General features: G+C 63.9%; 215 protein-coding genes, 3 tRNA genes, 5 pseudogenes and 1 other annotated feature (2 of these 224 running past the window's edge). Of the genes and pseudogenes, 136 read left to right on the forward strand and 87 right to left on the reverse strand.

The window, feature by feature from the left end:
• The 5 genes from rodA to SPO_RS02125 all read right to left on the reverse strand — a co-directional run.
• On the reverse strand, positions 1–232 hold the 5' end (the start) of the coding sequence (gene rodA / locus SPO_RS02105) for a rod shape-determining protein RodA (RefSeq protein WP_011046177.1). Its footprint begins 908 nt before the window's first position; the window shows 232 of its 1,140 coding nt (coding positions 1–232); it begins with the start codon at positions 230–232; its stop codon lies off the left edge, out of view.
• Positions 229–2,175: a penicillin-binding protein 2 gene (gene mrdA, locus SPO_RS02110; protein ID WP_011046178.1), complete on the reverse strand. Its 1,947-nt coding sequence runs from the start codon at positions 2,173–2,175 to the stop codon at positions 229–231. The genes rodA and mrdA overlap by 4 nt, the downstream gene beginning before the upstream one ends.
• A 1-nt stretch (position 2,176) precedes the next feature.
• Positions 2,177–2,713: a hypothetical protein gene (locus tag SPO_RS02115; protein ID WP_011046179.1), complete on the reverse strand. Its 537-nt coding sequence runs from the start codon at positions 2,711–2,713 to the stop codon at positions 2,177–2,179.
• Positions 2,706–3,623: a rod shape-determining protein MreC gene (gene mreC, locus SPO_RS02120; RefSeq protein ID WP_044027828.1), complete on the reverse strand. Its 918-nt coding sequence runs from the start codon at positions 3,621–3,623 to the stop codon at positions 2,706–2,708. The genes SPO_RS02115 and mreC overlap by 8 nt, the downstream gene beginning before the upstream one ends.
• A gap of 79 nt (positions 3,624–3,702) precedes the next feature.
• Positions 3,703–4,749 (reverse strand): rod shape-determining protein, encoded by a 1,047-nt coding sequence (locus SPO_RS02125; protein WP_011046181.1) that lies wholly within the window; start codon positions 4,747–4,749, stop codon positions 3,703–3,705.
• A gap of 165 nt (positions 4,750–4,914) precedes the next feature.
• On the opposite strand from SPO_RS02125, the gene SPO_RS02130 reads away from it, so the two are divergent.
• Positions 4,915–5,700 (forward strand): 23S rRNA (adenine(2030)-N(6))-methyltransferase RlmJ, encoded by a 786-nt coding sequence (locus SPO_RS02130; protein ID WP_011046182.1) that lies wholly within the window; start codon positions 4,915–4,917, stop codon positions 5,698–5,700.
• Positions 5,701–5,789: 89 nt separating this feature from the next.
• Here SPO_RS02130 and SPO_RS02135 read toward each other — a convergent pair whose 3' ends face one another.
• Together SPO_RS02135 and SPO_RS02140 are read right to left on the reverse strand one after the other, a co-directional pair.
• A complete protein-coding gene (locus tag SPO_RS02135; RefSeq protein WP_011046183.1) occupies positions 5,790–7,364 on the reverse strand; it encodes a 2-isopropylmalate synthase in 1,575 nt (524 codons plus the stop codon).
• Between the two features lie 226 nt (positions 7,365–7,590).
• Positions 7,591–8,172 carry a helix-turn-helix domain-containing protein gene (locus SPO_RS02140; protein ID WP_011046184.1) on the reverse strand — a complete coding sequence of 194 codons (582 nt, stop codon included), beginning with the start codon at positions 8,170–8,172 and terminating at the stop codon, positions 7,591–7,593.
• A 77-nt stretch (positions 8,173–8,249) separates the two neighbouring features.
• Here SPO_RS02140 and SPO_RS02145 point away from each other — a divergent pair, with 77 nt between their 5' ends.
• Positions 8,250–9,437, forward strand: a complete 1,188-nt coding sequence (locus tag SPO_RS02145; protein WP_011046185.1) for an MFS transporter — start codon at positions 8,250–8,252, stop codon at positions 9,435–9,437.
• A 37-nt stretch (positions 9,438–9,474) separates the two neighbouring features.
• Here the strand turns inward: SPO_RS02145 and SPO_RS02150 are convergent, their stop codons facing one another.
• Positions 9,475–10,887, reverse strand: a complete 1,413-nt coding sequence (locus SPO_RS02150) for an MORN repeat-containing protein (RefSeq protein WP_011046186.1) — start codon at positions 10,885–10,887, stop codon at positions 9,475–9,477.
• 153 nt (positions 10,888–11,040) lie between these two features.
• Between SPO_RS02150 and SPO_RS02155 the strand changes: the two genes are divergently transcribed.
• The 3 genes from SPO_RS02155 to SPO_RS02165 all read left to right on the forward strand — a co-directional run bounded on the left by SPO_RS02155 (position 11,041) and on the right by SPO_RS02165 (position 14,946).
• Positions 11,041–12,699, forward strand: a complete 1,659-nt coding sequence (locus SPO_RS02155) for an NAD+ synthase (RefSeq protein ID WP_011046187.1) — start codon at positions 11,041–11,043, stop codon at positions 12,697–12,699.
• Positions 12,700–12,899: 200 nt separating this feature from the next.
• On the forward strand, positions 12,900–13,499 hold the full coding sequence (locus SPO_RS02160) for a hypothetical protein (protein ID WP_144083946.1): 600 nt from the start codon (positions 12,900–12,902) through the stop codon (positions 13,497–13,499).
• A gap of 115 nt (positions 13,500–13,614) precedes the next feature.
• A complete protein-coding gene (locus SPO_RS02165; protein WP_011046189.1) occupies positions 13,615–14,946 on the forward strand; it encodes an NAD(P)/FAD-dependent oxidoreductase in 1,332 nt (443 codons plus the stop codon).
• A 16-nt stretch (positions 14,947–14,962) separates the two neighbouring features.
• On the opposite strand, the gene SPO_RS02170 is transcribed toward SPO_RS02165, so the two are convergent.
• Entirely contained in the window at positions 14,963–15,895 is a 933-nt protein-coding gene (locus SPO_RS02170; RefSeq protein WP_011046190.1) for an MBL fold metallo-hydrolase, read from the reverse strand.
• Between the two features lie 231 nt (positions 15,896–16,126).
• On the opposite strand from SPO_RS02170, the gene gltX reads away from it, so the two are divergent.
• Positions 16,127–17,452 (forward strand): glutamate--tRNA ligase, encoded by a 1,326-nt coding sequence (gene gltX, locus SPO_RS02175; protein WP_044028940.1) that lies wholly within the window; start codon positions 16,127–16,129, stop codon positions 17,450–17,452.
• A 93-nt stretch (positions 17,453–17,545) separates the two neighbouring features.
• Here gltX and SPO_RS02180 read toward each other — a convergent pair whose 3' ends face one another.
• Positions 17,546–18,115 (reverse strand): gamma-glutamylcyclotransferase family protein, encoded by a 570-nt coding sequence (locus SPO_RS02180; RefSeq protein ID WP_011046192.1) that lies wholly within the window; start codon positions 18,113–18,115, stop codon positions 17,546–17,548.
• Positions 18,116–18,219: 104 nt separating this feature from the next.
• Between SPO_RS02180 and SPO_RS02185 the strand changes: the two genes are divergently transcribed.
• Positions 18,220–18,666 carry an RrF2 family transcriptional regulator gene (locus tag SPO_RS02185; RefSeq protein ID WP_011046193.1) on the forward strand — a complete coding sequence of 149 codons (447 nt, stop codon included), beginning with the start codon at positions 18,220–18,222 and terminating at the stop codon, positions 18,664–18,666.
• Positions 18,667–18,689: 23 nt separating this feature from the next.
• Here SPO_RS02185 and SPO_RS02190 read toward each other — a convergent pair whose 3' ends face one another.
• Both SPO_RS02190 and SPO_RS02195 read right to left on the reverse strand, forming a co-directional pair.
• Positions 18,690–21,206, reverse strand: coding sequence for an ABC transporter permease (locus SPO_RS02190; protein ID WP_011046194.1), 2,517 nt, complete (start codon positions 21,204–21,206; stop codon positions 18,690–18,692).
• Complete coding sequence (locus SPO_RS02195) at positions 21,203–21,898, reverse strand: ABC transporter ATP-binding protein (protein WP_011046195.1); 696 nt, start codon at positions 21,896–21,898, stop codon at positions 21,203–21,205. Before SPO_RS02195 ends, SPO_RS02190 begins: the two co-directional genes overlap by 4 nt.
• A 48-nt stretch (positions 21,899–21,946) precedes the next feature.
• Between SPO_RS02195 and SPO_RS02200 the strand changes: the two genes are divergently transcribed.
• Positions 21,947–22,582, forward strand: coding sequence for an arylesterase (locus SPO_RS02200; RefSeq protein ID WP_011046196.1), 636 nt, complete (start codon positions 21,947–21,949; stop codon positions 22,580–22,582).
• A gap of 1 nt (position 22,583) precedes the next feature.
• The gene (locus tag SPO_RS02205) at positions 22,584–23,201 is read left to right on the forward strand and encodes an SOS response-associated peptidase (protein WP_011046197.1); all 618 of its coding nucleotides are present in this window, start codon (positions 22,584–22,586) and stop codon (positions 23,199–23,201) included.
• Positions 23,202–23,240: 39 nt separating this feature from the next.
• Here SPO_RS02205 and SPO_RS02210 read toward each other — a convergent pair whose 3' ends face one another.
• The 3 genes from SPO_RS02210 to SPO_RS02220 all read right to left on the reverse strand — a co-directional run bounded on the left by SPO_RS02210 (position 23,241) and on the right by SPO_RS02220 (position 24,686).
• A complete protein-coding gene (locus tag SPO_RS02210; RefSeq protein WP_011046198.1) occupies positions 23,241–23,447 on the reverse strand; it encodes a cold-shock protein in 207 nt (68 codons plus the stop codon).
• Positions 23,448–23,649: 202 nt separating this feature from the next.
• Positions 23,650–24,207, reverse strand: coding sequence for a L,D-transpeptidase (locus tag SPO_RS02215; RefSeq protein WP_011046199.1), 558 nt, complete (start codon positions 24,205–24,207; stop codon positions 23,650–23,652).
• Between the two features lie 62 nt (positions 24,208–24,269).
• Positions 24,270–24,686, reverse strand: a complete 417-nt coding sequence (locus tag SPO_RS02220; RefSeq protein ID WP_011046200.1) for a hypothetical protein — start codon at positions 24,684–24,686, stop codon at positions 24,270–24,272.
• Positions 24,687–24,782: 96 nt separating this feature from the next.
• Here SPO_RS02220 and SPO_RS02225 point away from each other — a divergent pair, with 96 nt between their 5' ends.
• The 4 genes from SPO_RS02225 (at position 24,783) to SPO_RS02240 (ending at position 26,441) form a co-directional block, all read left to right on the forward strand.
• A complete protein-coding gene (locus SPO_RS02225; RefSeq protein ID WP_030003167.1) occupies positions 24,783–25,175 on the forward strand; it encodes an acyl-CoA thioesterase in 393 nt (130 codons plus the stop codon).
• Between the two features lie 146 nt (positions 25,176–25,321).
• A complete protein-coding gene (locus tag SPO_RS02230; protein ID WP_144083947.1) occupies positions 25,322–25,651 on the forward strand; it encodes a hypothetical protein in 330 nt (109 codons plus the stop codon).
• Between the two features lie 71 nt (positions 25,652–25,722).
• Positions 25,723–26,148, forward strand: coding sequence for a thioredoxin domain-containing protein (locus SPO_RS02235; protein ID WP_011046203.1), 426 nt, complete (start codon positions 25,723–25,725; stop codon positions 26,146–26,148).
• A 92-nt stretch (positions 26,149–26,240) separates the two neighbouring features.
• Entirely contained in the window at positions 26,241–26,441 is a 201-nt protein-coding gene (locus tag SPO_RS02240) for a YgaP family membrane protein (RefSeq protein ID WP_044027833.1), read from the forward strand.
• 12 nt (positions 26,442–26,453) lie between these two features.
• On the opposite strand, the gene SPO_RS02245 is transcribed toward SPO_RS02240, so the two are convergent.
• Positions 26,454–26,669 (reverse strand): hypothetical protein, encoded by a 216-nt coding sequence (locus tag SPO_RS02245; protein ID WP_011046205.1) that lies wholly within the window; start codon positions 26,667–26,669, stop codon positions 26,454–26,456.
• A gap of 112 nt (positions 26,670–26,781) precedes the next feature.
• Between SPO_RS02245 and SPO_RS02250 the strand changes: the two genes are divergently transcribed.
• On the forward strand, positions 26,782–27,357 hold the full coding sequence (locus SPO_RS02250; protein WP_011046206.1) for an REP-associated tyrosine transposase: 576 nt from the start codon (positions 26,782–26,784) through the stop codon (positions 27,355–27,357).
• A 31-nt stretch (positions 27,358–27,388) separates the two neighbouring features.
• Here SPO_RS02250 and ettA read toward each other — a convergent pair whose 3' ends face one another.
• Positions 27,389–29,044: an energy-dependent translational throttle protein EttA gene (gene ettA / locus SPO_RS02255; RefSeq protein ID WP_030003168.1), complete on the reverse strand. Its 1,656-nt coding sequence runs from the start codon at positions 29,042–29,044 to the stop codon at positions 27,389–27,391.
• Positions 29,045–29,415: 371 nt separating this feature from the next.
• Between ettA and SPO_RS02260 the strand changes: the two genes are divergently transcribed.
• From SPO_RS02260 to SPO_RS02270, 3 genes are all read left to right on the forward strand, one after another.
• Positions 29,416–30,291: a hypothetical protein gene (locus SPO_RS02260; protein WP_144083948.1), complete on the forward strand. Its 876-nt coding sequence runs from the start codon at positions 29,416–29,418 to the stop codon at positions 30,289–30,291.
• A gap of 157 nt (positions 30,292–30,448) precedes the next feature.
• The gene (locus tag SPO_RS02265; RefSeq protein ID WP_044027838.1) at positions 30,449–30,919 is read left to right on the forward strand and encodes an MOSC domain-containing protein; all 471 of its coding nucleotides are present in this window, start codon (positions 30,449–30,451) and stop codon (positions 30,917–30,919) included.
• Positions 30,920–30,952: 33 nt separating this feature from the next.
• On the forward strand, positions 30,953–31,594 hold the full coding sequence (locus SPO_RS02270; protein ID WP_011046210.1) for a nicotinate-nucleotide adenylyltransferase: 642 nt from the start codon (positions 30,953–30,955) through the stop codon (positions 31,592–31,594).
• Here SPO_RS02270 and SPO_RS02275 read toward each other — a convergent pair.
• The gene (locus SPO_RS02275; protein WP_011046211.1) at positions 31,547–32,374 is read right to left on the reverse strand and encodes a DMT family transporter; all 828 of its coding nucleotides are present in this window, start codon (positions 32,372–32,374) and stop codon (positions 31,547–31,549) included. The two genes, SPO_RS02270 and SPO_RS02275, sit on opposite strands and share 48 nt — an antisense overlap.
• A gap of 84 nt (positions 32,375–32,458) precedes the next feature.
• On the opposite strand from SPO_RS02275, the gene dacB reads away from it, so the two are divergent.
• Positions 32,459–33,949 carry a D-alanyl-D-alanine carboxypeptidase/D-alanyl-D-alanine endopeptidase gene (dacB, locus tag SPO_RS02280; RefSeq protein ID WP_011046212.1) on the forward strand — a complete coding sequence of 497 codons (1,491 nt, stop codon included), beginning with the start codon at positions 32,459–32,461 and terminating at the stop codon, positions 33,947–33,949.
• 50 nt (positions 33,950–33,999) lie between these two features.
• Here the strand turns inward: dacB and SPO_RS02285 are convergent, their stop codons facing one another.
• Both SPO_RS02285 and dddW read right to left on the reverse strand, forming a co-directional pair.
• On the reverse strand, positions 34,000–34,422 hold the full coding sequence (locus SPO_RS02285; RefSeq protein ID WP_011046213.1) for a tellurite resistance TerB family protein: 423 nt from the start codon (positions 34,420–34,422) through the stop codon (positions 34,000–34,002).
• A 92-nt stretch (positions 34,423–34,514) separates the two neighbouring features.
• Positions 34,515–34,973 (reverse strand): dimethylsulfonioproprionate lyase DddW, encoded by a 459-nt coding sequence (dddW, locus tag SPO_RS02290; RefSeq protein ID WP_011046214.1) that lies wholly within the window; start codon positions 34,971–34,973, stop codon positions 34,515–34,517.
• A 121-nt stretch (positions 34,974–35,094) separates the two neighbouring features.
• On the opposite strand from dddW, the gene SPO_RS02295 reads away from it, so the two are divergent.
• The 5 genes from SPO_RS02295 (at position 35,095) to SPO_RS02315 (ending at position 40,924) form a co-directional block, all read left to right on the forward strand.
• The gene (locus tag SPO_RS02295) at positions 35,095–35,949 is read left to right on the forward strand and encodes a LysR substrate-binding domain-containing protein (RefSeq protein WP_230981762.1); all 855 of its coding nucleotides are present in this window, start codon (positions 35,095–35,097) and stop codon (positions 35,947–35,949) included.
• Positions 35,950–36,050: 101 nt separating this feature from the next.
• A complete protein-coding gene (locus SPO_RS02300; protein ID WP_044028945.1) occupies positions 36,051–37,625 on the forward strand; it encodes a lysine--tRNA ligase in 1,575 nt (524 codons plus the stop codon).
• A 116-nt stretch (positions 37,626–37,741) separates the two neighbouring features.
• On the forward strand, positions 37,742–38,044 hold the full coding sequence (locus SPO_RS02305) for a DUF4389 domain-containing protein (RefSeq protein ID WP_044028947.1): 303 nt from the start codon (positions 37,742–37,744) through the stop codon (positions 38,042–38,044).
• 52 nt (positions 38,045–38,096) lie between these two features.
• Positions 38,097–38,498, forward strand: a complete 402-nt coding sequence (locus tag SPO_RS02310; protein ID WP_011046218.1) for a DUF4864 domain-containing protein — start codon at positions 38,097–38,099, stop codon at positions 38,496–38,498.
• A 140-nt stretch (positions 38,499–38,638) separates the two neighbouring features.
• Entirely contained in the window at positions 38,639–40,924 is a 2,286-nt protein-coding gene (locus tag SPO_RS02315) for a glycosyl hydrolase family 28-related protein (protein WP_044027840.1), read from the forward strand.
• A gap of 49 nt (positions 40,925–40,973) precedes the next feature.
• On the opposite strand, the gene SPO_RS02320 is transcribed toward SPO_RS02315, so the two are convergent.
• A complete protein-coding gene (locus SPO_RS02320; RefSeq protein ID WP_044027842.1) occupies positions 40,974–41,639 on the reverse strand; it encodes a hypothetical protein in 666 nt (221 codons plus the stop codon).
• A 139-nt stretch (positions 41,640–41,778) separates the two neighbouring features.
• Here SPO_RS02320 and parA point away from each other — a divergent pair, with 139 nt between their 5' ends.
• From parA to SPO_RS02340, 4 genes are all read left to right on the forward strand, one after another.
• A complete protein-coding gene (gene parA, locus SPO_RS02325; RefSeq protein ID WP_011046222.1) occupies positions 41,779–42,408 on the forward strand; it encodes a ParA family partition ATPase in 630 nt (209 codons plus the stop codon).
• Between the two features lie 49 nt (positions 42,409–42,457).
• Positions 42,458–42,784: an antibiotic biosynthesis monooxygenase family protein gene (locus SPO_RS02330; protein ID WP_011046223.1), complete on the forward strand. Its 327-nt coding sequence runs from the start codon at positions 42,458–42,460 to the stop codon at positions 42,782–42,784.
• Positions 42,785–42,863: 79 nt separating this feature from the next.
• A complete protein-coding gene (locus SPO_RS02335; RefSeq protein ID WP_011046224.1) occupies positions 42,864–43,271 on the forward strand; it encodes a universal stress protein in 408 nt (135 codons plus the stop codon).
• A gap of 66 nt (positions 43,272–43,337) precedes the next feature.
• Positions 43,338–43,916 carry an NYN domain-containing protein gene (locus SPO_RS02340; protein ID WP_011046225.1) on the forward strand — a complete coding sequence of 193 codons (579 nt, stop codon included), beginning with the start codon at positions 43,338–43,340 and terminating at the stop codon, positions 43,914–43,916.
• Here SPO_RS02340 and SPO_RS02345 read toward each other — a convergent pair.
• From SPO_RS02345 to phnF, 3 genes are read right to left on the reverse strand one after another with little or no spacing between them, the layout of a single operon-like run.
• Positions 43,913–44,395 (reverse strand): HugZ family protein, encoded by a 483-nt coding sequence (locus SPO_RS02345; RefSeq protein WP_011046226.1) that lies wholly within the window; start codon positions 44,393–44,395, stop codon positions 43,913–43,915. The genes SPO_RS02340 and SPO_RS02345 overlap by 4 nt on opposite strands.
• Positions 44,396–44,404: 9 nt before the next feature.
• Positions 44,405–45,184, reverse strand: coding sequence for a formate/nitrite transporter family protein (locus SPO_RS02350; RefSeq protein WP_011046227.1), 780 nt, complete (start codon positions 45,182–45,184; stop codon positions 44,405–44,407).
• A 57-nt stretch (positions 45,185–45,241) separates the two neighbouring features.
• Positions 45,242–45,952: a phosphonate metabolism transcriptional regulator PhnF gene (gene phnF, locus SPO_RS02355; RefSeq protein ID WP_011046228.1), complete on the reverse strand. Its 711-nt coding sequence runs from the start codon at positions 45,950–45,952 to the stop codon at positions 45,242–45,244.
• A 103-nt stretch (positions 45,953–46,055) separates the two neighbouring features.
• Here phnF and phnG point away from each other — a divergent pair, with 103 nt between their 5' ends.
• The 7 genes from phnG to phnN all read left to right on the forward strand — a co-directional run bounded on the left by phnG (position 46,056) and on the right by phnN (position 51,249).
• Positions 46,056–46,511, forward strand: a complete 456-nt coding sequence (phnG, locus tag SPO_RS02360; protein ID WP_011046229.1) for a phosphonate C-P lyase system protein PhnG — start codon at positions 46,056–46,058, stop codon at positions 46,509–46,511.
• Positions 46,511–47,086 carry a phosphonate C-P lyase system protein PhnH gene (phnH, locus tag SPO_RS02365; RefSeq protein WP_044027843.1) on the forward strand — a complete coding sequence of 192 codons (576 nt, stop codon included), beginning with the start codon at positions 46,511–46,513 and terminating at the stop codon, positions 47,084–47,086. The genes phnG and phnH overlap by 1 nt, the downstream gene beginning before the upstream one ends.
• A 3-nt stretch (positions 47,087–47,089) precedes the next feature.
• Positions 47,090–48,181 (forward strand): carbon-phosphorus lyase complex subunit PhnI, encoded by a 1,092-nt coding sequence (locus tag SPO_RS02370; protein WP_011046231.1) that lies wholly within the window; start codon positions 47,090–47,092, stop codon positions 48,179–48,181.
• Positions 48,182–48,260: 79 nt separating this feature from the next.
• Positions 48,261–49,097 carry an alpha-D-ribose 1-methylphosphonate 5-phosphate C-P-lyase PhnJ gene (locus tag SPO_RS02375; protein ID WP_011046232.1) on the forward strand — a complete coding sequence of 279 codons (837 nt, stop codon included), beginning with the start codon at positions 48,261–48,263 and terminating at the stop codon, positions 49,095–49,097.
• A gap of 85 nt (positions 49,098–49,182) precedes the next feature.
• Positions 49,183–49,953, forward strand: a complete 771-nt coding sequence (gene phnK, locus SPO_RS02380) for a phosphonate C-P lyase system protein PhnK (RefSeq protein WP_011046233.1) — start codon at positions 49,183–49,185, stop codon at positions 49,951–49,953.
• A gap of 67 nt (positions 49,954–50,020) precedes the next feature.
• The gene (gene phnL / locus SPO_RS02385; RefSeq protein WP_011046234.1) at positions 50,021–50,704 is read left to right on the forward strand and encodes a phosphonate C-P lyase system protein PhnL; all 684 of its coding nucleotides are present in this window, start codon (positions 50,021–50,023) and stop codon (positions 50,702–50,704) included.
• Positions 50,701–51,249, forward strand: a complete 549-nt coding sequence (gene phnN / locus SPO_RS02390; protein WP_011046235.1) for a phosphonate metabolism protein/1,5-bisphosphokinase (PRPP-forming) PhnN — start codon at positions 50,701–50,703, stop codon at positions 51,247–51,249. The genes phnL and phnN overlap by 4 nt, the downstream gene beginning before the upstream one ends.
• On the opposite strand, the gene SPO_RS02395 is transcribed toward phnN, so the two are convergent.
• Positions 51,231–51,914, reverse strand: a complete 684-nt coding sequence (locus SPO_RS02395) for a DUF1045 domain-containing protein (protein ID WP_011046236.1) — start codon at positions 51,912–51,914, stop codon at positions 51,231–51,233. The genes phnN and SPO_RS02395 overlap by 19 nt on opposite strands.
• Positions 51,915–51,967: 53 nt before the next feature.
• Between SPO_RS02395 and SPO_RS02400 the strand changes: the two genes are divergently transcribed.
• Complete coding sequence (locus tag SPO_RS02400) at positions 51,968–53,110, forward strand: alpha-D-ribose 1-methylphosphonate 5-triphosphate diphosphatase (protein WP_011046237.1); 1,143 nt, start codon at positions 51,968–51,970, stop codon at positions 53,108–53,110.
• A 4-nt stretch (positions 53,111–53,114) separates the two neighbouring features.
• Here SPO_RS02400 and SPO_RS02405 read toward each other — a convergent pair whose 3' ends face one another.
• On the reverse strand, positions 53,115–53,528 hold the full coding sequence (locus SPO_RS02405) for an excalibur calcium-binding domain-containing protein (RefSeq protein ID WP_051420306.1): 414 nt from the start codon (positions 53,526–53,528) through the stop codon (positions 53,115–53,117).
• Positions 53,529–53,703: 175 nt separating this feature from the next.
• On the opposite strand from SPO_RS02405, the gene SPO_RS02410 reads away from it, so the two are divergent.
• Positions 53,704–53,955 (forward strand): hypothetical protein, encoded by a 252-nt coding sequence (locus SPO_RS02410; RefSeq protein ID WP_011046239.1) that lies wholly within the window; start codon positions 53,704–53,706, stop codon positions 53,953–53,955.
• A gap of 150 nt (positions 53,956–54,105) precedes the next feature.
• Positions 54,106–55,173 (forward strand): IS1595-like element ISSpo8 family transposase, encoded by a 1,068-nt coding sequence (locus SPO_RS02415; protein ID WP_011046240.1) that lies wholly within the window; start codon positions 54,106–54,108, stop codon positions 55,171–55,173.
• Positions 55,174–55,885: 712 nt separating this feature from the next.
• Here SPO_RS02415 and SPO_RS02420 read toward each other — a convergent pair.
• The 4 genes from SPO_RS02420 to SPO_RS02435 form a co-directional block, all read right to left on the reverse strand.
• Positions 55,886–55,962 (reverse strand) — tRNA-Arg (locus tag SPO_RS02420).
• Positions 55,963–55,997: 35 nt separating this feature from the next.
• On the reverse strand, positions 55,998–56,474 hold the full coding sequence (locus SPO_RS02425) for a GNAT family N-acetyltransferase (RefSeq protein WP_011046241.1): 477 nt from the start codon (positions 56,472–56,474) through the stop codon (positions 55,998–56,000).
• Positions 56,475–56,481: 7 nt separating this feature from the next.
• A complete protein-coding gene (locus SPO_RS02430) occupies positions 56,482–56,793 on the reverse strand; it encodes an ETC complex I subunit (RefSeq protein ID WP_011046242.1) in 312 nt (103 codons plus the stop codon).
• A 185-nt stretch (positions 56,794–56,978) separates the two neighbouring features.
• The gene (locus tag SPO_RS02435; protein WP_011046243.1) at positions 56,979–57,626 is read right to left on the reverse strand and encodes a phage tail protein; all 648 of its coding nucleotides are present in this window, start codon (positions 57,624–57,626) and stop codon (positions 56,979–56,981) included.
• Positions 57,627–58,066: 440 nt separating this feature from the next.
• Between SPO_RS02435 and rplB the strand changes: the two genes are divergently transcribed.
• The 5 genes from rplB to rplP are packed head-to-tail and all read left to right on the forward strand — an operon-like array spanning position 58,067 to position 60,708.
• The gene (gene rplB, locus SPO_RS02440) at positions 58,067–58,909 is read left to right on the forward strand and encodes a 50S ribosomal protein L2 (protein WP_011046244.1); all 843 of its coding nucleotides are present in this window, start codon (positions 58,067–58,069) and stop codon (positions 58,907–58,909) included.
• A 3-nt stretch (positions 58,910–58,912) separates the two neighbouring features.
• On the forward strand, positions 58,913–59,191 hold the full coding sequence (gene rpsS, locus SPO_RS02445) for a 30S ribosomal protein S19 (RefSeq protein WP_011046245.1): 279 nt from the start codon (positions 58,913–58,915) through the stop codon (positions 59,189–59,191).
• A 3-nt stretch (positions 59,192–59,194) separates the two neighbouring features.
• Positions 59,195–59,575 carry a 50S ribosomal protein L22 gene (gene rplV / locus SPO_RS02450; RefSeq protein WP_011046246.1) on the forward strand — a complete coding sequence of 127 codons (381 nt, stop codon included), beginning with the start codon at positions 59,195–59,197 and terminating at the stop codon, positions 59,573–59,575.
• Positions 59,575–60,282: a 30S ribosomal protein S3 gene (gene rpsC, locus SPO_RS02455; RefSeq protein WP_011046247.1), complete on the forward strand. Its 708-nt coding sequence runs from the start codon at positions 59,575–59,577 to the stop codon at positions 60,280–60,282. Before rplV ends, rpsC begins: the two co-directional genes overlap by 1 nt.
• Before the next feature lie 12 nt (positions 60,283–60,294).
• On the forward strand, positions 60,295–60,708 hold the full coding sequence (gene rplP, locus SPO_RS02460; RefSeq protein ID WP_011046248.1) for a 50S ribosomal protein L16: 414 nt from the start codon (positions 60,295–60,297) through the stop codon (positions 60,706–60,708).
• A 596-nt stretch (positions 60,709–61,304) separates the two neighbouring features.
• Here rplP and SPO_RS22745 read toward each other — a convergent pair.
• Together SPO_RS22745 and SPO_RS02465 are read right to left on the reverse strand one after the other, a co-directional pair.
• Entirely contained in the window at positions 61,305–61,934 is a 630-nt protein-coding gene (locus tag SPO_RS22745; RefSeq protein ID WP_144083949.1) for a hypothetical protein, read from the reverse strand.
• A gap of 54 nt (positions 61,935–61,988) precedes the next feature.
• Positions 61,989–63,338 (reverse strand): IS1380-like element ISSpo2 family transposase, encoded by a 1,350-nt coding sequence (locus SPO_RS02465; protein ID WP_011046249.1) that lies wholly within the window; start codon positions 63,336–63,338, stop codon positions 61,989–61,991.
• A gap of 463 nt (positions 63,339–63,801) precedes the next feature.
• Here SPO_RS02465 and SPO_RS02470 point away from each other — a divergent pair, with 463 nt between their 5' ends.
• From SPO_RS02470 to SPO_RS02635, 35 genes are all read left to right on the forward strand, one after another.
• On the forward strand, positions 63,802–64,932 hold the full coding sequence (locus SPO_RS02470) for a hypothetical protein (RefSeq protein ID WP_158454154.1): 1,131 nt from the start codon (positions 63,802–63,804) through the stop codon (positions 64,930–64,932).
• A 65-nt stretch (positions 64,933–64,997) separates the two neighbouring features.
• Positions 64,998–65,618: a 2OG-Fe(II) oxygenase family protein gene (locus SPO_RS02475; protein ID WP_030003170.1), complete on the forward strand. Its 621-nt coding sequence runs from the start codon at positions 64,998–65,000 to the stop codon at positions 65,616–65,618.
• A gap of 47 nt (positions 65,619–65,665) precedes the next feature.
• Entirely contained in the window at positions 65,666–66,031 is a 366-nt protein-coding gene (locus SPO_RS02480) for a hypothetical protein (protein WP_030003171.1), read from the forward strand.
• 260 nt (positions 66,032–66,291) lie between these two features.
• Entirely contained in the window at positions 66,292–66,990 is a 699-nt protein-coding gene (locus tag SPO_RS02485; RefSeq protein WP_044027846.1) for a Crp/Fnr family transcriptional regulator, read from the forward strand.
• Positions 66,991–67,173: 183 nt separating this feature from the next.
• Entirely contained in the window at positions 67,174–67,374 is a 201-nt protein-coding gene (gene rpmC, locus SPO_RS02490; RefSeq protein WP_011046253.1) for a 50S ribosomal protein L29, read from the forward strand.
• Positions 67,375–67,386: 12 nt separating this feature from the next.
• On the forward strand, positions 67,387–67,617 hold the full coding sequence (gene rpsQ / locus SPO_RS02495; protein WP_011046254.1) for a 30S ribosomal protein S17: 231 nt from the start codon (positions 67,387–67,389) through the stop codon (positions 67,615–67,617).
• A 102-nt stretch (positions 67,618–67,719) separates the two neighbouring features.
• Positions 67,720–68,088 (forward strand): 50S ribosomal protein L14, encoded by a 369-nt coding sequence (gene rplN, locus SPO_RS02500; protein ID WP_005621870.1) that lies wholly within the window; start codon positions 67,720–67,722, stop codon positions 68,086–68,088.
• 2 nt (positions 68,089–68,090) lie between these two features.
• The gene (gene rplX, locus SPO_RS02505) at positions 68,091–68,402 is read left to right on the forward strand and encodes a 50S ribosomal protein L24 (protein ID WP_011046255.1); all 312 of its coding nucleotides are present in this window, start codon (positions 68,091–68,093) and stop codon (positions 68,400–68,402) included.
• A complete protein-coding gene (rplE, locus tag SPO_RS02510; RefSeq protein ID WP_011046256.1) occupies positions 68,395–68,955 on the forward strand; it encodes a 50S ribosomal protein L5 in 561 nt (186 codons plus the stop codon). Before rplX ends, rplE begins: the two co-directional genes overlap by 8 nt.
• A gap of 17 nt (positions 68,956–68,972) precedes the next feature.
• Positions 68,973–69,278, forward strand: a complete 306-nt coding sequence (gene rpsN, locus SPO_RS02515; protein WP_011046257.1) for a 30S ribosomal protein S14 — start codon at positions 68,973–68,975, stop codon at positions 69,276–69,278.
• A 12-nt stretch (positions 69,279–69,290) separates the two neighbouring features.
• The gene (gene rpsH, locus SPO_RS02520; protein WP_011046258.1) at positions 69,291–69,683 is read left to right on the forward strand and encodes a 30S ribosomal protein S8; all 393 of its coding nucleotides are present in this window, start codon (positions 69,291–69,293) and stop codon (positions 69,681–69,683) included.
• A gap of 12 nt (positions 69,684–69,695) precedes the next feature.
• Complete coding sequence (gene rplF, locus SPO_RS02525; protein WP_011046259.1) at positions 69,696–70,229, forward strand: 50S ribosomal protein L6; 534 nt, start codon at positions 69,696–69,698, stop codon at positions 70,227–70,229.
• An 11-nt stretch (positions 70,230–70,240) separates the two neighbouring features.
• The gene (rplR, locus tag SPO_RS02530) at positions 70,241–70,600 is read left to right on the forward strand and encodes a 50S ribosomal protein L18 (protein WP_011046260.1); all 360 of its coding nucleotides are present in this window, start codon (positions 70,241–70,243) and stop codon (positions 70,598–70,600) included.
• A 112-nt stretch (positions 70,601–70,712) separates the two neighbouring features.
• A complete protein-coding gene (gene rpsE / locus SPO_RS02535; RefSeq protein ID WP_011046261.1) occupies positions 70,713–71,285 on the forward strand; it encodes a 30S ribosomal protein S5 in 573 nt (190 codons plus the stop codon).
• Between the two features lie 12 nt (positions 71,286–71,297).
• Complete coding sequence (rpmD, locus tag SPO_RS02540; protein WP_011046262.1) at positions 71,298–71,486, forward strand: 50S ribosomal protein L30; 189 nt, start codon at positions 71,298–71,300, stop codon at positions 71,484–71,486.
• 102 nt (positions 71,487–71,588) lie between these two features.
• Entirely contained in the window at positions 71,589–72,212 is a 624-nt protein-coding gene (locus SPO_RS22750; RefSeq protein ID WP_030003172.1) for a hypothetical protein, read from the forward strand.
• Between the two features lie 835 nt (positions 72,213–73,047).
• On the forward strand, positions 73,048–73,263 hold the full coding sequence (locus SPO_RS02545) for a DUF1127 domain-containing protein (RefSeq protein WP_044027848.1): 216 nt from the start codon (positions 73,048–73,050) through the stop codon (positions 73,261–73,263).
• 194 nt (positions 73,264–73,457) lie between these two features.
• A complete protein-coding gene (rplO, locus tag SPO_RS02550; RefSeq protein ID WP_030003174.1) occupies positions 73,458–73,931 on the forward strand; it encodes a 50S ribosomal protein L15 in 474 nt (157 codons plus the stop codon).
• 112 nt (positions 73,932–74,043) lie between these two features.
• Positions 74,044–75,411 (forward strand): preprotein translocase subunit SecY, encoded by a 1,368-nt coding sequence (secY, locus tag SPO_RS02555; RefSeq protein WP_011046265.1) that lies wholly within the window; start codon positions 74,044–74,046, stop codon positions 75,409–75,411.
• Positions 75,408–76,049, forward strand: coding sequence for an adenylate kinase (locus tag SPO_RS02560; protein WP_011046266.1), 642 nt, complete (start codon positions 75,408–75,410; stop codon positions 76,047–76,049). The genes secY and SPO_RS02560 overlap by 4 nt, the downstream gene beginning before the upstream one ends.
• Before the next feature lie 48 nt (positions 76,050–76,097).
• The gene (locus SPO_RS02565; RefSeq protein ID WP_011046267.1) at positions 76,098–77,171 is read left to right on the forward strand and encodes an alpha/beta hydrolase family protein; all 1,074 of its coding nucleotides are present in this window, start codon (positions 76,098–76,100) and stop codon (positions 77,169–77,171) included.
• Between the two features lie 194 nt (positions 77,172–77,365).
• Positions 77,366–77,734 carry a 30S ribosomal protein S13 gene (rpsM, locus tag SPO_RS02570; protein WP_011046268.1) on the forward strand — a complete coding sequence of 123 codons (369 nt, stop codon included), beginning with the start codon at positions 77,366–77,368 and terminating at the stop codon, positions 77,732–77,734.
• 15 nt (positions 77,735–77,749) lie between these two features.
• The gene (rpsK, locus tag SPO_RS02575) at positions 77,750–78,142 is read left to right on the forward strand and encodes a 30S ribosomal protein S11 (protein WP_011046269.1); all 393 of its coding nucleotides are present in this window, start codon (positions 77,750–77,752) and stop codon (positions 78,140–78,142) included.
• 116 nt (positions 78,143–78,258) lie between these two features.
• The gene (locus SPO_RS02580) at positions 78,259–79,275 is read left to right on the forward strand and encodes a DNA-directed RNA polymerase subunit alpha (protein ID WP_011046270.1); all 1,017 of its coding nucleotides are present in this window, start codon (positions 78,259–78,261) and stop codon (positions 79,273–79,275) included.
• 177 nt (positions 79,276–79,452) lie between these two features.
• Positions 79,453–79,875 carry a 50S ribosomal protein L17 gene (gene rplQ / locus SPO_RS02585; RefSeq protein ID WP_011046271.1) on the forward strand — a complete coding sequence of 141 codons (423 nt, stop codon included), beginning with the start codon at positions 79,453–79,455 and terminating at the stop codon, positions 79,873–79,875.
• 107 nt (positions 79,876–79,982) lie between these two features.
• On the forward strand, positions 79,983–80,390 hold the full coding sequence (locus SPO_RS02590; protein ID WP_011046272.1) for a hypothetical protein: 408 nt from the start codon (positions 79,983–79,985) through the stop codon (positions 80,388–80,390).
• A gap of 63 nt (positions 80,391–80,453) precedes the next feature.
• A complete protein-coding gene (locus SPO_RS02595; protein ID WP_011046273.1) occupies positions 80,454–81,836 on the forward strand; it encodes a trypsin-like peptidase domain-containing protein in 1,383 nt (460 codons plus the stop codon).
• Positions 81,837–81,839: 3 nt separating this feature from the next.
• Positions 81,840–83,156, forward strand: a complete 1,317-nt coding sequence (locus SPO_RS02600; RefSeq protein ID WP_011046274.1) for a replication-associated recombination protein A — start codon at positions 81,840–81,842, stop codon at positions 83,154–83,156.
• 162 nt (positions 83,157–83,318) lie between these two features.
• Complete coding sequence (locus SPO_RS02605; RefSeq protein ID WP_011046275.1) at positions 83,319–84,362, forward strand: RluA family pseudouridine synthase; 1,044 nt, start codon at positions 83,319–83,321, stop codon at positions 84,360–84,362.
• A complete protein-coding gene (locus SPO_RS02610; protein ID WP_011046276.1) occupies positions 84,359–85,030 on the forward strand; it encodes an HAD-IA family hydrolase in 672 nt (223 codons plus the stop codon). The genes SPO_RS02605 and SPO_RS02610 overlap by 4 nt, the downstream gene beginning before the upstream one ends.
• 5 nt (positions 85,031–85,035) lie before the next feature.
• Positions 85,036–85,743, forward strand: a complete 708-nt coding sequence (locus tag SPO_RS02615; RefSeq protein WP_044027849.1) for an ATP12 family chaperone protein — start codon at positions 85,036–85,038, stop codon at positions 85,741–85,743.
• A gap of 196 nt (positions 85,744–85,939) precedes the next feature.
• Positions 85,940–86,956 carry an amino acid ABC transporter substrate-binding protein gene (locus tag SPO_RS02620; RefSeq protein ID WP_044028959.1) on the forward strand — a complete coding sequence of 339 codons (1,017 nt, stop codon included), beginning with the start codon at positions 85,940–85,942 and terminating at the stop codon, positions 86,954–86,956.
• Between the two features lie 134 nt (positions 86,957–87,090).
• A complete protein-coding gene (locus SPO_RS02625; protein ID WP_011046279.1) occupies positions 87,091–88,359 on the forward strand; it encodes an amino acid ABC transporter permease in 1,269 nt (422 codons plus the stop codon).
• Position 88,360: 1 nt separating this feature from the next.
• On the forward strand, positions 88,361–89,674 hold the full coding sequence (locus SPO_RS02630) for an amino acid ABC transporter permease (protein ID WP_011046280.1): 1,314 nt from the start codon (positions 88,361–88,363) through the stop codon (positions 89,672–89,674).
• 10 nt (positions 89,675–89,684) lie between these two features.
• Positions 89,685–90,476 carry an amino acid ABC transporter ATP-binding protein gene (locus SPO_RS02635; RefSeq protein ID WP_011046281.1) on the forward strand — a complete coding sequence of 264 codons (792 nt, stop codon included), beginning with the start codon at positions 89,685–89,687 and terminating at the stop codon, positions 90,474–90,476.
• Positions 90,477–90,524: 48 nt separating this feature from the next.
• On the opposite strand, the gene SPO_RS02640 is transcribed toward SPO_RS02635, so the two are convergent.
• The 4 genes from SPO_RS02640 to argB are packed head-to-tail and all read right to left on the reverse strand — an operon-like array spanning position 90,525 to position 93,378.
• Positions 90,525–91,034, reverse strand: coding sequence for a SixA phosphatase family protein (locus tag SPO_RS02640; RefSeq protein WP_011046282.1), 510 nt, complete (start codon positions 91,032–91,034; stop codon positions 90,525–90,527).
• A complete protein-coding gene (locus SPO_RS02645) occupies positions 91,031–91,666 on the reverse strand; it encodes a hypothetical protein (protein WP_011046283.1) in 636 nt (211 codons plus the stop codon). The genes SPO_RS02640 and SPO_RS02645 overlap by 4 nt, the downstream gene beginning before the upstream one ends.
• Positions 91,663–92,457, reverse strand: a complete 795-nt coding sequence (locus SPO_RS02650) for a sterol desaturase family protein (protein ID WP_011046284.1) — start codon at positions 92,455–92,457, stop codon at positions 91,663–91,665. The genes SPO_RS02645 and SPO_RS02650 overlap by 4 nt, the downstream gene beginning before the upstream one ends.
• 57 nt (positions 92,458–92,514) lie before the next feature.
• On the reverse strand, positions 92,515–93,378 hold the full coding sequence (argB, locus tag SPO_RS02655) for an acetylglutamate kinase (RefSeq protein WP_011046285.1): 864 nt from the start codon (positions 93,376–93,378) through the stop codon (positions 92,515–92,517).
• A 114-nt stretch (positions 93,379–93,492) separates the two neighbouring features.
• Between argB and SPO_RS02660 the strand changes: the two genes are divergently transcribed.
• Complete coding sequence (locus SPO_RS02660; protein ID WP_044027850.1) at positions 93,493–94,221, forward strand: SDR family NAD(P)-dependent oxidoreductase; 729 nt, start codon at positions 93,493–93,495, stop codon at positions 94,219–94,221.
• Positions 94,222–94,259: 38 nt separating this feature from the next.
• Here SPO_RS02660 and SPO_RS02665 read toward each other — a convergent pair whose 3' ends face one another.
• From SPO_RS02665 to rpmH, 11 genes are all read right to left on the reverse strand, one after another.
• On the reverse strand, positions 94,260–95,657 hold the full coding sequence (locus SPO_RS02665) for a PepSY-associated TM helix domain-containing protein (RefSeq protein ID WP_011046287.1): 1,398 nt from the start codon (positions 95,655–95,657) through the stop codon (positions 94,260–94,262).
• 65 nt (positions 95,658–95,722) lie between these two features.
• Positions 95,723–96,091 (reverse strand): hypothetical protein, encoded by a 369-nt coding sequence (locus SPO_RS02670; protein WP_011046288.1) that lies wholly within the window; start codon positions 96,089–96,091, stop codon positions 95,723–95,725.
• On the reverse strand, positions 96,088–96,741 hold the full coding sequence (gene yihA, locus SPO_RS02675; protein ID WP_011046289.1) for a ribosome biogenesis GTP-binding protein YihA/YsxC: 654 nt from the start codon (positions 96,739–96,741) through the stop codon (positions 96,088–96,090). Before yihA ends, SPO_RS02670 begins: the two co-directional genes overlap by 4 nt.
• Positions 96,738–97,475, reverse strand: a complete 738-nt coding sequence (locus tag SPO_RS02680) for an MOSC domain-containing protein (protein WP_011046290.1) — start codon at positions 97,473–97,475, stop codon at positions 96,738–96,740. Before SPO_RS02680 ends, yihA begins: the two co-directional genes overlap by 4 nt.
• Positions 97,472–99,301: a membrane protein insertase YidC gene (gene yidC, locus SPO_RS02685; protein WP_011046291.1), complete on the reverse strand. Its 1,830-nt coding sequence runs from the start codon at positions 99,299–99,301 to the stop codon at positions 97,472–97,474. Before yidC ends, SPO_RS02680 begins: the two co-directional genes overlap by 4 nt.
• Before the next feature lie 124 nt (positions 99,302–99,425).
• The gene (locus SPO_RS02690; protein ID WP_011046292.1) at positions 99,426–100,967 is read right to left on the reverse strand and encodes a putative bifunctional diguanylate cyclase/phosphodiesterase; all 1,542 of its coding nucleotides are present in this window, start codon (positions 100,965–100,967) and stop codon (positions 99,426–99,428) included.
• A gap of 72 nt (positions 100,968–101,039) precedes the next feature.
• Entirely contained in the window at positions 101,040–101,924 is an 885-nt protein-coding gene (ttcA, locus tag SPO_RS02695; protein ID WP_011046293.1) for a tRNA 2-thiocytidine(32) synthetase TtcA, read from the reverse strand.
• 44 nt (positions 101,925–101,968) lie between these two features.
• Positions 101,969–102,898 carry a calcium/sodium antiporter gene (locus tag SPO_RS02700; protein WP_011046294.1) on the reverse strand — a complete coding sequence of 310 codons (930 nt, stop codon included), beginning with the start codon at positions 102,896–102,898 and terminating at the stop codon, positions 101,969–101,971.
• 128 nt (positions 102,899–103,026) lie between these two features.
• Positions 103,027–103,284, reverse strand: a complete 258-nt coding sequence (yidD, locus tag SPO_RS02705) for a membrane protein insertion efficiency factor YidD (protein WP_011046295.1) — start codon at positions 103,282–103,284, stop codon at positions 103,027–103,029.
• Between the two features lie 60 nt (positions 103,285–103,344).
• Positions 103,345–103,770 carry a ribonuclease P protein component gene (rnpA, locus tag SPO_RS02710; RefSeq protein ID WP_011046296.1) on the reverse strand — a complete coding sequence of 142 codons (426 nt, stop codon included), beginning with the start codon at positions 103,768–103,770 and terminating at the stop codon, positions 103,345–103,347.
• 24 nt (positions 103,771–103,794) lie between these two features.
• A complete protein-coding gene (rpmH, locus tag SPO_RS02715; protein ID WP_008554144.1) occupies positions 103,795–103,929 on the reverse strand; it encodes a 50S ribosomal protein L34 in 135 nt (44 codons plus the stop codon).
• 304 nt (positions 103,930–104,233) lie between these two features.
• Between rpmH and SPO_RS02720 the strand changes: the two genes are divergently transcribed.
• The 4 genes from SPO_RS02720 (at position 104,234) to SPO_RS02735 (ending at position 107,925) form a co-directional block, all read left to right on the forward strand.
• On the forward strand, positions 104,234–104,968 hold the full coding sequence (locus SPO_RS02720; protein ID WP_044027851.1) for a TVP38/TMEM64 family protein: 735 nt from the start codon (positions 104,234–104,236) through the stop codon (positions 104,966–104,968).
• On the forward strand, positions 104,968–106,386 hold the full coding sequence (locus tag SPO_RS02725; RefSeq protein WP_011046298.1) for a dihydrolipoyl dehydrogenase family protein: 1,419 nt from the start codon (positions 104,968–104,970) through the stop codon (positions 106,384–106,386). The genes SPO_RS02720 and SPO_RS02725 overlap by 1 nt, the downstream gene beginning before the upstream one ends.
• Before the next feature lie 13 nt (positions 106,387–106,399).
• Positions 106,400–107,785 (forward strand): sensor histidine kinase, encoded by a 1,386-nt coding sequence (locus SPO_RS02730; RefSeq protein WP_011046299.1) that lies wholly within the window; start codon positions 106,400–106,402, stop codon positions 107,783–107,785.
• Positions 107,786–107,848: 63 nt separating this feature from the next.
• Positions 107,849–107,925 (forward strand) — tRNA-Arg (locus tag SPO_RS02735).
• A 375-nt stretch (positions 107,926–108,300) separates the two neighbouring features.
• Here the strand turns inward: SPO_RS02735 and SPO_RS02740 are convergent.
• Positions 108,301–109,554, reverse strand: a complete 1,254-nt coding sequence (locus SPO_RS02740) for an NAD(P)/FAD-dependent oxidoreductase (protein WP_011046300.1) — start codon at positions 109,552–109,554, stop codon at positions 108,301–108,303.
• A 12-nt stretch (positions 109,555–109,566) separates the two neighbouring features.
• The gene (locus tag SPO_RS02745) at positions 109,567–112,005 is read right to left on the reverse strand and encodes a GcvT family protein (RefSeq protein ID WP_044027853.1); all 2,439 of its coding nucleotides are present in this window, start codon (positions 112,003–112,005) and stop codon (positions 109,567–109,569) included.
• Positions 112,006–112,325: 320 nt separating this feature from the next.
• Between SPO_RS02745 and uvrB the strand changes: the two genes are divergently transcribed.
• Both uvrB and SPO_RS02755 read left to right on the forward strand, forming a co-directional pair.
• Complete coding sequence (gene uvrB / locus SPO_RS02750; RefSeq protein WP_011046302.1) at positions 112,326–114,524, forward strand: excinuclease ABC subunit UvrB; 2,199 nt, start codon at positions 112,326–112,328, stop codon at positions 114,522–114,524.
• Between the two features lie 207 nt (positions 114,525–114,731).
• Positions 114,732–115,118, forward strand: a complete 387-nt coding sequence (locus tag SPO_RS02755) for a hypothetical protein (protein WP_044027855.1) — start codon at positions 114,732–114,734, stop codon at positions 115,116–115,118.
• A 100-nt stretch (positions 115,119–115,218) separates the two neighbouring features.
• Here SPO_RS02755 and SPO_RS02760 read toward each other — a convergent pair whose 3' ends face one another.
• Positions 115,219–115,752, reverse strand: a complete 534-nt coding sequence (locus tag SPO_RS02760; protein WP_011046304.1) for an REP-associated tyrosine transposase — start codon at positions 115,750–115,752, stop codon at positions 115,219–115,221.
• Between the two features lie 207 nt (positions 115,753–115,959).
• Here SPO_RS02760 and SPO_RS02765 point away from each other — a divergent pair, with 207 nt between their 5' ends.
• The gene (locus SPO_RS02765; protein WP_011046305.1) at positions 115,960–116,223 is read left to right on the forward strand and encodes a hypothetical protein; all 264 of its coding nucleotides are present in this window, start codon (positions 115,960–115,962) and stop codon (positions 116,221–116,223) included.
• Positions 116,224–116,230: 7 nt separating this feature from the next.
• Here SPO_RS02765 and SPO_RS02770 read toward each other — a convergent pair whose 3' ends face one another.
• The 8 genes from SPO_RS02770 to SPO_RS02805 are packed head-to-tail and all read right to left on the reverse strand — an operon-like array spanning position 116,231 to position 124,009.
• Positions 116,231–116,707, reverse strand: coding sequence for a class I SAM-dependent methyltransferase (locus SPO_RS02770; RefSeq protein ID WP_044027857.1), 477 nt, complete (start codon positions 116,705–116,707; stop codon positions 116,231–116,233).
• The gene (locus SPO_RS02775) at positions 116,704–117,468 is read right to left on the reverse strand and encodes a polysaccharide deacetylase family protein (protein ID WP_011046307.1); all 765 of its coding nucleotides are present in this window, start codon (positions 117,466–117,468) and stop codon (positions 116,704–116,706) included. Before SPO_RS02775 ends, SPO_RS02770 begins: the two co-directional genes overlap by 4 nt.
• Positions 117,465–118,604, reverse strand: coding sequence for a glycosyltransferase family protein (locus tag SPO_RS02780; protein WP_011046308.1), 1,140 nt, complete (start codon positions 118,602–118,604; stop codon positions 117,465–117,467). Before SPO_RS02780 ends, SPO_RS02775 begins: the two co-directional genes overlap by 4 nt.
• Positions 118,601–119,185 carry a histidine phosphatase family protein gene (locus SPO_RS02785; protein WP_011046309.1) on the reverse strand — a complete coding sequence of 195 codons (585 nt, stop codon included), beginning with the start codon at positions 119,183–119,185 and terminating at the stop codon, positions 118,601–118,603. The genes SPO_RS02780 and SPO_RS02785 overlap by 4 nt, the downstream gene beginning before the upstream one ends.
• A complete protein-coding gene (locus tag SPO_RS02790) occupies positions 119,182–120,261 on the reverse strand; it encodes a glycosyltransferase family 4 protein (protein ID WP_011046310.1) in 1,080 nt (359 codons plus the stop codon). The genes SPO_RS02785 and SPO_RS02790 overlap by 4 nt, the downstream gene beginning before the upstream one ends.
• A 2-nt stretch (positions 120,262–120,263) precedes the next feature.
• Positions 120,264–121,508 (reverse strand): glycosyltransferase family 4 protein, encoded by a 1,245-nt coding sequence (locus SPO_RS02795; protein ID WP_011046311.1) that lies wholly within the window; start codon positions 121,506–121,508, stop codon positions 120,264–120,266.
• Entirely contained in the window at positions 121,505–122,719 is a 1,215-nt protein-coding gene (locus tag SPO_RS02800; RefSeq protein WP_011046312.1) for a glycosyltransferase family protein, read from the reverse strand. Before SPO_RS02800 ends, SPO_RS02795 begins: the two co-directional genes overlap by 4 nt.
• Before the next feature lie 9 nt (positions 122,720–122,728).
• Positions 122,729–124,009, reverse strand: coding sequence for a nucleotide sugar dehydrogenase (locus SPO_RS02805; protein ID WP_044027858.1), 1,281 nt, complete (start codon positions 124,007–124,009; stop codon positions 122,729–122,731).
• Positions 124,010–124,246: 237 nt separating this feature from the next.
• Between SPO_RS02805 and SPO_RS02810 the strand changes: the two genes are divergently transcribed.
• Positions 124,247–126,589 (forward strand): mechanosensitive ion channel family protein, encoded by a 2,343-nt coding sequence (locus SPO_RS02810; protein ID WP_044027860.1) that lies wholly within the window; start codon positions 124,247–124,249, stop codon positions 126,587–126,589.
• 90 nt (positions 126,590–126,679) lie between these two features.
• Here the strand turns inward: SPO_RS02810 and SPO_RS02815 are convergent, their stop codons facing one another.
• From SPO_RS02815 to SPO_RS02830, 4 genes are read right to left on the reverse strand one after another with little or no spacing between them, the layout of a single operon-like run.
• The gene (locus tag SPO_RS02815) at positions 126,680–127,831 is read right to left on the reverse strand and encodes an ABC transporter permease (protein ID WP_011046315.1); all 1,152 of its coding nucleotides are present in this window, start codon (positions 127,829–127,831) and stop codon (positions 126,680–126,682) included.
• Positions 127,828–128,856 (reverse strand): ABC transporter permease, encoded by a 1,029-nt coding sequence (locus SPO_RS02820; RefSeq protein WP_011046316.1) that lies wholly within the window; start codon positions 128,854–128,856, stop codon positions 127,828–127,830. Before SPO_RS02820 ends, SPO_RS02815 begins: the two co-directional genes overlap by 4 nt.
• Positions 128,857–128,868: 12 nt before the next feature.
• Positions 128,869–130,785 carry an ABC transporter substrate-binding protein gene (locus SPO_RS02825; RefSeq protein WP_011046317.1) on the reverse strand — a complete coding sequence of 639 codons (1,917 nt, stop codon included), beginning with the start codon at positions 130,783–130,785 and terminating at the stop codon, positions 128,869–128,871.
• Positions 130,778–132,550, reverse strand: a complete 1,773-nt coding sequence (locus SPO_RS02830; protein ID WP_030003176.1) for an ABC transporter ATP-binding protein — start codon at positions 132,548–132,550, stop codon at positions 130,778–130,780. Before SPO_RS02830 ends, SPO_RS02825 begins: the two co-directional genes overlap by 8 nt.
• A gap of 241 nt (positions 132,551–132,791) precedes the next feature.
• Here SPO_RS02830 and SPO_RS02835 point away from each other — a divergent pair, with 241 nt between their 5' ends.
• From SPO_RS02835 to SPO_RS02860, 6 genes are all read left to right on the forward strand, one after another.
• Positions 132,792–133,295: a class I SAM-dependent methyltransferase gene (locus tag SPO_RS02835; protein ID WP_044028966.1), complete on the forward strand. Its 504-nt coding sequence runs from the start codon at positions 132,792–132,794 to the stop codon at positions 133,293–133,295.
• 100 nt (positions 133,296–133,395) lie between these two features.
• Positions 133,396–134,025: a glutathione S-transferase gene (locus SPO_RS02840; RefSeq protein WP_011046319.1), complete on the forward strand. Its 630-nt coding sequence runs from the start codon at positions 133,396–133,398 to the stop codon at positions 134,023–134,025.
• Between the two features lie 191 nt (positions 134,026–134,216).
• Positions 134,217–136,625 carry a GcvT family protein gene (locus SPO_RS02845; protein ID WP_011046320.1) on the forward strand — a complete coding sequence of 803 codons (2,409 nt, stop codon included), beginning with the start codon at positions 134,217–134,219 and terminating at the stop codon, positions 136,623–136,625.
• Entirely contained in the window at positions 136,622–138,145 is a 1,524-nt protein-coding gene (locus SPO_RS02850) for a trimethylamine methyltransferase family protein (RefSeq protein WP_011046321.1), read from the forward strand. Before SPO_RS02845 ends, SPO_RS02850 begins: the two co-directional genes overlap by 4 nt.
• A gap of 11 nt (positions 138,146–138,156) precedes the next feature.
• The gene (locus SPO_RS02855; protein ID WP_044027862.1) at positions 138,157–138,831 is read left to right on the forward strand and encodes a TetR/AcrR family transcriptional regulator; all 675 of its coding nucleotides are present in this window, start codon (positions 138,157–138,159) and stop codon (positions 138,829–138,831) included.
• Positions 138,828–140,132, forward strand: coding sequence for an NAD(P)/FAD-dependent oxidoreductase (locus tag SPO_RS02860; RefSeq protein WP_011046323.1), 1,305 nt, complete (start codon positions 138,828–138,830; stop codon positions 140,130–140,132). Before SPO_RS02855 ends, SPO_RS02860 begins: the two co-directional genes overlap by 4 nt.
• 221 nt (positions 140,133–140,353) lie before the next feature.
• Here SPO_RS02860 and SPO_RS02865 read toward each other — a convergent pair whose 3' ends face one another.
• Positions 140,354–143,767 carry an indolepyruvate ferredoxin oxidoreductase family protein gene (locus SPO_RS02865; RefSeq protein WP_011046324.1) on the reverse strand — a complete coding sequence of 1,138 codons (3,414 nt, stop codon included), beginning with the start codon at positions 143,765–143,767 and terminating at the stop codon, positions 140,354–140,356.
• A gap of 150 nt (positions 143,768–143,917) precedes the next feature.
• Between SPO_RS02865 and SPO_RS02870 the strand changes: the two genes are divergently transcribed.
• The 4 genes from SPO_RS02870 (at position 143,918) to SPO_RS22100 (ending at position 153,597) form a co-directional block, all read left to right on the forward strand.
• A complete protein-coding gene (locus SPO_RS02870; RefSeq protein WP_011046325.1) occupies positions 143,918–144,376 on the forward strand; it encodes an Lrp/AsnC family transcriptional regulator in 459 nt (152 codons plus the stop codon).
• 238 nt (positions 144,377–144,614) lie between these two features.
• Positions 144,615–146,894 (forward strand): FecR domain-containing protein, encoded by a 2,280-nt coding sequence (locus SPO_RS02875; protein ID WP_044027864.1) that lies wholly within the window; start codon positions 144,615–144,617, stop codon positions 146,892–146,894.
• Positions 146,895–146,942: 48 nt separating this feature from the next.
• Positions 146,943–151,799, forward strand: a complete 4,857-nt coding sequence (locus SPO_RS02880) for a PKD domain-containing protein (protein WP_158454155.1) — start codon at positions 146,943–146,945, stop codon at positions 151,797–151,799.
• 82 nt (positions 151,800–151,881) lie between these two features.
• Positions 151,882–153,597, forward strand: coding sequence for an adenylate/guanylate cyclase domain-containing protein (locus SPO_RS22100; protein ID WP_011046328.1), 1,716 nt, complete (start codon positions 151,882–151,884; stop codon positions 153,595–153,597).
• Positions 153,598–153,699: 102 nt separating this feature from the next.
• Here SPO_RS22100 and SPO_RS02890 read toward each other — a convergent pair whose 3' ends face one another.
• Entirely contained in the window at positions 153,700–154,095 is a 396-nt protein-coding gene (locus SPO_RS02890) for a DUF3307 domain-containing protein (protein WP_011046329.1), read from the reverse strand.
• Between the two features lie 259 nt (positions 154,096–154,354).
• Here SPO_RS02890 and SPO_RS02895 point away from each other — a divergent pair, with 259 nt between their 5' ends.
• Complete coding sequence (locus tag SPO_RS02895) at positions 154,355–157,303, forward strand: cyclic nucleotide-binding domain-containing protein (protein ID WP_230981763.1); 2,949 nt, start codon at positions 154,355–154,357, stop codon at positions 157,301–157,303.
• 95 nt (positions 157,304–157,398) lie between these two features.
• On the opposite strand, the gene SPO_RS02900 is transcribed toward SPO_RS02895, so the two are convergent.
• Both SPO_RS02900 and SPO_RS22105 read right to left on the reverse strand, forming a co-directional pair.
• Positions 157,399–158,556: an acyl-CoA dehydrogenase family protein gene (locus tag SPO_RS02900; RefSeq protein ID WP_011046331.1), complete on the reverse strand. Its 1,158-nt coding sequence runs from the start codon at positions 158,554–158,556 to the stop codon at positions 157,399–157,401.
• Complete coding sequence (locus SPO_RS22105; RefSeq protein WP_011046332.1) at positions 158,553–159,182, reverse strand: TetR/AcrR family transcriptional regulator; 630 nt, start codon at positions 159,180–159,182, stop codon at positions 158,553–158,555. Before SPO_RS22105 ends, SPO_RS02900 begins: the two co-directional genes overlap by 4 nt.
• A 113-nt stretch (positions 159,183–159,295) precedes the next feature.
• Between SPO_RS22105 and SPO_RS02910 the strand changes: the two genes are divergently transcribed.
• The 6 genes from SPO_RS02910 to SPO_RS02935 all read left to right on the forward strand — a co-directional run bounded on the left by SPO_RS02910 (position 159,296) and on the right by SPO_RS02935 (position 167,856).
• Entirely contained in the window at positions 159,296–161,059 is a 1,764-nt protein-coding gene (locus SPO_RS02910; protein WP_011046333.1) for an acyclic terpene utilization AtuA family protein, read from the forward strand.
• Positions 161,060–161,071: 12 nt separating this feature from the next.
• A complete protein-coding gene (locus SPO_RS02915; RefSeq protein WP_011046334.1) occupies positions 161,072–162,691 on the forward strand; it encodes an acyl-CoA carboxylase subunit beta in 1,620 nt (539 codons plus the stop codon).
• Entirely contained in the window at positions 162,691–164,673 is a 1,983-nt protein-coding gene (locus SPO_RS02920; protein ID WP_011046335.1) for an acetyl/propionyl/methylcrotonyl-CoA carboxylase subunit alpha, read from the forward strand. Before SPO_RS02915 ends, SPO_RS02920 begins: the two co-directional genes overlap by 1 nt.
• Positions 164,670–165,800, forward strand: coding sequence for an NAD(P)H-dependent flavin oxidoreductase (locus SPO_RS02925; protein ID WP_011046336.1), 1,131 nt, complete (start codon positions 164,670–164,672; stop codon positions 165,798–165,800). The genes SPO_RS02920 and SPO_RS02925 overlap by 4 nt, the downstream gene beginning before the upstream one ends.
• Positions 165,801–165,802: 2 nt before the next feature.
• Positions 165,803–166,594 carry a TIGR03084 family metal-binding protein gene (locus SPO_RS02930; protein ID WP_011046337.1) on the forward strand — a complete coding sequence of 264 codons (792 nt, stop codon included), beginning with the start codon at positions 165,803–165,805 and terminating at the stop codon, positions 166,592–166,594.
• 104 nt (positions 166,595–166,698) lie between these two features.
• On the forward strand, positions 166,699–167,856 hold the full coding sequence (locus SPO_RS02935; RefSeq protein ID WP_011046338.1) for an acyl-CoA dehydrogenase family protein: 1,158 nt from the start codon (positions 166,699–166,701) through the stop codon (positions 167,854–167,856).
• Between the two features lie 182 nt (positions 167,857–168,038).
• Here the strand turns inward: SPO_RS02935 and SPO_RS02940 are convergent, their stop codons facing one another.
• Positions 168,039–168,920, reverse strand: a complete 882-nt coding sequence (locus SPO_RS02940) for a LysR substrate-binding domain-containing protein (protein WP_011046339.1) — start codon at positions 168,918–168,920, stop codon at positions 168,039–168,041.
• Positions 168,921–169,017: 97 nt separating this feature from the next.
• Here SPO_RS02940 and SPO_RS02945 point away from each other — a divergent pair, with 97 nt between their 5' ends.
• From SPO_RS02945 to SPO_RS02960, 4 genes are read left to right on the forward strand one after another with little or no spacing between them, the layout of a single operon-like run.
• Positions 169,018–170,181 carry a pyridoxal phosphate-dependent aminotransferase gene (locus tag SPO_RS02945; RefSeq protein WP_011046340.1) on the forward strand — a complete coding sequence of 388 codons (1,164 nt, stop codon included), beginning with the start codon at positions 169,018–169,020 and terminating at the stop codon, positions 170,179–170,181.
• 39 nt (positions 170,182–170,220) lie between these two features.
• Positions 170,221–172,413 (forward strand): dehydrogenase E1 component subunit alpha/beta, encoded by a 2,193-nt coding sequence (locus SPO_RS02950; protein WP_044027868.1) that lies wholly within the window; start codon positions 170,221–170,223, stop codon positions 172,411–172,413.
• Entirely contained in the window at positions 172,410–173,447 is a 1,038-nt protein-coding gene (locus tag SPO_RS02955; protein WP_011046342.1) for an acyl carrier protein, read from the forward strand. The genes SPO_RS02950 and SPO_RS02955 overlap by 4 nt, the downstream gene beginning before the upstream one ends.
• 43 nt (positions 173,448–173,490) lie before the next feature.
• The gene (locus tag SPO_RS02960; protein ID WP_011046343.1) at positions 173,491–174,768 is read left to right on the forward strand and encodes an NAD(P)/FAD-dependent oxidoreductase; all 1,278 of its coding nucleotides are present in this window, start codon (positions 173,491–173,493) and stop codon (positions 174,766–174,768) included.
• Here the strand turns inward: SPO_RS02960 and SPO_RS02965 are convergent.
• Positions 174,762–175,673, reverse strand: coding sequence for a LysR family transcriptional regulator (locus tag SPO_RS02965; RefSeq protein ID WP_011046344.1), 912 nt, complete (start codon positions 175,671–175,673; stop codon positions 174,762–174,764). The two genes, SPO_RS02960 and SPO_RS02965, sit on opposite strands and share 7 nt — an antisense overlap.
• A 75-nt stretch (positions 175,674–175,748) precedes the next feature.
• Here SPO_RS02965 and SPO_RS02970 point away from each other — a divergent pair, with 75 nt between their 5' ends.
• Entirely contained in the window at positions 175,749–178,967 is a 3,219-nt protein-coding gene (locus tag SPO_RS02970) for a reductive dehalogenase (RefSeq protein ID WP_044027870.1), read from the forward strand.
• Positions 178,968–178,976: 9 nt separating this feature from the next.
• On the opposite strand, the gene SPO_RS02975 is transcribed toward SPO_RS02970, so the two are convergent.
• Positions 178,977–180,005, reverse strand: coding sequence for a LacI family DNA-binding transcriptional regulator (locus tag SPO_RS02975; protein WP_011046346.1), 1,029 nt, complete (start codon positions 180,003–180,005; stop codon positions 178,977–178,979).
• A 153-nt stretch (positions 180,006–180,158) separates the two neighbouring features.
• Here SPO_RS02975 and SPO_RS02980 point away from each other — a divergent pair, with 153 nt between their 5' ends.
• From SPO_RS02980 to SPO_RS03020, 9 genes are all read left to right on the forward strand, one after another.
• On the forward strand, positions 180,159–180,347 hold the full coding sequence (locus tag SPO_RS02980; RefSeq protein WP_044027872.1) for a hypothetical protein: 189 nt from the start codon (positions 180,159–180,161) through the stop codon (positions 180,345–180,347).
• 23 nt (positions 180,348–180,370) lie between these two features.
• Positions 180,371–181,516: a TRAP transporter substrate-binding protein gene (locus tag SPO_RS02985; RefSeq protein WP_011046347.1), complete on the forward strand. Its 1,146-nt coding sequence runs from the start codon at positions 180,371–180,373 to the stop codon at positions 181,514–181,516.
• A gap of 79 nt (positions 181,517–181,595) precedes the next feature.
• A complete protein-coding gene (locus SPO_RS02990; protein ID WP_011046348.1) occupies positions 181,596–182,138 on the forward strand; it encodes a TRAP transporter small permease in 543 nt (180 codons plus the stop codon).
• Between the two features lie 10 nt (positions 182,139–182,148).
• On the forward strand, positions 182,149–183,477 hold the full coding sequence (locus SPO_RS02995) for a TRAP transporter large permease (RefSeq protein ID WP_011046349.1): 1,329 nt from the start codon (positions 182,149–182,151) through the stop codon (positions 183,475–183,477).
• Positions 183,478–183,489: 12 nt separating this feature from the next.
• Entirely contained in the window at positions 183,490–184,797 is a 1,308-nt protein-coding gene (gene hisD, locus SPO_RS03000; protein WP_011046350.1) for a histidinol dehydrogenase, read from the forward strand.
• Positions 184,790–185,551, forward strand: a complete 762-nt coding sequence (locus SPO_RS03005; RefSeq protein ID WP_011046351.1) for an SDR family NAD(P)-dependent oxidoreductase — start codon at positions 184,790–184,792, stop codon at positions 185,549–185,551. The genes hisD and SPO_RS03005 overlap by 8 nt, the downstream gene beginning before the upstream one ends.
• Positions 185,548–186,546, forward strand: coding sequence for a zinc-dependent alcohol dehydrogenase (locus SPO_RS03010; RefSeq protein ID WP_011046352.1), 999 nt, complete (start codon positions 185,548–185,550; stop codon positions 186,544–186,546). The genes SPO_RS03005 and SPO_RS03010 overlap by 4 nt, the downstream gene beginning before the upstream one ends.
• A 3-nt stretch (positions 186,547–186,549) precedes the next feature.
• Positions 186,550–186,954, forward strand: coding sequence for a universal stress protein (locus tag SPO_RS03015; protein WP_011046353.1), 405 nt, complete (start codon positions 186,550–186,552; stop codon positions 186,952–186,954).
• Positions 186,955–186,994: 40 nt separating this feature from the next.
• Complete coding sequence (locus SPO_RS03020; protein ID WP_011046354.1) at positions 186,995–188,110, forward strand: alpha-hydroxy acid oxidase; 1,116 nt, start codon at positions 186,995–186,997, stop codon at positions 188,108–188,110.
• A 6-nt stretch (positions 188,111–188,116) separates the two neighbouring features.
• Here the strand turns inward: SPO_RS03020 and speB are convergent, their stop codons facing one another.
• The 7 genes from speB to SPO_RS22110 all read right to left on the reverse strand — a co-directional run bounded on the left by speB (position 188,117) and on the right by SPO_RS22110 (position 194,706).
• A complete protein-coding gene (speB, locus tag SPO_RS03025) occupies positions 188,117–188,965 on the reverse strand; it encodes an agmatinase (protein ID WP_011046355.1) in 849 nt (282 codons plus the stop codon).
• Positions 188,962–190,131, reverse strand: a complete 1,170-nt coding sequence (gene nspC, locus SPO_RS03030) for a carboxynorspermidine decarboxylase (protein ID WP_030003177.1) — start codon at positions 190,129–190,131, stop codon at positions 188,962–188,964. The genes speB and nspC overlap by 4 nt, the downstream gene beginning before the upstream one ends.
• A 104-nt stretch (positions 190,132–190,235) precedes the next feature.
• Positions 190,236–191,447 carry a saccharopine dehydrogenase family protein gene (locus SPO_RS03035; protein WP_011046357.1) on the reverse strand — a complete coding sequence of 404 codons (1,212 nt, stop codon included), beginning with the start codon at positions 191,445–191,447 and terminating at the stop codon, positions 190,236–190,238.
• 25 nt (positions 191,448–191,472) lie between these two features.
• Complete coding sequence (speA, locus tag SPO_RS03040; RefSeq protein ID WP_044027874.1) at positions 191,473–193,362, reverse strand: biosynthetic arginine decarboxylase; 1,890 nt, start codon at positions 193,360–193,362, stop codon at positions 191,473–191,475.
• Between the two features lie 168 nt (positions 193,363–193,530).
• A complete protein-coding gene (locus SPO_RS03045) occupies positions 193,531–193,845 on the reverse strand; it encodes a monooxygenase (protein WP_011046359.1) in 315 nt (104 codons plus the stop codon).
• 28 nt (positions 193,846–193,873) lie between these two features.
• Positions 193,874–194,251, reverse strand: a complete 378-nt coding sequence (locus SPO_RS03050) for a hypothetical protein (protein WP_011046360.1) — start codon at positions 194,249–194,251, stop codon at positions 193,874–193,876.
• Positions 194,252–194,253: 2 nt separating this feature from the next.
• Positions 194,254–194,706, reverse strand: a complete 453-nt coding sequence (locus SPO_RS22110) for a MarR family winged helix-turn-helix transcriptional regulator (RefSeq protein WP_011046361.1) — start codon at positions 194,704–194,706, stop codon at positions 194,254–194,256.
• 272 nt (positions 194,707–194,978) lie between these two features.
• Between SPO_RS22110 and SPO_RS03060 the strand changes: the two genes are divergently transcribed.
• The 12 genes from SPO_RS03060 to SPO_RS03115 all read left to right on the forward strand — a co-directional run bounded on the left by SPO_RS03060 (position 194,979) and on the right by SPO_RS03115 (position 206,666).
• Positions 194,979–196,667 (forward strand): cis-3-hydroxy-L-proline dehydratase, encoded by a 1,689-nt coding sequence (locus SPO_RS03060; protein WP_011046362.1) that lies wholly within the window; start codon positions 194,979–194,981, stop codon positions 196,665–196,667.
• Positions 196,667–197,692: a trans-3-hydroxy-L-proline dehydratase gene (locus tag SPO_RS03065; protein WP_011046363.1), complete on the forward strand. Its 1,026-nt coding sequence runs from the start codon at positions 196,667–196,669 to the stop codon at positions 197,690–197,692. Before SPO_RS03060 ends, SPO_RS03065 begins: the two co-directional genes overlap by 1 nt.
• 158 nt (positions 197,693–197,850) lie before the next feature.
• Entirely contained in the window at positions 197,851–199,584 is a 1,734-nt protein-coding gene (locus tag SPO_RS03070; protein ID WP_044027876.1) for an ABC transporter substrate-binding protein, read from the forward strand.
• 114 nt (positions 199,585–199,698) lie between these two features.
• Positions 199,699–200,763: an ABC transporter ATP-binding protein gene (locus SPO_RS03075; RefSeq protein WP_011046365.1), complete on the forward strand. Its 1,065-nt coding sequence runs from the start codon at positions 199,699–199,701 to the stop codon at positions 200,761–200,763.
• Between the two features lie 7 nt (positions 200,764–200,770).
• On the forward strand, positions 200,771–201,856 hold the full coding sequence (locus SPO_RS03080) for an ABC transporter ATP-binding protein (RefSeq protein ID WP_011046366.1): 1,086 nt from the start codon (positions 200,771–200,773) through the stop codon (positions 201,854–201,856).
• Positions 201,853–202,716 carry a carbohydrate ABC transporter permease gene (locus tag SPO_RS03085; protein ID WP_011046367.1) on the forward strand — a complete coding sequence of 288 codons (864 nt, stop codon included), beginning with the start codon at positions 201,853–201,855 and terminating at the stop codon, positions 202,714–202,716. The genes SPO_RS03080 and SPO_RS03085 overlap by 4 nt, the downstream gene beginning before the upstream one ends.
• 11 nt (positions 202,717–202,727) lie before the next feature.
• Entirely contained in the window at positions 202,728–203,525 is a 798-nt protein-coding gene (locus SPO_RS03090; RefSeq protein ID WP_011046368.1) for a carbohydrate ABC transporter permease, read from the forward strand.
• A complete protein-coding gene (locus SPO_RS03095) occupies positions 203,525–203,803 on the forward strand; it encodes a DUF2160 domain-containing protein (protein ID WP_011046369.1) in 279 nt (92 codons plus the stop codon). The genes SPO_RS03090 and SPO_RS03095 overlap by 1 nt, the downstream gene beginning before the upstream one ends.
• A gap of 87 nt (positions 203,804–203,890) precedes the next feature.
• Positions 203,891–204,286, forward strand: coding sequence for a BlaI/MecI/CopY family transcriptional regulator (locus SPO_RS03100; protein ID WP_011046370.1), 396 nt, complete (start codon positions 203,891–203,893; stop codon positions 204,284–204,286).
• Entirely contained in the window at positions 204,276–205,409 is a 1,134-nt protein-coding gene (locus tag SPO_RS03105) for a M56 family metallopeptidase (RefSeq protein WP_011046371.1), read from the forward strand. The genes SPO_RS03100 and SPO_RS03105 overlap by 11 nt, the downstream gene beginning before the upstream one ends.
• An 85-nt stretch (positions 205,410–205,494) precedes the next feature.
• Positions 205,495–206,487, forward strand: coding sequence for an NADPH:quinone reductase (locus SPO_RS03110; protein WP_011046372.1), 993 nt, complete (start codon positions 205,495–205,497; stop codon positions 206,485–206,487).
• A gap of 104 nt (positions 206,488–206,591) precedes the next feature.
• Positions 206,592–206,666 (forward strand) — tRNA-Gln (locus SPO_RS03115).
• 139 nt (positions 206,667–206,805) lie between these two features.
• On the opposite strand, the gene SPO_RS03120 is transcribed toward SPO_RS03115, so the two are convergent.
• Positions 206,806–207,852, reverse strand: a complete 1,047-nt coding sequence (locus SPO_RS03120; RefSeq protein WP_011046373.1) for a helix-turn-helix domain-containing protein — start codon at positions 207,850–207,852, stop codon at positions 206,806–206,808.
• A 167-nt stretch (positions 207,853–208,019) separates the two neighbouring features.
• Here SPO_RS03120 and SPO_RS23055 point away from each other — a divergent pair, with 167 nt between their 5' ends.
• From SPO_RS23055 to SPO_RS03135, 3 genes are all read left to right on the forward strand, one after another.
• Positions 208,020–209,216 carry a sterol desaturase family protein gene (locus SPO_RS23055; RefSeq protein WP_011046374.1) on the forward strand — a complete coding sequence of 399 codons (1,197 nt, stop codon included), beginning with the start codon at positions 208,020–208,022 and terminating at the stop codon, positions 209,214–209,216.
• A gap of 33 nt (positions 209,217–209,249) precedes the next feature.
• Positions 209,250–209,876: a class I SAM-dependent methyltransferase gene (locus SPO_RS03130; RefSeq protein WP_011046375.1), complete on the forward strand. Its 627-nt coding sequence runs from the start codon at positions 209,250–209,252 to the stop codon at positions 209,874–209,876.
• Between the two features lie 448 nt (positions 209,877–210,324).
• Positions 210,325–211,866 (forward strand): ankyrin repeat domain-containing protein, encoded by a 1,542-nt coding sequence (locus SPO_RS03135; RefSeq protein ID WP_011046376.1) that lies wholly within the window; start codon positions 210,325–210,327, stop codon positions 211,864–211,866.
• Between the two features lie 464 nt (positions 211,867–212,330).
• Here the strand turns inward: SPO_RS03135 and SPO_RS03140 are convergent, their stop codons facing one another.
• The 7 genes and pseudogenes from SPO_RS03140 to SPO_RS03175 form a co-directional block, all read right to left on the reverse strand.
• On the reverse strand, positions 212,331–213,389 hold the full coding sequence (locus SPO_RS03140; protein WP_011046377.1) for an IS110-like element ISSpo1 family transposase: 1,059 nt from the start codon (positions 213,387–213,389) through the stop codon (positions 212,331–212,333).
• Between the two features lie 94 nt (positions 213,390–213,483).
• A complete protein-coding gene (locus SPO_RS03145) occupies positions 213,484–214,032 on the reverse strand; it encodes a cytochrome c oxidase domain-containing protein (protein WP_011046378.1) in 549 nt (182 codons plus the stop codon).
• Positions 214,033–214,038: 6 nt separating this feature from the next.
• The gene (locus SPO_RS03150; RefSeq protein ID WP_230981764.1) at positions 214,039–214,617 is read right to left on the reverse strand and encodes an RNA ligase family protein; all 579 of its coding nucleotides are present in this window, start codon (positions 214,615–214,617) and stop codon (positions 214,039–214,041) included.
• Between the two features lie 470 nt (positions 214,618–215,087).
• Positions 215,088–216,429: pseudogene (locus SPO_RS03155) on the reverse strand (IS91 family transposase).
• Between the two features lie 104 nt (positions 216,430–216,533).
• Positions 216,534–217,360, reverse strand: a pseudogene (locus SPO_RS03160) (tyrosine-type recombinase/integrase); the annotation flags it as partial.
• A gap of 902 nt (positions 217,361–218,262) precedes the next feature.
• Positions 218,263–218,891: pseudogene (locus SPO_RS03170) on the reverse strand (tyrosine-type recombinase/integrase); the annotation flags it as partial.
• Positions 218,892–219,030: 139 nt separating this feature from the next.
• A pseudogene (locus tag SPO_RS03175) lies at positions 219,031–219,548 on the reverse strand (IS3 family transposase); the annotation flags it as partial.
• A 105-nt stretch (positions 219,549–219,653) separates the two neighbouring features.
• Between SPO_RS03175 and SPO_RS03180 the strand changes: the two are divergent.
• The gene (locus SPO_RS03180; protein ID WP_030003178.1) at positions 219,654–220,250 is read left to right on the forward strand and encodes a hypothetical protein; all 597 of its coding nucleotides are present in this window, start codon (positions 219,654–219,656) and stop codon (positions 220,248–220,250) included.
• A gap of 299 nt (positions 220,251–220,549) precedes the next feature.
• Here SPO_RS03180 and SPO_RS03185 read toward each other — a convergent pair whose 3' ends face one another.
• From SPO_RS03185 to SPO_RS03195, 3 genes and pseudogenes are all read right to left on the reverse strand, one after another.
• The gene (locus tag SPO_RS03185) at positions 220,550–221,443 is read right to left on the reverse strand and encodes an IS1595-like element ISSpo3 family transposase (RefSeq protein ID WP_011046381.1); all 894 of its coding nucleotides are present in this window, start codon (positions 221,441–221,443) and stop codon (positions 220,550–220,552) included.
• 48 nt (positions 221,444–221,491) lie between these two features.
• Positions 221,492–222,176: pseudogene (locus tag SPO_RS23255) on the reverse strand (IS3 family transposase); the annotation flags it as partial.
• Positions 221,816–221,932 (reverse strand) — a sequence feature (AL1L pseudoknot). Its footprint overlaps the pseudogene before it by 117 nt.
• Positions 222,177–222,862: 686 nt before the next feature.
• A complete protein-coding gene (locus tag SPO_RS03195; protein ID WP_044027883.1) occupies positions 222,863–223,366 on the reverse strand; it encodes an SH3 domain-containing protein in 504 nt (167 codons plus the stop codon).
• A 158-nt stretch (positions 223,367–223,524) separates the two neighbouring features.
• Here SPO_RS03195 and SPO_RS03200 point away from each other — a divergent pair, with 158 nt between their 5' ends.
• From SPO_RS03200 to SPO_RS03210, 3 genes are all read left to right on the forward strand, one after another.
• On the forward strand, positions 223,525–224,511 hold the full coding sequence (locus SPO_RS03200) for a 2-hydroxyacid dehydrogenase (protein WP_011046383.1): 987 nt from the start codon (positions 223,525–223,527) through the stop codon (positions 224,509–224,511).
• A 235-nt stretch (positions 224,512–224,746) separates the two neighbouring features.
• A complete protein-coding gene (gene ggt / locus SPO_RS03205) occupies positions 224,747–226,540 on the forward strand; it encodes a gamma-glutamyltransferase (RefSeq protein WP_011046384.1) in 1,794 nt (597 codons plus the stop codon).
• Positions 226,541–226,643: 103 nt separating this feature from the next.
• Positions 226,644–226,723: the beginning of an FAD-binding oxidoreductase gene (locus SPO_RS03210; RefSeq protein ID WP_011046385.1), read on the forward strand. It continues 1,318 nt past the right edge of the window; 80 of the gene's 1,398 nt are visible here — the first part of the coding sequence; its start codon is at positions 226,644–226,646; its stop codon lies beyond the right edge, outside the window.

Here is a 226,723-nt window from a genome sequence, read left to right on the forward strand (position 1 = left end):
GCCAGAACCAGATCGGCACCATCGCCACCGCGGTCATCACCACCAGCCCGGCCATGAACCGCTTGATCTGCGGTTCGGCCCAGGGGCTGAACGAGCCGCCGGCGACGGAATAGAGCATCAGGAAACCGGCCGAGGCGACCGAGATCAACAGCAGCGTCAGCGGCCAGTTCATGTAGAGAATCTTGCGCAGGCCGCTGGGTGTCGATTTGACCGTATACTCAAGATAGCTCATGCGCGGTCCTTGTCCTCGGGCCGGGTGACCGGGCGCAACTCGCGGCGCAGCCGTTCCTGCTGCGCCTCGATCCGGCTGCGGTCCTTGGCCGGATAGGACTCGAGTGGCGGGAACCCGTCATAGAGCGCCTGAAGCAGGATGTCGCGGGCGATCGGCGCCGCCGCGGTCGAGCCGCCGCCGCCATGTTCGACCACCACCGACACCGCGAAACGCGGGTTGTCGAAGGGGGCGAAGCAGACAAACAGCGCATGGTCGCGGCGTTCCCAGGGCAGGTCCTCGTTGCGGATCACCCCGGCGGCACGCTCGGCGGCTGTAATGTTGCGGACCTGACTGGTGCCGGTCTTGCCCGCCATCCGGTTGTCATCGGCCAGGATGCGGCTGCGATAGGCGGTGCCACGGCGATTGTTGCTGACCGCGTACATGCCCTTGCGCAGGCGGCGCAGGTTGGCCTGGTTCACCGCCAGCGGCTCGCCCGCGCCCGAGGGCTGCTCGACCCCGTCGATGGATTTCACCAGCCGCGGCGCCACCTTGCGCCCGGTGGCGATCCGGGCGGTCATCACCGCCAGTTGCAGCGGCGAGGCCAGCATGAAGCCCTGACCGATCGAGGCGTTGGCGGTATCGCCGACCAGCCAGTCCTGGCCATGCACGCGCGCCTTCCAGTCGCGGTTGGGGGCCAGCCCGCGCGCCACGGCGGACATCGGGATATCGTGGCGGACGCCCAGGCCGAACTCCTCGGCCATGGCCGAGATCCTGTCGATCCCGACCTTGAGCGCCACGTCGTAGTAATAGACGTCGCAGCTCTGCTCCAGCGACTCTTCCAGGTTCATATGGCCGTGGCCGCCGCGTTTCCAGCAATGGAAACGGCGGTTACTGACCTCGAGGAAGCCGGGGCAATAGACCGTCTCCTCGGGGTTGGTGATCCCTGCCTCGAGCGCCGCCATCGCGGTGATCATCTTGAAGGTCGAGCCGGGCGGATAGGCGCCCTGGACCGACTTGTTGGCCAGCGGGCGATAGGGGTCCTCGGTCAGGCCCCGGTAGTCGGCCACCGAGATGCCACGCACGAACAGGTTGGGATCGAAACTGGGGGCCGAGGCGATGGCGCGCAGGTCGCCGGTTTCGCAGTCGATGACCACGGCAGCCGCGCTTTCCTGTCCCAATCTTGCCTGCACATAGGATTGCAGCGCCGAGTCCACGGTCAGCTGCAGATCGGCGCCGGGCTTGCCCTCGCGCCGGTCCAGCTCGCGCATGACGCGGCCATTGGCGTTGACTTCGACCCGTTTGGCGCCGGCCTTGCCGCGCAGCAGATCCTCTTGCTTGGCCTCCAGCCCGACCTTGCCGATCTGAAAGCGCGGGATGCGCAGCACCGGTTCAGGGTCCTGTATCTGGCTCAGGTCATAGTCGCTGACCGGGCCGACATAGCCCACCACATGGGCAAAATCGCTGGCCTGCGGATAGACCCGGGTCAGGCCGACCTCGGGCGTGATGCCGGGCAGGGCGGGGGCGTTCACCGCCACTTTCGAGATATGTTCCCAACTGATCTGGTCGGCCAGGGTAACAGGCAGGAAGGGCGGCGAGCGGCGCATCTCGGCCAGGGCGCGGTCCAGTTCCTCGGGATCGAGCGGGATCAGACGCTGCAGATTGGCAACCACCGCATCCACATCGCCCGCGTCCTCGCGCACCATGACGATCCGATACGAAGGGGTGTTCTGGGCGATGATGGCACCGTTGCGGTCAAACAGCTCGCCCCGGGACGGCGGGATCAGGCGGATGTTGATCCGGTTTTCCTCGGCCAGCAGGCGAAACTGATCGGCCTGATCGACCTGCATATAGCGCATGCGCATCGCCAACCCGCCGATGAAGGCCGCCTGTATCCCGCCCAGCAGCAGGGTGCGGCGGGTCAGAACCCGCTGTACCTTGTCCATGTCACGGGCCGACCGTCTCATCTCAGCGCGCTCCCAGAGTCTCGGCATCCGCAGGTGTCAGATGGCGCACGCCGAACACCGCCTGGCTGGCCCCGGCTACCAGAGGATAGATAAGGATGGTCAGCACCAGTTGCGAGGCCACCAGGAACAGCGGCGCCTGATCGACAGAGGTGATCGCCAGCACGATCCGGTAAAGCAGGGCAATCGCCATCAGCACCACCGCCACCGCCAACCATTCCGCGACAAAGCCGGTCTCGCCATGATTGCCGAAACGGCTGTGAAGGAACACCGTGCCCGCCACCGTCAGCGCCGCCAGCAGGCCGGGCGGGCGCTGCAGCAGCAGATCGGCCAGCAGGATCACGATGGCGATCAACAGCGGCGGCACGAAATCGGGTCGGCGCAGCGACCAGGCCAGTGTCAGCGCCAGGAGCAGATCGGGCGAGGCCCAGCGCTTGGGCAAGGTATCCAGCGGCAGCAGGTGAAAGAACAGGATCACCATCGCCAAACCGGCATAGCTCAGGCGCATCACCCAGATGCGCGAGGGCGCGAGGCTATCCATCGGTGGCCTCCGCTGGGGTGGTCAGCGCCGAGGTATCGGGCGCGGCGGGGGCCGGTGGGCCGACCACGTCGCCGTGATCTTCGATCTTCTCGGTGCCGTGATGACGCAGCACGCGCAGGAACTCCAGCCGTTCGTAATCGGCCGACAGGCGTACGCGCAGGCGCCCGGTCCGGTCCTCGGCCACCTGTCCGATCAAGAGACCGGCGGGAAACACGCCGCCATCACCCGAGGTGACCACCCGGTCGCCGGGACGGACAAGCTCGCGGTTCTCCAGGAAATCGACCACCGGGGCAGCGGTGTTGTCGCCGGTGATCAGCGCGGTCTGCCCCGAGGGCTGGATGGTGGCGGGGATCGAACTGGCCGCGTCGGTCAGCAGGATGACCCGGGCCGAGGATTGCCCCACGCCCGAGATCCGGCCCACCAGCCCGATCCCGTCCATCGCGGCCCAGCCATCGACGATCCCGTCGCGCGCGCCCACGTTCAGCAGCACCGATTGCCGGAAGGGAGAGCCGCTATCGGCCATCACTACGCCGGTGATATAGGTCAGGCGCGGATCGAGGCGGACATTGTTCAGGTCCAGCAGCCGGGCGTTTTCCTGTTCCAGTTGCAGCGCGGCCTCTTTCCAGGCGCGCATCTGGCGCAGCTCGCTGCGCAGCTCGCGGTTCTGCTCGCTCAGCCGCTGATAGCTCTGGAAATCGCGGATCAGGTTGATGGTGCCGGTGACCGGCACCATGGCCCAGTCCATCGAGGGGATGACCGTGTCGACGACCTGGGCGCGGAAGCGTTCGACCCGCGGGCTGTCGATGCGCCAGACCAGAAAGATGCCCAGCAGACACAGCAGCAGAACCCCGAGCAACAGGCGGCGCAGGGGGCCGGCATAGTCCTCGCGCTGTGAGCGGTCGCGTGCCAAAGAGGTCCTTTCCGCCAATCGTCCGAGCCGCCGGATGGCAGCCGCCTAGACCGCCAGTTACCCCCGGATCCTGCGCGGCTTAGCTGTCGTAGTCAATCGCGTGGCGCAGCTGCTTTTCGTATTCCAGCGCCTTGCCGGTGCCGAGTGCCACACAGTTCAGGCTTTCATCGGCAATCGAAACCGCCAGCCCGGTCTGTTCGCGCAGGGCCAGGTCAAGATCGCCCAGCAGCGCACCGCCGCCGGTCAGCATGACGCCCCGGTCGACGATATCGGCTGCCAGATCGGGCGGCGTGGTCTCCAGCGCGGTCATCACCGCCTCGCAGATCTGCTGCACCGGTTCGGCCAGCGCCTCGGCCACCTGGGCCTGGCTGATCTCGATCTCCTTTGGCACGCCATTGAGCAGGTCGCGACCCCGGATCAGCATCGACTGGCCGCGCCCGTCATCGGGCATGCGCGCGGTTCCGATCGAGGTCTTGATGCGTTCGGCGGTGCTTTCGCCCACCAGCAGGTTCTGCTGACGGCGCAGGTAGCTGATGATCGCCTCGTCCATCCGGTCGCCGCCGACGCGGACCGAGCGGGCATAGACGATGTCACCCAGCGACAGGACGGCCACCTCGGTGGTGCCGCCGCCGATATCGACAACCATGTTGCCGGTCGGGTCGGTGATCGGCATGCCGGCCCCGATGGCCGCCGCGATGGGTTCGGCGATCAGGCCCGCGCGGCGGGCGCCGGCGCTCAGCACCGACTGACGGATCGCGCGCTTTTCCACCGGGGTGGCGCCATGGGGGACGCAGACGATGATCTTGGGTTTCGAGAAGGTCGAGCGTTTGTGCACCTTGCGGATGAAATGCTTGATCATCTCTTCGGCGGTGTCGAAATCGGCGATCACGCCTTCGCGCATCGGGCGGATCGCCTCGATGCTGCCCGGGGTTCGGCCCAGCATCAGCTTAGCATCCTCGCCCACGGCGAGAACCTTCTTGACCCCGTCCTTGACGTGATAGGCCACCACCGAGGGTTCGGACAGGATGATGCCCCGTCCCTTGACATAGACCAGCGTGTTGGCGGTTCCCAGGTCGATGGCCATGTCCGCTGCGAACAGACCACTCAAATTGTCAAAGAACCCCATTGCGGTTGATCCTGCTCTTCTCGATTGTTGCGATTGCCCGCGACTCGACGGCTCGGGGCCGATTGACTTATAGGGCGCGCAGGCACTGTGGAAAAGGGCCGATTCTGCGCGGGTCAGCACCAATCCGCCGCGCCGAGACATATGACGCGGGGGCAGGACAGGCAAATGCTATCTTATCAGCACATTTATCATGCCGGGAACCTGGCCGATGTCCAGAAACATGCGCTGCTGGCGCTGGCGCTTGACTATCTGACGCGCAAGGACAAGCCGCTGAGCTATCTGGAAACGCATGCCGGGCGTGGACTTTATCACCTGGATGCGGCCGAGGCGGTGCGCACGGGCGAGGCGGGGGCCGGGATCGGCCGGGCCGAAGGGGCGGCATGGTTCGATCCGGCCCATCCGATGACGCGGGTGCTGGCAGCTGTGCGGACGGATCACGGCGCTATGGCCTATCCCGGCTCGCCGCTGGTGGCGGCGCATCTGCTTCGGCCCGGTGATATGATGCACCTGGCCGAGCTGCATCCGCAGGAACACGCAGCGTTGGAACAGGCGATGGCGGGATATCCGGCACGGGTCTACCGGCGGGACGGGGTCGAGATGGCGCAATCGCTGCTGCCACCCGAGCCTCGGCGGGGCATGATGCTGATCGATCCCAGCTATGAGGTGAAATCCGACTATGACCGGATACCGGCGGTGATCGCGCAGCTGCATCGCAAGTGGAATGTGGGCGTGATCGCGCTCTGGTACCCGATCCTGACCGATGAACGGCACAAGGTGATGCTGGCGGCGCTGGAGCGGCTGGACCTGCCCAGGGTTCTGCGGCACGAGGTCCGCTTTGCGCCCGCCCGCGAGGGGCACCGGATGGTCGGGTCGGGCATGTTCGTGATCAATGCGCCCTTCGGACTTGCCGACGAGGCGGCACGCCTTTCGGGCCTGTTCGCCCAGCTCTGAGAGGGGCGCCGTTTTCCGAGCCGGAAAACGGCCCGGAAAACGAAGTTTTCCGTTTCGGAATTCTTGCAGAATTCCGACCCGCTCGGGCGTCAGGTCAGGTCCTTGTAGCTGATCTCGCGGGCATCGGCGCCGGGACCGGCCTTCTCGCGCCGCACGATCAGACGGTTGAGCGCGTTGATATAGGCCTTGGCGCTTGCCACCACCGTGTCGGTATTGGCCGACTCGCCGGTGGCGATCATGCCATCCTCTTCCAGCCGCACGCTGACAGTCGCCTGGGCGTCGGTGCCTTCGGTCACCGCGTGCACCTGATAAAGCTGCAGATGCGCCTCGTTGGGATGCAACGCGCGGATCGCCTTGAAACTGGCATCCACCGGCCCGTCGCCATGCGCGGTGGCGCTGACATCCTTGCCGTCGATTTCCATCTCGACCGTCGCCTCGGCCGGGCCACCGGTGCCGCAGATCACTTTCATCGACACCAGTTGCAAATGGTCCTGCTCGGCATTCTCGCCCGAGCGCATCAGCGCGATCACATCGTCGTCGAACACCTCTTTCTTGCGGTCGGCCAGTTCCTTGAACCGAACGAAGATGTCCTTGAGCTGGTTGTCGCCCACCTCGTAGCCAAGGTGTTCGAGCTTGTCGCGCAGCGCCGCCCGGCCCGAATGCTTGCCCAGCGGCAGCGAGGTGCCGGAAAGGCCGATATCCTCGGGCCGCATGATCTCGAAATTCTCGCGATTCTTCAGCATCCCGTCCTGGTGGATGCCGCTTTCATGGGCGAATGCGTTCTTGCCCACGATGGCCTTGTTGAACTGCACGTTGAACCCGGACACGGTCGCCACCCGGCGCGAGATCGCCATGATCTTGGTGGTGTCGATCCCGGTGCGCCAGGGCATGATGTCGTGGCGGGTCTTCATCGCCATCACCACCTCTTCCAGCGCGGTGTTGCCGGCGCGTTCGCCCAGACCGTTGATGGTGCATTCGATCTGACGCGCGCCACCGGCGACGGCGGCGAGGCTGTTGGCCGTCGCCATGCCCAGGTCGTTGTGGCAATGGGTGGCAAAGATCACATCGTCGGCACCCGGCACCGTTTCGATCAGCCGCCGGATCAGATCGGCGCTTTCGGCGGGGGCTGTATAGCCCACGGTATCGGGGATGTTGATGGTGGTGGCGCCGGCCTTGATCGCGATCTCGATCACCCGGCAGAGGTAATCCCACTCGGTCCGGGTTGCATCCATCGGCGACCATTGCACGTTGTCGCACAGGTTGCGGGCGTGGCTGACGGTTTCGTGGATCTTCTCGGCCATCTCGTCCTGGGTCAGGTTCGGAATGGCGCGGTGCAGCGGCGAGGTACCGATGAAGGTGTGAATGCGGTTCTTTTCGGCGTGTTTCACCGCCTCCCAGCAGCGGTCGATATCGGCGAAATTGGCGCGTGCCAGCCCGCAGATGCGGCTGTTCTGCGCGCGTTTGGCGATCTCGCTTACCGCCTTGAAATCCCCTTCGGAGGCGATGGGGAAGCCGGCCTCTATGATGTCCACGCCCATCTCGTCGAGCATCTCGGCAATCTCGAGCTTTTCGGTATGGGTCATGGTGGCGCCGGGGCTCTGCTCACCGTCGCGCAAGGTGGTGTCAAAGATCAAGACGCGGTCTTGGTCGGTCACATGGGTCATGTCGGTAACTTTCGTATCTGTCCTAAGCCAAATGGCGCGCAAGACTCCTCCTCTGAGCGGGCGCGCCGAAAGGGCACGCTCAGAGGCGGATTAGGATCAGTAGGCCACGCAGAGCGGCGCCAGAAATGGCGCTGCCGGTCAGGGATATGTCTGCGCGGTTGATCATGGGGTCAGGTTATACAGCGCCTTGCGGGAATGGAAAGAGGGTTTTGCACCCCTCTGCCGGTCAATAGTAAGGCGGTGTGACCGCCCAGATCATCACCGTGCGGCCCGGCCCCGGGTTGTGATACCGGTGCGGGATGGTCGAGGCGAACTGTACGGTATCGCCAACCCCGAGCGTGACGAGGCGCGCGCCCACGGTCACCTCGAGCTGGCCTTCGACGATGAAACCCGCCTCTTCGCCCCGGTGCGCATAAAGCTCGGCCCCCGAACCAGCGCCCGGGTCGAATGTGGTCACGATCAGTTCCAGTTGCCCCGACAGGTTCGGGCTGATCAACTCGTCCCGGACCCCCGAGGAGAAGCGCAGGGTGCGGCGGCGATCCGCGCGCACGACCAGATCGGCCTCGGGGTCGCTGACGGTGTCGGGATCGGGAAAGAACCAGTTGATCCCCACCCCAAGCGCCGTGCTGATCACATTCAGTGCGCGCACCGACGGATCAGCAGCCTGCCGCTCCAGCTGGCTGAGATATCCGATCGAGAGACCGGTTGCCGCCGCCAGTTGCTTCAGGGTCAGCCCGCGCGCTTTGCGCAATTCGCGCATGCGGGTGCCGATGATCGGAGTTGTTTGCCGCGGCGCTGTCTCGCTCATTGACTCATCTCAATTTAGCAATCAATTTTAAGATAAAGAATCATAATTCGGCAACGTATTGAGATAAAGGCCTTGCGATGCGCAATTCTTCCTTTCTTCGCGCCTATGGGTTCTGGCATTGGGGCGAGGGGCTGCAAACGGTGTTGTTCACCTGGTACATGGCCTTTCACGTTGGCCTGCCCGCCAGCCAGATCGGGTTCTATCAGGCCCTGGTTCTGTCACCCTTTCTGCTGTTCACCATCGCCGGGGGTATCCTGACCGACCGTATCGGCGCGCGGCGCAGTTTCCGCGCGGCGACCGTGTTGTTCGGTCTGTTGCTGATCGGGTATGGGGTGCTGGATCACGTCTTTGGCTTCGTGCCGGTTCTGTTCTTTGCCTATTGTCTGGCGGCGGGGGTGGTTAGCGCGGTGTCGAACCCGGCCATCGACACGTTCATCCCCGATGCGACCCCGCGCCGGGCGCAGGAGAACGCCTTGCTGGCCGCCAATGCCCACAACATGGCCAAGCTGGCGGGGAACCTGACCGGGTTGACCTTGCCCTTGCTGCACGCGGTGGGCGGGTTCGGGGTTAATGGTCTGTTGATGCTGGCAAGCGCGGCCAGTCTGCGCCCGGTTCAGCCCGCAACCCGGCAGGGGGCACCGGAACCGGAGCTGTCCGAGAGGCCCTCGCTTCGCCGCCTGTGGGCGCATTTTCGAGAGTGCCCCGAGAATTTCGACATCCTGCTGTCGAGCGCCATGCTGGGGCTGTTGGTGGTCCCGGTCGGGTATATCCTGCTGCCGCTGGCGCTGCGTGCCAATTTTCCGGGATATGGCGACCTGCTGGCGGTCATGACGGTGTCCAGCTGGCTGGGTGCGATTGCGGCGACCTGGGCGATTGGCCGACTCTCCCGGCGGATCGGCCACCCGGGGCGGATCGCGCTGTTGGTCTGGGGCGGATATGCTTGTGCGTTGGTCACGCTGCCCCTGGTACCGGGGTTTGCCTGGCTGTGCGTGCTGGTCGCGGTGCTGGGCATGGTCAAGCTGGGCAAGGCGATGGTCTATGGAAAATACATCCGCAATTGCCCCGACACCCTGCGCGGATCGGTCATTGCCGTCGAGCAGACGGCATTCTGGGGGCTGGCGACGCTGGGCACGTTCCTGCTGGGGTGGCTGGTCGATCTGATCGGGCTGGTGCCGACAATCCACCTTGTCGCGCTGAGTGTCGGCCTGGCTGCGTTGGCCTTGGCCCTGCGGGGGCGCTTGTCCGGTCTGACGCCTGCCCTTTGAGCCAAGTGCGGGGCAGGGCGCCGCCGCGCGGCGGCGCCTAGCCGTCCGAGGCTGCCGCGCCCTTGGTCAGCGCGCCATTGTCCCAGTTGCCCTTTTCTTCCTGGCCACTGGCGTATTTCATGGTGCCCTCGCCCTGACGTTTGCCATTGCGGAAATGGCCCTCGTAGATATCGCCATTGGCATAGGTGGCGACTCCGATGCCGCTGATCTTGCCTGACTGCCACTGGCCCTTGTAGCGGAACCCGTCGGCCATCACGATCTCGCCGTCGCCCTCGCGCTGGCCGTTGACATATTGACCGGTATAGACCGAGCCGTCGGGATAGGTGGCCTTGCCCTGACCGTGGCGGACCCCGTCCTGCCATTCGCCCTCGTAGCGATAGCCGTCGGCATAGGTCATGACGCCCTGCCCGTGGTTCTTGGCATTCTTGAAGGTGCCCTTGTAGACGATGCCATTGGCATAGATCGCGGTCCCCGTGCCCTCGATCACGCCGGCGACCCATTCGCCCTCATAGCTTGAGCCGTCGGGATAGGTGATCTTGCCCTGGCCATCGGCCAGATCGGCGCGGAAGTTGCCCTCGTAGACAGAGCCGTCGGGATAGGTGACGCGGCCCTGACCCTCGATCTGGCCCGCAACCCAGGACCCGGCATAGCTGTAGCCGTCGGTGCCGGTGAAGATGCCCTGACCCTCGCGCCGGTCATCGGTGAAATCACCCTGATAGACGTCGCCATTGGCATAGGTGACCTTGCCCTTGCCCTCGCGCCGGCCGGCGATCAGGTCGCCTTCGTAGACATCGCCATTGGCCTGGGTCAGCGTGCCCTTGCCGTTGATCTGGCCATCGGCCCAGAAACCGACATAGACCAGCCCGTCGGGCAGGGTCAGCGTGCCCTCGCCATGACGCTGGCCCGCGACGATGCCACCTTCGTAGACCGCGCCGTCGGGATAGGTGATCTTGCCCAGCCCCTCTTTCTGGCCATCGGCCCAGTCGCCCTCATAGACATAGCCGCCCGGGCTTTGCATCACGCCCTTGCCGTGATGGCGGGCATCGCGGAACCCGCCCTCGTAGCGCACGCCATTGGCATAGACCGCGACCCCCTGGCCGTTGATCACCCCGTTTGACCATTCACCTTCGTAGGTGCCGCCATCGGAAAAGGTGATCTTGCCCATGCCCTCGGGCTTGCCCTGGGCAAAGCTGCCCTCGTAGACCGACCCGTTGGGAAAGCGCGCGACGCCACGGCCGCGGATCTCGCCATCGACCCATTCACCGCTGTATTCATAGCCATTGGGCAGCCGATAGGTGCCGGTGCCATGTTGCAGACCGCCCCGGAACGTGCCCTCGTAGACGCCGCCGATCTCGTCCTGCGTGGTCAGGACCTGGCCCTGCTGGGCATGGGCCGTCGTGGCCATGGCCAGGATGGCGGCAAATGCGATGCGTCTGCGGTTTCTGGTCATTGGTGCCTCTGTCTGCCCTGTCGACCGTCTGGATGCGGCACCGCGAAATTAAGGCAGGTCCGGGCAAGGGGCAATGTCTTTTGCCGCATTTGGCTTTTCCTCGCGCGTCGATCTGATAAATCGGCAGATCAGGAGCAAGGGCAAGGGGGCATCATGGCCGACCGTTTCCGTATCACTCTGGCGCAGCTCAACCCCACCGTGGGCGATCTGGCGGGCAATGCCGCCAAGGCGCGCATGGCCTGGGAGCATGGCCGCGAGGCGGGGGCCGATCTGGTGGCTCTGCCCGAAATGTTCGTGACCGGCTACAACACGCAAGACCTGGTGTTGAAACCGGTGTTTCACGATGCCGCGATTGCGATGATCGAGGCGCTGGCCGAGGAATGTGCCGACGGCCCGGCGCTGGCCATCGGCGGCCCCTTGGTCGAGGAAGGCAAGCTGTACAACGCTTACCTGATCCTCAAGGGCGGCAAGATCGTCAGCCGCTCGCTCAAGACCCATTTGCCCAACGAGACGGTGTTCGACGAGGTGCGCATTTTCGATGCCGGGCCGCTGGGCGGTCCCTATTCGGTAGGCAATACCCGCATCGGCAGCCCGATCTGCGAGGATGCCTGGCACGAGGATGTGGCCGAGACCCTGGCCGAGACCGGGGCCGAGTTCTTGCTGGTGCCCAATGGCTCGCCCTATTACCGCGACAAATACGACATGCGCATCAACCAGATGGTGGCGCGGGTGGTCGAAACCGGCCTGCCGCTCATTTATCTCAATATGGTGGGTGGTCAGGACGATCAGGTGTTCGATGGTGGCACATTCGGTCTGAACCCGGGCGGCGCGCTGGCGTTCCGCATGCCGGTCTTTGACGAGGCGATCACCCATGTCGATCTGGAACGCGGGTCCGAGGGCTGGCAGATCGTCCAGGGAGAGGTGGCGCCGCTGCCCGATGCCTGGGAGCAGGATTACCGCGTGATGGTCGAAAGCCTGCGCGACTACATGCGCAAGACCGGCTTTGCCAAGGTGCTGCTGGGCCTGTCCGGCGGGGTGGATTCGGCGCTGGTGGCGGCGATTGCCACCGATGCGCTGGGGCCTGAGAACGTGCGCTGTGTGATGCTGCCCTCGGAATACACCAGCCGGTCATCGCTGGACGATGCCGAGGCCGTGGCGCAGGCGCTGGGCGTGCGCTATGACTATGTGCCGATCTCGGAAAGCCGGGCGGCGGTGACCAATACGCTGGCGCCGCTGTTTGCCGGGACCGAGCCGGGCCTGACCGAGGAGAACATCCAGTCCCGCCTGCGCGGCCTCTTGCTGATGGCGCTGTCCAACAAGTTCGGAGAGATGCTGCTGACCACCGGCAACAAGTCCGAGGTGGCGGTGGGCTATGCCACGATCTATGGCGACATGGCGGGTGGTTATAACCCGATCAAGGATCTCTACAAGACGCGGGTGTTCGAGACCTGCCGCTGGCGCAACGCCAATCACCGGCTCTGGATGATGGGACCGGCGGGCGAGGTGATCCGGCCTTCGGTCATCGACAAGCCGCCCAGTGCCGAACTGCGCGAGGATCAGAAGGACAGCGACAGCCTGCCGGATTATCCCGAGCTGGACGCGATCCTGGATATTCTGGTCGATCAGGACGGCTCCATCGCCGATTGCGTGGCCGCCGGGTTCGACCGCGATGTCGCCCGCCGGGTCGAGCATCTGATCTATATCAGCGAGTACAAGCGGTATCAGGCGGCCCCCGGTGCGCGGCTGACCCCACGTGCCTTCTGGCTGGACCGGCGTTATCCCATCGTGAATCGCTGGCGCGACCCGAGTTGATGCGGCACCGGCAACAATCGCCGGTGTTTGGCGGGAACTGTCCTCGGGTCAAATCCGATTTGAGGCGAATTTGACCTAAATGTGACATTTTAAGGGCGCGGGGCCCGTGATGATGGCAAAATCGCCAAAGTCATTGCTCCATGCCCCGATCGACGGGCGCAAGCCGGGGCAGGAAATTACTCGTGTCTGGGATGTGTGCCATGTTCAACCCTCTGAATGCGCCCCCGCAAGGGGTGGAAATGCTGAAATCGCCACCGCGTGAGATCGACGAAGCCGAGATCGACCAGTTCGTGCAGGCCGTGATGCGCCAAGAGGCCGCCGCGCCCAAGCCGCGCAAGACCCTGCCCGAGATTGCCCCTGCCGTGCCCGAGGCGGCTGCGTCCGAAGAAAGCGAAGAACGCAAGCCGCGCTATCAGCCCAAATGGCGTCATTCGGCGGCTATTCTGGCGCTGGCGCTGCTGATCGGCTGGCCCGGGCTGCTGGTGGCCCTGCTGGGGCTTGCGGTTGTGGTTCCGGTCATTGCCTATCTGACGCTGGGCCATGATCGGGCCTCGGAATGTGTCGCGGCTGCTTTTGCCCGTTTTCGCCGGCTTGATCCGGTTCGGGCCGAGATCCTGCGCGGCTGGGCCATGCGCCGTGTCGCTGGTGTCGAGCGGGTGCTGTCCTGGCTGCCTGAACGCTGGACCTCGGGGCTCTACCTGCCCGATCTGCGGGATACGCCTGTCTCGCATGACAAGATGCGTCTCGATCCGTTCTCGCGTTTCCAGGCCGAACAGGCCGAAACGCCTGACGCAGGGTAATGGCAGTTCTGCCACAGACTGCAAGGATGTGATCCGGCGCGGCGATTTTGACCCTTTTGTCCGGGCGGGTCGGGCTACATCACTGGCACCGATTGTGTCATCTGATTGAGCCCTAATGCCCGGACCTCGCCCGACAGATTTCTATTCCGACCTCGCCCTGCCCAAGCAGGTCGAGGTTGTTGTGGTTGGCGGCGGCATCATCGGGGTATCGGCGGCGCTGGAACTGGCCGAGCGGGGCGTTTCGGTCCTGCTGTGCGAGAAGGGCCAGATCGGGGCCGAACAAAGTTCACGCAACTGGGGTTGGGTGCGTCTGGGCATGCGCGATCCGCGCGAGATACCCCTGATGCAGGCGGCGCTGGAGATCTGGGACGGGCTGGATGACCGGCTTGGACGCAGCACCGGTTTCGTGCGCTCGGGCATCCTGTTCGCCGCTTCGGGGCGGCGCAGCGTGGGCAACCTGGAACGCTGGGCGCGCCATGTGGATGGGTTGGAGACGCGGGCACGGATGATCGAGGGGGCGGAACTTGCCGCTCATCTGCCCGGTCACAGCAAGCTGCCGCGCGCGGCGCTGTTCATGCCACAGGATGGCCGGGCCGAGCCGCAATGGGCGGCCCCTGCGGTCGCCGAGGGCGCCCGCGACCGGGGTGCGCAAATCCTGACCGCCTGCGCTGTGCGCTCGGTGGATGTCGAGGCGGGGCAGGTGACCGGCGTCTATACCGAACGGGGCCGGGTGGCCTGTTCCCGTGTGATCCTGGCGGGCGGGGCGTGGTCGCGGCTGTTCGCCGGGAATGCGGGTGTGTCGCTGCCGCAGCTCAAGGTTCTGAACACGGTGCTGCGCAGTTCACCCACGGTCGAGGGTCCGAATGCCGCCTATTGGTCTGACGGGTTCGCCATGCGCCGTCGTGCCGATGGTGGCTTTACCATAGCTGCGGGCACGCAGAACACGGTTGATCTGGTGCCCGACAGTCTGCGGCTGGCACATCGATTCCTGCCCGCTTTCCGGCAGGAATGGCGGTCGCTGCGCTTTCGGCTGTCGCGCCGCTGGCTGGAAGAGGCGCAGCAGGCGCGGCAATGGCAACCGGGTGATGTGACCCCGTTCGAGCTGACCCGGATACTTGACCCCGAACCCTCGCAGAAACATCTGCGCCGCGCCTGGAATGCGGCGCGCCGGGCCTTTCCGATGCTCGACGGGTCCGAAATCATGCAGAGCTGGGCCGGGATGATCGACGTCACCCCGGACGCGATCCCGGTGATCTCGGATGTGCCCGCCCTGCCGGGCCTGTTCATCGCAACCGGGTTTTCCGGCCACGGCTTTGGGATCGGGCCGGGCGCCGGGCGGCTGGTCGCCGATCTGGCGACGGGCGAAACCCCGGTGGTCGACCCGTGGGCGTTTCGCCTGTCGCGGTTCAGTGACGGCAGCCGGGTGGCGCCCGATCCGGGCTATTGACCCCAGCGAAGGGGGATCACCCCATCAACTGATAACCGACGGGCACGAAGCGGAAGCCCTCGCCACGGGTCTCGACATAGCCCGCCGCCGGGAAGGGCATGTGATAGCCGATCATCGGCACCCGGTCGGCGGCCAGCATGCCCAAGATTGCGCGGCGCGAGGCGGTTGCCTTGGCCTTGTCCATGTCAAAGCGTACCTCCCATTCAGGATGCGCAAAGGACCAGACATAATGGTTGGCCAGATCCGCGGTCAGCATCAGCTGCTGCCCGTCGCTTTCGAGCATATAGCCCATATGCCCCGGCGTGTGGCCCGAGGCATCGACCGCCGTCACCCCCGCCGCGACCGAGGCGCCGGGTTCGACAAAGGTCATCTTCTCGGCCAGCGGCGTGACATGTGACTTGACGAGATCACCGACGCGGTTGCCGGCCTCGGCCTTTGACCAGAAGTCATACTCGGCGGCGCCGGTGACATAACGGGCATTGGCAAAGGTGGGGGCGCCATCGGTCACCATGCCGCCGATATGGTCGGGATGCATATGGGTGATCACCACCACGTCGATTGCCTCGGGCGCGACGCCGGCAGCGTCGAGCGCGCGGGTAATGCCGCCCTGGCCCAGGCCGGTGTCGAACAGCACCAGTTCGGCCCCGGTATCGATCAGCGTCGGGGTGAAAAAGAACTGTGCCATGTCGGCGGGGATGAAGTTCTCGGCCGAGACACGGGCGAAATCTTCGTCCGAGGCGCCGCCGCCAAAGATGTCCTTGGCCCCGTCACGCGGCAGGCTGCCGTCAAGCAGGGTGGTCACCCCCATGCTGCCCAGCTTGAACGAGCGGGCGATAGGAGCCGCCGCCTTGCCGCCATGGCCACCGGCAAGGACGGGCGCCGCGGCGGCGGCAAGCGGCAGGGATGCGGCACCGGTCAGGGCGGCGCGGCGCGAAAGCTTCAGGGTCATGGTCAGACCTCCCCAATACTGTGTGAAACACGGATAACGATAGGTCATGGCAGAGGCCCGGCAACCTTGTCATTTGCGCATATCTCTGTGCGGATTTGGCACCCGCCCGGATGTTCGCGCCGGCAAGGGGTGATCAGGGCCATCATGACGGGGGATGCCGGCCCTTGGCCGGGCGCCGAACTGGACAATTGCCGGGCCTTGTGACAAGGGGATCGGCAACAGGAGATGTCCATGACCACCACCCGTTTCGCCCCTTCGCCCACCGGTTACATCCATGTGGGCAACCTGCGCACCGCGCTGATGAACTATCTGATCGCCCGCAAGGCAGGCGGCACCTTCATCCTGCGTATCGACGACACCGATCCCGAGCGGTCGAAAGAGGAATATGTCGACGCGATCAAGCAGGATCTCGACTGGCTGGGCCTGCATTGGGACCGGGTGGAGCGTCAGTCCGAGCGGCTGGACCGCTATGCCGAGGCCGCCGACAAGCTGCGCGCGATGGGGCGTTTCTATGAAGCGTTCGAGACCCCGACCGAACTGGACCTGAAGCGCAAGAAACAGCTGAACATGGGCAAGCCGCCGGTCTATGACCGGGCGGCGCTGGCGCTGTCTGAAGGTGAGAAAGAGGCCCTGCGTGCCGAGCGCGGCAACGGGGTGTGGCGGTTCAAGCTGGATCAGGAGCGGATCGAGTGGACCGACGGAATCCTCGGCGATATCTCGATCGACGCGGCCAGTGTCAGCGACCCGGTCCTGATCCGGGGCGACGGTCAGGTACTCTATACGCTGGCCTCGGTTGTCGATGACACCGATATGGGTGTCACCGATGTTGTGCGCGGTTCGGACCATGTGACCAATACCGCGACCCAGATCCAGATCATGGCGGCGCTCGGGTTCGAACACCCCCGCTTCGCGCATCATTCGTTGCTGACCGGCCCGCAGGGCGAGGCGCTGTCGAAACGTCTGGGCACGCTGGCGCTGCGCGACCTGCGCGAGCAGGGGGTGCAGCCGATGGCGCTGCTCAGCCTGATGGCGCGGCTGGGCTCGTCCGATCCGGTCGAGCTGCGCAGCGACATGGCCGAGCTGATCGAGGGGTTCGACGTGACCCGGTTTGGCGCGGCGCCGACCAAGTTTGATGTGCAGGATCTGTTCCCGCTGACGGGGCGCTACCTGCAGGCGCTGCCGCTGGAGGCGGTGGCAAAGGATGTGGCCGCGGCGGGCGTGCCCGAGGACCTGGCCGCTCCCTTCTGGTCGATGGCGCGCGAGAACATCACCACGCTGAACGATCTGGCGGGGTGGTGGGCGCTGTGCCGGGACGGGGCCGAGCCGCTGATCGCCGACGAAGATCGCGCCTTTGTGACCGAGGCCATGGCGCTCTTGCCCGAAGGACCGCTTGACGCTGACAGCTGGGGCGCCTGGACCCAGGCGGTGAAAGAGGCCACCGGGCGCAAAGGCAAGGGGCTGTTCATGCCGCTGCGCAAAGCAGTGACCGGCATGGAGCGCGGCCCGGAAATGGCCACCCTGCTGCCGCTGATGCAGGTGATCCGCGCGCGGGGGTGAGCAGACAGGCGAGCGGGGGGCAAGATTTTTCGACGAAAAATCTTGGGGCCTCCGGCGGGAGTGTTTGCGGCAAGGTGAAAGGGCTGTGCGCCCTCAGCCAGCCGTGATGATATCGGCGCCGATATCATTCAGGGACCGGTCGACCAGATCGGTCTCTGCCGCTTTCAATTGCTGGTGGCGCGGGTAGCGGGGCTCTTTTCGGTCGTTCAGGATCGGTGCATCCCAGCCGCTGGTGGTGGCGAAGAAATCGCGCACGCCCTCGAGGCCGAAGGCATGCAGATAGCCCTGCACCACCACGTCGATATAGCTGAGCAGAATCGGGTGCCGGGTGCTGGGCGGGCTCTGCTTTTCCGGGGCAACGGCATAGACTGCGACCTCGGCAGGGCGTTTCAGGTCGTGGCGGACATGTGCGGACACCGCGACGCGGTCATAGGCCCATTCGCGTGCATCCAGCGCCTCCCAATCGTCATCGGGCACATGGGCGATCATGCCGTCGATGCTGCACTCGGGGTCAGGAATGGCGGTCAGGAACGCCACCTGCCTGAGATCGGTATGGCGCCACAACCGGCGCCAGCCAAACAGGCGGGCAGGGCGCGGATCGGGAAAGTCATGCGTTGCCAGGTTCACCAGGCTGCCGTAGCCAAAGAAATAGGGGTCTGCCATCAGTGTCTTGCCGCCGATCCGGTGGAATTGATGTATGTCAAACAGGTTTTTCAGGGGATGTGCAATAAGGCCTGCATGTGAAATCCCACGGGGAGGACCCGACCATGCGCATTACCAAGCGCACAAATATTGCGGTTCGGCTGCTGATGTTCTGCGCCGCCCATCCCGGCCGGCTGGTGACCAAGTCCGAGATCGCCGAGGTTTGCAACGTCTCGGAAAACCATCTGGCGCAGGTGATCAACCAGCTCAGTCAGCTGGGTTTTCTGACCACGCAGCGGGGCCGTAACGGCGGCATGTGTCTGGGTATGGCGGCGGATGCGATCCGGATTGGCGAAGTTTTCCGCCATGTCGAGGGCAATCTGCCGATGGTGGAATGTTTCGCGGATGCCGATAACAGCTGCCCCCTGACCGACGCCTGCCGCCTGCGGCTTGCGCTGCGGGATGCGGCACAGGCCTTTTACGCCTCGCTGGACGAGATCACTCTGGATGCGCTGGTCTGTGATAACACGGATCTGCTCAAGATCCTCAATCCGGTGGTCTGCGCGCGCTGAAATCCTGCCGGTTTTGGGCCGGACTATTCCCGGGCGCGCAGGACGCGCGCCGGGCGGGCGGCCAGCGGCGGCAGTGCAAAGACAAGGCTGGCACCAAGAACCGCCAGAACCCCACCAAGCACGATGAGAATGGCCGAAGGCCAGATCACGGTGAACGAGGTTTCGAACACGAAGCGGCTGACCGCCCAGCCGCCCAGAATCCCCGCAGCCAGCGCGATGGTGCCGGCAGCGGCACCCAGAAGGGCGCTGCGCAGCGCAAGGCTGAGCAGGATGCGGCGGCGCGAGGCCCCCAGGGTGCGCAGCACGGCAGCCTCGTAGATTCGGGCGCCCTGACCTGCGGCGGCGGCACCGATCAGCACCAGAAATCCGGTCAAAAGCGACACCCCCGCCCCATATGAGGTGGCGCTGGCCAACCCGGCCAGCAGGCCCGCGGCGCGGTCGATGGCATCGCGTACCCGGATCGCGGTGATGTTTGGATAGGCGCTGGCCAGATCGCGCAGGATGGCGGCTTCGGCATCGGGCTCGGCATAGACCGTGGCGATATTGCTGTGGGGGGCTCCGGACAGGGCGGCAGGGTTCATGGCCATGACAAATCCCATTCCGGCGGTCGAGAAATCGACCTCGCGGAACGAGGCGATGCGGGCGGTGATATCGCGGCCCAGAATGTTGACGGTCAGGGTATCGCCCAGTTGCAGACCCATCTCGGCGCCCTCTTCAGCGGCAAAGCTGATCAGGGGCGGGCCGTCGTAATCCTGGGGCCACCATGCGCCTTCGGTCAGCCGGGTGGTGTCGGGCAGCTCGGCGGAGTAGGTCACCCCCCTGTCACCGCGTACGACCCAGTGGTTTCCGGCGACCTCGCGTGCGGGGCGGTCGTTGATGCGGGTGATGATCCCGCGCAGCATTGGCGCGCTCTCAACGCGGCTGACACCTGGGTCAGACTCAAGCCGGGCGGTAAACCCGGGCATCTGGTCGCGCTGGATATCGACAAAGAAATACGAGGGTGCCACATCGGGCAGGTTGCCGGAAATCGCATTACGCAGCGTGCCGTCGATCTGGCCCACGGCGGCCAGCACCGACAGGCCAAGCCCCAGCGACAGCATCACCGGCGCGGCCCCCTGCCGGGGCGAAGAGATCGAGGCCAGCGCCCAGCGCAGCGCCGGGCGACCGCGCGCAAGCGGGGCGGCGGCGCGGCTGAGCGCCTGCACCGCACTGGCGGCGATTGCCAGAAGGAGGAGTGCCCCGGCAATGCCACCCAGGGTCCAGAGTGTCAGGGCCAGGGCCCCACTGAACCATGCAGCCAATCCGCAAAGCAGGGCCAGCCCGGCACCCGTTGCCAGCACATAGCGCAGGCGGGGCAGCAGAGGGGCGCGGGACAGGGCATCGCGCAGTAGGGTCGCGGCGCGCACCTCCTCGGTGCGGGCAAGCGGCCAGAGGGTAAAGACCAGCGCCGTCAGCAGGCCATAGATTGCGGCCTCGGCCAGCGGTTCGGGGTAGATCGCAAAGACAGCCGGCACCGGCAGTTGCGCCTCGATCAGCGGGGCTAGAAGCAGGGGCGCAAGCCCGCCAAGCACAAGCCCCAGCAGGATGCCAAGGCCCGACAGTGCGCCGATTTGCAGGAAATAGGTCTGAAACACGATGCGCCGGTCGGCCCCCAGCGTGCGCAGCGTTGCGATGGTGGTGGTCTTGTCGGCCAGATAGGCGCGCACCGCTGCTGAAACGCCGATCCCTCCGACCGCAAGCCCCGACAGGCCGACAAGGATCAGGAACGCGCCCAGCCGTCGGGTGAAATCGGCGATGCCGGGCGCGCCATTGCGCGCATCGGTCCAGCGCAGGCCGCTGTCGGTGAATCGCCCGCGCGCGTCCTGTGCGATGCTGGCCAGGTCGCTATCTGGTGGCAAGTCGAGCCGGTATTTGGTGTCAAAGAGCGTGCCCGGCGCCAGCAGGCCGGATTGCGCCAGGTCCGCGGTCCGCACCAGGGTACGTGGACCGAGGGCAAAGCCGTCTGCGACACCGTCGGGCACCTGCATCAGCCGCGCCATCAGGACAAACTCCTGCGTGCCCAGCCGGAACCGGTCGCCGGGTTGAAGCCCGAGCCGATCGGACAGGACGGGTTCCATCACTCCGCCGGGCAGGCCCTTGGCACCCGCCAGCGCCTGATCGAGCGGCAGGTCCGGGTCCAGCGTGACGCTGCCGAGCAGGGGATAGGCACCGTCGACCGCCTTGACCTGGGTCAGGGCGCGTTCGGCCCCCACCACCGCCATCGAGCGGAAATCCACCAGTTCCGAAACCCGGCTGGCGCGGGCCTGCATCCAGTCCCGCTCCTCGGGGGTGGCAAAGCGATAGGTGAAGCCCATCTGCGCGTCACCGCCCAGAAGGGCCGCGCCCTCGCGGGACAGCCCGGCCTCGATCGCGCTGCGGACCGAGCCGACGGCGGCAATGGCCGCGACACCCAATGCGAGACAGGCCAGAAAGATGCGGAAGCCCCGTAGCCCGCCGCGCAACTCGCGCCGGGCGAGGCGGGCGGCCAGTCGCAGGCTCATTGCGCGGCCTCACGGCTCTCGGTATCCTCGATACGGCCATCGCGCAGGCGGACCACCCGGTCGCAGCGGCTGGCCAGCCGGGCGCTGTGGGTGACCAGAACCAACGTTGCGCCATATTGGTCGCGCAGGCCGAACAGCAGATCCATGATCGCGGCGCCATTGGCCTCGTCCAGATTGCCGGTTGGCTCGTCGGCCAGCAGGATGGCGGGGCGGGGTGCGGCGGCGCGGGCCAGCGCCACACGCTGTTGTTCGCCGCCCGAAAGCTGCGCCGGGTAATGTCCGGCGCGGTGGGACAGACCCACCGCCTCAAGCTCGGCTGCTGCGCGTGCGAACGCGTCGCGATGGCCGGCCAGTTCCAGCGGCGTGGCCACGTTTTCCAGCGCGGTCATGGTGGGGATCAGGTGAAAGCTTTGGAACACCACGCCCATCCGGTCGCGGCGGAAGCGGGCCAGCGCATCTTCGTCCATCGCGCCCAGATCATGCCCCAGGGCCTGCACCCGGCCACCGGTGGCGCGTTCAAGCCCCCCCATCAGCATCAACAGCGAGGATTTGCCCGACCCCGAAGGCCCGACCAGCCCCAGCGTCTGCCCGGCGGGCACATTCAGCGAGATACCGCGCAGGATATCGACCTTGCCGGCATTGCCTTCGAGCGACAAACGGGCATCTTCTAGGACAAGGGCAGGGTCGGTCATGCTGGGCCTTCGCTTGGGTATTCTAGGGCATATGGAGCATCGAGGGATATGCGCAAGGCTTTGATCGGGCTTCTTCTGGCGGGGTGGGGCATGGCTGCAACGGCCGAACCGGTGGTGATCGCCGCGTTGGGCGACAGTTTGACCCAGGGTTATGGCCTGGTGCCCGAGCAAGGGTTTGTTCCGCAGCTGCAACGCTGGCTGATGGCCGAAGGGGCCGAGGTCACGCTGATCAACGCGGGTGTGTCGGGCGATACCACGGCGGGTGGCGCGGCGCGGGTGGCCTGGACCCTGACGCCCGAGGTGGATGCGATGATCGTGGCGCTGGGTGGTAACGACCTGTTGCGCGGCATCGCGCCCGAGGTGGCGCGTGGCAACCTGGCCACGATCCTGACCGAGGCGCAGCGGGCAGGCGTCGCCGTGCTGCTGGTGGGCATGCAGGCGCCGGGCAACTATGGTGCCGATTACAAGGTGGCATTCGATGCAATCTATCCCGAGCTTGCCGCCGAACATAGCGCGCTCCTGGCGCCGAGCTTCTTTGCCGGGTTGATGGCCGAGGGCGATCCGGCAGCAGCGGCGGGTCTGATGCAGGGCGATGGCATTCACCCTAATGCGGAGGGCGTGGCCCGGATCGTGGCGGCGCTGGGCCCGTTTGTGCTGGACCTGGTGCAGGCGGCGGAGAAGTGAGATGCCGGGGCGGTTCTTTCTGACCCGGCCGCTGACGGAGCTGGCGGATTGGCTGGGCTGCGCATTGCCCGACCTGGGCACGCAACCGCCGCGCCGCAATATCCAGCCCGGGCAGGAGGTGCTGGTGTTGACCGGGCAGGGCCTGTGCCCGATGCGCTGGGGGATCGTGCCGGTGGGCCGGGTCAACGCAAGGGGGCGCCCGGTGATGGAGACCATCATCAACGCGCGTTCCGAAACCGTGTTCGACAAATCGGCCTTTGCCGGAACCGGGCGGGCGGTGATCCCGGTGGATGGCTGGTACGAATGGACGGGAGAAAAACGCCGCAAGACAGCCTGGCGGATCAGCGATGCGGCTGGCGCGCCGCTGTTGTTTGCCGCCATCACCGATGTCTGGACCGCGCCCGGCGGGCAGCAGTTGCATCAGGTGGCGGCAGTCACCTGCCCCCCAAATGCGGATGTCGCGCCGATCCATCACCGGATGGGCGTGTTGCTGTCACGTGAGGATGTGCCGGTTTGGCTGAACGGGGATCAAACGCAGGTTCAGGCGCTGATGCGCCCCTGGCCCGAGGGCCGGCTGCGGATCGAACGGGCCACCGATGTGGATTGGTCGGCGCCGTAGAGAGACCGGGTCCGGCAATCCGGACCCGGCAGGCAAAGCTTAGAGCAGCTTCAGATCGACCGCGGATTCGCGGCCATCGCGCCCGGGCTTCAGCTCGTAGCTGACTTTCTGATTGTCGGCGAGGCCGGTCAGTCCCGAACGCTCGACAGCTGAAATGTGCACGAACACATCCTTGCCGCCTTCTTCGGGGGCGATGAAGCCGAAGCCTTTGGTGGTGTTGAACCATTTGACGGTGCCGGTGGCCATCGTCATATCTCCTGTCTTTTCTTTCAGTTCCCTGCCCGCGATATGCGGCAGAACGGCTCGGTCAATGCGAAATCGAGGACTGAGCCGGAAAAGGAGCAGTGTAGTCGATAGCGTAACGTTGCGCCCCCAGAAATGGGTTGCGCGCAGGCGTTTGGCAAGAAGATTCTCGCATTTCCCCTTGTATGGCGCCTGAATCCCGGCGTCAGAGTACCGTCACGACCGTGCCCAGCGGCACCCGGTTATAAAGGTCGATCACATGCTCGTTCAGCATCCGGATACAGCCGTTCGAGGCCGCATGTCCGATGGTTTGGGGCTGGGTGGTGCCGTGAATGCGGAAATAGGTGTCGACCCCGTTCTGGAAAAGATAGAGCGCGCGGGCCCCCAGCGGATTTTCCGGGCCGCCGGGCTGGATGTAATTGTTGTCGACAAATTTGGCATAGGTGCGCGGATCACGCTCGATCATCTCGGGGGTGGGCCGCCAGGTGGGCCATTCCTTTTTCACGTCGATGGTGGCTGTACCGGTGAATTCCAGCCCGGCCTTGCCAACGCCACAGCCGTAGCGGATCGCCTCACGTTCCTCGGTCACGTAATAGAGGTAGAACGAGCGCGGCAGGATCAGCAGGCGCCCCGGTTCGAATTGTTTCTTGATCCGCACGACCTGAGGTGTTGGATCGAAGGCATCGCTGGCTTTGGCCTGTATGGCCCAGGGCAATGTACCGGCAGCAGCCGAAGCAGCGATGAATGTGCGGCGCGTGATCATGTCTGGCCTCGCAACTTGAAAAAACGGAATGACAGGTATTTTCCGGTGGCCCGGGCAAGGGGTCAATCGGTTTGGTGGGAATAGCGGAAAAGTGATGCGGCGGTTGCGGTGATCAGGGCACAGGTTGCGATCCAACCGAAATACCAGGCGCGTCCGGCGGCGGTGTTTTCGGCAAAAGACGCGGTGAACTGGGTTTTGCCTTCCGTGGCGATCAGAAATGCGACGAGCGTCAACAGGGTGAATCCGATCTGCCGCAGCCGGCGCGGAACGCGCAAAGCCCCAGCGATCAGGGCCAGACCAATGCCGATCGGCAGGCCCATCCAGATCACCTTGTGCGCCCACCAGGGATGAGCGCCAAGTAACAGGGTCAACCCGCTGATCTGAACCAGAAGGGCCGAAACAAGCAATACGATGCCCGGGATGAGGATGTGATTGACGCGTGTCATACTGGGTATCTGGGTTTGGTTGTGCGTTGGCAAATGGGGGTGAACATTGTCTTGAACATGATTGCGCAGTTTTTCACAAATTGGTTTACGCTTTCACTAGCCGCGATGCAGAAACAAGGACACCCTGCGATGACCGATCCACAGCCGAGCGGGGAACTGACCCTTCGCACACTTGCGATGCCGCGCGATGTAAACGTCAACGGCGACATCTTTGGCGGTTGGGTGCTGAGCCAGATGGATATCGCCGCGGGTCTTACAGCCGGCGCGCGGGCCGGTGGACGGGTGACCACGGTGGCGGTGGATGCGATGAAGTTCATCCGGCCCGTCGGCGTTGGCGACGTGTTGTGCATCTATTGCCAGGTGGTGCGGGTCGGGCGCAGCTCGATGGCGATCGAGATCGAGGCCTGGGCGCTGCGTGACCGACAGGGGCTGCGTGAAAAGGTGACCGAGGCTGTGTTCACCTTTGTTGCCATCGACGAAGAAGGTCGGCCCCGCCCGGTCGATGCCGCCGCTGCAGGCTGATTGCCGCCGAAGGCGAGAGAGGCGCTGTAGAAGCCCTCTTCTCAAGCGGCCAAAGCCTCATATCATCCTGTTTCGGGCGCCCGACTCAGAGTGACGGGCCAACGTGGACCCGACGGGTATCCGGCGCCCGGATCGTGGAGATCATCATGCAAATTCTGGTGGGTATTGCCGGGCTTTCGCTGGCGGTGCTGATCTATGCCTGGGCCTATGGTCGGGCGCATGACCCGGCCGCGCCGGCCTGGGCGCGGGGGCAATTGTTCGCCTCGGTGGCGTCTTTGGTGGCGACCTCGCTGGCGCCGATCGGGGCGGGCTATCTGACAGCGGGACTCCTGTGGCCCGACGGGCTGAGCCTCGTCTGGGGGCTGCCGGTGGCAATCGGTGCGGTTCCGGTCGTCTGGGTGTTCTCACTGCGCCTTCTGCGCCGGGGCCGGGACAGGGCGCAATCGCCGACCGGGCTTGCGCGCGCAATGGCATGAGGCGGGGCCTTGCAGGGTGAGCCGTCGAAACTTATGTCGCTTTCCGAATATATGAGTTCTGGAGAGCCGACATGGGTGACAAGACATTGACATGCCTGGCCTGTGGCCAGCTCAACCGCGTTCCCGAGGCCCGGCTGACAGCCGGGGCCAAATGCGGCAAGTGCGGCGACGGGTTGCTGACAGGCCAGGCCAGGGATGTTGATCCCGCCATACTCGAGAAGGCCAAGAAGAACGACGATTTGCCACTGGTGGTGGATTTCTGGGCGCCATGGTGCGGCCCTTGCCGCATGATGGGCCCGGAATATGCCAAGGCGGCCGGGGTTCTGGCCGGTCAGGCGCGTCTGGTCAAGCTCGACACGCAAAAACACCAGTCCACCGGCGGGCGCTATGGAATCCGGGGCATCCCGACCATGGTCGCCTTTGAGCGCGGCAAAGAGAAGAAACGTCAATCCGGTGCGATGCAATCCGGTCAGATCGTGGGCTGGGTGCGCGGTTAGAAAACATTCTGATACTTGAATGTTATTTCTGACGGGTCTATATCCGAGGCAAGGCCGGGTGGGGTGCCCGGCGATTGACAGGAGTTGAATGGATGACCCTCGATCGTGCCGTGATGATGTTTGCCGGCTTCATGGTGCTGCTCAGCGTGTTGCTGACGGCGCTGGTCTCGCCCTTGTGGATGTGGTTCACCGTGTTCATCGGTGTAAACCTGATCCAGTCCTCGGTCACCGGATTTTGCCCGGCGGCCATGGTTTTGAAGAAGCTGGGGTTCAAGACCGGGACCGCGTTCTGATCTGGCCCGCGTCTAACCGTTGACGGTTCTGCCGCCGGTCACCGGCTCGGCGGCAGGGACACGGATTTCGCGCAGCATGAAGAGAAGAATCACCGCAACCGCGATGGCGGAACCGGCCAAGGGATAGAGCAGCAAGGCCGCCCAAAGCGGCAGTTCCCACAGGACACAGGCGAGGATGCTGCTGGCAAGCCCGGCAAACGTTCCCAGGAAGACTCCGATCCAAGCCATAAGGTCCCTCTCCCAAACATTCTGAAATCGCGCTGGACGACTGTCGATGCTGAGACAGTCTAGGGAAGAATGTGTTCAAAATATGTTAACCTCTGGCTGACAGAGTTCGCGGATGTCGATCTATGTCAGGCCCAGGGTGCCCGGCGCCACGATTTTCTTTACCGTGACGCTGGCCAACAAGGGGAGCGGATTGCTCACCGATCAAATCGGCCTGCTGCGCACGACGGTTTGGCAAACGCGAAGGGAGCGCCCGTTCCACATCGACGCCTGGGTGGTGCTGCCGGATCACCTGCATGCTGTCTGGACGCTGCCGCGCGGAGATACGGATTTTTCGACCCGCTGGGGCGCGATCAAGGCACGGTTTACCATGGGTGTTCGTAAGGCGGGCTTCAGCCCGCCGCCCGATCTGCCTGTGGTGCGGTCTGGAAGATATGCCGGGCTGAAGCCCGGCTTACGTTCAGAAAAACGTGAAGCCGGCGTTTGGCAGAGGCGATTCTGGGAGCATCACATCAGAGGGCCGGACGAGTATTTGGCGGCAGTTTCGTTCTGTCACAACGATCCGGTAAAGCATGGATTGGTCACGGATGCCAAGGCGTGGCCGTTTTCCACTGTGCATCGCAAAATGCAGACCTCCGGAGAGATGTGTAGGGCGGGCTTCAGCCCGCCTTCTGTCGTTGGGCCGGGCTAAAGCCCGGCCTACTGGCGTACTCAGCTTGGACCTATCGCACGAACTTCTTGTGCTTCAACCGCTTGGGTTCCAGGGCGTCAGGGCCCAGGCGGCGTTTCTTGTCCTCTTCATAATCCTCGAAGTTGCCTTCGAACCATTCCACATGGGCGTCGCCCTCGAAGGCGAGGATATGGGTGCAGATGCGGTCGAGGAAGAAGCGGTCGTGCGAAATGACCACGGCGCAGCCGGCGAAATCGACCAGCGCGTCTTCGAGCGCGCGCAGGGTTTCGACGTCGAGGTCGTTGGTCGGTTCGTCAAGCAGGAGGACGTTGCCGCCCTCTTTCAAGAGCCGCGCCATGTGCACGCGGTTGCGCTCGCCGCCCGAAAGCAGCGAGACCTTCTTCTGCTGGTCGCCGCCCTTGAAGTTGAAGGACGAGCAATAGGCGCGGCTGTTCACCTGGGCATCGCCCAGCTGGATGATCTCGGCGCCGCCGGTGATCGCCTCCCACACGGTATCGCCATCCTTCAGATCGTCGCGCGACTGATCGACATAGGAGAGCTTGACCGTATCGCCGATCTCGATGCTGCCGGCGTCGGGTTGTTCCTGCCCGGTGATCATCTTGAACAGCGTTGATTTACCGGCGCCGTTGGGGCCGATGACGCCGACGATACCGCCGGGGGGCAGCGAGAAGTCGAGGCCCTCGATCAGCTGCTTGTCGCCCATGTGTTTCGAAAGGCCCTCGACCTCGATCACCTTGGAGCCCAGGCGCGGGCCGTTGGGGATGACGATCTGGGCGCGGCCGACCTTTTCCCGTTCGGACTGGTTGGCCATCTCGTTATAGGCTTGGATCCGGGCCTTGGATTTAGCCTGGCGCGCCTTTTGGCCCTGCCGCATCCATTCCAGTTCGCGTTCCAGCGTCTTTTGCTTGGCCTTGTCCTCGCGCGCTTCCTGCTCCAGGCGCTTGGCCTTCTGCTCGAGCCAAGCGGAATAGTTGCCCTCGTAAGGGATGCCGCGGCCGCGGTCGAGTTCCAGGATCCAGCCGGTGATGCTGTCCAGGAAATAGCGGTCGTGCGTGACGATCAGGATGGTGCCCTTGTAGTCGATCAGGTGCTGTTGCAGCCAGGCGATGGTTTCGGCGTCCAGGTGGTTGGTCGGTTCGTCGAGCAGCAGCATGTCGGGCGCTTCGAGCAGGAGTTTGCACAGCGCCACCCGGCGGCGTTCCCCGCCCGAGAGGCTTTCCACATTGGCATCGTCAGGCGGGCAGCGCAGCGCTTCCATCGAGACGTCGATCTGGCTGTCGAGATCCCACAGGTTCTCGGCGTCGATCTGGTCTTGCAGGCTGGCCATCTCGTCGGCGGTCTCGTCGCTGTAGTTCATCGCCAGCTCGTTATAGCGGTCGAGGATGTCCTTCTTGGCCTTGACCCCCAGCATGACATTCTCGCGCACGGTCAGGTTCGGGTCGAGATGCGGTTCCTGCGGGAGGTATCCGACCTTTGCGCCCTCGGCGGCCCAGGCCTCGCCGGTGAAGTCCTTGTCGAGGCCGGCCATGATCTTCATCAGAGTGGATTTACCGGCGCCGTTGACGCCGACGACGCCGATCTTGACCCCCGGCAGGAAGCTCAGGTGAATGTTCTCGAAGCATTTCTTGCCACCGGGGTAGCTCTTGGAAACACCCTGCATGTGGTAGACATATTGATAGGCGGCCATCGGTCGACTCCGGTTGGTAATTCTGTTTGCAGGCCCTGTTACAGAAACATCTGTCGCGGGACAATGCGCCAGCGTCTGCGCGCTGGTTGGAGGGGCCAAATCGGGGCGAAATCGAATCATTCAGCCGTCTAATGCTGCCGGGGAGTTACTTTGGGGGCACAACCCAGCGTAGCTTTTCCGCGGCAAAGCACAGTCTGAAATGAGCGTGCATATACCAGCGGGCGAGTCCTTTTCCCGAGATTCCCCTAAGTATTCATAATTTGATATATGTCATATTAAAAATATACAAAAATGTTAATATTTCCGCTGTTAGGGCTTTGGTTCCACCAGATTTAGGCGCCAAAGGACATATTAAGTGGGGGAAAACGAATATGACTTGTGACTCTGTAAAGTGGACTTTGACCTCTGGCGACGTGACCGTCGAGGTGATCGCGACCGACGACGGTTTTGGCAACATCACGTTCACCTACGAGCTGGTGAGCGGGATTGCCGACCTGAACGGGTTCTTCATCGACATCGGAAATGACGGCGGGGATATCTCGAAGCTGTCCGGTGGCAACAACATGAAGGGCAGCGACAGCGACGGCGACAGGCTGGACGGGTTCGACATCGCCGAAGAGATCGGCACCGTCGGCGGCAATGACGAGGACACGACCTCGGGGACGCTGACCTTTACGATGGCCGAACTGGGCATTTCCAGTCTGGCGGAGCTGGCCGATGCCGAAATTGGCATTCGCGCCACCAGCGTGGGCGAGGATCGCGAGGATAGTCTGAAACTGGCCGATACCGGTACATATTGCCCGGTCGAGCCGCCCAGCGATGACGACTTCCCGGAATGGGGACAGGATATTTCGCATGTGGTGTTCGTGTTCAACCAGACCGTGGGCGACACCAGCGGCGATGGCTATTACACGATCAAGGTGGACTACACCGATGCGTTGGTTGCGGCCCAGGGCAATGATCTGGACGATTATATCGACGATTTCCTGTTCGCGCTGATCAATGACGACACCAATGTTCCGTTCCTTGAGCCGGACGCGGACCTGATGGGCGTGGTGATCAAGGGCGGGTTGCAAACGACCGAGTATTACGCCTACGGCGATTACAATACCAACGGGACCGACCCAGATCCGCTGCCCGCCGGCATCGGCTTTGCGCTGCCGGGTGACAAGGGGACGGTGGACCCGGTCAACGAGATCGACCTTGCTCTCTCGGTCGACGACAGCGGCGACTTCATCTTTGCCTGATCCGCATGTAGCGGGTTTGGCTGCTGCATCTGGGCCCCGACCGGAAACGGTCGGGGCCTTTTTCTTGGCGGTGCCGGGCTTGTGATTTGCGCGGGATGGTTCCGCTTGTTTGAAGCAAGTCGTAGCGTGAGTTGTGCCACCGCAGCGGAGAAGAGTGATGACCGACCTGCAAACACTGATCGCGGGCTGGGCGCAGCCGGGGCGGGTCGGCTGGATCGGGCTCAGGCCCGAGCGGCGCGCGGCGCTGATCGCGGTTGACGAGGGTCTTGTCGGGCTTGACGGTCTGGCGGGCGATCACGGGCGGCCCGGCAAGCGGGCGGTAACGCTGGTGCAGGGCGAACATCTGGGTGCCATCGGCGCCTATCTGGGGCGCGGGGCAGTGTCGCCCTTGGATCTGCGGCGCAACATCGTGGTCGAGGGGATCAACCTGTCCGCGCTCAAGGGTCGCGCGGTGCGGGTGGGCGGTGCGGTTCTGCGCCTGAGCGTGATCTGTGCGCCCTGTTCGCGGATGGAAGAGACATTCGGCACCGGCGGCTATTCGGCGGTGCGCGGGCATGGCGGCTGGTGTGCCGAAGTGCTGGAGCCGGGGTTGATCAAGTTGGGCGATCCGGTGCGGCCTGCCGATTGACAAGGCGCTGCGCAGGCGCCAAGCAAGACGTTCATGAGGCAGGGTTTTCCATATGCGCGGCCCGGACAGGTGATCGGGCTGTTCGGCGGATCGTTTGATCCGCCGCATGCGGGCCATGTACATGTGACGCGCGAGGCGCTGAAGATGTTCGGGCTGGACCGGGTCTGGTGGCTGGTGACCCCGGGCAACCCGCTCAAAGCGCACGGACCCGCGCCGCTGGACCGGCGTATGGAGGCGGCGCGTGCGATGATGCGACACCCCCGGGTCGATGTCACCGATATCGAGGCGCATCTGGGCACGCGGGTGACGGCGGATACGATCGCGGCGCTCAGACGGATTTATCCGCGGGTGCGCTTCGTCTGGCTGATGGGGGCCGACAACCTGGCGCAGCTGCACCGCTGGAAGGATTGGCGGCAGATCATCGAGACTGTGCCGGTAGGCGTGCTGGCGCGGCCGGGCGACCGCATCTCGGCCCGGATGTCACCGGCGGCGCGGGCCTATGCGCCCTATCGCATCGATGGGCAGGCGCGGCACCTGCTGGGTCGGGCCGAAGCGCCGGCCTGGTGTTTCGTCAATGTGCCGATGGTCGATGTCAGCTCGACCCGGATTCGGGCGGCTGGCGGCTGGTCAGCGGCGCAGCAGGGCCGAGGCCAGACCGGCACCCAGGACCAGTGACAGCCCGGCCCAGGTCCACAGATCGGGTAGGTCGCCGAACACCGCCCAGCCCAGGCCTGTCGCCGCCGCCAACTGGAAATAGACCAGCGGGGCCAGACGGGTTGCCGGGGCACGGGCATAGGCCACCAGCAACAGCAGGTTACCCAGCATCGAGCCGAGCGCGCTGGCCAGCGTCAGCGCCGCCACCTGTGGTGAGAAGGAGGGCAGCGCCGACAGGCCAAAGGGCATCAGCACCAGCCCGGCAATGGCCAGCTGTGTGAGGCTGAGCGCGAGTGGCGAGCCAAGCGGGCTGAGCCAGCGCGATGCGGTTAGGAAACCGCCATAGAAACACCCCGCCAGCAGCGCCAGCAGCAGGCCGGGCGAGCCGCCAAACCCCGGGCGAACGACCAGCAGCACGCCCCCGAACCCGAGCAGCATCAGCGCGCTGCGCAGCATGGTGACAGGCTCTCGCAGCAGCAGGGCCGAGAGGGCATAGCTGAGGATCGGCCCGACAAAGAAGGCGGCAAAGACATTGGCCAGCGGCTCGGTCCTGAGGGCGGATTGGATCGACAGGATGCCCCCCGCAAGCAGCAGCGCCCGGAACCAGATGCGCCAATTGGCCAGCAGGCGCCAGGCGGCAGCGGGCACAAAGGGCATCAGCATCAGCAGTCCCAGGGCAAAGCGGGACCAGGCCACATAGATCGGTGCGGCTCCATAGGTGCCGGTCAGCAGCTTGCCCGCCATATCCCCCGCGGGGATCAGCGACATGGCGATGAACATGATTCCGATGGCGCGGCCCATGCCTGCGCCGTAACATGATGAAAGCGGGGGCGAAATGCGAAACCACCGCTTGTGCGGCGCGGGTCACTGGGTTTTTATTGCACCATGGTTGAAGCGATTTCCAGACGTGTTTTCCTGGCGGGGCTTGGCGCGGCGCTGAGCCATTCGGCGGCCTATGCCGAGGCGCCCGCATTGTCGCTGCGCCCGCCGCTCAGACTCAAGGATGCGCGAGCGCTTGCTGGCCCCGAGGCGGTATTGTCGGGATCGGGCCTGTCGGGGCGGGTTGCGTTTGCCGTTGCCGATGCCGAGACCGGGCTGGAGCTGGAAACGGTCGAGCCGGGTCTTGCCTTGCCCCCGGCGAGTGTCGCCAAGGCGCTGACTGCGCTTTACGCATTGGAGACGCTGGGGCCGTCCCACCGGTTCCGGACTCGGGTGCTGGCAGATGGGCCGGTCGAGAACGGGGTGCTCAAGGGCGATCTGATCCTGGCGGGCGGGGGTGATCCGACACTCGATACCGACGCCTTGGCCGCGCTGGTGCGGGCGCTGAAGGAGAGCGGCCTGCGCGAAGTGCGCGGCGCCTTCAAGGTCTATGACGGGTCACTGCCCGAGGTGTTCAGCATTGACCCCGAACAGCCCGAGCATGTGGGCTATAGCCCGGCGGTGTCGGGTATCGCGCTGAACTTCAATCGGGTGCATTTCGAGTGGAAGCGGGCGGGCAAGGGCTGGTCCGTCAGTATGGATGCGCGCAGCGCCAAGATCAGGCCCGCCGTGGCGATCGCCGAGATGAAGGTCGTGAGCCGGGCGCTGCCGATCTATACCTACGAGCAGCGTCAGCGCATCGACAGCTGGACCGTGGCCAGTCAGGCGTTGGGGCAGGACGGTTCGCGGTGGCTGCCGGTGCGAAAGCCGGCGCTTTATGCCGGCGATGTGTTGCAGACGCTGGCGCGGTCAAACGGTATCGTATTGGGCCGGGTCGAGGTGGTGAAGTCCCTGCCCGGAGGGGCACGGACGCTGGTTCATCATGACAGCGCGCCGCTTGAAGATATTCTGCGCGACATGCTGAAATACTCCACCAACCTGACGGCAGAGATGGTGGGGTTGGCGGCGACGGTTGCGCGGGGCAAGCGCCCGGCCACTCTGCGCGCCTCGGCGGAGGAGATGTCGGTCTGGGCGGCAGAGCGGTATGGGTTGCGCGGCTCGCGGCTGGTTGATCATTCTGGGTTGGGGGATGCGTCGCGGATGACGGCGCGGGACCTGGTGGCGATCCTGGTGCAGGCGGGCAAGACCGGGCGGCTGCCCCGAATGCTGAAGGATATCCCGATGCGGGATCAGAAGGGGCGTGTGGTAAAAGGGCATCCGATCAAGGTGGCAGCCAAGACCGGGACGCTGAATTTCGTCTCGGGGCTGGGAGGCTTCATGACCGCCGCGGATGGCACGGTGCTGGCCTTTGCAATTTTGACCGCTGATCCAGACCGGCGCGCGGCGATCCCGCCGGAGGACCGCGAGCGCCCAGAGGGCGCGCGCGGCTGGAATGCGCGGTCGAAGAAATTGCAACAGGCACTGATCGAGCGATGGGGCGCGATCTACGGCAGTTGAGGTGCCGGGCCGCTCGTCAAGCCCTGGCGGGCTTTCCTCGCGATTGGGCCTCAGACCACGTGACGGGCGCGGGCACCGCGCTCGATGGCGGCGGCATGCAACCGGTCGATATTGAGCTCGTAGCGGATTTCTTCGAGCAGACGCAGCTCGGTCTCGGCCAGGGTACCGTCGGCGGCGGCCACATCGCAGGCCAGCGCATAGGCGGTTTCAAACAGGCGTTCGGGAAGGTTGTCACGCACCAGCCCAAAGAGTGCGTCGAGCCCGTCCTCTTGTTCAAACAGGTCGAACACCACCTGACTGACCCGCTTCATCCGGTCGATGTCGTAATCGGCAAAGACCGGCAGCATGTTCACTGCCGACTGGATCTTGACCAGTTCGGCAGTGCGGATGTTTTCGTCCGAGGCGGAGACCGCCATCATGATCGCGACCAGGCAATCCTGCGGGGTCATCGGGTGGGTCGGTTGCTCGGTCATGATCTGTCCTGCCAGAGGGGTTTCGTTGGAGGGCAGGATAGGGATGGCGCGCGGGGGGTTCAACTCCCCGTGCGCTACCGGGTTTGCGGCAATCAGGCGCTGGCGGTGAACCGATATTCGATCGCTTCGAAGCTGGCAGAGGCAAAGCCATAGGCAAAGCGCAGACCTTCGGGACCGGCAACCGTGCCATGTTCCGCATCGCCGGGAATATAGAGCGCGACACCTGCGCGGATCTCGTGCGGCACGCCGTCGATGGTTACGATGCCCGAACCCTCGAGGCCCAGATAGAACTCGGGCGGGGTATGGCGGTGGGGGCGCAACTGGTGGCCGGGGCCGAATTCGGCGATGCCCAGCACCATGTCGCGCGGCGCGGCCTCGGTGCCGTTGATCAGGGTCCGCCAGCGCACCTCGCCATAGGTGGGGTCGGTGCCACCCGACAGTGGCACGTTTTCGGCGTCAATGGCATGGGGGGGGTGCGGCAGGTTGCCGGGCTGGTGCAGCGAAGTCGCCGCAGTCAGATCGGTTGCGAAACTGTCGAGCATGGCGGTCATGATGGGCTCCTTTGTGCTTGGGGTCAGTTAGTCGCTCTTGCAGGGGGGGCGCAATCGCGTAAAACTGCATCAGATTATACGATGAGGTTATGATATGGAGCGTTTGCCAAGCTTCTCCGGCTTGACTGCATTCTACGCGGCCGCGCGTCGCGGCACGCTGACCGCGGCAGCGGCAGAGCTGAACGTGTCGCAACCCGCGGTCTCGCGCCGGATCGCGATGCTGGAGGCGGATTTGGGCAGTCCGCTGTTCGATCGCAGTCACAAACCGGTGCGTATGACCCAGTCAGGCCGGGACCTGCTGCGGGCTTTGCAAGGTGGGTTCGGCCAGATCGAGGCGGCGGTTGCCCAAATCCGGCAAGCGGCGCAGGGCAAGGTGGTGACCGTGACTGCGCCGTCGGGCTTTGTCGCCTTTTGGCTGATTCCGCAGCTGGGGGAACTGGAGGCTGCTTTCGAGGATGTGACCATCCGGATCATAAGTCAGGAGTATGGTGAGGCGACCCGACCAGGCGATATCGCCATCCGGTTCGGGCTGCCCGAGGATGGCACAGAGAGGCGGTTGCTGGGGGACGGTGTGTTCCCGGCGGCCAGCCCGCTCTATCTGGATCGCCGCGAGATGAGCGGCAGCGACTATGATTTCGCCCGCATGACTCTGCTGACGATGGAATCGGCGCGCAGCCAGTGGCATGACTGGCCAAGCTGGTTTCGCTCGGTCGGGATGAGCATGCCGCAGAAGGCCCGGGTGCTGGACTTCAGCTCTTATGCAATGCTGGTCAATGCGGCCTTGGCAGGGCAGGGGGTTTGCCTGTGCTGGGACGGGGTGCTGGACCGGTTTCTGGAGGCTGGCGCGCTGGTGCGCCTGGAAGGTCCCGAAGCGGTGTCCTCGCGCGGTTATTTCATGGCGGCGCGCGAGGGGTTGGCGGCCGCCCCGCATGTTCGCGGGATCCTGGGCTGGATCCTTGAAAAAAGTCACAAATAGCGCGGTTTGGCGCCAGCATTTATTGACTCATGCTGCACTGGCACAATAGGACAGCCGGGCCGGGCGCATGGGGCGCCCTTCCTTCCCCGATGGAGACCGACATGTCCAACTCGCGTGAACTCGCACTTGCGTCCAAGGCCTGGCCCTTTGAAGAAGCGCGGCGGGTGCTCAAACGCTATGAGAAGGCGCCGCCGGAGAAGGGATATGTTCTGTTCGAGACCGGTTATGGCCCCTCGGGTCTGCCCCATATCGGCACATTCGGCGAGGTGGCGCGCACCACGATGATCCGCCGCGCGTTCCACGAGATCAGCGATATTCCGACCCGGCTGATCTGTTTCTCGGACGATCTGGACGGGATGCGCAAGGTGCCGGGCAACGTGCCCAACCAGGACATGCTGCGCGAGCATCTGCAAAAGCCGCTGACCTCGGTGCCCGATCCGTTCGGCACCCATGAGAGCTTTGGCCATCACAACAACGCCATGCTGCGGCGGTTTCTCGATACGTTCGGGTTCGAGTACGAGTTCTATTCGGCGACCGAGTTCTACAGGTCCGGCCAGTTCGACGAGATCCTGCTGCGCGCCGCGGAACGTTATGACGACATCATGAAGATCATGCTGAAGTCGCTGCGCGAGGAGCGGCAGCAGACCTATTCGATTTTCCTGCCGATCCACCCCGAGACGGGGCGGGTTCTGTATGTGCCGATGAAAGAGGTGAACGCCAAGGACGGCACCATCACCTTTGACGACGAGGACGGGCGCGAATGGACGCTGCCGGTGACGGGCGGCAACGTGAAATTGCAGTGGAAGCCCGATTTCGGCGCGCGCTGGGCGGCGCTGGGCGTCGATTTCGAGATGTACGGCAAGGATCACTCGACCAACACGCCGATCTATGACGGCATCTGCCGGGTGCTGGGCGTGCCCGCGCCCGAGCATTTCACCTATGAGCTGTTTCTGGACGAGAATGGGCAGAAGATTTCCAAGTCGAGCGGCAACGGGGTGAGCATCGACGAATGGCTGACCTATGCCAGCTCGGAAAGCCTTGCCTATTTCATGTATCAGAAGCCGAAGACCGCCAAGCGGATGTATTTCGATGTGATCCCCAAGGCGGTGGACGAGTATCACCAGCAACTGCGCGCCTATCCGACCCAGGATCTGGCGGCGCAGCTGAACAACCCGGTGTGGCATATCCACGGCGGCGATGTGCCTGCCTCGACCCTGATCGTGCCGTTCGGGATGCTGTTGAACCTGGCCAGCGTGTCGGGAGCCGAGGACAAGGAGGCGCTGTGGGGCTTCATCCGCCGCTATGCGCCCGAGGCCAGCGCCGAGAGCCATCCCGATCTGGATCAGGCGGCCGGGTTTGCGGTGCGCTACTTCAACGATTTCGTCAAGCCGACGCGGGTCTACCGGGCGCCGATCGAGGTCGAGCGCGAGGCGCTGGAGGAGCTGCGCGCGCAACTGGCCGCCTATGACGGGCCGGTCGAGGATGAGGCGCTGCAATCCATCGTCTATGCGGTGGGCCGCGACCGGTTCGACCCGCTGCGCGCCTGGTTCGGTGCGCTTTACGAGGTGCTGCTGGGCGCGTCTCAGGGCCCGCGCTTTGGCGGGTTCATCGCGCTTTACGGCATTCCCGAGACCATCGCGCTGATCGACAAGGCGCTGGCGGGCGAGCTGGTCTGAGCCAACCCTCATCAGCTCCTTGCGGAGCTTCTTCGGAAGGATGGCGGTGCCCGCTGGCGGGCGCCGCCATCTGTGATACTCTGTTTCTGACAAGAGGCGTGGAGGTCGGTGTGACGATACCCGATGAAGACAAGTTTCAGGGCCGGATACATGGTGAACGGCCCGAGCCGAAGGATCCCGAAAACCTGTGGTGGCGGCTGCTGCACATGATCCTGATCGCGATAATGATCAATCTGGCCCAGACCATTCTGGCGGTGGTTACGGTGGTGCAATTCATCATCATGGCCGTCAGCAAAAGCCAGCCGAACGAACGGCTTGCCGATTTCGGCACCGACCTGGGCATCTGGATCGCCAAGGCGGCGCGGTTTCAGACTGCGGCCAGCAATGTCAAACCCTGGCCCTGGACCGATCTGGACTGATCCGGCGGGCCTTGCGCTTCGTATCACTCCTCAGGGAAAGAGGAGACACAACATGCGTCAACTTCTGTTCATACTGGCCTGTTGTGTCGGTCTGGTTGGTCCGGCCCAGGCCCAGAGCGATGAGATCAAGGCTGTGATCGGCAATCAGATCGAAGCCTTTCTGGCCGATGATTTCGCGACCGCGTTCACCTTTGCCAGTCCGATGATTCGCGAGATTTTCAGAACGCCCGAGAATTTCGGTTCCATGGTGCGCAACGGCTATCCCATGGTCTGGCGTCCCGCGGAAATCCGTTACCTGGGTTTAGAGGAGCGCGAGGGTACCCTGTGGCAACTGGTGCGGGTGACCGATCGGCAGGGCCTTGCCCACGTGCTTGCCTACCAGATGGTTAACCTGGAAAGTGGCTGGAAGATCAACGCGGTTCAAGTTCTGGAGACACCGCCCCCCTCGGTTTGAGGCAACGTCACCGTCACGGTGCTATGAGCCGGGATTAATCCCTTTGTTCTACCCATTTGGCGCGTTCGGGTGCGGCCCGGACCCGTCACATGAAAGCGCGCTGGCAGGTCGTCAGTGGCGCGATTGGGAAAGGGATTTGTATGAACAAGGCAATCACCGACGGCATCAACTTCATGCCGCCCGCCTTTCAGCTGGGGCTGAATGTGTGGTCGAGCGGCGACGGCACGCCGGGGTCGGATACCTATGATGGGGCGCCGAATGCGGCCTTTGTTCCGGCGGATGCCGATTTTGGCGGCTGCCTGGAATTGCAGAAGACCGCATCGGTTCAGAAGCTGCGCTATATGGGGCAGACGCCCTTGCAGCCGGGCTGTTACCTGCAGATCAAGGTCCGGATCAAGGCGATCAGTGGCAACCTGCCCAGCGTTCGGGTCGCCGGGTGGGCCGGTGCGGCAGGCGGTGCGCATGTCGGCGGCGTGACGGAACAGGGGCCCTCGACCACGCTGACCAGCTATGGCGATGTGGTCGAGGTGACGGGCATCGTGGGATCCGGCAATCGCGGCGGTGTCGACATGGTCTGGGGGGCGTCGGCGCTCTATGGTCATTTCGGCCTCGATCTCGAAGGGTCGAATGGCGGCATCGTGCGGATCGACGATATCGAGATCACCGATATCACCGGCGCGTTCCTGCGTGACATGCTGAGCCAGGTCGATGTCCGTGATTACGGTGCGGTGGGCGATGGGGTCACCGACGACTCGGCCGCATTCGAGGCCGCCGATAGCGCAGCCGGAGGGCGCCGCGTTTTCGTGCCGGGCGGAACTTATTTCCTGGGGCAGACGGTCAGCCTGGCATCGGAGATCGATTTCGAGGGCACGGTGACGATGCCTGTCGACAAGATGCTGCTGTTGACCAAGAATTTTGATCTTCCGACCTATATCGCGGCCTTTGGTGACGAGGAAACCGCCTTTCGCAAGGCGTTTCAGGCGCTGCTGAACGGGTCGGATCACGAATCGCTGGACATGGGCGGGCGCAATGTGTCGGTCACCGCGCCGATCGACATGCAGGCGGCTGTTCCAAACCGGACCAGTTTCTCGACCCGACGGGTGATCCGCAACGGGCAGCTGGTGGCGGTGGCGGGTCCCGCTTGGGATACCGATACCTTTATCTCGCAGGCGACATATGACCCCAATGACGCGCGTAAGCTGAACAACGTGACGAATATCGCCAATATTCCGGTGGGTTCCTTGGTGACGGGAGCGGGTGTCGGGCGCGAAATCTATGTGCGCTCGAAAAACGTGGGGGCCGGTGAGATCACACTGAACGCGCCGCTCTATGATGCGGCAGGCACCCAGGTCTTCACCTTCCGCAGCTTCAAATACATGCTGGATTTCAGCGGCTTCAGCTCGCTGTCGAAGTTCAACATGCAGAACATCGAGTTCCAGTGTAACACCCATTGCAGCGCGATCCGGCTGGCTCCGTACGGCGCTACATTCGCGCTTTACGATTGTTTTATCAGTCGGCCAAAGGATCGTGGAATCACCTCGATCGGTGGTGGCTGTCAGGGCATGCTGATCGACGGGTGCCAGTTTCTCTCGTCGGAAGAGGCGCTGAACGTGCCGGACCGCAGCAGCATCGGGTTCAACACCAATGCCAACGACGTCAAGCTGCGCCATTGCCGGGCGACCCGGTTCCGTCATTTTGCCGTCATGGCGGGGCAGAACCATATGATCCTGGGCAACCACTTCTTTCAGGGCGATGCCGTTGACAACGGGCCGCGCACAGCGGGTATCGTACTGATCGGGACTTACTCGAGCGCGACTTTTGCCGAGAACTATGTCGACAATTGCAGCCTGGAATGGACTAACGAACAAGACCCGAACCCTGACTTCAATGGCGGATTCTCGTTCAGCGCGCTGAGCATCACCGACAATATCTTTTTGTCGGGCGAGGTGGCGCCCTGGTTCAGCTATATCGTGATCAAGCCGCATGGGGTTGGCCATTTCATCAATGGCATGACAGTCACCGGCAACAAGTTCCGCTCGATCAATGGATACATCGACCGGGCCGAGCGGGTCGACACCAGTTTCTCGGGGCTGAATTTCGATCGGACCCGGGATCTGATCTATCAGGGGAACACCTATCATGGGGTCAGCACGCGCAGCGCCAACCCCCTGCGGCTGGAGGTGGACCAGACCAGCGCATCGGACAACTGGCTGATCAATACCGATGCAACCTTGCCGTTCGGGGCCGAGACGCGCGGAGTCGATGCTGTGGTGCCACAGGGGCCGCTGCGGGAATCGGGGGGTGCGGTTGCCTATTTGGCGCCTTATGCCCAGGTGCAGCAGGGGACCAATCAGGATCAATTGCGCCTGCGTTGGAGCGAGCCTGTTTCCGGGACGGTGTTTGTGACAGTCCGGGCCGACAAATAGGCCTGTCGGAGGAGGAGTATCGGGGCCGCGTTTGCGGCCCCATTTTTGTTCAGAACTCGCGCCAGAGGCTGAACTTGATATTGAGGCTGCCCGGCAGGTCGGATTTGCGTTCCAGACCCAGGACCCATGTCCTGCCTTTGCTGCCCTCGATCAGCAGCGATGGCGTGATGGTCCAGAACAGCGGGTGGCCCGGCACATACGCGGTTTCAACCTGTAACATCGGGTCGATTCGCCGTGCGGTTGACAGGCCTGCGGTCATATCAAGCTTGAATATGTTGGTCTTGGTGCCGCTGCGCCGCTCCCACCCGGTGTCCACCGCCAGCCAGCCATTGCCCCAGCGGGTTTCCAGCCCCTTGCCATAGGACAGGGTGAGTTTGCCCATCGGCGCCCAGTCGCCCAGCCAGTGATGGGCGCCCAAACCCAGCTCGGCTGCAAACCGGCCCTTGGTGCCCAAGTCCCAGAGCGGATAGCGTGCAAAGATCAGGGCGTGTCCGGCAAGGCCTGGTTGTTCGTTGATGTCGATGCCAAGTGTCAGCCGTTCGGCCATGCCCCATTCGGCATAGGCGGTTGTCTTGTAATCATAGGCCCCCTGAAACCGATAGAGCGTGACCGAAGCAGACGTGAACCCATGACCCTTTTCGCGCAGCCAAGCCCCTGCCGCCGCCGGGCAAGCGGCAGTCATGCAGATCCACAAGGCAATCAGCAGGCGGCCCATTCCGCACCCTCCGTCACAAGCTTCGCGGAGCTTGGTTAACGATTGGTTAGTGCGGTTGTGCCGCAGGGTGGCTGTGGTTTTGCCGTTGTGAACCGGCGGCCGGGCGCTATGCTGCGATGCAGCATGGGAGAGTCGCCGCATGGGACATGTCATCACGGTCGCACAGCAGAAGGGCGGGTCGGGCAAGACCACGCTGGCGGTGAACCTGGCCGTTGCCTTCATGCGCGCGGGCAGGCGCGTGGCGCTGATGGATACCGATCCGCAGGGGTCGGCGGGTCGCTGGTTCATGGCGCGGCTCGAGGCGGGTGGCGATCCGGGGCTGGAATTCTCGACCGCTTCGGCCTGGGGTGTCAGCTACGAGGTGCGCAAACTGGCCAAGGACCATGACATCGTCATCATCGACACCCCGCCCAAGGCCGACAGCGACCTGCGCCCGGCCCTGCGCGAGGCCGATCTGGTGCTGATCCCGGTGGCGACCTCGCATCTGGATCTCTGGGCGGTGGAAATGGTGCTTTATCTGGCCGAGCGTGAGGACAAGCCGGCCCTGATGGTGATGACCCGCAACCGCCCCGGTACCCGGCTGGCGCAGGATGTGGCGGCCAAGGCGCAAGAGTTGAACGCCGAGCTGGCGCAAGCGGCGCTGGCAAACCGTGTGACCTATGCCGAAACGCTGGGCCACGGCCGCGCTGCGCTGGAGGCGCCCAAAGGGCCCGCTCATGCCGAAGTAACTGGTTTGATGCGGGAAATCGAAATCGCGCTGGGGTTATGAGGGCGCGCAACCTGTGCTAGGCTGGTCCTGCATTCGCAGGAGAAACGCCATGCCCAAGATCGCCAAAGCCGCACCGGTACAGACCGTCATCACGACCTTTGAAATGACGCCCGGCACCTGTCAGGACCTGCTCGAGGCGCTGACCGAGGCCTATGCCGATTTCATCTCGAAACAACCCGGGTTTGTCGCCGCCGGCCTGCATGTGAACGATGCTCAGACCCGCATCGCCAACTACTCGCAATGGCAGCGGCGCGAGGACTTCCTGGCCATGCTTCGAACCCCGGAAATGCGCGAGCGCAATCGGCGCATCAACGAGATGTGCAAGAGTTTCGAACCGGTGATGTATGAGGTGGCCGAAACCTTCGACGGCAACTGAACCGGGGGGTGATCTGGATCAAGGATTGCGGGCCGGAGCCGGGGCATTCTGTCGCCATTCCCAAACGGAGGCGCGACACATGTATCACAACATCCTTGTTCCGATCTCGTTCGATGCCGAACGCGACGTATCCGGCCCGCTGAAACTGGCGCAGCTGCTGGCCACGCCCGAGGCACGGGTCACCCTGCTGCACGTGGTCGAACATATCCCTGCCTATGCGATCTCGTATATGCCGACCGACTATCTGGCCGAGGCGCGCAAGGCGCTCAAGAAGGAGCTCGATGCGCTGGCCGCCCAGTTGCCCAACGCCACCGGCGTGCTGATCGAAGGGCATTCGGGCCGCTCGATTCTGGACTGGGCCGAGACCAACAATCCCGACCTGATCATCATCTCGTCACATCGCCCCGGCATGCAGGATCTGCTGCTGGGATCGACCGCGACTCAGGTGGTGCGCCACGCGCAATGTGCTGTGCATGTGGTGCGCTGAGCAAAGCGGCCGAAGCGCATGAATAATTCTTGATAAGGGAGAGTAACGAGAGGATAACCTCACCATATGGTTGTTTCTCTCGTTCTTCTTGCCGGCTCGCTGCTTTTGCTTGGGTGGTCCTTGCTGACCTTCGGGTCGATCCTGACACCAGCCCTGTTGGTGGCGGCGCTGGGCGTGGTCGTCGGGGTCGTCCTGGTGCTGCGCTTCAGATTGCGCGCGGCGCCGGTCTGGATCGTGATCGACGGATCGAACGTGCTCTATTGGCGCGACGAGACACCCAACCTGCACACGGTACGCCAATGTGTCGAAGGGTTGGTGCGCAATGGCTGGACCCCGCTTTTGTGGTTCGATGCCAATGTTGGCTATCTGGTCGGCTCGCAATACATGGGCCCGCACGAGTTGTCGCGCGCGCTGCGCTATCCGGCATCCCATATCAATGTGGCACCCAAGGGCACTCCGGCGGATCCTCTGCTGATCGAGCAGGCCGGTGATCTGGGCGCACGGATCGTCACCAATGACCGCTTTCGCGATTGGGTCGAGACCTATCCGCAGGTCGCTGATGCGGGTCTGTTCCTGCGCGGCAGCGCCTCGGATCAGGGCGTGTCGCTCCGTTTCGCCGAGGAGCCGGCGCGCAAGCGGGCCTAGGTCGAAAGATCCTCGGCACTCAACCGCACCGCCTTGCCGAAACCGGCGTTCAGCAGGCCATCGGCAACGGCAAAACGGACAAAGCGGAAATCGCCGAAATCGGCATAAAGCCCGGCCTTGGGCCGCAGCATCAGGTAGCGGGCGCGCAGGGCGTCATGTTCGGGCGTGCCGCGAGGGATCAGTTGCGCGGAACAATGCAGGGTCAGGCGCGGATGGGTCAGCGGATCGCCCTTCGCGCCGGGCTCTCCGATCAGCAGGGCGCAGGCGGGGGTCGCCTCCAGGGCGGCGGTATGGGCGGCAAGGGATGAGACCAGCGAGACGGGCATGCCCTGCGCATCGGTGGCCAGCGAGATGCGGCTGACCGAGGGGGCAAGGCCGCCCGGTTGCAGCACCGCCAGCGCGCCATGTCGTGCGGAGTCGATCAGGGCGCGGGCCTGGGCGCGGGTTTTGGCATCGGCGGGCAGATAGGGGTCGGTCATGGCCGGTCGCTATCGCAGATAGGCAAAGCGATAGGCCAGCGCCACGCCGCCCGCCCCGCCCAGGATATTGCCCAGCGTGACCCAGAACAGATTGGCCAGTGCCGCGCCTGGCGTCACCTCGGCCCCGGCCAGCATGCCCTGGGGGATCAGGTACATATTGGCCACCGAGTGTTCGAGCCCCAGCAGCACAAAGGCGGAAATCGGCCAGAGAATGGCCAGGATCTTGCCCGCTGCCGTGCGCGCCGCAAAGGTCAGCCAGACCGCGAGGCAGACCATCGCATTGCACAGCACCCCGCGCATGAAGGCCGCGCCGGGGTCCAGCGCCGCCTTGCCGCGTGCGATGGCCTGCGCGGTGTCGCCCATCAGCCCGTCCAAAAGGCCGGTCAGAGCAAAAGCCAGCGCCAGCCCGACCGCCCCCAGCAGGTTGCCCAGATAGACCAGCCCCCAGTTGCGCAACAGCGCGGCGAGGGTGATCCGCCGGTCCACCGCCGCCATCACCATCAGCGCATTGCCGGTGAACAGCTCGGCACCGCCGACAATGACGAGGATCAGCCCCAATGAAAACACCACTCCGCCCAGGAAGCGCGCCGGGCCAAAGCCTGTATCCGCGCCTGTCATCACCATCGTATAGGCCGCGCCGCCAAAGCCGATGAAGGCACCCGCCAGTACCGCCAGCGTCAGCGTCTGCGCGGCGCCAAGCCCGGCCTTGGCCACGCCTGCGGTTTCCACCAGACGGGCGATTTCGGCGGGTTTATAGGCGTCGAGCCCGGTGGGGTTGGCATCACTCATACCATACAGCCTAGCCCCGGCTGGTGCCGCTGTACATTGACCCCGATCAAGGAGCGCTCAGTCCTCGCCCAGTGTCAGCGTCACCCGGTCGCCGGCAAACCAGGTGCGGCCATATTCCACCGGACGCCCGTCGGGGTCCACATTCACCCCGGTCGAGAACATCAGCGGCGCCCCCTCGTTCAGCCTCAGATGCAGCGCCTGGGTGGCATTGGCTGGTCGCGCGGTCAGGCGGGTCGAGACCCGGGTAAAATCAGCCACCCCCAGCCGTTGCAGGGCGGCGGTGACAGAGCGTGTTTCGGTCAGTACCTCGGGCAGGCCGGGAAAACGGGCGGCAGGAAACACGCTCTGGAACACGGCGATGGGTTGGCCATCGGCGAGCGAAAGCCCGTCATAGACATGCACCTGCGCGCCTGCGGGCAGGGCCAGCGCCTCGGACTCGGTGCTATCGGCGGCGCGGGTGGTCAGCGCCAGGATGCGCTTGCCGGGGATGCGGCCTCCGGCGGCGATGTTCTTGTGAAACCGCACCCGTTTGCCGATCGCGTAATCGGTGGGCCGGGCTGCGACAAAGACGCCGGCGCCACGCCGGGCATGGACCAATCCCTGATCCGCAAGATCGGCCAGCGCCCGGCGCACCGTGTGCCGGTTGACCCCATGGGTCGCGGCCAGCTGTGCCTCGGTCGGCAGCCGGTCGCCTTCGCCATAGCGGCCCTCGGCAATGTCCTCGGTCAGGCTCAGCGCGATGGTCTTCCAGACGGGGATGCGGCTCATGTCATCAAAACTTCATGGTTGCATGGATTGCGGGGCGTGGGCTGACGCGCTAATATTTGTCTAGTTGTATAGTGAATGTAGACAACCGGGCCAAGAGGCTTTTATGGCAGAACAAGAGAAAGAGACGGCGGCGCGGCAGGGCTGGATGGGCCTTTTGGCGCGTGCGCCCGAGGCGATGCTGATGGCACTGTGGAACCGGGTCGAGGAGCGCCCCGCGTTCGACTGGCTGCGCGCGCCCGAAACCGGTGGCGTGATGGTGCGCGGCCGCGCCGGCGGCACCGGCGCCCCCTTCAACCTGGGTGAGATGACGGTGACCCGCTGCGCCTTGGCGCTGGCTGATGGCACGGTGGGGCATGCCTATGTCCAGGGTCGCTCGCGTGCCAAGGCCGAGGCGGCGGCGCTGATCGACGCGCTGATGCAGACCGCCGCCGCCGACACCATCCGCGCCTTGGTTCTGGACCCGCTGGCGGCGCAGATGGCCGAGCGCTCAGAGGGCCGCGCCGCGCGCGCAGCCGCCACCAAGGTCGAGTTTTTCACGCTGGTCAGAGGAGAGGATTGATGGACGGATCAAGCCTTTATGCAGGTGGCTTTCGCGACGCGCCTGTCGACGCGGCGCATGCCTTTCGCGCCGCGATGAGCGCCATGGCGCGCCCCGGTGATATTCGCCGGATCGCCGGTGCCGAACCACCCGCGCCGCTTTCTGTTGCGGCGGGCACGCTGCTGCTGACACTTTGCGACCCGGAAACGCGGGTGCATCTGGCCGGGGCGGTGGACACGGACGCGGTGCGCCAATGGCTGAGCTTTCACACCGGCGCGCCACTGGTCGATGCGGCAGAGGCCGATTTTGCGCTGGGCAGCTGGGCCGACCTGATGCCGCTGTCGCGCTACCGGATCGGTACGCCGGAATATCCCGACCGGTCGGCCGCGCTGATCGTCGAATGCGACGCATTGGAGAACACCGGTGCGGTGCTGAGCGGCCCGGGCATCCGCGACACCGCCCGCCTGTCGTTGCCGGATGTGGACACTCTGAAGGGCAACGCGATTCTATACCCGCTGGGCTGCGATTTCTTCTTCACCTGTGGCGACCGGGTTGCGGCCCTGCCGCGCAGTACCACCATCGTGGCGGAGGGTTAGGCCATGTATGTTGCCGTCAAAGGGGGCGAGCGCGCCATCGAGAACGCCCATGCCTGGCTGGCCGAAGAGCGGCGGGGAGATACGTCGGTCGCAGAACTTTCCCTTGCCCAGATTCGCGAACAACTGAGCCTTGCGGTGAACCGGGTGATGGCCGAGGGCTCGCTTTATGATCCCGACCTGGCCGCGCTGGCGATAAAGCAGGCGCGCGGCGATCTGATCGAGGCGATCTTTCTGATCCGCGCCTATCGCACCACCCTGCCGCGCTTTGGTGCAAGCCGGGCGGTGGATACCGGCGCGATGGCCTGCGACCGGCGCATCTCGGCCACGTTCAAGGACGCGCCCGGCGGGCAAGTGCTGGGGCCGACCTTCGACTACACCCATCGCCTGCTGGATTTCAAACTGGCCGCCGAGGGCGACGTTCCACCCGCGCCAAGCGCCCCCCCGCGCCGGGAACCCACACCGCATATCACCGAGTTCCTGGGTCAGGAGGGGTTGATCCAGCCCGAACCCGTGAGCGACGCGGTGCCGGGCGACCTGACCCGCGAGCCGCTGGAATTTCCTGCCGACCGCGCCCTGCGCCTGCAATCGCTGGCGCGCGGCGACGAGGGGTTTGTGCTGGGCATGGCCTATTCCACCCAGCGTGGTTATGCCCGCAACCACGCCTTTGTGGGCGAATTGCGCATCGGGCGGGTCACGGTCGAGATGGAGGTCCCCGAACTGGGCTTTGCCATCGAGATCGGCGAGTTGGAGCTGACGGAATGCGAGACGGTCAACCAGTTCAAGGGGTCAAAGACCGAACCGCCGCAGTTCACCCGCGGTTACGGGCTGGTCTTTGGCCAGTCCGAGCGCAAGGCGATCTCGATGGCGCTGGTCGACCGCGCCCTGCGCTGGAAGGAGCTGGGCGAGGACAATCTGGGCGCCCCGGCGCAGGACGAGGAATTTGTGCTGAGCCATAGCGACAACATCCAGGCGACCGGGTTCCTGGAGCATATCAAGCTGCCTCATTACGTCGATTTCCAGTCGGAACTGGAACTGGTCCGCAAGCTGCGCCGCGAGGCGGAAGAGCGGATCGTGCATCGGGAGGCGGCGGAATGATCGCGCCGCTCTTCAAGCCCTTGCGGGCTTTCATCGCGAAGACGCCCGATCGGGCGAATGAGCAGACGGGAAGGAAGCCATGACCGAGCAAGCCTATAACTTTGCCTATCTCGACGAACAGACCAAGCGGATGATCCGCCGCGCCATCCTCAAGGGACTGGCGGTGCCGGGATACCAGGTGCCCTTCGCCAGCCGCGAGATGCCGATGCCCTATGGCTGGGGCACCGGGGGCGTGCAGGTCTCGGCCGCGACGCTGACGCCCGATGACCGGTTGAAGGTGATCGACCAGGGCGCTGACGACACCACCAACGCGGTGTCGATCCGCAAGTTCTTTGAGCGCACGGCAGGGGTGGCCACGACCGAGGCAACGCAGGAGGCGACGGTGATCCAGACCCGCCATCGCATCCCCGAGGCAGAGCTGACCGAAGATCAGATCTTGGTCTATCAGGTGCCGATCCCCGAACCGCTGCGCTTTCTGGAACCGCGCGAGACCGAGACCCGCAAGATGCACAGCCTGCAGGAATACGGGCTGATGCATGTGAAGCTATACGAGGATATCAGCCAGCATGGCGCGATCTCGACCGCCTATGCCTATCCGGTGCGGGTGGCCGAGCGCTATGTGATGGACCCCTCGCCAATCCCCAAGTTCGACAACCCCAAGATGGAGATGGCGGCGATCCAGCTCTTCGGAGCCGGGCGCGAGCAGCGCATCTATGCGGTGCCGCCCTATACCCGCGTCGTAAGTCTCGATTTCGAAGACTACCCGTTCGAGGCGACCAAGGCCGAGCATCCCTGTGACCTGTGCGGTGCCGAAGACAGCTATCTGGACGAGGTGATCATGGACGATGCGGGCGGGCGGATGTTCGTCTGTTCCGACACTGATTACTGCCGGTCGCGCCGCGAGGCGGCGGCATGAGCGCGTCGGTTGGAGCGGGTGAAAAAATTTCGACGAAATTTTTTGGACAGGATTTCGGAGAAATCCTGGGCGCGGGAGGTGAGGGATGAGCCCCTTGTTGGAGGTGCGGGGAATCGAAAAGCGCTATGGTGCGCGGATCGGCTGCACCAATGTGAGTTTCGATCTCTACCCCGGCGAGGTGATGGGGATCGTGGGTGAAAGCGGCTCGGGCAAGTCGACGCTGCTCAATTGTCTGGCGGGTCATCTGGTGCCCGATGCGGGGCAGGTGATCTTTGACACCCGCCATACGGGGCCGGTGGATACGGTCACCATGTCGGAACCCGAGCGGCGGATGCTGTCGCGCACGGACTGGGCCTTTGTGCATCAGCATGCCCGCGACGGGCTGCGCATGTCGGTCTCGGCGGGCGGCAATATCGGTGAACGGCTGATGGCGGTGGGGGATCGGCATTATGGCCGCATCCGCGCCTCCGCGCTCGATTGGCTGGACCGCGTCGAGATCGACGGCGCCCGGATCGACGACCGGCCCACGGCTTTTTCCGGCGGCATGCAGCAGCGCTTGCAGATCGCGCGAAACCTGGTGACAGGTCCCCGGCTGGTGTTCATGGACGAACCCACCGGCGGCCTCGACGTGAGTGTACAGGCGCGTCTTCTGGACCTCTTGCGCGGATTGGTGCGGCGGATGGGTTTGAGCGCCATCATCGTCACCCACGATCTGGCGGTGGTGCGCCTGCTGGCCGACCGGCTGATGGTGATGAAGGACGGGCGCGTGGTCGAAAGCGGGCTGACCGATCAGGTGCTGGACGATCCGCAGCATGGCTATACCCAACTGCTGGTGTCGAGTGTGTTGCAGGTTTGAGGGGGCGCTGCCCCCGCGCCTTTGGCGCTCCCCCGGAGTATTTGGGGCGAAATGAAAGGGAATTGGGATGATCGACATCCGTGACGTCAGCAAGAGTTTCACCCTGCACAATCAGGGCAGCGCGGTGATCCGTGTGATGGAGGGGGCCTCGTTGCATGTGGCGCCAGGCGAATGCGTGGCGCTGACCGGTGCGTCGGGGGCGGGCAAGTCCACCCTGATGCGGGTGATCTATGGCAATTACCTCGCGGCCTCCGGCTCTGTCCTTGTGGGTGGGCTGGACGTGGTCCAAGCCGAGCCGCGCGAGATTCTGCAGCTGCGCCGTGAGGTACTGGGCTATGTCAGCCAGTTCCTGCGGGTGGTGCCACGGGTGCCGACGGTCGAGGTTGTGGCCGAGCCGCTCCTGGCGTTGGGCGCCGACCCGGATGCAGCGCGGGCGCGGGCCGAGGCGCTGCTGAGCCGGCTCAACATCCCCGAGCGGCTCTGGAAACTGAGCCCCACCACCTTCTCAGGCGGCGAGCAACAGCGCGTGAACATCGCGCGTGGCTTTGCCCATGCCTATCCGGCGCTGTTGCTGGATGAACCGACGGCGAGCCTGGATGCGGCGAACCGCGCGGTGGTGCTGGAACTGATCGAGGAAGCCAAGGCGCGCGGGGCGGCGATCGTGGGTATCTTTCACGATGTCGAGGCACGGGCGCGGGTCTGTGACCGGGTGGTCGATGTCTCGGCCTTTACCCCGGGGGCGGCCGCATGACCCAGGTGCCGGTGATCGCGGTGGTGGGGCCTTCGGGCGTGGGCAAGGACAGCGTGATGACGGCGCTGGCCACGCGCGATCCCCGGGTGCACCTGATCCGCAGGGTGATCACTCGGCCCGAGGACGCGGGAGGAGAGGCCTTCACCGGCGTCTCACGACAGGAGTTCGAGGCAATGCGCGCTGCTGGTGCCTTTGCGCTCAGCTGGGAGGCGCATGGGTTGTGCTATGGCGTGCCGATGCCTTCGGAGGTGAAACAGGCCGATGCGCGCGCGCTGCTGGTCAACCTCTCGCGCGGCGTGTTGTTGCGCGCGCAAGAGGTGTTCCACCCCTTTGCGGTTCTGTCGCTGACAGCGCGCCCCGAGGTTCTGGCCGCGCGGCTGGCCGCGCGCGGTCGCGAGGATGCGGCGGAACAGGCGCGCCGTCTGGGCCGGGCGGGCATGGCCCTGCCCGAAGGGGTGCGCCGGGTCATCACGGTCGACAATTCAGGCCCGCTCGAACGCACCGTCGATGCGGTTCTGGCCCATCTTCAGCGGGAAAGCGCGTAGCGATGGATCAGGTGAAACCGGCCATCCCCGGCCTCTCCCACCAGGGCCAGATCAGCGAGTGTGAAGGGCACCGGCAGCAACGGTCCGAGGCGCCGTTGCAACAGCGTCTGCGCCTGCATCAGCATGTCATCGTCCAGCCGGCCGGTCAGGGTGATGTGAAAGCGGAACTGGTCGAGCACATAGGGGTAACCCCAGCTGAGCAGATGCGCGTCCTGCTCCGGGCTCAGCCTTGCGGCGCGACGGCGCACCAGCTCTTGCGGCGTGGCAGGCGCGCGAAACGGGTCCAGCTCGGTCACGCAGGCCGCCGCCAGCGCGTTCAGCGCGCCAAGCTCCCCCACCGGGCGCAGCGCCAGGAACCGGCCCAGCCGGGCGATTTCCAACCCGTCCAGCGTCACCGCCGGACGGCTGGCCGCCAGTGTTGCGCAAGCCCGGCGCAGCGCATCGACGTCCTGCCCCTCGGCCAGACGAAAGGGCGGTTTCATAGTGGCGTGCAGCCCATATTTGCGCGGTGTCGCGGTCAGCGCGGCAACGTCCAGACCGGTTTCGGCAGGATGCGCCAGCTCTTGCCCGGTTTCGACATCCCAGCCCAGCCAGGATGCGCCGAACCCTGCCCAGGCTTCGGATGCGGGGGGCAGGAAATAGATCGCGTATCGCAAGAAAGTCACCTTGGCCTCCTGTTGTGTGGCCCGTTCCATAGCTCAAACAATGTGAAGTTCAGATGACAGATGAAGTGATCCTTGCCAATGCCACGCTGGTCCTGCGCGGCGAGACCGTGACCGGCAGCCTGCATATCAAGGGCGAGACCATCGCCGGGATCGACCAGGGCGCGCATGTGCCCGCCGGTGCCGTAGATTGCGAAGGCGATTTCGTCTCGCCCGGGTTGGTGGAGCTGCATACCGACAATCTGGAGCGCCATATCCAGCCGCGCCCCAAGGTGGACTGGCCCCATGCCGCCGCCATCCTGGCCCATGATGCGGAACTGGCGGGCACCGGTATCACCACCGTGTTCGACGCGATGCGGGTCGGCTCGATCCCCTCGGGCGCCGGGCGCTATTTGCAATATGCCCGCAACCTGTCGCGCGAGCTGTGGCAGCTGCGCGAGGCCTCTGCGCTGAAGATCAGTCATTTCCTGCATCTGCGGGCCGAGGTCTGTTCGGAAACCCTGGTCGAGGAGCTGGACGAGTTCGCGCCCGAGGATCGGGTCGGGCTGGTTTCGCTGATGGATCATACGCCGGGGCAGCGCCAGTTTCGCGACATGACCAAGCTTGAGGCCTATATGAAGGGCAAGCATGCGATGAGCGATGACACGTTCCTGCAACATGTCAGCCAGCTCAAGGGCTTGCGCGATCGGTATGGCGACCGCCACGAGATCGAGACGGTCAAGGCCGCCAGGCGGCTGGGATCGGTGCTGGCCAGCCATGACGACACCACCGCCGAACAGGTCGCGGTCTCGGCGGGCCATGGCATCCGGCTGGCCGAGTTCCCCACCACCATCGAAGCCGCCGAGGCCTGTCATGCCCATGGCATCAAGGTGATCATGGGGGCGCCGAACCTGATCCGGGGCGGATCGCATTCCGGCAATGTGGCGGCGGCGGATCTGGCCGAGCGTGGCCTGCTGGATATCCTCAGTTCGGATTACGTGCCGTCGGCGCTGCTGTTGTCGGCGGTACGGCTGGGCGCGCTCTGGGGCGACATGGCGCGCGGGATGGCGACAGTGACGCGGACACCTGCGCAGGCGGTGGGGCTTGATGACCGGGGCGAGATCGCGCCGGGGCTGCGCGCCGATCTGATCCGGTTCCGCATGAGCCAGGATGTCCCGGCACTGCAATCCGTCTGGTCGCGCGGGCGCCGGGTGGCCTGAGCGTTCAGGGCCGCACGAACTTCGCCTGCCCGGGTGCGCGCTGGGTGGGCGTTCTCGCCTCCATGCCGGCATCGGCCAGCGTGGTGCCGCAGGCGACACCATCCAGATCGGCATCGTTGCGCTGATGATACCCGGGCTCGCCGCGCCGGGCCTGCGGAAGGCCCGCCAAAGCGGCGGTCTCGCACCCCGCCAGCGCCGCCAGATGGCGCAGCGCCAGCTCGGGCGGATAGGGGCTGGTGCGCATATAGACACCTATGGCGGTCGACCCCGCGATCACCGGCAGACTGGCCAGCAGCAGCAGGACACGCAGGGGCGACAGCGCCTTTGCGCGGGTGCGATCGGCCCGGCGCAGACGCCGGGTCTGTTTCCTTGGCGCCTCGGGATAGAGCGCCTCTCGTATCGCTTGCAGCTCGGTCATGGGGCAAAGCTGCCCCGCGAATATGGCGGCGCCATGGCGGGCAGTTGGCAGGACAGGGGATTTTGGATAACTAACTGATAATGTGGCGTTAAATATTTGTTTCTCCGGATCTTGTGCCCGGTTCGGGGTTCCCCATTTACCATGTGGTCGCAACCCATGCTCAAAGGAGCACCCAATGCGCAGCCTTCTGTTTGCTGCAACCCTGTTCGCAGCCGCCACCCCCGTACTGGCAGACGAGGTGACCGGTATTATCCTGGCCTATGACCGGGTCGACGGTCGGATCGTTCTCGAGGACAAGACGGTCTGGTCGCTGGAATTTGTCGAGGAGATTCCCGAAGGTCTGGCCGTCGGCGACGAGGTCCGGATCGTCTTCGAGGCCGCAGGCGAGGACGGTATCACCAAGATCAACGCCATTCATCAGGAATGAAAACTTTCCCAACTATCCACGAAACAAAGCGTATCCGATTCCATGGTGTTGAAAACCATATAGAAAACACACTTGCTCCCCTAATTCGCGCGATTTGAGGCGTGTCTCTTTGAAATTCGCGGTTTCGGCCAAGATTGCCGATCCACGGAGTTGGAGACAAGTATGATCACAGAATTGAAGTCGGTGCGAGATATCTGGAAGAAGATGCCCAGCGAGCGCCACGCACGCATTTTCCTTGAAGAGATGATCTGGCCGTCTGGTCGCCATTGCCCACATTGTGGCAGCCTTAGCTCAACCCCAATCCGAGGGCGCACTGCTCGCCCTGGCCTCTACCAATGCGCCGAACGCGAGTGCTGCCTCCAATTCACGGTGACCACAAAGACCCCGATGCATGCCACGAAACTGGACCTTCGGATCTGGATTGCAGCAATCTTTCTGATGCTGACGTCCAGCAAGGGAATCTCGTCTGTGGTGATGGCGCGGATCCTGGGTGTGAATCAGAAAACGGCCTGGAAACTGGGGCATGCGATCCGGGAACTGATGGATGAACGTGAGGCTGTTTCCGCAAGGTTGGCCGGCGTTGTCGAAGTTGATGAGGCATATGTTGGTGGCGCGCCGAAGTTCAAGAAAGGCGTGAAGAACAAGCGGGGTCGAGGCACAGGCAAGCCCATGGTTCTGGTCGCGGCGGATCGCACCGGGCAGGCAAAGGCGACTCTGATCCCGAATGCGAAGGGCGCGACGCTCGGACCGATCATGAAAGAATGGATTGATCCCTCATCGGCCCTCATGACTGACAGCAACACCGCTTATCGGAAGATCGGTCGGAGCTTTGCATCACACCACACTGTTAACCATGGCAAACGACAGCATTCGCGGCCTTCCAAAGGAGCGCATATCAACACCGTGGAGGCTGTGAACTCCCAAGTGCAGCGGGCGTTGATTGGTGTCTATCACCGCTTGGGGCGGCAACATCTTCAAAGATATCTGGACGAGATCCTGTGGCAATGGAACCATCGTCAGCAGGAGGTGAAGATCAGGAACCGAAAAACATCATCTGGCACCAAGACAATTGCTACGAGGGTCTGGAAACCCATCCCTGTCGTTGATCAGATGCGCGGTCTTCTTTGCTGCGCCGTAGGGCGACAGTTGCGGCGAACACCTCAATGGGGTTTATGTTGGCCAATACACCTTTTTGAGCACAAAGGAACCTTTGCTTGATTCCCTTTCCGTTGGCTCTTTCGCTGGTTCCAATTTTCATTGGGTGTGCCCTGCTCCTTTTGACACGAAAATCAACCTATCAGAGACTTCACGAACATGCTCGGCGGATCAACCCGATTTATCGCTGGCCCTTTCCGAAGTCAGAACAGAAGCAACTACGTTTCGTAGATTTCAACAGGCTATTCTTGAGAGGAGTAGGTTATGCTGCCCTCTCCGTAGGAGCACTCTTTTTTTGCGGGTATTTGGTCACTGTTGTCGATCCTTTCCGGGGAGACCGGTTTGACGCTCAGGCATGGGCTGAAGCCGGAAGTTGTAGAGGACTGAGTGACTGGGAATGCGTAGAGAAAGAGAGCACTTGTCCACGCGGAAGTATGGTGCGTGATCTAACCAACAACCACTTGCTGCCACAAACGACCCGCCGCGAAGAAGTAATAGAGCTCCTTGGCCGGTCGACATCCAACGTGCAGATCAATGGTTTGGAGTGCCCAGCATACAGCCTTGGCATGTGCAGTGGTATCAGGATTGACTACGACTCGCTCTATGTGTGCTTTAATGAAGATGGCACCGTCGCATCTGCGGGACATGTGCAGCATTGAGCATCAGAGTTTCAGAAGGCTCTCTACTGCTTTGCTTTTTTTCGTGGATAATTGGGAAAACTTCTGCCCGAAGCGGCACCGCCCGCTTCGGGCAGGGATGGTATATCAAGGGAAGCTGGCGATCCCACGAGGACTCGAACCCCGAACCTGCTGATTAGAAGTCAGCTGCTCTATCCAGTTGAGCTATGGGACCGCTTGGCGCCTGTTATGCCACGCAAGCGTGGAGGGTCAAGCGGCGGCGCGCAGATCGAGGGTCATGAAGGTGGACCAGGGGTCCTCGGCATAGCCTTCAAAGGGCGCGCATTCGGTGAAACCATAGGTTTCATAGAGTCGCCGGGCCGGCAGAAAGTCGTCGGTCGAACCGGTTTCCAGATAGATGCCGCCCGCGCCCTGGCTGCGGGCGCGATCTAGCAGGAACTCCAGCATCGCGCGCCCCGCGCCACTGCCGCGCGCCTCGGACACGGTGTGCATGGATTTCAGCTCCAACGCGCCGTCCGACAGGGTCTTGAGCGCACCCATGCCGATTGCCACACCTGCCTGACGCAACAGGAAGAAGGCGACATCGGGGCTGTCGAGGCCGCTGCCATCCAGTACATGACAGCTCTCTTCGGGGGATTGCGACGCCATCAGCGCCACATGGCGGGCGATCAGGGCCGCGGCTTCGGGCGCGGACGGGTTGGCCCGTTCGATCACGAATCCGGACAAGGGGCCCTCAGTGGGTCCAGGGACCGCGCCGGTCGGTGGCGAAATTCTCGCCATAGCCGCGCGCGCGCAGGTTGGGCTTGCGCTTGTGCGGTTCGGTGACCACGGCGTCGATCCCGTGCGCCCTGGCGTAATCCAGCGCCTCTTCCTTGCTGTCAAAGCGCAGCCGGACCTGGCTCTGGGTGTCGCTGGACGAGGTCCAGCCCATCAGCGGATCGACCTCGCGTGCCGATCCGGGGGCGTATTCCAGAACCCATTTGCGGGTCTTGGCCATGCCCGAGGTCATCGCATTCCGTGCGGGCTGGTAGATCCGTGCGCGCATCCTATCCTCCGTCGTCTTCGGCTGCCCCCTATATGCGCGGATCGACGGCATCGGGCAAGGCCGATTTCCGGCCTCGCTAAGAGCCTGGGTGGGATCGGGCAAGGCCCATGGCGGCGGCAGAGTCGAACGGGAGCAGCCCAGGGCGGGAGCGTTCGTCCTGCCCTGGTCAATCTCAAGACGCCGGATCAGTTCCGCGACGGGTAGACGCCGAACAATGCGATGCAGTATTTCAGGCCCAGCGACGGTTGGTGGTTTTCCTGCGGAAGGCCCTGACCGGTGCTCAGAATCGTAGTGGTGACACCGGTTGTCGCGGATCCGTTTGCCAGGGCTTCGTCGGGTTGCGTCGTGGTATAGGTCGGGGTGGACGTCGTGCCCAGGAACGCGTTGCCGGGATCCTGTATGTTGGCATCGTCACTGCTCACATGGATCGAGGTCGATGCATTGCTGGTGGCCAGGTGGGTGTGCGGCGCCATCGTCGCGATGGTCTGGGTGGTGGTGGGCTGGCCAAGTCTTTCACCCTGTGTGATGGGCTGCAAGCCGGGGCCGGTGCCGACACCGATGGCGACGCGCCCGCGCAGATCGGGCAGCGCGAATGTGGTGCGTCCGTCACCACCATACATGGTGCCCAGCAACGAGAACAGCGTAGTATTGGACGAAATGGCCAGCAGCGCCCCGTTCGCCTCGGCCCAGCCGCGCGGACAGAAATTGAAACCCGCAAGCATCAACTCGCCGACAAACGGATCGGTTCCGGCGCGGGCTTGCGACGCGGGCGCGATCAGGCTCAATGAAAGGGCCGCGGCGGTCGCGAATGTGGTAAATGCGTTCTTCGACATCTCAATCCTCCAGAAATTTTGGCGCGCTCATTGGGCGCGCGACACTACTTTGGGGGATAATTTGCCAAAATGATGCAACCTAGATCACATAGAGTGCAGTTATTTCGTAAAAATGCTCCCTTTCATGTCTCAAGTTGATATTAAGTGCAGGCATAAGCGAGGCTTCCCAACGGCGGGCGATCTGATGACGCCGTTTGGCCGGGTCAGGTCGCCAGCAGGCGAGTCGTGGTTTGGGCCGATGGTGCGCAGCATTGTCCGCTTCGGCTATGGACAACCCCGGGTGTCCTTGCTAAACGCCACCAATCTTGCGCCCTGGGATTCGTCCCGGGGCTCGTGATTTTTGCAGCCGGGGACCTTCGGGGCCCTATACCATGGGCACCTACGGGGGCCTCAATACATAGGCGGGGGAACCCGCCGTTGCTAAACGGAAGACAGAAAGCATGGCACTCAAGTCGTATAAGCCGACGACGCCGGGCCAGCGCGGGCTGGTGCTGATCGACCGTTCGGAGCTTTGGAAAGGACGTCCGGTCAAGTCTCTCACTGAGGGTCTGACCAAATCGGGCGGCCGGAACAACACCGGACGGATCACCTCGCGTCGCCGCGGTGGTGGGGCAAAACGCCTCTACCGGATCGTTGACTTCAAACGGAACAAATTCGATGTGGCGGCCACCGTCGAGCGGATCGAGTACGACCCGAACCGGACCGCATTCATCGCACTGATCAAATACGAAGACGGTGAGCAGGCCTATATCCTGGCCCCGCAGCGTCTGGCGGTCGGTGACAAGGTCGTGGCATCCGCCAAGGCCGACATCAAGCCGGGCAACGCGATGCCTTTCTCGGGCATGCCGATCGGTACCATCGTGCACAACATCGAGATGAAGCCCGGCAAGGGCGGTCAGATCGCACGTGCCGCCGGCACCTACGCCCAGTTCGTGGGCCGTGATGGCGGCTATGCTCAGATCCGTCTGAGCTCGGGCGAACTGCGCATGGTGCGTCAGGAATGCATGGCCACCGTCGGTGCCGTGTCCAACCCCGACAACAGCAACCAGAACTACGGCAAGGCCGGCCGCATGCGGCACAAGGGCATCCGCCCGTCGGTTCGCGGTGTCGCAATGAACCCGATCGACCACCCCCATGGTGGTGGTGAGGGTCGCACCTCGGGTGGCCGTACGCCGGTGACCCCGTGGGGCAAGGACACCAAGGGTACCCGTACCCGCAACAAGAACAAAGCGTCGCAAAAGCTGATCATTCGCTCGCGTCACGCCAAGAAGAAAGGGCGTTAAGCAATGTCTCGCTCTGTTTGGAAAGGTCCTTTCGTCGATGCTTATGTCCTTAAAAAGGCAGCAGCAGTGCGCGAATCGGGCCGTAACGAAGTCATCAAGATCTGGTCGCGCCGGTCCACCATCCTGCCCCAGTTCGTGGGTCTGACCTTTGGCGTGTACAACGGTCAGAAACACATCCCCGTCAACGTCACCGAAGACATGATCGGTCAGAAGTTCGGTGAATACTCGCCGACCCGGACCTATTACGGTCACGCGGCTGACAAAAAAGCGAAGCGGAAGTAAGTCATGGGCAAGGAAAAGAACCCCCGCCGCGTGGCCGAAAACGAAGCAATGGCAAAACTGCGCATGCTTCGCACCAGCCCGCAGAAACTGAACCTGGTTGCAGCGATGATCCGCGGCAAGAAAGTTGGACAGGCCCTGACCGACCTGACTTTCTCGAACAAGCGGATCGCGCAGGACGTGAAGAAATGCCTTCAGTCCGCCATCGCCAACGCCGAAAACAACCACAACCTGGACGTGGACGAGCTGATCGTTGCGGAAGCATGGGTTGGCAAGAACCTGGTCATGAAACGCGGCCGTCCGCGGGCTCGTGGCCGGTTCGGCAAGATCATGAAGCCGTTCTCGGAGCTCACCATCACGGTGCGTCAAGTTGAGGAGCAAGCCTAATGGGACATAAAGTCAATCCGATCGGCATGCGTCTTCAGGTCAATCGCACCTGGGACAGCCGCTGGTACGCAGATACCAAGGACTATGGCAATCTGCTGCTTGAAGACCTCGCAATCCGCGAATTCATCAAGGAAGAGTGCAAGCAGGCTGGCGTTGCCCGTGTGATCATCGAGCGTCCGCACAAGAAGTGCCGCGTGACGATCCACACCGCGCGTCCGGGCGTGATCATCGGCAAAAAAGGCGCCGATATCGAGACCCTGCGCAAGAAGCTGGCGAACATGACCGACAGCGAACTGCACCTGAACATCGTCGAAGTGCGCAAGCCCGAGATGGATGCTCAGCTGGTCGCCGAGTCGATCGCACAGCAGCTGGAACGCCGCGTGTCCTTCCGCCGTGCGATGAAGCGCGCGGTGCAAAACTCGATGCGGATGGGTGCCCTGGGCATCCGTGTGAACGTCGCCGGCCGTCTGGGCGGTGCCGAGATCGCACGGACCGAGTGGTATCGCGAGGGCCGTGTGCCCCTGCACACCCTGCGTGCCGACATCGATTATGCTCTGGCCGAGGCCTCGACCCCTTACGGGATCATCGGGATCAAGGTCTGGATCTTCAAAGGCGAGATCCTCGAGCATGATCCGCAGGCGCGTGACCGCAAGGCACAGGAACTCCAGGACGGTCCGGCCCCGCGTGGCGCCGGTGGCCGCCGCTAAGGAGGATTAGAGATGCTGCAACCAAAGCGCACTAAATTCCGCAAGATGTTCAAGGGCCGTATCCACGGTCTGGCAAAAGGCGGAAGCGACCTGAACTTCGGAACCTATGGCCTCAAGGCGCTGGAGCCCGAGCGGGTTACCGCCCGCCAGATCGAAGCCGCCCGTCGTGCCATGACGCGTCACATGAAACGTCAGGGCCGCGTCTGGATCCGGATCTTCCCGGATACGCCGGTCACCTCGAAGCCGACCGAAGTCCGTATGGGTAAAGGTAAGGGTTCGGTGGATTACTGGGCCTGCAAGGTCAAGCCCGGCCGTGTGATGTTCGAGATCGATGGCGTCAATGACGAAATCGCCCGCGAGGCCCTGCGCCTGGCCGCGATGAAGCTGCCGATCAAGACCCGCGTCGTGGTCCGCGAAGACTGGTAATCCCGGTCCTTCGACAAGACATTGAAACCCCCGCCGGGACACCGGTGGGGGTTTTTGATTTTAGTGGGGATCAATCGACCAAGAGGATTGTGCAAGGTTTGGTGCAGGTGGAGAGGTCAAGTCTCCAAATCCTGCGAGTGAGTCACAAGGGGCGACGATACGCCCTTTGGTCGGGTTCAGCGCCGATGCGCTGACGGCATTCATCCGCGCAGGGTTGATCTATGGGGTGTGGGGAGAGATGACATCTCCCCGACGAGGGATCAAACACCGATATGTTTGCATGGTCGTGACTGGCTCAATGCCAATCTCGGCCATCAGCTTTGGGGGATACAACGGGGGAGCGCGGCAGCCCCCTTGTCAAGATCGTGTGGTACTACCACACACATCTTGCAGCATATCTTAGTGCTGTACGATGGCCGCAGGGATCACAGCGCATGGTGTCATCTGACACACATCTAGCAGCACGACTGAGTGCTGTGTGATGGTCGCAGGGATTGCATTACAAGGTACCATCTGGCAAGCGACCCAGCTTAAGCACACTTTCTCCATTCACTTTGGTGAAAGATTGACCCCATCCTAATGTAATATCTGCCATATTACCTCACATATTGAAATATTTCATTATAGTCCGTAGATAGCTGCACTCCAAGTATCTGATGTTCGTCATCGACTTTGAGTACTGAAAAGACAAGAAACACCATTTGGTTGTCGCGGCCTAAAAATACTGAAACCAAGGTTTCAAAGTTGTCAGAATATCGTTTTCTAACCATATCCATGCATTTTACGGGCACCCCTATATATTGAATGAGTTGCACTTTTGTATCGTGCTCTACATTATCAGGTATTGCCTCAGCAGGATCAGAGGCGGCGAAAAAGGCATCATAGTCTCCTGTGAGAAAATTGGTCTTAAGTTCTCGGAGGACTTCTACTTTTTCATTGGCAGTACAGTCAGCAAACGCAGGCAAAGTGCTGGAAGCCAATATTGCCGCAGCTAGTATACTTTTGCATTTCAATGTAATGCTTCCTTTCAACCATGATTTTGACGGCACATGCGCCTCAACCGGCATCCCCCAAGTAGAACGCCAACCGTCACATGTTGCAGCCACATTGCGCACGGTTCCAGCTTCATATGCTGGCTGTGCCGTAGTTCTGGCATCTGAAACGGGAACTGAGCATGATTTATAGCCTCGGCGGGGGGTTTTTGCGGTTTCGGGACGAATCGGCACCCCATTGGGCAGACCAGTCGAGCCGGGTTCGTTCGGATTTTGTCGCCGACGTCATCATGATGGAACCGGTGGCGCACGCAGCCGTTGGATGGCCGTCAGGATGAGACGGAACCGGTCGCCACTGGCCGCAACCTCTGCCAGTTGGAACTTGATGGCGCGGGCATGGCGGACGACTCGTGCCCCGATTTTGATCAGCCGGGTTTGCAGGCTGGTCAGCGACCACTCGGCCACCTCCTCTGGCAGATCAGCGCCTTGCAGGAAGACTCCCAGATTGTAGGCCAATGCGTGAAGCTGAAGCCGGACCTCGTTCTGCGCCAAGCCCTTGCAGGACAGCCGCGTCCAGTTGATCGCCTGCTTGCCTTCCTTGATGCGCTGCTCGGCTGTGCCACGCTGATTATGGAAATGGACGATCCAGTCAGGGACCATCGGCAGATTGGTGACGACGAAACCGATGCGCGGGAACAACTCGCCGGGATGCCTCTCGACCTTGGCGACAACGCGCCGTGGCTTGTCCCATGATGCCGACTGATACTCAAAGTCACCGTAGATGCGCCGCACATGGTTCGGCGGTCGGCCCACCGGGCGTTTGAGCAGATGCGCGATCCTGCCTTGAAGAATGCGATTGGCACGCATCCGGATGGCGTAGAAGCAGTTCTCTGCTTCCAGCGCCTCATAGAGGCCCGGGATGGCGAAGGCGGCATCGGCCCAGAAGAACCGCATCAGGTGACGATCCGCGTATCGTGCGATGACCGGTTTCAGAACCTCTTCCCATCCGTCGGCGCTGTGCACATTGCCCGGGCGCAGAGCGCAGCATTCAAGATGGCCGAACTGGTTGAACACGAACAGGGGGTGATAGCAAATGCAGCCGAAATGGCCGTTCCAGGCCGTGCCCTCCTGCGCACCGTGGGTCGGGCAGACCGAGCTGTCGATGTCCAGCGTGATCCATTTGGGTGGGGCAGACGCATGAACCCGGTCGATCCACTGCCCAGACAACTCAGCCAGCGCAGCGCGTTTTTCGGCTGTTGCCCGTACTTTGGTCTCGAACCGTCCCATCTGGCTCGCGGACGCCGCATTGGTATCGACGGCTCGTCCGCCAACGACCTGCTGCATCACCGGATCGAGCGCCAGTCGGTCGGCGTCATTCACGTCTTCGTATCCGGCCAATCGCCCGAAGACCGATTGTCGCAAAAGCCCGACTATAGAATGCAAACGGTTGTGGCCGGTTCGCGTGTCGCGCAAAACACCGCGCGCAATGTCGTGCAGGCCGAGTACCTCATCCAGTTCCCGAAACAACAGCAGCCCACCGTCCGAACTGATCTTCGAGCCATGAAATTCCAGTCGCACCCGACGGTCAAAACCAAGCCGAACAGCACCCGTTTCGCCTGCATCCTCAAGGTGATCCACGATCTGCCGCCATCAACCCTATTAACGTGCTGAAATATAACACATTACCAAACGCCACAGGCGCGAAAACGTCAGGTTGCTTGGGGAATGCGGGTTTAGACCTGCATGGTCCACTCATTGTATGAAATTTTGGATTCCATTCCGTTTCCAGACTGTAGGCAATTCGATATGACGATGTTCAAGCGATACGATTGAACCGTCATTGCGGAACTGATCGGGGGTACGCTCTCTTTGGCCTAATTGATAAGGTGAACAATGAAGCGGCTGTGGTCGACTTGGAGTTCACTGGGTAGGGTTGCCTCCTAGCGGTCAGGCACAATGAACTGCCGAAGGACAGAACTGTCTGTGATAATCATGATGTTGGCGGGGGCGTGAACGGTATCGTCTTGGGCTTTGTCGTGGTCTTGGGTGAACTGGACTGACCCTCGAGTGTTTCGCCTTTGGGGCGGCATTGCCCCAAAACGTGCGTGACCTCGAAGTGAAACTCAGCATCGCGATATTTTTTTCGTTGAGTGAAGTGATAGCGTTTACAACCATAAGATATGTAATTTATTATATATTCGTCGCTTTTGTTGAATCTGGGGGGTATGGCATGGAACTTCTTTTTCTGCTCGGCTTCGGCCTGCTGGGGGCAGGGCTGGCAATGACCGGCGACGATGACGAGGAATCCGCCCCCGCCGAAGGATTCACTTTCGATGACGATCAGGCCGTCGGTACCGAGAATGACGACATCCTGACGGTAGGCGACTTTCCCGAAGGTGTAACCACTATCCCCGAAATTCTCGGCCAGGGCGGCGACGACCTGATCGATCTGAATGTTCCGCCGGACCTGTATGACGATTTTGGCGACGACGTCATCAATGCCAACGGCGTCTCCGGCCGTGTCGATGGCGGCGCGGGAGATGATACGATAACAGGCTTCTTTTCAGGCGGGACCATCGCTGGCGGCGCGGGTGACGATTCCATCGACGTTGCCTCCCTCTCTTCGGACAGCTTGATTGTCGACGGCGGCGAGGGGGATGATTTCATCGACGCCACGGACGCCGCCGGTGGTCAAGCTCTGGGTGGGGCCGGCAATGACACGATTGTCGCCCAGGGCGTCGGAGAAGCCGAAGGCGGATCAGCACTCTTTCCGGATGGTGGCGAAGGCGATGACCTCATCCGGTTCACGGCATATTCAGACTTCTTCCCCGGATATTTCGTCGCGGACCAGGTCGTCAGGGGCGGCGAGGGTGCGGACACGTTCGAGATCCTGGTGAACGAAGGACAACACGATTCCTCGCTGGACGATGATGTGTACAGCGATACCAGCTTGTGGTCCGTGCCAAACGTCGAGATCGCGGATTTCGAGCCGGGCGTCGACAAGTTGGTTATCGAGGCGAGCCGGCATGACGACGCCTATGAACTGGCCGATGTGCGGATGGAAGAGGTGGACGACGGTAACGGGGGCCTCAGCACAAATGTCATTCTGGCCTATGAACATGACACGCTAAACACGCGCGAGATTGTCGTTTCGCTCAATGCAACTGGCGTGAGCTGCAGTGATATCGAGGTCGAGTATCTCGGCGAAACCTACCCGGTGCCGACGACATAGGGATGTGTGCCGCTCATGCGGCCCGACCTCTCGCACTTGTCATGCGTCTGGGATATGAGACCGCCATGTCCCAGATCGAATCTCTCTTTGTCACCCGTCTCTATCGTGCCCGCCTGTCCGAGCACGGTCCCGCCATCGACCCGGAGGAAATGGAGGCCTCCTGCTATTCCATCGCCGAGGATGACGAGGCCGGGCAGGAATGGTGCGAGGAAAACGGCTATCCCGGCTATACCTCCTATGCCTCGCTCACCGATCTGCCCTGGCGGTTCCCGATCTTTGCCGATCTGGTGACATCGCTTGATGCCCATGTCGCTGCCTTCGCGGCCGATCTGGAGTTCGATCTGGACGGGCGCAAACTGGTGCTGGAGGACCTCTGGATCAACATCCTGCCGCAGGGCGGCATGCATTCCAGCCACCTGCACCCGCATTCGGTGATCTCGGGCACGACCTATGTCGCCATGCCCGAGGGCGCCAGCGCGCTTAAGCTGGAAGACCCCCGCTCGGGCCGGATGATGGCGGCGCCGACGCGCACAAAGACGGCCCGGCGTGAATTGCAGCCCTTCATCTATATGAAGCCCGATGTGGGCGATGTGCTGCTGTGGGAAAGCTGGCTGCGCCACGAGGTGCCGATGAACATGTCCGAAGAGGAACGCATCTCGGTCAGCTTCAACTATCGCTGGGATTGATCTACACTGAGCCAACGTACCGTATTGGAAGAGTTGGAGAACTTTCGTTGTATGATCACACAGCCATTCTGCTTAGCGAAGCGGAGCAGGTGGTTTTCACCACACACGCCAGGATTGCGCCGACCCTGACAGAACTCGTGATTATCGTCGTCTTTGCGCCCATAGCACTGGTGATCTGGCTTTTTATCCATCGTAGCTTTCGCTCGACCGTATACATGATCACCACGAAGCGTGTTCTGGTGATCGAAAAGCAAGGCATTGTTGATCAGATACCCATTCAAGACATCCAGCGCGTCACCGGGCGTCGGCGTTCGATGATGATATACGGTTCTGACACTCGGCTGTGGTTGGCCCGGCTACAGGATGGCTGGCAATTCGAGACAATCCTGGAGCGGGTTCGGAAATTGATCTAGGCGCGGTCTGTCGGCCATAGAACAGCTGTAGGGCCTTCCCCGTTTTCTCCATCAGGTCCCATGCCGGGGTCGATAGCTGACCCCTCACTCTGCGGGCACGGGGCTAGGTCCCGGCTGTGGTGGATGTACCCAGGCGCGTGACCGCAGCGCGGATACGCTCTCTATCGCCGGGCTGCGCGTCGCCCTTGCCCGAAACATGCCGGAGGGCTATCGCTGGAGGTGGCAGGCCCGTGTGCCCGCCAGGTCCGGAGCACGCTGGCATGGAACTGGATTTCATCATCGAAGGCTGGGCGGGGCATTTGTCCTATTTGCTGCTCGTGCTGTCGATGTTGATGCGCCACATGCTGTGGCTGCGGCTGTTCGTGATCGCTTCGGCGATGGCGGGCATTGCGTTCGATCATTTCTGGTTACAAAACCCGGTCGGCGTGTTCTGGCAGAGCCTTCTGGTGCTGGTGAATGTCGCCGAACTGGCGCTGCTCTGGCGCAACGACCGGCGCGCGCGGTTCACGGTTGAGGAGGATCGGTTTCGCGAGACCCTGCTCAGCGGCCTGTCCCCGGGGCGTTGCCGGCGTTTGCTGGATCTGGGCCGGTGGGAGACGCTGTCGACCGGTACGGTGCTGACACGCGAGGGGCAGCGGCCCGAGTTCCTGACCTATATGGCCTCCGGCGCGGTTCGGATCGAACGGCAGGGCCGGCTGCTGCGACTGGTGGGCGAGGGCCATTTCATCGGCGAGATGTCCATGATGGGGGATGGACTTGCGGTGGCGACGGCGGTGATGCAGGACAGCGGGCGGGTCTGGCGGATCGAGCGGGTCAAGCTCGACCGGCTGCGCGAGAGCAGCCCGGCCGCCATGGCCGCGATCGAGACCGGCGTTGCCCGCGACATGCGGGCCAAGCTGGCCTATCAGAACACCGGTCCGGACACCGCCGCTCAGCCGGCAGACGGACCTGCCGACTGAGGGTTGGCCGGCGGTCTGCCTGGCGGGCGAAGTTTCCCTTGCCCTCCCATGGCAACTCTCCTATAGAGCGGCATCTTGCGTTCCCCCGCGCCAGCGGGGGATTCGCTTGTTTGTCATTCATCCACCAGGTCAAGGGTGACCCGGCCACGGGGCCCTCTGGTGTTTTGAGCAAAGGAAAAGGCGATGAACGCCCAGGAACTGCGTAACAAGACCCCGGATCAGCTCCGGGAAGATCTGGTCACCCTCAAGAAAGAAGCGTTCAATCTGCGCTTCCAGCAGGCAACCGGCCAACTCGAAAACAACGCCCGTATCCGCACTGTGCGCCGCGACGTCGCGCGCGTCATGACTGTGCTGAACGAAAAAGCCGCTGAAGCTGCGAACTGAGGAGCCTGAGAGATGCCCAAACGTATTCTGCAAGGCACCGTGACCAGCGACGCCAACGCACAGACCGTGACCGTCCTGGTGGAGCGTCGCTTCACCCATCCGGTTCTGAAGAAGACCATCCGTAAGTCCAAGAAATACCGGGCTCACGATGAAAAGAACGCTTTCAAGGTCGGCGACACTGTCCGCATCATCGAATGCGCGCCGAAATCGAAAACGAAACGCTGGGAAGTTCTGGAAGCCTAAGAGTCTGACTAGTCAGACTCCTGGCGACTAGGCCCTCTTGGCACAGTCGAAACCCTGGGGATACCGCCTCGCATCGGCGCCCCAAAGGTCGGGAGAAACCACATGATCCAGATGCAAACCAATCTGGATGTCGCTGACAACTCCGGCGCTCGCCGAGTTCAGTGCATCAAGGTTCTGGGTGGTTCCAAGCGTAAATACGCCTCCGTCGGCGACATCATTGTCGTCTCGGTGAAGGAAGCCATCCCGCGCGGCCGCGTGAAGAAAGGTGACGTCCGCAAGGCCGTCGTCGTGCGCACCGCCAAAGAAGTCCGTCGCGAAGACGGCACCGCGATCCGCTTCGATCGCAACGCCGCCGTCATCCTGAACAACAACAACGAGCCGGTCGGTACCCGTATCTTTGGCCCGGTTGTTCGTGAACTGCGCGCGAAGAACTTCATGAAGATCATCTCGCTGGCTCCGGAGGTGCTGTAACCATGGCTGCCAAACTCCGCAAAGGCGACAAGGTCGTCGTGCTGGCCGGCAAGGACAAGGGCAAAGAGGGGACTATCACCTCGGTTGACCCGAAAGCCGGCAAGGCTGTTGTCGACGGCGTGAACATCGCCATCCGTCACACCCGCCAGACCCAAACCTCGCAAGGCGGCCGCCTGCCCAAGGCGCTGCCGATCGACCTCAGCAACCTGGCGCTGCTGGACAAGAACGGCAAGGCAACCCGCGTCGGCTTCCGCATGGAAGGTGACAAGAAGGTCCGCTTTGCCAAGACCACGGGGGACGTGATCGATGCTTGATGCTGCAAACTATACCCCGCGTCTGAAAGCCCAGTACGCAGAAACCATCCGGGCCGCTCTGAAAGAAGAGTTCGGCTACAAGAACGACATGATGATCCCCAAGCTGGAGAAGATCGTTCTGAACATCGGCTGCGGCGCCGAGGCGGTGAAAGACAGCAAGAAGGCCAAATCGGCTCAGGAAGACCTGAGCAAGATTGCCGGCCAGAAAGCCATCACCACCACGGCCAAGAAGTCGATCGCCGGTTTCCGCGTTCGCGAAGACATGCCGATGGGTGCCAAGGTGACCCTGCGCGGCGAGCGTATGTATGAATTCCTCGATCGCCTGATCACCATCGCGATGCCCCGCATCCGCGACTTCCGTGGTGTGAAGCCCTCGTTCGATGGCCGTGGCAACTTTGCCATGGGTATCAAGGAACATATCGTGTTCCCGGAAATCGACTTCGACAAGGTCGATGAGGTCTGGGGCATGGACATCGTCATCGCCACCACAGCGAAAACCGACGCCGAAGCCAAGAGCCTGTTGAAGCATTTCAACATGCCCTTCAACGCCTAAGCGCGCGAGGATTAGACATGGCTAAGAAAAGCATGATCGAACGCGAGAAGAAGCGCGAGCGTCTGGTGGCACAATATGCCGCAAAGCGCGCCGAGCTGAAAGAAATCGCAAACGACGAGAGCCGCCCGATGGAAGAGCGCTTCAAGGCGCGTCTGAAACTGGCGAAACTGCCGCGCAACAGCTCGGCAACCCGTCTTCACAACCGCTGCCAGCTTACCGGCCGTCCGCACGCTTACTATCGTAAGCTCAAGGTCAGCCGGATCATGCTGCGCGAGCTGGGGTCTGCTGGTCAGATCCCCGGCATGGTGAAATCGAGCTGGTAAGGAGAGAGTGATATGAACGATCCTATCGGCGATATGCTCACCCGTATCCGCAACGCTCAGCTGCGCGGCAAAAGCACGGTCAGCACCCCCGGTTCGAAACTGCGCGCCTGGGTTCTGGATGTCCTGGCGGACGAAGGCTATATCCGCGGCTATGAGAAGTCGACGGATGTCAACGGCCACCCGACGCTGAACATCGAGCTGAAATACTACGAAGGCGAACCCGTCATTCGCGAACTGAAGCGGGTCTCCAAGCCCGGTCGTCGCGTCTATATGGGCGTCAAGGACATCCCCTCGGTCCGTCAGGGCCTGGGCGTGTCGATTGTCAGCACTCCGAAAGGTGTGATGTCGGACGCGAACGCTCGCTCCAACAATGTTGGCGGCGAAGTGCTCTGCACCGTCTTCTAAGGAGGTCTGCAAATGTCTCGTATTGGTAAGAAACCGGTCGAGCTGCCCAGTGGCGTTTCCGCCGCTGTGTCGGGCCAGACCATCGAAGTGAAGGGCCCCAAGGGTGCCCGCAGCTTCACCGCCACCGACGACGTGACCATCACCGTCGACGGCAATGTGGTGAGCATCACCCCCCGTGGCATGTCCAAGCGGGCACGCCAGCAGTGGGGCATGTCGCGCACCATGGTGGCGAACCTCGTCGCAGGCGTGACCGAAGGCTTCAAGAAAGAGCTGGAGATCACCGGTGTGGGTTACCGCGCCAACGCCCAGGGCAACACGCTCAAGCTGAACCTCGGTTACAGCCACGATGTCGACTTCACCGTTCCGGCGGGCGTCACCGTGAGCACGCCGAAGCAGACCGAGATCGTTGTCGAAGGCATCGACCAGCAACAGGTTGGTGAAGTGGCTGCGAAAATCCGCGAGTGGCGTTCGCCCGAGCCGTACAAAGGCAAGGGTATCCGCTACAAGGGCGAGTTCATCTTCCGCAAAGACGGCAAGAAGAAGTAAGGACGCGAACAATGGCAAACAGCAAACGTACCCTGTTTCTGAAACGCCGCCTGCGCGTTCGGAACAAGCTTCGCAAGGTCAACGCCGGGCGCCTGCGCCTCAGCGTGCACCGCTCGAACAAGAACATCAGCGCCCAGCTGATCGACGACGTTCGTGGCGTGACCCTGGCGGCAGCCTCGACCATGGAAAAGGACCTTGGCGTTGTTGGCAAGAACAACGTCGAAGCGGCCAAGAAGGTGGGTGCGGCAATCGCCGAGCGCGCCAAGAAGGCTGGCGTCGAAGAGGCCTATTTCGATCGTGGCGGCTTCCTGTTCCACGGCAAGGTGAAGGCCCTGGCCGACGCCGCGCGTGAAGGCGGTCTGAAGATCTAAGACCTGAGGGGGGCGCCTGCCGCCCCCCCGATGATCCGGGGCCGCGCCTGCGCGGCCACCATGGATCGGAGACAACGGCGCCCAGGCGCCAACAGAGAAAGAGGAATGCCGCATGGCAGAACGTGAAAACCGTCGGGGCAACCGTCGCGACCGCGAGGAAGCAGCCCCCGAATTCGCCGACCGTCTGGTCGCGATCAACCGCGTGTCGAAAACCGTCAAGGGCGGTAAGCGCTTCGGCTTCGCCGCTCTGGTGGTCGTGGGCGATCAGAAAGGCCGCGTCGGCTTTGGCAAGGGCAAGGCAAAAGAAGTGCCCGAGGCCATCCGCAAGGCAACCGAGCAGGCCAAGCGCCAGATGATCCGCGTGCAGCTGCGCGAAGGCCGCACCCTGCATCACGACATCGAAGGCCGTCACGGCGCCGGTAAGGTCGTCATGCGCGCCGCGCCCGAAGGTACCGGTATCATCGCCGGTGGTCCGATGCGTGCCGTGTTCGAAATGCTGGGTGTCAAGGACGTCGTGTCCAAGTCGCTGGGCAGCGCGAACCCCTACAACATGATCCGTGCCACCATCGACGGCCTGAAAAAAGAGCAGAGCCCGCGTTCGGTCGCACAGCGTCGTGGCAAGAAGGTCGCCGACATCCTGCCCAAGCGGGACGAAGCACCGGCTGCTGAAGCCGCTGAAGCGTAAGGAGTCGTCAACATGGCAAAAACCATCGTCGTCAAGCAGATCGGTTCGCCGATCCGCCGCCCCGCTGACCAGCGCGCAACCCTGGTTGGTCTGGGTCTGAACAAGATGCACAAGACCCGCGAGCTGGAGGATACCCCCTCGGTCCGCGGCATGATCCGCAAGATCCCGCATCTGGTCGAGATCATCGAAGAGCGCGGCTAAGTTCTTTTCGAAAAATAGAAAAAAGGACGCCCTGCAGGTTGCCTGTGGGGCGTTTCTATTTAGAGTGGTATCAGTTTTCGACTGAGTATGAGAGACTAAAGAATGAGATTTCCTTTTTCGATGCTGGCCAGCCTCGTGGTTTTATCTTCCTGTGGTCCTTCGCCAGCAGAAAGAGAGGCTGAAATAGCCAGTTTCCGAGCGGGACCGACCGAAGCACAGCGAAGCGACTACCGCAAATACGGCATCATTGCAGCTGATCCAGATTCCAGAATCTATCAGGGGCTAGCTGTTTCGGTGAGCCGAAGCAGTTCCTTGCCGGTTTCCTACTTTGATGTTGAACTTCGTCCGATTTCAACCACTTCGGGAACCACTAACCCCTCTAATAGAATTCCCGATGAGATTCTAGCAGATATCCCAGTTGAACTCGTTCGCGCGGCCAAAGCTCAGATCGAGACTGGTGCGGGTACCGGGCAGATTTTGAAGCTGGCAAAAGAGATAGCCAAGCGTACTTACTGTGTTGGCCGCCAAGTGGGTGTTTATGATTTGAAAGGGACGAAAATTTCAGACCCTGCTTCGATAGCCAGGATCATGGCGGCTAATGGAGGCAACATTCTTGGCGCCAATATTGGCGATTTGAATGTCAAGAAAGAACGGATTCCAGTGGTTGAACTTAAGGAATGGGCGAATACTGGTACCATTATGGCTGACGTGCATCTGAAATGCTAAAGCTTGGTTTGTCATTGGTGTCCTTTATGGCGCTAATGGGTTGCAAGACCACAGTTGATCGCGAAACAAACGCTGCATCCGAGACCTCACCGGGAAGTACAGTAATGTACTTCGATCCGTTCCATGGGTATCAGATCGTCTTTTTCGAAACGCCGGAAACAAGCTGGCTTTGGTATCCGGGGAACCGAACCAGTTTGCCGGCGCTTGTCCGGTACAAGGGAAGTGACGTTTGCTTTAAGTATGGAAGTCATACCTTTAATCCTGTGATCGGAAAGCAGGGTGGCAGCTGGGACTGTACGCCCCGTTTCATACTTGACGGGCTTGCCGTAGCATCTGGCGAAGGCGACATCTTTGGTTTGTCCGATGGGACCGTCCCGTACCGGCGCCGAAAATGCGATGGAACCGATGGGTTCGCCAGGATCAATGTTGATCCTGGCCTCTACAAGCAAGGGTGTGGTTAGAGCGCTGCGGGGCAAAACGCTGAAGAGTGGTCAACGGGTTTTGATCTGAATTCGCTCTTTCACAATCCCCTTCCTTGATGGTTTCACTGCCGTCCGAACCACTTGCCAATCCCGGGCAAAAGGGTCTTCACCTTTGTCCGGGGTTGGGCCGGACGCACCCTGTTGGGCAGCGCTCTTGTGGAGGCTGTTTCGAGGGGGTGTCTGACGCAATCCGCCTTTGGATTGCCCCCAGCCATGCCGCTGCTGCATGGCGGCTAGACCAAAGCGCCTCTTGCTGATGCTGCGGTGCAGCACTATCTGCCTGTCATGTTCGGAACGCCCGAAAAACAGGCAGTGGGGAAGGGCCCTGCTGCATCCGTATGAGGTAAGAGAAAATGGCATATGCAACCGTGACCGCCGACCGCGCACCCTCCTTGGTGGCCCGCGTCCTGTCCGTCCTGAAATCGACCCGCGCCACCTGGGCTCGCAACACCGCTTACAAGCGCACGTTCAACGAGCTGGACCGCCTGTCGAACCGGGAACTGGCCGATATCGGTATCCGCCGTTGCGATATCGAGGATATCGCCCGCTTTCACGTCTATGGTGCCTGAACGGCCCATCTGACGGAATGCTGCACCGCCCTCGGATATCCGGGGGCGTTTTGCATTTCGGGCACCTCTTGCGCGACGCGTTTACAGCGTCTATACGCCCCCGGTGGCCCCAGGGCCGCAAGAATCAACAAGCAAGAAATGCCGTGGTTGGCCCGTCACGCTTCGTGGGTCACATCCGGCGAAGGAGAAGCGAAATGAAACTGCATGAACTCAGCGACAATCCGGGCGCAACCAAGAAACGGATGCGCATCGGCCGCGGCCCCGGCTCGGGCAAGGGCAAGATGGGTGGCCGTGGTATCAAAGGTCAGAAATCCCGCTCGGGCGTGGCCATCAACGGCTATGAAGGCGGCCAGATGCCGCTCTATCAGCGTCTGCCCAAGCGTGGCTTCAACAAGCCCAACCGCAAGGCATTCGCCGTCGTCAACCTGGGCCTGATCCAGAAATTCGTCGAAGCCGGCAAACTGGACGGCGCCGCCGCCATCACCGAGGACGCGCTGGTCGCATCCGGCCTGGTGCGCCGCAAGCTGGACGGCATTCGCGTGCTGGCCAAGGGTGATTTCAACGCCAAGCTGAACATCGAAGTCACCGGCGCGTCGAAATCGGCTGTCGAGGCTGTCGAAAAGGCGGGCGGCTCGCTGAAGGTCACAAACGCTGCTGCGGCAGAGTAACGGCTTGTGAGCGGGCGCTGTCCCGCTTACATAGACACCCAAGTTTTCCAAAACGCCGCCCGAGCCGGAAAACGGTTCCGGGCGGCGTTTGCATCAGAGAGACCGATACAACATGGTATCAGCAGCAGAACAAATGGCGGCCAACACCAGCTGGTCCGCCCTGGGCAAGGCCACGGACCTGCGCAATCGGATCCTGTTCACGCTGGGGCTCCTCATCGTCTATCGTCTGGGCACGTTCATTCCCGTGCCGGGCATCGACGGCGTGGCGCTGCGCGAGTTCATGGAGCAGGCGGGGCAGGGCATCGGCGGCATGGTGTCGATGTTCACCGGTGGCGCGCTGGGGCGGATGGGCATCTTTGCCCTGGGCATCATGCCTTATATCTCGGCCTCGATCATCGTTCAGCTGTTGACGGCCATGGTCCCCTCGCTTGAGCAACTCAAGAAAGAGGGTGAGCAGGGCCGCAAGAAGATCAACCAGTATACGCGCCTGGGCACCGTGGCCCTGGCCACCGTGCAGGCCTATGGTCTGGCGGTTTCGCTGGAATCGGGTGACCTGGCTACCGAGCCGGGCATGTATTTCCGCTTTGCCACCATGATCACCCTGGTGGGCGGCACCATGTTCCTGATGTGGCTGGGCGAGCAGATCACCGCCCGTGGCATCGGCAACGGCGTTTCGCTGATCATCTTTGTCGGCATCATCGCCGAGGTCCCCGCCGCGCTGGCGCAGTTCTTCGCCTCCGGCCGTTCGGGCGCCATCAGCCCCGCCGTGATCATCGCCATCATCCTGATGGTGATCGCGGTCATCACGTTTGTGGTGTTCATGGAGCGTGCGCTGCGCAAGATCCACATCCAGTATCCCCGCCGTCAGGTGGGCATGAAGGTCTATGACGGCGGCTCCAGCCACCTGCCGGTCAAGGTCAACCCCGCAGGCGTGATCCCGGCGATCTTCGCCAGCTCGCTGCTGCTGTTGCCGGTGACCATCTCGACCTTCTCTTCGGGGGCAGCGAACGGGCCGGTGATGTCCTGGCTTCTGGCGAATTTCGGCCCCGGTCAGCCGCTCTATCTGCTGTTCTTCGTGTCGATGATCGTGTTCTTTGCGTATTTCTATACCTTCAACGTCTCGTTCAAACCCGATGACGTGGCGCAGAACCTGAAGAACCAGAACGGCTTTGTCCCCGGTATCCGTCCGGGCAAGAAGACCGCCGAGTATCTGGAATATGTGGTCAACCGCGTGCTGGTGCTGGGTTCGGCCTATCTGGCCGCCGTCTGCCTGCTGCCCGAGATCATGCGTGGCCAGTTCAACGTGCCGTTCTATTTCGGTGGCACCTCGGTGCTGATCATCGTCTCGGTGACCATGGATACCATTCAACAGGTCCAGAGCCACCTGCTGGCACATCAGTACGAAGGTCTGATCGAAAAATCGCAGCTTCGCGGCAAGAATCGCAAGCGCACGAACAGGAAGGGACCGGCGCGTCGATGAACATCATTCTGTTGGGCCCGCCGGGTGCGGGCAAAGGCACCCAGGCGCGGCATCTGGTCGAGACTCGCGGCATGATCCAGCTCTCGACCGGTGACATGCTGCGCGCGGCGCGCAGCTCGGGCACCGAGATGGGCAAGAAGGTCGCGGCCATCATGGACGCGGGCAAGCTGGTCACCGACGAGATCGTGATCGGCCTGATCGAGGAACAGCTGACCACTCAGACGGGCGCCGGTTTCATCTTTGACGGGTTCCCGCGCACCCTGGCGCAGGCCGACGCGCTGGCGGCGCTGCTGGCCAAGCTGGGCCAGTCGCTGCACACCGTGATCGAGATCCGCGTCGATGACGAGGCGCTGGTCGATCGTATCTCGGGGCGGTTCACCTGCGGTGGCTGCGGCGAGGTCTATCACGACAAGACCAAGCCGACCAAGGTGGACGGTGTCTGCGACAATTGCGGCAGCACCGAGATGGTGCGCCGGGCCGACGACAATGCCGACAGCCTGCGCACGCGACTGATGGAATATTACAAGAAAACGTCACCCTTGATCGGCTATTACTATGCCAAGGGCGATTTGCGCCCGGTAAACGGCTTGGCCGATATCAAGGAAGTGACCGCCTCGATCGAGGCCATTCTGGGCTGACGCAGCAAGGCTGGAATGCCATGCGGTCGGTCGACAAGGATTTGACGCATGAAACGCATTCTGATCGGACTGGCGATTCTGGCCGGGCTTCTGGCCGGACTTGCGCTTGCCGCCACTTTGCTGGCCACCGGCAAGCGCCCGGTCCCCGACCAGTTGGCGGGTTATCACGAAACCACCCTGTCAGTCGGGCATCGCGATGTCCCCGTATCGCTGCATATCTGGTATCCTGCTGCGCAGGACGGTACTGCCGAACTGGTGGGGCAGAACGCCCTGTTCTACGGACAGTATGTCCTCCGGGATGCAAAGCCGGCGCCTGGCGCGCATCCGGTGGTCGTGTTTTCGCACGGCTCCGGGGGCAACGCCAATAATCACGGCTGGCTGGCGACGGAACTCGCGCGTCAGGGGATGATCGTGGTGGCGCCCAACCATCCCGGCACGATGTCGCGCGACAGCGATCCGCACCGCACACCGCATATCTGGGAGCGAGCGCGTGACCTGCACGCCATTCTTGACAGTTTGGAAACCAATCCCCCGCTCGGGATGCAGCCCGACATGGACCGGGTCGCCTCGGCCGGGTTCTCGCTGGGGGGCTTCTCGGCGCTCAGCATTGCAGGGGTCCGGGTGTCCAAGGCGGCGTTTATCGACTATTGCGACCGCCACGCCGGAGAGTTTGATTGCGGCTGGATGCAGGCCGCGAGTGTCGATTTTGCCGCCATTGATCCGGCCGCTTACGAGGCCGATTATCGCGACCCGAGGATCAAGGCCACGGTTTCGATCGACCCGGCATTGCCGCAGGCGATGACGGGCGACAGCCTGACCGCGGCCACCCTGCCGATCCTACTGGTCTCGCTGGGGCAGGGCGAAGAGGTTCCCCCCGCGACCCGCGTCGATGCGATGGCGCGCCAGATGCCGCAAGCACGCCTTGTGGAAACGCCAGGCGCCTGGCATTTCAGCTTCCTCTCCGAATGCAGTACCCTGGGCTGGATCATCATCGGACTGATGGGCGAAGAGAACATCTGTTCGGATATCGGCATGCGCGATCGAGGCGTCCTGCACGAAGAGCTGAAGGCAGTGATTTCGACCTTCCTGAGCGAAAATCTGGCTTTGTCTCCATCCGGTTGAGGGCAGGCCTTGACGATCCTGACAAAAGCCTCTACCCACGCCCATCCCTGACGGGAATCGATTCCTGTGGGTGGATTCGTCCATCCTCAAGACCACCTCAGAAAATGCTGGACCCGCTGGCGCCGCTGCCATGGTCAAGCGTTGTGAAAAAAGGTTCTGGCGCTACGGAACCGCAACGAAAAGGAAAGTGACACGTGGCACGTATTGCCGGCGTAAACATCCCGACTGCCAAACGGGTACCCATCGCCCTCACCTATATCACCGGTATCGGCAACACTTCGGCGAAAGCCATTTGCGAAGCTGTTGGCATCGACGCGACCCGTCGTGTGAACGAGCTGAGCGATGCCGAGATCCTGGCCATCCGCGAGCATATCGACGCCAACTACAGCGTCGAAGGCGACCTGCGCCGTGAAGTTCAGATGAACATCAAGCGCCTGATGGACCTGGGCTGCTATCGCGGTCTGCGTCACCGCCGCAACCTGCCGGTTCGCGGTCAGCGGACCCACACCAACGCTCGCACCCGCAAAGGCCCCGCAAAGGCCATTGCCGGCAAGAAGAAATAAGGGGGGCGTTGAGATATGGCACGCGATAAGACCCGCACCACGAAGAAAAAAGAACGCAAGAATATCGCATCGGGCGTGGCCCATGTGAACTCGACGTTCAACAACACCAAGATCCTGATCTCGGACGTGCAAGGCAACGCCATCTCGTGGTCGTCGGCTGGCACCATGGGCTTCAAGGGATCGCGGAAATCGACCCCCTACGCCGCTCAGCTGGCTGCCGAAGATGCCGGCCGCAAGGCGCAGGATCATGGCGTCAAGACGCTGGAAGTCGAAGTTCAGGGCCCCGGTTCGGGCCGTGAATCGGCTCTGCGCGCTCTGGCTGCCGTGGGCTTCAACATCACGTCGATCCGCGATGTGACCCCGATCGCCCACAACGGCTGCCGCCCGCCGAAGCGCCGCCGCGTCTAAGCGACCCAGGAATTACGCTGGGGCCGTGTCTGGTACACGGCCCCAGCACGCCGTTTGAAACCTCGGGCGTTTGCACCTTGCTGGACATGGGGTGCGAACAGGAATGGAGGGATTACATGATCCACAAGAACTGGGCAGAACTGATCAAGCCGACCCAGCTTGAGGTCAAGCCGGGCAACGACCCGGCACGCCAGGCGACCGTGATCGCCGAACCGCTGGAGCGTGGTTTCGGTCTGACGCTGGGCAACGCTCTGCGCCGCATCCTGATGAGCTCGCTGCAAGGCGCGGCCATCAGCAGCGTGCAGATCGACAACGTCCTGCACGAGTTTTCGAGCGTGGCCGGTGTGCGCGAAGACGTCACCGACATCATCCTGAACCTCAAGCAGGTCTCGCTTCGCATGGATGTCGAAGGGCCCAAGCGCCTGTCGGTCAATGCCAAGGGCCCGGCCGTCGTCACCGCCGGTGACATCAGCGAAAGCGCCGGCATCGAGGTGCTGAACCGCGACCACGTGATCTGTCACCTGGACGATGGCGCCGACCTGTTCATGGAACTGACCGTGAATACCGGCAAGGGTTATGTGTCGGCCGACAAGAACCGCCCCGAAGACGCGCCCATCGGCCTGATCCCGATCGACGCGATCTATTCGCCGGTGAAAAAGGTCGCCTATGACGTGCAGCCCACCCGCGAGGGCCAGGTTTTGGACTATGACAAGCTGACCATGAAGATCGAGACCGACGGCTCGATCACCCCGGACGATGCCGTGGCCTTTGCTGCGCGTATCCTTCAGGATCAGCTGTCGATCTTCGTCAACTTCGACGAGCCGGAATCGGCGGGCCGCCAGGACGACGATGACGGTCTGGAGTTCAACCCGCTGCTGCTGAAGAAGGTGGACGAGCTGGAACTGAGCGTCCGTTCGGCCAACTGCCTGAAGAACGACAACATCGTCTATATCGGCGACCTGATCCAGAAAACCGAAGCCGAGATGCTGCGCACCCCGAACTTCGGCCGCAAGTCGCTGAACGAGATCAAGGAAGTGCTGTCCGGCATGGGTCTGCACCTGGGCATGGATGTCGAGGACTGGCCGCCCGACAACATCGAGGATCTGGCAAAGAAGTTCGAAGACGCTTTCTGAGCCGAGGCCGGGCTGAAGCCCGGCTTACGCCAGAGTCCCCCGTAAGGCGGGCTTCAGCCCGCCCTACCTGCCAATGCCCGGACCTGCCGGGGAACATCAGGGCACATCCGCCCCAAGGAGAGCCGGTGACACGCATCGCCGGTCGGACAAAGCAAAACGCTAGCTAGGAGATAGAAAATGCGTCACGCACGTGGTTACCGCCGCCTCAACCGCACACACGAACACCGCAAGGCCCTGTTTGCGAACATGGCCGGCTCGCTGATCGAGCACGAACAGATCAAGACCACCCTGCCCAAGGCCAAGGAACTGCGTCCGATCGTCGAAAAGCTGATCACGCTGGGCAAGCGCGGTGACCTGCACGCGCGCCGTCAGGCCGCGGCGCAGCTGAAAGAGGACAAGGACGTCGCCAAGCTGTTCGACGTTCTGGCCGAGCGCTACAAGGATCGTCAGGGCGGTTACGTCCGCATCCTGAAGGCCGGCTTCCGCTATGGCGACATGGCGCCGATGGCGATCATCGAATTCGTCGATCGCGACGTCGATGCCAAGGGTGCCGCCGACAAGGCGCGCCTGGCCGAAGAAGAGGCTGCCGCCGAAGAATAAGCATTCCGGGATCGCTCCCGATTGCGCCCCGCCCGGGTTTCCGGGCGGGGTTTTTCGTTGTCGGGGGTGTTGCACCGGTGGGGCCGGCCTTCTACCCTGCCGCCATCATGCGCACATCTTCACCTGCGGGATATTCGGGCCGTCCTCTGGTGGCCAAACTGGGGTTCAAACCGGGCTGGAGCGTGCGCGCCATCAACCCGCCGCCCCATTACGCCGACCTCATGGCCGAGGCGGTGGATATCCGCTTTGACCCCGACGCCCGCGATGCCGATGCGGCGCATCTGTTCCTGCACGGTCCCGAACCGCTGGCCGAGGTCGCGGCCACCGAGATCGCCCATCTGCGGCCCGGTGGCATGTTGTGGCTGTCCTGGGCCAAGAAATCCTCGCCCCGACATGCGGGCATCACCGAGGATTTGCTGCGCGCCGAGGTGCTGCCGCTGGGCTGGGTCGATGTGAAGGTTTGCGCCGTTGACGCGGATTGGTCGGGACTGAAATTCCTGCGCCGCCGGGGCTGAGCGCGCGGCTTGCATTTGTCGCCCATGCCCCGCATATCGCAGGGGACTGCAAATGGAGGTCCCATGATCCGTGCCATCCTGCTTTGTCTGCCGCTTGTCCTGGCCGCGCCGGTTCAGGCGGAAACCCGGGTGCCGACCTCGCGGGCCGAGATCGGGCTGGGTTTTGCCCCGGTGGTGAAAAAGGCCGCCCCCGCCGTGGTCAATATCTATGCCCGGATCATCACCGCGGGCCGGCAAAGCCCGATCTTTGACGATCCCTTCTTTCGCGATTTCTTTCGCGGCTTCGGGGCGCCGCAGCCGCGGGTGCAGAACTCGCTCGGTTCAGGCGTGATCCTGTCGGATGACGGCTATGTCGTGTCCAATTATCACGTGGTCGGCATGGCCTCGGAAATCCGGGTGGTGACCACCGACCGGCGCGAGTTCACCGCACAGGTGGTGCTGGGAGATGAGGAGAGCGATATCGCCATCCTGCGCCTGGACGCGGCGCGCGACCTGCCTTTCTTGGCGCTGCGTGACAGTGACCATGTCGAGGTGGGCGAGCTGGCGCTGGCCATCGGCAACCCGTTTGGCGTGGGGCAGACCGTCAGCAGCGGCATCGTCTCGGGGTTGGCGCGCTCGGGCGCGGCCACCGGCAATGGGCGGGGCTATTTCATTCAGACCGATGCGCCGATCAATCCGGGCAATTCGGGCGGTGCGCTGATCGACGTGAATGGCGACCTGATCGGCATCAATACCTCGATCCTCAGCCGGTCGGGCGGCTCGAACGGGATCGGCTTTGCCATTCCTGCCAATCTGGTGGCCGAGTTCCTGCGCCAGGCCCGGCAGGGCAACAGCAGCTTTGCCCAGCCTTGGGCGGGGATCGCGGGGCAGCCGATGACCGCCGATATCGCCGACTCGCTGGGGCTGGTCCTGCCCGAAGGGGTGGTGATCTCGGACCTGCATCCCGAGAGCCCGCTGGCGCAGGCTGGCTTTGCCGTGGGCGATGTGGTGACCGAGGTCGATGGGCAGACGGTCAACTCTCCGGCCGAGATGAAGTTCCGCATGTCGGTGGCCGGGATCGGGGGCGAGGCGCGGATGACCCGGCTGCGGCAGGGTCAGCGCGAGACCCTGAGTGTAGCCCTGATCGAGGCGCCCGATGCCCCTCCCGCGCAGGAAACCACGCTGGGAGAGCGCACGATCCTGCCCGGTCTGACCGTGGCCCGGCTGAACCCGGCCGTGATCGCGCGCCTGGGCCTGCCGCTGTCGGCGCGCGGGGTCGTCGTGCTCGACCCCGGCCCCTATGGGGCGCGGGCGGGTCTGCAACCGGGCGACGTGCTGGGCGCGATCAATGGCGATCAGGTGGACAGCCCGCGCGATGTGGAACGGGCGCTGAGCGAGGCCGGGCGCCGGGTACAGATCGACCTGCAACGGCGCGGCCAGCGGGTCTCGCTGCGGTTCCGGCTCTGAGCGATGGCGGATCTGTTCGATACCGGCGCCAAGCCTTCGCCCGAGCGCGAACCGCCCCGGCCGCTGGCCGACCGGCTGCGCCCGCAAAGCCTGGGTGAGGTGATCGGGCAGCAGCAGGTACTTGGCCCCGAGGCGCCGCTGGGTGTCATGCTGGCCTCGGGCTCGTTGTCGAGCCTCGTTTTCTGGGGGCCGCCGGGGGTGGGCAAGACCACCATCGCCCGCCTGCTGGCGCAGGAGACCGACCTGCATTTCGTACAGATCAGCGCGATCTTCACCGGGGTGCCGGACCTGAAGAAAGTGTTCGAGGCCGCCCGCATCCGGCGCGGCAACGGGCAGGGCACGCTGTTGTTCGTCGACGAGATCCACCGATTCAACAAGGCGCAGCAGGACGGGTTCCTGCCCCATATGGAGGATGGCACCATCCTGCTGGTGGGGGCGACGACCGAGAACCCCTCGTTCGAACTGAACGCCGCGCTCTTGAGCCGGGCGCAGGTGCTGGTGCTGGAGCGGTTGAGCGCCGAGGATCTGGAACATCTGACCGCGCGGGCCGAGCGCGAGCTGGATCGAGAGCTGCCGCTGACCCCCGAAGCGCGGCTGGCGCTTCAGGAGATGGCCGATGGCGACGGGCGCGCGCTGCTCAACCTGATCGAGCAGGTGGCGGCGTGGAAGGTCGCGGCCCCGCTCGAGCGCGAGGCGCTGGCGGCGCGGCTGATGCGCCGGGCGACCAAATACGACAAGAGCGGGGACGAGCATTACAACCTGATCTCGGCGCTGCACAAATCGGTGCGCGGTTCGGACCCGGATGCGGCGCTGTACTGGCTGGCGCGGATGCTGACGGGGGGCGAGGACCCGCGTTATCTGGCGCGCCGGATCACCCGGATGGCGGTCGAGGATATCGGGCTGGCCGACCCGCAGGCGCAGTCGGTCTGCCTGCATGCCTGGGAAATCTATGAACGCCTTGGCAGCCCCGAGGGCGAGCTGGCATTGGCGCAGGCAATTGTCTATCTGGCCTTGGCCCCGAAATCGAACGGGGCCTATGTGGGCTACAAGGCGGCGATGCGGCTGGCCAAGCAATCGGGCTCGGCGCCGCCGCCCAAACATATCCTGAACGCGCCCACCGGGTTGATGAAGGATCAGGGCTATGGCGCCGGCTATGCCTATGATCACGATGCCGAGGACGGGTTCTCCGGGCAGAACTACTTTCCCGACGGGATGGAGCGTCCGCAGCTCTATCAACCGGTCGAACGCGGGTTCGAGCGCGAGTTGAAGAAGCGGCTGGATTATTTCGCGCGCCTGCGGGCGCAGCGCGAGCAGGGATAGGGCGGGCAGTCCGCGGCCGCCCCACCCACCCGCCCGCGTCCGCGGACTGCCCTTGGTCCCTTGACTCTCGGGCGCGTGCGGGTGAGAGACGGCGATGTTTTCTTTCGATCTTCAACGAGGGATGCGACGGGCGGGAAACCGCCCCGCGCATGGATTGCTGGCATGAGCGGCGTACAGATGATCACCGTGGGTGAGGGGGACGGCGACCAGCGGCTTGACCGCTGGTTTCGCCGGATGTTCCCGCATGTGGGGCAGGGGCGCATCGAGAAGATGTGCCGCAAGGGCGAGCTGCGCGTCGACGGGGCGCGGGCCAAGCCCGCGACCCGGCTCGAAGTGGGCCAGCAGGTCCGTATCCCGCCGCTGCCCGCACCCGGTGAACGGCCAGAGCCGGTGAAATCGCGTGTCTCGGACAGTGATGCCAAATTGATCCGCGCCTGTGTCCTGCATCGCGACGACGATATCATCGTGCTGAACAAGCCCGCCGGGCTGGCGGTGCAGGGGGGCAGCGGCCAGACCCGCCATGTGGATGGCCTGTCCGAGGCGCTACGCTTTGGCAATGACGAGAACCCGCGCCTGGTGCACCGGCTGGACAAGGATACCTCGGGTGTGCTGGTGCTGGCGCGCACCCGCGAGGCGGCGGCGCGTCTGACAGCGGCCTTCCGCCACCGCAACACGCGCAAGATCTATTGGGCATTGGTGGCTGGGGTTCCGACGCCCTATCTGGGCGAGATCAAGACCGGGCTGGTCAAGGCCGGTGGTCACGGTGCCCGGGGCGAGGGCGAGAAGATGAACGTGGTGCATCTGAGCGAGCTTGACGCGACCCCCGGCGCCAAGCGGGCGCATACCTATTATGCCACGCTTTACCGGGTGGCGGGGCGCGCGTCCTGGGTGGCGATGGAGCCGGTCACCGGCCGCACCCACCAGCTGCGCGCGCATATGGCCGGGATCGGGCATCCGATCATCGGCGACGGCAAATACGGCGGCTCGGGGCAGGAAAACCTGGGCGATGGATGGGGTGCGCAACTGGGCGGCATCATCAGCAAGAAACTGCATCTGCATGCGCGCAGCCTGAGCTTTGAACATCCTTCGACCCGCAAGAAGGTCACCTTTACCGCGCCCTTGCCCGAGCATATGCGCGAGAGCTGGGACACCTTCGGCTGGACCGAGGATCTGGCGGCGGAGGATCCGTTCGAGGAGCTGATGTGAGCCAGCCCCTGCACCTGATCCTGTTCGATGTGGACGGAACGCTGGTCGACAGCCAGGCGGCCATCGTCGGGGCGATGACCGCCGCATTCGACGCGTTGTCGCTGCCGGTGCCCGCGCGCGCCGATATCCTGTCGATTGTCGGGCTGTCCCTGCCGCAGGCGATGGCGCGGCTGGCACCGGGGCAGAGCGAGACCACACAGGCGCGGCTGGTCGAGGCTTACAAGCAATCCTATCACGCGACCCGGCTGGCGCTGGGGGCGGGGCATTCGCCACTCTATCCCGGCGCGCGCGAGATGCTGGAGCAGTTGCACGCGGTGCCGCATTACCTGCTGGGTGTGGCGACGGGCAAATCCAAGCGCGGCCTTGACGCCCTGATTGAGGCGCATGGGCTGGAGCGGGTCTTTGTCACCCGGCAGGTGGCCGATCACCACCCCTCGAAACCGCACCCCTCGATGATCGAGACGGCACTGGCAGAAACCGGTACCGCCCCGGGGCACGCGGCGATGATCGGCGATACTTCGTTCGACATGGAGATGGCGGCGGCAGCGGGCATCGCCGGGATCGGCGTCAGCTGGGGTTATCATCCGCCCCGGGCGCTGTCCCGGGCCCGCTGCATCGTCGATACCTTCCCTCAATTGCCGCCGGCACTGACACAGATCTGGACTTGAACGACATGAGCGACTGGAAACCGAAACGCTTCTGGAAACAGGCTGCCGTGGCCGAAACGGCCGAAGGTTATGCGGTGGAACTGGACGGCCGCCCGGTGCGCACCCCGGCCAAGGCGCCGCTGCTGTTGCCGACCCGCGCATTGGCCGAGGCGATCGCCGCGGAATGGGACGCGCAGGAGAGTGAGGTCGATCCGATCAACATGCCCTTTACCCGAACCGCCAACGCGGCCATCGACAAGGTGCGCATCCAGCAGGCCGAAGTCGCTGACATGCTGGCGGCCTATGGCGATTCGGATCTGTTGTGCTATCGGGCGGATTCCCCGGCCGAATTGGTCGAACTGCAGGCGCAAACCTGGGACCCGGCGCTGGATTGGGCTGCCGAAACCCTCGGTGTGCGACTGCGTCCGGTCCAAGGGGTGATGCACCAGCCGCAACCCGCCTCCGCCATCGAGACACTGACGCGCAAGGTGCATGCGCTGAACCCGTTCCAGCTGGCGGCCTTTCACGATCTCGTCAGCCTGTCGGGTTCACTGGTCCTGGGCTTTGCCGCGGCGCTGAATTGGCGCAAAGCGGACGAAATCTGGCAGATTTCGCGCCTCGACGAGACCTGGCAAGAGGAACAATGGGGTCCCGATGACGAAGCGCGGGCGCTGGCCGCCGTGAAACGCGCGGCGTTCCTGCATGCCAAGGCAGCTTATGATATCTCGACATGATACCGAATCCGTCAGAGTGACGAAAACCTCAACGGATATGGGGCGGAAAGCGACATAGAAGCCTTGACCTTTGTCGGATATTGCGCCCAAACTCGGGCCCATCGAAGGAGACAGCTCCTTTGAGATCCGCTCCGGCGCCAACGTGTGCCGGTCGAACCGCTCCGGAACAGGGGTGGAAAATCAGGAAGAGGTAAAAATGAAGAAATCCGTATTTTTGGGCGCTCTCACGGTCGCCGGGATGGCCGCTGGCGTTGCTGCGGCGGGCACCATGGACGACGTCAAGGCGCGCGGCAAGCTGAACTGCGGTGTGACCACTGGTCTGGTTGGCTTTGCAGCACCGGATTCGAATGGGGAGTGGAAAGGTTTTGACGTGGCCCTGTGCCGTGCCGTTGCTGCGGCCGTGCTGGGTGACGGCAACGCGGTTGAATTCGTGCCCACCACGGGCAAGACGCGTTTCACCGCGCTGGCATCGGGCGAGGTCGACATGCTGGCCCGCAACACCACCTGGACCTTCTCGCGCGACGTGGACCTGAAGTTCGAATTCGTCGGCGTGAACTACTATGACGGCCAGGGCTTCATGGTTCCGAAATCGCTGGGCGTCAGCTCGGCCAAGGAACTGGACGGCGCCACCGTCTGCATCCAGACCGGCACCACCACCGAGCTGAACCTCGCGGATTTCTTCCGCGCCAACAACATCAGCTACGAGCCGGTTCCGATCGAAACCAACGCCGAAGCGCAGCAGCAGTACCTGGCCGGTGCCTGTGACGTCTACACCACCGACGCCTCGGGTCTGGCCGCAACGCGCGCAACCTTCGAGAACCCGGGCGACCACGTTCTGCTGCCCGAGATCATCTCGAAAGAGCCGCTCGGCCCGCTGGTTCGCCATGGCGACCACGAGTGGGGCGATGTGGTCCGCTGGACCCTGAACGCGCTGGTCTCGGCTGAAGAGATGGGCATCACCTCGGCCAATATCGACGAAATGTCGGCCGGCACCAACAACCCGGAAATCAACCGTATCCTGGGTTCCGAAGGGACCCTGGGCGAGATGCTGGGTCTGGACGCCGAGTGGGCCAAGCGCGCCATCAAGGTGGGCGGCAACTATGGTGAAGTGTTTGCACAGAACATCGGCGAAAGCACCCCGATCGGTCTGGCACGCGGCCTGAACGCACAGTGGACCGACGGCGGCCTGCTGTACTCGCCGCCGTTCCGTTAACAAAACAGCGAAGGGGCGCAGGGCAACCTGCGCCCTTTTTGCATCCATGAATACAAAGTGCCTGGCTGGTGGGAGCGGGGATAAACCCTGCCGGAGAGAGACAAGCCAGGACCTCACGGGGATATACATAGGTCATGACGACTCTCACTGACCCGCCGAAGGAGCAGTTCCGGCTGTCCATGCTCCTTTATGATACGCGGTACCGGTCGGCCACTATCCAGGTCATTGCGATGATAGGCTTCATGCTGCTGGCAGCATGGCTCATCAGCAATACCGCCCAAAACCTGGCTGCCCTGGGCAAGCCCATCGATTTCGGCTTCTTCAGCGAGCCGGCCAGCTACGACATCAACCAGCGGCTGCTGGACTACTCCTCGCGAGACACGCACCTGCGGGCGGCCTTTATCGGACTGCTCAACACGCTTGTCGTGGCGGTGCTGGGCTGTATCACCGCCACCGTTCTGGGCGTGATCATCGGCGTTCTGCGCCTGTCCAACAACTGGATCGTCGCCCGTCTGATGACGATCTATGTCGAAGGGTTCCGCAACGTTCCGGTCCTGCTGTGGATCGTGTTCATCATGGCGATCCTGATCGAGACCCTGCCCGCGCCGCGCGCGTTCCGGGGCGATGACGCCACCGCCAGCATGATGCTGAACGACAGCGTGGCCGTCACCAACCGCGGCGTCTATATCCCCGACGCCCTGTTTTCCAACAGTCTGGGCAATGTCCACCTGTTCGGCGAAAGCAGCCTGCGGTTTGATATCAGCCTCGATCTGATGCTGATCCTGATCGTTCTGGGCGGCAGCCTGTGGGTGTCGAATTTCTTGCGCAAGCGCGCCGACCGCATTCAGGAACAGACCGGCGACCGTCCGGTGACCTGGTGGCAGCGTCTGGCCGTGGTGGTTCTTCCGACCGGGCTGGTGCTGGTGCTGCTGGGCTTCCATCTTGGCTATCCCGAGCTCAAGGGCTTCAACTTCCAGGGCGGTACCCATCTGCGCAACTCGCTGATCGCGCTCTGGCTGGCGCTGTCGCTCTATACCGCCGCCTTCATCGCCGAGATCGTGCGGGCCGGTATCCTGGCGATTTCGAAGGGCCAGACCGAGGCGGCATCCGCGCTGGGGCTGCGCTCGAACAAGATCATGTCGCTGGTGATCCTGCCGCAGGCGCTGCGGGTGATCATTCCGCCGCTGATCTCGAACTATCTCAACCTCACCAAGAACTCGTCACTGGCGATCGCCGTGGGTTACATGGATATCACCGGCACGCTGGGCGGTATCACCATGAACCAGACCGGTCGCGAGCTGGAGACGATCCTGCTCTTGATGCTGGTGTACCTGACCATCTCGCTGTCCATTTCGGCGGTGATGAACTGGTACAATGAATCCGTCAAACTGAAGGAGCGTTGAGATGTCTGACATCGGATTTGTCCGCACCGAAATGCTCCCCGAGCGTGAACCGCCGGCCTCGACCGTCGGCGCGCTGGGCTGGGCACGTGCCAACCTGTTCTCGAACTGGTTCAACAGCGTTCTGACGCTGGCCTCTCTCTATGCGGTCTTTGCGATCCTTGCGGCCGTTCTGCCCTGGATTTTCTCGCCCACATGGAACGGGACTTCGCTCAGCAATTGTCGCGAGATCCTGACGGCTGCCGGATCGGTTGGTGATCACGGTACCTCGGGCGCCTGCTGGGGCGTCATTCGCGAGCGCTGGATCCAGCTGTTGTTCGGGTTCTATCCGTCCGAGTTGTACTGGCGGCCGATCCTGGCCTTCATTCTGCTGGGCGTGGCCCTGGCGCCGGTCCTGTTCTCTGACAAGATGCCGTCGAAGATGCTGATCTTCTCGGGTCTCTATCCGTTCATCTTCCCCTGGCTTCTGTGGGGGGGCACCATCTGGGGCCCGATTGCGGCGCTGTTGGGCTTTGTGCTGGGCTGGGTGATCTACTCGGCTGTCAGCAAGACGATGAGCAGCCTGATAGGCATCCTGCTGGGCGCGGCAGCTGCCCTGGTCTGGTGGCTGGTCTTGGCCGGCTTTTTCGTGGGCGTCTTCGACTCTGTCCTGGCAATCGGCATCGAAGCGGTCGAAAGCCGCAAGTTCGGTGGCTTCATGCTGTCGATCACCATCGGTGTTGTCGCCATTGCCTGTTCGCTGCCGCTGGGCATCGTGCTGGCGCTGGGACGCCAGTCGGACCTGCTGATCGTCAAGTATATCTGCGTGGGCTTTATCGAGTTCATTCGGGGTGTGCCGCTGATCACGCTGTTGTTCGTGGCCTCGACCCTGCTGAACATCTTCATGCCACCCGGAACCAACTTCGACATCATCCTGCGGGTGCTGATCATGGTGACGCTGTTCGCCGCGGCCTATATGGCCGAGGTGATCCGCGGAGGTCTGGCCGCCCTGCCCAAGGGCCAGTACGAGGGGGCGGATTCGCTTGGCCTCAACTACTGGCAGGCGCAGCGCCTGATCATCATGCCACAGGCGCTCAAGATCTCGATCCCCGGCATCGTCTCGACCTTCATCGGTGTGTTCAAGGACACCGTGCTGGTCTCGATCATCGGGCTTCTCGATCCGCTGGGTCTGTCGAACGCCATTCGCGCGGACGCCAACTGGAACGGAATTGTCTGGGAAATCTACGGTTTCATCGCCCTGATTTTCTTCGTCTTCTGCTTCGGCATGTCCCGCTATTCCATGTATCTGGAGCGCAAGCTCCACACCGGCCATCGTTAAGGAGGGCCCTATGTCTGAACTCGCAATCGATCGTGAAATCGACCGTTCGAAAATGCAGGTGAGCGACGAGGTCGCCATCGAAATCACGAACATGAACAAGTGGTACGGGGCCTTCCACGTGCTGCGTGACATCAACCTGACCGTCTACCAGGGCGAGCGGATCGTGATCGCGGGCCCCTCGGGCTCGGGCAAGTCGACCCTGATCCGCTGCCTGAACGCGCTGGAGGAACACCAGCAGGGCAAGATCGTGGTCGACGGGACCGAGCTGTCCAACGACCTCAAGAACATCGACAAGATCCGGTCCGAGGTCGGGATGGTGTTCCAGCACTTCAACCTGTTCCCGCATCTGACCATTCTGGAGAACTGCACGCTGGCCCCGATCTGGGTGCGCAAGACGCCCCGCAAAGAGGCCGAGGAAACGGCGATGCATTTCCTGGAAAAGGTCAAGATCCCCGAACAGGCCCTGAAATACCCGGGTCAGTTGTCGGGCGGCCAGCAGCAGCGGGTGGCAATTGCCCGGTCGCTGTGCATGCGCCCGCGCATCATGCTGTTTGACGAACCGACCTCGGCGCTTGACCCCGAGATGATCAAGGAAGTGCTCGACACCATGATCGAGCTGGCCGAGGAAGGCATGACCATGCTCTGCGTGACGCACGAGATGGGCTTTGCGCGTCAGGTTGCCAACCGCGTCATCTTTATGGATGCGGGCCAGATCGTGGAACAGAACGAGCCGGAAGAGTTCTTCAACAACCCGCAAAGCGAGCGGACCAAGCTGTTCCTGAGCCAGATCCTGGGCCACTGAACAGGGTTCGGAACGACACGGAATGGGCGGGGAATTCCCCGCCCTTTTTCAATCCGTCAACTCGCGCGGGACGATGAAATCCAGCACCTCGCCCTGGTGCCAGCCGATGTCGCCCCAAGTGTCTCTGGCAAACTCGATCACAGTTGTGGCGCCAGTCGGATAGTCGAAGAAACGGGCGTGGGCCGGTGCTTCGTCTACGATCTGGCCTGCGAATTCGGCGATGCCGGGGTTGTGCCCCAGCAACAGTACCACGCGCCCGCTGGCCTGCCTGAGATTGGCAAGGATATGCTGCGCCGGCGCCAGATAGAGAGACCGGGTGAAGGTGGGATCGCCCCCGGCCTGCCCCATCTCGGCCGACATCTGGGTCCATGTCTCGCGGGTCCGGACGGCGTCCGAGCTGATCACCTGATCCGGCAGATACCCGCGTTTGCGCAGCCAGGCCCCGATCGCCTGCGCCGACCGTCTGCCGCGCTTGTTGAGCGGGCGTTCATGGTCACCAAGGCTGATATCGTCCCAGGCGGATTTGGCGTGGCGGGTCAGGATCAGAATGCGGGTCATCGGCGCAGAAAAGCCCTCATATGCAATGCGGACTGTGCCGGATCACGCGCGGCCCCCGCGCTGAGCGGGCAGGCGAGTCGGGCGGCACAGCCTGCCTCCATACAAGCAGACCCAGCGGCGGTGTCCAGATATCCGCGACAGGCATCGACATCATAGGCGCGCCCGGCGGCAAGTGCCCCGACCGGACAGGCCCGGGTACAGGGCGCATCGCAGCTGTCGCAGGGCGATGGGGCGTCGGCGACGGGCAGGTCGATCCGGTCGGGCAGCAGCAGCGCACCGCGCAGCGAGATCATCAGCCCGACCTGGTCATGCACCATCATCCCGACCGGGCTGGTATGAAACCGGCCCGAGGCCAGCGCCCAGGCGATAAAGGGCGGATAGGGCGGCCCATCCGAGGGAAAGGCGGTCTCTGCGCCCAGATTGGCGGCGATGGCGCCAATCACCCGTTTCGACCAGCGGTCCACCGGATCGCGCTGACCGTCGCCATATTCCTGCGCCGCGCTGAAGACCGGCCAGAAACCGGGGCCGGTGCCCAGCAAAACAACGGTGCCCGCAGCGTCGGCAGGATGCAGCGCCCCCATCACGATCAGGGCCGAGGCGGCGGCCTCCGCCGATATCCGCTCCAACGTCATCGGCGGCGAAACGGCAGCAGCAGGCTCCATCCCAACCGCGTGGGCCGGTCGTCCTGCCATGCCAGCCCGATGGTCATTTCGTCATGGCCCTTGGCGGGCTGTGCAACATAGGTTCCCATCATCCGGTCCCAGATCGACAAGGCAAAGCCGTAATTGCTGTCATGTTCCTCGCGCAGCACCGAATGGTGCACCCGGTGCATGTCGGGGGTGACGAGAACCTTGCGCAACACGGCGTCAAGCGCAAGCGGCAAGCGAAGATTGGAGTGGTTGAACAGGGCAGTGCCGTTCAACAGGATCTCGAACAGGATCACCGCCAGCGCCGAAGGGCCCAGCAGGTAGACAAGGCCGATCTTGAGCAGCATCGACAGCGCGATTTCAACCGGATGAAACCGGATCGCGGTGGTGACGTCGATATCGGTATCGGCGTGATGCACCCGGTGTAGCCGCCAGAGCAGCGGTATCTTGTGGGTGATCAGGTGCTGGCCCCAGATGGCGAAATCAAGGATCAGGACGGCCAGCAGCACTTCGACCCAGCCGGGCCAGCCCAGATGGTTGAACAGGCCCCAGCCCAGCGCGCTGGCGTCCAGCGCCGCACCCACAGCCAGAAGCGGTAGGCCCACCGCCAGGGCGCGCAGGGTCACGGTGTTCAGCACCGATATCGTCAGGTTGGTCAACCAGCGTCGCGGGCGCCGTGGATGAACCATCCGGCGCGGGGCCAGCCGCTCGGCAATCGCAAACAGGACAAAAAGGCCGACAAACATCGCCAGCCGGACAAGGCTCTCGTTTTCCATTCATTCACAATTCAGCATGTGAATGGAATAGGCAAGCCCGCCGATCTGACGTTTGCGTCAGTCGCGCCGGATCAGCGAGCCTGCCCCGTGTTCGGTGTAAAGCTCAAGCAGCACGGCGTTGTCGACCCGACCATCCAGAATGACAACCGCGCGTACCCCGTTGTCGAGCGCATCCAGCGCGGTTTCCGTCTTGGGGATCATCCCGCCCGCGATGGTGCCATCGGCGATCATCTCGCGGATCTGGCCCGCCTTCAGCTCGGTCAGCACCTCACCCTCGCCATTCTTGACGCCCGACACATCGGTCAGCAGCAACAGCCGGTCGGCCTTGAGCGCGGCGGCAATGGCGCCAGCGGCGGTGTCGCCGTTGACGTTGAAGGTCTCGCCCTCGCGACCCGCCCCCAACGGCGCGATCACCGGGATGATGTCATGGGCAAACAGGTTGCGCAGCAGGTCGGGATTCATCTCGGTCGGGGTGCCGACAAAGCCCAGATCGGGGTTGGTCTGGTCGCAGATCATCAGGTTGGCATCCTTGCCCGACAGGCCCACCGCCTTGCCGCCCTGACGGTTGATCTCTTGCACGATCCGCTTGTTGACCACGCCCGACAGCACCATCTCGACCACCTCGACCGTGGCCACATCGGTGACCCGCTTGCCATTCACGAACTCGGACTGGATATCGAGCTTTTTCAGCATTGCGTTGATCATCGGCCCGCCGCCATGCACGACCACCGGGTTCACGCCGACCTGGCGCAGCAGGACCACGTCGCGGGCAAAGCTCTCCATCGCCTCGTCGCTGCCCATGGCGTGGCCGCCCAGTTTGATGACCACAATCGCGTCATCATAGCGTTGAAGATACGGCAGGGCCGCGTTCAGCGTGGCAGCAGTGGCAATCCAGTCGCGATTCATGTCTCGTGTCTTCATGGCAAGGTCCCTCTGGCGCCTTGTGTTAGGGGTTTTGTACCCCCCTGCCAAGGGGCGTTGCCAAGATGCCGCGCTATGATAGGCTCCGCGAGAAATCAGTCACGAGGCCGGATCATGACGCGCAAGACCCTTGTTTTGACAGGTGCCAGCCGGGGAATCGGCCATGCCACGGTGCGCCGCTTCGTCGCCGAGGGCTGGCGGGTGATCACCTGCTCGCGCGAGCCGGTTCCGCCGGGCTGTCCCTGGAGCAGTGGCGAGAACAACCATGTCCAGATCGACCTGAGCGACCCGCAGGCGACCATCGCCGGGGCCGAGATCATCCGCGCCAAGCTGGACGGGCGGCTGGACGCGCTGGTGAACAATGCCGGCATCTCGCCCAAGGGGTCCGATGGCGAGCGGCTGAGCACGCTCAGCACCGATCTGTCGGACTGGGGCCATGTGTTCCACGTCAATTTCTTTGCCCCGGTGGTGCTGGCCCGCTCGCTCAAGGACGAGCTGGCCGCAGCCAAGGGATCGGTGGTCAACGTGACCTCGATCGCCGGGTCACGGGTGCATCCGTTTGCCGGGGCGGCCTATGCCACGTCAAAGGCGGCGCTGGCGGCGCTGACGCGCGAGATGGCGCATGATTTCGGGCCGCTTGGCGTGCGGGTAAACGCGATTGCCCCGGGCGAGGTCGAAACCTCGATCCTCAGCCCCGGCACCGACAAGATCGTCGAGAAACTGCCGATGCAACGGCTGGGCCAGCCCAGCGAGGTGGCCGCCGCGATCTATTTCCTGTGTTCGCCGGAGAGCTCTTATATCTCGGGCACCGAGATCGAGGTGAACGGCGCGCAGCACGTCTAGCGACCGGACCCCGCGGGGGTCCGGTCTAGAGTCAGTACTCAGGCCAGCGCGCGCCGGAGCGCGGGGATGTTGCTCAGGATCAGCACGTCAAAGGCCAGCGCCGCGATCAATGCCAGCCCCGCCAGCGGGAACATCAGCGACACCAGCACCGCCACCAGGGCGGCGCCCTTCCACATCGGCATGTCGGCGGGTTCGGGCGGTGCGGCCAGCCGCAGCGACCGCGCCGGGCGGCGCTTGACCCACATCACCACGCCCGAGACGCAGAGGAAGATCACCGACAGGCAGAACACGATGTTGAGCGCGAAGTTCCAGCCGCCCATCAGCCCCATGTGAAAGGGGACGCCTACCGCCATCGCCTTGCCCGCCCACGAGTAATCGTCATAGCGCACATCGGCCAGCACCTTGCCGGTGTATTGATCGACATGGATGGTGCGGTCGATGAACGGGTCATCGGAATCGCCGCTCATGCTGTCGCGGTTGATGGTCCAGACCCCGGTTCCGCCCGCCGGATAGGCCAGGCGGAACCGCCCCTCCATCCCCATGGCACGGCCGAGCGCGATGAGGTTCTCGGCGCTGACCGGCTGGCCCTCGGGCAGGCCGGTAACACCGGCCTCGGAGCCTGAGGCGGGCAGCGGTGTCTGTTCCAGCGCCCAAGGCACGTCATTGGTATGGCCGTGGTTCATGCTGGCATGCACATCGTCCGACAGGGGGACATTGTCCCATTTCTCGGCCGGAAAGGTCGACCAGGCCTGCACCAGCTTGCCGCCCCAGATGCCGGCCCAGGACAGGCCCGAAACCAGGAACACCAAGAGCAGGGCCGAGATCCAGAACCCGGTGACCGCATGCAGGCTTTTCCACAGGGCGCGACCGCGTGCGCGCAGGTTGGGCACCAGCGCAGACATCGCATTGTCCCGCGGCCACCAGATATAGAGGCCGGTCAGGATCAACACGATGCCCAGCCCTGCGGCGATCTCGATCAGGCGGTCGCCCAGATCACCGATCAACAGGGTCGAATGGATGTTGTCGGCCAGATCGTACCAGCCCGCGCGGCGGTCCCAGATCGACAGCACCTCGCCGCTATACTGGTCTAGCGCGACGAGGCGCTGGCCTTCGGGGGTCTTGACCCGGAACACGGCGGCCAGATCGGGGGCCTTGGGGCCGATCCACTCGACGATGGTGCCGGGCTGTGCCTGCAGCACCGCGGCGCTTTGCGCGTCAAAGGACAACTCGGTTGATTGCGGCTGCACGGCGATCTTCTCGCCATCGCGGCCATCGAACTGGGTGATGAACATCATCATCAGCCCGGTCACCGCAAGGATCAGCAGAAAGGGGATCACGTAGAGCGCGGCGTAGAAATGCCAGCGCCACGCGGCGAAATAGAATTTCTGTGCCAGCGGGTGCATGGTGCCCCGGGCATTGGTTTGGCTGTCAGCCATTGTCGTTTCTCCATATCAGAAGCGCTCCGCCAAATGGGCGGAGGTGTCAGGGTGTTTCCGTCTGATCAGGAGAGGTGAGGTGGCCCGCGCGCGTCGTAGAGGGGAAAGAACCCGGCGCTGCGATGGGTGAAGTCCAGATTGTCCCAGCGGGTGCGCTGGGCATGGTTCAGTGTCATCAGCAGCGGCGGCTGGGCCAGGATTGCGACCTGGTTCAGCCCGCCGAAATGGCAGCTTGGCCGCGCGTCGCTTTCGTCTTCATGGGCCGGGCTGTCGGGGGCAAGGTCGACCCATTGCCGGGCTTCCCCCTCTTCGGTGCAGATCACCAGCAGGATCCGGTCGTCCTTGCGCATTGGCATCCAGCCCTGCGGGATTGCGCTGGTCAGCACCACCGCAAGCAGGGACAGGACAGCAGAGAAATGCGTCAGGAATGTCATTCCAGATGGGCGATGATGGACCTTAGAGTCGCGATACCATCGCCCTTTTCCGACGAGGTCAATACAATTTCCGGATAGGCGGCGGGGTGTTTGGCCAATGCTGCGCGCACCTGCGCCAGCACCTTGTCGCGCTCGGCGGCCTTGACCTTGTCGGCCTTGGTCAGCACGCATTGAAAGGTCACCGCGCTGGTGTCGAGCAGCTTCATGATCTCGTCATCGACCGCCTTGACCCCATGGCGCGCGTCAATCAGCACAAAGGCGCGGCGCAGGGTCTGACGACCGCTGAGATACTGTTTCAGCAGCTTCTGCCATTTCTCGACCACTTTCAGCGGCGCATTGGCATAGCCGTATCCCGGCAGGTCGACCAGATAGAGCTCGGGCCCCTGGGTGAAGAAGTTGATCTCTTGCGTGCGCCCTGGCGTGTTCGACGCGCGCGCCAGCCCCTTGGTGCCGGTCAGCGCGTTGATCAGACTGGATTTGCCCACGTTCGAGCGGCCGGCGAAGCAGACTTCGACCCGGTCGGCGGGGGGCAGGCCCGACATCGCCACCACGCCCTTGACGAATTCGGACGGGCCCGCGAACAGCTTGCGCCCGGTCTCGGCGGTAAACGCATCCGGCTCTTCGGCAACGGGAAAGGGCAGGGCGGTCATAGCGGGCGTACCTCGTCGCCAAGGCGGATGGTGCCGCCGCGGATCACCTCGGCCCGGACGCTGAAATCACGGTGCCCCCAGTGGTCGAGCGCGCCCAGCGTATCGGCATCGCGCTTCCCGGTTTCGGGATTGGTGGTGGTTGCGGCGCAGCGGTCGGTGCGTTCGCGCACGGCAAACACCACCTCGCCGATCTGCACCTCGCGGTCGAGCCAGTCGAACTCCTCCCACAGGGGCAGGCCGTCGAACCAGATATTGCCGCGCCAGCGCAGCGGCGACAGGGCATGACCGATCCGCTGTTCCACCGCCCGGTGCGAGGCCATGTTGCACAGCGTCACCGAGGGGAAATCGCTATCGGTCATACCGCGCCCGGGCACCCGGATGATCCGCGCCGATTGCGCCCGGTCTTGCGGCATCAGCGGTTTGACCCAGTCGAGGAAGCGGTTCGCCTCGGCATCGGGGGCAAAGTCCAGATCGGGGCGCCTGGGATGGCGCAGGGTGACCCGATCGCCGTTGAGCGTGGCGCTGATCGCCATCAGCTCGGGCACTTTGGACACCCGGCTGAAATGACCGCAATGCACCCATTCGGACCCGTCCGCCTGGGACATCTCATGCGCCACCGCCCAAACGCGATCCCCGGGCATGGTCTGCCCGGGGCTGAGGGTGACGCTGTCCAGCGCCTCGCGGCCATGGCTCTTGATCGGATGCCGCCAGAGCCCGGTGACCGTGCCGGTCATTTCTTGTCCGCCTTGGCTCTGCGGGCAAAGCCGGACTTGATGTTTCCGAACACGTCCGGTTTGTACCCGTGGCTGCGCATGATGATGTACTGCTGGGTAAAGGTGATCGTGTTGTTCGCGATCCAGTAAACCACCAGGCCGCTGGCAAAGCTGCCCAGCATGAACATGAACACCCAGGGCATCCAGGCAAAGATCATCGCCTGGGTCGGGTCGGTGGGCGCCGGATTGAGTTTCTGTTGCAGCCACATCGAGATGCCCAGAAGCAGCGGCAGGATACCGATCAGGATGGTCGCCGTCAGCGAGCCCGCCTCGGGCCCGGCCCAGGGCAGCCAGCCGAAGAAGTTCATGATCGAGGTCGGGTCCGGCATGCTGAGGTCGCGGAACGGGCCGAACCACGGGGCCTGACGCAGTTCGATGGTGACAAAGATCACCTTGTAGAGCGAGAAGAAGATCGGGATTTGCAAGAGGATCGGCAGACAGCCGGCGGCCGGGTTCACCTTTTCCTTCTTGTAAAGTTCCATCATGCCCTGCTGCATCTTCTGGCGGTCGTCGCCGGCGGCCTCTTTCAGGGCCTCCATCTGCGGCTGAAGCTCCTTCATCTTGGCCATCGAGACATAGGATTTCAGCGCCAGCGGGAAGACGATCGCCTTGATGATCAGGGTCAGGCCGATGATCGACCAGCCCATGTTGCCGATCAGCCCGTTGATCTGGTGCAGCAGCCAGAAGATCGGCTTGGTCAGGAAGAAGAACCAGCCCCAGTCGATGCTGTCGAGGAATTTCTGCACGCCGTCCTGCTGATAGGCGCGGATGCTTTCCCATTCCTTGGCGCCGGCGAACAGGCGGGTGGTCACCTCGGCGCTTTCGCCCGGCGCCACGCTCATGGTCGGCAGCACGGTTTCGGCCTGATAAATCTTGCGCCGGGCGTCATATTTTGCCGCCGATTTGAACGCGGTGCCCGATCCGGGGATCAGGGTCGCCATCCAGTAATGGTCGGTGAACCCGATCCAGCCGTCGGACTTGTTCTGGAACACTTCGGCCTGCGCGCCCTCGTTGGGGTCGATGTCGAACTTGCGCACATCCTTGTAGTCGATTTCCGACAGGGTGCCGTCATTCATGGCGACGACGCCCTCGTGCAGGATGAAGAAGTTCTTCAGCCCGGGCAGATCGGCATCCTCGCCGATGCCGTGACGGGCCAGGATGCCATAGGGCGCGGCACCGATCGGGGCGGCGGAGCCGTTCTCGACCGACTGGGTGACGGTGAACATATAGTCCTCGTCCACCGCCAGGGTGCGGCGGAAGGTGACGCCGCTACCATTGGACCAGCTCAGGGTGACGGGGGTGCCCACGCTCAATGTGTCGCCGGACTCCAGCGACCATTCGGTCAGCGGCCCGGGCACGTCGGCCGCGTTCAGCCCGGCACCGGGGGCCCAGCCATAAAGCGCGTAATAGGCCGAGGTGGATCCGGCCGGTGTCAGCATCTCGACAATCTCTGCGTCTTCGTCGAGCGAGACGCGATAGTCTTTCAGCGACAGCTCGTCGATGCGGCCGCCCAGCAGCGAGACGCTGCCCTTCAGGCGCGGCGTGTCGATCTGGACCCGCGGCGCTTCGGCCTGGGTCGGGGCAGCGCTGTCGAGCGCGGGCACTTCGCCGGCGCCACCTTCGGTCGCGGCGGCGGTGGGGGTCTGCACGGCGGTGCCGTTGGTGGTTGCGATCTCGGTCGCGGGCGCCTCGGTCTGTTCCGGCGGCGGGAACAGGATGAACCAGACCAGGATCACCAGAAAGCTGAGCGCTGTTGCGAGGATGAGATTCTTGTTCTGATCGTCCATCGGGGACAGCCACCTTGTGCAGTGAAAGACCACGCAGGGTTCAACAGAGTGATGGCACAAAGGTCAAGCGGAATCGGCCCTCGGTCGTGTGCTAAACGCCGTTGCAAGGGCGGTTCGACCGGGTTCAGCCGGTTTCGCGGCCGATCCTCGGGGCATCCTGCAATTTGGCATCGTGGTGGGCGATCCAGTCCAGGGTCTGATCAAAGGGCATCGGCTTGCCGATCCCGAAGCCCTGTACATGGTCACAGCCGAGCTGCGCCAGAAGCGCGTGTTCTCCGACCGTTTCCACCCCTTCGGCCAGGGTTTCCAGTTCCAGCCGCTCGGCCATGGTCAGGATGGCGGCGATCATGCGCTGCTGCTCCGGGTCGCGGTCGGCCTTCATCACAAAGGACCGGTCGATCTTGATGCGCGAGATGTCGAAGCGGCGGATCGACGCGATCGAGGCATGGCCGGTGCCGAAATCGTCCAGATCGATGCGGCAGCCCAGTTTGCCCAATCCGGCGATGTTGCGGGTGATCACGTCATCGGGCGTGTTCGAGAACACGGTTTCCAGAATCTCCACCGACAGCCGGTCCGGTGTCAGGTCGAAGCGGTCAAGCTCCCACTGGACCCGTTCGACCAGGCCCGGATTGCGCAATTCGTCCGAGGCGAAGTTGACACCGACCCGGGGGACATCGACCCCGGCGCTGTCCCAGGCCTTGACCGCCGTCAGGGCGTGATAAAGCATCACCTGCCCCAGCCGTTCCATCAGGCCGGCCTCTTCGATCACCGGCAGAAATAAATTGGGTGCCAGCAGACCACGGGTCGGGTGGTTCCAGCGCGCCAGCGCCTCGAACCCGGTGACCTTGCCGGTATCGGTCGAGATCTGGGGCTGGTACCAGGGCTGGATCTGGCCATTCTCCAGCGCCGCCTGAATCTCGTCACGCAGATCCGGTGCGCCGCTTGGCCGGCGCTCCATATCCGGCGCATAGGCGCGGATCGCAGAGGGGCCAGCACCCTGCGCCGCTGCCAGCGCCACATTGGCGGCGTCAAGCCAGTCCGACGCGCTGCTGCCGGGGGCGCGGCGGTTCTGGCAGAAACCGATCGAGCAGGACACGTAAATGGCCACCCCATCGAGCGAGATCGGATCCTCGACCGCGCTCTGCATACGGCCTGCCAACTGAATGCACAGCTCCAGATCGAGCTGGGGCACGGGGGCAAGACAAACCGCAAAGCGCCGGTCGCCCAGCCGCGCGACCACGTCATTGTTGCGCACTGCCGACAGAATCCGCTCGCCGCTGCGCAATGCGACCAGATCTCCGGCCTCTTGTCCGTGATGATCCACCAGGTCGGCATAATCGTCGAGTTCGATGATGAAACAGGCCGACTTGCGATCTGTCTCGGCCGCCATCGCATGGATATGGGTAAGCGCCCCCTCGAACCCGTCCTTGAGCATCAGCCCGGTCACGCTGTCGCGCGGCAACTGGTGGTTCACCGGCCATTTGCCAAAGGCCCCGGCAAAGGCAAACATCAGCGGCAGGCCCAGCGAGATCAGCAGCAAGGCGATCTCTCCGCCCAGCCAGAAGGCCCCAAGCGTGACAGCCGGCAAAAAGGCCAGAATTGGCGGGCCCGTCAGCACCGGCACGACAGCGTTTCGAATTCGGGTCAGGGACGGTTTTATCCGCATCGGGTCTACTGGCCTTTCGCAGGGCGCAACGCGCGCCTTGTTGGACCGTAGGAAACCAGTCTGAGTCAGACGTTAACGCAGCAGCGGAATTTCCCCAAAATTTTCACCTTTTTCACGGGACCCCAACTCAAGCCCCTGAAAATCGAAGAGTTTCGGGTCAAGCAGGTGCGATGGTCGCGCATTCATAAGCGCCCGAAACATCACCTGACGGCGGCCCGGGCGATTCTTCTCCCAGCCGTCGAGGATCTGTTTGACCTGCTGGCGCTGCAGCCCGTCCTGGCTGCCGCACAGGTCGCAGGGGATGATCGGATAGTTCATCGCGCGTGCAAATTTCTCGCAATCGGCCTCGGCCACATGGGCGAGCGGGCGAAAGACGAACAGATCTCCCTCTTCGTTGACCAGCTTGGGCGGCATGGTCGCCAGACGGCCGCCGTGAAACAGGTTCATGAAGAAGGTTTCCAGGATATCGTCGCGGTGATGGCCCAGCACCACAGCCGAACACCCCTCTTCCCGCGCGATACGGTAGAGATTTCCGCGCCTGAGCCGCGAGCAGAGCGCGCAATAGGTGCGCCCCTGGGGCACCTTGTCGACGACCACCGAATAGGTGTCCTGATACTCGATCCGGTTGGGCACGCCCATCCGGTCGAGGAATTCGGGCAGGACTGTCGAGGGAAACCCGGGCTGGCCCTGATCGAGGTTGCAGGCCAGCAGGTCGACCGGCAGCAGGCCACGCCATTTCAGCTCGTACAGAACGGCCAACAGAGTATAGCTGTCCTTGCCGCCGGACAGACAGACCAGCCATTTGGGTGTGCTGCCATCGGCGCGGCGTTCGACCATGCCATATTGTTCGATCGCCTCGCGCGTGTAGCGCACGATGCGTTTGCGCAGCTTCTTGAACTCGGTCGTCGCGGGGGCGCCGGCAAAAAGCGGATGGATGTCTTCGTTCTCGTCCAGCATGGGCGCGCCTTACAGTGTTTGTGCCAGTCGGGCAAGCGTCGCGCTCAGCCCTGCGCGGCCCAGACATAGGCGGCATAGGCCAGCAGCAACAGCACCCCTGCGCCGCGGCTGACGCCCGCGCGCCACAAGAGCAGCACGCTGAAGGTGACCGCGGCGGCCAGGGCGACCGGCAGGTCGAACAGGGCAAAGCGCGACGCCACAGGAATCGGCGCAATCACGGCGGTGGCCCCCAGGATGCCGAGAACGTTGAAGATGTTCGAACCTACGATATTGCCCACCGCGATCTCGGACTGGCGGCGATATGCGGCGATGACCGAGGTCGCCAGTTCGGGCAGCGAGGTGCCGACGGCAACGATGGTCAGACCGATGAAGGCATCCGACACACCCAGCCCCTGCGCGACCGAGACCGCGCCATCGACCAGCAGCCGCGCGCCGATCATCAGGCCCAGCAGGCCCGCGCCAATGAGAGCAGGGGCAACAAAGGGGCGGGCGGGCACGTCGGGGAGGTCGGTTTCCGTATCCTCGGCGCAAGGGCCGCCGGCTTGTCGATAGGACCAGACCAGATAGGCGACAAGGGACAGCAGCAGCACAAGGCCCACGACCCGGATCACCTGGCCGCCCAGCAGTATCGGCGTCAATGCGAGGGTCGCCAATATCATTACCGTCAGATCACGCCACAGCCCGACCGGTTTGCCGCGAATGGGCCAGATCAGGCTGGTGATGCCTCCGATCAGCAGGATGTTGGCGATGTTCGATCCCAGGATATTGCCCAGGGCGATATCAGGTACACCCCGCAGCGCTGCATCGACCGAAACCAGCAATTCAGGCGTGGAGGTGCCAAAGCCGACCACGGTCAGCCCGATCAGCAGCGGCGGCAGGCCCAGGCGCTGGGCCAGCCCGACGCTGCCACGCACCAATGCCTCGCCCCCTAGAAACAGACCGATCAGCCCGGCGGCGATAGAGAGGTATTCCAATTTCAGATATCCCGGAGAAGCGGTGCTCGCCCGCGTCTGATACCTGTGCGCGGGACCGGGGCGCTGCAAGATGGGGCAGAAAATATTGCGCCGCGCGCTGGCGAATCGGCGGAAAGGCGCGCGCCCCGCTACCCTGCCGGGCTGTGGGGCGGTTTGCGGTCTTTGGGCTCGGGGACCGGATCATAGCCGTCGCTACCCAGCGGGTGACAGCGCCCGATCCGGCGCGCGGCCAGCCAGCTGCCGCGCAGGGCACCGTGTTTCTCCAGCGCCTCCAGCGCATAGGCGGAACAGGTGGGCTGATAGCGGCAGTTGAAGCCGACCCAGGGCGAAAAGATCAGCCGATAGGCGCGCACGGGCAGGGCTAGAATGTGGGCGAGCGGGGTCATGGCGCCAATCTAGGGGGCGGCACCGTCACTGCCAAGCGCGGTGCGACGAATTGCAGTGGATCAGGGTTTGGGCGCGTGCAGCTTGCGCAGCGCCCGGCGCAGGTCGTCGAGCAACCCGTCGAAGGGGCGCGACGCGGTGTCACTAGGGCGCCCGATCAGCACATAGTCCCAGCCGGGGCGGCCCATGTCGGGCAGGACCAGCCGTGCGGCCTCGCGCAGGCGGCGCTTGGCGCGGTTGCGCGCCACGGCGTTGCCGACCTTCTTGGAGCAGGTGAACCCGACACGGATACCCTCGGCCTCGCCCGCGTCACGCTTGCGCGCCTGCACCATCATCGAGCCCGCGCCCTGGCGACGCGCACGAGCGGCCTTCAGGAAATCGCTGCGCTTGCGCAGGACCGATATTCCGGATGATGCGCAAACGGACACCGCCGGAGGCATTTCCCCGGGGCTGGCGGTGCCATCCGTGGGGGCCTCCGGCGGTGTCATATCCGTCAGAACGGGTCGCAGCGCTTAGGCGCTGAGTTCCTTGCGGCCACGCGCGCGGCGTGCGTTCAGGATCTTGCGGCCGGCCTTGGTGGCCATGCGCGCACGAAAGCCGTGGCGGCGTTTGCGAACCAGGTTCGAAGGCTGATAGGTGCGTTTCATCGCTCCGTACTCCAATTTCTTGCGGTCGGGCGCGGCGCGGATTCGCCACCCGTGTGTCTGTCGAAGCCCGTCCTCTAATGCCAGTGGCCGGGCAAGTCAAACCCTCTGAGAGGGGTTTTGCGGGCTTTTGCAACAAATTCACCCCGTCCGCCAGAGGAAAGGTTTCAGTTTCCGGCTGCGGCGGCCGGTTTTCTCACGTTTTTGTCCCTTTGCGTTCAACCGGGCGTGAATACCCTGTTGTTTGGCGGCTTGGGTCTGCATCTTGGGGCAAATGAAACCAGACCCAGAAACAAAGCCGGATCCGATGCGCCAAACCGCCCAACCCGCGCCGCAGCGCCTGCTGCGCCATCTGCCGCTGATCGTGATCGTGCTGATCGCGGTGATCGGGGCCATCACCCTGCGCGACTATCTCAGCTTTGACACGCTGGCGGCGAATCGCCAGGCGCTGCTGGCCTATCGCGAGGCGCATTACGCTGCGCTGGCCGCGATCTTTGTCGCGACCTATGTGCTGATCGTGGCCTTTTCCCTGCCCGGTGCTGCGGTCGCCTCGATGACCGGCGGATTCCTGTTCGGTCTGGCGGTCGGCACCGTGCTGAACGTGGTCGCCGCCACAATCGGGGCGGTGGCGATCTTTCTGGCCGCCCGCGCCGGGCTGGGGGCGATGCTGACCGCGCGGCTCGAGGCCTCCGAGGGCACGGTCAAACGGCTCAAGGAGGGGTTGCGGCGCAACGAGATCGAGGTGCTGTTCCTGCTGCGGCTGGTGCCTGCGGTGCCGTTCTTTGCCGCCAACCTGATCCCAGCGCTGGTGGGGGTAAAGCTGCGCAACTATGTGCTGACCACGGCGCTGGGCATCGTGCCCGGGGCGATCGTGTTCACCTGGATCGGGGTGGGGCTGGGCGGCGTATTCGACCGAGGTGAAAGCCCCGATCTGTCGCTGTTCCGGGAACCCTTCGTGATCGGGCCGATTCTGGGTCTGTGCCTGCTGGCGGCGCTGCCCATCGCGATCAAGGCCCTGCGCGGCAAGCCGGAGGGCGAATGATGGAGCGGATCGAAACCGACCTGCTGGTGATTGGCGCCGGTTCCGGCGGGTTGTCGGTGGCTGCGGGTGCCAGCCAGATGGGCGCGCGGGTGGTGCTGCTTGAAGGGCATGAAATGGGGGGCGATTGCCTGAATTATGGCTGCGTCCCGTCCAAGGCGCTGATCGCCAGCGCCAAGGCGGCGCATGCCCGTATGACGGATGCCGGTCTTGGCGTGGCCGGGCAGGAACCGCAGGTGGATTTTGCCGCCGTGAAGGATCACGTCGCCGCGGTGATTGCACAGATCGCACCGGTCGACAGTCAGGACCGGTTCGAGGGGCTGGGCGTGCGGGTGATCCGCGAATACGGGCAGTTCGTTTCGCGAACCGAGGTGCAGGCTGGCGCGCATCTGATCGCTGCCCGGCGCATCGTCATCGCCACCGGCTCGACCCCCTTGATCCCGCCGATACCAGGGCTGGACAGCGTGCCCTATCTGACCAACGAGATCCTGTTTGATTTGCGCCAACGCCCCGACCATCTGCTGATCATTGGCGGCGGCCCCATCGGGCTGGAAATGGCGCAGGCGCATGTGCGGCTGGGCTGCAAGGTCACCGTGATCGAGGCCGCCCGCGCCCTGAACCGCGAGGATCCCGAGGCCGCCGCGCTGGTGCTGACCCGTCTGCGCGCCGAAGGGGTCGAGATCGCCGAGGACACCGCCGCCGCTCAGATACGCGGCCGGGCCGGCGCCATCGAGGTGGTGAGCGCCGAGGGCCGAATCTTTGCCGGCAGCCATCTGCTGGTTGCGGTCGGGCGCAAGGCCAGTACCGACCGGCTGAACCTTGATGCGGCGGGGGTCGAGACCACCCGGACAGGCATCCGGGTCGATGCGTCGCTGCGCACCAGCAACCGCCGCGTCTATGCCATCGGCGATGTGGCGGGTGGCCTTCAGTTCACCCATGTGGCGGGATATCAGGCCGGGGTGATCCTGCGCTCGGCCCTGTTCGGCCTGCCCTCGAAGGCGCGGACCGACCATATCCCGCGCGCCACCTATACCGACCCGGAACTGGCCCAGATCGGCCTGACCGAGGCGGAGGCCCGCGACAGACACGGCGACAGGGTCGAGGTGGCCCGGTTCGACTATCTCCACAACGACCGCGCCATAGCTGAAGGCCGCACCGAGGGGTTCATCAAGGTGATGGTGGTCCGGGGCCGCCCGGTGGGGGTCACAATCGTCGGCCATCAGGCCGGGGAACATGCAAACTTGTGGTCGCTGGCGCTGGCCAATAACCTGAAGATGAGTCAGGTTGCCGCGATGGTGTCGCCATATCCAACCATCGGCGAGATCAGCAAGCGTGCGGCGGGGGCCTATTTCTCGCCGCGCCTGTTTGAAAATCAGTCAGTGAAACGGGTCGTCGGGCTGGTGCAGCGCTGGCTTCCCTGACGGAAAGGACATCATGCTGAACTCGCTTTCGGGCCGGTTTCTGATCCTGACGGTCGCCTTCGTGATGTTGGCCGAAGTGCTGATCTTTGTGCCTTCGATCGCGCGGTTCCGGCAGGATTTCCTGCAAAACCGGCTGGAACGGGCGCAGATCGCCTCGTTGGCGCTGCTGGCGGATGACATGCTGGCCACCGATCTCGAGACCGAGCTGCTGGAAAACGCCGGTGTCTATAACGTGGTGTTGCGCCGCGACGAGGTGCGGCAGCTGATGCTCAGCTCTCCGATTCCCGGCCAGATCGGGCAGAGCTATGATTTGCGCCAGGCCTCGCCCTGGATCCTGATGCGCGATGCGCTCTTGCGCTTCTTCATGTCCGAGAACGAGGTCATCCGGGTGATCGGAGAACCGGTAAAGGAGGCCGGATTGCTGATCGAGGTCACGATGGACAGCCAACCGCTCAGGATGGCGATGATCGACTATGGCGCGCGTATCCTGCTGTTGTCGCTGGTGATCTCGATCATCACCGCCTTTTTCCTGTTCCTTGCGGTGCGGGCGATCCTGGTGCGGCCGATCCGGGGCGTGGTCGACTATATGCAACGCTATGCCCGTGCGCCCGAGGATGTGCGGGGCATCATCACCCCCAATTCCGGCGTGACCGAACTGCGCGAGGCCGAGGAAGCCCTGCAGATGCTGCAACGCCAGCTGACCCAGGCACTGCGCCAGCGCGAGCGGCTGGCACAGCTGGGCGGCGCGGTGGCCAAGGTCAGCCATGATCTGCGTAATATCCTGACTTCGGCTCAGCTGTTCACCGACCGGATCGAGACAAGCGAGGACCCGCTGGTGCGCCGGATGGCGCCGAAACTGGTCAACTCGATCACGCGGGCGGTGTCGCTGTGCGAGAGCACGCTGGCCTTTGGCCGGGCCGAGGAACCCTCGCCGATGCTGACCATGGTCCGCCTGCATATGGTGGCCGAGGATGTGGTCGCCAGCGAGCGGCTGGCGCTGGGCGAGGGCGCGATCGAGATCGTCAACGAGGTGCCCGAGACGCTGAGCGCGCGGGCCGATCCCGAACAGCTGTTCCGGGTTGTTATGAACCTGGTGCGCAATGCACGTCAGGCGCTGGAGGCCACCGGGCAGGCCGGTCTGGTCGCGGTTTCGGGCCACGAGACCGAGGCGGATTGGGTGATCGAGGTGCGCGATACCGGCCCGGGACTGCCCCTCAAGGCGCGCGAGAACCTGTTCACCCCGTTCCAGGGCGGTGTGCGTAAGGGCGGCTCGGGCCTGGGCCTGGCGATTTCCGCCGAACTGGTGCGTGGCCATGGCGGTGCGCTGGTTCTGAAAGACAGCGGCCCGAGCGGAACCGCCTTTGAAATAAGGCTCCCGAAAGGCGGCGAAACTTTTTGAGAGAATTTCGCAGAATCGGGTTGCGCCCTCCCAGCCTAAAGTCTAGATAGCCCCTCACCAAGCGGACCGATAGCTCAGTTGGATAGAGTACTTGACTACGAATCAAGGGGTCGGGGGTTCGAATCCTCCTCGGTCCGCCATGGTAATCTCCTAAAAATCAAAGACATGGCAGGCTTTGCCGAAACCGGCGACATGTAGTCGCTACTGTGGTGCGCGAACGCGCGCGAAACGTTCAACCCGCGTTCGGCAGGCGCCGGGCTTACGCTGTCGTCTCATTCTTTTCATACCTCTGCTTCAGTACCATGCACGGCTTGGCGACCCCTCACCCAAGGACCGCCCCCTGTTCGGCATCCCGGTGGCATAGTGCTCCTGGCCGAAGTCGATCCCAGCCTTCCCCTGTCCGGCCGGAACACCGCGGGTTGAGGGGCACAGATCACCAACAAACGCATCCTTGAAAGGGTGTTCAACCGCTTCAAGAGTCCGGGTGCGACCTTGATGCTGACGCACAAGCGCGCTCACGTGAACCTTTGCGGCGCAAAATCGCCGAGGTTGCATGTCGGCGAGCGCTGTTGGGCGAGATCGGCAACCACCTTGCCCGTCAGACCGCCCAGGGTCAGGCCGATATGCTGGTGACCAAAGGCAAATATCACCCGATCCGAGGATGGGGACGGCCCGATCACCGGCAGCGAATCCGGCATCGTCGGGCGATGCCCCAGCCAGGTTTCGTCGGGTGCGCCAAGCTGGCCGAACATTTCGTGCGATTTGCGCTGCAGGTAATCTGTACGCTTGGTGTTGAAGGGCGCGTCGATGGCGTTGATTTCCACGGTCCCGGCGATGCGCAGCCCCTGCGCCATCGGGGTTGCGTAAAACCCGGCCTCGGCCCAGCCGACCGGCCGCGACACAAGGCTGGCGTGATCGCGGTAGAGAATATGGTACCCGCGCTCGGTTCCCAGAGGCAGGCCTTCGGCACCGGTGCCGGCGATCTGCCGCGAGCGCGCCCCGGCAGTGAGGGCGAAATGCCCGGCGCGAAGCGTGCCACCGTCGTTCAGCCGGACCGTCACGCCGCCTTCGTCAGGATCGCAACGCTCGACCCGGGCGGGCAGGTAGGTTCCACCCAGTGTCTCGAACCGGTGCTGCATTCGGCCAACCAGGGCCTGCGGGCTGGTCACATGGCGTGCGCCCTTGAAATGCAGGCCTCGGTGAATGGGCTGTTTCAGGTTCGGCTCCATCGCGCGCACCTCGTCCGGGCCAAGCTCCTCGAAGCGCACCCCCTGGGCCCGACGCAGCGCATTGCTGGCGCGCGCGCCCTCGTATCCGGCCCGGGTTGACCAGACATAGAGACAGTCATTGCTGACGATCAGGTCTTCGGCCCCGGCTGCCATGATCAACGGGTCAAGCCCCGCATCGGCATCGGCCAGAAACCGCCCCAGCGCCTCGGTGATCCTTCGAACCCTGGCTGCGCGGCAATTGGCGAGAAAGGACAGCATCCAGCACGGGTTCTTCAACCCGTGCAGCAGGTTGAAGCTGAGCGGGCTGTCCTTGCTGGTCAGCAGATACGGCAATGCGGCAAAAATCGCCGGGCTGTTGACCGGAATGCAGGCATAGGTGGCGATGGTGCAGGCCGACCCATAGGTGGTTCCCGATCCGGGCGGGTTCGGATCGCAGAGCGCCACCTTCAGCCCATCCATCTGGGCATAGAGCGCGGCGGACATGCCGACCATGCCCGCACCGGCAACGATCAGATCGAAATCAGGCTGGGCTGTGTTCACGGTTTTGCTCCTTCATGCGCGGGGGCGCAGGTTCCCGGGGTCGTGTGGGCTGTCGGCAATCACCACCGCGTCATAGCGTTCGTCAAGGATTTCGACGCTCAGCCGTGTGCCCTCGGCCGCATGATCCAGGGGCAAGATGGCCATTGCCAGATGTTTGCCCAGAAAATGACCATAGGCGCCAGAGGTCGTCAGGGCGATCACCTTGTCGCCGCAGCGCACCGCCTGGTTCATCGCCGGTTCCACTCCACCCGCCTCGCAATCCACCTCGAGCGTGACCAGTTTCACGCTCTCCTTGCCGACGCGTTCGGCAACGGCCTGTGCGCCGATGAACCCGGTCTTGCCGGTGGCGATGAAACGCCCGAGGCCAAGCTCGTGCAGCGTGTTCTGTGTGGTCAGTTCCTGTGCGACCGCACGATAGGATTTCTCGATCCGCAGGCTGTCGAGCGCGCGCATGCCGACGTGGCGCAGGCCCAGATCGGCGCCCGCCTGCTCCAGCTGGTCGAGGATGTGATGCTGAAAGGCGATCGGGTGATGCAGTTCCCAGCCCAACTCGCCGCAATAGTTGACCCGCATCAACCGGACATCCGTGGCCCAGCCGACCTCGCCCTCGTGCAGATCGAACCACTTGAAGCTGTCATTCTCCAGCGGCGCGTCGACAATCCGCGAGAGCAGTTCACGCGATTTCGGCCCGGCCACGGTGAAACAGCCCCAGCCCATGCTGACATTGGTGAGGGTGGCCGCGTCCGCAGGGCGCAGGCGGCTGCGCAGGACATGGTCGTCATGCACCTCGCTGAAGGCCGGCCCACAAATGTAGAACCGGTCCTCGGCCAGCCGGGCAACGGTGAATTCAGCGCAAAAGCGCCCGTTTTCGTCCAGCGCATGCGCCAGGGTCACCCGGCCGTCGCGTTTGGGCATGGCATTTGCCAGGGCGCGGTCCAGGAACGCCATGGCTCCGGCACCGGAGACCTCCCACTTGGCAAAGCTGGTGAAGTCGATCAGGCCCACCGCGTTGCGGATGGCCCGGCATTCCGCCCCGATCGCCTCGAAGGCGTTCGAGCGGCGAAAGGTAAGGGTCTCGGGCGTGCGGTTGCCCTCTGCATCGAACCAGCGGGCGCGCTCCCACCCACCTGCGACACCCCAGACCGCACCGGCGCGGGTCAGCCTGTCGTAACAGGGGCTGGTCTTGCCGGGCCGGGCGGCGGGCATTTCCAGGTTCGGATAGTGAATGTCGAAGATATGGCCATAGGTTTCCTCGTTCTTCAAACGGGTGTGGTTCTTGCCTGCATGGCCGTTGAAGCGGCGCGGGTCGACCGGCCACATGTCGATCGTCGGCGCCCCCTCGGTGATCCATTCGGCCAGATACCGGCCCACGCCGCCGCCATAGCAGATGCCCGCCACCATTCCCTCGGCCAGCCAGTAGTTCTGCAAACCCGGCGCCGGGCCAACCAGCGGAAAGGCATCCGGCGTATGCGCGATGGGTCCGTTGACCACGGTCCGGATGCCCGCGGCGGCAAAGGATGAGACGCGCCTGAGCGTGCCTTCGATGAATGGTTCCAGACTGTCGTAATCGGGCGTCATCAGCTCGGCCCCGAAACCGGGAGGCACGCCGTTGATCGCCCAGCTCTTCGGGTTGGGTTCATAAGGCCCCAGGATCAGCCCGTCGTTTTCCTGCCGCAGATAGAACCGGCTCTTGTCATCACGCAGCACCGGCATTTCAGGCCGGCCGGCCCTGTTGTGATCCGCGAATTCCTTGATGGTTTCGGTCACCACATATTGATGCATCACCGGGATCGAGGGCACATTCAGCCCCACCATCGCTCCGGTCTGGCGGGCATAATTCCCGGTGGCCGTCACCACATGTTCGGCCAGAAAGTCGCCATTGGGTGTCGAAATCAGCCATTCGCCAGACGCGGTGCGCGAGATTGCGGTCGCTTCGGTGTTCAGATGGATCTTCGCCCCCATCCCGCGCGCGCCGGTTGCCATGGCCTGGGTCAGGTCCGCGGGCGCAATATGACCATCGCCGGGGTGATAGAGGGCAGCGATCACATCACCCAGATCGGCCAGTGGCCAGAGTTTCTGGGCCTCTTCGCGTGTGATCAGCGCACAGTCGATGCCAAGATAGCGGGCAAAGCTCAGATAGGCGCGGTATTCGTCCAGCCTGTCGTGATCCGTGGCCAGACGCAGCTGGCCGCATTGATGAAACCCCGAAGGCTGTCCGGTCTCCGCCTGCAGTCGGGCATAGAGCTGCATCGAGTGCTTGTTGATCAGGCTCATCGTCTGGTTCGGATAGTATAGCGGCAACAGCCCCGCCGCATGCCAGGTCGATCCGGCGGTCAGCTGCGTGCGCTCCAGCAGGCAGCAATCTGTCCAGCCCAGCCGGGCCAGATGATAAAGGACGCTCACGCCGACCACGCCGCCGCCGATCACCGCAACCCGCACCTGTTTCACCACTCGCCCGCCTCCGAAATAGGTTTGCTCAGCCAAAGACAGGCCCGCGCGCCGCCACCGCCATTGCGAGGCGCATCCTCTTTATAGGGCTGGAAAAATCCCCGAGACCCATGAAAAAACGCCGTCTTCCGCTGAAAAGCGTCGCGACCGTTGCGGTTCTCGCTGCGTATCGGGGGTTTTGCGCACAGCGTGGAATCAGCGGCGGCCCGCCTTCTATCCCGCACCGGCGCACCCCCTGATGCCAGATTCCGGCATCAGCCGGACGCACCCCCTTGAACCGGAACAAAAACAGACCAAGATCGGGGACGAAAGGAATCCCCCCGATGCCCGATGCCCATTCCGACAAGTCTGCTGCGCTGATGCATGCCCCCGCGCCCGACGTGAAGGCCCGCCCCAAGCTGGAGGGCGGTCGCCGGTTCGTCATGCAGACCGAGTTTCAGCCGGCGGGCGATCAGCCCACCGCCATTGCAGAGTTGACGCAGGGCGTGAACGAGGGCGAGCGCAATCAGGTACTGCTGGGCGCCACCGGCACCGGCAAGACCTTTACCATGGCCAAGGTGATCGAAGAGACCCAGCGCCCGGCCATTATCCTGGCCCCCAACAAGACACTGGCGGCGCAGCTGTATGGCGAGTTCAAGGGGTTCTTTCCCGATAACGCCGTGGAATATTTCGTCTCGTTCTACGACTATTACCAGCCCGAGGCCTATGTGGCGCGCTCGGACACCTATATCGAGAAGGAATCCCAGATCAACGAACAGATCGACCGCATGCGCCACTCGGCCACGCGGGCGCTGCTGGAGCGCGACGATGTGATCATCATCGCCTCGGTTTCCTGTATCTATGGCATCGGTTCGGTCGAGACCTATGGCGCCATGACCCAGGACCTGAAGGTCGGCGGCGAATATGATCAGCGCCAGATCATGGCCGATCTGGTCGCCCAGCAGTACAAGCGCAACGATCAGGCCTTTCAGCGCGGCAGTTTCCGGGTGCGCGGCGACAGTCTGGAAGTCTGGCCCGCCCACCTGGAGGACCGCGCCTGGAAGCTGTCCTTCTTTGGCGAGGAACTGGAGGCGATCACCGAGTTCGATCCGCTGACGGGGCAAAAGACGGATACGTTCGACCAGATCCGCGTTTACGCCAACTCGCACTATGTGACGCCCAAACCGACCATGCAGCAGGCCATCATCGGCATCAAACAGGAGCTGCGCCAGCGGCTGGATCAGCTGGTGGGCGAGGGCAAGCTGCTGGAGGCGCAGCGGCTGGAACAGCGCACCAATTTCGATCTGGAAATGCTCGAGGCGACCGGTGTCTGCAACGGGATCGAGAACTATTCCCGCTATCTGACGGGGCGCGCCCCTGGCGAGCCGCCGCCGACGCTGTTCGAGTTCATTCCCGATCACGCCATTGTCTTTGCGGATGAATCCCATGTCAGCGTGCCCCAGATCGGCGGCATGTACCGGGGCGACTATCGGCGCAAGTTCACGCTGGCCGAACACGGCTTCCGCCTGCCCAGCTGCATGGACAACCGTCCGCTGAAGTTCGAGGAATGGGACGCCATGCGCCCGCAATCGGTCTTTGTCTCGGCCACGCCCGCGGCGTGGGAGATGGAGCAATCGGGCGGCGTGTTCACCGAACAGGTGATCCGCCCCACCGGTCTGCTCGACCCGCAGGTCGAAATCCGCCCGGTCGAAATGCAGGTCGACGACCTTCTGGACGAAGTCCGCAAGATGGCCGACCAGGGCTTCCGCACGCTCGTGACCACGCTGACCAAACGCATGGCCGAGGACCTGACCGAATACCTGCACGAACAGGGGATCAAGGTCCGCTACATGCATTCCGATATCGACACGCTGGAACGGATCGAGATCCTGCGCGACCTGCGCCTTGGCGCCTTCGACGTGCTGGTCGGCATCAACCTGCTCCGCGAGGGGCTCGACATCCCCGAATGCGGCCTCGTCGCCATTCTGGATGCCGACAAGGAGGGCTTCCTGCGCTCGGAAACCTCGCTGATCCAGACCATCGGGCGCGCCGCGCGCAACGCCGAGGGCCGCGTCATAATGTATGCCGACCGGATCACCGGCAGCATGGAGCGCGCGCTGGGCGAGACCGACCGCCGCCGCGCCAAACAGATCGCCTATAACGAGGAACACGGGATCACCCCCGCGACGGTGAAAAAGAATGTCGAGGACGTGCTGGCCGGCCTCTACAAGGGCGACACCGACATGTCCCGCGTCACCGCCAAGATCGACAAGCCGCTGCATGGCGGCAATCTCGAGGCGGTGCTGGACGGGTTGCGCGCCGACATGCGCAAGGCCGCCGAGAACCTGGAATTCGAAGAGGCCGCCCGCCTGCGCGACGAGGTCAAGCGGCTGGAGGCGGTCGACCTGGCGGTGTCAGACGACCCGATGGCCCGGCAATGGGCGGTCGAGAGCGCCTCGGAGCAGGCCGTGAAATCCCGGGGCCGGAGTACCGCCGGACGACCGGGGCAGCGGGGCGGTAATGTGAAGCGGCGGGGGCGGTAGGCCTCGCCTTCGCGTCGCTGCCTGTCAGGCTGCCGCTCTCGCTCATCGCACAATCGAAATTGATCGGGATCAACGCTTTGCATCCTTAATGGCGATAACATCGCCTCGAAACACAACATTGGGTTGTTTTCTCATCTACGCTTTTTTGCGCACGCAGGGGCGGTTTCCCGCGCCTGTCGGCGGGGCTGCAACAAGGAGCTGCTGCGAATGAAGTACACTCTCTCGCTTCATAGCCGATCCTCTCCCTTCAGGATCGTACTCGAAATCAACGGCGATCCCGACTCGGATAGCTTCCATTGGACCGAGATCGAGCCCGACCACGAAAAACCCTTCTTCATGGCCGCCTCCAGGTCGCTTGGTTATTTCGACAATTCAGCAAAGCATGGTGAGATCAAGCGCGCCATATTCAAGGGTTCGGGGGTGGCGACGGACAAACGCCCGCCCGTGTTGGAACTGCAGATCTGTCGGCTTCCGGAATTCAAGATCAGGGATTTCGAGCATTGCTGGCAGGGAAACATCCTCAGATGGGCTGACAGCCCTAATTACCAGAAACAGTCCCTGCAACGTTTCACCTGGCGAGCGGAAGCCGTCTAGAAGCAAGCGTAGCAAGCGTAGGGTGGGCAGTTCTGCCCACCATCCCACCATCGCATATTGCCCTAACAACCGCATTTGTGGGCAAACTGCCCACCCTACACTACTCGCCAAACGCACCTTCGGTCGGGCGGCCCGCCCATTGCGCATCGACCCGGCCCAACCGGATATCGCGATGGATTGTTGAAAACGGCCAATCCACCGCCCGATCCACAAGCCCGTGTTTGACCGGATTGCCCCAGCAATATTCCACATGGCGCCGGAAATCGTCCTCGTCGCGGATCAAATGTTCCCAGAACCGTCTCTGCCAGATGCCGCATTCCCGTTTTGCGCGCTTGCTCTCGGACCGGTGTGTAGGGTGGGCAGTTCTGCCCACCGCCCGCGAGAACCGGTGCTTGATCTTGCGCCAGCGCTCCGAAAACGCGCTGTCGCCCGGCGGCAGGGTCCAGACCGCGTGCAAGTGGTCGGGCAGCACGACGAAGGCCTCGCAGACAATCGGCGCCTCCCGGATGGTCAGCGCATAGGCATGGCGCAGGTCGTTGATCCGCTCGGTCAGCAGCGTGGACGACCGGTCGGCCAGCGCGAGGGTAAAGAAGTAACTGGCTCCGGCGATCCGGGCGCGACGGTAGTTTGGCATGAGGCCAGGATCGGGAAAACCGGTTAACCAACGGTTGACGCAATCGGGTGGTGGGCAGGACTGCCCACCCTACGCGGGGGATGCAGCCTGCGTGAAACGGTCAGAACCTTCACCGGGCGTGATGAAAGAGGGTTGGCCCATGGGTCCTGTCCATCTCCGCCACCTAAATCTTGGCAGTGGCCCGCGACCGTCGTATAACTTGCCCTCATGCGTATCGCCGTTTTTGCCATCTCCCTCGCCTATGTCCTCCTCTATGGCTGGGCCTGGGTCGGGACCGTCAACGCCTCGATGGATGCGGCTGGGCGGGGCATGGCGCTTGGATTTCTCACCGTCGGCATTGGAGCCACCGCGATTTTCGTGATCCCGGCGCTTGTTCTGGCGATAGCCAACCGCGCGCCCAAATGGGCGCTGGGCCTGTCCCTGGCCCCTGCGGCCTTGCTGTTCCTGGTCGTGATGACCGGGGTGATCTGATGCCCGCTCAGGCCCGGTAGAACAGGTAGCGTTCGGGCGGGATGCTGTCGGGGGCTGCGACTGGGGTGAACCCGACCAGCGGCTGGCCCGAGATGATCAGGCCGCCGGGCACCATAACACGGGCGATCAGCGGGCTGAGCCGAGCGGCCTCGGCCACGTCATCGGCCTTGATCCCCATGCCGAAATCGTAATGGGCCAGAACGATCGGGGCGCCCTCGGCGGCCAGACGCTCCAGCATCGGTTCCGCTTCGCCCATCAGGAAATCCGCCTCGGGCGGGGTGCACGAGGGGTGGCATTGCAGCACCCGATCCATCACCCGGATGCGGCGGCCCGGCAGGATCTCGCGCAGGTGGTCATAGGTGCGCCCGTTGCCCAGCCCCATGTCGAGCACCTCGCCCGGGATGCCGGAGATCTGAAGCGCAGCCCAGTTCAGCCCGTCCCGTTGCGCGGTCAGGCGGCGCAGCATTGAATCCAATCGGCTCATCGGTCGGTCTCCTCGGCGGGCATGGTCCATGGCTGGCAGGGGCCGGCCAACAGCCGCGCCAGCAGCGCCCCGGAGAACTGCCAGATTTCGTCGTCATGCACCAGATGGTGGGTCAGGATGCCAAAGGGCTCGGTGGCATCGGCGCGCCCCTCGCGCCGATCCGCCAGCAGCGTGGCGGTCTGGGCGATCAGGGTCTGCGGCGCCACCAGTCCGCGGCTGCCGCGCCAGTCGATCGGGTCGAGATGGGTGTTGACCTGCGCCAGCCCCGGCGCGGCCATCGGGCTGCGGCGCGGGGTTGCGGTGGACAGCGCGCGATAGCCCAGCGGGGGCAGGCCGGCGGTGACCTCGGGCGCGATCCGGTTCCAGGGCGGCACGAACATCGGCCGCAGCGCATCGCCAAACAGTGCCTGCAACCGTGCCTTGCCTTGCCCGGCCTCGGTCAGGATCTCGGACAGTGGGCGGTGGGCGCGAAACTCGGCCTTCTTCTCGGTCGCGGGGACGTGGTTCTGGTGCGCCCAGCCATGCACGACCGGGACCAGATGCGGATGCGCGGTGACGTGGTCAGCCAGCGCGGTATCGGCCCCGGCGGGGATCACCGCCAGATGCACGGGCAGGTCCAGGTCCTCGGCCAGCGCGGTCAGCCGGTCCAGCTGTGGGGTCGTGCTCACCGCGTCATCGTCGCGCCACCAGAGCGGCAGGGTAAGCCCCTCGGCCGCCCATCGCGCCAGTTCGGCATCGAGTGGGGTCCAGTCCGGGGTCATCGTGCCGCCTCCATCATCTCGACCATGCGCACCGTCTCTGCCGCGCCGTCAAAGCGCAAGGTGGTCGTGTCGCGTCGCGGGTCGCGCATCACCTGTTGCAAGGCCCGCATCAGGGTTTCGGGGGTCAGCTCGGCGCTGGTCACCGTGGCAAAGCCGGGCAGGGCGGTCAGGGCGCGGGCGCGCAGACCCTGCTCGACCTCCTTGCCCGCGTCAAAGGGGATCAGCACGGCGGGGGTGCGCGCTTGCAGCAGGTCCAGCGCGGTATTGTAGCCGCACATGCTGACCGAGGCCGCGGCATGGGTCAGCATGGCGCGGAAATCGGGGCGCGCGGGTTCCACCGTGACCGGGGCGTTGCTCGCCTGCTCTTGCAATGCGGCCACCTCGGCGCCAGCCTGGGTGCCGCCCACCAGCAGCCGCCAGCGGTGGGAGGGCATCCGGCGCGCGGCCTCCAGCGCGACCCGGAACAGCGGCCCGCCCACGGCACCGCCACCGGCGCTGACCAGGATCTCTCCCGCCCCGGCGCGCTCCGGGTGCGGTTCGGCAGGGGGCGGCGCCACATAGCCGGTGTAGCGCAGCTTGTCTGCCAGCGCGGCGCTGACTGGCCAGCTGGCCTCCAGCCGGGTGACCTTTGGGTCGGAATGCACCAGCACCGCGTCATAGGCTTCGGCGATCACCTGATCGGCTTCTTCCGCCTTGGCCGGTTTCGAGGGCGGCGCGAGGATGTCGCGGATCGAACTCAACACCAGCGGCGGGCGCGGCAGCGCCCGCGCGGCGGCCAGCAGGGCGCGGAATTCGGTCTTCAGGCTGCGGCGGCCAAAGGGGTAAAGCTCGGTGATCAGCACATCGGGGGCAAAGGCGGTGAGCGCCTCCAGCAGCGCCGCCTGCCGCGTGGTGTGAAAGCCTGCGTCTGCCTCGGCCCCTGTCTCGGTCAGCAGGCGGGCGAAATCCACCCCGTCCGAGCGGAGCGGCGGCAGTTGCACCAACTCCAGCCCCGCCGGGTCGAGCTGTGGGGCGGGCATACCGCCCGAGACCAGCCGCACCTGATGCCCGGTGGCGGCAAAGGCGCGGCCCAGCGTCAGCGCCCGGCTCAGATGGCCGGTGCCCAGCAAATGGGTGACGACGATCATCACCTTCATGGGCGGGCCTCGCGCGGGATCAGCCGCACTGGTTCGCCCGAGGGCGCCAGAGGGTCGAGCGAAACGACGAAAAGCCGGTTGCGCTTGACCTTGAAGGGCGGGATGCCGTCGAAATTCCAGCCATGGGCGCGAGCTAAGATGACCCGCATGATGCCGATATGGCAGACCGCGACGCTGTCGCCGGTCAACCCGGCCAGCCAGGGGTCGATCCGGGTCCAGACCTCTGCCGGGCTTTCCCCTGCGGGCGGGCGGAAATCCCAGCCCCAGTCCTCGATATGCCGATAGCCGCTGCCGGGCGTGTCGAGCAGGTCTCTCCCGCGCTGCCCCTCCCAGTCGCCCCAGTTCATCTCGGTCAGAGCAGGCGCGTTGCGGGGCGTGTGCCCGGCCACCAGTTTGGCGGTTTCCACCGCGCGCGAGAGCGGGCTGGACCAGAGCGTCGCGCGATCCCAGGGCGCGGGCAGGGCCAGCGCGCCCAGGTCGTGCCGTGCGGCGTCGTCCAGCGGGATGTCGCTGCGGCCCTGGATGCGACCGGCGCGGTTCCAGTCGGTGTGACCATGGCGCAGAAGGGCGAGGCGTCTCATGAAGCGGTCTCCATCAGCGGTGTCACAGCGCCCCAGAACACCGCCGCCGCCGCGGTGGGCAGATGCCGGGTGGCGATACGGTCTCGGGCTTCGCTGCCGATCCGCTGGCGCATGCCGGGATCGGCGCGCAGGCGGTCGATCATTTCGGCCAGTGCCTCGGGTCCTGCCTCGGGTGCGGGATAGGCGGGGCCGGGCAGCAGCACGTCGCGCACCCCGGGCCGGTCCTGCGCCACCACCGGCAGGCCGGCGGCCTGCGCCTCGAGATAGACCATGCCAAAGGCCTCGTTCACGCCGGGCCAGAAGAACAGCGAGGAGCGGCCATAGGCCGCCTGCAATCCGGCCCGGTCAAGCTGGCCCAGGAACCGCACCCGCGCGCCAAAGGGCGCCATCAGTGCCGCGACCTCGGGCCGGGCCGGGCCATCGCCCGCGATATCGAGCTGCCAGGCGCCGTCCAGATGTGCCAGCGTTTCCGCGATCAGCCGGTATGAGGCAAGCTTGTCGCCGGGCCGCATCATGCCCGCGCTCAGCATCGGGCCATCGGCTGTAGTGCGCGATGGCAGGGTGTTCTCGGGCAGAAAGGGCGGCAGTTCGACCAGCGCCTGAGTGCCGAAGCGTTCCCGCTCCAGCGTGATCAGGTCATTGGCAGTGAGGTAGAAGATCACGCGCGCCGCATCGCAGGCATCATGCGCTGCCTGCGCAAACCCGGCCCAGGGGCCGGTCAGGCGGCTGGTGGCGCGGGTGCTCTCGATCTGAACATAGGGGATGGCGCGGGCGGCACATACCGCCGGGCCGATCAGGTCGGGCGCCTTGTAATAGTTGTGATAGGTCACCCACAGGGCGCAATCGCCGGGCAGGTCGCGGATCAGCCGCCGCACCTCGACCGCAGCGCCCGCGCGCAGCCGGGCCTGCGCCCCGGCATCGCCCTGTTTGTCGAGGCTCTTGAACTCCGAGACCAGATCGACCGGCACACCGCGCCCGGCGATCATCGTCCGCAGGCTGCGCGCCAGCTCGCGATCGCCTGAGGGGACCGGGCTGTCGGGCGATTTCATCGGCGCATAAAAGGCGATGCGGGCCATGCTCAGCCCCCGGCGCAGAGGGCGGTCAGCCGGTTGGACAGATGGGCGATGCCGGGGGCCATGGTGAATTCCGACAGCAGGCGCACGCGCGCGGCTGCGGCCATGCCGGCCGCGCGCTCGGGGTCGGCGGCCAATGTGGCAATGGCCCGTGCCAGCGCCTCGGGCGCGTCGTCCGACAGGGTGCCATGAGCGCCGTCGGTGATGAACTCGGGGATTGCCGAAACCGGGGTCGACAGGATCGGCAGCAATTGCGAGGCCGCCTCCATCAGTACATTGGGCAGCCCGTCGCGGTCGCCATCGGCGGCGACCCGGCTGGGCAGGACAAACAGGTCGGCGGCGCGCATGGCGGCGATTACCTCGGGCTGATCGCAGGCGCCGCGCCAAGTGATCTGTTGCGCGATCCCCAGCGCCTCGGCCTGTGCGGTCAGGGCGGCGCGGTCGCCGCCGCCGCCGATATGGGTCCAGTGCCAGCGCAGGCCGGGCGGCAACAGCCCAAAACCGGCGATCAGCCGGTCAAAGCCCTTCTTCTCCACCAGCCGCCCCACCGACAGCATCGCCAGCGGGGCACTCGCCGCGCGCGGGCTGCGCGCGGGCGGGTCGGGAAAGCGGGCCAGATCGAGCCCGTGATAGACCAGATCGACCCGGCCCGGATCATCGGTCAGCCCGCGCAGATGCGTGGCGCCCACAGCCGTGCAGGTGGCGCCAAAGGCCGCGCCATGGCTGGCGGCGCTCAGTTTCTCGGCTTTTTCCCAGTCGGGCGAGGTCCAGATATCCTTGGCATGGGCCGAAAAGCTCCACGGCAGACCGCGCATGATCGCGGCATAGCGCGCGACCGAGGCGGGGGTATGCAGGAAATGCGCGTAAAGCCCCCGGGTCGAGGCGGGCAGCTCGGCGGCCATCACGCAGGCCTGTCCGAACCGGCGGATACGGTTCTTCGTGCGGTCCCGGGCCAGATCGGCGCGCCAGGCCCGATAGGCCTCGGCGTAGCCGGGCAGGGCCTGCGCAACGGCGCGCGCGCGCCAGACCCGCTCGGGCTCTTGCCACAGGTATTCCGGCAGATAGCGCACGCGTGCGCGCAGCCGTTCGTGCAGGGGGTGGCGTTTCACATCTGTTGGATGGCGCAGCGACCAGATGTCGAAGTCGTGGCCCGCCTCCTCCAGCGCCACCAGTTCCTGCGCGATGAAGGTTTCGGACAGGCGCGGCCAGCCCTTGACCACTACGGCTAGTTTCGGGCTGTCTGAGGTCATTCCGCCGCCTGATGGCTGGTCTTGCTCAGCAGCGCGCGGACGCGGCGGGTGACATGGTCGAGCCCGTCCAGCAGACCCTCGCCGATGGCCTGGCTGGGCAGCGGCTGGTTGGGCAGGTTGCGAATGGCCTGAATCATGGTCTCGGGCGTCAGCCCGTCGCGGCTTTCCTCCAGCATCCGCACCAGGCCCAGCTCTTCGGCGCGGCTGGCGCGGATCCACTGTTCCAGACGCGGCACGGTGCGCGGCACGATCACCGCGCGCTGATCAAAGGACAGCACCTCGCAAAAGGTGTTGTAACCGCCCATGCACACAACGCCGGCGGCCCCGGCAAAGAGCGTTTCGATCTCGCTTTCGAACCCGACCGCGGTCACCCGCCCGTTCAGCGCCGCCACGCGCCGTTCGAACTCGGCGCGGGTGTCGCCCGACAGGAAGGGGCCATAGACCAGCACCGCGCGTGGCGACAGGGTCGGGTCCTGTTCATAGGCGGACAAAACCAGATTGACCATCGCCTCGCCATCGCCACCGCCACCGGGGGTGATCAGCACATAGGGTTGATGCGGCGGGGTGCCCACCGGCCCCAGATCGCGGCGCAGATAGCCAGTCCAGTGCATGCGCGCCTGCGCTTCGGGGCTGAGGGGCAGGCCCGCCGTCGGGTCATAGACCGAGCGCAGCCCGTAAACCCAGATCTCGTCATAAAAGCGTTCGGTCGCCGCCACGGCACCCTTGCGCGCCCATTCGGCAGCCAGCACCTCGGGCTCGTCCAGCACGTCGCGCAGGCCCAGCACCAGCCGGGCACGCCCGCGCCGTTGCAGACAGTCGAGCGTCGGCAGCAGCTCGCCGCGAAAGCCGGTCGGTTCCTTGTCGACGATCAGGATATCGGGGTCATACCGTTCTGCGGCGCCGCGGATCAGACCGCTGCGCAGGTCGGTCACCTCGTCGATGCCCATCCCCATCGTCTGCGAGGCATAAGAGCCGTCGGCGCGCTTGGTCACGCCAGGCAGGCGTACGTGGTCGACCCGGCGCGGAAAGGTGAAACGCCCCGCCACCGGCGAGCCGGTCAGGATCAGCGCCGAGGCCGAGGGGTCGGCCTGGGTGATCGCGGCGGCCAGCGCCCGGCTACGTCGAAGATGGCCCAGCCCGAACGTATCGTGGCTGTACAACATCACACGCGCCGCTCGGCCGGTGTCGACTGTCCTGCTCTCGCCCTGCATCGCTGCCGTCTATAGCCTTAGATCCGTGTCGGATTTGGAAAAAATGCCCTTGATATCATAGAGGACAGCGCCCGGCAGGCCAAAGGCCCGAATGGCCGCAGCCCCCAACTCGACAAACTGCCGATGCGCCACCGCAACAACAATCGCATCATAAGCGCCGGTCGTGGGTTCCGAAACCGGTGTGACGCCATATTCCTGTTCCATTGCCTCGGGGTCAACCCAGGGGTCGCAGACCTCGGTCGCGACCGAGTATTCGGCCAGTTCCGACAGGATGTCGGCCACCCGCGTATTGCGGATATCGGCGCAGTTCTCCTTGAAGGTGAAGCCCATCACCAGCACCCGCGCCCGGCCCGGGTCGATGCGGCGGGCGATCAGAGCCTTGATCAGCTGGCGCGCCACGTGGCGGCCCATGTTGTCGTTGATGCGCCGGCCCGCCAGGATCACCTCGGGGTGATAGCCGCTCTGCTCGGCCCGGTAGGTCAGGTAATAGGGGTCGACCCCGATGCAGTGCCCGCCCACCAGCCCGGGCTTGAAGGGCAGGAAGTTCCACTTGGTTCCGGCGGCCTCCAGCACTTCGAGCGTGTCGAGCCCCAGGCGCGAGAAGATCAGCGAGAATTCGTTGACCAGGGCGATGTTGAGGTCGCGCTGGGTATTCTCGATCACCTTGGCGGCCTCGGCGGTGCGGATTGAACTGGCCCTATGCACACCCGCCTTGACCACCGGGGCATAGATGGCGGCGACCCGGTCCAGCGTTTCGGCGTCCTGGGCCGAGACGATCTTGACCACATTCTCCATCGAATGCTCGGCATCGCCGGGGTTCACCCGCTCGGGCGAGTAGGCCAGCTTGATCTGCGAGTAAAGCTCCAGCCCGCTGCCCTCGGCCAGAACCGGGCCGCAGATCTCTTCGGTCACGCCAGGGTAGACCGTGCTTTCGACGATCACCATGTCGCCGGGCACCAGATGCGGCGCGATCATCCGGCAGGCGCCCTTGAGCGGTTCCAGATCGGGAGTCTTGGCATCGGTGATCGGGGTCGGCACGCCGATGATATAGACGGTGCAGCCCGCCAGATCGGCAGGATCGCAGGAAAACCGCGCCCGCGTCTCGGCCAGCGAGCGTTCCGAGACCTCGCCATTGCGATCATGGCCGCGCCCCAGCGCCGTGATATGCGCGGCATCGGTGTCGAACCCCAGCGTCTGAAAGCCTGCCCGCGCCAGACCCAGCGCCAGCGGCAGGCCGACATAGCCCAGCCCAAGCACGGCGATCCGGTCCTGATCCGTTTGGCGCGACATGGCTTGCGTTCCCGATCTTGCGTGTTTCATGGTGCGGCCGGGCGCAAAGGCCCCGTTCCGCCATCCGGTATCTTGGCCCGCAGGCAGCACCGTACTAGTCAAATCATATCGCCTTGAAAACACGATTCTGCGGTGCCGTCCGGGCAGGCGCTCCGGATAAGCCGCACTTGCCGTTTGAATGCACACCCTCGCTTCGATAGGCTGTGGCGAAGCCCAACGCCCATACAGGTTTCCGCAATGATTGTAGCCTTTCGTCTTTTCCTTGCCTGTCTTGGCTTGTTTCTGTGTCTGTCGTCACCGCTGGCGGCGCAGGTCTCGCTTTATTCAGGGATCGCCGGAACCTCGGACGAGAGCGCCGGCGGCGATCTGGCCGAGGCCATTCGCGCCGCCTCCGAGGCCGGGGCCTCGGTCATCGTGATCGACAGCGCCGGACGGGTGGCCGCAGCCGGAACCGAAGCGGGCGCGGTTGAAACCGCCCGCGTCGATCCAATGGGCGAGGCGTCACAGCTGATGAAGGCGCAGGAAAAGGTGTCCGACTTCATCGGGGCGCTGCGCTCTCGGCTCGAGGCACTGCCCTATTCCATCTTCGAGGTGCAATACATCCTGCGCCAGACCAGCCCCGACGGGCGGATCGCGACCTATGCCGAGGTGCTGGCGATCAACCTGGTGCTGCTGCTGATCGGGCGCTGGATGTCGATCGAGATCTACGGCAAGCGCATCGCACGCAAACATGTGGTGTCGCGGATCCGCGAGGCGCCGCGCGGCTATCGGGAAAAGATGCCGTTCCTGGTGTTCCGCTTCGTGATGGGGGTGGGGGCGACCCTGTTCGCCATGGTCTTTGCCTTCATCATCGGCTTCCTGATCTTTGGACCTATGCAGGATCTGTCGATCCAGTTCACGGTCACCGCGATCTTTACCGCCTATTTCCTGGCCCGGACCGCCTCGGACCTGTGGCGGATGGTGCTGTCGCCCTATCTGAGCCAGTACCGGCTGCCGCCCTTTTCGGACCGCGACGCCAAGCGGCTGTATCTCTGGGCGTCGCTGCTGGCGACCTATGATATCTCCAGCGAGCTGTTCTCGACCTGGGTCGCCGATTTCGGCCTGAACTACAATGTCTATGCCATGGTCTATGGCGTGCTGACCGGGGTCGGCGCCCTAGGCAATGTGCTGATGGTGCTGTTCAACGGGCGGGCGATCTCGAATGCCATACGCGGCGGCCGGACCAAGGACGAGGTGTCGTGGATACTGCGGCTGGTGTCGGTCGCCTGGGCGCCGGTGGTGCTGTTCTACATGGTGTTCGGCTGGCTGCAACTGGCCTTCGATCTGGTGCTGGAGCGTCCGGTTCATATCCCGCTGATGGCTGGCACCTATGGCATCTTCATGTCGGTCGTGGTCGCTTATGGCGCGATGAACTACCTGCTCGAGCGCTATTTCGACCGGACCCGGCAGGTGAAGGAGTTGAACGCCGCCCTGGCCGAGGCAGAGGCGGCGGAAGACCTGTCCATGACGGGGGTCAGCGCGCAGCGGCATCACATCGCCACGTTCGAGGACCTGGCCCGCCGGGTAGCCGGTATCCTGGCCTTTGTTGTGGGCACCTATGCGCTGGTCCTGATCTGGAACCCCGAGATGGACTGGACCGGTGATCTGCCCATCGACCGGGCGTTGGATGTGATGGTGATCATCTTCCTGGGCTATATCGTGTTTCACTTCTTCCGGATCTGGATCGACAGCAAGATTGCCGAAGAGACGGTGGATGTGCCCGAGGGAGAGCTCGGCGACGAGGGCGGCGGAACCAGCGCTAGCCGCCTGGCGACGCTGCTGCCGCTGTTCAGGGGCGCGATCCTGGCGGTTGTGGTGGTTTCGATCGTGCTGATCGCGCTGATGGAAGTGGGGATCAATGTCAGCCCGCTGTTTGCCGGTGCCGGCGTGGTCGGTCTGGCGGTGGGCTTCGGCTCGCAAACGCTGGTGCGGGATATCTTTTCGGGTGCGTTCTTTCTGGTCGATGACGCGTTCCGCAAGGGAGAGTATATCGACATCGGCGATGTGAAGGGCACGGTCGAAAAAATCTCGGTCCGTTCCTTCCAGCTGCGCCACCATCTGGGAGCGCTGCACACGATCCCCTTTGGTGAGATCAAGGTGCTGACCAACTTCTCGCGTGATTGGGTGATCATGAAACTGCCGCTGCGGGTGACCTATGACACCGACGTGGAAAAGGTGCGCAAGCTGATCAAAAACCTTGGGCAGGAGCTGCTGAGCGATCCGGTGATCGGCGACAATTTCATCCAGCCGCTGAAAAGTCAGGGTGTGATCGAGATGCAGGATTCGGCGATGATCATCCGGGTCAAGTTCATGACCAAGCCGGGCGATCAATGGCTGGTGCGCAAGCGGGTTTATCAGGACATTCGTGAGCTTTTTGCCCGCGAAGGCATCAAGTTCGCCCATCGCGAGGTCACGGTACGTCTGGCCGACGGCCAGGAGGCTGCCAAGATGACACCACAGCAGCGTGAGGCGGTAACGGGTGCGGTCCAGGCCGCCATCGACGAGGATGTGTTGGACGACATGATGGATGACGACCGCTGAGGGGGAGGCCAAGATTTTTCGTCGAAAAATCTTGGTCCAACGGTTTGGAGATTTTTCGACGAAAAATCTCGGGCCCCGCCTGCCGGTTGCTCAGCTATAGGGGTCGAGACTGTCGCGCAGGCCGTCGCCCAGGAAGTTGAAGGCCAGCACCACCACCACGATGGGTAGCATCGGGATCGCGGTCCAGGGATAAAGCTCGATGCTGGCCAGGTTCTGGGCGTCGTTCAGCATCACCCCCCAGCTGACAGCGGGCGCCCGCAGGCCAAGCCCCAGGAAGCTGAGCGCGGTCTCGCCTAGGATCATCGCCGGGATCGACAGCGTCGCGCTGGCGATCAGGTGCGACATGAAATTGGGCAGCAGATGCTTGCGGATGACCCGCCCCTTGCCCGCGCCCATCATCTCGGCGGCCCGCACATATTCCTCTTCGCGCAGGGACAGGAACTTGGCCCTCACCGAGCGCGCCAGCCCCGGCCAGTCGAGGATCCCGAGGATCACCGAGATGATGAAGAACACCGCCACCGGCGACCAGTTCGACGGCACCGCTGCCGACAGCGCGAGCCAAAGTGGCAGTTCCGGCAGCGAGCGCAGAATCTCGATCACCCGGTTGATCACCCAGTCCGTCTTGCCGCCCAGATAGCCCGCCAGCGAGCCAAAGAAGATGCCCAGCACGAAGGACACCGAGATGCCGATCAGGCCAACGGTCAGCGACAGCTGTGCGCCATAGAGGATACGGCTGAACACGTCGCGGCCCAGCCGGTCCGAGCCCCACAGGAACAGTGTCGCCCCCTCGGGCGCGCAAAACAGATGGGTGTCGCTCTCGATCAGCCCGGCCAGTTTGTAACTGTCCCCCTCGCAGAAGAAGCGGATGCGCTGCGGGTTCTCGGTATCGGGGACAAAGGTCCACTGAAAGGTCTCCAAATCCGCCTCGGCGGTGATCGGATAGATGAAGGGCCCCAGGAAATCGCCCTCATGCACCCAGCGCACCGCCTGCGGCGGGGCATAGAGGTGATCTGCGTTGCGGTAGTTGGGGGAATAGGGCGCGATGAAGCCCATGAAGGGCAGCAACAGGTAACTCAACAGCAGGAAGATGCCCGAGATCAGACCCAGCTTGTGGGTGCGGAACTTGCGCCAGACCAACAGCCAGTTGGGCGCGTCCAGATCGCGCCGTTCCAGCTGCTGGATCGACTGTTGCGGGTCATAGGGGGCGTCATCGACATAGCGTCCGTCGGGAAGTTGGGTCATGCGTCGCGCCCCTCGTATCGAATGCGCGGGTCGAGCATGACCAGCAGGATATCGGAAATCATCGTCCCGATCAGCGTCAGCAGCGCCACGAACATCAGCACGAAGCCCGACAGGAACATGTCCTGGCTCTTGAGTGCGGTCAGCAGGGTCGGGCCGATGGTTTGCAGCCCCATCACCACCGAGACCAGAACCGAGCCCGACACCATCGAGGGCAGCAGGTTGCCGATATCGGCCACAAACGGGTTGAAGGCGACGCGCAGCGGGTATTTGGCCAGCATCCGGCTGGGCGCCATGCCCTTGGCGATGGCAGTCTCCACATAGGGTTTGCCCAGCTCGTCCAGCATGTTGGCGCGCAGGCGCTGCATCATCGCCGAGGCACCGGCGGTGCCGATGACGATGGTGGGCACGATCAGGTGCACCAGCACCGACTGGATCTTGGCCCAGCTCATAGGTTGCCCTTCAAAGGCCGGGTCCATGAGACCGCCGATGGGGATATCCAGATATTTGCGCCCGTAATAATACAGGATCAGCGCCAACAGGAAGTTCGGCGTCGCCAGACCCAGATAGCCGACAAAGGCCGAGGTATAATCGGCCCAGGTCCGCGCCTTGGCGGCCGCGATCACCCCCAGCGGCAAGGCCGTGGCATAGACAAAGACAATGGCCGCCATGTTCACCAGCACGGTCAGCCACAGGCTGTCGCCGACGATCTCGGAAACGGGCCGATCGAATTCAAAGGACCAGCCGAAATTGCCCTGGATCAGGCCGGAAAACCCGTGCGGGCCGGGCATGAAGCCCATCCAGATCATGTATTGCTGCCAGACGGGCCGGTCGAGCGCGTATTCCTTGCGCAGGAACTCTGCCTTGGCCACACCCGCCGACTGGCCCGAGGCCTTGAGCTCGGCGATCTGGTTGGACAGGTAATCGCCCGGGGGCAGGTTGATGATGGCAAAGACCAGCACCGAGACCACAAGCAGGGTCATCAGCATGGTTCCGAACCGGTAAAATGCGTAGCGCAGGATTGCCATTCCGCCGATCCGTCAGTCTTGAATGAAAAATTCGTCCATCCGGTGCACGCCGAAATGTGCCCCCGGATCCCAGGCCCACATGCCTTTTTTCGGCACGTTGCGCATCCGGGCCGACACCACGATGGGCTGTGGCGCCTCGGCCAGAATGCCGATGCCATAGATCTGGTCGGCATGGATCGCCAGCATCTCGCTCCAGGCGGCGGCGCGGTCCTGATCGTTGTTGGCGCGCTCCCAGTCGTGCAGCAGCTCCATCAGCCGCTGCGCTTCGGGCAGGTCGGGCGCCTCGCCCACCTGACCGGCGGTCTGATAATGCTGTCCCCATTTCGGCCAGGCCAGGAACACCTGATCGGTGGGTGCCAGATAGGCCGGCGAGGTATAGGCCTGGGGCAGGCCATTGTCCCAGCCGAACCAGACCGATGCCATGGTGGTGCCGGCAAAGACCCGGTTGCGCAGGATGTCGCGGTCCAGCGGGCGCATGACCAGCTTGACCCCGATCTCGCGCCAGGTGTCGGTTATGATCTGCAGCGCGTTCTCGACCTCCTGCCGCTCGCCCGCCGTTTCGATCACCAGCTCCATCGGGCGGCCATCGGGCAGCAGGCGGATGCCCGCGCCGTCGCGCTTGTCCAGCCCGACCTCGTCCAGCAGCGCACTGGCCCGGGCGGGGTCATAGGCGGCCCAGGCGTCACGGTGTTCCTGCTTGAAGAAGGGCGAGGCCGGCAGCACCGCCATGGCGCCGGGCTTGGCCAGCTTGAAGTAAAGCGCCCGGTTGATCGCGTCGCGGTCGATTGCCAGCGACAGGGCCCGACGCAGACGGGCATCGCGCAGCAGCGCCCGCCAGACATCATCATTGTGGTTGAGGTTGGGATAGATCGCGATCTGCGAGGCAACGCCGGTCTGCCACAGATAGGTCTTGTATCCGCCATCGGCCTCACCTTTCTTCAGGATCGAGGCATCGCGAAAGTCGAGCCCGCGCCCCTGAAGATCGACCTCGCCCGCGTTCGACTTGGCCGCCACCAGGCCGGGGGCGACGATCTCCATCTCGATGATGTCGATATAGGGCAGCTGCACCCCGCGCGTGTCGATCCGGTGGTAATAGGGATTGCGGACGAAGTTGTGGCGGATCTTCTTGCCTTCGCTGGCGTTGATCCAGGGTTGCAGGGTCGGCAGCTGGGCATTGTCGAACTGGTACATGTTGTCCAGCTTGTTATGCAGCGCGGCCCAGCTCTTGACCCGGTTTTCCTCGACCGCGGCGGCCAGTTGCGCGGTATCGGCGTAATCCTGGTGGAACTGTTTCAGGAAATGCGCCGGTCGATAGATGAAGGGCGGGCGCGCCTGGGCCAGGGATTGCAAGAAATTGGGGTTGGGCTTGTCCCATTCAAACATGACCGTGGTGGCGTCGGGAAAGCTGACCCGGGGCGGCTGGCCTTCGATCAGCAGAAAGTCGGGCGGACCGGCGGGGCTGAGCAGCGGGTTGTTGGCCACATCCTTCCACCAGTATTCGAAATCGGCCGAGGTAAAGGGCGCGCCGTCAGACCATTTGTGCCCCTTGCGCAGGTGCAGGGTAAAGCGACGGTCCTCTTCGACCTCATAGGATTTCAGCAGGTCGGGCACCAGGTTGTAGTTTTCGTCATATCCGACCAGGCGGGCATAGCCATAGACGACCATCTGGCGGATATCCTTGGACCGGGTGATCATGGTGCGCATCACCCCGCCCGGCGTGCCAAACTCGCGGCCCTTGGCCGCGAGATCGACGATCAGCGGTTCCTCGGGGATGCGCTGGTCGATGGGTGGCAGATCGCCCGATTTCACCTCGGCCCCCCAAAAGACGGATTCCTGCAAGGTCGGCACGGTGTCGGCACGCAGCGGCAACACCCCGGCCAGAACCATGGTCAGGGCAAGCGCAAAGGCGCGGCGGGGCAGTTCAAGCATGGCAACGTACCTTGTGTCCTGGCTCCATCTCTACCAGCGAGGGTATCACGGAGTCGGTGAAACGAAAGGCCTCGGCCCAGGTATCGGGCGCACCGGCACCCAGGGCCACAAGCTTCAGATTGATCGGCCGGTCGATATCGGGTTCCGGCTGGGCGGCGATCAACGCCTTGGTATAGGGGTGTTGGGGATTGTGGAACAATGTCTCGGGCGGGGCCTGTTCGACCACCAGCCCCTGACGCATCACCGCCACCTCGTCGGCGATACGCGCCACCACGGCCAGATCGTGGCTGATGAAGAGGTAGGAGAGTTTCAGCCCCTCCTGCAGCTCTTCGAGAAGGGTCAGGATCTGGTCCTGCACCGATACGTCCAGCGCCGAGGTCGGCTCGTCGCAGACGATCATTGCCGGGTCGAGCATCAGCGCGCGCGCCACCGACAGGCGCTGGCGCTGGCCGCCGGAAAACGCATGCGGGTAACGCTTGAGCATATCGGCGTTCAGCCCGACCCTTTCCAGCGCTTCTGTCGCCTTGTCGCGTTGCTCGGCGCGGGTGCCGATCCGGTGGATTTCCAGCGGCTCGGTCATCGCGTCCTGGATGCGCATGCGCGGGCTGAGCGAGCTGTAAGGGTCCTGAAACACCATCTGCGCCTGACGCTGGAACGCGGTGCGCTGGGCGCGGGTCATGTCGTGCACGGTCAGCGGCGCGTCGCCGGGGGCGGCGCGGAACAGCACCTGGCCGCCGGGATCGGGCGGTTCCGCCCCCAGCGCGATCCGCGCGGCCGTTGTCTTGCCCGATCCGCTCTCGCCGACGATGGCCAGCGTCTTGCCGCGCGCCAGCCGGAAATCGACGCCCCGACAGGCATAGATCTGCTTGTGAGGCTGCCAGCCCCGGCCCGAGCGCATGGTATAGGTCTTGGACACATCCTTCATTTCCAGGATCAGATCGTCCTGAGGCATCGGCAGCCCGACCGCCTGGGTATCGGGGATTTCGGGTGCGGCATCGAACAGCTGCCGTGTATAGGGATGCGCCGGGTCCTTGAGCATGGCAACGGCAGAGCCGCTTTCCATCACCCGGCCCTTGTGCATCACCACCACCTGTTCGGCCATGTTGGCCACCACCCCCAGATCGTGGGTCACCAGGATCAGCGCCATGCCGGTTTCGCGCTGCAACTCCTTGATCAGGCCCAGAACCTGGGCCTGGGTGGTCACATCCAGCGCCGTTGTCGGCTCGTCCGCGATCAGCAGGTCGGGCTTGGCCACCATCGCCATGGCGATCATTGCCCGCTGCCGCATGCCCCCCGACATTTCGAACGGATAGGAGTTATAGGCGCGTTCCGGGTCGGGAAATCCCACCCTTTCGAACTGTTCCAGCACGGTCTTGCGGGCCTCGCGCTCGCTGGCGCCGCGATGCAGCCACAGCACCTCGCTGACCTGATTGCCGATCCGGTGCAGCGGTGAAAGCGAACGCATCGGCTCCTGAAAGATCATCGAGATGCGGTTGCCCCGGATCGCGCGCAACTGCCGTTCGCCAAGCTGGTTCAGGGTCAGCGGCCCGTCCTGGCCGTTCAGGGTGATGCGGCCGGTGCGGATTTGCGCCGCCTTGGGCAGGATGCGCAGCACGGCCCGGCAGGTGACGGTCTTGCCCGAGCCGGATTCGCCCACCAGCGCCAATGTCTGCCCCGGCATCACCTCGAAACTGACGTCGCGCACCACGGCGTCGCCCCGGCCAAAGCCGATGCTGAGGTTTTCGACAGACAACAAAGGGGTCATTCAGGCGTCCCACCCGACTGGCCAGAAAACGACATGATCCTATCAATACCCCCAAAGGTCTTTCTTGTTTTGATGGCACTTTCGCGCGCCGGGCGGCGGTTCGTCAAACCTCAATTTCGCAAAGATGACCGGGAAATGGCGATATTGCCGGTCAGGCGGCTGTCAAAGCGGCGCGGAATTTGGCATGAGGGGCAAAAGCGGCAGCCCCTCGGGGCCCGCGCGGATGAGGGAGATGCAGATCATGAGCCAACCAGAGCAGAGCCGTCTTGACCTGTTCATCGACCGGATGGTGTCGCAGCGCGCCTGTCTGGAGCATGCCATCGCGCAGACCGCGGGCCTGAGCGGGCCGGTCTATGAACTGGGCCTGGGCAACGGGCGCACCTATCATCACCTGCGCCAGCATGTGCAGGGGCGCGAAATCTATGTGTTCGAACGCGCGGTGGCCTCGCATCCCGATTCGACCCCGCCCGAGGCACAGCTGATCCTGGGTGATATCCGCGAGACCCTGCCGGCGACGCTGGAGCGGTTCGGCGCCACCGCCAGCCTGGTCCATGCCGATCTGGGTGGCCATAACCGGGAAAAGAACGATCGTTTCGCCCGCCTGATTTCGCCCCTGATCGAACCGCATCTGGCGCAGGGCGGGCTGATGGTGTCGAGTGACCGGATGTATTTCGAGGGGCTCGAGGAACTGCCGCTGCCCCCCGGCGCGGTCGTGGGGCGCTGCTTCATCTACCGGCGCGGATGACGCCCGGGTGATGTGCCGCAGGGTCACCGCCGCGAACGGCTAGGCGCGCGGCGCGGTTGCGGCCTAAGTTTGGCCCGAAGCTGCACCAGAGGATCCCGTCATGCTGTTTTACGACTGTTCCACCGCGCCCAACCCGCGTCGCGCCCGCATGTTCATCGCCGAGAAGGGGGTGGAGGTCGAGAGCCGCGATATCTCGATCGCGAAGGGGGAACAGTTGCAGCCAGCGTTCCGGGCCGTGAACTCGCGCGCGACGATCCCTGTGCTGGTGACCGACGAGGGCACGGTGCTGACCGAGAACCTCGGGATCGCCGCCTATCTCGAGGCGCGCTTTCCCGAACCGCCGCTGATGGGGCGCAGCGCCGATGAAAAGGGGCTGGTGCTGATGTGGAACGCCATCGCCGAACAGCAGGGCGGCGCGCCGGTGGCCGACGCGCTGCGCAACGGGCATCCGGCATTCAAGGATCGCGCTATCCCGGGCCCGGCCAACCATGCCCAGATCCCGGAACTGGCGCAACGCGGGGTGGCGCGAGTGGCGCAGTTCTTCGACCTGCTCGAGGAGAGGCTGAACGAGAGCCCGTTCATCGCCTGCGATCATTTCACGTTGGCTGATATCTCGACCTTCGTGTTTGTGGATTTTGCCCGGGTGATCAAGATGCGGGTGCCCGAGGGCAATACCGCGACCCGCGCCTGGTACGAGGCCATCAAGGCCCGCCCCAGCGCCCAGATCTAAGAGATCCGTCTCGGCGGGAGCCGGAAAACACGTGTTTTCCGGGCCGTTTTCCGTGACGGAAAACGGCGCCTGCCAAGCGGTCTGGTCCCCCTTTTTTGCCGGAAGGCAAGTCGCAAGCAGTACTGTACATAAATGTCTAGACAGCTGCCCGACCCCGCACTAGCCTGAGGCGAGGAGCAAGGGAGGGTCGCATGAAATCCCATTACCGCGTTGTCGTCATCGGAGGCGGCGTTGTCGGCGCCTCGGTTCTCTATCACCTGGCCAAGTTCGGCTGGACCGATGTGGTGATGCTCGAGCGGCGCAGGCTGGCATCGGGATCATCCTGGCACGCGGCGGGTGGCATTCATGCGCTGAACGCCGATCCCAACATGGCGGCCTTGCAGGCCTATACCATCGATTTGCTGTCCGAGATCGAGAAGGAATCGGGTCAGAACATCGGGCTGCACATGACCGGCGGTCTGACGCTGGCGGGCACGCCCGAACGCTGGGAATGGTTGCAGGCGAACTATCGCATCTTCCAGTCCATCGGCATCGACGATTGCGAACTGCTGACGCCGCAAGAGGCGCAGCGCCGATGCCCCATCATGTCGACCGATGGCGTTCTGGGCGCGATGTGGGCCGACCGCGAAGGTTACATCGACACCACCGGAACGGTGCAGGCCTATGCCACCGCCGCCCGCAAGCGCGGCGCCGAGTATTACGAGGACACCAAGGTCGAACAGCTGATCCAGACCGCTGACGGTTGGCAGGTGGTCACAGACAAGGGCACGATCACCTGCGAACATGTGGTCAATGCCGCCGGTCTCTGGGCCAAGCAGGTGGGCCGCATGGCGGGGGTCGAACTGCCGGTGTCGCCGCTGAAACACCATTATCTGATCACCGATACGGTGCCCGAGGTGGCGGCAGCGGAATTCGAGATGCCGATGACCGTCGATCTCGAAGGCTTCACCTATATGCGGCAGGACCAGAAGGGCATCCTGGTCGGCATCTACGAGATCAACCATGAACATTGGGCGATGGACGGCGCCCCGTGGAACTATGGCGAAGAGCTGTTCCAGGAACAGCTCGACCGGATCGAGAACGAGCTGATGCTGGGCTTTGCCCGCTATCCCTCGATCCAGGACGTCGGCATCAAGACCTGGGTCAACGGCGCCTTCACCTTTTCGCCCGATGGCAACCCGCTGGTCGGCCCGGTGCCGGGCAAGCGCGGCTATTGGTCGGCCTGTGCGGTCATGGCGGGCTTTCTCCAGGGCGGCGGCGTTGGCAAGACGCTGGCCGAATGGATGATCCATGGCGAGCCCGAGGCGGACGCCTGGTCGATGGATGTGGCGCGTTACGGCGACTATGCCCAGAACAAGCGCTACATTCGGGAAACCACCGGCCAGTTCTATTCGCGCCGTTTCGTGATGTCCTACCCGAACGAGCAGCTTCCAGCGGGTCGCCCGCTGAAAATGGCCCCGGCGCATGACGCGATGACGGCCGCGGGCTGCCGGTGGGGTGTCAGCTGGGATCTCGAAGTGCCGCTCTACTTTGCGCCCTCCGAGGATTTCGTCGAGAACCTGACGCTGAAACGCTCGAACGCGCATCCGATCGTGGCCGAGGAATGCCGGGTGATCCGCGAGGGTGTGGGCCTGTTGGACATCACCGGTTTTTCCCGGTTCGAGGTCTCGGGGCCTAACGCCGAAGCCTGGCTGGACAAGCTTTTTGCCACCAAACTGCCCGCGCCGGGCCGCGCGCGCCTTGCCGTGATGCTCAGCGAGACGGGCCGCCTCAAGGGCGACCTGACCCTGCTCAATTGGGGCGACGGGACATGGTGGATCATGGGGTCCTACTATCTGCGGGCCTGGCACATGCGCTGGTTCAACGACCATCTCGACGATGGGGTGTCGGTCCGTGATCTGGGCGAAGAGATCTGCGGTTTCGGCCTTGTTGGCCCCAAATCCCGCACGGTGATCGAGAAACTGGCAGAACAGGATATCTCGGAGCTGAAATTCATGGGCTGCGGCAGCTTTGACATCGGTCTGGTGCGCGCCCGCGTCGCCCGCATGTCGGTCACCGGCGAGATGGGATACGAGATCAACTGCCGCTATGGCGACCATATCGCGCTGCGCCGGATGCTGCTGGAGGCCGGGGCGGGCGAGGACATTTGCGAGGTGGGTTTCAACGCCCTGCTCTCGACCCGGATCGAAAAGAGCTTTGGCATCTGGTCGGCGGAGTTCACCCAGGACCGCACCCCCGGCATGACCGCGATGGACCGCTGGATCGCCTGGGACAAGGGCGATTTCATCGGTCGCGACGCCGCCATCGCCGAGCGTGACGGCAACGGCCCCGCCCGGGTGCAGGTGACGCTGGAGGTCGATGCGGCGGATGCCGATGCCTCGGGCTATGAACCGGTCTGGGCGGATGGGGTTCAGATCGGATTTGTGACCTCGGGCGCCTATGGCCATTACACCGGCAAGTCTTTGGCGATGGCGCTGGTGGACCGCGACAGGGCGCATCCGGGCACGTCGGTCAGCGTGCATGTCGTCGGTGTCGAACGGCCCGCCACCATCATCGCGCCTTCGCCCTATGATCCCGATGGTAAGGCAATGCGCGGATGAGCGCGGGGCGGCGGGGCAGGCGGGCACGAACCGAGGCTCCGGCGTCGGCACGCAAGGTCGACTATCGCAACCTGCGCAACCCGTTCCCGCCGATGGCGGCCTTCTCCGAGGATCGGATCGAGGCGCTGCACGAGGCGTCGCTGAGTGTTCTCGAAGAGCTCGGGATCAAGGTGCTGCACCCCGGCGCACGCGACCTCTACCGGCAGGGCGGCGCGCGCATTGATGGCGAGATGGTGCATATCGGCCGCGAGATGGTCGAGGCGGCGCTGGCCAGCGCGCCGAAATCTATCCGCATGCGTGGCGCCGTGCCCGACCGCGACGTGGTGCTGGAACTGGGAAGGATGGCGTTTCAGCCCGGCGCCGGGTGCCCCCATGCCACCGACCTGGCGCGGGGCCGCCGCCCCGGCACTATCGCCGATTTCCGCGAACTGGTGCAGATCACCCAGAGTTTTGACGTGCTGCACATGGTGCCGCCACTGGTCGAGGCGCAGGACGTGCCGATGCACCTGCGCCACATGGCGATGACCGAGGTCGAGCTGACCCAGTCCGACAAGGTGCCTTTCCTCTATTCTCGCGGCACGCCGCAGGTGATGGACGGGTTCGAAATGATCCGCGACTTTCGCGGTCTGTCGGATGCCGAATTTCGGGCGCAAAGCTGGTGCTACACGATCATCAACACCAACTCGCCGCGCACCATCGACATGCCCATGGCGCAGGGGCTGATCGACTTTGCCCGGCATGGCCAGATGGCGATCATTACCCCCTTTACCCTGATGGGCGCGATGGCGCCGGTGACGGTGGCGGGCGCCATGACGCTCAGCCATGCCGAGGCGCTGGCGGCGATCACGCTCAGCCAGCTGGCGCAGCCCGGTGCACCGGTCTGCTATGGCACCTTCACCAGCAATGTGGACATGAAATCGGGCGCACCCGCCTTTGGCACGCCGGAACATTTCACCGCCTCGCTGGTGGCTGGGCAACTGGCGCGGCGCATCGGCCTGCCCTGGCGCTGCGCCGGGGGAAGTGCCGCCAATATCAACGACGCCCAGGCCGCGAACGAGACGCAGTTCGGCCTTTGGGGCTGTCTCCTGGCCGGGGCCACGGTGACGATCCACGCGGCAGGCTGGCTCGAAGGCGGGCTGACCGTCTCATACGAAAAGATCATCACCGATCTGGAGGTGCTGCAAATGGTGGCCGAGCTGTGCGCGGGTACCCCGGCGACCGATGCCGATATCGCGCTCGATGCCCTGCGCGAGGTGCCGCCGATGGGCCACTTCTTTGGCGCCGCACACACGATGGCGCGCTATCAGACCCAGTTCTATGAACCGCTGGTGGGCGACTGGTCGAACTTCGGCCAGTGGAGCGAGCGCGGGGCGGTCGATGCCAATCATCGCGCCACTGGCATCTGGCGCGGGATCGTGGATAATTTCGAACCACCGCCCATGGACCCGGACCGGGTCGCGGCGCTGCAAGACTTCATCGCGCGCCGAACCGCCGAAGGGGGCGCCCCACCCGAAAGCTGAGGAGACCCGCCATGGGCAGCAAACCGATCCTGCATCGCGACGATCCCAGCGCCGAGCCGCTGGTGGGCAATATCAAGGTGACCCGCGACGACTGGCTGAACGTGGCGATGGATGTCCTGGTGTCCGACGGGGTCGAACAGGTCAAGGTGATGAATCTGGCCGAGCGGATGGCTGTGTCGCGCTCCTCGTTCTACTGGTATTTCAAGTCGCGCCAGGACCTGCTGGACGCGCTGCTGGCGAAATGGCAGGCGACCAACACCGCCGGCCTGATCGCCCAGACCGAATTGCCAGCCCAGACCATCACCGGGGCTGTCTGCAACCTGTTTCACTGTGTGGTCGATCCGGCGCTGTTTGACACCGCGTTGGATTTTGCGGTGCGCGACTGGGCGCGCCGCTCGGGCAAGGTGCGCCGGTTGCTGGATCTGTCTGACAGTCGGCGGCTCGAGGCGCTGACCGCCATGTTCCTGCGCTATGACTACAGCCAGATCGAGGCCGAGACCCGCGCCCGCGTCCTTTATTACATGCAGATCGGCTATGACCTGGCGCAGATGAACGAGCCGATCGACCAGCGGCTGTCCTTTGTGCGGCACTATCTGTTTGTCTTTACCGGCGTGCAGGCCCGTGACGAAGAGGTCGCCGCCTTCAGTGCATTCGCTCGCGGTTTCTGGGAGGGACGACGACCATGAACAGCCCCGACGCAATCATCATCGGCACAGGCGTGATCGGCGCTGCGATCGCATTCGAGATGGCCAAGGCAGGCTGGAAGACCTTGTCGCTGGATCGCAATGCGCAGGTTGGTCACGGCTCGACAGCCGGTTCCTGTGCCATCATCCGCATGCATTATTCCACCTTCGAGGGCACGGCCCTTGCCTGGGAGGGGTACCACTATTGGCGCGATTGGGCCGACTATCTGGGTCTGCCCGAGGGGGCAGATCTGGCCCGTTTCCGCCAGACCGGCTGCCTGGTGATGAAGACCGTGGCCAATGATCAGATGGTCAAGCATATCCGCTGTTCGGCCGAACTGGGCATCCCGTTCGAGGAATGGAGCGCCGAAGAGGTTCTGGCGCGGCTGCCGATCTATGCGCTCGACAGCTATGCGCCTGCCCGGCGGCTTGAGGATCCGGAATTCGGCAAACCCAACGGGGGGCGGATGGGTGGCGCGGTGTTCTGGCCCAATGGCGGCTATGTCACCGACCCGGCGCTGAGCGCGCAGAACCTGATGGACGCCGCGCGCCTGCATGGCGCGGCCCTGCGCAACCGTGCCGAGGTGGTGGAGATTCTGCAGGCGGGGGGACGGGTGGCCGGGGTAAGGCTGGCCAGCGGCGAGGAGATTCACGCCCCGGTCGTGATCAACGTGGCGGGGCCGGGCTCGGCCATCGTCAACCGTATGGCGGGGGTGACCGGCGACATGACCATCCAGACCCGCCCGCTGCGGCAAGAGGTGGTGCATGTCCCCGCGCCCGAAGGGTTCGATTTCGAGACGCAGGGCACCATCGTCTCGGACAGCGATATCGCCTGCTATTGTCGGCCGGAACAGGGCAATCACATCCTGATCGGGTCAGAGGACCCCGCTTGTGATCCGCACCAGTGGTGCAAGGATGATCTGGATTTTGACCGCAACTTCACCGATCAGTGGACCACCCAGGCGATGCGCTATGCCCAGCGGGTGCCCAGCCTGGGCATCCCCTCGCGGATGCGCGGCGTGGTGGATCTCTACGATGCCTCGACCGACTGGATCCCGATCTATGACAGGTCGTCTTTGCCCGGGTTCTACATGGCCTGCGGCACCAGCGGCAACCAGTACAAGAATGCCCCGATCGCGGGCAAGATGATGGCCGCGCTGGTGCGCTATTGCGAAGAGGGCGGCGATCACGATACCGCCCCGCTCGAGTTCGAACTGCCCTATATCGGGCGCCGGATCGACGTCGGCTTTTACTCGCGCAAACGGCCGGTCAACCAGGAAAGCAGCTTCTCAGTTCTGGGATAGCGCTGCCAGACGGCGCGCCTGCGGCGCAAGACGATGTCTCGTCGTCGTTCCTCCTCCTCCGCGCGTGGGGAGAGGTGATGATCCTGCGATGGTTCGGTGGGGATGAGAGGGCAGATGCCTCCGGCGGGAGTATTTCGGACCAGAAAGAAGCGGGAACGGTGCTGCTTCTTTCTGGTTTCAAATACTCATTGCGACTGTGTGGCTAGCGCAGGGGCGTTGAGTCAGCCCCTGTCCAGGCGGCTGGCGATCTCAGCCCTTATCCGCCCGGCGGCCTCGGCCCGCACCGGGCCATAGCCGCGAATTTCGCCCGTCAGGGTCAGGACGGATTGCCAGTCGGCCTCGTTTGTTGCGGTGCAGTCCTGTTGCATCCGGTCGAGCAGGGCGAGATACCAGGCCAGCGTTTCGCGATGCAGGCGGGCCTCGGAATGGTAGCCGAACGGGTTGAGCGCGGTGCCGCGCAGCGGTTTGGCGCGGGCAAGCAGGCTGAGGACAGGGCGCAGCCATGGACCGAAGCCCCGTTTCACGGGCCGTCCGCGCGCGTCCTTGCGATGCGCCAGCAGGGGTGGGGCGAGGTGGTAGGTGAGTTTGACGTCACCCTCGAACTGGGCTTGCAGGTCCTGCTGGAAGTGGTCTGCGGTCATCAGCCGGGCGACTTCGTATTCGTCCTTGCTCGCCATGAAGCGGAAGAGGTTGCGCGCGGCCTCGGCAATCAGCGCCTCTGAGGCCTCCGGCAGGGCCTGGCGCAATGCGGCGATGCGGTTGGTGAACCGCGTGGCATAGGCGGCATTCTGGTAGTCGGTCAGGAACGCTGCCCGGCGAGCGAGCATCTGGTCGAGGGTTTCCTCTGCCTCCGGGGAGGCGCTTTCGACATCGAGCCGCGCGGGATCGGCGGCAAGCGCCCGACCCGCTGCAAAGGCGAGGCGGTTCTTTTCCACTGCCACGCCATTGAGCAGGATCGCCTGTGCCAGCGCGCTGCGGCTGACCGGCACCAGCCCCTGCTGCCAGGCATAGCCCAGCATCATCACATTGGCGAAGACCGCGTCACCCAGCAGCTGTTCGGCGGTCTGGTTGGCGTCGAAACCGCTGACATTTTCTGTCCCGACCACAGCGCGGATCGCCGCCTCGCGCGTGTCGATCTTCAACTGTGCGTCGCGATGCAGCACCAGATCGCCGGTCGGCATCTCGGCCCGGTTCAGCACCACCTTTGTGCCGTTGCGATAGTGGGCGGAGGCCTTGGGCGCGGAGCTCACCACCATGTCACAGCCGATCACCGCATCCGCGCCGCCGGTGTCGATGCGCACCTGATGCAGAGTGTCGGGCTTGGCGCCGAGGCGAATGTAGCTGAGAACAGTGCCGAATTTCTGCGCGAAGCCAGTGAAATCCAGGACCGAAGCGCCCAGCCCCTCGAGATGGGCGGCCATGGTGATCAGCGCGCCCACGGTGACGACGCCAGTGCCGCCGACCCCGGTGACCAGCAGGTCAAAGGGATCGGACAGCGCGGGCAGGGTGGGTTCGGGCAGGCCGCTCTCCAACTGGTCCAGCTCCAGTGTGATCGTGCGCTTGCGCCGGGTCGCGCCCTCGACGGTGACGAAGCTGGGGCAGAACCCGTTCAGGCAGGAGAAATCCTTGTTGCACGAACTCAGGTTGATCTTGCGCTTGCGCCCGAGCGGGGTCTCGCGCGGCTCGACGCTGAGGCAGTTGGAGGCGACCGAACAGTCGCCGCAGCCCTCGCAGACCAGATCGTTGATCCAGGCAAAGCGCTTGGGGTCCTCGATCTTGCCGCGCTTGCGGCGGCGGCGCTTTTCGGTGGCGCAGGTCTGTTCATAGATCAGGACGGTGACGCCCTTGATCTCGCGCAGTTCCTTTTGCACCACCATCAGCTCGGCCCGGTCGTGGAACGTGGTGCCAGCGGGGAAATCGGCGCGCGCGAATTTTTCGATGTCGTCCGAGATCAGCGCGATGCGTTGAACCCCTTCGGCGCGGCAGGTCTGGGCGATACCCGAGACGCTGACCGGCCCGTCGACCGGCTGGCCGCCGGTCATCGCCACCGCGTCGTTATAGAGGATCTTGTAGGTGATATTGGTGCCTGCGGCGACCGCCTGACGGATGGCGAGAGAGCCCGAGTGGTACCAGGTGCCTTCGCCCAGGTTCTGGAAGATATGTTTGCCGCCGTTGAACTTGCTGGCCACCACATGCGGCACGCCCTCGCCGCCCATCTGGGCATATCCGTCGGTGTCGCGGTTCATCCAGCTGGCCATGACATGACAGCCGATGCCGCTGTTGGCGCGCGAGCCTTCGGGCACCTTGGTCGAGGTGTTGTGCGGGCAGCCCGAGCAGAAATAGGGGGTGCGGGTGGCGCCCGGCACCGCGATCACGGGGGGTGGCGTTTCGGTCAACGCGCGGGCGCGGGCGGGCAGGTTTTCGTCGGGAAAGAACGCATCCAGGCGTGCGGCCACCACGGGGGCCAGCATCAGCGGACTCAACTCTCCGGTCCATGGGATCAGCGGCTCGCCCTGTTCGTCGTATTTGCCGACCATCCGGTGCGGTTTGTCACCGGGCCAGTCATAGAAATACTCCTTGAACTGGCTTTCGATGATGCCGCGTTTTTCCTCGACCACCAGCACCTCTTGTTTGCCGCGCACAAAACGCAGGGCGTTGCGGCGGGCCAGCGGCCAGACGATGCCGACCTTGTAGATGTCGATGCCAAGCGCGCGGCACTTGGCCTCGTCCAGACCCAAGAGGCGCAGCGCCTCCATCAGGTCGAGATGCCCCTTGCCGGTGGTGACGAAACCAAACCGGGCGTTGGGCAGGTCATAGATGCGCCGGTCGATCGGGTTTTCCTCGGCAAAGGCGCGCACGGCGCGCAGCTTGGCCTGAATGCGGGTCTCGATCTCGGGGCTGGGCAGATCGGCGCGGCGCACATGCAGGCCGCCGGCGGGCAGGTCGATCTGGGGCAGGGTGAACTGGCGGTCCGGGCGCAGCTCGACCGAGCGGCCGCTTTCCACCGTTTCGCTGATCGCCTTGAACCCGACCCAGGTGCCCGAGAAGCGCGACAGCGCCAGGCCGTATTCGCCGTATTCAAGGTATTCCTCGACCGAGGCGGGGTTCAGCGTCGGCATGAACCAGGCCATGAAGGCCACGTCCGACTGGTGCGGCATCGAGCTGGAGACACAGCCATGGTCGTCGCCCGCCACCACCAGCACGCCGCCCTTGGGCGCGCTGCCATAGGCGTTGCCGTGTTTCAGCGCATCGCCCGAGCGATCCACCCCGGGGCCCTTGCCGTACCACATCGAGAATATGCCCTCGTGCTGGCAATCGGGGTCCAGCACCGCCTGTTGCGCGCCCAGCACCGCGGTGGCGCCCAGATCCTCGTTTACCGCGGGCATGAAGGTGATGCGGTCCTGCTCCAGCCGTGTCTTGGCGCGCCACATCTCCAGATCCAGCCCGCCCAGCGGCGAGCCGCGATAACCCGAGACGAAGCCTGCGGTGTTCAACCCGGCGGCACGGTCGCGGCGGGCCTGATCCATCATGATCCGCACCAGCGCCTGGGTGCCGGTCAGGAACACGCGGCCGGTGGTCTGGTTGTAGCGGTCCTCCAGCGCATAGCTGCGCAGGGCGGGGGCGGGGTGGGTCATCTGGGCTTCCTGATCGCGGTGGCTGAAGGTGTTGCGCGAAAGGATAATCCGGGTTGAGTGGAAATCGGTGCCAGAAACTCCGGGTTTGCCGGGGTCTACCGGATGAATTATTCATCAAGGGACAATGATGTGAAAGAACAGACCGAATCCATGCAATTAGATGACCGTGACCGCCGAATCCTGACCCTGCTTCAGCAGGACAGCCGTATCTCGAATGCCGATCTGGCCGAGGCGGTGGGCATGTCTGCCTCGGCGCTGTGGCGCCGGGTGCGCGCGTTTGAAGAGGCGGGGGTGATCACCCGCTATGGCGCGGTGGTCGATCCGGGGGCGATGGGGCTCGATTTCGAGGCCATCGTGCACGTGCATCTGACCCGTCACGATCCGGACGGGATCGTTGCCTTCATCCGCGCCATCGAGACCGCGCCCGAGGTGCAGGAGTGTTATGCCACCACCGGACAGGCCGATTATCACCTGCGGGTGCTTTGCCCGGATCTGGCGGCCTATAACATCTTTCTGGAACGCTTCCTGTTTCGCCTGCCAGCGGTGGCCAGCGCTCAGACCAACGTTGTCTTGCGGACGATCAAACGCAACCGCCCGGTCACGATCTGAACGCCGGGTGTTTCCGGTGCGAGAACAGATTTGGGAAATATTCAAAATTGGAGTATGATTAACCTGTTTTAGAACCTGAACCCGGCCAGATCATTGATTTTTCTTGAGGGGTACCTGGCCCGGGCGCGACTATAGTTAATTATGTCGTCTGTACGACACCCGTTGGGGGGCGGAGGCTGTCATGGTGAAGGCCCGATTATTTTTGTGTGTCCGCTCGGTATGTACCGCGGCGCTGCTCATGACCACATCACTTGCTGCTCCGGCGCTGGCCGAGACCGATCCTCTCGATGCGCCGATGCAGGAGATTACACTGGGTCCGGATGACACCATCCGCGGTATCGTCGGCCAGTACCTGCGCGATCCCGATCTGTGGCCCGCGATCCTTGCACTCAACAACATCGCCTCGCCCGCCGCGCTGCAACCGGGAACCGTCTTGCGGCTGCCGGTGCAGCAGGTCTTTGCCGCCGATGCGGCGCTGGTCTCGTCGCTAAGCGCGATCCAGAAGGCCAATGCCGAGGGCGCACGCATCTTTGCGCCCACCCAGATCGGCGAGGCGATCCGCAACCGCGACGAGGCGGTGCAGAAACGCGAGGTCGGCGATTGGCGGCAGGTGGTGGGCTTTGCCGGGGTGGCCACCGATATCGCGCATGAAGCGCTGGAACTGTCGCTGACCCAGCGCGACCGCTCGGCAGAGGCCGTGGTCTCGGACGTGCAAGGCGATGTCGAGGGGCGCGCGCCGGTCGAACCCAGCTGGTCGGACCGTCAGCTGAACGACATTCTGGTCGAGTTCGAACGGGTGCGGACGCTGTCGGCCAGCACCACCCAGATCACCTTTCGCGATCTCAGCCGGTTGCGGCTGAACCCAAATTCCAACGCCACCATCCAGCGGATGCGCTCGGACCCGCTGACGGGCGGCGAGGTGACCAAGGTCAGCCTTGCCGAGGGCGACTTCTATGCGCTGCTCAACCAGTTGTCGGAAAAGACCACCTTTGAGATCGAGGTGCCGGGGATCGAGACCACCACAAATTCGGCCGATTTCTGGATCAAGAACGACACGACCGGTGCGCGCTTTGTGAATTACGACCAGCCCGGGCTGGAGATCGAGGAAAACGGTCGCAAGATCGACGTCGGCCAGGGCGAGGGCGTGGTAATCACCGGGGCGGGCGCGCAGCGGGTCACCGTGCTCAACAGCCCGCGGCTGAGCGCGCCGGCACTGGGCGAGATCCTCTATACCCGCACCGCCGATCTGGCCTGGGATATGTTCGAGGGCGCCGAGGCCTATTGGCTTGAGGTTGCCGCCGATCCCGGCTTCAACCAGATGCAGGTGTCCGAATGGGGTATCCGCGACACCGGGCTGCAGGTCGAACTGCCGCCAGCGCGCTATCACTGGCGGGTGGCCGCGCTTGACCGGCTGGGCCTGCCCGGCGCCTGGAGCACGGCACAGGAATTCACCATCCGGCTGGATGACACGCCGCCCTTCCTGACGGTGCTGTCTCCGGCACCGGATACCATCGTGACCACGCCCGAGATCGAGGTTCTGGGCGCCACCGAACTGGACGCGGCGCTGATCCTGAACGGGGTGGCGCTGGAGCAGGGTGCGGATGGCAGTTTTGTCACCCGGGTGGCGCTGGTGCCGGGACGCAACATGATCAGCGTGCTGGCCACCGATCCCGCCGGCAACAACAGCCGCCGCGATCAGGCGGTGATCTATCGCCCGGCGGCGGCGATCGAGATTTCCCTGTCTCAGGGCATGCCGCGCGTCGACGAGGCGCTGGCGACGCGCTCGGCGCAGCTTTCCGTCACCGCCAACAGCACCGCCGAACCGGGCGCGCCTGTCGTGGTGCGCAACGCCGCCGGGGCCATTGCCTTGCGGGCCGAGGTGGCCCCGGGCGGCGCGATCAGCTTTACCGTGCCGGTCGATGCCGCGCCACGCAGCTACCGGATCGAGGTGCTGGCACCTGATGGTTCGGTCGAGGGTGCGCTGGAGTTTCAGGCGCTGCGCGATGAACTAGCACCCGAGCTGACGCTGGACCTGCCGCCGCCGCGCGCCACCGCCGAGACGGCGCTGGCCCTGTCGGGGTTGGCCGAGGATGCGGTAAGGCTGGAGTTGAACGGCTCAGACCTGCCGCTGGTCGAAGGCCGGTTCGACCTGTCGGTCACCCTGTCGCCGGGCGTCAACACCTTTGACCTGGTGGCAACCGATGCGGTCGGCAACGTGACCGCGAAACGGCTGGAAACCCTGCTGGACATCGACCCTCCCGAGATTGCCTCGGTGGTGCTGAACCGGCCTCAGGGCGATGGCGGTCCGATCGAAATCGAGGCCCTGGCAAGCGACGCCTCGGGCCTGCGCCAGGCAGCACCTTTCCTGATCAGGATCGGGGCCGAGGAGGTCGAGGGCTTCCTGCGGTGCGACAGCACTAATGGCATCTGCCGGGTCTCGCTGCCGCCGCAGGACGGCGCGCTCGAACTGGTGGAACTGATGATCGAGGATTACGCGGGCAACGCTGCGTTTGAATGAGTGAACAGCCGGTTTGGGGGCGCCGGATCGGCTATGGAGGAACGGAATATGGCTTTGGCACGGAACTGGACAGCGGCGACGCTGGCTGTGGCCTTGTTGGCAATCGGCTCCGGAACCGGCGCGCAGACCGTCGCGGACGAGGGTCTGTTGGTGGTCTATGGTCCGCAGGCGCCCAGCCGCGAAGGGGATACCGACCGTCGCGAACAGGTGTTCTTTTCGGTGCCCGCCTCTCTTGCAGAGCGGGTCTATGTGCGCGTCTTCGACCCGGAAACCGGCGGTGAGGGCGATTTCACCTATGGCGGGTCGGCCGATTCCGAAACCACGTTCCGCCTGTTCGGGGGGGATGGCGCCTATAGCGATGCCGATCGGCCCGAGCCGGTGGCGGACGGCGCCCGCGAACCGCGCCTGATCCCCTATGACCCGGTCACCCAGCCCGGTAAGATGATCCGCGAACAGGTCTGGGGGCATGATCTTGCGACCGACGGGCGCTGGGTCTCGCTGGCCGCCGTGCGGGCGCGTCAGGGCGAGATCGTGGGCGATCGCGCCTATTTCCGTATCGACGTGCAGGGCAGCCGTGGCAATGACGGCAACGGCTATTCGCTGGGTGTCAGCCTTGCGCGCGACCGCGACCGGGCACCCGAGGGGCTGGAGATGTTCTCTTATCAGCCCACCGTGCGCTGGTCGGCGGGCAAGCCCGCGACCCGGGTGGATTTCACCAGGACCGCGCCCGGCCCGCTGACGGTGCAGAGCTTTGACGGGGCCAATGGTGAACTGGCGCTGATCACCGATTACCGTGATCTGGGCCTGCGCATCTCGGGGCAGGATTTCTGGACCTCGGATGAGGTCGCCACCGACGAAACCAATCTGGCGATCAGCCTGCTGGGCGGGTTCGAGACCCCCAATGACGTGACGCTTGCGGTGTTCGACGCCGAGGGCAATCCGGTGCCCCTGAGCATGCCGCCTTATCGCGCGGTCGTGCCGCCGCGTCCGGTGGCACGGGGCACCGGCCAGCCGCTGGCCGATTGCCGCTCGGTCGCATTTGATGCCAGCGGTTCGACCGGGCGTACCCCGCTTTCCTATTTGTGGGAGTTCGACGACGGCGCCCGCTCCACCGATCCGGTGGTGGCGCATCGCTATTCCGAGCCGGGGCGCTATACCGCGCGGCTCAGCCTGCTGGAACCGGGCAGCCGTCCGGGGCGCGGTGATCGGATCGAGGTTCCGGTGCATGTGCGCAACGCCCCTGCCGCGGTGGCGGGCAGCGATATCGTGGTGGCACCGGGCCAGGTGGTCGACTTCGACGGCTCCGCCTCGCAACCCTCGGACAGCCCGATCACCGGGTATCGCTGGACCTTTGGCGATGGCGGTGCGGCTCAGGGCCCGCGCGCCCAGCATGTCTATGACCAGCCGGGCCAGTATCGCGCCGTGCTGCGGGTCCAGGACGATGCGGTGCATCCCTGTAACTTCGGCACTGCCGTGCGCCGGGTCGTGGTGAACTTTGCCCCCGTGGCCGAGGCAGGCACCGATCAGAGCGCGATTGTCGGCCAGGCGGTGACCCTGTCGGGCGCGGCCAGCTACGATGTGGACGGCGCGATCCTCGATTACCGCTGGAGCATGGGCGACGGCACCGTGCTGAGCGGCGAGACGGTGACCCACCGCTATGAACAGTCGGGCAGCTATCAGGTGCTGCTGACCGTCACCGATGACAGTGGCGTGGTGAACAAGATCGCCACCGATGGTGCCCGGATCGAGGTGAACGCCCCGCCCGAGCCGCGGTTCACCATCCCCGATCGGCCTGTCTCGGTATCCGAGGTGGCGGTACTCGACGCCTCGGCCTCGACCGATGCGGATGGGCAGATCCTCAGCTATATCTGGGACTTCGGCGATGGCGCCATGGGCGAGGGGCCGGTGGCCAGCTATGCCTGGACCCGGGCCGGGGAATTCTCGGTCACCCTGACGGTCGAGGATGACAGCGCCACCGCCTCGGCGCTGCAATCCATCACCCGGATCGTGCGGGTCGATGCCGCGCCGGTGGCGGATGCGGGTCCCGACCAATACGTGACCGCGACCGAGGTCCGCTTTGACGGCGGCGGTTCGGTCGATCCCGACGGCCGGGTCACCGACTGGCAGTGGGATTTCGGCGATGGCGCCACGGCCAGCGGCCAGAGCGTCACCCATGCCTATCTGCGCCCCGGTCGTTACGAGGTGGCGCTGATCGTGCGTGACGACAGCGGCGCGCCACTCAACACCCATCGCGACACCATGTGGCTGACGATCAACACAGCGCCCATCGCTGATGCCGGCCCGCCGCAGGTGGTGGCCCCGGGTGAGGAGTTCCTGCTCTCGGGTGGCGCCTCGGTCGATCCCGATGGCGCGATCTCGGACTATCTGTGGACCTTCCCGGACGGGCAGGTGAAACAGGGCCAGCGCGTCAGCCATGTGCTGGACGAGCCCGGGTTGCACCGCATCCGCCTGACTGTGGCCGACAATTTCGCCGGAGGCGCCGCCGAGGACGAGGCCGAGGTGCTGATCACCGTCAACGCGGCGCCGGTGGCCGTGGCCGGGCGCGACCTGCTGATCGCGCCGGGCGATACGGTGGTGTTCGATGCCGGGCAGAGCTTTGACCCGGACGGGCGGCTCACCTCCTATCGCTGGGAGTTCGAGGATCTGGGCGCCCCGCTTGAGGCGCAGCGGGTCGAGCGCGCCTTCGACGCGCCCGGGGTCTGGAGCGCACAACTGGTCGTTGCCGATGACAGTGGCGTGCTGAACGCCACCGCCGCCGATGATGTGACCATCCGCGTCAACCACCCGCCGGTGGCCGAAGCCGGGGCGCCGGTGATCACCGATCAGTTGCATGTCACCTTTGATGGCTCCGGCTCCAAGGATGGCGATGGCGATCCGTTGATCCACCGCTGGGATTTCGGCGACGGCTCGCCCCCGGTCTATGGCGAGACGGTCACCCATGTGTTCCCGCGCGCCGGTATTTTTCCGGTCACGCTGAGGGTGGATGACGGCACCGGCCTGTCCAATGCGCGCGCCATCGACGCCACGGCCGTGACCATCCAGGCGCGGCCGATGGCCGATGCCGGTGGCAATCGCGATGTCTGCTCGGGCGAACCGATCCTGTTCGACGCTTCTGCCAGTGCCGATCCCGATGGCGGGCTGCTGGCCTATGAATGGGATTTCGGCGACGGATCCGGCTCGGACCTGATCAATCCGACCAAGACCTATGAGTTGCCCGGCGTCTATCCGGTGACGCTCAAGGTGCGCAACGGCACCGGCACCGAACATGGCACCGCCGTCGACCGGATCGCCGCGCTGGTGCGCGAGGGGCCGATCGCCGACGCGGGCCCCGACATGACGGTCTGTTCCAATGCGCAGGTGCGGTTCGACGGCTCGGGATCGAGCGATGCGGATGGCGCGGTCAATGCCTTTACCTGGACCTTTGGCGATGGCGGCAGCGGCAGCGGTGCGACGCCGCAGCATATCTTCCGCACGCCGGGCACCTATTCGGTGACCCTGACCATCACCGGTGACGCGCGTGGTGCGTGCAGCCCGCTCGACACCGATGTCAGCCAGGTGACGGTGATCGCCGCGCCCGAGCTGAAGGTGCTGGGCCAGGGTCGTGCCGCTGCCGGGATTCCGGCCAGCTTCTCGGCCGGGCTGGATCAGCTGGGCGGGGCCTCGCCCGAGGGCTTCAGCTGGTCGATCTCGGATGGCACCACCTATGAGGGGCGCGACATCGAACATGTCTTTGCCGAGCCGGGCGATTATCTGGTGACGCTGCGCAGCCGGCTGAGCGGCGGTACCGAGGCCTGCAGCGAGCTGGAGGTGCAGCGCCGCATCATCGTCAACGCCGCGCCCGAACCGGTGATCGATGCCCCCTTGCGGGTCTCGGTTGGTCAGTCGGTGCGTTTTGACGCGGGCGGATCCTCGGACAGCGATGGGGCGATTGCCCGCTTTGCCTGGGCGTTCGGCGATGGCGCCGGTGCCGAGGGCGTGCAGGCAGTACACCGCTACGAGACGCCGGGCAGCTACGAGGTGAGCCTGACCGTCACCGATGATGCCGGCGTCGCCAACAGCCAGATCACCCGCCGTCAGCAGATCGAGGTTGCGCCCTCACCCGTCGCGGGCCTGACCGCGCGCGGCGCGGTCTGTCCCGGCGTGAGCCTGCCCTGGGCGGTCAGCCCCGGGGGGGAGACGGCGGTTGGCTGGGCCTTTGGTGACGGCACCGTCGCCGAGGGGGCCGAGACCCGGCACGGGTTCGACCGGCCCGGCCTGATGCCGGTGCGGGTCGAGCTGGATGATGGTCGCGACTTGCCGGGCAGCCGTCGCGCCGAAGAGATCTATGTCCGCGTGAACGCCCAACCCACCGCGCTGGCCGGGCCTGACCGGGTGGTCTGCCCGGGCGAGGTGGTGGTGTTCGATGCCGGTGGCTCGGGCGATGTGGACGGCGACCTGACCAGCTGGCGCTGGACCTTCTCGGACGGGGTCACGCTGGAGGGCGCACGCGTCGAGCGGGTGTTTGACGCCGCCGCCGATCTGACGGTGCAGCTGAGCGTGCAGGATGACAGCGGCGCCGAGGGCTGCGACATCGGCACCGACAGCGCCCGTATCCTGGTCAACGGCACGCCGCAGGTCGATGCCGGTCCGGATCTGACCGTGCCGGTGGGCGGCGCCCATGACGTGGTGCGCTTTGATGCCGGGGCGGCCAGCGATCCCGATGGCCATGGACTGCGGCTCAGCTGGTCCTTTGGCGACGGGACCGAGGCGACGGGTGCAGTGGTGCGTCACCGCTTCGCCAATCCCGGCAGCTACACCGTGACCCTGCGCGCACAGGACAGCACCGGGCTGGTCTGCGGCATCGGGCGCGATACCGCGACCGTGACCGCGGTTGCACGCGACTAAGACTTCCCCGTCCGCGGCGCTGGCCGTGGGCGGGGTGCGGATTTCCCGCGACGGTTAACAGGTTTTGCATTACGTTCCGGTCATGAGATTCCCACTTCGCCTGAAGTTTTTCGTTTTTGCCGTCCTGCTTGCCATGGGCCCGCTGGCGCTGGTCGGTCAGAACCTGACCCAACTCACCCGGGACGAATTGAAAAGCGCTGCCAACGAGGATCTCACCACGGTCGCGGCCGAATTGCGCGCAACCTTCGACAATACCTTTCAGGGCCGCTGGCTGACCCCGCTGACGGTGATCCGCAACGGGGTCGACAGTGCCGATCTGGGCGTGCCGCAGAAGATTTCGCTGCTGACGCTGGGCCTTCAGGAACTCAGCCAGGTGGTGGCGCTGCAACTCTCGATCGAAGGCTCGGATCTGCCGATCATCGTGACCAACGAGGGGTTTGCCACCCGGCTGAGCGAGGCCGGGCTGAACCCGGTCGAGGCGCTGGCCACCTCGTCCGAGTTGATCAAGGCAATCGCCGGCACCGGGCAATATGGCCGCCCGGTGATCACCCGGCTGGAGGAGACCGGCGATTGGCTGGCGACGCTGGCGCTGCCGCTGGAAACGCGCATCGCCGGGCGACAGGTGACCATGGCGGCCCGGATCGACCTGGGATTGCTGGGTGAGACGGTGCGCCGGCATCCCTTTGCCCAGCGGGGTGAGATCACCGTGGTCGATCAGGCCGGCCGCCGGGTGCTGACCGGAACGCCCGAGCTGCTGGACAAGCGGCGCATCGTGGCCTCGACCCTGCCGCTGATCGTGGCGGGGGCGCGGGCGGACGCACTGGAACCCTATGTGCGCCCCGACGGCACCGCGATGCTGGGGGCCTATGCCTTTCCCGACTGGTTTCCCTGGGCGGTGATCACCGAGTTGAGCGAGGACAACGCCTATGCAGTGGTCAACGCGATCACCCGCCAGATCCTGACCGTTGGCTTGGTGGGCTTTGCGGTCGCCGCCGCGGCGGCGCTGCTGTTCGCGCGGCAGCTGACCCGGCCCATCCTTATGATCGGTCAGGTGGCCCAGCGGGTGGGGGAGGGCGATTTCTCGGCCCGGGTCGAGGATGTCCGCGCGCGCGACGAGATCGGCGATCTTGCCGCCCGGTTCAACCGGATGATCGCGCATCTGGGCGAACGGGTGGAGCTGATGAAATTCGTCTCGCACAGCACCATGTCCGCGATCCAGAGCGCCGAGCGCACCGGTATGGCGCGCGGCGGGCAGCGGCGCCGGGTCTCGGTGATCTTCACCGATATTCGCGGCTATACCGAGTTTTCGGAACGGGTGCCGCCGGAAACGGTGATCGAGGTGCTCAACAGCTATTTCGACGCCCAGACCGATATCGTGGAACACTACAAGGGCGATGTGGACAAGTTCGTCGGTGACGCGCTGGTGGCGGTCTTCGAGGGGGACGGGATGGAGGCGCGGGCGGTGGCCTGCGCGGTCGGGATCACCGAGGCGATGGCGCGGCTGCTGGAGGAGAATCCCGAACACGGGCTGCATGTGGGTATCGGCGTCGCCTCGGGCGAGGTGGTGATGGGGGCGATGGGCGCGCGCGACCGGATGGATTTCACCGTGCTGGGCTCGACCGTGAACCTGTCGGCACGGCTCTGTTCCAAGGCCGCCGCAGATCAGGTGTTGATCGACCGAGAGACGCGTGATGCGGCGGTTCTGGAGGATATCGTCTATGAACCGCTCGAGCCCATCGCGCTCAAGGGCTATGCGGCGCCGGTGCCCGCCTTTGCCGCTCTCCGCAAGGCAGGCTAGGCGCTGATCCGTCGGAAATCAGGGATTTCCGACCCGGAAAATCGCAGATTTTCCGTCCCGTTTTCCGTGCCGGAAAACGGCTCCCCCTCTCGCTGAACCGGTCTAGTGCGCGAATTCGACCCAGGCCCAGGCCATCGCCAGATAGGTCAGTTGATGCAGGAACTGGTCGAACCCCATCGCATGCCAGTATTTCGCCTGATTGGGTTGCAGCGCCTTGCGGTCCGAATAGCTGGCCTTGCCGTAATCGATGTTGAAATGCACCACCCATTCCACAACTGCGATCACCAGGGCAAAAACGACCGGCGCCCCGACCACCAGAAACAGCAGAACCGAGCCCACCGCATGCACACCGGCATGCTGGGCGCGGCCCAGATGCCAATACTGGCAACGCCCGGACAGCATCCGGGGTGTCTGCAGAAAGAAATCCGCAAACATGTGCTTGATCTGGAAGAGGCCAAGCACCAGCAGCAAAGAGCCTATCGTTACAGGCAAGAACACTCCTCCATCCGCGTTCCCGACCTCACCTTAGCGCAGGAAGTGGGACCTGCAAAAGGAACTCGTTCACACAGAAAGCCGATTGACCGCACGTAAATGCGATTGCCAGCGCATGTCGGGCCGCGATAGCCTTGGTGAGGGTCGCAGGCTTCGGGTATGGCGGCCGAGTTGTTTAAGGCCGATTTTGGGGGTCGGAGCTATAGAACGCACATTGTTCCGCTTCATCTGGAAATATTCCAGACGCGATCAACTGATCCTGTTGATGGTGACGGCGACCCTGTTTCCGCTGCTCTATCTGACGCTTGAGCTGCCCAAACGCATCATCAACGACGCCATCGGTGCGGCCAGTTCCACCATCGAGGTCTGGGGCTTTACCTTTGACCAGGTGACCTATCTGGGCATCCTTTGCGCGGCTTTCCTGATCTCGGTTCTCGCCCACGGGCTGATGAAGATGCGGATCAACACCATGAAAGGCGTGATGTCCGAACGGATGCTGCGCCGGTTCCGCTATCTGTTGATCACCCGTGTCCTGCGGTTTCCGCAACCTTATTTCGAGCGCGTCAGCCAGGGCGAGCTGGTGTCGATGATCACCGCCGAAAGCGAGCCGATGGGCGGGCTGATGGGCGATGCGATCAGCCAGCCGGTGCTGCAGGCCGGGCAGATGATCACCATCCTGTCCTTCCTGTTCCTGCAAAGCCTCTGGTTCGGGCTGGCGGCCGTGGCGCTGATCCCGCTGCAGGCCTGGCTGATCCCGCGCATGCAGCGGCAGATCAACCTGCTCAACAAGAAACGCATTCAGGAGGTGCGCGTTCTTGCCGCCCAGATCGGCGAGAATGCTGCGGGCGCCGCGACGCTGCGATCCAATGCCGGCTGGCCCTGGCGGATGTCGATGATCAGCTATCAGCTGGGGCGGCTGTTCACGATCCGCTTCGATATCTACCAGAAGAAGTTCTTCATGAAGTTCGTGAACAACTTCATCGGACAGTTGACGCCCTTCCTGTTCTATTCGATCGGCGGCTATCTGGTGTTGCAGGGCAGCGTGTCGCTGGGTGCGCTGGTGGCCGCATTGGCGGCCTACAAGGATCTGTCCAGCCCCTGGAAGGAACTGCTGACCTATTACAACCAGACCCAGGACATGTCGCTGCGCTGGGAGGTTATCCTGGACCGGTTCGCCCCCCCAGGCATGATCGACGAGGACAAGTTCACCGGCTTCCCTGACGAGCGCCCGCGCCTGATTGGCGATATCGTGCTCGACAAGGTCTCGGTTCGCGATGCCGATGGCAATCTGGTGCTGGACGATCTCGATCTGACCCTGCCCGGCGGCAAGGTGATCGGCATCGCCGCCAGCAGCGAAGAGGATCGTCGCGCCCTGTCCGAGTTGCTGACCCGCGAGGTGCTGCCCGCCAGCGGACAGGTGCGGATCGGCGAGATCGCGCTGTCGGACCTGCACCAGATGGTGGTGGCCTCGCGGATCGGGCACGCCACCTCGCGCCCGGTGCTGTTCCAAGGCACGTTCGGCGACAACGTGACGATGCCTGTGCGGGTGCGCCCACAGGGTGACAGCGGTGAGCCGGGCTTTCACGCCGAGACCCTGCGCGCCGGCAACAGCGCCGACCCCTATCACAGCGATTGGCTGGAGCCGGGTCTGGCCGGGTTCGACGATGCCCGCGCACTGCGCGACTGGTGGCTGAAACTGGTTGAGGGGCTGGGCTCGGGGGCGGCGCTCTACCGGCGCGGCGCCGAACAGGTGTTTGCCGAGGCCGATCACCCGGATCTGGCGGCGCGGCTGGTGGCGCTGCGCCCGGTGATCCAGGAGGCGGCAGAGCGCGCGGGTCTTGCCGGGCAGGCGCATTTCTTTGATCCGGACCACTACAACCCGGCGCTGCCGGTGGCCGAAAACCTGCTTTTCGCCAGCCCGCGCGCGCCCTTCACGCCCGAGGTTCTGGCCGGACAGACCGATTTTCTCGAGCAGATCCGCCAGATCGGACTGGACGAGCCGCTGGTGCGCCTGACCCAGGACGTGATCGACATGCTGCGCCAAATCTTCGGACTGGATGGTACCGACCACCCGTTGTTCCGCAAGATGAACCTGGATGTGCGCACCTATGAAACCGCGCTGGAACTGGTGGAAAAGACCCGGGATGCCGGCGCCCGGGCGCTTGAGGATGATCAGCTCGCCAGCCTGCTGGCCGTGCCCTTCCGGATCTCGGCGGATCAGATCGGCCCGGCCTTTTCGGATCAGATCAAGGCCCGCATTCTGGAACTGCGCAAGAGCCACTCGAGCGAGCTGATGCGCAGCCTGGACGATGTTTTTGCGCCACTCGACCCGGGGGCCTTTGCGCCCGGGCTGAACGTGCTGGAGAACGCGCTGTTCGGCAAGGTAAGCGAGGTAGGGGGCGCGCGCTCGGACGAGCTGCGCAAGCTGATCACCGATCTGCTGGACGAACACGGTCTGCGGCCGCAGGTGATCCAGCTGATCTACGATCTGCCGGTCACCCTGGGTGGACAGAACGTGCCGGCGATCTTTGCCGAGCCGCTGGCCTTTACCCGCGCGACGATCAAGCGGCCCGATATCCTGCTGCTCGACCGGGCGCTGGCCAGTTACGACATGCAGACCCAGATCGCGGTCTATCGGAACCTGCGGGCGCTGTTGCCCGAGACCACGCTGATCTATCTCAACGACGCGTTCGAGAATCCGGATGTCTTCGATCTTTATGTCGAGGTCCAGCAGGGCCGGATCGTGACCGAGGAAGTGCCCCGACAGCAGGAGGAAGAGGACAGCGTCGCCTCGGCCGACCTGAGCCGGAAGGTGCGCACGCTGGAACAGACGCCGCTGTTTTCCGGTCTCGACCGGCGGCAGCTGCGCCTGCTGGCCTTTGGCGCGCGCTGGTATTCCGCCAAGGCAGGTGAGGTGGTGTTCCTGAAGGATGATGAGCCGACCGATGGCGCCTATATGATGATCGAGGGCGAGGCGGGGCTCTACCTGCCGCGCGAGGGGCAGGAGGATCAGCTGATCGTGACAGTCGGGCCAGGTCGCCTGGTGGGCGAATTGGGCCTGATCCGCAAGGAGCCACGCGCGCTGAGCATGGTGGCGGCGACGGATATCACCTGTCTGCGCATCGGTGAGGAAGAGTTCCTGGCAGTGGTCGAGAACGATGCAGCGACCGCATTCAAATTGCTTCAGGTGGTGGCGGGTTACGTGTCGAACTGACACGGCGCGCGTGCGGCAGGGGCCGTTTTCCTCGCCGGAAAACGGCTTGGAAAACTTCGTTTTCCAGGGCGGAATTTTTGCAAAATTCCGCGCACCTACTGACCGGCCAGACCCATTTGACGAACCGCAAGATCGCGCAGGATCTCCTCTGAACCGCCCCCGATCGCCATCACCTTGACCTCACGCCAGACCCGTTCGACCGGGTTTCCGGTCAGATACCCTGCGCCGCCGAAGATCTGCATGCCTTCCGAGGCCACGAATTCCAGCGCCTTGGTCGCCTGCACCTTGGCCTTGGCGATCTCGGCCGCTGGCATCAGCCCCTGGTTCATCGCCCAGCAAATCCGCTCCAGATAGGCCTCGGTCATGTCGATCCGCGCCGACATCTCGGCGAATTTATGAGCGATCACCTGATGTTCGATCAACCGCTGGCCAAAGGTCCGACGCTCACGCGCCCAGTCAAGCGCGGAACGATAGCAGACGCGCATCATGCCGAGGCTACCGGCCACCATCGCCAGCCGCTCGTGGTTGAAGTTGTTCATGATCGCCAGAAACCCCTTGTTCTCGGGGCCGATCAGCGCCGCCTCCGGCACGTGGCAATCGTCGAAATGCAGCATCGCCTGGGTCGAACAATGCCAGCCCATCTTGCCGCCCAGCGGAGTGCGCGAAAAGCCGGGCGTATCCGCCTCGATCAGGAACAGCGAGATGCCCGCTAGACCCGGCCCACCGGTGCGCGCGCCGACCACGAACCACTGCGCATCCATCCCCCCGGTGATATAGGCCTTGGCACCGTTCAGCACCCAGCCACCCGCCACGCGCGCGGCCCGCGTGCTCAGATTGGCCACGTCCGAGCCACCCCCCGGTTCGGTGATCGCGAGCGCCGAGTTCATCTCGCCCCGCACGATGCGGGGCAGGATGTCTTGCCGGAACGGTTCGGGCGCGAACTGCACCATCGGACCCAAGGAGATCATCCGCCCGCCGACCGCCGCCGCCACCCCCGAAGCGCCGCAGCCAAAGGCAAGTTCGGCATAGTCGCAGCGCATGAACGCGTCGTCGAACCCCAGCCCGCCATATTCCTCGGGGATGCCAAAGCCGAACACCCCCAGCGCGCCCAATTTCTGGTGCAGCTCCCAGGGCACCGCCTGTGCGGCCTCCCACTCCTCCACATGCGGGGTGACCTCGGTGGCGAAAAACGCGGCGAGCGTGTCGCGAAAGGCCTGACGCTCGGGCGTCATGAAGGGAGAGGAGCAGGTCATAGCGCATCCTTTGCGGTCAGGGGGGTCAACTGGCTTTCCATCATTCCGGCGAAGCGATCCACCATCCGCGCCAGATAGGCGGGATCGGTGACAAAGCGCTCGTGCAGGACAAGGCCGCGCAGGAAGTTGCGCGTCATGCTCCACAAGAGTTCGGCATCGTCGGCCGCCTGATCCGCGCCGACATAGGCGCGCGCGACCGAGGCGCGGCTTTGGTGGTCCCAGTCGTGCAGGCGGGTTTCGAGCAGGCGATACAGCTCGGCATCGGTGCGGCAGGCCACCAGAATCTCGACCATGGCGCGGCCCCCGGCGGCGTTCACCACCTGGCCCCAGGCCCGGGTGATCAGATCGCGCACCGGCTCGGGGCTGGCAGCCTGCGCCGCGCGGCGCTCGACCGGGTCGAGCGCGCGCGACAGCAATTCCATCGCGGTGGCCGCGACCAGCGCCTGCCGGGTGGGAAAGTGATGGGTGATCGCACCGCGCGACACACCCGCCCGCTCCTGAATGCGGGCAAAGGTGGTCTCGGCATAGCCCAGCCTGTCCAGACAGGTGATGGTCGCCCGGATCACCTTGGCCTGGGTCGATCTGGATCGCCGGTCTTGTTGGGTCGGTTTCAGGGTCTCGGGCATCTGCCGTCACGTCACACTTATTTCGATTGACCGCGTGGGCCTCGGGAGGCAGCTTAAAAACAGAACGGGCGGTCTGTAAAGTGGTCGCCGAAAGCCAGGGGAGAAAACGTCGCGTGACAGCAGCGTTGAGGATCGGCGGGGCCTGCGGCTTCTGGGGCGAGGCGCCGCATGCGACGGCACAGCTTCTTGCGGCCGGGGTCGATGTGCTGGTCTATGACTACCTGGCCGAGATTACCATGTCGATCATGGCGCGCGCGCGGCTGAAGGATCCGGATCAGGGCTATGCCACCGATTTCGTGACCGAGGCGATGGTGCCGAACCTGACGGCCATTGCCAAGCAGGGGGTGCGGGTGCTGTCGAATGCCGGCGGTGTGAACCCCGAGGCCTGCGCAGAGGCGCTGAGAGAGCGGATCGCGGCGGCAGGCTTGTCGCTGCGGGTGGCGGTGGTCACTGGCGATGACCTGCTGGCGCGCGCCTCGGAGTTTGTCAAGTGTACCGAGATGTTCACCGGCGCCGCCATGCCACCGCTGGAGCGGATCGCGTCGATGAATGCCTATCTGGGCGCGGCGCCGGTGGTGGCGGCGCTGCGGGCAGGGGCGGATATCGTGCTGACCGGGCGCTGTGCCGACAGCGCCCTGACACTGGCGGCCTGTGTGCACCACTTTGGCTGGGACCTGTCCGATCATGACCGACTGGCGGCGGGGTCGCTGGCCGGGCACCTGCTGGAATGTGGCCCACAGGCGACCGGGGGCAATTTCACCGATTGGGAGGTGGCGGGCGATCTGGCGCGGATCGGCTATCCCATCGCAGAGGTCGCCGCCGATGGCGGTTTTGTCCTGACCAAGCCCGAGGGCAGCAGCGGGCTGGTGACCCCGGCCACGGTGGGCGAACAGATGCTGTACGAGATCGGCGATCCACGCGCCTATCTGCTGCCCGATGTGGTCTGCGATTTCTCGGGCGTGACGCTGGAGCAGGCGGGGCCGGACCGGGTGCGCGTCAGCGGTGCGCGCGGGCGGGCGCCGACCGGACGGCTCAAGGTCTCGGTCACCTGGGCCGATGGCTATCGCGGCGGCATGGTGTTCCAGATGACCGGGCGCGCGGCCCGGGCCAAAGCGCAGGCCTTTGCCCAGGCCGGGCTTGACCGGGCGCAGGCACGGCTGGCGGCGCTGGGCGCGCCCGGCTATCGCGAGGTCTCGTTCGAGGCATTTGGCGGGCGCCCGGCCCCGGATGCGCCCGAAGAGATCGCGTTCAAGGCCGCGGTGCGCCATGACGATGCGCGCGCGGTGGGGCTGTTCCTCAAGGAACTGGTGGGCGCGGCCTTGGCGACTCCGCCGGGGTTGCACTTTTTCACTGGCGCGGGGCGGCCACGCCCCTCGCCGGTGGTGGCGCTGTTTTCCTGCCTGATCCCGGCTGATGCGGTGCGCGCCAGTGTGGTTCTGGACGGGGCCGACCTGTCCTTTGACGCACCCGCGCCGCCCTTGCGTGACATCGAAGAGGGTCTCGCGCCCTGTCCACCCGAGCCGGATATGGAACTGGAGCTGGAGATGCGCCCGCTGGAAGCGCTGGCCTGGGCGCGCTCTGGCGACAAGGGCGACAGCGCCAATATCGGCGTGCTGGCCCGGCGCCCGGATTACATGCCCTATATCTGGGCGGCCCTGTCGCCCGAGGCGGTGATGAGATTTTTCGACGAAAAATCTCCCGCCCAAATCCAACGTTTCTATCTGCCGGGCTGTCATGCGATGAATATCCTGCTGACAGGGGCGTTGGGCGGCGGCGGGGTGGCCAGCCTCAGAAACGACGCGCAGGGCAAGGCCTTTGCCCAAGAGCTTCTGTCCCTGCCGGTGCCCGTTCCGGTCGGGTTGATCACAACGGATTAGGGCGGAGGGACCATGCGTTTTATCAGCCAGCTCGACAAGGACAGCGACTGCTACCGGCGCAACCGCGCCGATATGCTGGCGCTGGTGGATCAGCTCCGCGCGCTCGAGGCGCGGCCCATGGCGCTCAGCGAGGAGCGGCGCGCCCGGATGGAGGCGCGCGGCCAGATCACCCCGCGCGACCGGCTGGCGCGGCTGCTGGACCCGGGTCTGCCTTTTGTGCAACTGCACAGCCTGGCCGGATACATGGTCGACAGCGCCGATCCCGAAACCTCGGTCCCCGGTGCCTCGGTCATCATCGGTATCGGTTTCGTTTCTGGCGTGCGCACCGTGGTCGTTGTCGACGACAGCGGCATCAAGGCCGGTGCCATGACCGAGATGACCGCCGCAGCCTTTCTCAGTGCGCAGGAGGTGGCGCTGAAACAGCGGCTGCCTTTCCTGCATCTGGTCGAAAGCGCGGGCGCCAATCTGATGGAATACCGGGTCGAGCTGTGGGCCCATGGCGGCAAGCTGTTTCGCAACCTTGCCCGGCTGTCGGCGGCGGGCATCCCCAATATCGCGGTGCTGCATGGCCCCTCGACCGCCGGGGGCGCCTATATGCCCGGTCTGGCCGATTACGTGGTGGGTGTGCGCAAGAACGGCATGGCGGCGCTGGCGGGGGCGGCGCTGGTGCATGCCGCCACCGGCGAGCGTGCCAATGACCGCGATCTGGGCGGGTCCGAGATGCATGCCCAGACCAGCGGTCTGGTCGAATACCTGGCCGAGGATGACGCCCACGGGATCGAGATCGCCCGTCAGGTGGTTGCCGCGCTTGACTGGAACAAGTCGCTGCCCGAACGGCCCGCACCCGCCGACATCGCGCCACCGCTCGACCCCGAGGATCTGGCCGGGCTGGTGCCGGTCGACTACCGGGTGCCCTATGACATGCGCGAACTGGCAGCACGGGTGGTGGATGGCGGGGTCTTTCAGGATTTCAAACCGCGCTATGGTGTGTCGACCGTCTGCCTGCAGGCGGCGATCCAGGGGATCGCAGTGGGCATCATCGGCAACAACGGCCCGATCGACCCCGATGGCGCTACCAAGGCGGCGCAATTCATCCAGCTCTGCGGGCAATCCGACACGCCGCTGATCTTTCTCAACAATACCACCGGCTATATGGTCGGCACCGCTTATGAACAGGCCGGAATGATCAAGCATGGGGCCAAGATGATCCAGGCGGTGACCTCGGTCGATGTGCCGCGCATCACGCTTTATGTCGGCGCCAGCTTTGGGGCGGGGAATTACGGCATGTCCGGTTATGCTTACGAGCCCGATTTCCTGTTTGCCTGGCCCAACGCCACCACCGGTGTGATGGGCGGAGAGCAGGCGGCGGGCACCATGGCGATGGTCGCCCGCGCCGGTGCCGCCCGCAAGGGGCAGGACCTCGACGAGGCGCGGCTGGCCAAACAATCGGCGATGATCGCGGCGCATTTCGACCAACAGTCGGATGCGTTCTATACCTCGGGGCGCTGTCTGGATCACGGGGTGATCGACCCGCGCGACACCCGGCGGGTGCTGGCGTTCTGCCTGCACACCTGCCGCGAGGCGCGGGCACGCCGGGTCAAACCCGGCTCTTACGGGGTGGCGAGGTTCTGATGATGCGATTTGACACTCTGCTGATCGCCAACCGGGGCGAAATCGCGGTGCGGATCATCCGCACCGCCCGCGAGATGGGGCTGCGCACTGTGGCGGTCTACACCACCGCCGATGCCGGTGCGCCGCATGTGGCGCTGGCCGATCATGCCGTCTGGATCGGCGAAGGCCCGGTGGGCGACAGCTATCTGAATGCCGACCGTATCCTTGATGCCGCCCGGCAAAGTGGCGCCGGGGCCATCCATCCCGGCTATGGTTTCCTGTCTGAAAACGCCGGGTTTGCCCGCGCCGTGGCGGCGGCGGGGCTGGTCTTTGTCGGGCCGGACGCGGCGGCGATCGAGGCGATGGGCAACAAGGCCGAGGCCAAGCGGTTGATGCTGGCCGCCGGGGTTCCTTGCGTGCCGGGCTATCAGGGCGCCGATCAATCCGATGCCGCGCTGACGCGCGAGGCCGAACAGATCGGCTATCCGCTGATGGTCAAGGCTGCCGCCGGGGGCGGCGGGCGCGGTATGCGGCTGGTAGAGGGGCCGGGGGCCCTGAGCGAGGCGCTGGCCCGCGCCCGGGCCGAGGCGCTGGGCGCTTTCGGCTCGGACGAGTTGATCCTGGAACGCGCGGTCGTCGAGCCGCGTCATGTGGAGTTTCAGGTCTTTGGCGATGCCCATGGCGCGGTGATCCATCTGGGCGAGCGGGACTGCTCGGTCCAGCGCCGGCACCAGAAGGTGATCGAAGAGGCGCCCTGTCCGGTGATGACACCCGAGTTGCGCGATGCGATGGGCGCCGCAGCCGTGGCCGCCGCCCGCGCGGTGGACTATCGCGGCGCCGGCACGGTCGAGTTTCTGCTGGACGCGTCGGGGGGCTTCTATTTCCTCGAGATGAACACCCGGCTTCAGGTCGAACATCCGGTGACCGAGATGGTCACCGGCCTTGATCTGGTGGCGCTGCAGTTGCAGGTGGCGCAGGGCGACCCGCTGCCGCTGACGCAGGACGATCTGCGTATCGACGGCCATGCGATCGAGGTCCGGCTTTATGCCGAGGATCCGGCGGCGGGCTTCCTGCCCGCCATCGGGCCGGTTCTCCGCTGGCGCCCGGCTGCCGGGGCGGGCCTGCGTGTCGACGCGGGCATCGCGCAGGGTCAGCAGATCGCGCCCCATTACGACCCGATGCTGGCCAAGATCATCGCCCATGGTCCCAGCCGGACGGTGGCTCTGGCCCGCCTTGCGCGCGCGGTGGCCGATACGGTGCTGCTGGGCACCGCGACCAACAGCGCCTTTCTGGCCGATCTGCTGGCACTGCCCGAGTTTGCCGAGGGCCAGGCGACCACGGGCCTGTTGGCGCGCAGCTATCCCGAGGGCTATGGCGCAGGCGCGCCCGATCCGCGCGCGGTGGCGCTGATGGTGGCGGTACTGATGCAGCATGACCGCGATACGGCGCTGGCGGCTGCCGGGCCGATCCCGCCCGAGCTTCTGGGCTGGTCCAGCGCTCCGGTTCTCCCGCGCAGCCTGCGGGTCGAGACCGGCGGACAGGTCTTTGACTGCACCGCGGGCGCCGTTCCGGGCGGCTGGCGGATCGGCGTTGCGGATGCGCAGTTCGAAATCGCGCTGGTCCACCGCGAAGATGGGCTGCGGGCGCGGCTGGGTGGTGAAACCCATGACCTGCTGGCCCATGTGTCAGGTGACACGGTGCACATGGCATCTGGCGCGCAACGATTGAGCCTGCGCCGTCAGCGTCCCGGCGCCCCCGATGCCGAGGCGCTGGGCGGTGGCCGCGTCACCGCGCCGATGCCCGGACTGGTACAGGCTGTGTCGGTGTCCGAAGGGGCCGAAGTCGCCAAGGGCCAAACGCTTGCAGTGCTGGAGGCGATGAAGATGCAGCACCAGATCACCGCCCCGGTCGCGGGCCGGGTGGCCCGGCAACATGTGGCGCCGGGTGCGCAACTGGCAGCTGGCGATGTGATGTTCGAGATCGAAGAGGAAGAGAGCGCATGAATTCCGACCTGTGTCGCAAATTGGGGATCGAGTTTCCGCTCTTTGCCTTCAGCCATTGCCGCGATGTGGTGGCTGCTGTCAGCCGGGCGGGCGGCATGGGCGTGTTCGGCGCCGTGCTCTATACGCCCGAACAGCTCAGGACCGAGCTGGAATGGATCGACGCCAATTGTGGCGGCAAACCCTATGGGGTGGACCTGATCGTGCCGACCTCGATCCAGCGGCAGGGGGGCAGTGGGCCGAGCGATGATCAGCTGCTCGCGGGGCTGCCCGCCGAACATCTGGCCTTTGCCGAACAGGTGCTGGAGCGGGCCGGCGTGGGTGCCGACGATCTGGAGGAGCGCCGCTGCGCGCTGCTGCATATCTCGCGCAATCTCGATAGTGCGGGGGCCGAGGCGATGCTGGATGTGGCTTTTTCCTTTCCGATCCGGCTGATTGCCAACGCGCTGGGCACACCGCCGCAGATCATGCTGGACCGCGCCCGCGCGGCGGGGGTGCCGGTGGCAGCGCTGGTCGGCTCGAAACAGCACGCCCAGCGGCAGGTCGCCGCCGGGGTCGACATTCTGGTCGCTGCTGGGGGCGAGGCGGGCGGCCATTGCGGCGAGGTTTCGACCATGGTGCTGGTGCCCGAGGTGGTCTCGGTCGCGGGCGACACCCCGGTTCTGGCGGCAGGCGGCATCGTCACGGGCCGCCAGATGGCGGCGGCGATGGCCATGGGCGCGGCAGGGGCCTGGTGCGGCTCGGTCTGGCTGACCACCGCCGAGGGCGAGCCAAGCCAGGTGGTCAAGGACAAGATGCTGGCGGCCTCGTCCTCGGATACGGTGCGCTCGCGCTCGCGCACGGGCAAGACCTCGCGCCAGCTGAAATCGGCCTGGACCGACGCGTGGGAGGCCGATGGCCCCGCGCCGCTGCCGATGCCGCTGCAATCGCTGGTGGCCGAACCGGCGCTGGCCCGGATCGAGGCGCTGGCCCAGCGCGGCCATGCGGGTGCTGCCGACCTGGCCACCTATTGGGTCGGGCAGGGGGTCGGGCTGATGACCCAGACCACCTCGGCTGCCGAAGTGGTGCAGGACTTCAAACGCGACTACCTCGCCGCGACCGAGAGGTTGATGGCGACACTGGAGGATTAGGAATGGAACAGGCAGGCGATTTTCTGGCCGAATGCCAGGCGCTGGACGCGGTACTGGACGGGGTGAGCGGCGCCGATTGGGACCGCCCCACCCAGTTCAAGGGCTGGACCCTGAACGACGTGCTGGTGCACCTGCATTTCTGGAACCGGATGGCGGATCTGTCGCTGACAGACCCGGCTGCCTTTCAGGCCCGCGCCGCCGAGACCCTTGCGGGCATCGGGCGCGACGGCTTTCGCGCTACCGAAAACGCGATGATCACCGAGCGGGGCGCCGATCTGCGCGCCGCTTGGGCCGCGCAATACACGGATATGGCGGAACGCTGGGCGGGGCTTGACCCCAAGCAGCGGCTGCAATGGGTCGGTCCCGAGATGTCGGCGCGCTCGTCCATCACCGCGCGGCAGATGGAGACCTGGGCCCATGGGCAGGAAGTGTTCGACTGTCTTGGCGCCACCCGGACCGAGACCGACAGGATCAGGAACATCGTGGTGCTGGGGGTGAATACCTTCGGCTGGTCGTTCAAGGTACATGGCCGCCCGCAACCCGAGATGATGCCCCGGCTGGAGCTGACCGCCCCCTCGGGCGCGCTGTGGCAATTCGGCGAACCGGGCGCGAACCGGATCGCCGGCCCGGCGGTCGAATTCGCTCAGGTGGTGGCTCAGACCCGCAACATCGCCGACACCTCGCTGGTGGTCGAAGGCCCGCTTGCCGCCGAGTGGATGGCCATCGCGCAATGTTTCGCGGGCGGGCCGGAAACCCCGCCCGCCAAGGGCGCGCGCCACCGCGTCGCGGGTTAGGTCGAAAAGGACGTAGCGTAGCGCCGCCGAAACGCCGCGTCACCCGGATTGGCGGGAATCGGGCGTGCGCGTAGCTTGGTCACAAACGCAAACCGGAGAATGACATGTCCCTTTTCAGCAGCACCGCCGCCTGGGTCACCGACGAACACCGGATGTTCGCCGAAGCGGCGGGCCGGTTCCTGGATGACGAACTGGTCCCCAATATCGAAACCTGGGTCGACAATGGTGTGGTTGACCGCGATTTCTGGCGCAAGGCAGGCGAAACCGGGCTGATGGCGGGCGCCATCCCCGAGGAGTTCGGCGGTGTCGGCGGCGGCATGGGCTTTGACGCGGTCACCATCTATGAACAGACCTCGCGCGGGGATGCGGGCTGGGGCTATGGTATCCAGTCGATCGTGACCCACTACATCACCGCCTATGGCAGCGAGGAACAAAAGGCCAAATGGCTGCCCGGCCTTGCCTCGGGCGAGATGGTGGGCGCGATCGCGATGACCGAACCGGGCACCGGATCGGACCTGCAGGCGGTGCGCACCACCGCCGAGAAGGACGGCAACTCCTACCGCATCAACGGCTCCAAGATCTTCATCACCAACGGGCAGACCGCCGATCTGATCATCGTGGTGGCCAAGACCGACAAGACGCTGGGGTCCAAGGGCGTGTCGCTGATCGCGCTCGAAACCGAAGGCGCCGAAGGGTTCCGCCGGGGCCGCAACCTCAAGAAGCTTGGGATGAAGGCCAACGACACCGCCGAGCTGTTCTTCGAGGACGTGAAGGTGCCGATGACCAACCTGATCGGTCCGGAAGAAGGGCATGGGTTCTACCAGCTGATGAAACAGCTGCCCTGGGAGCGGTTGACCATCGGCATCATGGCGCTGGGCGCCATCGACTTTGCCCTCGCCGAGACAGTGAAATACGTGCAGGAGCGCAAGGCATTCGGCCAGCGGGTGATGGATTTCCAGAACACGCGGTTCAAGCTGGCGGAATGCAAGACCAAGGCCGAGGTGCTGCGCAGCTTTGTCAATGACTGCATCGGCCGGCTCGAGGCCGGGCAGCTCGACGCCGCCACCGCCTCGATGGTGAAGTATTACGGCTCCGAGGTGCAGAACGAGATCATGCATGAATGCCTGCAGCTCTTCGGCGGTTACGGCTTCATGATGGAATACCCGATCGCGCGGCTTTATGCCGATGCGCGGGTGCAGATGATCTATGGCGGCACCAACGAGGTGATGAAGGAACTCATCGCCCGCTCGATGGACGTCTGAACAGGGCGCAACCAAATCGTGCGCCTGCGGCGCGCTCGATTCTTTGTTGAGGGACGCTGTCCCTCAAACTCCCTGGAGTATTTGTAACCAGAAAGAAATCAGAGCCGGATTTGCACTTCTTTCTGGTTGGAAATACTCCGGGGTGAATTGCCCGCAGGGCAAGAGGGGCAGCGCCCCTGCTTTTATGCAAATGCCTCTTGCAGCCAGACCCGGAACGAGGCGAGCGGCGGCGCGATCATGCGCTCCTTTGGCCAGACAAGATAATAGCTCCCCAGGCTTACGGCGGGCCCGTCACAGGCAGTGACAAGCCGGCCCCGGGCCAGATCATCCGTGACCAGATAGCTGGGCAGCAGCGCCACGCCCAGACCGTTGGCAACTGCCGGGATCATGGTGGAGAACTGGTCGAACAGCATGCCGCGCAGTCCCGGCGCCGCAAGGTCATGGACCGCGAACCAGCGTTCCCAGGCATCCGGTCGGGTGTCGAGATGCAGGAGCGGCGCGCTGAGCAGCCAGGTGGGGTCGCTCGTCTTCTGCCGCAGTTCGGGGGCACAGACCGGCAGCACCTCCTCGCGCATGATCTTGAGGTAATCGACCCCGGCCCAGTCGCGCCGCCCGAAGTGGATGGCGGCATCGAAGGGTTCGCTGGCAAAGTCGAAGGGTTTCAGCCGGGTGCTGAGATTGACCGACACCTCCGGGTGGCGTCGTGCAAAATCCTGTAGTCGAGGCGCCAGCCAATGCATGCCAAAGGCGGGCAGGATCGACAGGCTGAGCGTGCCGCCGGTCGGGTTGGCCTTGAGCTTGAGCGAGGCCTGCGCGAGCTGGGTCAGCGCGGCGCGGGCGGTCTGCACATATTCCCGAGCCGCCGGCGTCAGGTGCAGCCGCACCCGGTCGCGTTGGACCAGCTCGACGCCCAGCTGCTCTTCCATCGTTTTCAACTGCCGACTTATGGCACTTTGGGTCAGGGCCAGTTCCTCGGCTGCGGCCGAGGCGCTGCCCAGCCGATCGACGGCCTCCAGCGCCAGCAGCGAGGAGATCGAGGGGAGAAAGCGGCGGGGGGCAATCACTTGACTTTTCCTCATACCTTTTGACCGGAATATCACTGGTTTTTTGCATGATCCAGCGCGATCTATTGCGGGAAACTCCTGATGGTGGGGCAAGGCCATGAACATATCCAGCGATACCGGTTTTCGGCGGGCAGGCAGGCTTGACGGGATCGAGCTGTCGGAAATCGTGCAGATCTCGGAACGGGTGGCGCAGTTGCGGGCCGATGGCGCCGATATCGTTGCGCTCAGCACCGGTGAGCCGGATTTCCCAACGCCAACCCATGTGATCGAGGCCGCACATAGGGCGGCGCTGGCGGGGCAGACCCGCTATCCGGCTACGGCGGGTACGCCCGCCTTGCGCGCGGCGATTGCCGCCGAGGCCGGGGTTGAGCCTGCCAATGTGATCGTTTCGACCGGCGCCAAGCAGGTGTTGGCGGGTGCGTTCCTCGCCACGCTCGACCCCGGCGACGAGGTGATCACCACCGCGCCCTTCTGGACCAGCTATGCCGATATGGTGCGGTTGGCGGGCGGCGTGCCGGTGGTGCTGGACTGTCCCGGCGCGCAGGGGTTCAAGCTGACGCCCGCACAGCTGGAGGCTGCGATCACCTCGCGCACGCGCTGGCTGTTGCTCAACACGCCGTCCAACCCCACCGGCGCGATCTATTCTGAGGCCGAATTGCAGGCGCTGGGCGCGGTGCTGGACCGACACCCGCATGTCTGGGTGATCTCGGACGAGATTTACCAGCATCTGGCCTATGTGCCCTTCACCCCCTTTGTGCAGGCAGTGCCGACGCTGGCCGATCGCACCCTGATCGTGAACGGCGTGTCCAAGGCCTATTCGATGACCGGTTGGCGGATCGGCTGGGGTATCGGCCCGGCGCCGCTGATCAAGGCGATGGTGGCGGTCCAGGGGCAGATCACCTCGGGCGCCTGTTCCATCGCGCAGGCGGCGGCGCTGGCGGCACTGAGTGGGCCGCAGGACCTGCTGGTCGAGCGGCGGGCCGAGATGTTGGCGCGGCGCGACCTGGTGGTCGCGGGGTTGAACGCGGCGGGGCTCGAGTGTGCGTCGCCGGATGGCGCGTTCTATGTGTTCCCCAAGACGCCCGCGCGGATGCCGGTTGATCACGACTTCTGCCACCATTTGCTCGACACGGCCGGGGTGGCGCTGGTGCCGGGGCGGGCCTTTGGCATGTCGGGGCATTTGCGCCTGTCCTTCGCTTATGCGAGGCAGAGTCTGGAAGAAGGGCTTGCCCGTATCGCCCGGGCCGTCGCCGCGTTGTAACAAGGGGCATTGACCCCAAGCATTAAAGAAGGCCCAGCCATGGACCGCGCCCAGATCGTACATGAAAACTTCCTCAGCCGGGTGGCTGCGCGCGACCTGCCCAAGGGCGCGCCGCCGCGCCCGGGCCTGACGCAGGCGCAGGCGGTGTCGCTTTACCGCGCGCAGGTGCTCAGCCGCGCGCTCGACCGGACCAGCCGGGCGATGCAGAAGGCGGGGCAGGGGTTCTATACCATCGGCTCTTCGGGGCACGAGGGGATGGCGGCGGTGGCGCAGGCGCTGCGCCCGACCGACATCGCCTTTCTGCATTACCGGGATGCGGCGTTTCAGATCGCGCGCGCCGAACAGGTGCCGGGCCAGCAGATCGCCTGGGACATGCTGCTGAGCTTTGCCTGTTCCAAGGAGGACCCGGCCTCGGGCGGGCGGCACAAGGTGCTGGGGTCCAAGGCGCTGATGATCCCGCCGCAGACCTCGACCATCGCCAGTCACCTGCCCAAGGCAGTGGGCGCGGCCTATAGCCTGGGCGCGGCGCGGCGGCATCCGCCCGAACACCGGCAATTGCCTGAGGACGGGATTGCCATGTGTTCCTTTGGCGATGCCTCGGCCAACCATTCGACGGCGCAGGGCGCGATCAACACGGCGGGCTGGACCAGCGTGCAGTCGATCCCGTTGCCGCTGCTGTTTGTCTGCGAGGATAACGGGATCGGCATTTCGACCAAGACGCCCCGGGGCTGGATCCAGGCCTCGATGGAGCATCGACCCGGCATCCGCTATTTCCAGGCCAACGGGCTCGATATCTACGAGACCTATGCCGTGGCGCAAGAGGCCGCCGATTATGTCCGTAATCGCCGCAAGCCCGCCTTCCTGCATCTGAAAACCGTGCGGCTTTATGGCCATGCAGGGGCGGATGTGCCGACCACCTATCTGACCCGCGCCGAGGTCGAGGCGGAAGAGGCCATGGACCCGCTGCTGCACAGCGTGCGGCTGCTCGCCGAGGACGGCGCGCTCGCGTCGGAGGAGGCGCTGGCGATCTATGAACAGACCTGCGCCCGCATCGACCGCATCGCGGTCGAGGCCGCGACCCGCCCGCACCTTGCCAGTGCAGCCGAGGTGGCGGCCAGCCTGATCCCGCCGAAGCGGGAGTGCAAACCCACCAATGGCCCCGGCGCCGAGATGCGGGCCGCCACCTTTGGTGGCGACATGCGCGCCATGGACGAGCCGCAACCGATGAGCCGCCTGATCAACTGGGCACTGACCGATCTGATGCTGGAACATGGCGAGATCGTCTGCATGGGCGAGGATGTGGGCCGCAAGGGCGGCGTCTATGGCGTGACCCAGAAGCTGCAACAACGGTTCGGCCCCGACCGGATGATCGACACGCTGTTGGACGAGCAATCCATCCTGGGGCTTGCCATCGGCATGGGACATAACGGGTTCCTGCCGATCCCCGAGATCCAGTTCCTGGCCTATCTGCACAATGCCGAGGATCAGATCCGGGGCGAGGCGGCGACGCTGCCGTTCTTCTCGAACGGGCAGTTCACCAACCCGATGGTGCTGCGCATCGCGGGGCTGGGGTATCAGAAAGGATTCGGCGGGCATTTCCACAATGACAACTCGCTGGCGGTGCTGCGCGACATTCCCGGCGTGATCATCGCCTGCCCCTCGACCGGGGAAGATGCGGCGCAGATGCTGCGCGAATGCGTGCGCCTGGCGCGCGAGGAGCAGCGGGTGGTGGTGTTCCTGGAACCCATCGCGCTCTATCCGATGCGCGATCTGCACGGGGTGCAGGACGGCGGCTGGATGACCCCCTATCCCTCGCCCGACCGGCGCATCGCGCTGGGCGAGGTCGGGGTGCATGGCAACGGTACCGATCTGGCCATCGTCACCTATGGCAACGGCCATTACCTGTCGCAGCAGGCGGTGCCCGAGATCGAGGCGGCGGGGATCAGGGCACGGATCATCGACCTGCGCTGGCTGGCGCCGCTGCCCATCGAGGCGCTGCGCGCGGCCACTAAGGATTGCAAACACGTGCTGATCGTCGATGAATGCCGCCGTACCGGCAGCCAGTCCGAGGCGCTGATGACTTTCTTCTGCGAAGAAAGTCGCGCCACCTCGACCGCCCGCGTGGTGGCCGAGGATTGCTTCATTGCGACCGGCCCGGCCTATGCCGCCCCGCTGCCGTCCAGGGACGGCATCGTCGCCGCCGCGCTGTCGCTGACCGGAGTTGCAAAATGACCCGTACCGCTGTCGTGATCTGCCCCGGCCGGGGCACCTATAACAAACCGGAACTGGGCTATCTGCATCGCCACCATGGCGCCCGGATGGACATGTTCCGTGCCTTTGACGCCATCCGCGGCGAGGCCGGGCAAGAGGCGGTGACCGCGTTGGACGGGGCAGAGCGCTATACGGTCGGCAAATACTCGCGCGGCGATGTGGCCTCGCCGTTGATCTACGCGGCCTCGCTGGGTGATGCGCAGGCGCTGGCCGAGGATATCGAGGTGGTCGCCGTCACAGGCAACTCGATGGGCTGGTATATCGCGCTGGCCGCTGCAGGGGCGCTGAGCGCTGAGAATGGCTTTCGCGTGGTCAACACCATGGGCACGCTGATGCAGGAGCGGCTGATCGGCGGGCAGCTGGTCTATCCCTTCACTGGCGAGGATTGGGCGGACGATGCCGCGCGCAAGGCGGCGCTGCTGGCGGATGTGGCCCGGATCGACGCGTTGCCGGGGCATGACCTGGCCCTGTCCATTGACCTTGGGGGCATGCTGGTTCTGGCCGGAAACGAGGCCGGCCTGTCGGCCTTCGAGGCTGCGCAGCCGGTGGTGCAGGAACGCTTTCCGATGCGGCTGGCCAACCACGCCGCCTTTCACACCCGCTTGCAGGCGCCGGTTGCTGCCGAGGGGCGGCAACGGTTGGGCGCCGACCTGTTTACCCAGCCCATCCGCCCGATGATCGACGGGCGCGGCAAGATCTGGTGCCCCGGCGCCACCGATACCGGGGCGCTGTGGGACTATACACTGGGCCATCAGGTGACCGAGCCTTATGATTTTACCCGCGCCGTGCAGACCGCCGCGCGCGAGTTTGCGCCCGACCTGTTCATCGTCACCGGCCCCGGCGCCACGCTGGGCGGCGCGGTGGCGCAATCCCTGGTGCTGGCAAATTGGCGCGGCATGGGCGACAAGGCGATGTTCCAGGCGCGTCAGGCCGAGGCGCCCCTGCTGGTGGCGATGGGGCGCGAGGATCAGCGCGGGCTTGTCACCGCCGCCTGAGTGCCTAAGACATAGATATCCCTCTTGCAGACGAGACCTGGTCATGTCGGACAATACCCGCACTCTCTGGCATCTGACCTCGGCCGAACAGGTCACCGCGCCGCCGCTGGCGGGGGATGTGACCGCCGATCTGGTGGTGATTGGTGGCGGTTTCACCGGTCTGTCGGCGGCGCTCCACGCCGCGGAGCAAGGCGCCGATGTGCGCCTGGTCGAGGCTGAGGCGCCGGGCCATGGCGGATCGGGCCGCAATGTCGGGCTGGCCAATGCGGGGCTGTGGCTGCCGCCTGACGATATCCGCGCCCATCTGGGCGATGCGGTGGGCAACCGGCTGATCGCGCTGTTGGCCGGGGCGCCGGCGCTGGTGTTCGAGCTGATCGCGCGCCATGGCATCGCCTGCGAGCCGGTGCGGAGCGGCACGCTGCATTGTGCGCATTCCCCCTCGGGGCTGGCCGATCTGTGCCGCCGCCATGCGCAACTGACCGCCAGCGGGGCGCCGGTCGAACTGCTCTCGGCCGAGGAGACCACCCGCCGCACCGGGTCCGGCGCCTTTCACGGCGCGCTCTTTGATCCGCGCGCGGGCACCATCCAGCCGCTGGCCTATGCCTGCGGGCTCGCCCGCGCCGCGCAGGCGGCAGGCGCGCGGTTGCACGGGCAAAGCCCGGCGCTGGAGATCGAGCACAAAGACGGGGCCTGGCAGGTGCGCACCTCCGGCGGCAGCATCCGGGCGCGCAAACTGATCCAGGCCACCAACGCCTATCACCGGGGGCTTGCCGACCGAAGGCCCGCCCATGTTCCGGTGCATTATTTCCAATATGCCACCGATCCGCTGCCGGAGAAGACCCGTGCCGCCATCCTGCCGGGGGGCGAAGGGTGCTGGGATACCGGGCTGATCATGACCTCGTTCCGACTGGACCGGGCCGGGCGGATGATCATCGGCGGCATGGGGGCGCTGGACCATCCGGCCAGCGGCATCCACCGGGCCTGGGTGCGGCGCAAGCTTGCACAGCTTTATCCCGCCTTGTCGCGGCAGCCGCTGGTCACCGGTTGGCACGGGCGCATCGCCATGACCGGCGATCACATCCCCAAGATCACTCGCCCCGGCCCAGGCGCGCTGGCGGCGCATGGCTATTCCGGGCGCGGCATCGGGCCGGGCACCCTGTTCGGCAAGGCGATGGCCGAGGCGCTGCTGAGCGGAATCGAGACCAATCTACCGATCCCCGCCATCGACCGCCATGCCGAGCGCTGGACCGCCCTGCAACAGGCCTATGTCGAGACCGGCGCCACGCTGATGCATCTGATCCGGGCGCGCGTGGGTTACTGAGCGCTGCGTTGCAGCCGGGCGGCAATAGCCTCGACCCGGGCGCGCAGCCAGCGATGGGCCGGATCGGCGGTCGAGCGTTCGTGCCAGACCATGTAGATCGACACCGGATCGCAGGCAAAAGGCAGCGGCGCGCAATCCAGTGTCGCCAGCGGCCCCAGTTTCATCAGCGCGGTATCGGTCGAGATCAGGTCGCTGCCTTTGACAAAGGCGGGGATGGCGCCGAAATGTGGTAACACCACCGTGGGCGGGCGTATCTGGCTTTGATCCACGCCGCGCATCACCACATTGGCGCTGCGCCCGTCGATGAATCGCACCTCGACGTGTTCGGCGGCGCAATAGCTCTGCCAGCTGTCGGGCGGGCTGCGGTGACTGGCGTCATAGTAGATTTGCAACGGGCTGGTGAACAGGCGCCGCTGATAGATGTCGGGCCCGTCGGGCGGCAGCGGCGTCAGCACCAGCTGGCAGCGGTCGCTGCGCAACAGGGCCGGATCGGGCACGCCCGAGGGGACGAAACCAAGGCTCAGCCGCACCCCTTCGGCGCGGGCGCGGCACAGCAGTTCGGGAAAGATCAGCTCGCGTTGCAGGTCGTTGGCGGCGATGTCGAAATGCATCTCTTCGCCCAGCGGGTCAAAGGGGCGGGCATCGGTCAGCGATTTGATCCCGTCCAGCACCCGCTGCACCGGTTCGCGCAGCGACAGCGCCCGTTCGGTGGGCGTCAGCCCCTGGCCCGAGCGCACGAACAGCGGATCGCCCAGCACCGCGCGCAGCTTGGCCAGCGTATGGCTGACCGCCGATTGGGTCACCCCCAGCCGGTCGGCGGCGCGCGAGACCGAGCTTTCCTCGAGGATGACAAGAAAGCAGCGCAGAACCTTGCCGTCGAGATCGGTGAAATCGAATTTGCTCATGGAATTTATGACTAAACATGAATGGTTTTGCTGTCCATTCCGCGCTACGCCAAAAGGGCAGTCAGGAGGCGCAGGATGGGTATTCGCTTTTTCTCGGACCGGGACCGGCCCGTGCATATGGGTCCCTATCCTTTGGAGCGGCTGGCCCGGCGCGAGGCGGTGGCGGATCTGTCCACTGTTCCGCAAATACCTGTGCTCAGCTTTCACCGGCCCGAGCGGCCCGAGAGCATCGTCAACGCGATGGGCGAGTTTCAGGCGATGCTGGATGCGATCCGCGACGGGCTGGTCAACCCGGCCCGCGCCGAGATCTCCGCCGATCCGCTGGAACGCGCCAACCATCTGAAAGCGTTTGGCTATTTCAACGATGCTTCGATGATGGGCTGCGGGCCCTTGCCGGCCGAGGCGCTGTTGCCGGCGCCCCGGCGCAACCCCGATATCGACCGATTGGCCGAGGCGCTGCGGACCCGGCAGACCAAGACGCTTGCCTCGGGCATCGACGTGATCATGGCCGATCTCAAGGAAAGCATGGAGGCGCCGCCGCGCCCGATCGACAGCCACCGCCATGCGATCGTCTTTCTCTACGAGCATCACCGCGACCCCGAGGCGGACGAGCCGGGGGCCGAGTGGATCCATGATGCGCAGGACCATCGCGCCTGTCTTCTGGCCAGCGAAAACGCGGTTGTGATCGCCAATTACATCCGCCTTCTGGGCTATGACGCGCGGGCGCATACCGCCATGTCGAGCGATGTCGATCTGGGGCGGCTGGCACTGGCGGCGGGGCTGGTCACGCTTGAGGGCGGTCAGCTGGCCGCACCCTGGCTGGGGCGCCGCTTTGGTCTGGCTGCCGTCACCACCGAGATGGAGCTGGCCCATGATCGCCCGCTGGCGCCGCTGGCCGCGCAGTCCTGGGCCGCCACCCGGGGCCCGGCCTGGTGGCTGGGCAAGGGTTTCGCCAAAAGCGCGCTGAACCGCGACCCCTATGCCCGGCGGCGCTATGTGGACGGGGCACACCCGTTCGAGCGGCTGAACCGGGTCGAGACGCCGACCACCTATATCGACGAAGCCAATGTGGCCCGTGTGCCCAAGCGCGCCGACATGTTCGCCCGCGCCCAGTTCGGCGATATGGGCAAGGCCCTGCAAGAGGGCGCCAAGGGCGGTCACTACGTGCGCAAGGCGGCGCCCAGCTTTGCCCAGCGGCGGGCGCTGGGGGCGTTTGTGCTGCTTCAGGATGGCGACCGCGCCGATGTTCCCCGGCCAATCGATCCGCGCCGCAATGCCGCCAACCTCAAGGCGGCGAGCTATTTCCTGGGCATCGACGCCGTCGGGCTCAGCCGCTGCCCGACCTGGGCGTGGTACAGCCATGACGCCACCGGCGAAGCGATCACCCCGCCGCATGATCAGGCGATCAGCATGATCGTCGATCAGGGGTACGAGACGATGGAAGGGTCGAGCGGTGACGACTGGATCGCGGTGGCGCAATCCATGCGCGCTTACCTGCGCTTCTCGCTGTTGGGGGGGGTGATCGCGCAGCAGATCCGCAACCTGGGTTACAAGGCCAAGGCCCATACGGTGATGGATGGCGAGGTATTGCAACCGCCCCTGCTGCTGCTCTCGGGCCTGGGCGAGGTCAGCCGCATCGGCGAGGTGATCCTGAACCCGTTCCTGGGGCCGCGCCTGAAATCGGGGGCGGTGACCACCGACATGCCGATGAGCCATGACAAGCCCATCGATTTCGGCCTGCAACGGTTCTGCGAGGCCTGCAACAAATGTGCACGCGAATGCCCCTCGGGGGCGATCACCGCCGGGCCCAAGCGGATGTTCAACGGCTACGAGATCTGGAAATCCGACAGCCAGAAATGCGCCACCTATCGCATCACCACCCAGGGCGGCGCCATGTGCGGGCGCTGCATGAAGACCTGCCCGTGGAACCTGGAAGGGTTGTTCGCCGAACGCCCCTTCCGCTGGGCGGCGATGACGGTTCCGGCGGCGGCCCCGGCTCTGGCGCGGTTGGACGATGCGCTGGGCCACGGCGGGCTGAACGAGGTCAAGAAATGGTGGTGGGATATCGAGTTGCAGCCCGATGGGGCCTATCGCCCGACCACCGGGCCGGTGAACCGGCGCGGCCTGCAACGGGATCTGGACCTGAAATACGAGGATCAGACGCTGGCCGTCTATCCCGCGCCGCTGGCGCCGCACCCCTGGCCCTATCCGTTTCCGATGGACCGCGAGGCGGGGATCGCCGCCTATCAGGCGATGATCGGCGCCGACGAATACCGGGCGCGGCTGGCGGCGGGGGATCTCTCTGTCGTGCACCGCTACACCGTCCCCGACGCGGACACCGCGCCAGTGATCCGGGTCGAGGTGACGCGGGCCGAGAAGATGACGGGCGAGATCACCAAATACGAGTTTGCCGCCCCTGACGGTGCGCCGCTGCCCGAATGGACGGCGGGCGCGCATCTGGATGTGCTGGTGGCACCCGAATTCCTGCGGCAATACTCGATGTCCGGGGACCCGACGGACCGGACGACCTACCAGATCGGAGTATTGCGCGAGGAGGAGGGGCGCGGCGGCTCAAAGCTGATGCATCGCATCTTTGCGCCGGGCCGGCGGGTGTTCATCTCGAAGCCGATCAATCATTTCGAACTGGATGAAGGGGCAACCCGCAGCTTTCTGATGGGCGGCGGTATCGGCATCACGCCGATGATCGCCTTTGCGCACCGGCTGCACGCGCTGGGGGCTGATTTCGAGCTGCATTATTCGGTCCCCAGCCGCACCAGCGCGGGATATCTGGAGGACCTCGACGCCATGCCCTGGGCGGACCGGGTGCATCTGCATGTCTCGGACGAGGGATCGCGCGCCGATCTGGATGCGGTTCTGGCGGGCTTCCAACCCGGCTGGCATGTCTATACCTGCGGTCCCGAGCGTTTCATGGACGGGGTGATGCAGGCGGCCGAACGGCAGGGTTTCCCGGAAGAGGCCCGGCATCTGGAGTATTTCTCGGTCCCCGAACAGCCCGCGTATGAAAACCACCCCTTTACGCTGAAACTCGCCCGGACAGGGCGCGAAATCGCGGTGCCCGCGGACAAGGATGCCGCGCAGGTGCTGAACGAGAACGGGATCCATATCGACGTCAAATGCTCGGACGGGATCTGCGGCGTCTGCAAATGCGGGCTGATCGCGGGCGCGGTCGAACATCGCGATTTCGTGCTGTCCGGGAAGCAGCGCGAGGGCGCGATCATCCTGTGCCAGTCCCGCGCGGCAGAGCCGGGCGGGGTGGTCGAAATCGACCTCTGATCTTGCGGCCTAGGCGCGCGGCGGCGCCAGCGAACCGCGCAGCACCACATAGGTGTCCAGCCGCTGCCCCTGGCCCGGCGCGCCTTCGGCCACCATGGCGACCAGCGCCTGTGCGGCTTGGGTGCCCATCTGGCGATGGGGCACATGCACCGTGGTCAGGCCCGGGCTGCACACCTTGGCCAGTTCGATATCGTCGAACCCGGTGATCGAGACATCGCCGGGCACGTCATAGCCCGTTTCCTTGGCCCGACCCATGGCGCCCACCGCCAGCACATCGTTGCCGCACATCACCACGCTGGGACGGGGCGTGCGCTGCATCAGGGTGTCGAAGGCGGCGGCCCCTTCGTCGATGCCATAGGCGGTTTCCACCAGGCTGAGCGTATCGGCGCCAAGCCCCGCCTCGGCCATGGCGGCGCGGATGGCGGCCACCCGGGCGCGGGCGCGGTCGTTGCTGGCCTGTTCGGCGCTGATCACGCCGATCCGGCGGTGGCCGCGTGCGATGACCTCGCGGGCCAGGTCCAGCATAGCGGCGTGATTGTCGAAACCGATCGTGGGCACCGGCGCGTCCGGATCATGCACCCAGGCCGCCAGTGTCGGGATGCCGCGCCGGTTGAGAAAGTCGTAAAGCGCCGGATCGCGATGGGCGCCGATCAGGAACAGCCCGTCGGCGCCGCGTGCCACCAGGGTGCGGATCTGCTCTTCTTCCAGATCGGCGCGATACGAGGAGGAGGCCACCAGCAGCGTGATCCCCTTGAGCCGCAACTCCTCCTGAAAGGCCTGCAGACCGCGGGCAAAGATCGCGTTCTCCATGGTCGGGATCACGGCGCCGATCGTGTTGGTGCGTTTTGCGGCCAGGGCGCGGGCGCCGAAATTGGGCGAATAGCCTAGCTCGCGCACCGCCTCCAGCACCCGGTTGCGGGTCTCTTCGATCACCCGGTCGGGCGTGTTCAGACAGCGCGAGACCGTCGCCGTCGACACACCTGCCCGCCGGGCCACATCGGCCAGGGTCGGGGTGGGCTGTGTGCTCGGCGCGGTCATGACGTGCAGGTCCGTGTTTGGTTGAAAGAGGCGGGCAGTAGGCTCCGATACCCCAACCGCCGCGGACAGCATAGCGTGTAAGCGCTTGCATCGTCAAATGTAAGCGCTTACATTGCGGGGGCGAATCGTGTTTTTGCCCATCCGGAGGACCCGATGCTTTTGATTTCGGCCGCGCTCTTTGCCCTGTTTGCCCTGAATGTGGGTCTTGGCTCTGTCGGGGTCGGGCCGATGCTGGGGGATGTTGGCGAGATGCTGGTTCTGTTCGCCGCCGCAATCGCGTTTGTGGTGGCCATTCTGCAACGGGAAGCCGCAGCGAAGAGAAAGACAAACCAGCGGCCCTGATCTGTCCAAATGGGAGGAAATAAATGAAAGACGACCGGACCGGACTTGCGTCCGCGACACGCCGCAACTTTCTGAAACTGGCCGGCAGCGGCAGCTTTACCGCCGCTTTGGTGGCCGGTGCGGCGGGGACCCTGTGGTCGACCGAGGCCGCAGCGCAGACCGCCAAGGAAGAGAAGGAGCGTGAAGCCGCCGCATCGCATGTGATGACAGTGGCGACGGCCTATGTGCTGGGCGCCTCGCGCAGCTATCCGATCATGCAGCTGGACCTCAAGGAGAACATCCAGAACGCCACCAATGGCAAGGTCTATGTGAAACTGGCACCGGGCGGCCAGCTGGGCGCCGGTGGTGCATTGGTGCAAAAGGTGCAGGGCGGCACCATCCAGGCGGCGCAGCACTCGCTGTCGAATTTCGCCCCCTTCGCCAGCGCCGTCGACCTCATCAACATGCCGTATTTCTGCGGCTCGAACCAGCGCTTCACCAACCTGGTGTCCTCGGATGCCTGGAAGACCGAGGTGCATCCCAAGGTCGAGGCCGCCGGTTTCAAGGCGCTGTTCTATATCGTCATCGACCCGCGCGTCGTTGCCGTGCGCAAGGGTGGTAACGCGGTGATCACGCCGGGCGATCTGGCCGGGGTCAAGTTCCGCGTGCCGGGCTCGAAGATGCTGCAACAGTATTACCGCATGGTCGGTGCCAACCCGACGCCGGTGGCCTGGGGCGAGACGCCCTCGGCGATCAAGCAGGGCGTGGCCGATGCGCTCGACCCGTCGGTCGGCGCGCTTTATGTCTTTGGCTTCAAGGATATCCTGAGCCATGTGACCTTTACCCAGGCGGTGCCCGACAGCCAGGTGTTCTCGATGAACCTGGAATGGTTCAACGGGCTTCCGGCAGATGTGCAGGAAGGCATCATGTTCGCGGGCGAGGTCACCTCGCAGCAGAACCTGGCCAAGGTGCCCGCCGCACGCGCCTATGCGATGTCGGAACTGACCAAATCCGGGGTCGAGTTCCATTCGCTTTCCGCCGACCAGCTGGCCGAATGGCAGGCGACCGGCGGCTATCAGCGCTCGGAATGGGACAGCTTCAAGACCGAACTGGCCGGGTCGATGGACGCCTTCAACCGCCTCGAAGAGGCCGCCGGCACCATGGGCCGCTATTACGTGCACGACGCCTGATCGGCACTGGCCGGCGCCCGGGATGGCGCCGGCCCTTTCCTCACCTGCATGACGCCATCAACCGGGCCTCCGGCAACGGATGCCCCTCGCCCGGAGGGAGGGACACGTGACCCCTATCCTGAATGCTCTGAACCGGAATGCCGAGCGCTGGGCGCTGCTGGTCTTCTACGTGATGCTTGTCGTCACCATGGCCGTCGAGGTGCTGCGGCGCGAGATCTTCGCCTATTCCTCGATTTGGGGAGAGGAGATCGTGCGCTATTCCTTCATCTACCTCGCCTGGATCGGCGCCGCCTCGGCGGTGAAAGAGCGCGGCCATATCCGCATCGACGTGCTGATGCATTACCTGGGCCGCCGGGCCAAGGCGCTGCTCTATATCTTTGGCGATCTGGTGATGTTCGTGGTGGCGGTGATCGCGCTGTACTGGTCGTTCGAGACGGTGCTGGTCTCGGCCAAGTTCGGTTCGGTCAGTCACGGCCTGCGTATCTCGATGGTGTGGTTCCTGATGGCGGTGCCGGTCGGGTTCTCGCTGATGGTCCTGCGACTGGTGCAATCCTTCCTGCGCGATCTGCGCAGCCTTCGTGACGGCACGCCCGTCTACGAGGGCGACAAACTGTTCGATTGAGGGGACGGTCATGCTTTGGAATACCCTCAATCAGACGGTTGAACTGGGCTGGGATTTCTACCTGCCGGTGATCATGTTCGTGGGCCTCATCGCGCTGGCGGTGCCGGTCTGGGCCGCCATCGGGGCGGCGGCGATCACCATGTTGATCATGTCGGGTGACATGCCGCTGAGCGCGGTGGGCGAGAGCCTGTTCACCGGAATCGACGCCTTTGCCCTGACGGCGGTGCCGCTGTTCATCCTGACCGGGGACGTGCTGGTGCGCACCGGGCTTTCCCGCAAGTTCCTGGACGTGGCCGAGGCGCTGACGCAATTCGCCAAGGGCGGGTTCGGCTCGGCCACGGTGCTGGTCTGCGGCATGTTCGCGGCCATTTCGGGCTCGGACGCGGCGGGGGCCGCCGCCGTGGGCCGGATGACCATCGACCGGCTGGTCGAGTCGGGTTATCCCCGGCCCTATGCCTGTGCGCTGGTGGCGGCAGGGGCCTGTACCGGCATCCTGATCCCGCCCTCGATCGCCTATATCATCATCGGTCTGGTGCTGGGCATCTCGGCCTCGACCCTGTTTCTGGCCGCGCTCATTCCGGGCCTGTGCATCCTGATCTCGATCCTGGTCACCAACGTGGTGATGAACCGCATCAACGGCTGGGAAGGGGGCGGCAATATCTCGGCCGGGGAATACTTTGGCAATCTGGGTCGCTCGCTGAAATCGGGCTGGTATGCCTTCATCGTGCCGGGCATCATCTTTTACGGCATCTTCTCGGGCCGGCTGACGCCGACCGAGGCGGGCGCCACCGCTGTTGTCGTCACCGTCCTGATGGGTTTCATCCTGCGCACCCTGTCGCTGTCCGACTTTCCGGCGATGCTGGTCAGCTCGGCCAAGGTGAACGGGGTGATCCTGCCGATCATCGCCTTTTCCGCCCCCCTGGCCGAGGCGCTGGCGATCATGGGTGTGCCGCAGGGATTTGTCGCTGCCGTCACCGGCATGACCGACGAACCCTGGCTGCTGATCCTGCTGATGATCGGCATCCTGATCGCGGCGGGCTGCGTCATGGAGACGACGCCCAATATCGTGATCCTGGCCCCGATCCTGAAGCCGCTGGCCGACAATATCGGCATGAACGAGATCCAGTTCTGCATCATGATGATCACCGCGCTGGGTGTGGGCTTCATCACGCCGCCGCTGGGGCTGAACCTGTTCGTGGTCTCCGGCATCACCGGCGAGTCCATCCTCAAGATCGCCGCCCGCGCCGTGCCCTTTGTTCTGTTCATGCTGCTGGTGGTGCTGCTCATCGCCTATCTGCCGGCCATCTCCACCACGCTCTTGCCCGATATCTACAAATAGGACGTCCCCGGTATGACCATCGAATACCTCAAGAAAGCTTCGCTAACCTCGAAATCCGATGCTTCGGACGTGCAAGAGACGGTGCGCGCGATCCTCGCCGATATCGAGGCGGGCGGGGATCAGGTCGCGCTGGACTATGCCGCCAAGTTCGACCGCTACGAGGGCAGCATCATCCTGTCGCCCGAAGAGATCGAGGCCGCCTGTGCGAAGGTGCCGGAAAAGCTCAAGGCCGACATCCGCTTTGCTCATGACAATGTGCGCCGTTTTGCCGAGACGCAGAAGGCGACGCTGACCGATGTCGAGCTTGAGGTGGTGCCGGGCGTGATAACCGGGCAAAAGGCGATCCCGGTGGATGCAGCGGGCTGCTATGTGCCCGGCGGGCGCTATAGCCATATCGCCAGTGCGATCATGACGGTGACCACGGCCAAGGTGGCTGGCTGCAAACATATCATGGCCTGCTCGCCGCCGCGCCCCGGGGTCGGCGTGGCCCCGGCCATCGTCTATGCCGCCCATATCTGTGGCGCCGATACGATCATGGCAATCGGCGGTGTGCAGGGCGTCGCGTCCATGGCCTTTGGCCTGTTTGGCCTGCCCAAGGCGAAAATACTGGTCGGTCCCGGCAACCAGTTCGTGGCCGAGGCCAAGCGCATGCTGTTCGGGCGCGTCGGCATCGACATGATCGCGGGCCCCACCGACAGCCTGATCCTGGCCGACAGGACCGCCGATCCGCATATCGTGACCACCGATCTGGTGAGCCAGGCCGAGCACGGCTACAACTCGCCCGTCTGGCTGGTGACCGATGATCGCGCGCTGGCGGAGAAGGTGATCGAGATGATCCCGTCCTATATCGCCGATCTTCCCGAGGTGAACCGCGACAATGCCGCCGCCGCATGGCGCGACTATGCCGAGGTGATCCTGTGCGCCGACCGCGAGGAGATGGCCGCCACCTCGGACCGCTATGCGCCCGAGCACCTGACGGTGATGGCCGAGGATCTGGATTGGTGGCTGGACCGGCTCAGCTGTTATGGATCGCTGTTCCTGGGCGAGGAAAGCACCGTCAGCTATGGCGACAAGGCGGCGGGCACCAACCACGTGCTGCCGACAAGCGGCGCCGCCAGCTATACCGGTGGCCTCAGCGTGCACAAATACATGAAGATCGTCACCTGGCAGCGTGGTACCCGCGAAGGGTACAAGCCCGTGGCCGAGGCCACCGCCCGCATCGCCCGGCTGGAGGGGATGGAGGGCCATGCCCGCGCCGCCGATGTGCGGCTGGCCAAGTATTTCCCCGACGAGACCTTTGACCTGACCGCCAATGGCTGACTCTGGCTATCTCTTCTCGGTGCGGGGCCGGGTGGCCTGTGTCACCGGCGCCAGTTCCGGGCTTGGGCGGCGCGCGGCGACGGTGCTGGCGCAGGCAGGCGCGCAGGTGGTGGGCGTGGCCCGGCGCGCCGACGCGCTGGCCGAATGGCAGGCCGAGGCGGGGGGTGAAACCCATGCCATTCCCTATGACCTGTCGGACCGCGACGGGTTGGAGGGGTTGGCGCGGCAGGTGGTCGACCCGTTCGGGGCGCCCGACATCCTGGTGCATGCGGCTGGCATCAACACCCGCCAGCCCGCCGATGAGGTCACGCCCGAGGGCTGGGACATCACCCTGACCCTGAACCTGTCGGTGCCCTTCTTCCTCAGCCAGTATCTGGTTCCGGGGATGAAGGCACGCGGCTGGGGCCGGATCGTCAATTTCGCCTCGCTGCAGACAACCCGCGCCTTTCCCGGTGGCATCGCCTATGGCGCATCGAAGGGCGGCGTGGCGCAGATGACCCGCGCCATGGCCGAGGCCTGGTCCCCCCACGGGATCACCGCCAACGCGCTGGGGCCGGGTTTCTTCCGCACCGAGCTGACGGCACCTGTCTTTGCCGATCCCGAACGCGCGGCGCGCAATGCCGCGCAGACCTGTATCGGCCGCAATGGCGAGCCCGAGGATCTGGACGGACCGCTGCTGTTCCTCTGCTCTCAGGCGTCGGCCTATGTCACCGGTCAGGTGCTGATGGTGGATGGAGGATATACCGCGAAATGAAGGCGCTGGTTTACACGGGCCCCGAAACGCTTGCGCTGCGCGAGATGCCCAACCCGGTGGCGGGGCCGGGCGAACAGCTGATCCGCATCGCGCGGGTGGGTATCTGCGGCTCGGACATGCATGCCTATCTGGGCCATGACGCGCGCCGCCCGGCGCCGCTGATCCTGGGTCACGAGGTGGCCGGTGTGATCGTAGGGGGGCCGCGCGATGGCGAGCGGGTGACCGTGAATCCGTTGGTCACCTGTGGCGCCTGCCCGGCTTGTCGCGAGGGGCGCGACAACCTCTGCCCCACGCGCCAGATCATCTCGATGCCCCCGCGCGAAGGCGGCTTTGCCGAATATGTGGCGATGCCCGAGGGCAACCTGGTCACCGTTCCCGACTCGGTGCCGCTGGCCCAGGCGGCACTGGCCGAGCCGCTTGCCTGCGGCTGGCACACGGTGCGCCTGTCACTGGCTGCCTTGTCCGGTGCGCGCGACACGGCGCTGGTGCTGGGTGGCGGGGCGATCGGACTGGGCGCTGCACTGTGTCTGACGGCGCAGGGCGTGCCGCAGGTCACCGTGGTCGAGCCGAACCCCGCCCGCCGCGCCTATCTGAGCGACCGTTGCGGCCAGCATGCGCTCGACACTCCGCCAGCGGGGTCGCAATACGATCTGGTGATCGACGGGGTGGGTTATGCCGCCACCCGCGCCACCGCTTCGGCCCATGTCCGCCCCGGCGGGGTGATCGGCCATATCGGCCTGGGCGAAGATACCGGTGGCCTCGATATCCGGCGGATGACCCTGCAAGAGATCACCTTTATCGGGACCTATACCTATACCTCCGAGGATTTCCGCCAGACTGCGCAGGCGATCTTTGACGGTCGCCTTGGCCCGCTCGACTGGACCGAGGCGCGCCCGCTGGATCAGGGCGCGGCGGCATTCGCCGATATCCGCGCGGGTCGGGTGGCGGCACCCAAGGTCCTGCTGGTTCCCGACACTGCCCCGGAAAGGAGTTAGGCCATGTATCACCGCATCCTTGTTGCCCTGTCGCTGGAACACGGGATCAGCGAACGTGCGCTGGAGACCGCCCGCGCCCTGGCTGCCGAAGGCGCCAGCATCCGCGCCGTCCACGTGATCGAGCCGCCCAACCCGGCGGTCCGCGCCTATCTGGACGCCGATCTGGTGGCCAAGGCCCGCGCCGATGCCGAGGCGCGGCTGCGCGCCCGCGTGGCCGATGCGCCGGGGGTGGAGCCGGTGTTGCTGAGCGGTCATTCCAGCCGCGCGTTGACCGAATACGCCACCGATATGGGCATCGACCTGATCATCGTGGGATCGCACCGGCCCGGCCTCAGCGACTATTTCCTGGGCACGACCGCCGCCCGTGTTGTTCGCCACGCACCCTGCACGGTGATGGTGCTGCGCTAGGGCGGGTGCCGCCCGCCGCCCCACAAAGTGAGCTCAGATCATGCTGCGCCAGACCGGTATTCATTCCAGCGAGGACGCCCGCAGGCTGGCACGCAAACGCCTGCCCTGGATGGTGTTCGACTATGTCGACGGCGCGGCCGGCGAGGAGCATGGCGCGATGCTGGCGCGCCGGGCCATTCAGGACATCCGCCTGACGCCTCGGGTGCTGCGCAACGTCAGCCGGCGAGAGCTGCGGGTGCAGCTGTTCGACAAGCTGGCGGTGCGCCCCTTTGGCATCAGCCCGATGGGCATGTGCAACCTGTCCGCCCCCGACGCCGATCTGATGCTGGCGCGGCTGGCGGCGCGGGACCGGGTGCCGCATGGCGTCTCGACCGTGGCTTCGACCGACATGGAAACCCTGCTCAAGGCCTCGGGCGGCATGGCCTGGTTTCAGCTTTATTTCAGCGGCGATGGCAGCGGCACCATGAAGCTGGTCGAGCGCGCCCGCGCGGCCGGCTACGGCACGCTGGTGCTGACCGTCGATGTGCCCGAGGTGGGCCGCCGCCCGCGCGAGCTGCGGCACGGGTTCAAGATGCCGTTCCGCATCGGCCCCCGGCAATTCGTCGATTTCGCGCTGCATCCGCGCTGGTCCCTGTCCACGCTGATCCGGGGACGCCCGCAGATGGCCAATTTCGACGGGCGGAATTATGTTTTCGACCGTACCGAGAGCCGTGCCGCCGCCGATTGGACAACTTTCGAGACCCTGCGCGCGACCTGGCCCGGCAAGCTGGTGGTCAAGGGTGTACTGCATCCCGGGGATGCGCTGCGCCTCAAGGCGCTGGGCGCCGATGCGATCCAGGTATCGAGCCATGGTTGCCGTCAGCTGGACGCAGCACCCCCGGCGATCGAGGCGCTGGCCGCGATCCGGCAGGCGGTCGGCCCCAGCTATCCGCTGTTCTACGACAGTGGCATCCGCAGCGGCGAGGATGTGGTCAAGGCCTATGCGATGGGGGCCGATTTCGTCTTCCTTGGGCGCCCGCTCCTCTATGCCATGGCGGCGGGGGGCGAGGCGGGGCTGCACCAGCTGTGGGAGGTGCTGGCGCAGGAGGTCAGCCTGACCCTGGCGCAGCTCGGCCTGACCGAGATGGCCGCGCTGCGCGAGGGAGCGGCGCGGTGAGGGGGATCAGGCGGTACAGGCCGCCATCAGCCGATAGACGATCTGGGCGGCGGTGAAATCCCAGGCGGCATTGCCGTCCGGCGCCAGTTCCACCACGTCAAGGCCAACGCATTTGCGACCCTTGAGCGCGTGCTCGACCAGATGCAGCGCCTGATAATACCCCAGCCCGCCGGGCACCGGCGTGCCGGTGGCGGGCATCTGGGCCGGGTCCAGCCCGTCGACATCGAAACTGACATAGACCAGCTGGGGGAAATCCTCGGGCAGGTCGATGGCATGGATGTTGGTGGTGACCAGCTCCTCGGCATCCTTGTAGAACACGCCGTGTCTGGCACGCTCGTCCATTTCCTGCTGGCAAAGAGCGCGGACGCCGAATTGCGCCAGCCGAATACCCTCTTCGGCGAGCAGGTGCATGACCGAGGCGTGGCTGTGTTTCTCGCCCTGATAGGCGATGCGCAGGTCGGCATGGGCGTCGATCTGCACCAGCCCAAGCGGCTGTCCCAGGGCGCGCGCCACACCCATCACCGCGCCGAAGCTGAGCGAATGCTCGCCCCCCAGCATGACCGGTACGCGGCCCGCGCGGATGGCGGCCTCGGTCCGCTGTGCCAGACGTTCCATCACCTCGGGCAGCGGGCCGTCGCAGTCGAGCGGCGGTTCGGTGTAGATGCCCTGCGCGCAGGGCTCGGCGCCGTTGGTGATGCGTTCCAGCTCGTTAGACGCTTCGATGATCGCAGCCGGACCGCCCGCCGTGCCCGAACCGTAAGAGACGGTACGCTCCAGCGGCACCGGAATGATGCGGAAACGGGCGTCCTCGCCCCGTTCGGCGGTGGTGAGTTCGCTGTCGAGGAAGATGCTCATGAGAGGCGGTCCTTGAAGTCGGAATAGTCGAATTGGCGCACGATGCGCAGCGCGTCGGTCTTGCTGTTCCACAGCGCGATGGTGGGCAGGGGCACGCCGTTGAAGGTGTTGGTCTTGACCATCGAATAATGCGCCTGATCGAGAAAGGCGAAGCGCTGGCCGATCGTCAGCGGCTGGTCCCAGGTGTAATCTCCGATCACGTCCCCGGCGAGGCAGGAGGGGCCGCCCAGGCGATAGGTATGGCCGCTGTCGGCCTCGTCCATCAGGGCGGGGCGATAGGGTGCCTCGATCACGTCGGGCATGTGGCAGGTGGCCGAGATATCGGTGATCGCCAGGTCCATGCCGTTCGAGGGAAGGTCGAGGATTTCGCCGACGAGGATACCGGCATCCAGCGCCACCGCCTCGCCCGGTTCGAGATAGACGTCGAGGCCGTGGCGCGCGCGAAGAGACTTGAGAAAGTCGATGAGCGCGTCGCGGTCGTAATCGGCGCGGGTGATGTGATGACCGCCGCCGAAGTTGAGCCATTTGAGGCCGGGCAGGTAGGGGGCGAGTTTCGGCTCGACCGCCGCCCAGGTGCGCAGCAAAGGCTCGAACCCCTGTTCGCAGAGCGTGTGCATGTGCAGCCCGTCGACGCCTTTCAGCGTCTCGGGCGTCAGCAAACTGACCGGGGTGCCGAGCCGCGAGCAGGGCGCGCAGGGGTCGTATTTGGCGATCTCGCCCTCGGAATGTTCGGGGTTGATGCGCAGACCGACCTGAACGCCCGCCGCCTGTGCGCGGGACAGGAAACGATCCTTTTGCGCGGGACTGTTGAAGATGATGTGATTGCTGAGCGACAGGATTTCGTCGATATCCTGTTCCTTGTACCCGGCGCAGAAGGTGGCGACCTCGCCACCGTATTCCTCGCGCCCCAGCCGCGCCTCGTAGATGCCGCTGGCGCAGGTTCCACCAAGGTATTGGCGCACGAGGGGCGCAAGGGTGAACATGGAAAACGCCTTGAGCGCCGACAGCACATGTGCGCCGGAGCGGTCGGAAATGTCGCGCAGGATCTTGAGGTTCCGCTCGATGGCGACCTCGTCCACCACAAAACAGGGCGTGGGCACACGGGAGAGGTCAAAGTGGCGAAAGGCGCCAGCGTCTCCTGCCTGGGTCTGCATCACATCTGCCATTTCCGGCACCTCCGCTGAAGGAGAGGCCGGGGGGCGCTGCCCCCCGGACCCCCCGAGGTATTTTTAAACAGAAGAAAGGGCGTGGGCGCCCGTTGCCCACAAGGTCAGAAAGAGACAGGACCGTCGAGTTCATGCACCTGCCAGGGCAGGCCGTGATTGTTGAGCATGTCCATGAAGTCGTCGGGGTCGAGCTGTTCCATGTTCCAAACGCCCGGTTCCACCCAGTTGCCCTTGAGCACCTGTGCCGCGCCGATCATGGCGGGGACACCGGTGGTGTAGCTGACCGCCTGGCTGCCCACCTCGCGGAAGCATTCCTCGTGGTCGCAGATATTGTAGATGTAATAGGTCTTCTCGCCCGAGCCGTCCTTGGCCTGCCCCGTGGCGATGTCGCCGATGCAGGCCTTGCCCTTGGTTTCTTCGGCCAGCGTGCCGGGATCGGGCAGCAGGGTTTTCAGGAACTGGATCGGGATGATTTCCTTGCCGTCATGCATGACCGGGTCGATGCGGGTCATGCCGACGTTCTCCAGCACCTTGGCGTGCATGATGTACGCGTCGCCGAATGTCATCCAGAAGCGGGCGCGCTCGATCTCGGGGAAGTGGGCCGAAAGGCTCTCCAGTTCCTCGTGATACATCAGGTACATGTTCTTGGGCCCGATGCCGGGAAAGTCGAATTCGACCTTGTGGGTCATCGCGGGCGTGACCTGCCAGGCGCCGTTTTCCCAGTGCCGCGCCTCGGCCAGAACCTCGCGCAGGTTGATCTCGGGGTTGAAATTGGTGGCGAATGCCTGATCGTTCGAGCCGCCGTTGGCGTCCAGCACGTCGATCTGGCGGATGGTGGCAAGCTTGTGCTTTTTCAGCCAGGTGGCAAAGACCGAGGTCACGCCCGGATCGAAGCCCGAGCCGAGGATGGCGGTCAGGCCTGCCTCCTTGAACTTGTCCTGATAGGCCCATTGCCAGTGGTATTCGAACTTGGCCACATCCTCGGGCTCATAGTTGGCAGTATCGAGGTAGTGGCACCCGGCCTCGAGGCAGGCATCCATCAGCTTGAGGTCCTGATAGGGCAGGGCGAGGTTCACGAGGATTTCGGCGCCGGTCTCTTTGATCAGCGCAACGGTGGCGGCCACGTCCATGGCATCCAGCGCGGCGGTCTGGATGGTGACTCCGGTGCGCTCCTTGACCGAGGCGGCGATGGCGTCGCATTTCGCCTTGGTCCGGCTGGCCAGAGTGATCTCGGTGAAGATGTCGGAATTCATGGCCATCTTGTGAACGGCGGCGTGGCTGACGCCACCTGCGCCGACAACGAGTGTTTTGCCCATGGGAAAGTCTCCTCTGGCTGGTGGGTTATTCGTAATAGGTATAGCCGTTGATGCTGTCGCGATAGGCGCCGATGATCAGCTTGCGTTCGCTGGCCTTGAGGCAGCCGTTCGATATGGCGCCATCGACCAGCTTGCGGAAGGCGGCGACGCAATCGGCCGGGTCGTATTCGACGTAAGAGAGCACTTCGGAAATGGTGTCGCCCTCCTGCTCGTGCAGCAGGTCGAACCCGCCATCGGCGCGCAGGTCGATGGTGACGACATTGGTGTCGCCAAACAGGTTGTGCAGATCGCCCAAAGTCTCCTGATAGGCGCCGACGAAGAAGACGCCGAGGTAATAGTCCTGATCCTCGGGCAGGGAATGCACCGGCAGGGACGGCGACACGCCATCGGCGAGGATGAAGCGGTCGACCTTGCCGTCGCTGTCGCAGGTGATGTCGGACAGGACCGCGCGGCGGTCGGGCGCCTCGTTCAACATCTGAAGCGGCACGATCGGATGCAGCTGGTCGATGGCCCAGACATCGGGCAGCGACTGGAACAGGGAAAAGTTGCAGTGATAGATATCGGCGATCTTTTCCATCTGGGCGTCCAGATCGGTTTCCGCCTCGACCTCGGCCACCATGGTCTTGATCCGCGCCATCAGCGACAGATAGATGCGTTCGGCCCGGGCCATCTGGCGCAGATCGACATAGCCACGGCGAAACAGCGCCCGCAATTCGTTGCGATAGAAGGTGGCATCGTTCCAGCATTCCTGAAGCCGCGCGGGCGTCAGATAGCCGTTCACCGCCGCAAGGTCGCTGACCAGATGGTGATCGTCCGGTTCGGTGCCCGGCGCGGTGGGCGCGTCGTAAAGCGTGCTTTCGAGCACGTTGAACACCAGCAATGACGAGGTCGCCACCACCGCGCGGCCGCTTTCGGTAACGATGGTCGGGTGGTCGATCCCGGCCTCGTCCATCGCATAGGCGACGGTTTCCACCACATTGGCACAGTATTCCTCGACCGTGTAGTTGATCGAGTTCTCGGTGGCGCGCTTCTCGCCGGTGTAATCGACGCCCATGCCGCCGCCCAGATCCAGATGGGTGAGCGGCACGCCCTCGGCGCTGAGTTCGGTGAAATAGCGGCAGGCCTCGCCCACGGCGCGGCGCACGTCGTTGACGTCGGGAACCTGGCTGCCCAGATGCGAGTGTTGCAGCTTGAGGCAATGGATCAGCCCGGCATCGCGCAGCTTGTCGACCACGCGCACCAGCTGATCGGTGTTCATCCCGAAGGAGGAACGGTCGCCCGAGCTTTCCTCCCACTTGCCGCTGATCTGGTTGGTGAGCTTCACCCGCACACCCAGAAGCGGCTCGATCCCCAGTTCCTCATAGACGGCGATGACGGTGTCGGCCTCTTTCGGGCTTTCCAGCACGATCACGGTGTTGAAGCCCAGCTTGCGGCTGAGAATGGCCAGCCGGACGAACTCGGCATCCTTGACCCCGTTGCAGACAATCAGCGCGTCCGTGGCCAGCTTGTGCGCCAGCGCGATCACCAGTTCGGGTTTCGACCCGGCCTCGAGCCCGTAACTGTAGCGGTGGCCGAATTCGACGATACGGTCGATAACCTGCGCCTGCTGGTTGACCTTGATCGGGAACACGCCGCGATAGGCGCCCTTGTAGCCCGAGCGGGCGATGGCGTCGGCAAAGCTGTCGTTGATATGGCAGATCTCGTTCTCGAGATAGGAACTGATCCGCAGGATCATCGGGGCGCGAATGCCGCGCTGTTCCAGATCGTGCAGGATGCCGGGCAGGCTGACCGCATCGGCCTCGGGGCGGAGCGGGTTTTTCAGCCCGATCTCACCCTCTTCTGTCACCACAATCAGGCCCTTGCCCCATTTGTCCACGCCATAGACGGAATGCGGTGCGTCAAGAGGATGTTTCAATCGGGTCGGCCTTTCCTGCGGCTTGGGCTCCGGTGTCGGGTCGCCCTTTAAAGGCGGGGTTTGATTCGTCCAAGGCCAAACTTGTGGCGCGGACAACGCGCGGCAAAGGCCCGGCGGACGGGCCGCCTGTAACAAGGCAGAGAAAGCCCGGCCCCCGGAATGTCGACCCTAACCCTGAAGCGGCGCGTTGTCGATTGCGCTCAACTCCTCCATGATGTCAAAGACATGGTCCGAGACCACCCTGATCCCGAAATCGGCAAGCCGTTTCAGATGCATCTTCTTGTAAGTTTCGAGATGGTCGAGAGTGCGGAAAAGATAGGTCGAGCCGAAGTGGTTGGTTCCGTCCTCGACGGTCCAGATCTTCCAGACGATGCCCGGCTCTTGGGCGATGCTTTCCGCCAGCTGTCGGGTTCCGGTCAGGAACTCCTGGCTGAGCGGGCCATCGTAGGTCAGGTGCAGGTCCCAGATTTTCTGTGTGCTCATGATGCGGGTCTCGCTTGTGTTCGCAAGGTTATCGGTTCTTGCCAAGCTGCATGAAGCTGAGGACAGCCAGCAGGGCAAAGAAGATCGGGTCGGACCAGCCGAAACCAGAGAATATCCCCGTCAGGCAGGCATAAAGCGTGATCACCACACCCAAAGCGTTGGTCCAGATCAGCCCGGTCAAAAAGGTCCGGGCGGCCTCGCTGCCCTGTGCCACGTGGCGAAACAGAAAGCTGGTCACGCCGATGCCGCCAAGAAAGATGGAATTGTGCTGCGACAGGAACACCGCGTAGCGGTCGTTCAGTTGCAGCCCGTAATTCGGCCAAAGCAGGGCCGGGGCGAAGAAAAGCGCGAGGGCGAAGAACATGTAGATCACGCCATGGGCGGTCAGGAAGGTCTTGTTTGTCATGGTTATCCTCTCGGTGCTTGAGTGAGCGTCTTGCGAAGTTGGTTGAGCGCGGTGATGGTCTGGCGCTTGCCGGCCGTGCCGAGGCCGCTGAACAATTGATCCAAAGCCTGGTTGTGGATCGGGATAAAGTCATCGACCTTGCGCCGCCCCTCCGGGCTGAGTTGCAGGATGCGGCCGCGCTTGTCCTCGGGGTCGACGGATTTCTCGATTAGGCCGGCCTGGATGAGGTTCTTGATTACGACGTCCAGATTGCCTGACGTCGACAGGGTGAACCGCATCAGGTCGTTCATCGAGACAGGGCCCTTGTTGGCAAGGGTTTCCAGCGCGTCCCATTGCGGGGCCGTCAGCCCGTGGGCGCGGAACACCGGCCCCATGGCCCGCATGAAGAGTTGCTGGCTGCGCAAGAGAGCCAGCACCAGCGCCTGATTTTCACGATCTTGGGTCTTGTGTTTCATGTCGAACAATTTACCCCTAGTTAGGGATAATTCAAGAAGCCGTTTTCATTTTCCGATCGGCCCGGAACCCATGGCTCTTGTTGCGCCCGTTCTTAACCTGCCTCCGCCGTTCCCGCGGGATTGGCGCCTCGCACACCGAAATGCGGCGGGTGTCGTGCGAAGAGGGCGAGACATGCGGCGCGGCGGCGCGGCTGGGTGGGTTCAAGCCATCTTCATTGACGCGCGCGCGCCCTATGCTCATGGTCTCATAGTGGCCTGAACAGGGAGGCGGGATGGCACAATGCATCGTTGCGGCCGCGGCGTCGGGACCGGTTCTGGTCTGTGACGAGGGTCTCAGTTTCTGGGGTGGGGTCGATCCCGAGACGGGGCGAGTGATCGACGCGCACCACCCCCAGCACGGTGCGGCGCTGGCAGGGGCGGTGGTGATGATGCCGACCAGCCGCGGCTCATGCTCGGGCAGCGGCGTGCTGCTGGCTTTGGCGCTGAATGGCCATGCTCCGGCGGCGTTGGTGTTTCGCGAGGGCGAGGATGTTCTGACGCTTGGCGCGCTGGTCGCGGCGTGGATGTATGACCGGCCGGTTGCGGTGCTGCGCCTGTCGGCGGCGGAATACGCTGCGCTGGCGATGGAGCCTTCGGCCGAGGTAACGCCCGAGCGCCTGACGGCGGGGGCGCTGTCGCTGACGCTGGAACCGCTTTCAGGTGAGACGCTGGACCTCAGCGATGCCGACCGCGCCATGCTGTCCGAGGAGGCCGCACCGCCGGTGCGGCTGGCGATGCGGATCATCTGCGCCATGGCGGCCGCACAAGGTGCCGAGCGGTTGACCGATGTCAGCCGCGCCCATATCGACGGTTGCATCTATCACAGCGAGGCCAATCTGCGCTTTGCCGAGGATATGGCCGCGATGGGCGGGCGGGTCTGTATCCCCACCACCATGAATGCGATCTCGGTCGATCATGCAAACTGGCGCGCGCAGGGCGTGCCGCCCGCGTTCGGCGGGCCGGCCAGCCGGCTGGCCGATGCCTATCTGCGGATGGGGGCGCGGCCCAGTTTCACCTGTGCGCCCTATCTGCTCGACGACATCCCGCAGGCGGGCGAGGCCATCGCCTGGGCCGAGTCGAACGCGGTTGTCTATGCCAACAGCGTTCTGGCCGCGCGCAGCGTGAAACATCCCGATTACCTCGACCTGTGCATGGCGCTGACGGGCCGGGCGCCCTTGGCTGGCGTCTATCTGGACGCCAACCGCAAGGCGCAGGTGGAAATCCGGGTGGAGCGGCCCGAGGGCGCAGACGACGCGTTCTGGCCCTTGCTCGGCTATCTGGCCGGGCGGCTGGCGCCCGACCGTATCCCTCTCCTCACCGGGCTGGAGGGCAGCGCGCCGTCCGGGGATGATCTCAAGGCGCTCTGTGCTGCCTTCGGCACCACCTCGGCGGCGGCGATGCTGCATGTGGCGGGTGTCACGCCCGAGGCTGACGGGGCCTTGACCGATGGCGCGGCGCATATGGCCATTGCACCGGGTGACTTCGCCCGCGCCTGGGATCAATTCAATCCCGGGCCCCAGCGGGTGGAACTGGTCGCCATTGGCAGCCCGCATGCCTCGGCCCATGAGTGCCGGGTGTTGACGGACCTGCTGGACGGGCACCGGATCGCCGATGGAACCGCCACCATTGTCACGATTGGCCGGGGTGAGCGGGACAAACTGGCGGGCGACGGGGTGCTGGCGCGCCTGCAAGCCTTGGGCGTGCAGGTGATCCCGGACCTTTGCTGGTGTTCGGTGACTGAACCGGTGCTGCCGCCTGCGACCCGCACGATAATGACCAATTCGGGCAAATACGCCCATTACGGGCCGGGCCTGTCGGGCCGCGCCATGCGGTTCGGCAGCCTTGCGCACTGCGCCGAGGCGGCGCTGACTGGATACGCGCCGGGGCGTCCCGGCTGGATCAACGGGCAGGACAGGGTATAATGCGCAGCAGCAAGACCATCCATGTGATTTCCGCCCATGCCGAGGGCGAGGTGGGCGATGTCATCGTTGGCGGTGTCGCGCCGCCGCCGGGCGAGACCCTGTGGGAACAACGCAACTGGATCGCGCGCGACGGGCGGCTCAGGAACTTCATGCTGAACGAGCCGCGCGGCGGCGTGTTCCGGCATGTCAACCTGCTGGTGCCGCCCAAGGATCCGCGCGCCGATGCGGCCTTCATCATCATGGAACCCGAGGATACGCCGCCGATGTCGGGATCGAATTCGATCTGCGTGGCGACCGTGCTGCTCGACAGCGGGCTGGTCGAAATGGTCGAGCCGGTAACCGAACTTGTTCTGGAAGCCCCGGGCGGGCTGGTACATGTGCGCGCCGAATGCCGGGACGGCAAGGCCGAGCGCATCTTTGTGCGCAACCTGCCGTCTTTTGCCGCGCAGCTCGACGTTTCGCTGGATGTTCCGGGGTTGGGGCGGGTGAGGGTAGACACCGCCTTTGGTGGAGACAGCTTCGTGGTGGTGCGGCCCCAGGATGTAGGGGTCGAGATTACCCGCGACCGGGCGCGCGATCTGGCCGAGATGGGCATCGCCATCACCAATGCCGCAAATGCGCAGCTGGGCTTTCATCATCCCGAGAACCCGGATTGGCGGCATATCTCCTTTTGCCTCTTTGCGGGCGGGATCGAGCGTCGGGATGGAATTTTGCGTGCCGCTTCCGCCGTGGCGATCCAGCCCGGCAAGATCGACCGCTCGCCCACCGGCACCGCCGTTTCGGCGCGCATGGCGATCCTGCATGTGCGCGGGGACATGGCGCAAGGCGAGCAGTTCATCGCCACCTCGATCATCGGCTCCGAGTTCTCGGGTCGCATCGCGGGGCTGACCAGCGTCGGCGAGCGCCCGGCGATCCTGCCCGAGATCTCGGGGCGGGGCTGGATCACCGGCATGCATCAGCACATGCTGGACCCCGCTGATCCCTGGCCCGATGGCTATCGGCTGCGGGATACCTGGGGAGTCTGAGTCTTAATTTCATTTTGATTTCGAAAATTACTCAATAAAATCAATACGTAAAACGAAACTAAAAAATTAGTTTGACAACTTGCGCGCCCATGTGAAAGCTAAATGACAGTCAGGTGCCACAGAGCATTTCTGGCATTGCAGACAACAGGGAGGAAAAGATGCGCAGGTATCTTTTGTCCGCTGCCGCGGTATGCGCCGTGGTCGCGGGACAGGCAGCCTATGCCGACGAGGCCGCTGCCAAGAAATGGATTGACGAAGAGTTCCAGCCCTCGGTCCTGTCCAAGGACGAGCAAATGGCCGAGATGCAATGGTTCATCAAGGCGGCCGAGCCTTATGCCGGCATGGAAATCAACGTGCTGTCCGAGGGCATTCCGACGCACAGCTACGAATCCGAGGTGCTGACCAAGGCCTTCGAGGAAATCACCGGCATCAAGGTGAACCACCAGATCCTGGGCGAGGGCGAGGTCGTTCAGGCCGTGCAGACCCAGATGCAGACCAAGCGGAACCTGTATGACGCCTATGTCAACGATTCCGACCTGATCGGCACCCATTCGCGCCTGCAACTGGCCTATAACCTGACCGACATGATGGCGGGCGATTTCAAGGACGTGACCAACCCCGGTCTCGACCTGGGTGATTTCATGGGCACCCAGTTCACCACCGGTCCCGATGGCGATCTGTACCAGCTGCCCGACCAGCAATTCGCCAACCTCTACTGGTTCCGCAAGGACTGGTTCGACCGCGAGGACCTGAAGGCGGCGTTCAAGGCCAAATACGGCTATGAGCTGGGTGTGCCGGTCAACTGGTCGGCCTATGAGGATATCGCCGAGTTCTTCAGCGAAGACGTCAAGGAAATCGACGGTACCGCGATCTATGGCCACATGGATTACGGCAAGCGCGCGCCCGACCTCGGCTGGCGGATGACCGATGCCTGGTTGTCGATGGCCGGTGCCGGGTCCAAGGGTGAACCCAACGGTATCCCGATCGACGAATGGGGTATCCGCATGGAGGCCGGTTCGTGCAACCCGGCCGGTGCCAGCGTGACCCGCGGTGGCGCGGCAAACGGCCCGGCGGCGGTCTATGCGATCCGCAAATGGGACGAATGGCTGCGTAAATACGCGCCTCCGGGTGCGGCGTCTTATGACTTCTACCAGTCGCTGCCGGCGCTGGCACAAGGCAACGTGGCCCAGCAGATCTTCTGGTACACCGCCTTTACCGCCGACATGGTCAAGCCGCAGTCCGAAGGCAACAACACCGTGGATGGTGACGGCAACCCGCTGTGGCGGATGGCGCCCAGCCCGCATGGCCCCTATTGGGAAGACGGCCAGAAGGTCGGCTATCAGGACGTGGGATCGTGGACCATCCTCAACTCCACCCCGCTGGATCGTGCACAGGCGGCCTGGCTCTATGCCCAGTTCGTGGTCTCCAAGACCGTCGACGTGAAGAAAAGCCATGTTGGTCTGACCTTCATCCGCGACAGCTCGGTTAATCACGAGAGCTTCTCGGAACGCGCGGCGAAACTGGGTGGCCTGGTGGAATTCTACCGCTCGCCCGACCGGGTGCGCTGGTCGCCCACCGGCATCAACGTGCCGGATTACCCGAAGCTGGCCCAGATCTGGTGGCAGCAGATCGGCGACGTGAACTCTGGTGCCTTTACCCCGCAAGAGGCGATGGACCGTCTGGCGTTCGAAATGGACACCGTGATGGCCCGGATGCAGGCAGCGGACGAGGCGGCGAATGTCTATGGTGGCTGCGGCCCGCGCCTGAACGAAGAGAAGGACGCGGAATGGTGGTTCGCCAATGGCGGCGCCAAGCCCAAGCTGGACAACGAAAAGCCGCAGGGCGAGACCGTCAACTATGACGAGCTGGTTGCCCGCTGGGCCAAGAACTGACCTGGCTTCCTGATGGGCGGGGTCGTGAGTGAACCCGCCCACCTTCAGCCCCGGGGAACCTTCCGGTCTCCGGGGCCTCTCTGACCGAAAGAACCGGCCGAAAGCTTTGGGACGATGGCACTCGAACTTAGAAACGTAACCAAGCGCGTCGGCGCGGACCTGCATATCAAGGAGACCTCGCTGGTCCTTGAGACAGGTCACTTCAACGTCCTGCTCGGGGCGACCGGGGCGGGCAAGACCTCGCTGATCAAGATGATGGCCGGGCTTGACCCGGTGGCCAGTGGTCAGATCCTGATGGATGGTCAGGACGTGACCGGGCAGAGCACGCAGAAACGCAACATCAGCCTGGTGCACCAGTTTTTCATCAACTATCCGCATATGACGGTGTTCGACAACATCGCCTCGCCGCTCAAGGTGGCGGGTCTGGCGAAATCCGAGATTCAGGGCCGGGTCGAACATGCGGCCGATATCCTGAAGCTGCGCCCGATGCTGCACCGGCGCCCGCACGAGCTGTCGGGCGGCCAGCAGCAGCGCACAGCGCTGGCCCGCGCCATTGCCAAGGAAAGCCGCGCGGTGTTCCTGGACGAACCGTTGGCCAATCTCGACTATAAACTGCGCGAGGAATTGCGCGATCAACTGCCCGACCTGTTCGCGGGCCGGGGCGCGGTGGTGGTCTATGCCACTTCGGAACCCGAAGAGGCTCTGCTGTTGGGCGGGCATACGGCGCTGATGGAGGATGGCCGGGTGACCCAGTTCGGTCGCACCGCCGAGATCTATCGCGACCCGTCCAATGTACTGGCGGCGCAGGTGTTTTCGGACCCGCCGATCAACACGGCCCAGATCGCCAAGCAGGGCGATACCGCGCGCATGGGGCCCGATGTCAGCTGGACGCTCTCGGGCGCGGCGGCCGGTTTGGCGGATGGCCCTTATGTGATCGCGATCCGGCCCCATCACGTGTCGCCTGTCGCCTCGTCCGAGGCCACCGTGACCCTGTCGGGCCGGGTACAGGTGACCGAGCTGTCCGGCTCGGAAAGCTCGGCACATTTCGACATGGGCAGCGGCAGCTGGGTGTCGCTTGCTCCGGGCGTTCACCCGTACCGGGTGGGCGAAATGCATGATTTCCATATGGATCCATCGGCGGCCTATGTGTTCGCGCCCGATGGTTCCCGCGTGGCGTGAGGCGCAGATGGCGAAAATTACACTCTCCAAGCTGCGACACAGCTATTATCCGAACCCGAAAACGCCCGATGACTACGCGTTGAAGGAGATCGACCTCGACTGGACCGATGGTGGCGCCTATGCGCTGCTTGGCCCCTCGGGCTGTGGAAAGTCCACGCTGCTGAACATCATCTCGGGCCTGCTGGTCCCGTCCGAGGGGCGGATCCTGTTCGATGGGCAGGATGTGACCGAACTGCCGCCCGACAAGCGCAACATCGCGCAGGTGTTCCAGTTTCCGGTGATCTACGACACGATGACCGTCTACGACAACCTCGCCTTTCCCCTGCGCAACCGGGGCCGGGACGAGGCCACGGTGCGCGAGCGGGTCACCGCGATTGCCGAGATGCTGGAGCTGTCCGACCTGCTCAACCGCAAGGCCGCGCATCTGAGCCCGGACAACAAGCAGAAGATCTCGATGGGGCGCGGGCTGGTGCGTCAGGACGTGAACGTGGTGATGTTCGACGAACCGCTGACCGTGATCGACCCGCATCTGAAATGGAAGCTGCGCTCCAAGCTGAAGGAACTGCACCAGCGGGTGCGCGCCACCATGATCTATGTGACCCATGACCAGACCGAGGCGCTGACATTCGCCGATCAGGTGGTGGTGATGCAAGAGGGCGAGGTGGTGCAGATCGGCACCCCGGTCGAACTGTTCGACCGGCCCGCGCATACGTTCGTGGGCCATTTCATCGGCTCGCCCGGCATGAACATCCTGCCCGCCGAAGTGTCGGGTGGGGTGGCGCATTTTGCCGGTCAGGCGATCCCGCTCGAAGGGCCGATCACCGCCGCGCCCGGCGCCCGGACCGAGATCGGCATCCGCCCCGAGTTTGTCTCGCTTGGCCTGTCGGGCCTGCCTGCCACGGTGACCAAGGTCTCGGATGTGGGGCGGCACACGGTGGTCGAATGCGAGGTCGCGGGCAGCCGCGTCAATGCCATCGTCACCGGGTCTGGCCCCGAAAAGGGCGCAATGGTGCAACTGGAATTCCGCCGCGACCAGACCCGGCTTTACGCCGATGGCTGGCTGGCGAGTGAGGCCGCGGAGGGCGCCGCATGAAGACCGAATATCAAAAGGCCTGGTTCTTTGTGCTGCCGGTGCTGGTGCTGGTGGCATTCAACGCGCTGATCCCGATGATGACGGTGGTCAACTATTCGGTGCAAGAGACGTTCGGCGACAACCTGTTCTTCTGGCAGGGGCTGGGGTGGTTCGAGCAGATCCTGCGCTCGGACCGGTTTCACGCCGCGCTGGGGCGGCAGTTTCTGTTCACCTTCCTGATCCTGATCATCGAGGTGCCGCTGGGCATCGCGATTGCCCTGTCGATGCCGCGCAAGGGGTTCTGGGTGCCGGTCTGCCTGGTGCTGATGGCACTGCCGATGCTGATCCCGTGGAACGTGGTCGGGGCGATGTGGAACATCTTTACCCTGCCCGATATCGGCCTGCTGGGCTATTTCCTGAACCATGTCATGGGCATAAACTATGACATGACGCAGGACCCGCTGGCGGCCTGGATCACCATTGTCACCATGGATGTCTGGCACTGGACCTCGCTGGTGGTGCTGCTCAGCTATGCGGGCCTCGTGTCGATCCCTGACGCCTACTACCAGGCGGCCAAGATCGACGGGGCGTCGAACTGGGCGGTGTTCCGCTATATCCAACTGCCCAAGATGAAGACGGTGCTGACCATCGCGATCCTGTTGCGGTTCATGGACAGCTTCAACATCTATACCGAGCCTTTCGTGATGACCGGAGGCGGGCCCGGCAACTCGACCACGCTTCTGTCCATCGACCTGGTCAAGATCGCGCTGGGGCAGTTCGATCTGGGGCCGGCAGCCGCGATGAGCCTGATCTATTTCGCCATTACCCTTCTGGTCAGCTGGCTGTTCTACACGCTGATGACCAAGGACGATCAGAACTGAGGACGACAGACATGCAAAAACGAACCCTCGTCCCCATCGTCTATATCCTGTTCCTGATGCTGCCGATCTATTGGCTGGTGGCGATGAGCTTCAAGACGACGAACGAGATCCTGGCCGGGTTCTCGCTGTTCCCGCAAACCTTCACGCTGGAGAATTACCGGGTCATCTTCACCGATCCGACCTGGTATTGGGGCTATATCAACTCGATCCTCTACGTCACGCTGAACACGGTGATCTCGGTCGCGGTGTCGCTGCCGGCGGCCTATGCCTTCAGCCGCTATCGGTTCCTGGGCGACAAGCAGCTGTTCTTCTGGCTGTTGACCAACCGGATGGCGCCGGCGGCGGTGTTTGCGCTGCCGTTCTTCCAGCTCTATTCGGCTGTTGGGCTGTTTGATACCCATCTGGCGGTGGCGCTGGCGCATTGCCTGTTCAACATCCCGCTCGCGGTCTGGATCCTCGAAGGCTTCATGCGTGGCATACCGAAGGAGCTGGATGAAACCGCCTTTGTCGACGGCTATTCCTTTCCCCGCTTCTTTGCCACCATCTTTGTCCCCTCGATCAAGGCGGGCGTCGGGGTGGCGGCCTTCTTCTGCTTCATGTTCTCGTGGGTCGAGATGCTGCTGGCCAAGACGCTGACAGCGGTCGAGGCGAAACCCATCGCGGCCACTATGACCAAGACCGCGTCAAGCGCGGGGTACGAGCTGGGGTTGCTGGCGGCGGCGGGGACATTGACGATCATTCCGGGCGCGATCGTGATCTGGTTCGTCCGCAACTACATCGCCAAGGGTTTTGCGATGGGGAGGGTGTAATGCTTTCATGGATGGCCTGGACCTGGCCCACCGCGCTTTTGTTCATCGGCATCTTCAGCGCCATCGGGGTGCTGGTGGTGCTGGAAATCCGGCACCCGGGCGGGGATGCCCGCAAGGGGGTGCTGGGCCTGACCACCACCCGGGGCGACCGGCTGTTCATCAGCCTCCTGGGCAGCAGCTATATCTTCCTTGCCTGGCTGGGGCTTGTCGGCCTGCCGCTGTGGGTGCCGCTTGGTCTGGCATTGGCCTGGGGCAGCTTCTGCTTCTGGAAGGTGTGAATGCCCGGCTGCTAAGAAAGTAGTTTTCAACCGCCTCTTCAGCCCCTAGCATGGATCGGAACAAGGATGATGCGGAAAACCGAGCCGATGGCGCGCAAACAGGAACGTTCCCTGCTGACCGAGGTCGAACTGGAATTCATGACCGTGGTCTGGGAAATCGGCAGCGGTACCGTGCGTGATATTCTGGCCGAACTGAACAAGGCGCAGACCCGCGCCTATACCTCGGTCGCGACGGTATTGAAGATCATGGAGCAGAAGGGCTTTCTGACCTCCGAGCGGCATGACCGTTCGCTTGTCTATCGCTCGGCCGTTCCCAAGGAAGACTACCAACGAACGACACTCAAGGACCTTTCGAGCAAGCTTTTCGACGGCGCACCGGCGGCATTGGTCGCCCGGCTTGTGGACGACGAAGAGGTGACGGACGACATGCTCGAAAGCATGCGGGCCTTGCTGAACGAAAGGTTGGGGGACAATGGACGGTGAAGTTCTTCTCAATGCCTATCTTGATCTGAACCTTCTGCTGGTCGCGGGTGTCGCGATCTGGTCGCTGCTCCGATGGGCGGTGGCGAAAACCCGGCTGGGTACGGCCTATATGCCGCAGCTGCGGCTGCTGAACGGGCTGACGGTGCTGCTGGTGGCCTCGCCGCTGCTGGCGATGGCGATCACCACCTGGATCGTTGCCCATCCCCCCAATATTCCCGACCTGCTGGTGCGCCAGTACCTGCATGGCAATGTCGGCCTCAGCGCCAGCCAGTTCGAGGCGCTTCTGGGCCTGCGCGAGGATATGGTGCGCGCCCTGCTGGCCCAGCACGAGGTCTGGGCTCAGGTGGTGGCGGCGGCCTTTCTGGCCGGTGCGCTGTTTTGTACCCTGCATATGGGCCTGTCGGTCTTGCGGTTGAGCAACAGCCTGCGCGGCGCCCATCTGTGGAAGCGGATCGGGCGGGTGCACCTTTTGGTCAGCGATACCGCCCGTGTCGCCTATTCCACCCGTGGGTTGCGTAATCGCTATGTGGTGCTGCCCTCGGCGCTGCTCGAGGCGCCCCAGGACCTGCGCATGACCGTCGCACACGAGTTGCAGCATTTCCGCCAGAGCGACATCGAATGCGAGTTCCTGCTTGAACTGCTGCGCCCGCTCTTGTTCTGGAACCCGGCCTTTTTCCTGTGGCGCCGCCAGGTGCGGATGCTGCGGGAATACGCCTGCGATCAGGCGCTGATGGCGCGGCCGCATTTCGACATGCGCGCCTATTGCGAATGCCTGTTCCGTGCCTGCCGCGTGGCGGCGCAGAACCGGGTGCTGTTCGCCCGCACCACGCCCACGGTGGCGTTGGTCGACCGGCGCGAGACGCGCCGCCCCTCGACCCTGCACAGCCGGATCGAGGCGCTGACCGCGACCCGCCAGGACACGGCGGGGCCGACTGCCTGGCTGTTGATCTCGGGCCTGCTGGTGGCCTCGGTCCTGAGCACGATGCTGGTGATGCAGCGCTCGTCCGACTGGAGCCATGATCGCATCATGCTGTCGACCATCGTCAATCTCGAACGCATGGCCCAGCGCAACGCAACCGTCGCCAGCCCGTTCCAGGGCGGTTTTGTGGTGGCAACCGACTGAACGGGCGGACTGCCCAAGGTATGTGCGTTTCAGTCTTGGCTGAAATCGGGCTAGGTTACGGCAAAGCTGCAACCGGAGTGCTGTGATGAAAGCCGTTCTTTACCGCGCCTTTGGCGCCGCACGTGATGTCCTGACACTTGAAGAGTTTCCCGCGCCCAGGCCCGGCCCGGGCGAGGTGCTGGTTGATCTGGCCTTCTCGGGGGTGAACCCCTCGGACGTCAAGGCGCGTGCGGGGGCGCGCGCCGGTGTGACCGAGCTGCCCTATCCCGCGATTGTACCCCATAGCGACGGGTCCGGCGTGATCCGCGCAGTGGGCGAGGGGGTTGATGTTGCCCGGGTTGGCGAACGGGTCTGGCTGTGGAACGGGCAATGGGGCCGAGCCATGGGCACCTGCGCCGAACAGATCGCGTTGCCCGCCGAACAGGCGGTGCCGCTGCCGCAGGATGTCAGCCTGGAAACCGGCGCGGTGCTGGGCATTCCCGGCCTGACTGCGGCGCATGTGGTATTCTCGGGCGGTCCTGTCTCGGGCAAGACCTTGCTGGTGCAGGGCGGGGCCGGCACCGTGGGCTTTCTGGCGGTGCAACTTGCCAAATGGGGCGGTGCCCGGGTCATCGCCACCGCCAGCGCCGGTGCTGCCGAGCGTGTGCGCGCGGCCGGTGCGGATGCGGTACTGGATTATGCCGCACCCGATCTGGCCGCTGCGGTGCTGGCGGCCAATGACGGCGCCCCCGTCGACCGGATTGTCGAGGTGGAATTCGGCGCCAACGCCGAAGTGGACGCTGCCGTGATCGCCCCGAACGGGCGCATCAACGCCTATGGCTCGGCCCGTCAGATGGCGCCGGTGCTGCCGTTCTATCCGCTGATGTTCAAGTCGGTGACGCTGGAAATGACGCTGGTCTACCTGCTCGACACCGCAAATCGCCAGGCGGCGATCGGCCATCTGCACAGCGCGTTGAGCGCGGGCGCGCTGAGCTGTCCGGTCCAGGAAATCTATGCGCTCGACGCCGCCGCCGCCGCCCATGAGGCGGTTGAACGCGGCGCGCGCAGCGGGGCTATTCTTGTTCGGACCAGCGGTTGATCCATGCCGTTACGGCGGGATAGAAAAAACGTGAGCGGCGCTCAGATTTTTGCGCCAAACCTCTTGCGCAGCCTCCCGAGGTTGCGTAGATAGCCGCTCACCGTTGGGGTGTAGCCAAGTGGTAAGGCAACGGTTTTTGGTACCGCGTACCGTAGGTTCGAATCCTACCACCCCAGCCATTTCTCTCAGGTTCAGCAGAACAAGCAGTCAGGGATCCCAAGGGTCCTGAGAATGCCCCTGTTTATGCCCCACCCAAGAGATCTCTTATCTAAAGCCTTTCAGGCGCGACTTGTCGGATGGCACATTCATCCCCGCCATCTAATCGAGAACGTAACCCCCAACGACTTGGCAATGCCGATTACGGTACTGTGTCGGGGATTGCCGGTGTTTCTCTCGAAACGCACGATTGAACGGTCCAAGCGAGGCGAACCCGACATCGTAGGCGATTGACAGCACAGGTGTATCGGCCCGCGCAGGATCGGACAGTATCTCACACGCCGCCTCTATCCGGTGTTCGTTCACGAATTGAGCAAAGTTGCGATAGCCGAGCCCCTTGTTGATCGCGCGTCGGACCCTGTGTTCAGGCGCATCCACGGCTGCTGCGAGCTGTGCGATTGTAAGCCCTTCCTGTCGCCAGATACCATCCGCCATCGCCGCCTCGACCCTTTGCAGAACTGCTGCATCGGCGCCTGACAATGGCCTGGCAGGTTCCGGTTCAGGCTCCCGCCGAAGGGGCCAGAGATCGGGTGCGATCCGCACGGCCCAGGACAGGAACAGGAGTGTCAGCACCAGAAATCCCGAGGCATGGAGCGGGTACATCACGGGGGGCAGATCGGCATCGAGCTTCAGGAACTCGACCACCGAGATCCCGAGGCCGGTCAGGGCCATGAGCGCCACGAACCACCTGCGGAACCGGCGGCGGCTTTCGACCAGATCGACAGCGGCGGTGGACAGCGCGATATAGAGCAAGCCCGCATAGAGCAGGACGACAAGGATGCCCCGGAGCGTCGCCGCGAAAGGCAGGATGGGTGCAAGCCAGGCACCTGCGGTGACCAAGACTGCCAGCATGCCGTGCCACGGCCGGTAAACCGGTCGGTCGAGGAATATCTCGGCTCCGGCCCAGACCGCCAGGACCGGCACCGCACCGGCCAACATGACAAGACCGGTCTCGGCCCAGGTCCCGGAGAGCCCCAGGTTCGGCGACGACACAAGCAAGTAAGCACCAAGTCCGAGGCAGAGAGCTGGCACCGACAGGCCCCTTGGCCAAAGGGCGCGATTGGCCAGGAAGATCAGCGCACAAACCGCCAGCGCCGTCACCGCGCCGCCCCTCAGAAGGAGATCAATTCCAACGACCAAATCTTCCATGGATCGAGCGAAGCCCAGACTGGCGAACCGGTCAACCTTGATACACGCGCCGATTCCGGAAAGGCCGCGCCGATTCCGAAGATCGCGCGGCAGTTTTCGAATACAGCGCGCGCCGCAATGCCCCGTCGTCGCATGTGGTCCGGAGCACCCGTAAACAGGAGACCATCATGGAAGATCAATGCATTATCAGTCATCTCGCCGGGATTTTCTCCGGCGTTCTTGCCACGGACTTTCTGCGCTACGCCGTCGGTGCAGGTGGCGTTTACCTGACCGTGAATCTGGCGCTGGCGGCTCGGCTCCGGGCGCGGAAGATCCGGGCCTATGAGCCGCCGAAAGGCCAGATCGGCCGCGAAATCCTCGCAAGCCTGCGAACGGTTCTGATCTTTGCCCTGAACGGAACGTTGATCGTTGTCGGAGCGGAGGCGGGACTCGTCCCCATCTATAGGGAAATCGCCACCCACGGCTGGGCCTATCTCTTCTTCAGTACGACGGTTCTGATCGTCGCCCATGATACGTGGTTCTATTGGTCGCACAGGCTTCTGCACTACCCGCCGATCTTCCGGCGCTTTCACAGGCTGCACCACAAGTCGCACAACCCGACGCCCTTTACCTCCTACAGTTTTGATCTGGGCGAGGCGGTAGTGAATGCGATCTACCTGCCGCTGATCCTGCTTGTCCTGCCCGCGCATCCGGTGGCGATCCTGGTGTTCGTCACCCATATGATGTTGCGGAATGCGATCGGGCACTCTGGCTATGAAATCTTTCCGGCAAACCGGCGCGGCAAACCGCTCTTTGACTGGATAACCACCGTCACCCACCATGACCTGCACCACGCCCACGCCGGATACAACCTCGGCCTTTACTTCACATGGTGGGACCGGCTGATGGGAACAGAGCATCCGGATTATCACGAAGCCTTCCAAAAAGTGGCCAAACCTGCCTCATGGCCATCGGTCCGCGCCGTGATACTCGCTTTCGCGATCTTTACCGGTATCGCGGTGTCTGACGCACGTGCAGAACGTCTGTCCGGGGCCTACGCATCGCCCGGCTTCGGCGTCATCGTTCGGTTCGAGCCTTGCAACGCCAACCCGGGTCTGACTTGCGGCCGGATGATCTGGGCCTGGGACGCTGCCGAAGTGCCCCATGCCCAGTCAGGGGACGTCATTGTCATAGACCTGCACGGCGACGGGAATGTCTGGTCCGGTCGGCTGAAGAACCCCGAAAACGGGCGCATGTACCGTGGTTCGGTAGTCCAACGCAGCCCTGACACGATTGTACTGCGCGGCTGCGCCGGACCTTTCTGCACTTCGCAGATTTGGCATTCCGTTCGCGCGCTGAGGCGCGCCCTGGAAAGCGCCGAATAGGTTTTGGTTCAACCTTGATCTGGAGCACTTGTTATGAGCAAACCCGAGTTCATCGCCCGCCAAGGCCGCAAGCCGACCGGATGGCTTGGCCATATTGTCGCCCGCGTCATGGCACGAGAGACCCGCCCAGAGAACGACCGCGCCCTGAGCTTCCTCGATCTGGCAGATGGCGACAGCCTCATCGACATCGGCTGCGGGCATGGCGAAACGCTTTTTCAGGCCGACCGCATTGTGCGTCTTTCAGGCAGCGTCGGCGTGGATTTCTCCGAGGTAATGCTGAAGCGTGCTCGTGCCAGGAACCGTGATGCGGTCTGGGACACGCGCATGGCGTTTCATTGTGCGGACACTGCTGCGCTGCCCTTTCCGGACAAGCGGTTCGGCAAGGCGCTTTCGGTGCATACGATCTATTTCTGGCCGAACCCGGCGGCCCATCTTGCCGAGGCGTTCCGCGTTTTGCGCCGAGGAGGGCGCTTCTTGTTTTGTTACCGATCGACTGCTGACAGACGGGCCGTGGAAGAGTTCCCGGACACTGTCTACCGTTTCCCGAGCGTTCAGGAAGTGGAGGAGAAGTTGAAGCTGGTCGGGTTCCTGGGCCCCGAGACCACAACTGAGGACATCAAAGGACGCCTGACGCATTGGAGTATCGCGGAGAAGCCGTGAAGCGAAGAACAGCTACGAGGATTGAGGCCGCTGCATTCGGGTAGGGTGCCGAATGTCTCGTGTGGGGCGCTGCGCATGGCCGGGTCAACTCGGAACGTTCCCGCCCGCTGCAGAGCGGAGATCGGCCGGTTTGATCCCACAGCGGAATGGCGCTGCCACCGTTGCTAGATGAGATAACTGACCTACCTACCTTCGCCAAAAAGGTGCAGCCAGGATAAACCCCCGATTTTGCATCGCGTAGCGGGTTTTCCGTTGCCAATGTTCGAGTTGCCAACAACGCTCGAATTGCTTGAAAACGATGGTCTGCGATGCCACAATTGAAGAAGGCCGATAGAGGCGGCCTCCTGGTCCGCGGAAAGCTGTCATCGGCGCCTCTGCAATTCTGAAAGCCACATCATCGGATTTCTCAGCCCGTCAAAGCGGACCATCGGGCGCTGGAGGGAAAACGATGACAAAATCTCTGGACCAATTGCGTCGAGACGCCAAGGCGCTGGGCAAGGCCGTAGCAGACGGCGACAAGGGTGCGCGTTTGCGTGTCCAAGGTATCCTGACCGATCCAAAGCAGGGCAGCTACAAACACGCCGATTTTCTGCACGTCATTGCGCGCGAAACGGGTTTCGCGACGTGGCCTGCCCTCAAGCTGGCCGTTGAAACTGAAGGCATGGATAGGGCGCAAAAACAGGGTCGCTTGCGATGGGCCCTCTACAACGGCTCCCCGATGACGGTCAATCATTTGCTGCGCGAAGATCCGTCTCTCCCAGAGGGCCAAGTTCCCTTGCTTGTCGCGTTGTATGATGTCGAGGGCATGCGTGAGATCTTGGCGCGAGATCCGGACGCAGCAACCCGGGACTATCCGCCGAGGCGCCCGATGTGCCATCTTGCTTTCTCGAAACACATCAAATCCCAACCGGAGAAGCAGGCGGACATGCTTGCGATGGCGGACCTCCTCTTGGCGCATGGCGCCAATGTGAACGACAGTTTTCCCTCAGCGCCAGACACAGATCACCGCCTTTCCGCGCTCTATGGCGCAATCGGTCACGCGGATAACCCGGCGCTCGCCCGATGGCTTCTGGAGCACGGTGCAGACCCGAACGACAACGAGTCGCTCTATCATTCGACGGAATGTGGACATGTCGAAAGCCTGCGATTGTTGTTGACGCATGGCGCGAACCCAATGGGAACCAATGCCCTGCCGCGTGCGATCGACTTCGACAACACCGAAATGGTGCGGTTGCTTCTGGAGCATGGGGCAAACCCTAATGAAGGCTCGTCACCACACCCCTCTGGCGAGCCCACTTTGGTGATTCCCGCTCTTCATCAGGCCGCCCGGCGACTTGCATCGGCCGAGATCGCACAACTGTTGCTGCAACACGGCGCAGACCCTTCCGCACGCAATCGAGGGCACACACCATACGCCTTTGCCAGAGTTTTCGGGAACACAGCGGTTGCCGAGGTTCTGGAACAAGCAGGCGCAAGAACGGATCTAACCGTACCGGAGGAAATACTCGTCCGTGCAGCCGATGGGACCAACAGCACGCATGATCGGATCGACATGCAGCAAATTCCCGAAGAAATGAAATACCTGCTGTGTCGCCTTGTCTGGCGCGAGGGCACGCTTGCGCATATGCAGCGCCTTGTCGCTATGGGGTTCGACCCGAATTCTCCAGACGAAATGGGGATGCCTCCGCTGCACCTTGCAGGGTGGGAAGGCATGACAGAGGTCATGGCTTACTTTCTTGAGCAGAGTCCCGACCTCGATCACATCAACGAATATGGTGGGACGCTCCTGTCGACGATTGTTCATGGGTCCGAAAACTGCCCGCAACGGCATCGACGTGATCATATCGAGTGCGCGCGCATGGCGCTGGAGCGCGGCGTTGAACTGCCGCAGAAAGCAGCAACCTACGCTACGGTCCCGGAAATGTCGGCCTTTCTTGCCGATTGGGCAGAGTCCCATCCCAGCCAGGTCGTAGTTCATGGAGTGGTCTAGTATGTTCGGGTGACCAATGTAATGGCGCCGGTGCAGCGAAAGCTCACTCCGTCCCGCTCTGCCGTCATTGCCCTGTTCGAAATGCTGCGCGGTCCACGAATGGCCGCAATACGGAAGCTGCACTGCGGCGTTGAGGGTTCAGACGAGCGGCCGGTAAGGGCCGTCCTTGCCAAGCCAGACACCCCAGATCATGCCGGTGCTGCGCTGCATCCGAGGTCGGCAGAGAGCCCATTGTATGTACCGGCTGCTGTTCGCAAGTGAGATATTGGCGTGGCTTGCGGTAGTCGCTCATATGTATTCGGCCTGTTTATCGGCTCGCGGGCCGTGGCCATTGTGGGTTACGCACGCGCCTTGATCTCATTACTAACCAGATCGGTGACGACCATTTGGGCTCTCAGATTCTGGGGGCGTAGTTTCTCCGTCCCATGCTGCTCTCCTTCGCGAACTCCGTGGGGCCTTGGCCGCTAGATCGCGGCCAAGGCCTCGTCTCTCTCAACCTGGTACTTCGATCCGTAGCGCAGAACGCTCCAGGCCGTACGGGCCAGCTTGTTGGCCAAAGCGACAGCAGCCTTGTTATGCGGCATACGGCCCACAACGCCACGCAGCCATGGGCCTAATCCTAAGGCATCCCAGCGGTGCGGGCGCATCAAGATGACATTTGCCGCCTGCACCAACAGCATCCGCAGATAGCTGTTTCCGCGTTTGCTGATCCGGCCAAGGATTGTTCGCCCGCCCGTGCTAAACTGGCGCGGCACCAACCCGACCCAAGCTGCGAAGTCTCGACCACGATCAAACACCTCGCCCTTGCCAATGGCGGAAACGATGGCCGTCGAGATAAGCGGGCCGATCCCAGGAATGGTCATGATGTTGGCGCTGTTCTCCTCCGATCGGCTGATTTCCTCGATCTCCGACGAGATTGCCTTGATCCGCTCATCAACCCACAGCCAATCTCCATAGAGACCCATCAGGATCGCGCGCATGCGTGATGAGATTTCATCGCGCCGGTTTTCGAGGATCGCCGCAAACGAGCTCTGCAACCTATGCCGCCCCGCCCGCACAGTGATGCCTTGCTCAATCAGGAACGCCCGGATCTGATTGATCGTGGCGGTCCGGCGTGCGACCAGCCTCGACCGAACACGATGCATTGCCTGCAGGTCCAACTGATCCTGGCTTTTCTCAGTAACCGTGCGGGGGTTTGGACGCATTGCTGCTTCAGCGATAGCCTCCGCATCGTTGTAATCGTTCTTTTGCCCCTTATTGAACGGCTTCACATAGATCGCCGGGATGATCCGAGGCTCAAACCCGAGCTCTCGCAGCATGCGGCTAACAAAATGCGCGCTTATGCAGGCTTCCATGCCGACAACGCAGCGTGGCAGCTTCTCAAACGTCGGCTTTATCGCCAACCGCTTGATATTCTTGCGCAGAACTCGCTCACCCGCGTGATCAAACCCGACGAGGTGGAAGGTTTCCTTGCCGATATCAACGCCAATGACTGCGATCTCTTCTGGGCTTTTGGATTTCATGACTGCTTCTCCTGATTTGCAGAAATAGGCAAAGCCTAACCTGCTAGGTGAAGCAGCCGGTACATCCCATTAGTCACTGATGCTGCGCAGCGCATCAATGTCCGCTGTTGCGACTTGCAAGCCACGTCAAGGCAGACGACCAGACCAATAGCCCTAAGAGGCCAAGGACGGCGATGGAGCTGATCAATGTTGCCCATGAACCAACCAGTATGAAGGTTTCCATGAACTCGGGGTAATCAATGAATCTGCGAGGCTTTGGCAATAAGAATACTAACATTGTTGAGAATGCGCTGCCCCCTATAAGGCCGAGATGAAGAAGCCAAAATAAAGCCTTCGTTATTTTTGGATACAGCATCGCTCCAAAACGCGTTTGCAGCCACGTTAAAACGGCGAAGACCGCCATAGCCAACCCAAGATTGAGCGAGACGTAGCCGCGGTTCACAACGTAGTATGTGTCTCGATATGCTGGTTCCGTCTCTCGGATATTGCTGAGAACGATTTGTGTGCTGACGAAGTTTGCGCCTCCGAAGGCAGCGTAGACCAGCGTGGCGACGGCAAATAGGGCGGTCGGTGACCATTGCCGTAGATGTGCCACAAGTGGTGCAAGTATCAGGCAAAATAAGAAAAATATGGATTGAACCACGGTGCGTTATGCTTTCTTTAGCCCGTTTCGGGTAATTTCAGCATTCATCCAATGCGTTTCACTCTGCACATGATCAGCACGAACATATTTGGCCATACAGGTTCCCATGTTTGTTTCGGAGAATTCTGAGGTTGTTCTGACGACAAAGCCTTCCTGTTTGCTTAGGTCTAGATCAGCCAGTACTGCGTTGACGGCTGCGTCACTGAATGACCCACGATGCAGGACCGATACCGGCTGGATTCCGAGGATGTTGAAACGCTCCACTGTGGAATCCCAAGTTTTTACTGTGCCATCAACGATCCACGCAAAGCCTAGAAAATAGGAATTCAAGTTGTCGTATGCGACTGAGTGGCGTGCAAACAAATATTCGCCCACGATCCGTTCGTTTTCGGCAAGGCTTGGCGAGATCACTGCCGCAAACGCTTTCATCCAATCGCGTGATGCATGATAGCCGCTGTCTGGGCTGCGGGCATGGCACCCACCTTGATAGATTGTGGTATTCTCGCCATCCATTTTCTCGGTGAAAACAACTTCGGTGGCGGCGGTCAGGACGGACAGATCCCGGAGGATTTTGTCGTCGCTCATGACGCCTGGGGAAGTAGGGAGGTGATACGGTCGGCCATATTTTCTCATATTCGAGTTATTGCCTCAATGAGCGAGGTAGTTGAACCTCAAACCGCAACAGCGGTCATTGAGGCAAAAGCGACGAAAGCTCGGTTTGTCTAAGATTTTTGGATGCGGGGCAGTGCGTTAGTGTTGTGTTGGGCGGTCAGGCCCGCGTTGACAAATCTGACAAGGTGGAAGCGGCGGGACGCAAGCGCCGTGCTATGGGGAAAGTACAGGCCCCAGTCCCTGATATCGGTTGGAGTTTCGCGGATTTTTCCGAGTTTGGAGGCGTAGCGTCGATGTCTTGGGTTTAGGACCGGGCCCGTTTTTCGGTCTTGCTGCGGCGGCCTGCGTTCCATCGCGACGCATTGATGGCACTGAGCCAAAGCTTGCCTTTGACCGGCATGTTGCGTGTCGGACCTGAGGAGGCGCAAAAGATGGGCGGTTCATCATGCGGCCCGCTTTCTTGGTGGCGCTCGGGTTCGGGGGATTTGGCGACGCCGGAAGGTCTCGATGATGCGCATCTGTCCGCCACAGTCGGGGCATGGCTCACGTAAAGTGAGGGGTGCCGGGGGATCATCTGCGGGCCGGTCTGGCTCGGCCGATCTGGTCGCTCCAAGAAGCGCACGGATTTGGGCGACTTTCGCTCTGCGTCTACTGCCTGCAAGGAAGCCGTAGTGGCGGAGACGATGGAACCGGTCGGGGAGCACATGCATCAGAAAGCGGCGGATGACCTCGGTTGGCAGGCGCATGACCTTCATGCGGTCACCACGCTTGATCCTGTAATCCTTCCATTTGAACGCCACGGTGTTGGCATCAGCGCTGACGAGGCGACGGTTCGAGATGGTGACGCGGTGGGTGTATCGTGACAGGTATGCCAGCACGGCCTCCGGTCCGCCGAAGGGGTGAAGGGCGGCCAGGAATTGATCCAGTGGATCAATTCAGCCCTGAACGGGCGCAGCCCCGGGGCGGCATGGACCACCCAGTCGGTTTTGCGCAGCGGCGTGAGCCATTCGGCGAGAGCACTGGCCTCTGCCAATTCGGTGAGATCACCGAAGAACCTCAGCTGTCCTGCACGGTGCAAAGCCATGAGGCCTTTGACAAGCAACCGCCGGAGTTCAAGCGTCAAGCAAATGATCCGGGGGATCATTTGTAGCGCAGAACCGCGACAGCACGCGCACATGCAAAAAGAACCCTGGTTTGCACGCGACCCACCGGGTGCCGTCCGGGGACAGGCCACCGCCTGGAACGATCATGTGGATATGCGGGTGATGGGTCAGCGCCGATCCCCGGGTGTGGAGGACGCTGGTCATGCCGATGCAAGCGCCAAGACGTTTGGGATCAGCGGCGATGGTCATCACCGTTTCCGCCGATGCCCTGAATAGCAGGCCATAGACCGCCCGTTTGTTCCAAAGCGCTATGCGTGCGATCTCGGCTGGCAGCGTGAACACCACGTGGAAATACTCGACGGGCAGCAGATCCTCAGCGCGGGCCGCCATCCAGTCGCGCGCCGCCGGTGCCTGACACTTCGGGCAATGCCCCCCTCTCGGCAGATTTGGCTTTGCCAAATCGCCTGCCGGGCAATGGTATCTTGCAGCTGTTGTAGGCGATGTGCTGGTGGTTGCACTTGGTGCAGGCCGCCACATGCCCGCCGAGCGCCTCCGTTCGGCAGGCTTCAATCGCTGACATGACCTTCAACTGCGCCAGGGTCAGATGCCCTGCATTGGCCCGCCGATACGCCGGGCCATGGATTTGAAAGATGTCAGCAACCTCCAGCTTCGGGCGCGGCAATGCCCGCGGTCGTCACTCCGACCTTCGGTCCCGCAGCTGCGCAAGCACCTCGTAGGGGCTGTCGGTGTCGCGGATCCATCGCCCGACAGGGCATTGCGCAGCGATGTCCCGAGAGGGGGCTTGGTCGCCACATGGGTGTATTGCGCCGTCGTACTCAGCTTGGCATGGCCGAGCAGAACCTGGATCACGCGCACATCCGTTCCCGCCTCCAGAAGATGCGTCGCGAAGCTGTGGCGCAAACCATGCAGCGGGCTGCGCGGCTTCTTGATCCCGGCCAGGTGCTTGGCTGCACTGAAGGCGCGATGGAGTTGCCGGGGTGAGAGCGGGTTGATCCGGGGCTTGCCTGGGAACAGCCAGCCATCGGGTCGCGCTTCTTTCCAATAATCCCGCAACAAGCCAAGCAGTCCTGGCGAGAGCATCACCTTGCGGTCCTTGCCGCCTTTGCCCCGGTCGACATGGATCGGCATCCGGTCGCTGTCGATATCGGTGACCTTGAGATTGCAGACCTCCGACGCACGCAACCCGGTGCCATAGGAAATGCTGAGTGCCGCCCGATACGTCAGCCCCGGCCCAGGCGCGACCCTGAGGATCTCGACACCTCTTCGGCGCTGAACACCACGGGTAGCTTGCGCGGCTCCGTGCGAAAATGCAGGCAGTCCTTCCTCTCAGAGCGCTTGCACGTCGTTTCAAAAAAGAACCGCAGCCCGACAAGTCGCGCGTTGTAGGTCGATGGGGTGACGTTCGTGTCGACCATGTGGAGCTGATAGGCGCGCAAGTCTTCAGGCGTCGCAGTGTCCGGCGACCGCCCAAGGAACTCGGCAAGATATCGAACCGCCCTGAGATGCGCCTTCTGCGAGCCTTCGCCCAGCCCTTTGATCCGCATATCTTCGATCATCCGCGCACGCAGCGGTGTTGTCTTGGTGTCCACCATGGGACCCTCCTGTCTGTTGATTGAGAGACCCCAATCGTCAGACAGAAAAGCCCATCTCCAAAATCCCCGTGGTCAGATCACCGCGCCGCCCTCACCACAAGCGCCCTGCCGCGCCAGCGGCTTCGTCCTCGTCCCGCGATCCGGGTTTTAGCTGGTCGAATATGCTGCGGGAGGGAACGAACGGCAGCTTCGGGGAAGCTGCGCTGCAGCGTCGGACCCTATCGCCAAGGTCGCATTTGGGCCGACCTCGGCGGCGGCATTGCCCGTCACTCAGTCTCGGTACTGCGCCGCCGTAAGTCCGGTCCCAGCCCCAAAGCGACCCGCTTCACTTCTTGTTTCGAATGGCTGGACAAAAACTTCGGACCGAGGCAGTCCATTTTAGCATGAGTGTCAACCTAAGCTATCTCGAAGACTGTGAGCGAGTTCGACCGAGTTGGTCGCCTGAAGATGGAGTAGCGTCTTCCTTTTCAGAGTTCTTTTTCACAATGAACGAGCCGCTTAGCTTTGTATGGTTGGCGATTATGGCCCTGTTTCTATGGAAAAGGAGCATGTTGTTTAGCGTGCTTCTCCCGCTGCTGTCATTGTGGCTTTGGGCTGATTGGAACTGGTTGAAATACTATTTGGATGATGACCTCTACCATGGGCAACTAGGCGGCTGCGTAGGCTCTCTTGCGGTCACAAACATTGTTCTCTTGACGGCGTTTTTGCTTGGCATACTTGCAGCGTTTTGGCGATGGCTCAGGCGAACATGAAATGTCCGCTCCGTCCGGAAGTCTCCCAGTTCGCCGTCAGTCCGATTTTCACTCGCAGCGAATGGCCGGAATGCGGGCTGCGACCGCAGAATCGTGAAGGTGGAACGAAGGTCGGCCTTGGACCGCACTTGAAAACGGCCCAAGTCTTTCGATTTCAACAGCTTCGGAGATCGCCGGTGCGTCCTCATGTTCGACGCCAAGGTATCGAACGGTACTGTCCATCTTCGTGTGGCCAAGCAAAAGCTGTACCGCACGCAGGTTTCCAGTCTTGCGGTAGATGTGCGCGACCTTGGTTCTCCGCATGGAATGCATACCAAATGATGTTGGATCGAGTCCGATGGATTTGACCCATTCACGAACAAGCCGCGCATATTGACGGGTCGAAATGTACAAGCGCTCATGAAAACGCCCCGGCCAAAGGAAATCCGAGCCGATCATCAAAGGCTCCTCCATCCATCTCAAGATTGATTTGCGTGTGCCCTCGGTGATCTCAAATCGCACTGGGCGTTGCGTCTTGCTTTGGATGATCGAAGCTCGTTCCTTGACCTGACCTGAGGCGTAGATACCCGCAACCTTCAGCTTCACTAAATCGCATCCACGAAGCTTGCTATCGATGGCTAGGTTGAACTGCGCCAGATCGCGATGGTTCTCTGCGATCTCAAGACGCACGCGGATTGCCAAACATGCTTTGGCATCAAAGGACGTTTCTGTCCGACGACGCGGCCCTTGTTCCAGGCAGGGCGACAAGCTCGAATGGCGGGTAAGTTTGCAATGGTCATGATGGATCATCCCATCCACCACGATCCACCACAGCGCCAACCAGACGTTGGCAACTCAGCTTAGCATGCCCATGTGCACGTATGGAGAAGGTCGGGTGAGTGAACCGCTCCGGGTTTTCCTGAGGCTGATTGTCATTAGTTACGCGGCCATGTTTTCAGTTTCCCGAGTCGCGTAGAAGTTTGCCTCAGCTTCGGCTGGCGGGATGTTCCCGATGGGCTCGGGAAGGCGGCGGTTGTTGAACCAGCCGACCCATTCCAGAGTCGCGTATTCCACTGCCGCGAAGCTGCGCCAAGGGCCGCGGCGATGGATAACCTCAGCCTTGAAGAGGCCATTGATGTTTCGGCCAAGGCATTGTCATAGCAGTCGCCAACGCTTCCCACGGATGGTTCGATGCCCGCATCCGCCAGGCGCTCGGTGTAGCGAATGGACAGATATTGCGAGCCGCGATCATTGTGGTGAACCAAGCCCATGGCCTTCGTTGGTTTCCGGTCGTGAACAGCCTGCTCCAGTGCATCCAGGACGAAACCGGTCTGTGCAGATGTGCTTACCCGCCAGCCGACGATCTTGCGCGCATGGGCATCGATGACGAAAGCGACATAGACAAAGCCCTTCCAGGTAGCGACATAGGTGAAATCGCTGACCCAAAGCATATGGGGTGTGTCCCCTTGACACAAGTTTTCCGCTTGTTCTCGCAAACGTAATGTTGTTCGCGTGACGAGTTCAACTTGACGTTTTACGCCGACACCACTAAGAGTCGAATTATGACAAACGAATCCCACATCATCTTGCGCTTGCGTGCAGAAGCCGAAAAGAAGCGCACTGCTGCTTTGGATCGTGCGGAGAAAGCGCAGCGCGAAGCCGAACGTTTCAGCGTCGAGGTTGAAGCTTACGACAAGGCTATCAAAGCCATGGAGCGCGCGGGGATCGCTGATGCCCTGAAGGATGTAGACTTTGATCTGGACGTGACGCCGAAAGTAGGCGCATCGGACAAATGGGTCAGTATCTACAAGGCTCTCCACGCTACCGCAGACGCGCCTTACAGCTATGAGGACATCGGCGCAGCGGTTGAACTGGCAGGGCACGAGGCAAGCGCAGGCGGTCAGCGCACGCAGATGATGAATGCCGTCAAAGCGGGGTGGTTTGACCGTGTTGGACACGGGAAGTTTGAATTTACAGATTCTGGTTTGGCGCTTATTGGCGCAAACCAGAAAGAGAATGAGCCGCCCTTGGGCGGCTCAGAAGCAGGGGAAGGTGACACTTCTCCTAAATTTGCAGGCGGATACGAGTTCGGGGACCCGCCTGGTAAACATCCTGACCCCTCAGGCCAGACCCGGCACTGGAAGACGCCGGGAACTTGATCGGGGGTGGTTCTATGGAACCATTAACCGACCTCCAGATCACGGAATGACTAGCTAGCGTCCGTGATGTGCAGCCCCGTTGGGGGACCAAGAGCGGGTGGCCATGGCCACCCGTTCGCCTATTGGAATTTCTATGCTACAATCGATTGCAAGTCAAGAATCTTGGAGCGAATCCAGCATGTTATCTTTGCGTGAAGCGATAGAAGCCGGGCGTTTACAAGAGTTTATCGCGCAAGAGGAAGCCCGAGGCGCTGGCCCGATCAGCGGGGCGGAATTTGATCTAACCGCCTCTGCCGTTATCAGAACGCCGCAACCAATCGATCAAACATCAGGTTCACCTCGCCGCGATGGTTCGCGCGAAAAGTGAATTCGTCCAGATACTTGCGCATGTGCCTTTGGCTGATTGAAACGTGAGTGCCACGGATCGAGTGCTTGAAGTGACGCCAAAAGCTTTCAACGTGGTTGGTGTGGTGCATGGTGTCGGTTTCGGCGTCGTAGATCGTCCATTGCTTGGCCCCATGCTTGACCGCAACGTGGGTGTAGCCCTCGCCTTTCAGTAAGCTGTAGCTATAAAGTTCATCTGTCGAAACAGTCGCACCGGCATCAACGGTCTTAAGTGTTTCAGCTCGAAGGGTTTTCAGCTTCACGTCAGGGACAATCTCAGTCACCAGACGCCCGCCACGCTGCTTGAAGCCCATGACAATTGTTTTGCCAGCCGCACCGCGACCACGCTTGCCGGGGCGCTTACCGCCAATGTATGCTTCGTCAATCTCGACATGACCCTGCAGCATCGCCTTAAGGTCATGCTTGTCCATTTGCTCGCGGATTTTGTGTCCGATCCGCCATGCGGTCTTATAGGTCACCCCAAGCTGGCGTTGCAGTTCTTTGCCGGAAACGCCGTGGCGTGTCGTGACAAACAGGTAGATCGCGTAAAACCAAACTTGGAGCGGCGTGCGTGTGTCCTGAAAGATCGTGCCAGCCGTGGGGTAGACATGATCACCGCAGGCAGCGCAGGCAAACGCACGGCGGTCGCTCATGCGGTGGAACGTGCTTTCGACGCCGCAGGCCCGGCAGACGTGACGCGCTCCGAAACGGACGTTGAAGATATGCTCAAGGCAAGCTTCATCATCGGGGAACCGCTTGAAAAAATCGCGGACGCTAAAGTCTGGAGATGATGATTTGTTCTTTTCCATGCCCTCAATTTATCGAATGCGTTTACTTGTGTCAAGGGGATAAGCCCCAAGCATATTGGGTGCCGGGACGCGGAACTCGCGGTTAACCTTGTCCAGCAGGCACGGGGCCCTCTTGTCCGAGATCGTTGCCCGGTGAGGTTTACCGCGGATGATGCCTTGGATGTCCATGTCTCGCATCAGACGTGCTACCGTGCAACGCGCGACATCGATGCCTTCCCGGACAAGCTGCCGCCAGACCTTGCGGACGCCGTAGGCCTTGTAGCTCTCCTCCCAGACGCGTTCGATCTAGGGCCGCAGGGCGGCATCACGACGGGCACGGACCGACAACCGAGCCGGATCAGCCCGCTTCGCCAGATGATCATAGTAGGTGGAAGGAGCAATCGGCAGTACCGCGCAGGTCGGCTCGACCCCGTGCGCATCCCTGTGCGCCTCAACGAAGTCCACCATCACTTCGACCGGCGGTCGAGCTCCGCCATCGCAAAATATGCGCTGGCCTTACGAAGGGTCTCGTTGGCCTGGCGCAACTCGAGGTTCTCGCGCTCCAAGGCCTTCATCTTCTCGGCCGTCTCGCTGGAAACGCCTGCGCGCTTGCCGCTGTCGACCTCGGCCTTTTGACCCAGTCATTCAGCGTGACCGCCTGCCAGCGAGACCCGTGCTGACCCTCGTTCTCGAGGACCATCCGCACGGCGCGTTCGCGCACTTCAGGCGAAAGTTTGTTCGTAGTCTTGCTTATGATGCTCCACCTTACTCTGGAGTTGGAGCCTCCGCCAAATCTGGAGCGGTTCATATCCACCAGATGCCGTACCATAGACTATTAAGCCCCGGCAGAACGAGCAACCAGATGCCCTCCTGCATTCAATGCAGCAACAACAGGAACAAGTGGTAAGGGCATGCAGGTTTCCCTGAAGCGTTTTGGCTCTTGGGGCAGCGATCGTCACAACCCAAGGCGCATTGCGTATTGGCTTCAGTCAACCACCTAACCCCACCCCCGTCTGGGCCCTCCCCGCGAGGCTATCCAGCCGGGGTTTCCTCCCCCTTTTTCCCGACCCGTCCCTGAACAGACCTCCACCACCGGGATTCCTCCCTCTCTCACAGTAAGTCTGTGCATTACTCGTACCTATTCCTCGACTGTCTCCCTCTATTCAGAACGACCCCCCAAGAGCCCAACCAGAGGCCCACTCTGTGGCCCCTACTGCACCCCTCCCACAGGACATATCCCACCGTAGAAAGGCCCCCAGGAATGCCCCAGTTAGGCTCTCTGGCAGGGTAAGGCGAAGAAAGGGATCATCAGGCTGGAATTCCTACCACCCCAGCCACTTATCCTTCTTAAAGCTGATCGAACCGGCCCTATTTCAAAGAGGGTCGAGGTGTCCATGTCGATCAGGGCAAGAGAGGCTGAACCTCCCTCTTGATGCCGGCTTATTCGCGGATCTCGTCGGTGCCGACACCCCACAGGTTCTCTTTCGGCGCCCAGCCGCGATAGCCGCCGGCAGAGATTCGGCACCAGTCCTGTGTGCAGGTCCCCAGCCGGGCCACAACGCCCATCTCGAAATGGGCCGCGACCTGCGAGGCCGGGTCAGGGCGGGCGTATAGCGGCATCATGTCCTTTTCCACCAGAACCGTGCGCACGCCCGACAGCAATGCGTAGTGGACCCAGCCGCCGGCGCCATCGCGGTCCTGGACCTTACGCCAATGGCCGTGCTCGGCGGTGATCTGCAACGGCATGTCGCGCCGCTTGAACACCCAGTCGATGCGATGCGTCAGCGAGGGGCCGCGCCGCACATTGCCCTCGTTCGCCTTCATCGAGACAAAGCGGGGAATCGGCAGATTGGTCACCGCTCCGCGCACGGCCTCCTGGGCCTGTGGCGCGACGGGCGCCAGGGTCACCAAAGCCGAGAGGATCGCCGCCGCGAGGGGGCGCATGAAACTGTTGAAACTTGTCACTGTCTGCCTGCCGGAATGTCTGCCTGCTCTATCGGAAAAAGCCTGCGTCATTTGCGCATGGGGTTCTTGTGCCCCGCTCTCTCCTGCGCCACGATGCCATGGCGCGCATCGAATTGCAAAGCCGTGGGAGAGCTCAAGTGCCAAGAGAACGTCTGAGTGTTGTCGTTACGCGACGGTTGCCCGAGGTGGTGGAAACCCGCTTGAGCGAACTGTTCAATGTCCGCCTGCGGGATGACGACACGCCAATGTCGCGCGACGAGCTGGCCGCGGCGCTGCGCGAAGCCGATGTGCTGGTGCCGACGCTGAACGACCGCATCGACGCGGGCCTGCTGGCGCAGGCGGGCGAGCGGATGCGGCTGATCGCCAATTACGGGGCGGGGGTCGATCACATTGATGTGGCCACGGCGCGCCAGCGCGGCATTCTGGTGTCGAACACGCCCGGCGTGCTGACCGACGACACCGCCGACATGACCATGGCGCTGATTCTCGCTGTCACCCGCCGCATCCCCGAGGGGCTGGCGGTGATGCAAAAGAACGAATGGACCGGCTGGGCGCCCACCGCGCTCTTGGGCGGGCGTGTCGGCGGCCGTCGCCTGGGCATCCTGGGCATGGGGCGGATCGGTCAGGCGGTCGCCCGGCGCGCCAGCGCCTTTGGCATGCAGATCCATTATCACAACCGCCGCCGCTTGCGCCCCGAGGTCGAGGATGCGCTGGAAGCGACCTGGTGGGACAGTCTGGATCAGATGATCGCGCGGATGGACGTGATCTCGGTCAACTGTCCGTCGACGCCCTCGACCTTTCATCTGATGAACGCGCGACGGCTGAAGCTGATGAAGCCCACCGGCGTCATCGTCAACACCTCGCGTGGTGAGGTGATCGACGAAAACGCGCTGACCCGAATGATTCGTACAGGCGAAATCGCGGGGGCGGGGCTCGACGTCTACGAACATGGCACCCAGGTGAACCCGCGCCTGCGCGAATTGCCCAATGTCGTGCTGCTGCCGCATATGGGCTCGGCCACGCTGGAAGGCCGGATCGAGATGGGCGAGAAGGTGATCATCAACATCAAAACCTTCGCCGATGGTCACCGGCCCCCGGATCAGGTGGTGCCTGCGATGCTGTAATGGGCGAAGTTTGAAAGTTCTTCTTTTGGCCGCAGATCGGGACTATTTCCTGATATGTGGTCAAATATTGGGACGTTGTTGCGACATATTGTGAGAAATCGCAATCTTGTTCCTATGTCAATTGCGGGATTGCGCACATTGATATGTGCGGCGGCTATGCTGTTCGGAAGGCTTCCCCAGAGGTACCCTTGGTCCGGGAAACTCTCGGAACCCCGGCTTTATCGTGGAGGAACACATGCGCATTCGCTGGCAGGAAAGTCTTTGTCTTTTGTGGGTCGGAGCCGCGACCCCGCTATTTGCACAACAGGCTGCGGACGCGGTGGCGCCCGAAGGCGCTGCAACAGGGCAGGTCAGGCCGTTCTCTGCCGTGGTCGAGGCCGGGCAGGCCGCCAAGGAGGCGGGGCAGCCGGTCGAGGCGGAAAACTGGATGGTCGCCGCCGCCAACCCGCTTGCGGTCATGGCCGGGGGCAATGTGCTGCGCCAGGGCGGTACCGCCGCCGATGCGATGGTTGCTGTGCAGACCGTGCTGGGCCTGGTCGAGCCGCAAAGCTCCGGGCTCGGCGGCGGCGCCTTCCTGGTCTGGTACGATGGCAACACCGGGCAGATGACCACGCTCGACGCCCGCGAAACCGCCCCGCGCGAGGCGACGCCCCGGCTGTTTCAGGATGCCGATGGCCAGCCGCTCAAATTCTTTGACGCCGTGGTCGGCGGTCTTTCGGTCGGCACGCCGGGCACGCCCGCCCTGCTGGAAGAGGCGCATCGCCGCTGGGGTCAGGCCAATTGGGGGTCGCTGTTCGGCGATGCGATCTGGCTCGCCGAGAACGGGTTTACCGTTTCGCCCCGGCTGGCAGGTCTGGTCGAAGGGGATGCCGAGAAGCTTGGCCGCTTCCCGGAAACGGCGGCCTATTTCCTGCCCGGTGGCGCCGCCATCAAGGCGGGGGATACGCTGAAGAACCCCGCCTATGCCGCCACCCTGCGGGCGCTGGCCGCCGAAGGATCGGCTGCCTTCTACGGCGGCCCCATCGCCGCCGATATCGTGCGCACCGTCCGCAACGCCGAGGGCAATCCCGGCGTGCTCTCGGGCGCCGATCTGGCGCTTTATCAGGTGATCGAGCGTGAGCCGGTCTGTGCCAGCTACCGCGCCTTTGAGGTCTGCGGCATGGGGCCACCCTCGTCGGGCGCGCTGACGCTGGGCCAGATTCTCGGACTTCTGGAACCCTATGACCTGGCGGCGCTGGGTGCGGAAAACCCCGAAAGCTGGCGGTTGATCGGCGACGCCTCGCGCCTCGCCTTTGCCGACCGGGGCCGCTATATGGCGGACAGCGATTTCGTGCCGATGCCGACCAAGGGGCTGGTCGACCCCGACTATCTGAAAACGCGCAGCGAATTGCTCGCCGGGCCAAATGCGCTGGAAAGCGTCGCACCGGGCAACCCCGAGTTCGACCACGCTTCGAACTGGGCAGATGATATCTCGCTTGAGCTGCCCTCGACCTCGCATATCTCGATCGTGGACCGCTATGGCAACGTGCTGTCGATGACTACCACCATCGAGAACGGCTTTGGCTCGCGGCTGATGACGAACGGTTTCCTGCTCAACAACGAGCTGACCGATTTCTCGTTCAAGACCCATGACAATGGCGTGCCCATCGCCAACCGGCTGGAGCCGGGAAAACGCCCGCGTTCCTCGATGGCGCCCACCATCGTCATGCAGGACGGCAAGCCCGTGCTGGCCATCGGCTCGCCCGGCGGCAGCCGCATCATCGGCTATGTCGCCCAGTCGATCATCGCCTGGGCCGATTGGAGCATGAACGTACAACAGGCGCTGAACGCGCCCCATCTGGTCAACCGCTTTGGCACCTATGACTTGGAAGAGGGCACCGATGCGGCCGGGATGGAAGAGGCGCTGACAGGTCTCGGCTACAAGGTCTCGGTGCGGGCGCTGACCTCGGGCCTGCATGCCATCGAGATCGGTGACACGCTCAAGGGTGCTGCCGATACCCGCCGCGAAGGTATCGCATTGGGTGAATGAGCAGGTCGGGGTTTGTGGGTATTGACCCACAAGCCCGTCGCTCTCTACTTAACACATGAACCTCGGCGGCACAGGCCCGCCGGGGTCGAACCGGGGGGAAGACATGGCTCAGATCACCGCATTGCCGCGCAACGAAACCGGCATCGAAACAGTGATCGGCATCCTCAGGCAGCGCTTTGGCGA

The sequence above is a fragment of the Ruegeria pomeroyi DSS-3 genome, assembly GCF_000011965.2.
Classification (GTDB): domain Bacteria; phylum Pseudomonadota; class Alphaproteobacteria; order Rhodobacterales; family Rhodobacteraceae; genus Ruegeria_B; species Ruegeria_B pomeroyi.

Bases quoted from the DNA above. Each gene is read 5' to 3' on its own strand.
- mrdA (WP_011046178.1), bottom strand. From the start codon at position 2,175: ATGAGACGGTCGGCCCGTGACATGGACAAGGTACAGCGGGTTCTGACC.
- SPO_RS02115 (WP_011046179.1), bottom strand. From the start codon at position 2,713: ATGGATAGCCTCGCGCCCTCGCGCATCTGGGTGATGCGCCTGAGCTAT.
- SPO_RS02125 (WP_011046181.1), bottom strand. From the start codon at position 4,749: ATGGGGTTCTTTGACAATTTGAGTGGTCTGTTCGCAGCGGACATGGCC.
- SPO_RS02130 (WP_011046182.1), top strand. From the start codon at position 4,915: ATGCTATCTTATCAGCACATTTATCATGCCGGGAACCTGGCCGATGTC.
- SPO_RS02135 (WP_011046183.1), bottom strand. From the start codon at position 7,364: ATGACCCATGTGACCGACCAAGACCGCGTCTTGATCTTTGACACCACC.
- SPO_RS02140 (WP_011046184.1), bottom strand. From the start codon at position 8,172: ATGAGCGAGACAGCGCCGCGGCAAACAACTCCGATCATCGGCACCCGC.
- SPO_RS02145 (WP_011046185.1), top strand. From the start codon at position 8,250: ATGCGCAATTCTTCCTTTCTTCGCGCCTATGGGTTCTGGCATTGGGGC.
- SPO_RS02150 (WP_011046186.1), bottom strand. From the start codon at position 10,887: ATGACCAGAAACCGCAGACGCATCGCATTTGCCGCCATCCTGGCCATG.
- SPO_RS02155 (WP_011046187.1), top strand. From the start codon at position 11,041: ATGGCCGACCGTTTCCGTATCACTCTGGCGCAGCTCAACCCCACCGTG.
- SPO_RS02160 (WP_144083946.1), top strand. From the start codon at position 12,900: ATGTTCAACCCTCTGAATGCGCCCCCGCAAGGGGTGGAAATGCTGAAA.
- SPO_RS02165 (WP_011046189.1), top strand. From the start codon at position 13,615: ATGCCCGGACCTCGCCCGACAGATTTCTATTCCGACCTCGCCCTGCCC.
- SPO_RS02170 (WP_011046190.1), bottom strand. From the start codon at position 15,895: ATGACCCTGAAGCTTTCGCGCCGCGCCGCCCTGACCGGTGCCGCATCC.
- gltX (WP_044028940.1), top strand. From the start codon at position 16,127: ATGACCACCACCCGTTTCGCCCCTTCGCCCACCGGTTACATCCATGTG.
- SPO_RS02180 (WP_011046192.1), bottom strand. From the start codon at position 18,115: ATGGCAGACCCCTATTTCTTTGGCTACGGCAGCCTGGTGAACCTGGCA.
- SPO_RS02185 (WP_011046193.1), top strand. From the start codon at position 18,220: ATGCGCATTACCAAGCGCACAAATATTGCGGTTCGGCTGCTGATGTTC.
- SPO_RS02190 (WP_011046194.1), bottom strand. From the start codon at position 21,206: ATGAGCCTGCGACTGGCCGCCCGCCTCGCCCGGCGCGAGTTGCGCGGC.
- SPO_RS02195 (WP_011046195.1), bottom strand. From the start codon at position 21,898: ATGACCGACCCTGCCCTTGTCCTAGAAGATGCCCGTTTGTCGCTCGAA.
- SPO_RS02200 (WP_011046196.1), top strand. From the start codon at position 21,947: ATGCGCAAGGCTTTGATCGGGCTTCTTCTGGCGGGGTGGGGCATGGCT.
- SPO_RS02205 (WP_011046197.1), top strand. From the start codon at position 22,584: ATGCCGGGGCGGTTCTTTCTGACCCGGCCGCTGACGGAGCTGGCGGAT.
- SPO_RS02210 (WP_011046198.1), bottom strand. From the start codon at position 23,447: ATGGCCACCGGCACCGTCAAATGGTTCAACACCACCAAAGGCTTCGGC.
- SPO_RS02215 (WP_011046199.1), bottom strand. From the start codon at position 24,207: ATGATCACGCGCCGCACATTCATCGCTGCTTCGGCTGCTGCCGGTACA.
- SPO_RS02225 (WP_030003167.1), top strand. From the start codon at position 24,783: ATGACCGATCCACAGCCGAGCGGGGAACTGACCCTTCGCACACTTGCG.
- SPO_RS02230 (WP_144083947.1), top strand. From the start codon at position 25,322: ATGCAAATTCTGGTGGGTATTGCCGGGCTTTCGCTGGCGGTGCTGATC.
- SPO_RS02235 (WP_011046203.1), top strand. From the start codon at position 25,723: ATGGGTGACAAGACATTGACATGCCTGGCCTGTGGCCAGCTCAACCGC.
- SPO_RS02240 (WP_044027833.1), top strand. From the start codon at position 26,241: ATGACCCTCGATCGTGCCGTGATGATGTTTGCCGGCTTCATGGTGCTG.
- SPO_RS02245 (WP_011046205.1), bottom strand. From the start codon at position 26,669: ATGGCTTGGATCGGAGTCTTCCTGGGAACGTTTGCCGGGCTTGCCAGC.
- SPO_RS02250 (WP_011046206.1), top strand. From the start codon at position 26,782: ATGTCGATCTATGTCAGGCCCAGGGTGCCCGGCGCCACGATTTTCTTT.
- ettA (WP_030003168.1), bottom strand. From the start codon at position 29,044: ATGGCCGCCTATCAATATGTCTACCACATGCAGGGTGTTTCCAAGAGC.
- SPO_RS02260 (WP_144083948.1), top strand. From the start codon at position 29,416: ATGACTTGTGACTCTGTAAAGTGGACTTTGACCTCTGGCGACGTGACC.
- SPO_RS02265 (WP_044027838.1), top strand. From the start codon at position 30,449: ATGACCGACCTGCAAACACTGATCGCGGGCTGGGCGCAGCCGGGGCGG.
- SPO_RS02270 (WP_011046210.1), top strand. From the start codon at position 30,953: ATGAGGCAGGGTTTTCCATATGCGCGGCCCGGACAGGTGATCGGGCTG.
- SPO_RS02275 (WP_011046211.1), bottom strand. From the start codon at position 32,374: ATGGGCCGCGCCATCGGAATCATGTTCATCGCCATGTCGCTGATCCCC.
- dacB (WP_011046212.1), top strand. From the start codon at position 32,459: ATGGTTGAAGCGATTTCCAGACGTGTTTTCCTGGCGGGGCTTGGCGCG.
- SPO_RS02285 (WP_011046213.1), bottom strand. From the start codon at position 34,422: ATGACCGAGCAACCGACCCACCCGATGACCCCGCAGGATTGCCTGGTC.
- dddW (WP_011046214.1), bottom strand. From the start codon at position 34,973: ATGACCGCCATGCTCGACAGTTTCGCAACCGATCTGACTGCGGCGACT.
- SPO_RS02300 (WP_044028945.1), top strand. From the start codon at position 36,051: ATGTCCAACTCGCGTGAACTCGCACTTGCGTCCAAGGCCTGGCCCTTT.
- SPO_RS02310 (WP_011046218.1), top strand. From the start codon at position 38,097: ATGCGTCAACTTCTGTTCATACTGGCCTGTTGTGTCGGTCTGGTTGGT.
- SPO_RS02315 (WP_044027840.1), top strand. From the start codon at position 38,639: ATGAACAAGGCAATCACCGACGGCATCAACTTCATGCCGCCCGCCTTT.
- SPO_RS02320 (WP_044027842.1), bottom strand. From the start codon at position 41,639: ATGGGCCGCCTGCTGATTGCCTTGTGGATCTGCATGACTGCCGCTTGC.
- parA (WP_011046222.1), top strand. From the start codon at position 41,779: ATGGGACATGTCATCACGGTCGCACAGCAGAAGGGCGGGTCGGGCAAG.
- SPO_RS02330 (WP_011046223.1), top strand. From the start codon at position 42,458: ATGCCCAAGATCGCCAAAGCCGCACCGGTACAGACCGTCATCACGACC.
- SPO_RS02335 (WP_011046224.1), top strand. From the start codon at position 42,864: ATGTATCACAACATCCTTGTTCCGATCTCGTTCGATGCCGAACGCGAC.
- SPO_RS02340 (WP_011046225.1), top strand. From the start codon at position 43,338: ATGGTTGTTTCTCTCGTTCTTCTTGCCGGCTCGCTGCTTTTGCTTGGG.
- SPO_RS02345 (WP_011046226.1), bottom strand. From the start codon at position 44,395: ATGACCGACCCCTATCTGCCCGCCGATGCCAAAACCCGCGCCCAGGCC.
- SPO_RS02350 (WP_011046227.1), bottom strand. From the start codon at position 45,184: ATGAGTGATGCCAACCCCACCGGGCTCGACGCCTATAAACCCGCCGAA.
- phnF (WP_011046228.1), bottom strand. From the start codon at position 45,952: ATGAGCCGCATCCCCGTCTGGAAGACCATCGCGCTGAGCCTGACCGAG.
- phnG (WP_011046229.1), top strand. From the start codon at position 46,056: ATGGCAGAACAAGAGAAAGAGACGGCGGCGCGGCAGGGCTGGATGGGC.
- phnH (WP_044027843.1), top strand. From the start codon at position 46,511: ATGGACGGATCAAGCCTTTATGCAGGTGGCTTTCGCGACGCGCCTGTC.
- SPO_RS02370 (WP_011046231.1), top strand. From the start codon at position 47,090: ATGTATGTTGCCGTCAAAGGGGGCGAGCGCGCCATCGAGAACGCCCAT.
- SPO_RS02375 (WP_011046232.1), top strand. From the start codon at position 48,261: ATGACCGAGCAAGCCTATAACTTTGCCTATCTCGACGAACAGACCAAG.
- phnK (WP_011046233.1), top strand. From the start codon at position 49,183: ATGAGCCCCTTGTTGGAGGTGCGGGGAATCGAAAAGCGCTATGGTGCG.
- phnL (WP_011046234.1), top strand. From the start codon at position 50,021: ATGATCGACATCCGTGACGTCAGCAAGAGTTTCACCCTGCACAATCAG.
- phnN (WP_011046235.1), top strand. From the start codon at position 50,701: ATGACCCAGGTGCCGGTGATCGCGGTGGTGGGGCCTTCGGGCGTGGGC.
- SPO_RS02400 (WP_011046237.1), top strand. From the start codon at position 51,968: ATGACAGATGAAGTGATCCTTGCCAATGCCACGCTGGTCCTGCGCGGC.
- SPO_RS02405 (WP_051420306.1), bottom strand. From the start codon at position 53,528: ATGACCGAGCTGCAAGCGATACGAGAGGCGCTCTATCCCGAGGCGCCA.
- SPO_RS02410 (WP_011046239.1), top strand. From the start codon at position 53,704: ATGCGCAGCCTTCTGTTTGCTGCAACCCTGTTCGCAGCCGCCACCCCC.
- SPO_RS02430 (WP_011046242.1), bottom strand. From the start codon at position 56,793: ATGCGCGCACGGATCTACCAGCCCGCACGGAATGCGATGACCTCGGGC.
- SPO_RS02435 (WP_011046243.1), bottom strand. From the start codon at position 57,626: ATGTCGAAGAACGCATTTACCACATTCGCGACCGCCGCGGCCCTTTCA.
- rplB (WP_011046244.1), top strand. From the start codon at position 58,067: ATGGCACTCAAGTCGTATAAGCCGACGACGCCGGGCCAGCGCGGGCTG.
- rpsS (WP_011046245.1), top strand. From the start codon at position 58,913: ATGTCTCGCTCTGTTTGGAAAGGTCCTTTCGTCGATGCTTATGTCCTT.
- rplV (WP_011046246.1), top strand. From the start codon at position 59,195: ATGGGCAAGGAAAAGAACCCCCGCCGCGTGGCCGAAAACGAAGCAATG.
- rpsC (WP_011046247.1), top strand. From the start codon at position 59,575: ATGGGACATAAAGTCAATCCGATCGGCATGCGTCTTCAGGTCAATCGC.
- rplP (WP_011046248.1), top strand. From the start codon at position 60,295: ATGCTGCAACCAAAGCGCACTAAATTCCGCAAGATGTTCAAGGGCCGT.
- SPO_RS02475 (WP_030003170.1), top strand. From the start codon at position 64,998: ATGTCCCAGATCGAATCTCTCTTTGTCACCCGTCTCTATCGTGCCCGC.
- SPO_RS02485 (WP_044027846.1), top strand. From the start codon at position 66,292: ATGGAACTGGATTTCATCATCGAAGGCTGGGCGGGGCATTTGTCCTAT.
- rpmC (WP_011046253.1), top strand. From the start codon at position 67,174: ATGAACGCCCAGGAACTGCGTAACAAGACCCCGGATCAGCTCCGGGAA.
- rpsQ (WP_011046254.1), top strand. From the start codon at position 67,387: ATGCCCAAACGTATTCTGCAAGGCACCGTGACCAGCGACGCCAACGCA.
- rplN (WP_005621870.1), top strand. From the start codon at position 67,720: ATGATCCAGATGCAAACCAATCTGGATGTCGCTGACAACTCCGGCGCT.
- rplX (WP_011046255.1), top strand. From the start codon at position 68,091: ATGGCTGCCAAACTCCGCAAAGGCGACAAGGTCGTCGTGCTGGCCGGC.
- rplE (WP_011046256.1), top strand. From the start codon at position 68,395: ATGCTTGATGCTGCAAACTATACCCCGCGTCTGAAAGCCCAGTACGCA.
- rpsN (WP_011046257.1), top strand. From the start codon at position 68,973: ATGGCTAAGAAAAGCATGATCGAACGCGAGAAGAAGCGCGAGCGTCTG.
- rpsH (WP_011046258.1), top strand. From the start codon at position 69,291: ATGAACGATCCTATCGGCGATATGCTCACCCGTATCCGCAACGCTCAG.
- rplF (WP_011046259.1), top strand. From the start codon at position 69,696: ATGTCTCGTATTGGTAAGAAACCGGTCGAGCTGCCCAGTGGCGTTTCC.
- rplR (WP_011046260.1), top strand. From the start codon at position 70,241: ATGGCAAACAGCAAACGTACCCTGTTTCTGAAACGCCGCCTGCGCGTT.
- rpsE (WP_011046261.1), top strand. From the start codon at position 70,713: ATGGCAGAACGTGAAAACCGTCGGGGCAACCGTCGCGACCGCGAGGAA.
- rpmD (WP_011046262.1), top strand. From the start codon at position 71,298: ATGGCAAAAACCATCGTCGTCAAGCAGATCGGTTCGCCGATCCGCCGC.
- SPO_RS22750 (WP_030003172.1), top strand. From the start codon at position 71,589: ATGAGATTTCCTTTTTCGATGCTGGCCAGCCTCGTGGTTTTATCTTCC.
- SPO_RS02545 (WP_044027848.1), top strand. From the start codon at position 73,048: ATGGCATATGCAACCGTGACCGCCGACCGCGCACCCTCCTTGGTGGCC.
- rplO (WP_030003174.1), top strand. From the start codon at position 73,458: ATGAAACTGCATGAACTCAGCGACAATCCGGGCGCAACCAAGAAACGG.
- secY (WP_011046265.1), top strand. From the start codon at position 74,044: ATGGTATCAGCAGCAGAACAAATGGCGGCCAACACCAGCTGGTCCGCC.
- SPO_RS02560 (WP_011046266.1), top strand. From the start codon at position 75,408: ATGAACATCATTCTGTTGGGCCCGCCGGGTGCGGGCAAAGGCACCCAG.
- SPO_RS02565 (WP_011046267.1), top strand. From the start codon at position 76,098: ATGAAACGCATTCTGATCGGACTGGCGATTCTGGCCGGGCTTCTGGCC.
- rpsK (WP_011046269.1), top strand. From the start codon at position 77,750: ATGGCACGCGATAAGACCCGCACCACGAAGAAAAAAGAACGCAAGAAT.
- SPO_RS02580 (WP_011046270.1), top strand. From the start codon at position 78,259: ATGATCCACAAGAACTGGGCAGAACTGATCAAGCCGACCCAGCTTGAG.
- rplQ (WP_011046271.1), top strand. From the start codon at position 79,453: ATGCGTCACGCACGTGGTTACCGCCGCCTCAACCGCACACACGAACAC.
- SPO_RS02590 (WP_011046272.1), top strand. From the start codon at position 79,983: ATGCGCACATCTTCACCTGCGGGATATTCGGGCCGTCCTCTGGTGGCC.
- SPO_RS02595 (WP_011046273.1), top strand. From the start codon at position 80,454: ATGATCCGTGCCATCCTGCTTTGTCTGCCGCTTGTCCTGGCCGCGCCG.
- SPO_RS02600 (WP_011046274.1), top strand. From the start codon at position 81,840: ATGGCGGATCTGTTCGATACCGGCGCCAAGCCTTCGCCCGAGCGCGAA.
- SPO_RS02605 (WP_011046275.1), top strand. From the start codon at position 83,319: ATGAGCGGCGTACAGATGATCACCGTGGGTGAGGGGGACGGCGACCAG.
- SPO_RS02615 (WP_044027849.1), top strand. From the start codon at position 85,036: ATGAGCGACTGGAAACCGAAACGCTTCTGGAAACAGGCTGCCGTGGCC.
- SPO_RS02620 (WP_044028959.1), top strand. From the start codon at position 85,940: ATGAAGAAATCCGTATTTTTGGGCGCTCTCACGGTCGCCGGGATGGCC.
- SPO_RS02625 (WP_011046279.1), top strand. From the start codon at position 87,091: ATGACGACTCTCACTGACCCGCCGAAGGAGCAGTTCCGGCTGTCCATG.
- SPO_RS02630 (WP_011046280.1), top strand. From the start codon at position 88,361: ATGTCTGACATCGGATTTGTCCGCACCGAAATGCTCCCCGAGCGTGAA.
- SPO_RS02635 (WP_011046281.1), top strand. From the start codon at position 89,685: ATGTCTGAACTCGCAATCGATCGTGAAATCGACCGTTCGAAAATGCAG.
- SPO_RS02640 (WP_011046282.1), bottom strand. From the start codon at position 91,034: ATGACCCGCATTCTGATCCTGACCCGCCACGCCAAATCCGCCTGGGAC.
- SPO_RS02645 (WP_011046283.1), bottom strand. From the start codon at position 91,666: ATGACGTTGGAGCGGATATCGGCGGAGGCCGCCGCCTCGGCCCTGATC.
- SPO_RS02650 (WP_011046284.1), bottom strand. From the start codon at position 92,457: ATGGAAAACGAGAGCCTTGTCCGGCTGGCGATGTTTGTCGGCCTTTTT.
- argB (WP_011046285.1), bottom strand. From the start codon at position 93,378: ATGAAGACACGAGACATGAATCGCGACTGGATTGCCACTGCTGCCACG.
- SPO_RS02660 (WP_044027850.1), top strand. From the start codon at position 93,493: ATGACGCGCAAGACCCTTGTTTTGACAGGTGCCAGCCGGGGAATCGGC.
- SPO_RS02665 (WP_011046287.1), bottom strand. From the start codon at position 95,657: ATGGCTGACAGCCAAACCAATGCCCGGGGCACCATGCACCCGCTGGCA.
- SPO_RS02670 (WP_011046288.1), bottom strand. From the start codon at position 96,091: ATGACATTCCTGACGCATTTCTCTGCTGTCCTGTCCCTGCTTGCGGTG.
- yihA (WP_011046289.1), bottom strand. From the start codon at position 96,741: ATGACCGCCCTGCCCTTTCCCGTTGCCGAAGAGCCGGATGCGTTTACC.
- SPO_RS02680 (WP_011046290.1), bottom strand. From the start codon at position 97,475: ATGACCGGCACGGTCACCGGGCTCTGGCGGCATCCGATCAAGAGCCAT.
- yidC (WP_011046291.1), bottom strand. From the start codon at position 99,301: ATGGACGATCAGAACAAGAATCTCATCCTCGCAACAGCGCTCAGCTTT.
- SPO_RS02690 (WP_011046292.1), bottom strand. From the start codon at position 100,967: ATGCGGATAAAACCGTCCCTGACCCGAATTCGAAACGCTGTCGTGCCG.
- ttcA (WP_011046293.1), bottom strand. From the start codon at position 101,924: ATGCTGGACGAGAACGAAGACATCCATCCGCTTTTTGCCGGCGCCCCC.
- yidD (WP_011046295.1), bottom strand. From the start codon at position 103,284: ATGACCCCGCTCGCCCACATTCTAGCCCTGCCCGTGCGCGCCTATCGG.
- rnpA (WP_011046296.1), bottom strand. From the start codon at position 103,770: ATGACACCGCCGGAGGCCCCCACGGATGGCACCGCCAGCCCCGGGGAA.
- rpmH (WP_008554144.1), bottom strand. From the start codon at position 103,929: ATGAAACGCACCTATCAGCCTTCGAACCTGGTTCGCAAACGCCGCCAC.
- SPO_RS02720 (WP_044027851.1), top strand. From the start codon at position 104,234: ATGCGCCAAACCGCCCAACCCGCGCCGCAGCGCCTGCTGCGCCATCTG.
- SPO_RS02725 (WP_011046298.1), top strand. From the start codon at position 104,968: ATGGAGCGGATCGAAACCGACCTGCTGGTGATTGGCGCCGGTTCCGGC.
- SPO_RS02730 (WP_011046299.1), top strand. From the start codon at position 106,400: ATGCTGAACTCGCTTTCGGGCCGGTTTCTGATCCTGACGGTCGCCTTC.
- uvrB (WP_011046302.1), top strand. From the start codon at position 112,326: ATGCCCGATGCCCATTCCGACAAGTCTGCTGCGCTGATGCATGCCCCC.
- SPO_RS02755 (WP_044027855.1), top strand. From the start codon at position 114,732: ATGAAGTACACTCTCTCGCTTCATAGCCGATCCTCTCCCTTCAGGATC.
- SPO_RS02760 (WP_011046304.1), bottom strand. From the start codon at position 115,752: ATGCCAAACTACCGTCGCGCCCGGATCGCCGGAGCCAGTTACTTCTTT.
- SPO_RS02765 (WP_011046305.1), top strand. From the start codon at position 115,960: ATGCGTATCGCCGTTTTTGCCATCTCCCTCGCCTATGTCCTCCTCTAT.
- SPO_RS02770 (WP_044027857.1), bottom strand. From the start codon at position 116,707: ATGAGCCGATTGGATTCAATGCTGCGCCGCCTGACCGCGCAACGGGAC.
- SPO_RS02775 (WP_011046307.1), bottom strand. From the start codon at position 117,468: ATGACCCCGGACTGGACCCCACTCGATGCCGAACTGGCGCGATGGGCG.
- SPO_RS02780 (WP_011046308.1), bottom strand. From the start codon at position 118,604: ATGAAGGTGATGATCGTCGTCACCCATTTGCTGGGCACCGGCCATCTG.
- SPO_RS02785 (WP_011046309.1), bottom strand. From the start codon at position 119,185: ATGAGACGCCTCGCCCTTCTGCGCCATGGTCACACCGACTGGAACCGC.
- SPO_RS02790 (WP_011046310.1), bottom strand. From the start codon at position 120,261: ATGGCCCGCATCGCCTTTTATGCGCCGATGAAATCGCCCGACAGCCCG.
- SPO_RS02795 (WP_011046311.1), bottom strand. From the start codon at position 121,508: ATGACCTCAGACAGCCCGAAACTAGCCGTAGTGGTCAAGGGCTGGCCG.
- SPO_RS02800 (WP_011046312.1), bottom strand. From the start codon at position 122,719: ATGCAGGGCGAGAGCAGGACAGTCGACACCGGCCGAGCGGCGCGTGTG.
- SPO_RS02805 (WP_044027858.1), bottom strand. From the start codon at position 124,009: ATGTCGCGCCAAACGGATCAGGACCGGATCGCCGTGCTTGGGCTGGGC.
- SPO_RS02810 (WP_044027860.1), top strand. From the start codon at position 124,247: ATGATTGTAGCCTTTCGTCTTTTCCTTGCCTGTCTTGGCTTGTTTCTG.
- SPO_RS02815 (WP_011046315.1), bottom strand. From the start codon at position 127,831: ATGACCCAACTTCCCGACGGACGCTATGTCGATGACGCCCCCTATGAC.
- SPO_RS02820 (WP_011046316.1), bottom strand. From the start codon at position 128,856: ATGGCAATCCTGCGCTACGCATTTTACCGGTTCGGAACCATGCTGATG.
- SPO_RS02825 (WP_011046317.1), bottom strand. From the start codon at position 130,785: ATGCTTGAACTGCCCCGCCGCGCCTTTGCGCTTGCCCTGACCATGGTT.
- SPO_RS02830 (WP_030003176.1), bottom strand. From the start codon at position 132,550: ATGACCCCTTTGTTGTCTGTCGAAAACCTCAGCATCGGCTTTGGCCGG.
- SPO_RS02835 (WP_044028966.1), top strand. From the start codon at position 132,792: ATGAGCCAACCAGAGCAGAGCCGTCTTGACCTGTTCATCGACCGGATG.
- SPO_RS02840 (WP_011046319.1), top strand. From the start codon at position 133,396: ATGCTGTTTTACGACTGTTCCACCGCGCCCAACCCGCGTCGCGCCCGC.
- SPO_RS02845 (WP_011046320.1), top strand. From the start codon at position 134,217: ATGAAATCCCATTACCGCGTTGTCGTCATCGGAGGCGGCGTTGTCGGC.
- SPO_RS02850 (WP_011046321.1), top strand. From the start codon at position 136,622: ATGAGCGCGGGGCGGCGGGGCAGGCGGGCACGAACCGAGGCTCCGGCG.
- SPO_RS02855 (WP_044027862.1), top strand. From the start codon at position 138,157: ATGGGCAGCAAACCGATCCTGCATCGCGACGATCCCAGCGCCGAGCCG.
- SPO_RS02860 (WP_011046323.1), top strand. From the start codon at position 138,828: ATGAACAGCCCCGACGCAATCATCATCGGCACAGGCGTGATCGGCGCT.
- SPO_RS02865 (WP_011046324.1), bottom strand. From the start codon at position 143,767: ATGACCCACCCCGCCCCCGCCCTGCGCAGCTATGCGCTGGAGGACCGC.
- SPO_RS02870 (WP_011046325.1), top strand. From the start codon at position 143,918: ATGCAATTAGATGACCGTGACCGCCGAATCCTGACCCTGCTTCAGCAG.
- SPO_RS02875 (WP_044027864.1), top strand. From the start codon at position 144,615: ATGACCACATCACTTGCTGCTCCGGCGCTGGCCGAGACCGATCCTCTC.
- SPO_RS02880 (WP_158454155.1), top strand. From the start codon at position 146,943: ATGGCTTTGGCACGGAACTGGACAGCGGCGACGCTGGCTGTGGCCTTG.
- SPO_RS22100 (WP_011046328.1), top strand. From the start codon at position 151,882: ATGAGATTCCCACTTCGCCTGAAGTTTTTCGTTTTTGCCGTCCTGCTT.
- SPO_RS02895 (WP_230981763.1), top strand. From the start codon at position 154,355: ATGGTGACGGCGACCCTGTTTCCGCTGCTCTATCTGACGCTTGAGCTG.
- SPO_RS02900 (WP_011046331.1), bottom strand. From the start codon at position 158,556: ATGACCTGCTCCTCTCCCTTCATGACGCCCGAGCGTCAGGCCTTTCGC.
- SPO_RS22105 (WP_011046332.1), bottom strand. From the start codon at position 159,182: ATGCCCGAGACCCTGAAACCGACCCAACAAGACCGGCGATCCAGATCG.
- SPO_RS02915 (WP_011046334.1), top strand. From the start codon at position 161,072: ATGCGTTTTATCAGCCAGCTCGACAAGGACAGCGACTGCTACCGGCGC.
- SPO_RS02920 (WP_011046335.1), top strand. From the start codon at position 162,691: ATGATGCGATTTGACACTCTGCTGATCGCCAACCGGGGCGAAATCGCG.
- SPO_RS02925 (WP_011046336.1), top strand. From the start codon at position 164,670: ATGAATTCCGACCTGTGTCGCAAATTGGGGATCGAGTTTCCGCTCTTT.
- SPO_RS02930 (WP_011046337.1), top strand. From the start codon at position 165,803: ATGGAACAGGCAGGCGATTTTCTGGCCGAATGCCAGGCGCTGGACGCG.
- SPO_RS02935 (WP_011046338.1), top strand. From the start codon at position 166,699: ATGTCCCTTTTCAGCAGCACCGCCGCCTGGGTCACCGACGAACACCGG.
- SPO_RS02945 (WP_011046340.1), top strand. From the start codon at position 169,018: ATGAACATATCCAGCGATACCGGTTTTCGGCGGGCAGGCAGGCTTGAC.
- SPO_RS02950 (WP_044027868.1), top strand. From the start codon at position 170,221: ATGGACCGCGCCCAGATCGTACATGAAAACTTCCTCAGCCGGGTGGCT.
- SPO_RS02955 (WP_011046342.1), top strand. From the start codon at position 172,410: ATGACCCGTACCGCTGTCGTGATCTGCCCCGGCCGGGGCACCTATAAC.
- SPO_RS02960 (WP_011046343.1), top strand. From the start codon at position 173,491: ATGTCGGACAATACCCGCACTCTCTGGCATCTGACCTCGGCCGAACAG.
- SPO_RS02965 (WP_011046344.1), bottom strand. From the start codon at position 175,673: ATGAGCAAATTCGATTTCACCGATCTCGACGGCAAGGTTCTGCGCTGC.
- SPO_RS02970 (WP_044027870.1), top strand. From the start codon at position 175,749: ATGGGTATTCGCTTTTTCTCGGACCGGGACCGGCCCGTGCATATGGGT.
- SPO_RS02975 (WP_011046346.1), bottom strand. From the start codon at position 180,005: ATGACCGCGCCGAGCACACAGCCCACCCCGACCCTGGCCGATGTGGCC.
- SPO_RS02980 (WP_044027872.1), top strand. From the start codon at position 180,159: ATGCTTTTGATTTCGGCCGCGCTCTTTGCCCTGTTTGCCCTGAATGTG.
- SPO_RS02985 (WP_011046347.1), top strand. From the start codon at position 180,371: ATGAAAGACGACCGGACCGGACTTGCGTCCGCGACACGCCGCAACTTT.
- SPO_RS02990 (WP_011046348.1), top strand. From the start codon at position 181,596: ATGCCCCTCGCCCGGAGGGAGGGACACGTGACCCCTATCCTGAATGCT.
- SPO_RS02995 (WP_011046349.1), top strand. From the start codon at position 182,149: ATGCTTTGGAATACCCTCAATCAGACGGTTGAACTGGGCTGGGATTTC.
- hisD (WP_011046350.1), top strand. From the start codon at position 183,490: ATGACCATCGAATACCTCAAGAAAGCTTCGCTAACCTCGAAATCCGAT.
- SPO_RS03005 (WP_011046351.1), top strand. From the start codon at position 184,790: ATGGCTGACTCTGGCTATCTCTTCTCGGTGCGGGGCCGGGTGGCCTGT.
- SPO_RS03010 (WP_011046352.1), top strand. From the start codon at position 185,548: ATGAAGGCGCTGGTTTACACGGGCCCCGAAACGCTTGCGCTGCGCGAG.
- SPO_RS03015 (WP_011046353.1), top strand. From the start codon at position 186,550: ATGTATCACCGCATCCTTGTTGCCCTGTCGCTGGAACACGGGATCAGC.
- SPO_RS03020 (WP_011046354.1), top strand. From the start codon at position 186,995: ATGCTGCGCCAGACCGGTATTCATTCCAGCGAGGACGCCCGCAGGCTG.
- speB (WP_011046355.1), bottom strand. From the start codon at position 188,965: ATGAGCATCTTCCTCGACAGCGAACTCACCACCGCCGAACGGGGCGAG.
- nspC (WP_030003177.1), bottom strand. From the start codon at position 190,131: ATGGCAGATGTGATGCAGACCCAGGCAGGAGACGCTGGCGCCTTTCGC.
- SPO_RS03035 (WP_011046357.1), bottom strand. From the start codon at position 191,447: ATGGGCAAAACACTCGTTGTCGGCGCAGGTGGCGTCAGCCACGCCGCC.
- SPO_RS03045 (WP_011046359.1), bottom strand. From the start codon at position 193,845: ATGAGCACACAGAAAATCTGGGACCTGCACCTGACCTACGATGGCCCG.
- SPO_RS03050 (WP_011046360.1), bottom strand. From the start codon at position 194,251: ATGACAAACAAGACCTTCCTGACCGCCCATGGCGTGATCTACATGTTC.
- SPO_RS22110 (WP_011046361.1), bottom strand. From the start codon at position 194,706: ATGAAACACAAGACCCAAGATCGTGAAAATCAGGCGCTGGTGCTGGCT.
- SPO_RS03060 (WP_011046362.1), top strand. From the start codon at position 194,979: ATGGCACAATGCATCGTTGCGGCCGCGGCGTCGGGACCGGTTCTGGTC.
- SPO_RS03065 (WP_011046363.1), top strand. From the start codon at position 196,667: ATGCGCAGCAGCAAGACCATCCATGTGATTTCCGCCCATGCCGAGGGC.
- SPO_RS03070 (WP_044027876.1), top strand. From the start codon at position 197,851: ATGCGCAGGTATCTTTTGTCCGCTGCCGCGGTATGCGCCGTGGTCGCG.
- SPO_RS03075 (WP_011046365.1), top strand. From the start codon at position 199,699: ATGGCACTCGAACTTAGAAACGTAACCAAGCGCGTCGGCGCGGACCTG.
- SPO_RS03080 (WP_011046366.1), top strand. From the start codon at position 200,771: ATGGCGAAAATTACACTCTCCAAGCTGCGACACAGCTATTATCCGAAC.
- SPO_RS03085 (WP_011046367.1), top strand. From the start codon at position 201,853: ATGAAGACCGAATATCAAAAGGCCTGGTTCTTTGTGCTGCCGGTGCTG.
- SPO_RS03090 (WP_011046368.1), top strand. From the start codon at position 202,728: ATGCAAAAACGAACCCTCGTCCCCATCGTCTATATCCTGTTCCTGATG.
- SPO_RS03095 (WP_011046369.1), top strand. From the start codon at position 203,525: ATGCTTTCATGGATGGCCTGGACCTGGCCCACCGCGCTTTTGTTCATC.
- SPO_RS03100 (WP_011046370.1), top strand. From the start codon at position 203,891: ATGGCGCGCAAACAGGAACGTTCCCTGCTGACCGAGGTCGAACTGGAA.
- SPO_RS03105 (WP_011046371.1), top strand. From the start codon at position 204,276: ATGGACGGTGAAGTTCTTCTCAATGCCTATCTTGATCTGAACCTTCTG.
- SPO_RS03110 (WP_011046372.1), top strand. From the start codon at position 205,495: ATGAAAGCCGTTCTTTACCGCGCCTTTGGCGCCGCACGTGATGTCCTG.
- SPO_RS03120 (WP_011046373.1), bottom strand. From the start codon at position 207,852: ATGGAAGATTTGGTCGTTGGAATTGATCTCCTTCTGAGGGGCGGCGCG.
- SPO_RS23055 (WP_011046374.1), top strand. From the start codon at position 208,020: ATGGAAGATCAATGCATTATCAGTCATCTCGCCGGGATTTTCTCCGGC.
- SPO_RS03130 (WP_011046375.1), top strand. From the start codon at position 209,250: ATGAGCAAACCCGAGTTCATCGCCCGCCAAGGCCGCAAGCCGACCGGA.
- SPO_RS03135 (WP_011046376.1), top strand. From the start codon at position 210,325: ATGACAAAATCTCTGGACCAATTGCGTCGAGACGCCAAGGCGCTGGGC.
- SPO_RS03140 (WP_011046377.1), bottom strand. From the start codon at position 213,389: ATGAAATCCAAAAGCCCAGAAGAGATCGCAGTCATTGGCGTTGATATC.
- SPO_RS03150 (WP_230981764.1), bottom strand. From the start codon at position 214,617: ATGAGCGACGACAAAATCCTCCGGGATCTGTCCGTCCTGACCGCCGCC.
- SPO_RS03180 (WP_030003178.1), top strand. From the start codon at position 219,654: ATGACAAACGAATCCCACATCATCTTGCGCTTGCGTGCAGAAGCCGAA.
- SPO_RS03185 (WP_011046381.1), bottom strand. From the start codon at position 221,443: ATGGAAAAGAACAAATCATCATCTCCAGACTTTAGCGTCCGCGATTTT.
- SPO_RS03195 (WP_044027883.1), bottom strand. From the start codon at position 223,366: ATGCGCCCCCTCGCGGCGGCGATCCTCTCGGCTTTGGTGACCCTGGCG.
- ggt (WP_011046384.1), top strand. From the start codon at position 224,747: ATGCGCATTCGCTGGCAGGAAAGTCTTTGTCTTTTGTGGGTCGGAGCC.